This is a genomic window from Pseudomonas sp. MYb13, from assembly GCF_002980075.1.
Lineage (GTDB): Bacteria > Pseudomonadota > Gammaproteobacteria > Pseudomonadales > Pseudomonadaceae > Aquipseudomonas > Aquipseudomonas lurida.
Map to the genome: position 1 here is coordinate 225,991 of NZ_PCQI01000002.1, position 230,686 is coordinate 456,676.

General features: G+C 61.7%; 197 protein-coding genes, 1 other RNA gene and 2 pseudogenes (1 of these 200 cut by a window edge). 96 read left to right on the forward strand and 104 right to left on the reverse strand.

All coding sequences use genetic code 11. The features are described from left to right. Positions 1-129: 129 nt before the first annotated feature. Together argF and CQ002_RS04580 are read left to right on the forward strand one after the other, a co-directional pair. Positions 130-1,050 carry an ornithine carbamoyltransferase gene (gene argF / locus CQ002_RS04575; RefSeq protein WP_105161720.1) on the forward strand — a complete coding sequence of 307 codons (921 nt, stop codon included), beginning with the start codon at positions 130-132 and terminating at the stop codon, positions 1,048-1,050. Further along, positions 1,047-2,156, forward strand: coding sequence for an ABC transporter ATP-binding protein (locus tag CQ002_RS04580; protein WP_105161719.1), 1,110 nt, complete (start codon positions 1,047-1,049; stop codon positions 2,154-2,156). Before argF ends, CQ002_RS04580 begins: the two co-directional genes overlap by 4 nt. Before the next feature lie 133 nt (positions 2,157-2,289). Here the strand turns inward: CQ002_RS04580 and ybaK are convergent, their stop codons facing one another. Next, positions 2,290-2,760 carry a Cys-tRNA(Pro) deacylase gene (gene ybaK, locus CQ002_RS04585; protein WP_105161718.1) on the reverse strand — a complete coding sequence of 157 codons (471 nt, stop codon included), beginning with the start codon at positions 2,758-2,760 and terminating at the stop codon, positions 2,290-2,292. 328 nt (positions 2,761-3,088) lie between these two features. On the opposite strand from ybaK, the gene CQ002_RS04590 reads away from it, so the two are divergent. The 11 genes from CQ002_RS04590 (at position 3,089) to CQ002_RS04640 (ending at position 15,569) form a co-directional block, all read left to right on the forward strand. Further along, a complete protein-coding gene (locus CQ002_RS04590; protein ID WP_028619056.1) occupies positions 3,089-3,946 on the forward strand; it encodes an MIP/aquaporin family protein in 858 nt (285 codons plus the stop codon). A 79-nt stretch (positions 3,947-4,025) separates the two neighbouring features. Next, positions 4,026-5,531 carry a glycerol kinase GlpK gene (glpK, locus tag CQ002_RS04595; RefSeq protein ID WP_034102403.1) on the forward strand — a complete coding sequence of 502 codons (1,506 nt, stop codon included), beginning with the start codon at positions 4,026-4,028 and terminating at the stop codon, positions 5,529-5,531. A gap of 95 nt (positions 5,532-5,626) precedes the next feature. Further along, positions 5,627-6,382: a DeoR/GlpR family transcriptional regulator gene (locus tag CQ002_RS04600; RefSeq protein ID WP_034102402.1), complete on the forward strand. Its 756-nt coding sequence runs from the start codon at positions 5,627-5,629 to the stop codon at positions 6,380-6,382. 301 nt (positions 6,383-6,683) lie between these two features. After that, complete coding sequence (gene glpD, locus CQ002_RS04605) at positions 6,684-8,222, forward strand: glycerol-3-phosphate dehydrogenase (RefSeq protein ID WP_034102401.1); 1,539 nt, start codon at positions 6,684-6,686, stop codon at positions 8,220-8,222. A gap of 304 nt (positions 8,223-8,526) precedes the next feature. Next, entirely contained in the window at positions 8,527-9,453 is a 927-nt protein-coding gene (locus tag CQ002_RS04610; protein ID WP_034102400.1) for a glutamate/aspartate ABC transporter substrate-binding protein, read from the forward strand. A 194-nt stretch (positions 9,454-9,647) separates the two neighbouring features. Next, complete coding sequence (locus tag CQ002_RS04615; RefSeq protein ID WP_098465863.1) at positions 9,648-10,394, forward strand: amino acid ABC transporter permease; 747 nt, start codon at positions 9,648-9,650, stop codon at positions 10,392-10,394. After that, positions 10,394-11,065, forward strand: a complete 672-nt coding sequence (locus CQ002_RS04620) for an amino acid ABC transporter permease (protein ID WP_034102399.1) — start codon at positions 10,394-10,396, stop codon at positions 11,063-11,065. Before CQ002_RS04615 ends, CQ002_RS04620 begins: the two co-directional genes overlap by 1 nt. Then, positions 11,062-11,796, forward strand: coding sequence for an amino acid ABC transporter ATP-binding protein (locus tag CQ002_RS04625; RefSeq protein WP_105161717.1), 735 nt, complete (start codon positions 11,062-11,064; stop codon positions 11,794-11,796). Before CQ002_RS04620 ends, CQ002_RS04625 begins: the two co-directional genes overlap by 4 nt. A gap of 187 nt (positions 11,797-11,983) precedes the next feature. Next, the gene (locus tag CQ002_RS04630) at positions 11,984-13,885 is read left to right on the forward strand and encodes a sensor histidine kinase (protein ID WP_034102397.1); all 1,902 of its coding nucleotides are present in this window, start codon (positions 11,984-11,986) and stop codon (positions 13,883-13,885) included. Beyond that, a complete protein-coding gene (locus tag CQ002_RS04635) occupies positions 13,882-15,231 on the forward strand; it encodes a sigma-54 dependent transcriptional regulator (RefSeq protein ID WP_034102396.1) in 1,350 nt (449 codons plus the stop codon). The genes CQ002_RS04630 and CQ002_RS04635 overlap by 4 nt, the downstream gene beginning before the upstream one ends. After that, positions 15,231-15,569 carry a GlpM family protein gene (locus tag CQ002_RS04640; protein ID WP_034102395.1) on the forward strand — a complete coding sequence of 113 codons (339 nt, stop codon included), beginning with the start codon at positions 15,231-15,233 and terminating at the stop codon, positions 15,567-15,569. Before CQ002_RS04635 ends, CQ002_RS04640 begins: the two co-directional genes overlap by 1 nt. An 809-nt stretch (positions 15,570-16,378) precedes the next feature. On the opposite strand, the gene CQ002_RS04645 is transcribed toward CQ002_RS04640, so the two are convergent. The 6 genes from CQ002_RS04645 to CQ002_RS04670 are packed head-to-tail and all read right to left on the reverse strand — an operon-like array spanning position 16,379 to position 23,729. Next, the gene (locus CQ002_RS04645) at positions 16,379-17,776 is read right to left on the reverse strand and encodes a sigma-54 dependent transcriptional regulator (RefSeq protein WP_034102394.1); all 1,398 of its coding nucleotides are present in this window, start codon (positions 17,774-17,776) and stop codon (positions 16,379-16,381) included. Beyond that, positions 17,766-19,535: a HAMP domain-containing sensor histidine kinase gene (locus CQ002_RS04650; RefSeq protein WP_069021991.1), complete on the reverse strand. Its 1,770-nt coding sequence runs from the start codon at positions 19,533-19,535 to the stop codon at positions 17,766-17,768. The genes CQ002_RS04645 and CQ002_RS04650 overlap by 11 nt, the downstream gene beginning before the upstream one ends. Beyond that, positions 19,535-20,659: a GNAT family N-acetyltransferase gene (locus CQ002_RS04655; protein WP_105161716.1), complete on the reverse strand. Its 1,125-nt coding sequence runs from the start codon at positions 20,657-20,659 to the stop codon at positions 19,535-19,537. The genes CQ002_RS04650 and CQ002_RS04655 overlap by 1 nt, the downstream gene beginning before the upstream one ends. A gap of 31 nt (positions 20,660-20,690) precedes the next feature. Beyond that, positions 20,691-21,644, reverse strand: coding sequence for a carboxylesterase (locus CQ002_RS04660; RefSeq protein WP_034102391.1), 954 nt, complete (start codon positions 21,642-21,644; stop codon positions 20,691-20,693). After that, entirely contained in the window at positions 21,641-23,035 is a 1,395-nt protein-coding gene (locus tag CQ002_RS04665) for an aspartate aminotransferase family protein (protein WP_034102390.1), read from the reverse strand. The genes CQ002_RS04660 and CQ002_RS04665 overlap by 4 nt, the downstream gene beginning before the upstream one ends. Next, a complete protein-coding gene (locus CQ002_RS04670; RefSeq protein ID WP_034102389.1) occupies positions 23,028-23,729 on the reverse strand; it encodes an HAD-IB family phosphatase in 702 nt (233 codons plus the stop codon). Before CQ002_RS04670 ends, CQ002_RS04665 begins: the two co-directional genes overlap by 8 nt. 227 nt (positions 23,730-23,956) lie before the next feature. Between CQ002_RS04670 and CQ002_RS04675 the strand changes: the two genes are divergently transcribed. Together CQ002_RS04675 and CQ002_RS04680 are read left to right on the forward strand one after the other, a co-directional pair. Further along, positions 23,957-24,727: a MipA/OmpV family protein gene (locus CQ002_RS04675; RefSeq protein ID WP_034102388.1), complete on the forward strand. Its 771-nt coding sequence runs from the start codon at positions 23,957-23,959 to the stop codon at positions 24,725-24,727. A gap of 56 nt (positions 24,728-24,783) precedes the next feature. Further along, positions 24,784-25,650: a fatty acid desaturase gene (locus tag CQ002_RS04680; protein WP_105161715.1), complete on the forward strand. Its 867-nt coding sequence runs from the start codon at positions 24,784-24,786 to the stop codon at positions 25,648-25,650. 38 nt (positions 25,651-25,688) lie between these two features. On the opposite strand, the gene CQ002_RS04685 is transcribed toward CQ002_RS04680, so the two are convergent. The 5 genes from CQ002_RS04685 to CQ002_RS04705 all read right to left on the reverse strand — a co-directional run bounded on the left by CQ002_RS04685 (position 25,689) and on the right by CQ002_RS04705 (position 29,304). Beyond that, complete coding sequence (locus CQ002_RS04685; RefSeq protein WP_069021980.1) at positions 25,689-26,093, reverse strand: EamA family transporter; 405 nt, start codon at positions 26,091-26,093, stop codon at positions 25,689-25,691. Continuing rightward, positions 26,090-26,470 carry a transporter gene (locus CQ002_RS04690; RefSeq protein ID WP_034102385.1) on the reverse strand — a complete coding sequence of 127 codons (381 nt, stop codon included), beginning with the start codon at positions 26,468-26,470 and terminating at the stop codon, positions 26,090-26,092. Before CQ002_RS04690 ends, CQ002_RS04685 begins: the two co-directional genes overlap by 4 nt. After that, on the reverse strand, positions 26,467-27,387 hold the full coding sequence (locus CQ002_RS04695) for an arginase (protein WP_069021977.1): 921 nt from the start codon (positions 27,385-27,387) through the stop codon (positions 26,467-26,469). The genes CQ002_RS04690 and CQ002_RS04695 overlap by 4 nt, the downstream gene beginning before the upstream one ends. 188 nt (positions 27,388-27,575) lie before the next feature. Next, the gene (locus CQ002_RS04700) at positions 27,576-28,229 is read right to left on the reverse strand and encodes a DsbA family oxidoreductase (protein WP_034102383.1); all 654 of its coding nucleotides are present in this window, start codon (positions 28,227-28,229) and stop codon (positions 27,576-27,578) included. A 55-nt stretch (positions 28,230-28,284) separates the two neighbouring features. Beyond that, a complete protein-coding gene (locus CQ002_RS04705; RefSeq protein WP_034102382.1) occupies positions 28,285-29,304 on the reverse strand; it encodes an alpha/beta fold hydrolase in 1,020 nt (339 codons plus the stop codon). Positions 29,305-29,498: 194 nt separating this feature from the next. Between CQ002_RS04705 and metR the strand changes: the two genes are divergently transcribed. Beyond that, entirely contained in the window at positions 29,499-30,416 is a 918-nt protein-coding gene (gene metR / locus CQ002_RS04710) for a transcriptional regulator MetR (RefSeq protein WP_034102381.1), read from the forward strand. Positions 30,417-30,448: 32 nt separating this feature from the next. On the opposite strand, the gene CQ002_RS04715 is transcribed toward metR, so the two are convergent. The 6 genes and pseudogenes from CQ002_RS04715 to CQ002_RS04740 form a co-directional block, all read right to left on the reverse strand. Continuing rightward, a complete protein-coding gene (locus tag CQ002_RS04715; RefSeq protein WP_034102380.1) occupies positions 30,449-30,955 on the reverse strand; it encodes a GNAT family N-acetyltransferase in 507 nt (168 codons plus the stop codon). Then, on the reverse strand, positions 30,952-31,359 hold the full coding sequence (locus tag CQ002_RS04720) for an NUDIX domain-containing protein (protein WP_069021972.1): 408 nt from the start codon (positions 31,357-31,359) through the stop codon (positions 30,952-30,954). Before CQ002_RS04720 ends, CQ002_RS04715 begins: the two co-directional genes overlap by 4 nt. Before the next feature lie 166 nt (positions 31,360-31,525). Then, positions 31,526-32,865: pseudogene (locus CQ002_RS04725) on the reverse strand (HD domain-containing phosphohydrolase). A gap of 166 nt (positions 32,866-33,031) precedes the next feature. Beyond that, positions 33,032-33,304 (reverse strand): type B 50S ribosomal protein L31, encoded by a 273-nt coding sequence (locus tag CQ002_RS04730; RefSeq protein WP_034102377.1) that lies wholly within the window; start codon positions 33,302-33,304, stop codon positions 33,032-33,034. Between the two features lie 100 nt (positions 33,305-33,404). After that, entirely contained in the window at positions 33,405-34,730 is a 1,326-nt protein-coding gene (locus CQ002_RS04735; protein WP_034102376.1) for an APC family permease, read from the reverse strand. A gap of 135 nt (positions 34,731-34,865) precedes the next feature. Continuing rightward, positions 34,866-35,687 (reverse strand): carbon-nitrogen hydrolase family protein, encoded by an 822-nt coding sequence (locus tag CQ002_RS04740; protein WP_105161714.1) that lies wholly within the window; start codon positions 35,685-35,687, stop codon positions 34,866-34,868. A gap of 94 nt (positions 35,688-35,781) precedes the next feature. On the opposite strand from CQ002_RS04740, the gene CQ002_RS04745 reads away from it, so the two are divergent. From CQ002_RS04745 to CQ002_RS04765, 5 genes and pseudogenes are all read left to right on the forward strand, one after another. Next, entirely contained in the window at positions 35,782-36,546 is a 765-nt protein-coding gene (locus CQ002_RS04745; RefSeq protein ID WP_034102374.1) for a LuxR C-terminal-related transcriptional regulator, read from the forward strand. Positions 36,547-36,574: 28 nt separating this feature from the next. Beyond that, the gene (locus tag CQ002_RS04750; RefSeq protein WP_034102373.1) at positions 36,575-38,194 is read left to right on the forward strand and encodes an FMN-binding glutamate synthase family protein; all 1,620 of its coding nucleotides are present in this window, start codon (positions 36,575-36,577) and stop codon (positions 38,192-38,194) included. A 65-nt stretch (positions 38,195-38,259) separates the two neighbouring features. Further along, positions 38,260-38,373 (forward strand): annotated as a pseudogene (locus CQ002_RS04755) (cupin); the annotation flags it as partial. A 149-nt stretch (positions 38,374-38,522) separates the two neighbouring features. Then, positions 38,523-39,656, forward strand: a complete 1,134-nt coding sequence (locus tag CQ002_RS04760; protein ID WP_034102372.1) for an OpgC family protein — start codon at positions 38,523-38,525, stop codon at positions 39,654-39,656. A gap of 63 nt (positions 39,657-39,719) precedes the next feature. After that, entirely contained in the window at positions 39,720-46,196 is a 6,477-nt protein-coding gene (locus CQ002_RS04765) for an NEL-type E3 ubiquitin ligase domain-containing protein (protein ID WP_105163104.1), read from the forward strand. Positions 46,197-46,245: 49 nt separating this feature from the next. Here CQ002_RS04765 and CQ002_RS04770 read toward each other — a convergent pair whose 3' ends face one another. Then, complete coding sequence (locus CQ002_RS04770) at positions 46,246-47,664, reverse strand: amino acid permease (RefSeq protein WP_098465858.1); 1,419 nt, start codon at positions 47,662-47,664, stop codon at positions 46,246-46,248. A 642-nt stretch (positions 47,665-48,306) separates the two neighbouring features. Between CQ002_RS04770 and CQ002_RS04775 the strand changes: the two genes are divergently transcribed. Together CQ002_RS04775 and CQ002_RS04780 are read left to right on the forward strand one after the other, a co-directional pair. Next, the gene (locus CQ002_RS04775; RefSeq protein ID WP_105161713.1) at positions 48,307-51,396 is read left to right on the forward strand and encodes a transglycosylase domain-containing protein; all 3,090 of its coding nucleotides are present in this window, start codon (positions 48,307-48,309) and stop codon (positions 51,394-51,396) included. A gap of 151 nt (positions 51,397-51,547) precedes the next feature. Further along, positions 51,548-56,536 carry a dermonecrotic toxin domain-containing protein gene (locus CQ002_RS04780; protein WP_105161712.1) on the forward strand — a complete coding sequence of 1,663 codons (4,989 nt, stop codon included), beginning with the start codon at positions 51,548-51,550 and terminating at the stop codon, positions 56,534-56,536. Between the two features lie 100 nt (positions 56,537-56,636). Here the strand turns inward: CQ002_RS04780 and CQ002_RS04785 are convergent, their stop codons facing one another. From CQ002_RS04785 to CQ002_RS04805, 5 genes are all read right to left on the reverse strand, one after another. Continuing rightward, the gene (locus tag CQ002_RS04785; protein WP_105163103.1) at positions 56,637-57,119 is read right to left on the reverse strand and encodes a CS1 type fimbrial major subunit; all 483 of its coding nucleotides are present in this window, start codon (positions 57,117-57,119) and stop codon (positions 56,637-56,639) included. A gap of 5 nt (positions 57,120-57,124) precedes the next feature. After that, the gene (locus CQ002_RS04790; protein WP_105161711.1) at positions 57,125-57,883 is read right to left on the reverse strand and encodes a pilus assembly protein; all 759 of its coding nucleotides are present in this window, start codon (positions 57,881-57,883) and stop codon (positions 57,125-57,127) included. 68 nt (positions 57,884-57,951) lie between these two features. After that, positions 57,952-59,139 carry a hypothetical protein gene (locus CQ002_RS04795; protein WP_234010395.1) on the reverse strand — a complete coding sequence of 396 codons (1,188 nt, stop codon included), beginning with the start codon at positions 59,137-59,139 and terminating at the stop codon, positions 57,952-57,954. A gap of 91 nt (positions 59,140-59,230) precedes the next feature. After that, positions 59,231-61,750 (reverse strand): TcfC E-set like domain-containing protein, encoded by a 2,520-nt coding sequence (locus CQ002_RS04800; protein WP_105161709.1) that lies wholly within the window; start codon positions 61,748-61,750, stop codon positions 59,231-59,233. Between the two features lie 119 nt (positions 61,751-61,869). Then, complete coding sequence (locus CQ002_RS04805) at positions 61,870-62,361, reverse strand: CS1 type fimbrial major subunit (RefSeq protein ID WP_034102365.1); 492 nt, start codon at positions 62,359-62,361, stop codon at positions 61,870-61,872. Positions 62,362-62,822: 461 nt separating this feature from the next. Here CQ002_RS04805 and CQ002_RS04810 point away from each other — a divergent pair, with 461 nt between their 5' ends. Both CQ002_RS04810 and CQ002_RS04815 read left to right on the forward strand, forming a co-directional pair. Beyond that, on the forward strand, positions 62,823-63,398 hold the full coding sequence (locus CQ002_RS04810) for a PadR family transcriptional regulator (RefSeq protein ID WP_034102364.1): 576 nt from the start codon (positions 62,823-62,825) through the stop codon (positions 63,396-63,398). Continuing rightward, the gene (locus CQ002_RS04815; protein ID WP_105161708.1) at positions 63,395-64,162 is read left to right on the forward strand and encodes a siderophore-interacting protein; all 768 of its coding nucleotides are present in this window, start codon (positions 63,395-63,397) and stop codon (positions 64,160-64,162) included. Before CQ002_RS04810 ends, CQ002_RS04815 begins: the two co-directional genes overlap by 4 nt. A gap of 30 nt (positions 64,163-64,192) precedes the next feature. Here the strand turns inward: CQ002_RS04815 and CQ002_RS04820 are convergent, their stop codons facing one another. Both CQ002_RS04820 and CQ002_RS04825 read right to left on the reverse strand, forming a co-directional pair. Then, entirely contained in the window at positions 64,193-64,834 is a 642-nt protein-coding gene (locus CQ002_RS04820) for a Pr6Pr family membrane protein (RefSeq protein ID WP_105161707.1), read from the reverse strand. 4 nt (positions 64,835-64,838) lie between these two features. Then, complete coding sequence (locus CQ002_RS04825; RefSeq protein WP_016977534.1) at positions 64,839-65,072, reverse strand: VF530 family DNA-binding protein; 234 nt, start codon at positions 65,070-65,072, stop codon at positions 64,839-64,841. Between the two features lie 143 nt (positions 65,073-65,215). On the opposite strand from CQ002_RS04825, the gene CQ002_RS04830 reads away from it, so the two are divergent. Together CQ002_RS04830 and CQ002_RS04835 are read left to right on the forward strand one after the other, a co-directional pair. Next, the gene (locus CQ002_RS04830) at positions 65,216-67,234 is read left to right on the forward strand and encodes a TonB-dependent receptor (RefSeq protein WP_105161706.1); all 2,019 of its coding nucleotides are present in this window, start codon (positions 65,216-65,218) and stop codon (positions 67,232-67,234) included. A gap of 414 nt (positions 67,235-67,648) precedes the next feature. After that, positions 67,649-70,060, forward strand: coding sequence for a glucose/quinate/shikimate family membrane-bound PQQ-dependent dehydrogenase (locus CQ002_RS04835; RefSeq protein WP_034102359.1), 2,412 nt, complete (start codon positions 67,649-67,651; stop codon positions 70,058-70,060). Positions 70,061-70,157: 97 nt separating this feature from the next. Here the strand turns inward: CQ002_RS04835 and CQ002_RS04840 are convergent, their stop codons facing one another. The 9 genes from CQ002_RS04840 to CQ002_RS04880 form a co-directional block, all read right to left on the reverse strand. Beyond that, complete coding sequence (locus CQ002_RS04840) at positions 70,158-72,494, reverse strand: bifunctional diguanylate cyclase/phosphodiesterase (RefSeq protein ID WP_105161705.1); 2,337 nt, start codon at positions 72,492-72,494, stop codon at positions 70,158-70,160. Between the two features lie 734 nt (positions 72,495-73,228). Beyond that, a complete protein-coding gene (locus CQ002_RS04845) occupies positions 73,229-74,404 on the reverse strand; it encodes a PotD/PotF family extracellular solute-binding protein (protein ID WP_034102357.1) in 1,176 nt (391 codons plus the stop codon). Further along, the gene (locus CQ002_RS04850) at positions 74,401-75,375 is read right to left on the reverse strand and encodes a GTP-binding protein (protein ID WP_034102356.1); all 975 of its coding nucleotides are present in this window, start codon (positions 75,373-75,375) and stop codon (positions 74,401-74,403) included. The genes CQ002_RS04845 and CQ002_RS04850 overlap by 4 nt, the downstream gene beginning before the upstream one ends. Further along, positions 75,372-75,671: a hypothetical protein gene (locus CQ002_RS04855; protein ID WP_034102355.1), complete on the reverse strand. Its 300-nt coding sequence runs from the start codon at positions 75,669-75,671 to the stop codon at positions 75,372-75,374. Before CQ002_RS04855 ends, CQ002_RS04850 begins: the two co-directional genes overlap by 4 nt. A gap of 13 nt (positions 75,672-75,684) precedes the next feature. After that, on the reverse strand, positions 75,685-76,434 hold the full coding sequence (locus CQ002_RS04860; protein WP_034102354.1) for an SDR family NAD(P)-dependent oxidoreductase: 750 nt from the start codon (positions 76,432-76,434) through the stop codon (positions 75,685-75,687). A 52-nt stretch (positions 76,435-76,486) separates the two neighbouring features. Then, entirely contained in the window at positions 76,487-77,248 is a 762-nt protein-coding gene (locus tag CQ002_RS04865; RefSeq protein ID WP_105161704.1) for an SDR family NAD(P)-dependent oxidoreductase, read from the reverse strand. Between the two features lie 10 nt (positions 77,249-77,258). After that, positions 77,259-78,599: an MFS transporter gene (locus CQ002_RS04870; protein WP_034102352.1), complete on the reverse strand. Its 1,341-nt coding sequence runs from the start codon at positions 78,597-78,599 to the stop codon at positions 77,259-77,261. Between the two features lie 54 nt (positions 78,600-78,653). Then, a complete protein-coding gene (locus tag CQ002_RS04875) occupies positions 78,654-79,532 on the reverse strand; it encodes a polysaccharide deacetylase (RefSeq protein WP_034096065.1) in 879 nt (292 codons plus the stop codon). A gap of 11 nt (positions 79,533-79,543) precedes the next feature. Then, entirely contained in the window at positions 79,544-80,866 is a 1,323-nt protein-coding gene (locus tag CQ002_RS04880) for an amidase (protein ID WP_105161703.1), read from the reverse strand. Positions 80,867-81,203: 337 nt separating this feature from the next. On the opposite strand from CQ002_RS04880, the gene CQ002_RS04885 reads away from it, so the two are divergent. From CQ002_RS04885 to cmoB, 6 genes are all read left to right on the forward strand, one after another. Continuing rightward, complete coding sequence (locus tag CQ002_RS04885) at positions 81,204-82,193, forward strand: GntR family transcriptional regulator (RefSeq protein WP_105161702.1); 990 nt, start codon at positions 81,204-81,206, stop codon at positions 82,191-82,193. A gap of 160 nt (positions 82,194-82,353) precedes the next feature. Beyond that, complete coding sequence (gene lon / locus CQ002_RS04890; RefSeq protein WP_069021932.1) at positions 82,354-84,774, forward strand: endopeptidase La; 2,421 nt, start codon at positions 82,354-82,356, stop codon at positions 84,772-84,774. A 123-nt stretch (positions 84,775-84,897) separates the two neighbouring features. Next, the gene (locus CQ002_RS04895; protein ID WP_034102348.1) at positions 84,898-85,287 is read left to right on the forward strand and encodes a protease inhibitor I42 family protein; all 390 of its coding nucleotides are present in this window, start codon (positions 84,898-84,900) and stop codon (positions 85,285-85,287) included. Between the two features lies 1 nt (position 85,288). Next, complete coding sequence (locus CQ002_RS04900; protein WP_105161701.1) at positions 85,289-85,945, forward strand: lysoplasmalogenase; 657 nt, start codon at positions 85,289-85,291, stop codon at positions 85,943-85,945. A gap of 36 nt (positions 85,946-85,981) precedes the next feature. Next, positions 85,982-86,725, forward strand: coding sequence for a carboxy-S-adenosyl-L-methionine synthase CmoA (gene cmoA, locus CQ002_RS04905; protein WP_034102346.1), 744 nt, complete (start codon positions 85,982-85,984; stop codon positions 86,723-86,725). Further along, positions 86,722-87,678: a tRNA 5-methoxyuridine(34)/uridine 5-oxyacetic acid(34) synthase CmoB gene (gene cmoB / locus CQ002_RS04910; RefSeq protein WP_034102345.1), complete on the forward strand. Its 957-nt coding sequence runs from the start codon at positions 86,722-86,724 to the stop codon at positions 87,676-87,678. Before cmoA ends, cmoB begins: the two co-directional genes overlap by 4 nt. A gap of 79 nt (positions 87,679-87,757) precedes the next feature. Here the strand turns inward: cmoB and tadA are convergent, their stop codons facing one another. The 10 genes from tadA to lptF form a co-directional block, all read right to left on the reverse strand. Continuing rightward, positions 87,758-88,255, reverse strand: coding sequence for a tRNA adenosine(34) deaminase TadA (gene tadA, locus CQ002_RS04915; protein ID WP_034102344.1), 498 nt, complete (start codon positions 88,253-88,255; stop codon positions 87,758-87,760). After that, on the reverse strand, positions 88,255-89,637 hold the full coding sequence (locus CQ002_RS04920; RefSeq protein WP_105163102.1) for a multicopper oxidase family protein: 1,383 nt from the start codon (positions 89,635-89,637) through the stop codon (positions 88,255-88,257). Before CQ002_RS04920 ends, tadA begins: the two co-directional genes overlap by 1 nt. A 270-nt stretch (positions 89,638-89,907) precedes the next feature. Then, positions 89,908-90,651 carry a pyridoxine 5'-phosphate synthase gene (gene pdxJ, locus CQ002_RS04925; protein ID WP_034102342.1) on the reverse strand — a complete coding sequence of 248 codons (744 nt, stop codon included), beginning with the start codon at positions 90,649-90,651 and terminating at the stop codon, positions 89,908-89,910. A gap of 51 nt (positions 90,652-90,702) precedes the next feature. Beyond that, a complete protein-coding gene (gene recO / locus CQ002_RS04930; RefSeq protein WP_034102341.1) occupies positions 90,703-91,392 on the reverse strand; it encodes a DNA repair protein RecO in 690 nt (229 codons plus the stop codon). Positions 91,393-91,549: 157 nt separating this feature from the next. Next, the gene (gene era, locus CQ002_RS04940) at positions 91,550-92,452 is read right to left on the reverse strand and encodes a GTPase Era (protein WP_034102340.1); all 903 of its coding nucleotides are present in this window, start codon (positions 92,450-92,452) and stop codon (positions 91,550-91,552) included. After that, on the reverse strand, positions 92,445-93,134 hold the full coding sequence (gene rnc, locus CQ002_RS04945) for a ribonuclease III (protein WP_016978270.1): 690 nt from the start codon (positions 93,132-93,134) through the stop codon (positions 92,445-92,447). Before rnc ends, era begins: the two co-directional genes overlap by 8 nt. A 150-nt stretch (positions 93,135-93,284) precedes the next feature. Continuing rightward, entirely contained in the window at positions 93,285-94,139 is an 855-nt protein-coding gene (gene lepB, locus CQ002_RS04950; RefSeq protein WP_025858998.1) for a signal peptidase I, read from the reverse strand. A 5-nt stretch (positions 94,140-94,144) separates the two neighbouring features. After that, entirely contained in the window at positions 94,145-95,944 is a 1,800-nt protein-coding gene (gene lepA / locus CQ002_RS04955; RefSeq protein ID WP_003188853.1) for a translation elongation factor 4, read from the reverse strand. Between the two features lie 151 nt (positions 95,945-96,095). Next, positions 96,096-97,175, reverse strand: coding sequence for an LPS export ABC transporter permease LptG (lptG, locus tag CQ002_RS04960; protein ID WP_034102339.1), 1,080 nt, complete (start codon positions 97,173-97,175; stop codon positions 96,096-96,098). Continuing rightward, on the reverse strand, positions 97,168-98,286 hold the full coding sequence (gene lptF / locus CQ002_RS04965) for an LPS export ABC transporter permease LptF (protein WP_016978267.1): 1,119 nt from the start codon (positions 98,284-98,286) through the stop codon (positions 97,168-97,170). Before lptF ends, lptG begins: the two co-directional genes overlap by 8 nt. Positions 98,287-98,569: 283 nt before the next feature. On the opposite strand from lptF, the gene CQ002_RS04970 reads away from it, so the two are divergent. The 5 genes from CQ002_RS04970 to rlmF all read left to right on the forward strand — a co-directional run bounded on the left by CQ002_RS04970 (position 98,570) and on the right by rlmF (position 105,158). After that, the gene (locus CQ002_RS04970; protein WP_069021924.1) at positions 98,570-100,060 is read left to right on the forward strand and encodes a leucyl aminopeptidase; all 1,491 of its coding nucleotides are present in this window, start codon (positions 98,570-98,572) and stop codon (positions 100,058-100,060) included. Between the two features lie 69 nt (positions 100,061-100,129). Then, positions 100,130-100,558: a DNA polymerase III subunit chi gene (locus tag CQ002_RS04975; RefSeq protein WP_034102337.1), complete on the forward strand. Its 429-nt coding sequence runs from the start codon at positions 100,130-100,132 to the stop codon at positions 100,556-100,558. A gap of 7 nt (positions 100,559-100,565) precedes the next feature. Beyond that, the gene (locus CQ002_RS04980; RefSeq protein WP_034102336.1) at positions 100,566-100,946 is read left to right on the forward strand and encodes a hypothetical protein; all 381 of its coding nucleotides are present in this window, start codon (positions 100,566-100,568) and stop codon (positions 100,944-100,946) included. A 121-nt stretch (positions 100,947-101,067) separates the two neighbouring features. Next, complete coding sequence (locus CQ002_RS04985) at positions 101,068-103,914, forward strand: valine--tRNA ligase (protein WP_098465845.1); 2,847 nt, start codon at positions 101,068-101,070, stop codon at positions 103,912-103,914. Between the two features lie 227 nt (positions 103,915-104,141). Next, on the forward strand, positions 104,142-105,158 hold the full coding sequence (gene rlmF / locus CQ002_RS04990) for a 23S rRNA (adenine(1618)-N(6))-methyltransferase RlmF (RefSeq protein ID WP_034102334.1): 1,017 nt from the start codon (positions 104,142-104,144) through the stop codon (positions 105,156-105,158). 67 nt (positions 105,159-105,225) lie between these two features. Here rlmF and CQ002_RS04995 read toward each other — a convergent pair whose 3' ends face one another. After that, a complete protein-coding gene (locus tag CQ002_RS04995) occupies positions 105,226-105,507 on the reverse strand; it encodes an HU family DNA-binding protein (RefSeq protein ID WP_003188840.1) in 282 nt (93 codons plus the stop codon). Between the two features lie 396 nt (positions 105,508-105,903). On the opposite strand from CQ002_RS04995, the gene yejK reads away from it, so the two are divergent. Beyond that, positions 105,904-106,908, forward strand: coding sequence for a nucleoid-associated protein YejK (gene yejK / locus CQ002_RS05000; RefSeq protein ID WP_010212893.1), 1,005 nt, complete (start codon positions 105,904-105,906; stop codon positions 106,906-106,908). Then, positions 106,908-107,258 (forward strand): glutaredoxin family protein, encoded by a 351-nt coding sequence (locus CQ002_RS05005; protein WP_034102333.1) that lies wholly within the window; start codon positions 106,908-106,910, stop codon positions 107,256-107,258. The genes yejK and CQ002_RS05005 overlap by 1 nt, the downstream gene beginning before the upstream one ends. Here the strand turns inward: CQ002_RS05005 and CQ002_RS05010 are convergent, their stop codons facing one another. The 5 genes from CQ002_RS05010 to CQ002_RS05030 are packed head-to-tail and all read right to left on the reverse strand — an operon-like array spanning position 107,259 to position 111,019. Then, entirely contained in the window at positions 107,259-108,236 is a 978-nt protein-coding gene (locus CQ002_RS05010; RefSeq protein WP_105161700.1) for a FecR family protein, read from the reverse strand. Then, a complete protein-coding gene (locus CQ002_RS05015) occupies positions 108,233-108,811 on the reverse strand; it encodes an RNA polymerase sigma factor (RefSeq protein ID WP_034102331.1) in 579 nt (192 codons plus the stop codon). The genes CQ002_RS05010 and CQ002_RS05015 overlap by 4 nt, the downstream gene beginning before the upstream one ends. 7 nt (positions 108,812-108,818) lie before the next feature. Further along, positions 108,819-109,145 carry a DUF3325 domain-containing protein gene (locus CQ002_RS05020; protein ID WP_034102330.1) on the reverse strand — a complete coding sequence of 109 codons (327 nt, stop codon included), beginning with the start codon at positions 109,143-109,145 and terminating at the stop codon, positions 108,819-108,821. Continuing rightward, positions 109,146-110,720, reverse strand: a complete 1,575-nt coding sequence (locus CQ002_RS05025; protein ID WP_105161699.1) for a PepSY domain-containing protein — start codon at positions 110,718-110,720, stop codon at positions 109,146-109,148. Then, the gene (locus tag CQ002_RS05030) at positions 110,717-111,019 is read right to left on the reverse strand and encodes a DUF3649 domain-containing protein (protein WP_069021912.1); all 303 of its coding nucleotides are present in this window, start codon (positions 111,017-111,019) and stop codon (positions 110,717-110,719) included. The genes CQ002_RS05025 and CQ002_RS05030 overlap by 4 nt, the downstream gene beginning before the upstream one ends. A 170-nt stretch (positions 111,020-111,189) precedes the next feature. Between CQ002_RS05030 and CQ002_RS05035 the strand changes: the two genes are divergently transcribed. The 3 genes from CQ002_RS05035 (at position 111,190) to fecA (ending at position 115,044) form a co-directional block, all read left to right on the forward strand. Further along, complete coding sequence (locus tag CQ002_RS05035) at positions 111,190-111,678, forward strand: sigma-70 family RNA polymerase sigma factor (RefSeq protein ID WP_025858984.1); 489 nt, start codon at positions 111,190-111,192, stop codon at positions 111,676-111,678. Next, positions 111,675-112,616: a FecR domain-containing protein gene (locus CQ002_RS05040; protein WP_105161698.1), complete on the forward strand. Its 942-nt coding sequence runs from the start codon at positions 111,675-111,677 to the stop codon at positions 112,614-112,616. Before CQ002_RS05035 ends, CQ002_RS05040 begins: the two co-directional genes overlap by 4 nt. 91 nt (positions 112,617-112,707) lie before the next feature. Next, positions 112,708-115,044, forward strand: a complete 2,337-nt coding sequence (gene fecA / locus CQ002_RS05045) for a TonB-dependent Fe(3+) dicitrate receptor FecA (protein WP_034102326.1) — start codon at positions 112,708-112,710, stop codon at positions 115,042-115,044. Here fecA and CQ002_RS05050 read toward each other — a convergent pair. Then, positions 115,041-115,913: a LysR family transcriptional regulator gene (locus CQ002_RS05050; protein WP_034102325.1), complete on the reverse strand. Its 873-nt coding sequence runs from the start codon at positions 115,911-115,913 to the stop codon at positions 115,041-115,043. The genes fecA and CQ002_RS05050 overlap by 4 nt on opposite strands. A gap of 105 nt (positions 115,914-116,018) precedes the next feature. Here CQ002_RS05050 and CQ002_RS05055 point away from each other — a divergent pair, with 105 nt between their 5' ends. Continuing rightward, positions 116,019-117,530 (forward strand): MFS transporter, encoded by a 1,512-nt coding sequence (locus CQ002_RS05055; RefSeq protein ID WP_105161697.1) that lies wholly within the window; start codon positions 116,019-116,021, stop codon positions 117,528-117,530. Between the two features lie 53 nt (positions 117,531-117,583). Here CQ002_RS05055 and CQ002_RS05060 read toward each other — a convergent pair whose 3' ends face one another. Together CQ002_RS05060 and CQ002_RS05065 are read right to left on the reverse strand one after the other, a co-directional pair. Further along, positions 117,584-117,994: an HPF/RaiA family ribosome-associated protein gene (locus CQ002_RS05060; protein WP_016978251.1), complete on the reverse strand. Its 411-nt coding sequence runs from the start codon at positions 117,992-117,994 to the stop codon at positions 117,584-117,586. Between the two features lie 212 nt (positions 117,995-118,206). After that, on the reverse strand, positions 118,207-119,154 hold the full coding sequence (locus tag CQ002_RS05065) for a LysR substrate-binding domain-containing protein (RefSeq protein WP_017135169.1): 948 nt from the start codon (positions 119,152-119,154) through the stop codon (positions 118,207-118,209). 137 nt (positions 119,155-119,291) lie between these two features. On the opposite strand from CQ002_RS05065, the gene CQ002_RS05070 reads away from it, so the two are divergent. The 3 genes from CQ002_RS05070 (at position 119,292) to CQ002_RS05080 (ending at position 122,646) form a co-directional block, all read left to right on the forward strand. Beyond that, entirely contained in the window at positions 119,292-120,668 is a 1,377-nt protein-coding gene (locus tag CQ002_RS05070; RefSeq protein ID WP_098465837.1) for an L-serine ammonia-lyase, read from the forward strand. A gap of 61 nt (positions 120,669-120,729) precedes the next feature. Beyond that, positions 120,730-122,031, forward strand: a complete 1,302-nt coding sequence (locus tag CQ002_RS05075; RefSeq protein WP_069021900.1) for a serine/threonine transporter — start codon at positions 120,730-120,732, stop codon at positions 122,029-122,031. Positions 122,032-122,331: 300 nt separating this feature from the next. Next, positions 122,332-122,646, forward strand: a complete 315-nt coding sequence (locus tag CQ002_RS05080; protein ID WP_034102321.1) for a DUF3509 domain-containing protein — start codon at positions 122,332-122,334, stop codon at positions 122,644-122,646. On the opposite strand, the gene CQ002_RS05085 is transcribed toward CQ002_RS05080, so the two are convergent. Then, positions 122,643-123,131 carry a phosphate-starvation-inducible protein PsiE gene (locus tag CQ002_RS05085; protein WP_034102320.1) on the reverse strand — a complete coding sequence of 163 codons (489 nt, stop codon included), beginning with the start codon at positions 123,129-123,131 and terminating at the stop codon, positions 122,643-122,645. The genes CQ002_RS05080 and CQ002_RS05085 overlap by 4 nt on opposite strands. A gap of 248 nt (positions 123,132-123,379) precedes the next feature. Here CQ002_RS05085 and CQ002_RS05090 point away from each other — a divergent pair, with 248 nt between their 5' ends. Next, complete coding sequence (locus CQ002_RS05090; protein WP_012722374.1) at positions 123,380-123,640, forward strand: YebG family protein; 261 nt, start codon at positions 123,380-123,382, stop codon at positions 123,638-123,640. A 54-nt stretch (positions 123,641-123,694) separates the two neighbouring features. On the opposite strand, the gene CQ002_RS05095 is transcribed toward CQ002_RS05090, so the two are convergent. After that, on the reverse strand, positions 123,695-124,714 hold the full coding sequence (locus CQ002_RS05095) for a Glu/Leu/Phe/Val dehydrogenase dimerization domain-containing protein (RefSeq protein WP_034102319.1): 1,020 nt from the start codon (positions 124,712-124,714) through the stop codon (positions 123,695-123,697). Between the two features lie 187 nt (positions 124,715-124,901). On the opposite strand from CQ002_RS05095, the gene CQ002_RS05100 reads away from it, so the two are divergent. Then, a complete protein-coding gene (locus tag CQ002_RS05100; protein ID WP_034102318.1) occupies positions 124,902-125,705 on the forward strand; it encodes a SirB1 family protein in 804 nt (267 codons plus the stop codon). A 17-nt stretch (positions 125,706-125,722) separates the two neighbouring features. Here the strand turns inward: CQ002_RS05100 and CQ002_RS05105 are convergent, their stop codons facing one another. The 4 genes from CQ002_RS05105 to hmgA all read right to left on the reverse strand — a co-directional run bounded on the left by CQ002_RS05105 (position 125,723) and on the right by hmgA (position 130,417). Next, entirely contained in the window at positions 125,723-127,060 is a 1,338-nt protein-coding gene (locus CQ002_RS05105; protein WP_034102317.1) for an aromatic acid/H+ symport family MFS transporter, read from the reverse strand. A 135-nt stretch (positions 127,061-127,195) separates the two neighbouring features. Further along, positions 127,196-127,831, reverse strand: a complete 636-nt coding sequence (gene maiA, locus CQ002_RS05110; RefSeq protein ID WP_105161696.1) for a maleylacetoacetate isomerase — start codon at positions 127,829-127,831, stop codon at positions 127,196-127,198. Positions 127,832-127,843: 12 nt separating this feature from the next. Beyond that, positions 127,844-129,130 carry a fumarylacetoacetase gene (gene fahA, locus CQ002_RS05115; RefSeq protein WP_105161695.1) on the reverse strand — a complete coding sequence of 429 codons (1,287 nt, stop codon included), beginning with the start codon at positions 129,128-129,130 and terminating at the stop codon, positions 127,844-127,846. Positions 129,131-129,133: 3 nt separating this feature from the next. Then, positions 129,134-130,417 carry a homogentisate 1,2-dioxygenase gene (gene hmgA, locus CQ002_RS05120; RefSeq protein WP_105161694.1) on the reverse strand — a complete coding sequence of 428 codons (1,284 nt, stop codon included), beginning with the start codon at positions 130,415-130,417 and terminating at the stop codon, positions 129,134-129,136. Positions 130,418-130,537: 120 nt separating this feature from the next. On the opposite strand from hmgA, the gene CQ002_RS05125 reads away from it, so the two are divergent. Next, complete coding sequence (locus tag CQ002_RS05125; RefSeq protein WP_034102313.1) at positions 130,538-131,317, forward strand: IclR family transcriptional regulator; 780 nt, start codon at positions 130,538-130,540, stop codon at positions 131,315-131,317. Between the two features lies 1 nt (position 131,318). On the opposite strand, the gene dacB is transcribed toward CQ002_RS05125, so the two are convergent. The 7 genes from dacB to CQ002_RS05160 form a co-directional block, all read right to left on the reverse strand. Continuing rightward, positions 131,319-132,776 (reverse strand): D-alanyl-D-alanine carboxypeptidase/D-alanyl-D-alanine-endopeptidase, encoded by a 1,458-nt coding sequence (dacB, locus tag CQ002_RS05130; protein WP_105161693.1) that lies wholly within the window; start codon positions 132,774-132,776, stop codon positions 131,319-131,321. Positions 132,777-132,871: 95 nt separating this feature from the next. After that, the gene (locus tag CQ002_RS05135; protein WP_105161692.1) at positions 132,872-135,295 is read right to left on the reverse strand and encodes a TonB-dependent receptor; all 2,424 of its coding nucleotides are present in this window, start codon (positions 135,293-135,295) and stop codon (positions 132,872-132,874) included. 109 nt (positions 135,296-135,404) lie between these two features. Next, positions 135,405-136,340 (reverse strand): glutathione S-transferase family protein, encoded by a 936-nt coding sequence (locus tag CQ002_RS05140; protein WP_034102310.1) that lies wholly within the window; start codon positions 136,338-136,340, stop codon positions 135,405-135,407. A gap of 76 nt (positions 136,341-136,416) precedes the next feature. After that, positions 136,417-136,692: a GIY-YIG nuclease family protein gene (locus CQ002_RS05145; RefSeq protein WP_016978233.1), complete on the reverse strand. Its 276-nt coding sequence runs from the start codon at positions 136,690-136,692 to the stop codon at positions 136,417-136,419. Positions 136,693-136,729: 37 nt separating this feature from the next. Continuing rightward, on the reverse strand, positions 136,730-137,200 hold the full coding sequence (locus tag CQ002_RS05150; protein WP_034102309.1) for a nuclear transport factor 2 family protein: 471 nt from the start codon (positions 137,198-137,200) through the stop codon (positions 136,730-136,732). 91 nt (positions 137,201-137,291) lie between these two features. Continuing rightward, on the reverse strand, positions 137,292-137,927 hold the full coding sequence (locus tag CQ002_RS05155; protein WP_025855642.1) for a response regulator transcription factor: 636 nt from the start codon (positions 137,925-137,927) through the stop codon (positions 137,292-137,294). Between the two features lie 207 nt (positions 137,928-138,134). Next, positions 138,135-138,965: a response regulator gene (locus CQ002_RS05160; RefSeq protein ID WP_069021880.1), complete on the reverse strand. Its 831-nt coding sequence runs from the start codon at positions 138,963-138,965 to the stop codon at positions 138,135-138,137. Positions 138,966-139,365: 400 nt separating this feature from the next. On the opposite strand from CQ002_RS05160, the gene CQ002_RS05165 reads away from it, so the two are divergent. The 9 genes from CQ002_RS05165 to CQ002_RS05205 all read left to right on the forward strand — a co-directional run bounded on the left by CQ002_RS05165 (position 139,366) and on the right by CQ002_RS05205 (position 147,794). Next, on the forward strand, positions 139,366-139,995 hold the full coding sequence (locus CQ002_RS05165) for a DUF1120 domain-containing protein (RefSeq protein ID WP_105161691.1): 630 nt from the start codon (positions 139,366-139,368) through the stop codon (positions 139,993-139,995). A 51-nt stretch (positions 139,996-140,046) separates the two neighbouring features. Further along, positions 140,047-140,673 (forward strand): DUF1120 domain-containing protein, encoded by a 627-nt coding sequence (locus tag CQ002_RS05170; RefSeq protein ID WP_105161690.1) that lies wholly within the window; start codon positions 140,047-140,049, stop codon positions 140,671-140,673. Positions 140,674-140,702: 29 nt separating this feature from the next. Continuing rightward, positions 140,703-141,326, forward strand: coding sequence for a DUF1120 domain-containing protein (locus CQ002_RS05175; protein ID WP_034102305.1), 624 nt, complete (start codon positions 140,703-140,705; stop codon positions 141,324-141,326). Positions 141,327-141,373: 47 nt separating this feature from the next. Next, positions 141,374-141,994 (forward strand): DUF1120 domain-containing protein, encoded by a 621-nt coding sequence (locus tag CQ002_RS05180; protein ID WP_105161689.1) that lies wholly within the window; start codon positions 141,374-141,376, stop codon positions 141,992-141,994. Positions 141,995-142,055: 61 nt separating this feature from the next. Continuing rightward, complete coding sequence (locus CQ002_RS05185; protein WP_105161688.1) at positions 142,056-142,682, forward strand: DUF1120 domain-containing protein; 627 nt, start codon at positions 142,056-142,058, stop codon at positions 142,680-142,682. Between the two features lie 25 nt (positions 142,683-142,707). Next, positions 142,708-143,409, forward strand: a complete 702-nt coding sequence (locus tag CQ002_RS05190) for a fimbria/pilus chaperone family protein (protein ID WP_234010467.1) — start codon at positions 142,708-142,710, stop codon at positions 143,407-143,409. 141 nt (positions 143,410-143,550) lie between these two features. Beyond that, entirely contained in the window at positions 143,551-145,983 is a 2,433-nt protein-coding gene (locus tag CQ002_RS05195) for a fimbria/pilus outer membrane usher protein (protein ID WP_105161686.1), read from the forward strand. An 11-nt stretch (positions 145,984-145,994) separates the two neighbouring features. Then, positions 145,995-147,134 carry a DUF1120 domain-containing protein gene (locus CQ002_RS05200; RefSeq protein WP_105161685.1) on the forward strand — a complete coding sequence of 380 codons (1,140 nt, stop codon included), beginning with the start codon at positions 145,995-145,997 and terminating at the stop codon, positions 147,132-147,134. 21 nt (positions 147,135-147,155) lie between these two features. Beyond that, positions 147,156-147,794: a DUF1120 domain-containing protein gene (locus CQ002_RS05205; protein WP_105161684.1), complete on the forward strand. Its 639-nt coding sequence runs from the start codon at positions 147,156-147,158 to the stop codon at positions 147,792-147,794. Here CQ002_RS05205 and CQ002_RS05210 read toward each other — a convergent pair. After that, positions 147,791-149,056, reverse strand: coding sequence for a CynX/NimT family MFS transporter (locus CQ002_RS05210; RefSeq protein WP_105161683.1), 1,266 nt, complete (start codon positions 149,054-149,056; stop codon positions 147,791-147,793). The two genes, CQ002_RS05205 and CQ002_RS05210, sit on opposite strands and share 4 nt — an antisense overlap. Further along, complete coding sequence (locus CQ002_RS05215) at positions 149,046-149,705, reverse strand: FadR/GntR family transcriptional regulator (protein ID WP_025855630.1); 660 nt, start codon at positions 149,703-149,705, stop codon at positions 149,046-149,048. The genes CQ002_RS05210 and CQ002_RS05215 overlap by 11 nt, the downstream gene beginning before the upstream one ends. Before the next feature lie 158 nt (positions 149,706-149,863). Between CQ002_RS05215 and CQ002_RS05220 the strand changes: the two genes are divergently transcribed. Both CQ002_RS05220 and CQ002_RS05225 read left to right on the forward strand, forming a co-directional pair. After that, positions 149,864-150,175, forward strand: coding sequence for a type II toxin-antitoxin system MqsR family toxin (locus tag CQ002_RS05220; protein ID WP_105161682.1), 312 nt, complete (start codon positions 149,864-149,866; stop codon positions 150,173-150,175). Beyond that, the gene (locus CQ002_RS05225) at positions 150,172-150,663 is read left to right on the forward strand and encodes a type II toxin-antitoxin system MqsA family antitoxin (RefSeq protein ID WP_105161681.1); all 492 of its coding nucleotides are present in this window, start codon (positions 150,172-150,174) and stop codon (positions 150,661-150,663) included. Before CQ002_RS05220 ends, CQ002_RS05225 begins: the two co-directional genes overlap by 4 nt. Before the next feature lie 53 nt (positions 150,664-150,716). On the opposite strand, the gene CQ002_RS05230 is transcribed toward CQ002_RS05225, so the two are convergent. From CQ002_RS05230 to CQ002_RS05245, 4 genes are all read right to left on the reverse strand, one after another. Next, positions 150,717-151,481 carry an amino acid ABC transporter ATP-binding protein gene (locus tag CQ002_RS05230; protein ID WP_003171943.1) on the reverse strand — a complete coding sequence of 255 codons (765 nt, stop codon included), beginning with the start codon at positions 151,479-151,481 and terminating at the stop codon, positions 150,717-150,719. An 11-nt stretch (positions 151,482-151,492) separates the two neighbouring features. Further along, positions 151,493-152,590: an amino acid ABC transporter permease gene (locus tag CQ002_RS05235; RefSeq protein ID WP_034102298.1), complete on the reverse strand. Its 1,098-nt coding sequence runs from the start codon at positions 152,588-152,590 to the stop codon at positions 151,493-151,495. Positions 152,591-152,600: 10 nt separating this feature from the next. Continuing rightward, complete coding sequence (locus tag CQ002_RS05240; protein ID WP_034102297.1) at positions 152,601-153,782, reverse strand: amino acid ABC transporter permease; 1,182 nt, start codon at positions 153,780-153,782, stop codon at positions 152,601-152,603. A 72-nt stretch (positions 153,783-153,854) separates the two neighbouring features. Then, the gene (locus tag CQ002_RS05245; protein WP_025855626.1) at positions 153,855-154,886 is read right to left on the reverse strand and encodes an amino acid ABC transporter substrate-binding protein; all 1,032 of its coding nucleotides are present in this window, start codon (positions 154,884-154,886) and stop codon (positions 153,855-153,857) included. A 346-nt stretch (positions 154,887-155,232) separates the two neighbouring features. On the opposite strand from CQ002_RS05245, the gene CQ002_RS05250 reads away from it, so the two are divergent. Continuing rightward, complete coding sequence (locus tag CQ002_RS05250) at positions 155,233-155,889, forward strand: alpha/beta hydrolase (protein ID WP_034102296.1); 657 nt, start codon at positions 155,233-155,235, stop codon at positions 155,887-155,889. Positions 155,890-155,985: 96 nt separating this feature from the next. Then, complete coding sequence (rhlB, locus tag CQ002_RS05255) at positions 155,986-157,455, forward strand: ATP-dependent RNA helicase RhlB (protein ID WP_034102295.1); 1,470 nt, start codon at positions 155,986-155,988, stop codon at positions 157,453-157,455. Between the two features lie 128 nt (positions 157,456-157,583). Here rhlB and moaE read toward each other — a convergent pair whose 3' ends face one another. From moaE to CQ002_RS05280, 5 genes are all read right to left on the reverse strand, one after another. Further along, positions 157,584-158,033 carry a molybdopterin synthase catalytic subunit MoaE gene (moaE, locus tag CQ002_RS05260; RefSeq protein WP_034102294.1) on the reverse strand — a complete coding sequence of 150 codons (450 nt, stop codon included), beginning with the start codon at positions 158,031-158,033 and terminating at the stop codon, positions 157,584-157,586. Positions 158,034-158,035: 2 nt separating this feature from the next. Beyond that, positions 158,036-158,278 carry a MoaD/ThiS family protein gene (locus CQ002_RS05265; protein WP_098465816.1) on the reverse strand — a complete coding sequence of 81 codons (243 nt, stop codon included), beginning with the start codon at positions 158,276-158,278 and terminating at the stop codon, positions 158,036-158,038. Next, positions 158,275-158,748, reverse strand: coding sequence for a cyclic pyranopterin monophosphate synthase MoaC (gene moaC / locus CQ002_RS05270; protein WP_069021851.1), 474 nt, complete (start codon positions 158,746-158,748; stop codon positions 158,275-158,277). Before moaC ends, CQ002_RS05265 begins: the two co-directional genes overlap by 4 nt. 179 nt (positions 158,749-158,927) lie before the next feature. Then, on the reverse strand, positions 158,928-160,322 hold the full coding sequence (locus CQ002_RS05275; RefSeq protein ID WP_012722339.1) for a PhoH family protein: 1,395 nt from the start codon (positions 160,320-160,322) through the stop codon (positions 158,928-158,930). A gap of 339 nt (positions 160,323-160,661) precedes the next feature. Beyond that, positions 160,662-161,786: a polysaccharide deacetylase family protein gene (locus CQ002_RS05280; protein WP_098465815.1), complete on the reverse strand. Its 1,125-nt coding sequence runs from the start codon at positions 161,784-161,786 to the stop codon at positions 160,662-160,664. A gap of 120 nt (positions 161,787-161,906) precedes the next feature. Here CQ002_RS05280 and yaaA point away from each other — a divergent pair, with 120 nt between their 5' ends. From yaaA to CQ002_RS05350, 13 genes are all read left to right on the forward strand, one after another. After that, positions 161,907-162,686 (forward strand): peroxide stress protein YaaA, encoded by a 780-nt coding sequence (gene yaaA / locus CQ002_RS05285; protein ID WP_034102289.1) that lies wholly within the window; start codon positions 161,907-161,909, stop codon positions 162,684-162,686. An 896-nt stretch (positions 162,687-163,582) separates the two neighbouring features. Then, positions 163,583-164,899, forward strand: coding sequence for a nucleotide sugar dehydrogenase (locus CQ002_RS05290; RefSeq protein ID WP_034102491.1), 1,317 nt, complete (start codon positions 163,583-163,585; stop codon positions 164,897-164,899). A gap of 83 nt (positions 164,900-164,982) precedes the next feature. Beyond that, positions 164,983-166,464 carry a mannuronan synthase gene (gene alg8 / locus CQ002_RS05295; RefSeq protein WP_034102288.1) on the forward strand — a complete coding sequence of 494 codons (1,482 nt, stop codon included), beginning with the start codon at positions 164,983-164,985 and terminating at the stop codon, positions 166,462-166,464. A gap of 36 nt (positions 166,465-166,500) precedes the next feature. Continuing rightward, positions 166,501-167,667, forward strand: a complete 1,167-nt coding sequence (locus tag CQ002_RS05305) for an alginate biosynthesis protein Alg44 (RefSeq protein WP_034102287.1) — start codon at positions 166,501-166,503, stop codon at positions 167,665-167,667. A 2-nt stretch (positions 167,668-167,669) separates the two neighbouring features. Beyond that, positions 167,670-169,061, forward strand: a complete 1,392-nt coding sequence (gene algK, locus CQ002_RS05310) for an alginate biosynthesis TPR repeat lipoprotein AlgK (protein ID WP_105161680.1) — start codon at positions 167,670-167,672, stop codon at positions 169,059-169,061. Next, positions 169,058-170,545 (forward strand): alginate export family protein, encoded by a 1,488-nt coding sequence (locus CQ002_RS05315; RefSeq protein ID WP_034102285.1) that lies wholly within the window; start codon positions 169,058-169,060, stop codon positions 170,543-170,545. The genes algK and CQ002_RS05315 overlap by 4 nt, the downstream gene beginning before the upstream one ends. Then, on the forward strand, positions 170,545-172,134 hold the full coding sequence (gene algG / locus CQ002_RS05320; RefSeq protein ID WP_034102284.1) for a mannuronan 5-epimerase AlgG: 1,590 nt from the start codon (positions 170,545-170,547) through the stop codon (positions 172,132-172,134). Before CQ002_RS05315 ends, algG begins: the two co-directional genes overlap by 1 nt. Before the next feature lie 11 nt (positions 172,135-172,145). Further along, positions 172,146-173,594 (forward strand): alginate O-acetyltransferase, encoded by a 1,449-nt coding sequence (locus tag CQ002_RS05325; protein WP_105163101.1) that lies wholly within the window; start codon positions 172,146-172,148, stop codon positions 173,592-173,594. 8 nt (positions 173,595-173,602) lie between these two features. Then, on the forward strand, positions 173,603-174,712 hold the full coding sequence (locus CQ002_RS05330; protein WP_105161679.1) for a mannuronate-specific alginate lyase: 1,110 nt from the start codon (positions 173,603-173,605) through the stop codon (positions 174,710-174,712). Between the two features lie 154 nt (positions 174,713-174,866). Next, positions 174,867-176,399, forward strand: coding sequence for an MBOAT family protein (locus CQ002_RS05335; RefSeq protein ID WP_034102282.1), 1,533 nt, complete (start codon positions 174,867-174,869; stop codon positions 176,397-176,399). Between the two features lie 11 nt (positions 176,400-176,410). After that, positions 176,411-177,595, forward strand: coding sequence for an alginate O-acetyltransferase (locus tag CQ002_RS05340; protein ID WP_034102281.1), 1,185 nt, complete (start codon positions 176,411-176,413; stop codon positions 177,593-177,595). A 16-nt stretch (positions 177,596-177,611) separates the two neighbouring features. Further along, positions 177,612-178,268 carry an alginate O-acetyltransferase AlgF gene (locus CQ002_RS05345; protein ID WP_033899560.1) on the forward strand — a complete coding sequence of 219 codons (657 nt, stop codon included), beginning with the start codon at positions 177,612-177,614 and terminating at the stop codon, positions 178,266-178,268. A gap of 210 nt (positions 178,269-178,478) precedes the next feature. Continuing rightward, positions 178,479-179,930: a mannose-1-phosphate guanylyltransferase/mannose-6-phosphate isomerase gene (locus tag CQ002_RS05350; RefSeq protein ID WP_034102280.1), complete on the forward strand. Its 1,452-nt coding sequence runs from the start codon at positions 178,479-178,481 to the stop codon at positions 179,928-179,930. Positions 179,931-180,023: 93 nt separating this feature from the next. Here the strand turns inward: CQ002_RS05350 and CQ002_RS05355 are convergent, their stop codons facing one another. Further along, the gene (locus tag CQ002_RS05355) at positions 180,024-180,500 is read right to left on the reverse strand and encodes a hypothetical protein (RefSeq protein WP_146117452.1); all 477 of its coding nucleotides are present in this window, start codon (positions 180,498-180,500) and stop codon (positions 180,024-180,026) included. 180 nt (positions 180,501-180,680) lie between these two features. Between CQ002_RS05355 and CQ002_RS05360 the strand changes: the two genes are divergently transcribed. Both CQ002_RS05360 and CQ002_RS05365 read left to right on the forward strand, forming a co-directional pair. Continuing rightward, entirely contained in the window at positions 180,681-181,145 is a 465-nt protein-coding gene (locus tag CQ002_RS05360; RefSeq protein ID WP_034102278.1) for a hypothetical protein, read from the forward strand. Positions 181,146-181,159: 14 nt separating this feature from the next. Continuing rightward, positions 181,160-181,972: an SDR family oxidoreductase gene (locus CQ002_RS05365; RefSeq protein ID WP_105161678.1), complete on the forward strand. Its 813-nt coding sequence runs from the start codon at positions 181,160-181,162 to the stop codon at positions 181,970-181,972. On the opposite strand, the gene CQ002_RS05370 is transcribed toward CQ002_RS05365, so the two are convergent. Further along, positions 181,969-182,826, reverse strand: a complete 858-nt coding sequence (locus CQ002_RS05370; RefSeq protein WP_105161677.1) for a LysR family transcriptional regulator — start codon at positions 182,824-182,826, stop codon at positions 181,969-181,971. The genes CQ002_RS05365 and CQ002_RS05370 overlap by 4 nt on opposite strands. A 111-nt stretch (positions 182,827-182,937) precedes the next feature. On the opposite strand from CQ002_RS05370, the gene CQ002_RS05375 reads away from it, so the two are divergent. Both CQ002_RS05375 and CQ002_RS05380 read left to right on the forward strand, forming a co-directional pair. Beyond that, a complete protein-coding gene (locus CQ002_RS05375; protein ID WP_105161676.1) occupies positions 182,938-184,122 on the forward strand; it encodes an MFS transporter in 1,185 nt (394 codons plus the stop codon). Next, positions 184,119-184,520, forward strand: a complete 402-nt coding sequence (locus tag CQ002_RS05380) for a DUF4440 domain-containing protein (protein ID WP_105161675.1) — start codon at positions 184,119-184,121, stop codon at positions 184,518-184,520. The genes CQ002_RS05375 and CQ002_RS05380 overlap by 4 nt, the downstream gene beginning before the upstream one ends. A gap of 13 nt (positions 184,521-184,533) precedes the next feature. On the opposite strand, the gene CQ002_RS05385 is transcribed toward CQ002_RS05380, so the two are convergent. Genes CQ002_RS05385 through CQ002_RS05400 form a run of 4 tightly spaced genes read right to left on the reverse strand, consistent with a single transcriptional unit; the run spans position 184,534 to position 189,306 of the window. Then, entirely contained in the window at positions 184,534-185,394 is an 861-nt protein-coding gene (locus CQ002_RS05385) for an HlyD family secretion protein (protein WP_034102273.1), read from the reverse strand. A gap of 10 nt (positions 185,395-185,404) precedes the next feature. Further along, a complete protein-coding gene (locus tag CQ002_RS05390; RefSeq protein WP_034102272.1) occupies positions 185,405-185,605 on the reverse strand; it encodes a DUF1656 domain-containing protein in 201 nt (66 codons plus the stop codon). Further along, entirely contained in the window at positions 185,595-187,784 is a 2,190-nt protein-coding gene (locus CQ002_RS05395; protein WP_105161674.1) for an FUSC family protein, read from the reverse strand. The genes CQ002_RS05390 and CQ002_RS05395 overlap by 11 nt, the downstream gene beginning before the upstream one ends. A gap of 10 nt (positions 187,785-187,794) precedes the next feature. Beyond that, complete coding sequence (locus CQ002_RS05400) at positions 187,795-189,306, reverse strand: efflux transporter outer membrane subunit (protein WP_105161673.1); 1,512 nt, start codon at positions 189,304-189,306, stop codon at positions 187,795-187,797. A gap of 230 nt (positions 189,307-189,536) precedes the next feature. Between CQ002_RS05400 and CQ002_RS05405 the strand changes: the two genes are divergently transcribed. From CQ002_RS05405 to CQ002_RS05430, 6 genes are all read left to right on the forward strand, one after another. Then, a complete protein-coding gene (locus CQ002_RS05405; protein ID WP_146117453.1) occupies positions 189,537-191,738 on the forward strand; it encodes a hypothetical protein in 2,202 nt (733 codons plus the stop codon). Positions 191,739-191,835: 97 nt separating this feature from the next. After that, complete coding sequence (locus tag CQ002_RS05410) at positions 191,836-192,804, forward strand: LysR family transcriptional regulator (protein WP_034102268.1); 969 nt, start codon at positions 191,836-191,838, stop codon at positions 192,802-192,804. A gap of 123 nt (positions 192,805-192,927) precedes the next feature. Beyond that, positions 192,928-193,902, forward strand: a complete 975-nt coding sequence (locus CQ002_RS05415) for a D-glycerate dehydrogenase (RefSeq protein ID WP_034102267.1) — start codon at positions 192,928-192,930, stop codon at positions 193,900-193,902. A gap of 186 nt (positions 193,903-194,088) precedes the next feature. After that, a complete protein-coding gene (locus CQ002_RS05420; RefSeq protein ID WP_069021831.1) occupies positions 194,089-194,991 on the forward strand; it encodes a chemotaxis protein CheV in 903 nt (300 codons plus the stop codon). A 3-nt stretch (positions 194,992-194,994) separates the two neighbouring features. After that, positions 194,995-195,477, forward strand: a complete 483-nt coding sequence (locus tag CQ002_RS05425; protein WP_069021829.1) for an N-acetyltransferase — start codon at positions 194,995-194,997, stop codon at positions 195,475-195,477. A gap of 108 nt (positions 195,478-195,585) precedes the next feature. Further along, positions 195,586-196,329 carry a YkgJ family cysteine cluster protein gene (locus tag CQ002_RS05430; protein ID WP_105161671.1) on the forward strand — a complete coding sequence of 248 codons (744 nt, stop codon included), beginning with the start codon at positions 195,586-195,588 and terminating at the stop codon, positions 196,327-196,329. 299 nt (positions 196,330-196,628) lie between these two features. Here the strand turns inward: CQ002_RS05430 and CQ002_RS05435 are convergent, their stop codons facing one another. Then, the gene (locus CQ002_RS05435; RefSeq protein WP_034102263.1) at positions 196,629-197,399 is read right to left on the reverse strand and encodes a transporter substrate-binding domain-containing protein; all 771 of its coding nucleotides are present in this window, start codon (positions 197,397-197,399) and stop codon (positions 196,629-196,631) included. Between the two features lie 163 nt (positions 197,400-197,562). Then, positions 197,563-197,796 carry a hypothetical protein gene (locus tag CQ002_RS05440; protein WP_034102262.1) on the reverse strand — a complete coding sequence of 78 codons (234 nt, stop codon included), beginning with the start codon at positions 197,794-197,796 and terminating at the stop codon, positions 197,563-197,565. Between the two features lie 213 nt (positions 197,797-198,009). Here CQ002_RS05440 and CQ002_RS05445 point away from each other — a divergent pair, with 213 nt between their 5' ends. The 6 genes from CQ002_RS05445 to CQ002_RS05470 all read left to right on the forward strand — a co-directional run bounded on the left by CQ002_RS05445 (position 198,010) and on the right by CQ002_RS05470 (position 207,539). Then, entirely contained in the window at positions 198,010-199,176 is a 1,167-nt protein-coding gene (locus CQ002_RS05445) for an efflux RND transporter periplasmic adaptor subunit (RefSeq protein WP_105161670.1), read from the forward strand. Then, on the forward strand, positions 199,173-202,268 hold the full coding sequence (locus CQ002_RS05450) for a multidrug efflux RND transporter permease subunit (protein WP_105161669.1): 3,096 nt from the start codon (positions 199,173-199,175) through the stop codon (positions 202,266-202,268). Before CQ002_RS05445 ends, CQ002_RS05450 begins: the two co-directional genes overlap by 4 nt. Positions 202,269-202,299: 31 nt before the next feature. After that, a complete protein-coding gene (locus tag CQ002_RS05455; RefSeq protein WP_034102259.1) occupies positions 202,300-202,977 on the forward strand; it encodes a heavy metal response regulator transcription factor in 678 nt (225 codons plus the stop codon). Continuing rightward, entirely contained in the window at positions 202,967-204,331 is a 1,365-nt protein-coding gene (locus CQ002_RS05460; protein ID WP_069021821.1) for a heavy metal sensor histidine kinase, read from the forward strand. Before CQ002_RS05455 ends, CQ002_RS05460 begins: the two co-directional genes overlap by 11 nt. A gap of 304 nt (positions 204,332-204,635) precedes the next feature. Continuing rightward, the gene (locus tag CQ002_RS05465; RefSeq protein WP_105161668.1) at positions 204,636-205,958 is read left to right on the forward strand and encodes an OprD family porin; all 1,323 of its coding nucleotides are present in this window, start codon (positions 204,636-204,638) and stop codon (positions 205,956-205,958) included. Positions 205,959-206,045: 87 nt separating this feature from the next. Beyond that, positions 206,046-207,539 (forward strand): sensor domain-containing diguanylate cyclase, encoded by a 1,494-nt coding sequence (locus tag CQ002_RS05470; RefSeq protein WP_098465801.1) that lies wholly within the window; start codon positions 206,046-206,048, stop codon positions 207,537-207,539. Between the two features lie 138 nt (positions 207,540-207,677). Here the strand turns inward: CQ002_RS05470 and lpxC are convergent, their stop codons facing one another. From lpxC to rsmI, 18 genes are all read right to left on the reverse strand, one after another. Next, complete coding sequence (gene lpxC / locus CQ002_RS05475; RefSeq protein ID WP_003171886.1) at positions 207,678-208,589, reverse strand: UDP-3-O-acyl-N-acetylglucosamine deacetylase; 912 nt, start codon at positions 208,587-208,589, stop codon at positions 207,678-207,680. Positions 208,590-208,701: 112 nt separating this feature from the next. Beyond that, complete coding sequence (ftsZ, locus tag CQ002_RS05480; protein ID WP_010170471.1) at positions 208,702-209,898, reverse strand: cell division protein FtsZ; 1,197 nt, start codon at positions 209,896-209,898, stop codon at positions 208,702-208,704. 66 nt (positions 209,899-209,964) lie between these two features. After that, the gene (gene ftsA, locus CQ002_RS05485) at positions 209,965-211,227 is read right to left on the reverse strand and encodes a cell division protein FtsA (RefSeq protein WP_025855584.1); all 1,263 of its coding nucleotides are present in this window, start codon (positions 211,225-211,227) and stop codon (positions 209,965-209,967) included. Positions 211,228-211,242: 15 nt separating this feature from the next. Then, on the reverse strand, positions 211,243-212,112 hold the full coding sequence (locus CQ002_RS05490; protein ID WP_034102255.1) for a cell division protein FtsQ/DivIB: 870 nt from the start codon (positions 212,110-212,112) through the stop codon (positions 211,243-211,245). A gap of 4 nt (positions 212,113-212,116) precedes the next feature. Continuing rightward, positions 212,117-213,073 (reverse strand): D-alanine--D-alanine ligase, encoded by a 957-nt coding sequence (locus CQ002_RS05495; protein WP_034102254.1) that lies wholly within the window; start codon positions 213,071-213,073, stop codon positions 212,117-212,119. Then, the gene (murC, locus tag CQ002_RS05500; protein ID WP_034102253.1) at positions 213,070-214,515 is read right to left on the reverse strand and encodes a UDP-N-acetylmuramate--L-alanine ligase; all 1,446 of its coding nucleotides are present in this window, start codon (positions 214,513-214,515) and stop codon (positions 213,070-213,072) included. Before murC ends, CQ002_RS05495 begins: the two co-directional genes overlap by 4 nt. Further along, entirely contained in the window at positions 214,508-215,578 is a 1,071-nt protein-coding gene (gene murG, locus CQ002_RS05505) for an undecaprenyldiphospho-muramoylpentapeptide beta-N-acetylglucosaminyltransferase (protein ID WP_034102252.1), read from the reverse strand. The genes murC and murG overlap by 8 nt, the downstream gene beginning before the upstream one ends. Beyond that, on the reverse strand, positions 215,568-216,791 hold the full coding sequence (gene ftsW / locus CQ002_RS05510; protein WP_016974959.1) for a putative lipid II flippase FtsW: 1,224 nt from the start codon (positions 216,789-216,791) through the stop codon (positions 215,568-215,570). The genes murG and ftsW overlap by 11 nt, the downstream gene beginning before the upstream one ends. After that, positions 216,788-218,134, reverse strand: a complete 1,347-nt coding sequence (gene murD / locus CQ002_RS05515; RefSeq protein WP_105161667.1) for a UDP-N-acetylmuramoyl-L-alanine--D-glutamate ligase — start codon at positions 218,132-218,134, stop codon at positions 216,788-216,790. Before murD ends, ftsW begins: the two co-directional genes overlap by 4 nt. Positions 218,135-218,140: 6 nt before the next feature. Continuing rightward, positions 218,141-219,223 carry a phospho-N-acetylmuramoyl-pentapeptide-transferase gene (gene mraY / locus CQ002_RS05520; protein WP_034102250.1) on the reverse strand — a complete coding sequence of 361 codons (1,083 nt, stop codon included), beginning with the start codon at positions 219,221-219,223 and terminating at the stop codon, positions 218,141-218,143. Next, the gene (gene murF / locus CQ002_RS05525; RefSeq protein WP_105161666.1) at positions 219,223-220,593 is read right to left on the reverse strand and encodes a UDP-N-acetylmuramoyl-tripeptide--D-alanyl-D-alanine ligase; all 1,371 of its coding nucleotides are present in this window, start codon (positions 220,591-220,593) and stop codon (positions 219,223-219,225) included. Before murF ends, mraY begins: the two co-directional genes overlap by 1 nt. Beyond that, positions 220,586-222,049, reverse strand: a complete 1,464-nt coding sequence (locus tag CQ002_RS05530; RefSeq protein WP_034102248.1) for a UDP-N-acetylmuramoyl-L-alanyl-D-glutamate--2,6-diaminopimelate ligase — start codon at positions 222,047-222,049, stop codon at positions 220,586-220,588. The genes murF and CQ002_RS05530 overlap by 8 nt, the downstream gene beginning before the upstream one ends. Further along, positions 222,049-223,791: a penicillin-binding protein 2 gene (locus CQ002_RS05535; RefSeq protein WP_177431154.1), complete on the reverse strand. Its 1,743-nt coding sequence runs from the start codon at positions 223,789-223,791 to the stop codon at positions 222,049-222,051. Before CQ002_RS05535 ends, CQ002_RS05530 begins: the two co-directional genes overlap by 1 nt. Further along, positions 223,791-224,084, reverse strand: a complete 294-nt coding sequence (ftsL, locus tag CQ002_RS05540; RefSeq protein ID WP_010213047.1) for a cell division protein FtsL — start codon at positions 224,082-224,084, stop codon at positions 223,791-223,793. The genes CQ002_RS05535 and ftsL overlap by 1 nt, the downstream gene beginning before the upstream one ends. Further along, a complete protein-coding gene (rsmH, locus tag CQ002_RS05545; protein WP_034102246.1) occupies positions 224,081-225,028 on the reverse strand; it encodes a 16S rRNA (cytosine(1402)-N(4))-methyltransferase RsmH in 948 nt (315 codons plus the stop codon). The genes ftsL and rsmH overlap by 4 nt, the downstream gene beginning before the upstream one ends. Continuing rightward, positions 225,025-225,480: a division/cell wall cluster transcriptional repressor MraZ gene (gene mraZ / locus CQ002_RS05550; RefSeq protein WP_003171868.1), complete on the reverse strand. Its 456-nt coding sequence runs from the start codon at positions 225,478-225,480 to the stop codon at positions 225,025-225,027. The genes rsmH and mraZ overlap by 4 nt, the downstream gene beginning before the upstream one ends. Positions 225,481-225,834: 354 nt before the next feature. Next, an RNA gene (rnpB, locus tag CQ002_RS05555) (RNase P RNA component class A) lies at positions 225,835-226,188 on the reverse strand. Positions 226,189-226,284: 96 nt separating this feature from the next. Further along, positions 226,285-227,190 (reverse strand): 16S rRNA (cytidine(1402)-2'-O)-methyltransferase, encoded by a 906-nt coding sequence (rsmI, locus tag CQ002_RS05560; RefSeq protein ID WP_177431149.1) that lies wholly within the window; start codon positions 227,188-227,190, stop codon positions 226,285-226,287. A 176-nt stretch (positions 227,191-227,366) separates the two neighbouring features. Here rsmI and CQ002_RS05565 point away from each other — a divergent pair, with 176 nt between their 5' ends. From CQ002_RS05565 to CQ002_RS05580, 4 genes are all read left to right on the forward strand, one after another. After that, positions 227,367-229,178 carry a penicillin-binding protein activator gene (locus CQ002_RS05565; RefSeq protein ID WP_034102245.1) on the forward strand — a complete coding sequence of 604 codons (1,812 nt, stop codon included), beginning with the start codon at positions 227,367-227,369 and terminating at the stop codon, positions 229,176-229,178. After that, positions 229,178-229,549 carry a YraN family protein gene (locus CQ002_RS05570; protein WP_080758217.1) on the forward strand — a complete coding sequence of 124 codons (372 nt, stop codon included), beginning with the start codon at positions 229,178-229,180 and terminating at the stop codon, positions 229,547-229,549. Before CQ002_RS05565 ends, CQ002_RS05570 begins: the two co-directional genes overlap by 1 nt. A 92-nt stretch (positions 229,550-229,641) precedes the next feature. After that, the gene (locus tag CQ002_RS05575; RefSeq protein ID WP_007904374.1) at positions 229,642-230,235 is read left to right on the forward strand and encodes a phosphoheptose isomerase; all 594 of its coding nucleotides are present in this window, start codon (positions 229,642-229,644) and stop codon (positions 230,233-230,235) included. After that, positions 230,232-230,686: the 5' portion of a BON domain-containing protein gene (locus CQ002_RS05580; RefSeq protein ID WP_012722284.1), read on the forward strand. 127 nt of this gene lie beyond the right edge of the window; the window shows 455 of its 582 coding nt (coding positions 1-455); it begins with the start codon at positions 230,232-230,234; the stop codon falls past the right edge of the window. The genes CQ002_RS05575 and CQ002_RS05580 overlap by 4 nt, the downstream gene beginning before the upstream one ends.

A 230,686-nucleotide genomic window follows, 5' to 3' on the forward strand; every position in this document is an offset into this window, starting at 1 on the left:
ACATTTAATTATAAGATCGCGCCTTCCCCTATTTCGTCGCCCCGTGCGGCTTTCGCCGCAGGTCTCGCCCGTTGTCACAATAAACAAGGCTTTGAGTATCTGCGGTCTGTTGCAAAAAGGTAGTTAATGATGAGCGCAAGGCACTTTCTCTCCCTGATGGATTGCACGCCCGAAGAGCTGGTCAGCGTGATCCGTCGAGGCATTGAGCTCAAAGACCTGCGTAACCGCGGCGTACTGTTCGAGCCTTTGAAAAACCGTGTGCTTGGGATGATTTTCGAGAAGTCGTCGACCCGCACTCGCGTGTCTTTCGAAGCCGGCATGATCCAACTGGGTGGCCAAGCCATCTTTTTGTCCTCGCGCGACACCCAACTGGGCCGTGGCGAGCCTATCGCCGACAGCGCCATTGTCCTGTCGAGCATGCTCGATGCGGTGATGATCCGTACCTTTGCCCACAGCACGGTGACCGAATTTTCCGCCAACTCCCGCGTACCGGTGATCAACGGCCTGTCCGATGACCTGCACCCGTGCCAGCTGCTGGCCGACATGCAAACCTTCCTCGAACACCGTGGCTCGATCCAGGGCAAGACCGTGGCCTGGATCGGCGACGGCAACAACATGTGCAACAGCTATATAGAAGCTGCTATCCAATTCGACTTCCACCTGCGCGTTGCCTGCCCTGAAGGCTACGAGCCGGACGCACGCTTCCTGGCACAAGCCGGTGACCGCGTGACCCTCGTACGCGACCCACGCGACGCCGTGGTCGGCGCGCACCTGGTGAGTACCGACGTCTGGACCTCCATGGGCCAGGAAGACGAAACCACCCAGCGCCTTGCCTTGTTCGCCCCGTACCAGGTAAACCGTGCCCTGCTCGACCTGGCTGCGCCGGATGTACTGTTCATGCACTGCCTGCCAGCCCACCGTGGCGAAGAAATCAGCCTCGACCTGCTCGACGACCCACGCTCGGTCGCCTGGGACCAGGCAGAAAACCGCCTGCACGCGCAAAAAGCGCTGCTCGAGTTCCTCGTTCCGCCGTCGTACCACCACGCATGAGCCATCCATTACTGCTGAACCTGCGCAATCTGGCATGCGGCTACCAAGATCAACGGGTGGTGCAGAACCTCAACCTGCACCTCAATGCTGGCGACATCGGTTGCCTGCTGGGCTCATCGGGTTGCGGCAAGACCACTACGCTGCGGGCGATCGCAGGGTTTGAGCCGGTGCACGAAGGTGAAATCAGCCTGGCCGGCGAAGTGATCTCCAGTGCCGGGTTCACCCTGGCACCGGAGAAACGTCGCATCGGCATGGTGTTCCAGGACTACGCGCTGTTTCCCCACCTGAGCGTGGCCGACAACATCGCCTTCGGCATTCGCAAGCACCCGCAAAAAGACCGCGTGGTGGCTGAACTGCTGGAACTGGTGAACCTGAAGAACCTGGGCAAGCGCTTCCCCCACGAGCTCTCGGGCGGCCAGCAACAACGCATCGCCCTGGCCCGCGCCTTGGCGCCAGAACCGGCGCTGTTGCTGCTGGATGAGCCGTTCTCCAACCTCGATGGCGAGTTGCGACGCAAACTGAGCCACGAGGTGCGCGACATCCTCAAGGCACGCGGCACCAGTGCGATCCTGGTCACCCACGATCAGGAGGAAGCCTTCGCTGTCAGCGATCAGGTCGGCGTATTCAAAGAGGGCCGGCTTGAGCAGTGGGACACGCCGTACAACCTTTATCACGAACCGCAGACGCCTTACGTCGCCAGTTTTATCGGCCAGGGTTACTTCATTCGTGGCCAATTGAGCTCGCCGGAATCGGTCAGCACCGAACTGGGTGAGTTGCGCGGCAACCGCGCCTACACATGGCCTACCGGCGGTGCGGTGGACGTGCTACTGCGCCCGGATGACATCGTCTACGCACCGGACAGCGCATTGAATGCGCGGATCGTCGGCAAGACCTTCCTCGGCGCGTCGACCTTGTACCGCCTGCAACTGCCGACCGGCGCGCAGCTGGAGTCGATTTTCCCCAGCCATGCAGACCATCAGGTGGGTGCGGATGTCGGGATTCGGGTCGCCGCTGAACACTTGGTGTTGTTCCAGGCGTCCGGCAGCACTGCCGCCCAAATCCCCCAAGGCGAATCAGGCGTGCGCCGCCACAGCCCCGCTAACTGAAGAAACCGGGGCAACCTGTGAGAGCGGGCTTGCTCGCGAAGGCGGAGTGTCAGTCGACCTGTTATTGGCTGATACACCGCCTTCGCGGGCAAGCCCGCTCCCACATTTGGTCGCATGCACGTTGAGATCAATGTCAGGCGCGACCAATCGGCGCGAACGTGGCCTGGGTGTGCTCAGCCAGTACCGCCGCTGGCAATTCGACCTCCAACCCCCTCCTCCCCGCACTCACAAAAATCGTCGTAAAAGGCTGCGCCGTTACATCGATAAACGTGCGCAATCGCTTCTTCTGCCCCAACGGGCTGATGCCACCCAACAGGTAACCGGTGGAACGCTGAGCCGCTGCCGGTTCGGCCATTTCGACTTTCTTGACGCCTGCTGCGTGTGCCAGCGCCTTCAAATCCAGACTTCCGACGACCGGCACCACTGCCACCAGTAATTCGCCTTTTTCACTGCTCGCCAGCAGGGTCTTGAATACCTGCGCGGGGTCGAGGCCCAATTTTTCCGCGGCCTCCAGCCCATAGGAAGCAGCCTTGGGGTCATGTTCGTAACTGTGGATTCGATGTTCGGCGCGAACTTTTTTCAACAGATCCAATGCGGGGGTCATGGAGTCTCCGGAGCGTGGCAAGCAGATGGCCAATTCTAGGCCAACCCCACACAAAACGCTCTAGTGCGCCCTCTGTTGCGGTACGTGCTCAATGTGACAAGCGTGATCATTCACCAGACCAATAGTTGGAAAGTGACCGACAGTTCACTTTCGACCTTTGACAGCAGTCATTCTTGTCTATATTTTTTCGTTTCCGAATACTGTAGGAATAGTGCCGCAGCATTCGAGCAGTAAGCCGTGACCGGGATGGGGATCCTTGTCACGGTGAAAATCGCGCAACAACCCGTTGAGGTCGTGCGCCAGACAAGAACAACAACTGAGGTTTTCCATGACAACTGCTCTTCAACAGCCTTCACTTTCGAGCCAATGCATGGCCGAATTCCTGGGGACTGCGCTTCTGATCTTCTTCGGTACAGGATGTGTCGCTGCGCTTAAGGTCGCGGGTGCAAGCTTTGGCTTGTGGGAGATCAGTATCATCTGGGGGGTCGGCGTCAGCATGGCGATCTACCTGAGCGCCGGCATTTCCGGAGCCCACCTCAACCCGGCCGTCAGCATCGCGCTGTGTATTTTCGCCGACTTCGACAAGCGCAAACTGCCCTTCTATATCCTCGCCCAGATCGCAGGCGCCTTCTGCTCGGCGGCCTTGGTGTACACGCTGTACAGCAATCTTTTTTTCGATTACGAACAAACCCATCACATGGTGCGCGGCTCACAGGCCAGCCTGGAACTGGCGTCGGTGTTCTCCACCTACCCCCATGCGCTGCTGAGCACTGCCCAGGCGTTCCTGGTGGAGATGGTTATCACCGCCATCCTGATGGGCGTGATCATGGCCCTGACCGATGACAACAACGGCCTGCCTCGCGGCCCCCTGGCCCCGCTGCTGATCGGCCTGCTGATCGCCGTGATCGGCAGCGCCATGGGCCCATTGACCGGCTTTGCGATGAACCCGGCGCGGGATTTCGGGCCCAAGCTGATGACCTTTTTCGCCGGCTGGGGTGAAATGGCCTTCACCGGCGGTCGTGATATTCCTTACTTCCTGGTACCGATTTTCGCGCCGATTGTCGGCGCATGCCTCGGCGCTGCGGCCTATCGCGGGCTGATTGCCCGCCATCTGCCGAGCGCCGCACCTGCTATAGCTGAAGAAACACCTGACACGGCTGTCAACGGCAAGACGCGTATTTCCTGAAAACACCAGCCTGGTCCCCACTGCCCTTCTGCGGTCCAGGCTGATTTCTGACTTCCTTATTTCGTCCAAGGCAATCGACATGACCGACATTCAGAATAAGAACTACATCATTGCCCTTGATCAGGGCACCACCAGTTCCCGCGCGATCATCTTTGATCGTGACGCCAACGTGGTCTGCACCGCCCAGCGTGAATTCACTCAGCATTACCCGCAAGCGGGCTGGGTCGAGCATGACCCGATGGAAATCTTCGCGACCCAGAGCGCGGTGATGGTCGAAGCGCTGGCACAGGCCGGGCTGCACCACGACCAGGTCGCCGCCATCGGCATCACCAACCAGCGTGAAACCACCGTGGTCTGGGACAAAGTCACCGGCCGCCCGATCTACAACGCGATCGTCTGGCAGTGCCGCCGCAGCACCGAGATCTGCCAGCAGCTCAAGCGCGACGGCCACGAGCAGTACATCAATGACACCACCGGCCTGGTCACCGACCCGTACTTCTCCGGCACCAAGCTCAAGTGGATCCTCGACAACGTCGAGGGCAGCCGCGAGCGTGCGCGCAACGGCGAGTTGCTGTTCGGCACCATCGACAGCTGGCTGATCTGGAAATTTACCGGCGGCAAGACCCACGTCACCGACTACACCAACGCCTCGCGCACCATGCTCTTCAACATCCACACCCTGGAATGGGATGCGAAGATGCTGGAGATCCTCGACGTACCGCGCGAAATGCTGCCGGAAGTGAAGTCCTCCTCGGAAATCTACGGCCGCACCAAAAGCGGTATTGCCATCGGCGGCATTGCGGGCGACCAACAGGCGGCACTGTTCGGCCAAATGTGCGTCGAAGCCGGCCAGGCCAAGAACACCTACGGCACCGGCTGCTTCCTGCTGATGAACACCGGCGACAAGGCGGTGAAATCCAAGCACGGCATGCTCACCACCATCGCATGCGGCCCGCGTGGCGAAGTGGCGTATGCGTTGGAAGGTGCGGTATTCAACGGCGGCTCCACTGTGCAGTGGTTGCGCGACGAGTTGAAGATCATCGCGGATGCCACCGACACCGAGTACTTCGCCGGCAAGGTCAAGGACAGCAACGGCGTGTACCTGGTCCCCGCCTTCACCGGCCTGGGCGCTCCGTACTGGGACCCGTATGCCCGTGGCGCACTGTTCGGCCTGACCCGTGGCGTGCGCGTGGATCACATCATTCGTGCCGCCCTGGAGTCGATCGCCTACCAGACCCGCGACGTACTCGACGCCATGCAACAGGATTCGGGCGAACGCCTGAAAGCCCTGCGCGTGGACGGCGGTGCGGTGGCCAACAACTTCCTGATGCAATTCCAGGCCGATATCCTCGGCACCCAGGTCGAGCGCCCGCAAATGCGCGAGACCACCGCACTCGGCGCCGCCTACCTGGCCGGCCTGGCGTGTGGCTTCTGGGGCAGCCTGGACGAGTTGCGCGGCAAGGCGGTGATCGAGCGTGAATTCGAGCCGCAGTTGGACGAAGCGGCCAAAGAGAAACTCTACGCCGGCTGGCAAAAAGCTGTGAGCCGCACCCGCGACTGGGAACCTCACGAAGGCGCTGAATAAGCCAAGCGCCGGACCCATATAGGGTTGTAACTGGCAGGGAGCAGATTCCTGCGTCATCATGGGCCACTTTTGTATGGCAGCCCAAAGGACGCCCCATGAATCTGCCTCCCCGCCAGCAACACATTCTCGAACTGGTCCGCGAACGCGGCTACGTCAGTATCGAGGAAATGGCGCAGCTGTTCGTTGTCACCCCGCAAACCATCCGCCGCGATATCAACCAGTTGGCGGACGCCAATCTGCTGCGCCGCTACCACGGCGGCGCGGCCTATGACTCCAGTGTCGAGAACACGGCGTACGCCATGCGTGCCGACCAGATGCGTGACGAGAAACAGCGCATCGGCGAAGCCATCGCCGCGCAGATCCCCGATCACGCCTCGCTGTTCATCAATATCGGCACCACCACCGAATCCATCGCCCGTGCGTTGCTCAACCACAACCACCTGAAGATCATCACCAACAACCTCAACGTCGCCACCATGCTCAGCGCCAAGGACGACTTCGATGTGCTGTTGACCGGCGGTAACGTGCGCCGTGATGGCGGCGTGGTGGGCCAGGCGAGTGTCGACTTCATCAACCAGTTCAAGGTCGACTTTGCGCTGGTGGGCATCAGCGGCATCGATGAAGACGGCAGCCTGCTGGACTTTGACTACCAGGAAGTACGGGTGTCGCAAGCGATCATTGCCAATGCTCGCCAGGTGATCCTGGCAGCGGACTCGAGCAAGTTTGGCCGCAACGCCATGATTCGCCTGGGGCCGATCAGCCTGGTGGATTGCCTGGTGACTGACCAGCAACCGGTGCCGGCATTGGTGCAGTTGCTGAACCAGCATAAGGTTCGGTTGGAAGTCGTGTAACTCCCCCTATCCCTGGCAACTGTGCCACCGCCCTCGCGGGCAAGCCCGCTCCCACACTTGACCGCATGGCCCTGGCGGAACGCGGTCCCTTATGGGAGCGGGGGTGCCCGCGAAGCTATTCAACACTCCTCTTACGCTCGAGCCTTCCCCAGGCTTATGTTCACAAATTTTCCTTTTCCCGCCCTTCGATGAGTTTTTTCAATCGAAGTTGGCTGGCTGCGCGCGCGTTTATCAGCTACCATTTTCGCAAATGAACATTAATGTTCGAATTCCAATACGAAAAAGATCGCGAGGCCAGCCGATGAACCCTTCTACCTTGCCTGCTCCACCGCTTGCCGAAGTGTATGACGTTGCCGTTATCGGTGGCGGGATCAACGGCGTCGGCATCGCAGCAGACGCAGCCGGGCGCGGTTTGTCGGTATTCCTTTGCGAAAAGGACGACCTGGCCAGCCACACGTCTTCTGCCAGCAGCAAATTGATCCACGGCGGCCTGCGCTACCTCGAACATTACGAATTCCGCTTGGTGCGCGAAGCATTGGCCGAGCGTGAAGTATTGCTGGCGAAGGCCCCGCACATCGTCAAGCAGATGCGCTTCGTATTGCCGCACCGCCCTCACCTGCGTCCCGCATGGATGATCCGCGCCGGCCTGTTCCTGTACGACCACCTGGGCAAGCGCGAAACACTGGCCGGCTCGAAAAGCTTGAAGTTCGGCCCCGACAGCCCGCTCAAAAGCGAAATCACCAAAGGCTTCGAATACTCCGACTGCTGGGTCGATGACGCTCGCCTGGTGGTGTTGAACGCCATGGCCGCCCGCGAAAAAGGCGCGCACATCCACACCCAGACCCGCTGCGTCAGTGCTCATCGCAGCAAAGGCCTGTGGGAAATGAACATGGAGCGCGCCGATGGCAGCCTGTTCTCGATCCGTGCCCGAGCGCTGGTGAACGCCGCCGGCCCGTGGGTGGCCAAGTTCATCAAGGACGACCTGAAGCTGGACTCGCCTTACGGCATCCGCCTGATCCAGGGCAGCCACTTGATCGTGCCGAAACTGTACGAAGGCGCCCACGCGCATATCCTGCAGAACGAAGACCAGCGGATCGTCTTCACTATTCCGTACCTGAATCACCTGACCATCATCGGCACCACAGACCGCGAATACACCGGCGACCCGGCGAAAGTCGCGATTACCGAAGGCGAAACCGACTACATGCTCAAGGTGGTCAACGCTCACTTCAAGAAACAGCTGAGCCGCGATGACATCGTCCACACATATTCCGGTGTGCGCCCGCTGTGCAACGACGAGTCGGACAACCCATCGGCCATTACCCGCGACTACACCCTGTCGCTGTCCGGCGGCACGGGCGAGGCGCCAATCCTGTCGGTATTCGGCGGCAAGTTGACCACCTATCGCAAGCTCGCAGAGTCGGCGATGGCGCAACTGGCCCCCTACTTTACCCAGATGCGCCCAAGCTGGACGGCCACGGCAAGTTTGCCCGGTGGCGAAGACATGACCACGCCAGAAGCCCTGGCCGAAGCCATTCGCAACAAGTTCGACTGGGTACCGAGTGAAATCGCACGTCGTTGGTCCACCACCTACGGCAGCCGTACCTGGCGCCTGCTGGAAGGCGTGCAGTCCCAGGCCGACCTGGGTGAGCATCTGGGTGGCGGCTTGTACACCCGCGAAGTCGATTACCTGTGCGCCGAAGAATGGGCGACCCAACCCCAGGACGTCCTGTGGCGCCGTACCAAGCTTGGCCTGTTCACTACCCCCGAAGAGCAGGATAACGTGCAGCGTTACTTGTCCAAGGTCGAGCAGCATCGCAGCAAGATTGAAGCGGCCTGACAGCCCGATACGACAAAAGCCCCTGCGCCGAAAGGCCCAGGGGCTTTTTTTGGCGTTCGGTTTTCCGAACGAGGCGCCTCGACGTATTCGGTTTGCCGGACCCAAAGGCTAGCCATTATTCGTCACACAAAGTTAATCACCCTATAAATCATAGAGTTGGCCTTTTACTGCTGGCCTGGCACGACTCATGCTCTACACTCTTGGACGATTGCCTGGGACGCCTCAAGAGCCGTCACGGGCATTCGCTGTACAAGAGAGCCGTTTAGCCGGCTTCATAAAAAAAACAAATGTCGAGGAAGTATTGATGCGCATCGTTCCCCATATTCTGGGCGCAGCTATCGCTGCTGCTCTGATCAGCACTCCAGTGTTCGCCGCTGAACTCACCGGCACGCTGAAGAAGATCAACGACTCCGGCACCATCACTCTCGCTCACCGCGACAGCTCCATTCCGTTCTCCTACATCGCGGATGGTTCGGGCAAGCCAGTGGGCTACTCCCACGACATTCAGTTGGCCGTTGTCGAGCAATTGAAAAAAGACCTGAACAAACCCGACCTGAAGGCCAAGTACAACCTGGTCACTTCGCAAACCCGTATTCCGCTGATCCAGAACGGCACCGCGGACCTCGAGTGCGGCTCCACCACCAACAACGCCGAACGCGCCCAGCAAGTTGATTTCACCGTCAACATCTTCGAAATCGGTACCCGCCTGCTCGTCAAGAAAGACAAGGATGGCAAGCCGAGCTACGCCGACTTCGCCGACCTGAAAGGCAAGAACGTCGTGACCACCGCCGGCACCACGTCCGAGCGCATCATCAAAGCGATGAACGCCGACAAGCAGATGAGCATGAACGTGATCTCCGCCAAAGACCACGGCGAATCCTTCCAGATGCTGGAAAGCGGCCGCGCCGTTGCCTTCATGATGGACGACGCCTTGTTGGCCGGCGAAGAAGCCAAGGCCAAGAAGCCGGACGACTGGGTCATCACCGGTACCCCGCAGTCCTTCGAAGCCTACGCTTGCATGGTTCGTAAAGACGATCCAGCCTTCAAGAAAGCGGTCGATGACGCCATTGTTGCCCTGTACAAATCCGGCGAAATCAACAAGATCTACAGCAAGTGGTTCGAGAGCCCGATCCCACCAAAAGGCCTGAACCTGAACTTCCCGATGAGCGACAAGGTTAAGGAGCTGATCGCTAACCCAAGCGACAAACCAGCACCTGACGTAAAAATCTGATACCTGACTAAGCTTATCTCCTGAGGGAGCCAACCCTCCCTCAGGCGTCTGTTACTACCTGCTGGCTTTACTTTGGAACACTCGACCGGGCGGTTTTCGAGCCGATCGCGTGTGCCTGGCGTTCATCGCCAGGCGGGAATGGATTTTCCCCAAGCGGGTGCTTGTACATCGATCGATCTCGAGGGGAGACCCTAATGAATTACAACTGGGACTGGAGCGTGTTCTTCAAGTCCACTGGCGTGGGCAGCGAGACTTATCTCGACTGGTACATCGCTGGCTTGGGCTGGACCATCGCCATCGCTGTCGTGGCATGGATTATCGCCTTGCTGCTGGGGTCCATTCTGGGCGTCATGCGCACCGTGCCAAACCGCATCGTATCGGGCATCGCGACCTGCTACGTGGAACTGTTTCGTAACGTGCCGCTGCTGGTTCAGCTGTTTATCTGGTACTTCCTGGTACCCGACATGCTGCCGCAGAACCTGCAGGACTGGTACAAACAAGACCTCAACCCGACCACCTCGGCCTACCTGAGCGTTGTGGTGTGCCTCGGCCTGTTCACCGCCGCCCGTGTCTGTGAGCAAGTGCGTACCGGCATCCAGGCGCTGCCACGTGGCCAGGAATCCGCCGCGCGCGCCATGGGCTTCAAGCTGCCGCAGATCTACTGGAACGTGCTGCTGCCCCAGGCCTACCGGATCATCATTCCGCCGCTCACCTCGGAATTCCTCAACGTCTTCAAGAACTCCTCCGTGGCGTCCTTGATCGGCCTGATGGAACTGCTGGCGCAAACCAAACAGACCGCCGAGTTCTCGGCCAACCTGTTTGAAGCCTTCACCCTGGCCACGCTGATCTACTTCACCCTGAACATGAGCCTGATGCTGCTGATGCGCGTGGTCGAGAAGAAAGTCGCGGTGCCCGGCCTGATCTCCGTGGGGGGTAAATAATGGAATTCGATTTCAGCGGCATCATCCCCGCCATCCCGGGCCTGTGGAACGGCATGGTCATGACCCTGCAGTTGATGGTCATGGGCGTGGTCGGCGGTATCGTGCTGGGTACGATCCTGGCGCTGATGCGCCTGTCCTCCAGCAAACTGCTGTCACGTGTGGCTGGCGCCTATGTGAACTACTTCCGCTCGATCCCGCTGCTGCTGGTGATCACCTGGTTCTACCTGGCGGTGCCGTTCGTATTGCGCTGGATCACCGGCGAAGACACCCCGATCGGCGCGTTCACTTCCTGCGTCGTGGCCTTCATGATGTTCGAAGCCGCGTACTTCTGTGAAATCGTGCGGGCCGGCGTGCAGTCGATCCCCAAGGGCCAGATGGCGGCGGCACAGGCAATGGGCATGACCTACAGCCAGACCATGCGCCTGATCATCCTGCCCCAGGCGTTCCGCAAGATGACCCCGTTGCTGCTGCAACAGTCGATCATCCTGTTCCAGGACACCTCGCTGGTCTACACCGTGGGCCTGGTGGACTTCCTCAACTCCGCCCGCTCGAACGGCGACATCATCGGCCGCTCCAATGAGTTCCTGATCTTTGCCGGTGTCGTCTACTTCATCATCAGCTTTTCCGCCTCGCTGCTGGTCAAGCGTCTGCAAAAAAGGTTTGCCGTATGATCTCTATCAAGAACATCAACAAGTGGTATGGCGACTTCCAGGTGCTGACCGATTGCAGCACCGAGGTTAAGAAAGGCGAAGTGATCGTGGTGTGCGGGCCGTCTGGCTCGGGTAAGTCCACCCTGATCAAGTGCGTCAACGCGCTGGAACCGTTCCAGAAAGGCGACGTTGTCGTGGACGGCACCTCGATTGCCGACCCGAAGACAGACCTGCCGAAATTGCGTTCACGCGTGGGCATGGTGTTCCAGCACTTCGAGCTGTTCCCGCACCTGACCATCACCGAAAACCTGACCATCGCGCAGATCAAGGTACTTGGCCGCAGCAAGGAAGAAGCCACCAAGAAGGGCCTGCAACTGCTGGAGCGCGTGGGCCTGTCGGCGCACGCCCACAAGCACCCGGGCCAACTCTCCGGTGGCCAGCAGCAACGTGTGGCCATTGCCCGCGCCCTCGCCATGGACCCGATCGTCATGCTGTTCGACGAACCGACGTCGGCGCTGGACCCGGAAATGGTCAACGAAGTACTCGACGTGATGGTGCAACTGGCCCACGAAGGGATGACCATGATGTGCGTGACCCACGAAATGGGCTTCGCTCGTAAAGTGGCCGACCGCGTGATCTTCATGGACGCCGGCAAGATCATCGAAGACTGCGCGAAAGAAGAATTCTTCGGCGACATCAACGCCCGCTCCGAGCGCGCGCAGCACTTCCTTGAGAAAATCCTGCAGCACTAAGCCCCACAGAGCTTCCACTGCAGAAACCGGGCCCATGTAACAGTGGGCTTGTGTGGGAGCGGGCTTGCTCGCGAAGGCGTAGTGTCAGTCGGTACATTTTTCATTGACCCACCGCCTTCGCGAGCAAGCCCGCTCCCACATTGGACTGCGCAGGCCGGCAAGCTCTGGTTGACCCAAGGCATCTGTGATGAAATGCGACCCCAACCAATTTCGCGCCGCACCGCCATCACTTGCCGTGAAACCACGCCTGATCCGCCAACTGTTCCTGCCACCGTTGATCATCGCCCTGATGATCGGCCTGGGTTATATCGGCTTCTGGATCAGCGAGTACTATGGCATCCGCACCCTCAGCGACACCGGCGAACGCCAACTGGAACTGCACGCCCGCACCGTCGAAAGCGAACTGAGCAAATACACCTACCTGCCCAGCCTGCTGGAACTGGAGTCCAGCGTCTCCACGCTGCTGGCCGACCCGAACCAGGAAACCCGCAAGACCGTCAACGACTACCTCGAAGGCCTGAACCGACGCAGTCGCAGTCGGGCCATCTACGTGATGGACACCACCGGCCGCGTGCTGGCCACCAGCAACTGGCGCGATGCCGACAGCTACCAGGGTGAAGACCTGTCGTTCCGCGCGTATTTCCAGAACGCCGTGCGTGGCCAGCCTGGGCGTTTCTATGGCATCGGCAGCACCAACGGCGAACCCGGCTACTACCTGGCCCACGGCCTGGAAGAGCACGGCAAGATCATCGGCGTCGCCGTGGTCAAGGTACGCCTCGAAGCGTTGGAAGAACGCTGGCAACGCGCACGTCTCGAAGCCTTCGTGAGTGATGAGAACGGCATCATTATTCTCTCCAGCGACCCGGCCCGCCGCCTCAAGGCCGTGCGCCCGCTGAGCGATGACACCAAGGACCGCCTGGCCCACAGCCTCCAATATTACTGGGCGACGCTCAACGAGCTCGAACCCCTGGCCCGCGAACGCCTGAACGAAGGCACCGAGAAGCTGACCTTTCCGGCCAACAGCGAAGTGGTCAACGACGAGCATGAGGTCAGTTACCTGGCCCAAACCCGCCCGCTCAACGACACACCGTGGAATTTCACCCTGCTCACCCCGCTCAACGACCTGCGCCGCGCAGCGATCAACCAGGGCATCCTGGTGGCGGTCGCGTTTGGCCTGGTGGCGTTTTTGCTGATTGCCTGGAACGAGCGTCGCAAAGTTATCGCCACCCGCCTCGCCGCGCGTGAAGCCCTGCAGGAAGCCAACAGCCAACTGGAGAGGCGGATTGCCGAACGCACCGCCGACCTGCGCGCCAGCAACGAACGGCTCAAGGGCCAGATCCGTGAACGGCGCCAGGCCGAGGAAACCCTGCGCCGCGCCCAGGATGAGCTGGTGCAGGCCGGCAAGCTGGCAGCCATCGGCCAGATGTCGACCAGCATTGCCCACGAATTGAACCAGCCGCTGGCAGCGCTGCGTACCCTGTCCGGCAACACCGTGCGCTTCCTTGAGCGCGGCGCCTTGGACACGGCCAGCGCCAACCTCAAGACCATCAACGAACTGATCGACCGCATGGGCCGCATCACCGCCAGCCTGCGCTCCTTCGCCCGGCGTGGTGACGACCAGGGCGAAGCCAGCCTCGCCAAGGCGGTGGACGCCACGTTCCAAGTACTCGGCGCACGCCTGGACAGCCAGCCACTGACCCTGCACCGTGACTTTTCCAACGCCCAACTGCAAATCGACCAGACGCGCCTGGAACAGATCCTGGTCAACCTGATTGGCAATGCCCTCGACGCCATGCAAGCGCAACCGGCCCCCGAACTCTGGCTGGAAGGCAGCAGCAGCGAGGGCAAATACCGCCTGCAAGTGCGCGACAATGGCCACGGTATCGACCCCGAGGCACGCAAGCATTTGTTCGAACCGTTCTTCACCACCAAACCCGGGGAGCAAGGCCTGGGCCTGGGCCTGACGCTGTCCGCCAGCCTGGCGGCGGCCACCGGCGGCACCCTCGCCGTGGAACACCCGGCCAGTGGTGGAACGGCCTTTGTCTTGTGCCTGCCTCTGGCGGGCGCTCAAAAAGCTGAGTCGACATGAATACAGACGCTACAGCCCTTAAAGACGACCTCACCGTACTGATCGTCGAAGACGACCCCCATGTGCTGCTGGGTTGCCAGCAAGCGTTGGCCCTGGAAGACATTCCCAGCGTCGGCGTGGGCAGTGCCGAAGAAGCGTTGAAGCGCATCGGCGAGAACTTCGCGGGCATTGTCATCAGTGATATCCGCTTGCCGGGGATCGACGGCCTGGAACTGCTCACGCGCCTCAAGGCTTTGGACAAGAGCCTGCCAGTGGTGCTGATCACCGGGCACGGCGATATTTCCATGGCCGTCGGCGCCATGCGCAACGGCGCCTACGACTTCATGGAAAAACCCTTCTCCCCCGAACGCCTGGTGGACGTGGCCCGCCGCGCCTTGGAGCAACGCGGGCTAGCGCGCGAAGTCTGGTCGCTGCGCCGCCAACTGGCCGAGCGCGACTCGCTGGAAGGCCGCATCATTGGCCGCTCGCCGGCCATGCAAAACCTGCGTGAGCTGATCGCCAACGTTGCCGACACGTCGGCCAACGTGCTGATCGAGGGCGAGACCGGCACCGGCAAGGAACTGGTCGCGCGCTGCCTGCATGATTTCAGCCGGCGCCACGACCATCAGTTCGTCGCGCTGAACTGCGGAGGCCTGCCGGAGAACCTGTTCGAAAGCGAGATCTTCGGCCACGAAGCCAATGCGTTTACCGGTGCCGGCAAGCGTCGCATCGGCAAGATCGAACACGCCCACGAAGGCACGTTGTTCCTCGACGAAGTGGAAAGCATGCCGATCAACCTGCAGATCAAGTTGCTGCGGGTGCTGCAGGAACGCACCCTGGAACGCCTGGGTTCGAACCAGAGCGTGTCGGTGGATTGCCGGGTGATCGCCGCCACCAAGTCTGACCTCGATGAACTGAGCCGCGCCAACCAGTTCCGCAGCGACCTGTATTACCGCCTCAACGTGGTGACCCTGGAACTGCCGCCGCTGCGTGAGCGCCGCGAAGACATCCTGCAACTGTTCGAACATTTCCTGCAGCAGTCGTCCCTACGTTTTGACCGCAGTGTGCCGGAGCTGGACAACCAGACCCTGTCCAGCCTGATGAGCCACGACTGGCCCGGCAACGTGCGCGAACTGCGCAATGTCGCCGAACGCTTCGCCCTCGGCCTGCCCGCCTTCAAGAAAAGCGGCGCCAGCAGCGGCAGCCATGGCCTGGCCTTCACCGAGGCGGTGGAAGCCTTCGAACGCAACCTGCTCAACGATGCGCTGCAACGCAGCGGCGGCAACCTGACCCAGGCCAGCCAGGAACTGGGAATGGCCAAGACCACGCTGTTCGACAAAGTCAAAAAATACGGGTTGAGCCACTGATGGATCTGGTATTGAAGGCCGCCCTCGGCGCGGCAGTGGTGTTGATTCTGGCCGCGCTGGCCAAGACCAAAAACTATTACATCGCCGGTTTGGTGCCACTGTTTCCGACCTTTGCGCTGATTGCCCACTACATCGTCGGCAAGGGCCGTTCGGTGGACGATTTGAAGACCACGATCCTGTTCGGGATGTGGTCGATCATTCCGTACTTTGTGTACCTGGCCACGTTGTATGTGATGGTGGACCGGATGCGCTTGGAGGCGTCACTCGCGGTAGCGGCGGTCGCCTGGTTGATGGCCGCGACGATATTGGTCAGCGTCTGGGTCCGCATCCATTCCTGACCCCGCTCGGTCAAACAATATGGGCGCTGGTTTGCCGGCGATGGCACCGCCTGGGTGTGCCTCATATACCGAGTCGCCTGCATCGCCGGCAAGCCAGCTCGTACACCTACCTGCTTTTGATCCACCCACTCAGGCCGGCTGCCAGGCCGCCTTGCTGTTGATCTTGATCTTAGGCGCCCCGTCAAACACGCTGGCCGGAATTCGACAGGGATTTGGGGGGTAAACCGGCAGGGATGCCGGTTTAGCCGCCCCGCGCCATGGAGGGCGCGTGGCGGCGGCCCCCCAAATCCCTGTCGAATTACGGGCACACCGAGCCTAGGCGAGGTGCCGAGTGTTGGGGCAAGAGCCTTTTGGTTACTTTGGGGCTTTTCCAAAGTGACCCGCTGTAAGAGCGGAACCCATAGCAGCCGTAACCTCAATAACGGCTATGTACCCGGTCTGATCCAACATCCAGGTCGACTGTCAGGCCGCCTTCGCGGGCAAGCCCGCTCCCACATTTGGATCGTGGCCTTACCGGTAGATTGCGGTCGGCTGTCAGGCCGCTTTCGCGGGCGAGCCAGCTCCCACAGTTGGATCGTGGCCTTACCGGTAGATTGCGGTCGGCTGTCAGGCCGCTTTCGCGGGCAAGCCCGCTCCCACATTTGGATCGTGGCCTTACCGGTAGATTGCGGTCGGCTGTCAGGCCGCCTTCGCAGGCAAGCCAGCTCCCACAGTTGGATCGTGGCCTTACCGGTAGATTGCGGTCGGCTGTCAGGCCGCCTTCGCGGGCGAGCCAGATCCCACAGTTGCATCGGTGGCTGACCCAGTGATCAGCGCACGATTTTGTCGACCTGGATGCCCAGCTTCTTCAGGCGATACCAGAAGCTGCGCTCGGAAATCCCGATCTTCGCCGCCGCAGCAGCCTGCACCCCATTGCTCTCCTGCAACGCCGCCAGAATATAGGCCTTCTCCACCTCCGCCAGCGCTGCGTCCAAATCCTGGGGAATGCCCGGCCCGTCGCTGAGGATGGCCGTTACGCCGCCCTCGCTCGGCTTCGACGCAAACAGGTAACCCGGCAGGTCGATGTCTTCGATCACTGGCGACGCCGCAACGATGGTCGCGCGCTCCACGCAGTTCTGCAGCTCGCGGATATTGCCCGGCCAGTGATACGCCGCCATGGCCTGCAACGCTTCGGCACTGAAACCGGTAATGCGTTTGCCGGCGGTGGCGCTCAGGGTCTGGGCGAAGTGACGGGCCAGTGGCGCAATGTCTTCCACCCGCTCGCGCAGCGCGGGCAACGGGATCGGGAACACGTTGAGGCGGTAATACAGGTCTTCGCGAAACTCCTTGTTGGCCACCGCGTCCAGCAGGTTCTTGTTGGTGGCGGCGATCACCCGCACATCCACCTTGCGCTCGCGGGGATCGCCTACCGGTTCGATCACGCGCTCCTGCAATGCACGCAAAATCTTGGCTTGCAACGCCAGGGGCATATCGCCCACTTCGTCGAGAAACAGCGTGCCCTTGTCGGCTTGCTGGAAGCGCCCTACCCGGTCAGCCACGGCACCGGTGAACGCGCCTTTGCGGTGACCGAACATCTCGCTTTCCAGCAGGCCCTCCGGGATGGCCGCGCAGTTGACCGCCACGAACGGTTTGTCAGCACGGCTGCCGTGCTTGTGGATGGCGCGGGCGACCATTTCCTTGCCAGTACCGCTTTCGCCGGTCAGCAGGATGGTAGCGCTGCTGTCGCGCACCGAGTCCACTGCTTGCAGCACTTTGCGAAATGCCGGGCTGTCGCCCACCAGGCTGTCGAACTGCGCATGCTCGTCCAACTCGGCACGCAAGCGCGCATTGTCGCGCATGATGTCGCGAAACTGCAGGGCCTTGGCCACGGTGATGTCCAGCTCGTCGATGTCAAACGGCTTGGCGATGTAGTCGTAGGCGCCGTTGCGCATCGACTGCACGGCGTTTTTCACGGTGCTGTAGGCGGTCATCACGATCACGGGTACGTGGGGGTAGCGCACCTTGATCTCGGCCAGCAGCGCCGGCCCGTCCATGCCCGGCATGCGCCAGTCGCTGATCACCAGGTCGATGTCTTCCTGCTCCAGCACCTTGAGCGCGTGCAGGCCGTTGCCGGCGATAAACACCTGCACGTTGTTCTGGCCCAGGGCCGACGCCAGCAGGTCGCAGAGCTTGGGTTCGTCGTCGACTACCAGAATGTTATGCGTCATGACTGTCCTCGTCGTCTTCGCCAATCGCCGGAATGTACAGGCTGAAGGTGGCGCCGGCATCTTTCTCGCTGGCACATTCGATGCTGCCGTCGTGACTTTCCATGATCGAATAGACTTTGGCCAGGCCCAGCCCGGTCCCTGACGCCTTGGTGGTGACGAATGGCGTGAAGATACGCTCGATCATGTCCGCCGGAATGCCCTGGCCGGTGTCGGCGATGCTGATCACGGTGTTGTCGTCGTGCGTGCGAATGCCCAGGGTCAGGCGCCCGCCTTCGGGCATTGCATCGATGGCGTTGATAATCAGGTTGAGGCATGCCTGCTTGAGCTGCTTGGCGTCCGCGTAGATCGTCGCCCCCGGTGCCTGGTCATCGATGTGCGCGTCGATGTTGTGGGTGGCCAGTTCCGGGGCACAGAAGCCGAGGATTTCCTCCACCAGCGGGCGCACGGGCTGCAACACGCGCAACGGCGGGTTGGGCTTGGCGAAGTCGAGGAACTCGGTGATCAGGTCGTTGATGCGGCTGACTTCACTGATCACGTATTCCAGATGGCGCTTGTCGGTGTCCGGCAGGTCAGCGCGGCGGTGCAGCAGTTGCGTGGCCGTCTTGATGATGCCCAGCGGGTTACGGATCTCGTGGGCCAGGCCCATGGCGACTTCACCCAGGGCGTGCAGGCGATCACGCCGGCGCAACTGGGCTTCGAGGTGATGCAACTCTCCCAGGCGCTCGGTCATATGGTTGAAGGTGCTGCTCAACTGCGCCAGTTCGTCACCGCCGCTGACCACCACACGGTGCGCGTAATTGCCGGAGATCACCGCGCTCACGCCTTGGGACAGGTCGCGCAACGGCTTGGTCAGGCGCCGTGACACCAACACCCCCGCCGCCAACGACAATGCCGAGCTGAGCAGGAAGATCAGCACGAACAGATTGCTCTGGTTCACCAGCCCCACCAGGCTGGTGTGGCGCAGCAGGCCACTGAAGATAACGCCCTGCAAGTCGCCGGCGTCGTTGAAGATTGGCCAGTAGAGACCGCTGTAGTTATTGGTGAACTGTTCGCTGGGCTGCTTGGTGCTGCGCATCGCGGTTTCGACATTCTTGGGAATGCGCGAGGGGTGATCCTCGAAGCGCTGGGTCGAAAAGATTTCGGAGAAACCCTCGGGGTTCGCCAGGTACAGGCGCAGGTCGAGGGAATGCACATCGGCCACGCTGGTGAGGAAACTGCTGTCCAGGTACGTAGCCACCAGCAGCAGGTAATCGACGCCGTCCTGCGTGGTCTCGAAGGTGGACACCACGATGCCGGTGCTCACCCCGGCCACCTGCACCGTCTGCAACACCGCATTGCTGGTCAGGCTGATCTGCTTGACGATGTCGTCGGAGGCGGTGCTGAACACCAGTTTGTGGTCACTGACGCGGATCAGTGCGACCACGTCGATATCCGTCGCATCGGCAATGTCGGCGGTCAGCCGGTCATGCTTGGCCGCCTGCCGGTTGGAGGGCGGGCTGGTATAGCGCAGGAACAGCTTGGCCATGCGTGCGTTGTCATGAAGGATGTCGCCGATCTCGTCCTTGACGATCTTGGTCGACTCCTGCAGCCAGATGCGCACGTTGCTGTCGAAGATCTGCGACAACGTGGTAGCGGCCAACTCGGCCGCGATCATGGTGGGAATCACGCTGACCAACCAGAACGCCAGCACCAGCTTGCGCTGGACGCTCCAACGCGAAATGGCAAAGGGGCGGGCTTTCTGGCGGGTCTTGGTGATCATCAGGTTTCGCTTATCGCAGCAGCCATGGCAGGGTCGGAACGATCCGGTCGAATAAACAGTTTTACAAACATGAGCAGGCCGTTGACCAGCCGGTTGCGGTGGCGGAAAAACACACTGTTGCCCTGGAACTCGCAGCCCAGGCGCAGCTTACTGGCATACCCGGCCTGCCCGCACTCGTACAACGCAATATTGTGCTCAATACAGTAGTCGACATTGGTCAACCAACTGCGAAAGTACAGGTTGTAGTCGCGGGTGAATTCGACGTCATGCCCAAAGAATTTATCCACCAAACGGTGTTCATCCACCAGGACCAGGTTGAACGCCACCAGGTGCTCGTCCACCCAGTAAAGAACACAGACCGCGCGTTCATCAAGCCGTTCGAGCACGCCAGTGAAGTAGCCGGCGGGCAGCCGCTCGAATTGCAATTCGGCGCGCGCGAGCGTGGCCTCGTACAGGCGCATGACCTCGGGAAGCACGTCGTCGATGTTGCGCCGCCACTCCACCCGTGGCCCCGGCGCGCGCAGTTTGCGGCGCAGGTCCTTGCGGGTGGATTTACCCAGCGAGCCCAGGTAGGCGTCCACCGAACCGTACGGCAGCGGCAATACGCCCGAGGGCAAGCTCGGCATGCTTTGGAAGCCTGCCGCCCGGCAACTCTCGAGCCAATGCGGGTCTTTGCTCGGCGCGTCCTTGACCGCCACCAGGCCGACGCCAAACTCATCGGCATCCCGGCGCGCAGCCTGCAGCAGGTGCTTGAGCAACAGCGGACGACTCGCATGCGGCACGCCGCTGGCGAAACCGGCGTCGCAACGTTCGGCCACCGGCGAACCAAGGGCGTATAGCCCCAGTTGCAAAAGCCCCGGCCACAGGCGCTCCACACGCTCGGCCAAGCGCTTGCCGGCACCCGACACCGTGGTGTCGAGGCGATAATGAGTGATGAACGCGGCAGCCACCGCCACCAGCGTTCCATCCTGGTAAACCGCCAGGTACCGCCACTGGAAATCAGCAATGGCGGCGTTTTCCACGGCGACGTAATAGTCCCAGTCCTCCAAGGCACCCGGAAAACAGTCGTTCCAGGCGCTGCGCTGGAGGGCCCGGATGGTCGGGAACGCTTGGGTGGTAATCACAGGTTTCCCTTATTTCTTGGGCCAGCACCGATCAGATGTGCACGTGCGTGTGTGGCAGCTGGCTTGCCTGCGATGGCATCGCCTCGGTTTCATTGATAGACCGAGGTGTCCGCATCGCGGGCAAACCAGCTCCCACATCGACCCGCGTTGGTTTTAAGCCCGCGTGCTGCTCGACGAAGTCGGCACTCAACTCGATCACCCGCCGGTATTGCAGGTCGACCGTGATCATGTGGTAACAGTTGTCCAACAGGATCTTGGTCACCGGCCCGCCGAGATGGCGCTCCACGTAGTCCGCGTTCCAGCGGCTGGTGATGTCATCCTCGATGGAGTGCAGCACCAGTGCCGGCACCTTGATCTGCGGCATGCGTTTCTTGACCACGGCGTTCATCCAGTGCAATTCCCGGACAGTCACCCCCTCCATCGTCAACAAGCCCGCTTCGCTGCTTTCGCCTTCTTTCATCTGCCGTTCAACGATGGCACGCAAACGTTCGTTCTTGATGCCGTAGGGTGGCTTTTCGGTAAAGCGGAACAGACGCACGCCAAACGGGATACGGATCAACAACGGCGTGATGAATGCCATTTTGTTGATGCTCCAGCCGTCGTACTTGAGCGTTGTGGAGTACATCAGCAACCCGGCCACTTCGCCCGGATGCTCCGACGCCAGGTACATCGACATGACCGCGCCCATGGACAAGCCACCGACAAACACCTGCGGGTGTCGCTGTTTGACACCCACGAAGGTCTTGCGCACGCCTTCGTACCAGTCGCGCCAGCCGGTGGCTTGCAGGTCGCTGTTGTCGCCGCAATGCCCGGCCAGGGTGGGCACGTACACCGTGCAGTTACCCGCCTTGGCCAGGCCCTTGGCGACCTGGCGCAATTCCGTCGGGGTGCCGGTCAGGCCGTGGATCAACAGGATCCCGACCGGACCTTCACCAAGAACGAAGCCGGCATCACCTTCACCGAGGTCGATCTCTGCCTGGCTCACCGGCGAGTCGCCCGCACCAGCAGTTGTTCGAGCAGCTTCAGGCCCAGCTCGATTTCCGGATAGCTGATTTCCAGGGACGGTGCCAGGGTGATCACGTTTTTGTAGTAACCGCCCACATCGAGGATCAGGCCGAGTTTCTGGCCGTCTACCACCATGTCGCCCTTCATGCCTTCTTCGACCATGTAGTCCAGGGTCGCCTTGTCCGGCGTGAAACCATCCGGGCCGCAGATTTCGCAGCGCAGCGCCAGGCCCAGGCCATCGACATCGCCGATGATCGGGAATCGTTTCTGCAGGTCTTGCAGGCCTTCGAGGAAGAACTTGCCCTTGGCCATGACCATCGCGCCGTAGTCGACTTCGTTGGTCATCTTGAACATTTCCAGGCCTACCGCCGTGCCCAACGGGTTGGAGGCAAAGGTGGAGTGAGTCGAACCTGGCGGGAAGACTTTCGGGTTGATCAACTCTTCACGGGCCCAGATGCCACCCAGTGGGTTGAGGCCGTTGGTCAGTGCCTTGCCGAACACGATCACGTCCGGCTGCACGTCGAAGTGCTCGATCGACCACAACTTACCGGTGCGGTAGAAGCCCATCTGAATTTCGTCGGACACCATCAGGATGCCGTGCTGGTCCAGTACGTGCTTGAGTTCGCGGTAGAAGTTCATCGGCGGGATCACGTAGCCGCCGGTGCCCTGGATCGGTTCGACGTAAAACGCGGCGTATTCGCTCTGGCCGACTTTCGGGTCCCATACACCGTTGTATTCGGTCTCGAACAGGCGCGCAAATTGCTGCACGCAGTGGCTGCCGTATTCTTCCTTGGTCATGCCTTTCGGGCCACGGAAGTGATACGGAAACGGGATGAACTGCGCGCGCTCGCCGAAGTGGCCGTAGCGGCGACGGTAGCGGTAGCTGGAGGTGATCGACGACGCGCCGAGGGTACGTCCGTGGTAGCCGCCCTCGAAGGCAAACATCAGGCTCTTGCCGTTCGTGGCGTTACGCACCACTTTCAGGGAGTCTTCGATGGACTGCGAACCGCCAACGTTGAAGTGCACGCGACCGTCGAGGCCAAACTTCTTCTTGGCGTCGACCGCGATCATTTCCGACAGCTCGATCTTGCCCTTGTGCAGGTACTGGCTGGCGATTTGCGGCAGGGTGTCGATCTGCTGTTTCAGCGCGTTGTTCAGGCGCGGGTTGGCGTAGCCGAAGTTGACCGCCGAGTACCACATTTGCAGGTCAAGGTAGGCCTGGTCTTCGGTGTCCCACACGTAGGAGCCTTCGCAGCGGCTGAAAATACGTGGCGGCTCGATGTAGTGGACGGTGTCGCCGTAGGAGCAGTACTTGGCTTCTTTATCCAGAAGCACCTGGTCTTCGGCGGTAGCGATACGGATATCAGACATGATGGAAGAGTTCCTGATTGTCAGCAGCAGTAAAGGAGGTGGCGTTGGCGGCAATGCCTTGTGGCAGCAGCGCCAGCAATGCGGGCACTTCGGCAAACGTGTCGAAGCGCGCGTGAGGGATGTTGTTGGCCACGCAGTAGTCGGCGAGGCTGCCCTTGGCAAACACGAAGTCGGCGGTGGAGGCCACGCACATGTCGGACTTGCCATCGCCGATCACCAGCACGCGCTTGTTGCGCGGGGTGGACTTGCACTTGCAGTTGCCGGAGGCGGCGCGGCAGGCATCGCTGGCATACGGGAAGTCGATGCGCCAGCTGTTCTGGTCGACCTGGCGCAGGCGGTTGGCGAGGATCGGCAGCAAGGTCACGTAGTTGCGTGACAGGATCCGCGCGATGCCCTGCTCGATGCCGTCGCTGACCACCTCGATGGACGCGCCCAGGCCGATCACGTGATCGACGAAGTCCGGGAAGTCCGGATCGATCTCGACACTGTCGAAATACGCCAGCAGCTGCGAAGGCGTGGCCTTGATCAGTGCCAGTTGGCGGCTCAGGCATTCGCGTGAACCGATATGCCCATCCAGCCATTCCTGTTCGATGGTTTCCCACTCGGGGCCGGCGAAGCGTTGGAGGACGTTGTCGATGACATCGGTGGGGGTAATGGTCCCGTCGAAGTCACACACGATATGCCAGTGGATCATTGCGTTTACCTTAGGAGGAGCGCGCTCTGTGCGCTTGCAACAGGGGTAGAGCAGGGACTGTGCCAACTGGCGCAAGCCCAGCGGTGCTGGGGCTTTGCTCGGCATGAAGGGTGATTTGTGTCGTGGGAGCTACAATTTTTGTAGCTTGCTACAAACAAGATGAGTGCTTGCGCGAGGGCGGCCGTTCGCGCGTTCATGCGCACGTAATCAATCAAGGAACAGTGACCATGTTGAGGATCACTTGCGCTGCACTGGCCGGTTTACTGGGCCTCTGGAGCGTTTCAAACGCGGCTCAGGCCGACGGTATCACCGGCGAAGTCGGCGCAGGCGTCAGCTACCAACCCCACGACCCTACCGGCAGCCGCTACGAAACGCGGCCCGTTCCCTATTTCGATCTGGACTGGGGCACTCTCAGCCTGAGTACCGATGACGGCTTGACCTGGAGCGCCCTGGACAGCAACGGCTTTACCGCCGGCCCGTACATCAACTACCTGCAGGGACGCACCTCGAACGGCGCGCTGCAGGGGCTGCGCAATGTGTCGGACATGGCCGAGGTAGGGGGTTTCATCCAATACGCGCCGGCTGATTTCTGGCGGGTGTATGCACAGCTGGGCCAAGCCGTCGGCGGTGGCCACTCGCAGAGCGGCGCACTGGGCAAGGTCGGTGGCGAGCTTGGCTATCCGCTGGGCAACGGGATTATCGGTAGCAGTGGCTTGGTGGCGCACTTCGCCGATGCACGCCAGACCCAGACGTTTTTCGGCGTGGATGACAACGAGGCGGCCGCGTCGGGTATTCGCCCGTACAACGCCAGCGGTGGCTTCCAGAACGTGACGCTGACCCAGAGTTTCGAGTTTCCCCTGGCGGCCAAATGGTCGTTGCTGACCAGCGCCAGCTGGGTACACCTGGTGGGCTCGGCGGCGGACAGCAGCATCGTCCGGCAGACCGGCGACGTGAACCAGGGCCAAGTGCAGACGGCCATCAGCTATACGTTCGATTGAGGTTGGTCTGGGGTTTGCAATGAGGTCCTGGAATCCATTTTTCCAGGACATTCCTCATGGCTCGCCCCGCTTACCGCCTGCTGCATCACTCACTCTGGGACCTGGTGCCCATCGCCCTGGGCCTGGCACATTTCGCCTTTGTCATCTGGCTGGTTACCGCGTTCCACAGCCTGAGCTGGTGGGCCCTGGTGCCTCTGGCGCTGGTCTACGCGGTGAGCCTGTCGTGGAGCATCAACAGCATCTCCCACAACCAGATCCACAACGCCTACTTCACCCACCGTGCGATGAACCGGGCCTTCGACCTGCTGCTGTCGGTGACCATCGGGTTTTCCCAGACGCTCTACCGCGATATCCACAACCGCCATCACCGTGGCAACGCCGACCTGCCGGGCCCGGATGGCAAAACCATCGACCCGCTGTCGATCTACCAGCGCGGCCACAACGGCGAGCCGGAGAACCCCTGGGCCTATACCTTCCTGAGTTTTTTCCGCGACGATCCCAAGCCGTTCTATGACGAAATGAAGCGCAAGCGCCCGGCCGATGCGCGCTGGGTCAAGGTCGAGATCGGCGTGACCGTGGCGTTCTATATCGCCCTGGCGTTCTACAACTGGCAGGCGGTGCTGTGGCTATTGCCGTTCTGGTACCTGGGCCAGTGCCTGTCATCGCTCAATGGATACTACGAACACTTCGGTGGCAACCCTGACCTGCCGATTGCCTGGGGCGTGAGTTCCTACAGCGTGCTGTACAACCTGATCTGGATGAACAACGGCTACCACGCCGAACACCACTACCGGCCGAAGATGCACTGGACCAAAGTGAAGGCGTTTCATCGGGAGATTGCCCAACAGCAGCGTGAGGCGGGGGTCAAGCCGATTTCGGTGTCACACGGGTTGGGCTTCCTGGTGGCGCACCGCAAACCCTGACCTGCAGGAGCCGGCAAGCCGACTCCTGCAGGGGACTGTCAGTTTTCTTCGCCTTCGGCCAGGAGGGCGATGCCGGCGATAATCACCGCCACCCCCACCCAGTGCAGCGGGCTGATATGTTCTCCCAGCCCCAGCCACGACCCCAGCAGCACCACCACAAACACCAGTGAGCTCAGCGGAAACGCCAAGGACAGGCTGCTGCGCCGCAGGATCAGCATCCACACGAAAAACGCACCGATGTAACTGGCAATCGCCGCCAGGATCCCAGGGTTGCGGGCCACCTCACCCAGCCACTGCCAGTTGAAATCCATCTGGCCCAATTGGTCCCCAGCCACTTTGGTAAACAGCTGGCCGGCGCTTTCGGTGCCGATCAACAAGGCCCACAGCACCACCGTGCCGAAACGCCCGTGCAGCCATCCCGTATTCATCGTCTGCGTACTCATGCCTGACTCCCCGCAATCGCGACCAACATCACACCCAAGGTAATCACCAGCGTACCCAACCAACGGCGGCGGCTGACGGTCTCGCCCAGCACCACCTTGCCTGCCAGCACCACGCCGCAATACGCCAGCGCGGCGGCTGGAAACAGCAGGCTCAACGGTGCACGGGACAAGGCCTCGAGCCACACGAAGAATTCGATCGCATAGGCGCCGATCCCGGCCCACAGCAGTGGCGCATTGAACACCTGGCCCCAGAACGCGTTCAGGCGAAAACCGCCCTCCAGCTCGGGCAACCGGTCCAGGCCGATCTTGAAACACAGCTGGCCGATCACATCGAGCACGATGGAAAACGCCACCAGCAACACGACGGTCAGGGTCACGGGAACAGCTCCTCAAACAGGTCGATCAGGGCTTCATTGGTGGCGGCGTTGCGCTGCAGGTCCGCCGCGCTCCAGCGCTCCGGCGGCGGCTGGTCGGACTTGGCCTCCCAGCGCTTGAACGCATTGCTGAAGGCAGGCTGGGCAAACTCGCCGCACACGTCGATGCCGATGATGCGCTTGCGCGCGGCCAAGGCCCGCAGGGCTTGCAGCAGGTGAGTCAGGCGCATGCCGCCCTGGTCCCAGTTGGTCGCCGCGTCTTCACTGGCGAGCACGTCTTTGTCGACGGTGATCCAGATCGCCTCGGTGGGCAGGCTGCTGATCATCTGCTCCAGGAAAGCCGTCCACTCCAGCTCGGCCAGGTTGCGCCAGTGCAGGTGGTCTTCCTGCTGCCGATGGCCGGCGCCGTCCCCTACCCGCCCCCAGACCTTGGAAGGCGCATGCTGCCAGGGAAACAGCTGCAAATGCCCGCGCTTGAGGGCGCCAAGGTTGCCACCCCGCAGTTGCGGGTTATGCAGGTCATCGCTGCACGGGCCGAGGGTGACGATGCGTTTGATCGCCGGCATTTTCAGCGCGCGGTTGACCCATGAACCACAGTGGCGCTTGGGTGCAAAGCGTACCCAGTCGGGGTGGTTGTCGAAATGGATCAGGCTGATGGGTTCTTTGAGATCGGCGAGAAACGCCGGCGTAAGGTGGTGATAATCACCGGAACCGACAAACAGGATTTCCGGCCGCGCATCCGTGGGCCGGGGCCGTTGGGCCAGGCGTTCGGTGAAACGCTTCCAGGTTTTTTCGGTGGACCACAGGCGCAGCTTGGGGCCCAGGTCCAGCAGGTCGATACGGGTGGCGCGCCCACTGGCCAGGCGCCGGGCAATCGGGGCCTGGCCCGTGAGGCTGTGGTCGAGGTCAAGAATGTTCAAGGCAATGTGCCCCCTAATGGCTTTAGGGGGTCAATGCAAGGGACGGGCCAGCACAACTCTTGAAGACGGTGACTGACCAATGTGGGAGCGGGCTTGCTCGCGAATGCGGTAAATCAGTCACTGAAGTGTTGACTGCCCCACCGCATTCGCGAGCAAGCCCGCTCCCACATTTTGAACCGTGATCGGCTTTAGTTTTTCGCGTCGTTGATGATCTGGCGAATCGCACCGACAAAGGCTTCTGCCGGCTGGCCACCGCTCACGGCGTACTGGTCGTTGAACACGATGGTCGGCACCGAGCTCACGCCACGGGAGATCCACAGCTGCTCTTGCTCACGCACGTCGGCGGCGTATTCATCGGAGGCGAGAATCTCGGCCGCCCGCTTGATATCCAGGCCGACGCTTTCGGCGATGATCGCCAGGGTGGCGTGGTCGGATGGGTCCTGCCCATCGGTGAAGTAGGCCTTGAACAGCGCTTCCTTGAGGTTGTATTGCAAGCCTTCGAGCCCGGCCCAGTGCAGCAGGCGGTGTGCGTCGAAGGTGTTGTAGATACGGCTCTGGCCGTCGGTACGAAAGGCAAAGCCCAACTCGGCGCCCATGTCGCGGATACGCGCACGGTTGGCCTGGGATTCTTCGGCGGTGGAGCCGTATTTCTCGGTGATGTGCTCGACGATGTTCTGACCGATGGCAGGCATGTTCGGGTTCAGTTCGAACGGTTGGAAATGGATCTCGGCCTGCACTTCGGCGCCAAGCTGGTCGAGGGCTTCGGTCAGGCCGCGCAGGCCGATGATGCACCAGGGGCAGGACACGTCGCTGACGAAATCGATTTTCAGGGGAGTACTCATGGCAGGCAACCTCGCTGGCTTGAATGGGCCGCAAAGGTTGCACGATACACCAATGTCACAGCAGCTTCGAAGGGGCGACCGGATCGACCTGCGCCCAGTGCGCGGCGTCCTCGCGATGCGCTTGCAGGTACGGCAGCACCGCCGCCAGCAACGGCGCCTTGAAGGCTTCCTGGAAACGATGGGCCAGGCCGGGGATCAGCTTCAATTGGCTGCCCTGGATATGCGCCGCCAGGTGCACGCCATGCATCACCGGCAGCAACGGGTCGGCGGTACCGTGCACCACCAGGGTCGGCACGCGCAATTGGTTGAGCAACGGCACACGGCTCGGCTCGGCGAGGATCGCCATGATCTGGCGCTTCACGCCGTCCGGGTTGAAGGCCCGGTCATAGGACAGCGCCGCCTGGTGCAACAAGGCCTGGCGATCATCCTTTACGTTCGGGCTGCCCAGCGCGGCGAGCAGATCGGCTTGTTGCTCCAAGGCCACTTCACGGTTCGGCGCGCTGCGCCGCGACAGCAATTGCACCAGCGCCGCATTCGGTGCCGGCAGGCCTTCGGCGCCGGAACTGGTCATGATCAGTGTGAGGCTCTCGACCCGCTGCGGCGCCATGGCGGCCAGGTGCTGGGCGATCATCCCGCCCATGCTCGCCCCCAGCACGTGGAATTGCTCGATCTGCAAGGCGTCCATCAGGCCGATGGCGTCATCGGCCATGTCGGTCAAGGTGTACGGCGCCGCCACCGGCAGGCCGAGCTTGTAGCGCAACACCTCGAAGGTCAGGTTGGCATTCGCGGGCGCCTGGCGCCAGGTGGACAAGCCGACGTCACGGTTGTCATAACGGATCACCCGAAACCCTTGCTGGCACAGGGCAACGACGACTTCGTCGGGCCAATGAATCAACTGCCCACCCAGCCCCATCACCAGCAGCAAGGCCGGGTCGGACGCACGGCCGATGCTCTGGTAGGCGATGCTCACCTGAGCCAGGTCGACCGTTTGGGTCGGGACATTGACGTCACATCGAGAAGCCGCAAAAGACGGCAGGCCGAACAATAGAGCGGCCAGTAAAAGCAACACGCGCATGAAAAACACCGAAACGCAGAACCCCAGTAGAACGCGAGTCTGATGAAGTTTGTTCAAGCGCGCTGCCACAGTTACGTGACAGTTTGATGAAGAGTGCTCAACGGTCCTGGTAGACCTGCTTATCGACAGGCCTGCCAACATGAGACAAACTCACGGCCTTTCGATTCATCACAAATTGTACTCATGGAGAGCCCGTGCTCGAAATCCGTCATCTCAAGACCCTGCACGCCCTGCGCGAAGCCGACAGCCTGGTGGAAGCCGCCGAGCGCCTGCACCTGACGCAGTCGGCGCTGTCCCACCAGTTCAAGGAGCTGGAGGAGCGCCTGGGCATGCCCTTGTTCGTGCGCAAGACCAAGCCCCTGCGCTTCACCAGCGCCGGCCTGCGCCTGCTGCAACTGGCCGATGCCACCCTGCCGTTGCTGCGCGGTGCCGAACGCGATATCGCGCGGTTGGCCGGCGGCACTGCCGGACGTTTGCACATGGCCATCGAGTGCCACAGTTGCTTCCAGTGGCTGATGCCAACCATCGACCAGTTCCGCGACGCATGGCCGGAAGTCGAGCTGGACCTGGCCTCAGGCTTCGCCTTTGCGCCCTTGCCTGCTTTGGCCCGGGGCGATCTGGACCTGGTGGTGACATCTGACCCACTTGAGTTGCCAGGCATCACCTACGTGCCGTTGTTCACTTACGAAGCCATGCTCGCGGTCGCCAACCAGCACCCGCTGGCGCACAAGGCGTACATCGTGCCGGAGGACCTGCTGACCGAAACCCTGATCACTTACCCGGTGGAGCGCGACCGCCTGGACATATTCACCCGCTTCCTGGAACCGGCCGACGTCGAACCGGCCCAGGTGCGCACCTCGGAACTGACGGTGATGATGATGCAGCTGGTAGCCAGCGGCCGCGGCGTATGCGGCATGCCCCATTGGGCGCTGCATGAATACAGCTCGCGCGGCTACGTGAAGGCCAAGCGCCTGGGCGAGAAAGGCTTGTTTGCGACGCTGTATGCAGGGATCCGTGCGGACATGCTGGACGCGCCGTATATGCGCGACTTCTTGCTGACTGCCAAGGACACCTCGTTTTCCACCCTGGATGGGGTCAGTGCGGTGCGCTAGCGCACAGCCGATGAGATCAATTGTGGTCGCTATCACCGGTCATGCAATTCGCGCCACATGTGGATCTTGTCGAAATAATCAACGCCCACCCGCACCGCCAGCGGCTCCAGGCCGTACTGGATGAAGCCGCAGCGCTGGTACAAGGCAAAGGCGGCGTCATTGCCGGCGGTGACGGTCAGTTGGATCACTTTCAGGCGCGGGTGCTGGCGGGCTTCATCGAGCGCCGCCTCGACCAGTCGACGGCCCAGGCCTTTGAGTTGGCAAGCCTTCGTCACGTACATACCGAACAAGGTCACCTTGTGCCGCGCCTTCTCCCGTGGCTCGAACGCCAGGCCGACAATGCCCGCCAGTTCATCCCCATGGAACCCGCCCAGCAACCGATCAAGCGGGTTGTCGAGGCGCTTCTGCCACCAGCTCAATGGCATCGCGGCGCGCTCGGCCACGCTGGAGGTGAACGCCTGGGGATACGCCTCATAGGCCTCCAGCATCAACGCCCGGTAGGCCTCGGCGTCGTCGGCCCCCAGCGTGCGGATGATCATGCCGTCAACGATGCGCGATAGAACGGCAGGATCAGATCCCGCGTCAACGGTGCCAGGACCAGGCCACCATCACCGGCCGGATCGATCCAGCGCACCTCTTCGATCTCGGCGGCCGGGTTGACCGCGACGTCGATCTGGACCTGGAACAGCTCGGCTTCCACCGTGAAACCTGGCTCGTTGACCGCCGGCGCGGAAAACGTGCCAAGGTAGACCGCGGCGCCGGGGTCGATACGCAGGTTCAGTTCTTCGTGCAGCTCACGGGCCAGGGCCTCGGCGGGCTGCTCGCCCGCATCGATCTTGCCGCCTGGTTGCATAAAGGCTTGGGTGCCGCGCTTGCGCACCAGCAGGGTCTGGCCGTCGCTGCCGATCAGGAGTGCGGCGGCGATGCGGATGGTGGAGGGCATGAACGGTCTTCCTTGGTTGCAAAGAGCGTAAGGATCACATGCCCAAAGCCCCCCCGCAATCCAATGTGGGGGCGGGCTTGCTCGCGAAAGCGCAGTGTCAGGCAACGCTGTGGTGATTGCCCCACCGCCTTCGCGAGCAAGCCCGCTCCCACACGGTTGACGGTGTTCAGCCCGGGATCACCGTGTGGTCCTTGATGAACACGCTGTACCGCGCGCCTTCCATGGTCTCAAAGGCAATCAATTTGTCCACCAACGGCAGGTTCAACACCTTGCCCGCATGAGCAGCAGCATGCCGTTGTCGGCATTGAGATTGCGCGCCAGCACCATGCCTTCCGCAAGCTCGCGGGTGCCAAGCACTTTGACGTTGGGGTCGCCCAGGGTTACGTCGTTGAGGTAAGTGGCGCAGACCAGCACAAAGTCTTCGACCATCACCGGGTCATACAGCCGGCCAGCGTATTTGCGGATGTAGAGCAGCGCTTCGTCGCTGTTCATCTGCCGTTCCAGGATCAGGCCTTTTTGCAGTTCGATAAAGTCCACCGCCAGTTTAAGCAGGCGCGACCCGACGGGAATCGCTTCGCCCTTGAGGTGGTCCGGGAAACCGCTGCCATCCCAGCGTTCCTGGTGATGGCGGATCAACCGCGCGGCGTCTTTCATCGGCTCCAGGGTCATCAGCAATGACTCGCTCTGGGTCGCATAGGCGCGATAACGTTCGCGGTCGCTGCTGTGCAGCAGGTCCGAGGGCGAGGCCATCATGCTGTCGCTCCAGCTCAGCTTGCCGATGTTGTAGAGCGCGGCAGCCATGGTCAGGTCGCGGTTGCTGGCTTCGTCCACACCATGGGCCACGCACCAGGTGCGCACCAGTTCGATGATCTGCCGGTTGGTCTGCTTGGCGCGCGGCAGGCGCAGGTTGGCCAGCAGCGAGAACACTTCAGTGCCAGTGGCGTAGCTGTGCTTGAGCTCTTCGTAGGCCAGGTCGAGCATGTCGGCGGTCTGCTGCAGTTCGCTGGTACGCGAGGCCACGCGTTTTTCCAGGGTGGCATTGAGCTGCTTGAGCTCATCGTTATGCTGCTGGATCAGCTGTTCGAGGCGCAGGCGTTCCAGCTCGGAATGCTGATGGGCCAGGGATTGGCGCAGGGCCAGCAGCAACTCTTCATCGTTCCAGGGTTTGCTCAGGTAGCGATAGATCTCACCTTCGTTGATCGCTTTGATGATCAGGGTCAGGTCGGTCTCGCTGGTCAGCAGGATCCGCACAGTGTGGGGATAGTGCTGGTGGACATGCGCCAGCAGCGAGGCGCCATCCATGTCCGGCAGGCGTGCGGCGCTCATCACCAGGTCGACGGGTTGGCTGGCAAGAATGGCGAGGGCATCGGCAGCGCACGTGGCGCTGTGCACGTCGAAGGGCTCCAGCCGTAGCAAGTGCGTCAGGCTGTGGAGTACGTCCGGGTGGGCATCGATCAACAGCACCACGGCACGGTCGGCATCGGTGAACGTCGTTGACTCTCCCATGGGACACCTCGGATCGTCGGTGTGCGTTCCTTATTGTCTGGGCCTGCCCTCCTGGCGGTTACAGAGTAGTCTAGTCGGTTTTGCGCAGCGTGATGGCCTTACGATATCAACGCAAAAAAAAGCCGCTCCGGCATCGGAGCGGCTTTCGAGGTGAAGCATGCAAGCCTCACGCCTCGGCTTTTTTCGGGCTTGAGCCGAACGAAGCGAAGCGCTTGTTGAACCCGGCGATCCGGCCTTCGGCCTGGGTCTTGCGCTGTTGGCCGGTGTAGATCGGGTGCGAGGCGCTGGACACGTCCAGAGGAATGTACGGGTAAGTGTTGCCGTCGCTGTGTGTGTGGATGCGGTCGCTGTCGGCAGTGGAGCCGATCAGGAAGAACACGTCGGCGGCGGTGTCGTGGAACAGCACGGTGCGGTACTCGGGATGGATACCAGCTTTCATAAGGCCTCCGGGGCGTCTGGGTGCATTCGATGTGTTATACAGTAACACAAAGCATGCATCCAAACGAGAACCGATTGCAATAAGAATAGACCGGGACGGTCTATGCCGCTTCCTGGAAATCCATTTCCGGTGGCTGTTGCGAGAAACCGCGGGTGAGTACGCCCAGGTAAACCAAGCCAATCGCCAACCACACCAGGCCCAGGTAGATCGCCAAGTGATCGAGGCTGACCATCAACCACAGGTCCGCCAGCAGGCCGATGGCCGGGAACACCAGGAACAGGATCAGCTCACGCACACCCCGCTGCCTGGCACCGATCCAGTAGTGGAAGATCACCGACAGGTTCACCAGGCTGAATGCCAGGAACGCACCGAAGTTGATGAACGAGGTGGAGGTGGTCACGTCCAGCTTCAACGCCAGCAGTGCCACCACTGCACACAGCAAGATGCTGTTGACCGGCGTGCCGAAGCGCGCATGCAGGGTGCCGAAGAACGATTTGGGCAACACACCATCGCGGCCCATCGCGAACAGCAAGCGCGACCCACTGGCCTGGGCCGACAGCCCCGAGGCGAACTGACCCACGATCAGGCCGATGAGGAAGATCGACACAAACAGGTCACCACCGATGTTGCGCGCGATTTCATACGCCGCAGAGTCCACATTGGTGAATTCGAACGATGGATGAGCGATCTGCACAAAGTAGGACACCGCTACGAAGATCAGCCCACCGATCAGGGTGATCAACATGATCGCCCGTGGAATGGTGCGGCGTGGGTCGCGGGTTTCTTCGGTGAGGGTGCTGACCGCGTCAAAGCCCAGGAACGAATAGCAGGCGATGGCCGCGCCACTCATGATCAACGGCATTTGCATCTGGCCATTGAAGAATGGCGTGATGGTCCACAGCGGCTTGCTCGCATCGCCCCCGATGTAGTGGATGCACAACGCGACAAACGCGATCAGCACCAGAAACTGCACCAGCATCAGCAAGGCATTGATGCCGTTGGCCAACTTGAGGCCGACGATGTTGATGGCGCTGGTGATGCCGATGAATGCCAGCACCCAGACCCACTGGGGCACCGCCGGAAACGCCGAATTCAGGTACGCCGCGCCGATCAGCCAGATGGCCATGGGCAGGAACAGGTAGTCGAGCAACACCGCCCAACCGGCGATGAATCCCAGCTTGGGGCTGATGGCCTTGCGCACATAGCTGTAGGCGGAACCGGCTACCGGGAAGGCCGAGGCCATGCGCCCATAGCTCATGGCGGTGAAGAACATCGCCACCAGGGCGGCGAGGTAAGCGGCGGGGACCATGCCGGCGGTGGATTGCGCCAGGATGCCGAAGGTGCCGAGCACAATGATCGGCGTCATATAGGCGATGCCAAACAGCACCACCGACCCTAACGACAGGGTGCGTTGCAAACGAGCCATGAGCGATTCTCCGCTGATTTATTAGATTTATGGCAGAACTGAAGTCGGTGAAGCCGGTGTCATTTTTCTTATGGTCAAGCACGTTTTCTGTGGCGAGTGGGCTTGCCCCACTCGACACGAGGATCGATTCACAGATCAGGGGCGTGGGATCAACAACTCGCGTGTCCCATCGCTGCGCTCGATCACCTCACCGGGCAATTTCAAACGCTGGTCATCCAGGTAGCGGTAGTCCTTGCGCGCCGCTGCCAGTTGGTCGAGATCCAGTTCGACGGTGAACTGCCCTTCCTCACGCCCGGCCTCGAACAGCAACGTGCCAAAGGGGTCGACCAAGGCGCTGCCGCCCGCAAACAACAACCCGCCATCGCCCTCCTCCACACGGTTGACCATCAGCGCAAACGCCTGGTTTTCCTGGGCGCGCGCCATGATCGCGGTGCGGTGCGTGGGGCCATACGGGTCCATGTTGCCGTTAGTGACGATCAACAACTCGGCACCCAGTTGCGCGTTGGCACGCGCGGTTTCCGGGAACTCGATGTCGTAGCAGATCAACAGCCCGACGCGCACGCCGTTCCACAGGCAGGTGGCGTAGCGATCACCCGGGGTGAACACGCCACGGTCCGAGGCCCATAGGTGGGTCTTGCGATAGCGCAGGGCGATGCCGTCAGGGGTGATCAACACGGTGGTGTTATAGAATTGGCCTGCTTCGCTTTCAGCCATCCCGATCACCACCGCAATACCGCGCACGCGGCAGGCGTCGATAATGGCCTGCACGGTGGGGCCATCCAGGGGTTCCGCGATGTCGGCGACGGTCTCGGCCGAAGGGAAGCCCATCAGGTGGGTTTCCGGGAACACGATCAGTTGCGTGTCGACTGCACTTGCAGCAATCGCCGCCAAAGCGCGCTCAAGGTTGTAAGCTGTGCCGTTATCGCGGCCTGCCAACTGGGCAAATTCGACCTTCATTGGGACGTCCTGTTGTTTTATCTGTGGCGCAGTATGCGCAGCCGCACCCGTCGCGCAAATCACGCCGCCGGGGTAACCCTATGGGGGTAGACGAATGACAGTCTCGCTGCACGACATCGCCTGGCACCGTTCGGTCGGGCAAATGATAGACGCCCTTGACCAGGCCAATTTCTGGACCCAACTGGTGCGTTTGCTCGACCAGTACGTGCCGTTCGACAGTTGGGTGGTGGTGCTGTTCAGCAGCGAGCACCGCCCGCTGGTGTTCGCCGAATGCCCCGGTGCCGACGGCACGCCAGACCATCTGTTCCAGGACTACCTCAACGGCCTGTACCTGCTCGACCCGTTCTACATCGCCAGCCGTGAACATTCGCGCACCGGCTTGTTCCGCCTGGCGGAAGTCGCGCCGGAGCACTTTGAACTCACCGAGTACTACCAGCGCTACTTCCGCCTGAACGTGGTTGCCGATGAAATCCAATTTAATTGCCAACTGCCGGATGGGCGTACGCTATGCCTGTCCCTGGGCTCGAAACAGCGTTTTGACCCGCAGCAGATTGCGCTGCTGTCGCTGATACAACCCTGGGTGCTGAGCCTGTTGCGCCAGCGCCTGCCCTATGAACTCAACCAGGTCAGCGCGCCGCAGCCGCCGATCCAGAATGATGACTGGGGCGCGCAACTCACCGCCCGCGAGCTGGATGTAGGCCGCTTGATGCTCAGCGGTTGCTCCAGCAAGGAAATCGCTCGTAAGCTGGAAATCTCTGTTGAAACCGTGAAAGTCCATAAGAAACACATGTACAGCAAGCTAGGGATCAAATCCCAGTCTGAGCTGTTCTCGATCTTTCTACAGGCGCAAAACGCCTAGCCGATGAGTCCGAACCAAGGAAAACCGTATGAGCCTGTCGTTACTAAGCCGTTACGCCTTCTTTGCCGTGTGCGTCATTTTCACCCTCGCCAGCCTCCCCTTTATCGAACATGAATGGCTATGGCCGATCACCCTGGTCACCGGCGTGTTGAGCCTGATCGGCCTGTTCGACCTGCTGCAAAGCCCCCATGCGGTACGCCGCAACTACCCGATCCTGGGCAATATCCGTTACCTGGTGGAGGCCATCCGCCCGGAAATCCGCCAGTACCTGCTCGAATCCGACAGCGATGCCCTGCCCTTTTCCCGCGCCCAGCGTTCGCTGGTGTATTCGCGCGCCAAGAACGAAACCGCCGACAAACCCTTCGGCACCCTGATCGATGTGTACCAGTCGGGCTTCGAATTCATCGGCCACTCCATGCGCCCCGCGCCGCTGAGCGACCCCAGCGCGTTTCGCGTGATGGTCGGCGGCCCGCAGTGCAAGCAGCCGTACTCGGCGTCGGTGTTCAACATCTCGGCGATGAGCTTTGGCTCGTTGAGCGCCAACGCCATTCGCGCGTTGAACCAGGGCGCCAAACTCGGCAACTTCGCCCATGACACCGGCGAAGGCAGCATCAGCCCCTACCACCGCGAAAACGGCGGCGACCTGACCTGGGAACTGGGCAGCGGCTACTTCGGCTGCCGCACCAGCGATGGCCGCTTCGACCCGGAACGCTTCGCCGTGCAGGCGCAAGACCCGCAAGTGCGGATGATTGAAATCAAGATGAGCCAGGGCGCAAAGCCCGGCCATGGCGGGATCCTGCCCAAGCACAAGGTGACCCAGGAAATCGCAGATACGCGCGGGATCATGATGGGCGAAGACTGCATCTCGCCGTCACGCCACAGTGCCTTTTCCACGCCTATCGAACTGATGCAGTTCATCGCCCAACTGCGCGAACTGTCCGGCGGCAAACCGGTGGGTTTCAAGTTCTGCCTGGGTCACCCGTGGGAGTTCATGGGCATCGCCAAGGCCATGCTCGAAACCGGCATCCTTCCGGACTTTATCGTCGTCGATGGCAAGGAAGGCGGCACCGGCGCCGCACCGGTGGAGTTCACCGACCATATCGGCGTGCCGCTGCGTGAAGGCCTGCTGTTCGTGCACAACACCCTGGTGGGCCTGAACCTGCGCGACAAGATCAAGCTTGGCGCCAGCGGCAAGATCGTCAGTGCCTTCGATATCGCCAGCGTCCTGGCCATCGGCGCAGACTGGGCCAACGCCGCACGCGGCTTCATGTTCGCCATCGGCTGCATTCAGTCGCAAAGCTGCCACACCAACAAGTGCCCGACCGGTGTCGCCACCCAGGACCCCTTGCGCCAACGTGCGCTGGTGGTACCCGACAAGGCCCAGCGCGTGTTCAACTTCCATCGCAACACCCTCAAGGCCCTGGCGGAAATGCTCGCGGCAGCGGGCCTGGATCACCCGTCGCAGCTATCGGCCAAGCACTTGGTACGGCGCATGTCGGCGACCGAGATCAAGTTGTTCTCGCAGTTGCATGTGTTCCTCAAGCCAGGCGAACTGCTCACCGGCGAAGTGAACGGCGAGTTCTATTCGCGCATGTGGCAGATGGCACGGGCGGACAGTTTTGAACCCCATGAAGCCAGCGCTGCGTAACATCAATACCCCCTTTCTGCGCTGAACCGGACCACCGACGGCATCGTTGAGACAAGGCGCCTCACATGCCGTTAGTGGACTTCGCCGCCATCGCCGGGCAACTGCCCGACAGTTGGAAATCAACGCGCCTGGACCAGGTCGGCCCGGCGCTGATCAAGGTGTTGCGCATGGCACGCCAGTGATCATTGATATCTAGAGACATTCAGTAATACCCAACCTTTGCAATTGCTTACAAATACCGCCAACCTGCGCCCGCCCGACGTGCGGCGTACGATAACAACCGCGCTCGCTTGTCATTACTAAACACCTTGCTCAAGAGCCCGTAGCCATGCTGAACGGACGCGACCCGCGCATCGATTTTTTTCGGGGCCTGGCGTTGATCTTCATTTTCTGGGATCACGTCCCCCACAATCCCCTGGGCCAGATCACCCTGCGCAATATCGGTTTCAGCGATGCCGCCGAGGTGTTCGTGTTCCTCGCCGGTTTTGCCGCCGTGTTGGCGTACGGCAAGATCATGCAGCGCGACGGCTACTGGATGGCCTGCCTGAAAATCCTGCGGCGCACCTGGGTGTTGTACGTGGTGCATATCTTTCTTTTAGCCATGCTGATGGGCATCGTCTTCTACGCCAACAGCCACGTGGAAACCCGTGACCTGGTCGAAGAGATGGGCCTGACGCACTTCGTCACCCACCCACAGCAGGCACTTACCGATGAGCTGCTGCTGCGCTTCAAGCCCAACCTGATGGACCCGTTGCCGCTGTACATCGTGCTGCTGGCCGGCCTGTCGGTGGTGTTGCCGCTGATGATCCGCAAGACCTGGACGGTGGTGGCGGTGTCCGCCACGGTGTACCTGCTGGCCCCCTGGATGGGGTGGAACCTGCGCGCGATTGCCGATGGCGTGTGGTACTTCAACCCGGTGACCTGGCAATTTCTGTTTGTGCTGGGCGGAGCCGCGGCGATTCGCGCACAACAGCCGCGCCAACCCGAGACCCGGCCGTTACTGCGCCAGCCTTTGTTCGTCGCCGCTGCGCTGTATGTGCTGGTGGCCGGCGTGATCACCCTCGGCTGGCGCTGGCCCGAGGTCCACGATGCACTGATGCCGTCAGCCTTGAGCGACCTGCTGTACCCGATCAGCAAGACCGACTTGTCGCCAGTGCGCCTGGTGCACTTCCTCGCACTGGCGTATGTCACCGCCAAGCTGCTGCCGGGTGCCGGGTGGACACGAAACCGACTGGCCGCCGAGGTCTGCCGCATGGGCCGTTTTTCCCTCGAGGTGTTCTGCCTGGGCGTGCTGTTGGCGCCACTGGCAGACATGGTCAACGCCCTGGCTGGCGATACCTTCGCCGTACAGGTGTTTACCGCGCTGGTGGGTGCCGGGCTGATGGCCGCGCTGGCCGCCTGGCTGGAATTCAATAAACGCCTGAGCCAACCGGTGCCGGCCCGACAACAGCTACATAGTTAGCCCCGCAGCGAAAAAACGGCATGCTCCCATTGGCCTTCCACTCTTCGTGAAAGGCCAATGCACATGCCGACCCATCAACTCCTCAACGGTCTGTCCGGCAACCTCCAATCGAGTACCACCTGGGCACAGCAGCAGGCGCTGGACCTGATCCAGCGCAATGTTGTGCAAGCCATGAGCAGCCTGACCGCGCAAGAACAAGCGCTTTACCTGAAATTGCAACGAGAGGCCCAGCAGGCGCTCACCGCGCTCGACCGTGCAAAAAATGCGCTGGTCCAGGCCTTCAAGACCCAGGGGCTTGCGCAATTGCGCGACAAGCTGGAGGGCCGGGACCCAGAGCAGTACCGGATCTACACCACCTACCTGGAGAAACGCGAGCAACCGTTTCCCTGGGACCCGCCGCCTCGCCAGCGTGACGATCGACCGCGCCGCGCCTATGACGAATGGCAGTTCACCCTGCACACCAAGGACATGACGCTCTGGGAGGCAGCCTGCCTGAATTTCGGGTTTACCCATTCGATCATCCAGGACTCCGGCTTCAGCCAGGTCGAGGCCAGTGAAATTGTCGGCCCTGGCCCGCCTCTCGACACCTTGAGGTTTATCAACACGGCCCGAGCGTTGAACCTCGGTGGTCAACTGCGGGTGCGCACCGATGCGGCACTTGGGGAAAACGGCCGATTGCGCAACCTGTTCGCCACCGCCGCAAAAGCCACGTTGCAGTTTGACCTGCTGGAGTCCTGGCGCCTGCGTGCCACCACCGGGCTCACCCAGCCAGTGTATGACGCCTTGCGCGCCAGCCTCACCGAGAGGGGGCCGTCACTGGCATTCGACACCCTGGGCCTGACCTCGGGCCTGACGCTTATCGTGTCCGTCCCGTTCGTGCCCTGGGAAAACGTGATCCCGCTACCACTGCTGCTGATTCGCGTCGCCAGCCTCGGGGTAGTGACGTATTTCCCCCAGCGCCCCGGCGGTGCCTTCCGTTATCACATCGACGCCCAGGCTGGCGAAGCCGACCTGCGCCAGCAACTCAAGGACAGCCAGCAACAACAGGACCTCGGTTGGTTTTCCCGGCAGTTGCCCTTGATCGGCCTGTCGGTCTTCACCTCGCTCCTGAACCAGGAGCCACGCCCGGAAGGCCTGAACTGGCTGGCAGGACCGTTGTACGACGGGTTTCACACAGCTTTTGCACCACGGACCCTGGACACTGTGCGCTTCGCCGCCGACGCCAAGACCGGCCGCCCGTTATCACTGGTCGACGCATTCACCCGTCGCCTGATCCAGCGTTACCAGTCGGACCTCACCACCCTCGCCACCGAGCGCTCCGAAGCTGACTGGCGGGCGCTCAAGGACGCCGTGGCGGCCGTCGCCGGGGAAGTCCTGCACCTGCTGCTGACCCCCATGCCCGGCGGTGTCAGCGGCATGAATCGGATCATGCAACTGACCGTACTGGGCAGCATGACTTACAGCCTGGCCCAGGGCCTGGACGATGCGTCCAAAGGCCAGGCCAACAGCTTCGCCTCCGCCCTGGCGGACTTGGCCGACCTCGCCATCAGCGGCCGCTTGATGAGTGTCGCCGGCCGCGCTCATCGCCTGCGCATGCTCAATTACCTGGAGACACTCGGTAACCCGCGCAAGGTGATCCGTCCCGACGGCACCGAGGAGCTATGGAAACCCGACGCTTCGCCCTATGCCTACTCACGGCAGAACCTGCTCGATGGGCGGACCGCTGACGCGCTGGGCATCTACACCCTGGACGGCAAGACCTACGCCAAACTGCGCGAGGGCGCCCAGACCCTGGTGGTAGAAGTCCGTCGCGACCCGCACAGCATGCGCTACACCCTCAAGCACGGGACCGGTGCCAGTTACACGCCGCCCATCCTCTTCGAGCCGGCCTTGCAGGCCTGGGTGTTCGACCTGAAAAACGCCCACACCTTATCCGACGTACAACTGCTGCAACGCATGCTGCCCAATGGTTCCTCCATCACCCCGGATGTCGACCTGGAATTGATGCTGCGCAGCACCTCGACCACCCGCACCGCCCTGGACGCGGTCTGGAGCGAGCAGGCGGCCCCGCTGAACCTGATCGAAGGCGTGCGGCGCCTGCAGGCCGACCAGGTCATTCAACAGATCATCGAGCGCTTCGACGAGCCGGGCTACCTGCCGCCCCATGGCGACAGCCTGGTGTTTTGCCTGTTGACGCAACTGCCCGGCTGGCCGGCCGACACGCTGCTGAGCGTGCGGGATGAGCACGGCGTATTGATCGAGACCTACAGCCCGTCCGTCCTGCCCTCGCCCACCTCGCCTACGGTGTACCTCACCCGCCAGGAGGATGGCCGCTACGGTGACGCGGACAACCAGCGCCTGCCGCCCGGCACGGTAGACCCGCTGCTGCGCTTGATCATGCGGCAACAGCCGGGCGCGTCGAGCCTGGGCAAGGACGGCGGGGTCACGCATAGCGAAGAGCAGCGCCTCAGTCACTTGCGTCGCCAGGTCGCGCAACTGGCCGCCCGCGAGCGCATTACGCTGTTCAACGCCGTGGTCAACTACGCCGGTTACGAAAAAACCGAGCTCATCCCTCCCCTCGGCGCTCGCCGTTTTTTGCCGCTCAAGGCTGCGCCACCACTGGTGACAGTCACCCCGTTGTTGAAAAAACTACGCGACCTGAACCAACCATTGTCCACCGCCAACCTCAAGCGCCTGCTGGAGCAAGAACCCCTGACGCCGCGCCAGCAACAGGACTACCTGCAACACGGCACCCTGCCGCTGACGTTTCGCGACCTGCTGGATCACCAACGCACCGCGCTGCGCATCGACGCGGTGATCGACGGCCTGTACCACCCCCGTGAGTTCACTGAAGACATCGATCAATGGGCACGGGAATTCGCCTCGGCGCTGGTGCGCCACACGCTCAAGCGCCCCTTTGTCGTCAATGATGTGGCGAGCGGCGAACTCTACGCATCTACCGGCCCCGACGATCCCACCGTCGCGCTGCGTCACTACGGCGGTGGCGACTACAGGGCCTACGATATGCGCAACGGCGGCGAAATCCCGGTGTCGCCCCCGGTCGACAGTTTTTACCTGGCGATCGGTTCGGTGCTGCAGCCCCACGAACATCGATTGCTGGGCATGAGCAGCGCTGACGACGCCAAGGGTTTGCGCAAGACACTGGGCGACTACATGAGTACCCAGCGCAGCCCCGAGGGGTTCGTCAGCCTGGTCAACGGCTCCCTGGTGCAGTACGAACAACAACTGGTGCTACCGCTCGGCCTGACGCCCAAGGCCGACGGCCCCTTCGAGTTCAACGCCCGGCATTACTTGCCACTGCAGGGCTCCTTGTATCGGATCGCCTTCGATAAAGACCTGCTCAAGTGGCGCCTGGTCCACCCGCAAAAAATCGGAGTCAACACCCCCACCCTTGAGCACAACGGTGACGGGGCCTGGCGCTTATCCAGCGAAAACCCGATGACCTGGGACAACCACCGCCTGCTTTACCGTCTGGGCAATCACCGTTATGCCTTCACCAAGGACATGGCCGGCAAGATCATGGCCTTGACCGATACCTCGCCAGAAGTGCTGCGCCAGGTCCACCGTTCGGGGCGGGCCGCGCCACCGTTGCTGGCCGACACCTGCAAACGCTTCAAGATCGATGAGGAGATCCAGCTGTTTCTCAAGGCGATACGCATCGACCCCGCCGCAAAGACAGCACGCCCGGAAATCCAATTGCTGGCACTGATCGGGTTACGTGGCTGGCCCTCCGACCATGTGCTGCAAATTGTCGACGAGCAGCAACGCGTGCTGAAGCAATACCCCGACACTGCACCGGCCACGGCGCGCAGGATCACGGTGACGGAACAGGACTACCTCGACGGAAAATTGCTTGGCGCCGTGATCAAGAACGATCACGTTTGCCAGGGATTGCTGGCCGAAACGCCCGCCACCGACGACGAACGCTTGTTCAAACTGGTGACCAAAATCGTTGCGTACACTGAGCAAGAACGCATGGGCTTTTTAGATTCAATCTACGCAAGCAGCGAACGCAATGGCTCCGCGCAAGAAAAACGCTTCAAGGCCAAACACCCGAACCTGCCCACCAGTACCGTCAAGGCGATCCTCAGCCACGCGTCGCCACGGGAACTCAAGCAGCTGAATGAAAACAACCAGGTGGGCCTGCGTCTCACGGAGCAGGCACGCCTGTCCAGTCACGACCTGCGGTTGAACCGCGCGTACGAGGGGTTGTACCTGCCGTCCTGCGCCAACCCGGACAGCGACAAGATCGCCCTGTACCTGCTCAAGTTCCTGCCCGACTGGCCACGGGCAATGCGCGTCGATATCCATCAAGGCGACCCTCACGGGAGGTTGCTGGAAAGCGCGGGGCACCTGGACGGCGCGGTGCGTCGTCTGCTGGCCAGGACCGACCGTGGATATCAGGCCTACGATGCCGCAGGCAGGCCGATGGGCAGCGCCTCGAACAGGCTGTTGCCCGCGCTGGTGACATTGCTGTCTGCCAGCGAACAGGCAAGCCTGGGCATCACCGACACTGAAGACTTGTCCACCTTGCGCGAACAGCTGGTAGCCCTGGCCCTCGGACGCCGGATGGACATCAAAGGCGTGCTGGGCCTGCCCCACCTGCAACCCTGGATGCAGCCCCCCCTGCGGGTCGACCGATCATTCCTGGCCTACCCGATCTGGCAATGGCACTGGCCGTTCGGTGCCAATCGTCCACTCGACCTGGTGTCCAAGGTGCAAGAGCTGTACCCCAGCTTCAGCAGCAGCGATGCCCAGCGGTTTATCGGCTCACTGAATACGAGCGAGCCCCTCGCGATGATCGAACTGGACCGGCGCCAGGCCGAATACAGCGCCATGGACACAGAACTGACACGCTGGTCCGACACCTACCAGGCGATGGACGACCCCGACAACGACCCCCTCGGTCAGCACCTGGGCCGCCGCCGCTTCGTGGCCAACCAATTGCGCCGCGCCTGGCGACGGGAAGAGCCACGGCGCTATATCACCGGCTTGTTCCATGTGCATTCACTGGCGCTGCAGCTGGACGACATCAACCTGCCCCCGGCCTCGTTCATCGCCAGCCTCACAGGGTTCGAACACATCGAACACCTGAAGATTTCGGGCAACGCCTTCCCGGACAGCGGCGACGCCTTCCTGGGCAAGTTCTCCGGGCTCAATTCCCTGGAGATCGACTGCAGCCTGAACGTTTTACCCCAAGCCATCACCGTCATGACACAGCTGACCCACCTGAACCTGTCCCGCAACGGCTTGGTCCTGACCGACGAAGCGTCGGCACGCTTGGCCAACATGGTCGGTTTGACGCATCTCGACCTGAGCAATAACGCACTGGGCAACACGCCGGACGTAAGCCGGCTCAACCAACTGACCTACCTGAACCTGCGCAATACCCAGATCAGCCAGTGGCCCACGGGTACCTGGGAATTACCCGGCCTGCTGACCCTGCACCTGGAGGACAACTTGATCAGCAGCATTCCCGAACAGGTGTTGACCGACACGCGACTGGCAACGACCAACCGCAACACCTTCTTGCACAGCAACCCCTTATCAGGCACGGCGCGTCAGCAGATTGCCGACTACCGACGTCGCAACGGCATTGACCTGGGCGGCGCCCTCGGTGGCCTGCGCCATATTCCAGGGGTCGATGACGAACTCAACCAGTGGCTGGACGGGGTGCCCGGCAGCGAGTACCCCGAGCGCAAGTTGCTGTGGGAGAGTTTGCTGCTCAGTGAGGAGACGCGCCCGGATGACGCATTCCAGGTCCTTCGAGACCTGACCCAAACCTACGCCTACGTCGGGTCGAGGGTATCCAGGGAAGCGCTGACCACCCGCGTATGGACGTTGCTGTTGGCGATGGGGGAATCGACAGAGTTACGTAACAACGTATTCCTCAATACCTATGGTTCGGGGGATTGCGGCGACAGTGCCCTGCTGGCCTTCACCAAAATGGAGCTGGAACACCGGATTCACCAGGCCAAGAACAAGCCTCGCACCTACGAAAGCGACCGGGAGCTGATTGCCTTGTCCACCGGGCGTTTTTATCTGAACCAACTGGACCATATTTCCGACAACTTCATCCGGCAACGGGAACTGGCCAACCTGGAGGTCGATCCGGCCGAGGTCTGCATTTACTTTCGCGCCCAAATGGCCGCGGAGTTCGATCTGCCGTTCTACCCGCTGGAGTTGCTGTATACCGTCGAGCGCTACGTGACCGACGCGGTACTCGATGATGCCCGCGTCCAACTGCGTCGGCTGGGTCAAAGCCCGGCCTTGCAAGAGTGGCTGTTGACGGAAGGGTTCTGGATCGAGTACCTGGCAAGGAGTCACCCGGAGCCCTTTTCCACCATCAAGGACCGTACTCAATACAAAGTGAGGTTGCTGGAACGAGAGCTGCCCAACAAAACCTCCGACGAATATCTGGAGCGGCGCCAGTCATTGGTCGATTGGGAGAAGGATGAACATGACCTTCTGGTGCGACAGCTGACCGTCGCCACACAGGCCGCCTTGCAACACGCCTGAGTCGGCACCCTGGAGCCTGCTGAAACCGCAAGCTCCAGGGTGTTGGCCATCAAACCGAGTGGGGGGCCCGTTGCCCGACGTCAGTCGGCTGCAACTTGAACACGTAGAACAGTACCGTCAGCAGCACCAGGAATACCGGGCCTACGTACAGCGCGATACGGGTATCCGGGAAGTACGCCATCAGGCCCACCACCAGCACCAGGAACGCCAAGGCCAGGTACGAACTGACCGGGTACAGCCACATGCGGTACTTGAGGCCGGCACGTTCGGCCGGGCTCAGGCCCTGGCGAAACTTGAGCTGCGCCAGCAAGATCATCACCCAGGTCCAGATTGCGCCGAAGGTGGCAATCGAGGTCACCCAGACAAAGACTTTTTCCGGCACCAGGTAGTTGAGCAACACGCCCAGCAGCAACGCAAAAATCGACAACAGCAGCGCCTTGCGCGGCACGCCGTTACGCGAGGTGGTGCCGAAGGCTGCCGGCGCCTGGCCGTTTTGCGCCAGGCTGTAGAGCATGCGCCCGGTGCTGAAGATGCCACCGTTGCACGACGACAGCGCGGCAGTGATCACCACGAAGTTGATGATGCCTGCGGCAGTCTTGATGCCCAGGCGCTCGAAGGTCATCACGAACGGGCTGCCTTGGGTGCCGATTTCGTTCCACGGGTAGATCGACAGAATGACGAACAACGCACCGACGTAGAACAGCAGGATGCGCCAGAACACCGAGCCAATGGCATTCGGAATGGTCTTCTGCGGGTTCTTCGCTTCACCGGCGGTGAGGCCGATCATTTCCACGCCCAGGTAGGCGAACATCACCATCTGCAGGGACATCAGCACGCCCTGCACGCCGTTGGGCAGGAAGCCGCCGTGCGCCCACAGGTTGGAAATACCCAGCGCGACGCCGTCATTGCCAAAGCCGAACGCGATGATGCCGACACCGCCGATCACCATGGCGATGATGGTGACGATCTTGATCAGCGCGAACCAGAATTCGAACTCACCGAAGGCCTTGACCGCGATCAGGTTGATCGTGCCCATGCTGACCAGGGCCGCCAGGGCCCAGATCCAGCGCGGCACATCGGGGAACCAGACGCCCATGTACACCGCGACGGCGGTGATTTCCGCGACGCAGGTCACCAGCCACAGGAACCAGTAGTTCCAGCCGGTGAGGAAGCCCGCCAACGGGCCAAGGTAGTCCTGCGCGTAACGGCTGAACGAGCCGGCGACAGGGTTGTGCACGGCCATTTCACCCAGCGCGCGCATGATCACCAGGATCGCCAGGCCGCCAATGATGTAGGAAAGCATAATCGCCGGGCCGGCCATTTCAATGGCCTTGGCCGAGCCAAGGAACAGGCCGACGCCGATACAGGCGCCAAGGGCCATCAGGCGAATATGCCGTTCGCCCAGTTCACGTTTCAGCGGGCCGCCCTGAGCGGTCTCGCCATGGGGCAGGTGATTGCCAACTGGCATAGGGGTACAACCTCGTCTTGTTATTGGATATGAGCCACCGAGCGTTCCGCGCGCCTGGCGGGTAAGCCGGGGGCGAACTTCAACCGGGCCTGTTTCGTGGACAGGTACGTCCGACAGGGCACAGCCTGCGGGATCGGCGGGGGTGCAGTATAAAAAGCTGGCACTAGGGTCTTTCACTCTAAAACAGACTAAATTCAGCGATAAATCGGGGTAAATACGCCTTTTACAAGGAAGCATTGCCTGCCTTGACGCATTTAGCAGGGCAGCGAGTATTGCACAGCGAGGGTGTAGCGTCATGTCCCCGCCAACGCCGCAATGACCGCACCGAAGGTTCTGGCGCAACACATTGAGCCCGGCCACCCATGCCTTTTTGGTCGTCAGTAAAAACTCGTCGCCCTTGATCCCAACCCTGGACTTCCAGGAGGACGGCTGGCAGAACCTGTGGATCTGCGCCCCCTGGGCGAGGATTGCCTGCTCGGCGGATGCATACCCGGGGGCATTCGATGCACGGATTCGGGCGTGGACCCGCGGGGTCGAATCCAGGTGGCGCTCGGCGCTCGCCGCACAAATTCTTCACAGCGCATCGCCAGCGACTAAGCTTCACCCAAGTCCGATCAATCTGCGTGAATGGATCAATCGACTATGGGCGCTTTATGGCAAACCGATTCGAAACCCGCTGTGGCTTCCACCGACAGCGCGGATCCACCGCCATTGCCACAAAGCCCCCACTCGCGACGGTTGTGGTGGCGGCTGATGTGGCTGGTGCTGTTGCTCGCGTTGGTGGCCCTGGGGTGGGTCGCCAGCAAGGAAATGCGCACCTCGCGCCTGCAGGCCGAGCACCTGAGCCCGTTCGCCGCACAGCTCAGCTACCGTGTGGAACCTGGCGCCAGCGACGCCATGGTGTACCCGGGCGATGGTCCGTTTGACCAGCGCCTGGGCTATAGCGCCCTCGATGAATTCCTGCCACGCCTGCTCAAGCGCAATTACCTGATCCAGGCGCAGGCGCGTTTTTCCCCGGCACTGATGAACTACACCGAACACGGTTTGTTCGTGCCCTACGCGGAAAAAGTCCAGGCCGGCCTGACCATCACCGATTGCCGTGCCGCACCGCTGTACAGCTTTACCTACCCGCAACAACTGTATGCCAACTTTGCCGCGATCCCGCCGCTGGTGGTGCAGAGCCTGCTGTTTATCGAAGACCGCGACTTGCTGGACACCAGGCAACCCTTCGCCAACCCGGCGGTGGACTGGCCGCGCTTCGCCAAGGCCGCCTGGTCGCAGGTGGCCAAACTCCTGCACTTGCCGGGGCAAACGGCCGGTGGCAGCACCCTGGCCACGCAGTTGGAAAAATACCGCCACTCGCCCGACGGCCTGACCCTGTCCGGTGGCGAGAAAATCCGCCAGATGATTTCCGCCAGCGTCCGCGCCTATCAACCGGGGCCGAACACCCTGGGTAGCCGGCAGAATATCGTGCGCGATTACCTCAACAGCGTGCCGCTGTCGGCGGTGCCAGGCCACGGTGAGGTGCATGGCCTGGCCGAGGGGTTACGCGTGTGGTACGGCGCCGATTTCAACCAGGTCAATGCCCTGCTGGCCGGCAACGCGCCCAAAGACCTGGGCGCAAAGGGCCTGGCACTGCGCGAAGTGCTGTCATTGATGATTGCCCAACGCCGGCCTTCGCACTATTTGACCAAAGGCCGGGAGGAGCTGGCGCAACTGACCGATAGCCATATCCGCCTGCTGGCGCAGAACAACGTGATCGACCCGGCGCTGGCCAAGGCGGCCCTCACCAGCCATGTCACCTACCGCGACTGGCAGCTGCAACCGACGGTGCAGCCGGTGGAAACCAACAAGGCGATCAACGTCGCCCGCAGCCGATTGGCCAATCTGCTCAACCGTCCGTTGTACGATCTTGACCGCCTCGATCTGTCGGCCACCAGCACCCTCAACTACGACTTGCAAACCCAGGCCACCGACTATCTCAAGCACCTGGCAGACCCGACGTTCGCCGCGCAAATGGGCCTGCTCGGCCCGCGCCTGCTCACCCCGCAAAGCACGCCCCAGGTGCGCTACAGCTTCACCCTGTTCGAACTGACGCCCAATGGCGCGCGGGTTCGGGTCCAAACCGACAACACCGACCAGCCCTTCGATATCAACGAAGGCAGCAAACTCGAACTGGGCTCCACCGCCAAGTTGCGGGTGCTCACCACCTACCTGCAAATCATCACCGAGCTGCACGATCGCTATGGCGCACAACCCGCTGCCGATTTGAAGAAAATCGAAGTGCCCGACCAGGATCCGTTGTCGCGCTGGGCGTTGGACTACCTGATCCAGAGCCCCGACCGAGACCTGTCCCGGATGCTCGACGCAGCGCTCGATCGCACCTATTCAGCCAGCCCCGGCGAAGCCTTCTTCACCGGTGGCGGCCTGCACCGCTTCCACAACTTTCGCAATGAAGACAACGGTCGCAGCCCGACCCTGCGCGATGCCCTGCGCGAGTCGATCAACCTGCCGTTCATTCGCCTGATGCGGGACCTGGTGCGCTACACCACCTATTCCGGTGAAGACAACAGCGCGCGGTTGCTCAAGGACGACAGCGACCCGCGTCGCCAGGAATACCTGGCCAAATTCGCCGACCATGAAGGCACCGCGTTCCTGCTCAAGTTCTGGAAAAAGTACCGCAACAAAGACACCCAGGCGCGCCTCGACACGTTCATGGACAGCCTGCACCCCACCGCGATTCGCCTGGCCGCCGTGCACCGTTACCTGCTGCCCCAGGCCAGCCAGGAGAGCTTCAACAGCTTCGTGCGTTCGCACCTCAAGACGCTGAAAACCACCGACAAGCTCACCGATGAACGCCTGGACACGCTGTATAAAAGCTATGGCCCCGGCGCCTACGACCTACCAGACCAGGGCTACATCGCCAAGGTGCACCCGCTGGACCTGTGGCTGCTGGGCTACCTGATCAACCACCCCGACGCGACGTTCACCGAGATGGTCAAAGCCAGTGAATTCGAGCGCCAGGAAGTCTATAGCTGGTTGTTCAAGAGCCGGCACCAGAGCGCACGGGACAGTCGCATCCGCACCATGCTGGAGATCGAAGCCTTCCTCGGTATCCACGAGCGCTGGAAAGCGGTTGGCTACCCCTTCGATCACCTGGTGCCCTCCCTGGCCACCGCCATCGGCAGCTCTGGCGACCGCCCCGCCGCCCTCGCCGAACTCATGGGTATTATCCTCAACGATGGTGTGCGTGTGCCGGCGTTGCGCATCGATAGCCTGCAATTTGCCAGCGGTACGCCTTATGAAACCCGGGTGATCAACGACCCGAACCGTGCCAAGCGCGTGCTGCGCAGCGAAATCGCCACGGCGTTGCGCGGCGCCCTCTCCCAGGTGGTGGACGCCGGCACCGCCAAACGCGTGGCGGGCAGTTTCAAACTGGCCGACGGCACACCCCTGGGCATGGGTGGCAAGACCGGCACGGGCGACAACCGTATCGAAGCCATGGGCGCTGGCGGACGCATCCTCAGTTCCAAATCCATCAACCGCACCGCCACCTTCGTGTTCTACATCGGCGAGCATCATTTCGGCACGCTGACAGCCTTCGTCCCCGGCGCGTCGGCGGAGCATTTCACGTTCACCTCGGCCCTGCCGGTGCAAGTGCTCAAGGGCATGGCGCCGATCCTGACGCCCTATCTGCAACCGGGCACACAGACGCTGTGTGTGGCGCGCTGAAACCGGGGTGGTATTCCTGCACTTTCGACTTTCGAATTGTGGGTTGTCAGGCACGCCAGCAGGCGTGCAACCCGCTATTTTTCAAACTTATTTTCGCCCCCTCGGCTGAATAGACTCAAGGAGTCCCCACTCCCCTATTCAGGTTAGAACCATGCCTACCGAGTCATCCGCCCTGGCGTTCCAGGGCCGTCATTTCGAACTGATCCAGAACGCACTACCCGCCTGGGTCAAGGGCACCACGCTGGCACGCATTCGCGCCCTCAAGCTCAACGGCCTGCAAGCTCCGGCACCGCCCGCCAACGCCTCGCCCGAACTCAAGCGCGCCGTCGCCGACCACTGGCAAGCCCAGGGGCCGCTTGACCGCCGCCTCGGCCCCCTCAACGATTTACGCGCCTTTGCCGAGCCGCTGCTCAAGCGTGCGCTGTTCACGCACTACGGCGAGGTCGATGTGCGCAACACCTGGCTGCGGATCTATGTGAACGCGTCCGGGGCCTGGTGGATGATGAACGTCAAGCGCGGCGTGCACAGCAAGACCCTGTCGCTGCTGGACTTGGCCCTGCACAACTTCGCCGCTGGCGACAGCTTCGTCGACCATGCCTTCATGGGCCCGGAGGACGCCCGCGGCCAGCGCGACATCCTGTCGATCCGTCATCGCTTCAATGGGCAAAAACTGACCGCCGAAGGTTTCAAGACCTTGTGTCGGTCGTTGGACATCGGCCGCCTCTACCAGGCGCGACTAAGAAGCGCCCTGGGCTTCGACCAGCCTGCGTTGGCCGGCACTGTGCGCCACGAAGTGGTCAGCCAGCTCAAGGCGGACTTGCGCAGCAGCGCCCACCTTGGCCTGCACCACGGGCACCTGCCAAGTGACGCCTGTCAGGCGGTGCTCGATTTTATCAACGGTCCGCTGGGCCTCACATTGGATGGCCGCACACTGCGCTGCTACACCCTGAGCCTTGCAGGCTGCCAACTGGCCGAGATCCTGCTGTTCGCCACACCGCCGGAGCAACGTGCCGCCAGTGGCCGTCTTATTGCCTGGGTGCCCCAAGACCCCGAGCACCCCCTCAAGCAATACCCCTCGCCGTTGGCGTTTGTCGCGCAACTGACGCGCCAGTTGCACAGCGGCACCGACTATCAGGCGTTCTTCAGCCAGTTCGTGGCACACGCTCAACGCGGCAGCTTTTTCGCCCAGGTAAGGTCCCGTGCCCAACTCCCGATCAGCCTGCTGGACATTACCCAGGATCACCCCAACCGCGCCGCCGAACCGGCGCAGGACAATGCCTGGCACTACCTGTACAGGACCAAGCTGAACAAACTGGTGAATGACGCCCGCGAGCTGGCGGTGTCCACGGCCTATGTCGACCAACTGGCCCGTTGGGCCTGGTGGGACAACCTGGAGCAGATGCTCTCGGATGTGCTGAATGCGGCCTTGCTGGTGGTCACGCCCTTTGTGCCCGTGGTGGGGCAACTGATGCTGGCCTACAGCGTTTATCAACTGTGCGACGACGTCTTCGAAGGCATCGTCGACTGGGCCCAGGGGCACGCCGAAGAAGCCGGCGAGCACGTGCTGGGGGTCGCGGAAAACCTGATCCAGGTCGCCCTGTTCGCCGGCGCCGTGAAAATCGGCGAAGTGGCGCGTCTCAAACTGTCGTCGTTTGTCGAAGGCTTGCACCCGGTACAACGGGGCGACGGCCCGCTCAAGCTGTGGAACCCGGACCTCGCCCCTTACGCTCAGGAACGCGTCGACCAGGGCAAGCCCCTGGTACCGCTGGACGACCGGTATTTCGAAGTACGCCACGAGCCCGATTTGGACCAACACCGCATCGTGCATCCGTCCCGCGCCGACGCTTATCACCCCCAGGTCTTTTTCAATGGCGACGGTGCATTCGTTCACGAGGGCGAAGTACCGCAAAGCTGGGACAGCCAGACCCTGATGCGCCGTCTTGGTCCTCGCGTGCAGGGCTTCACCGACCAGCAATTGGAGCACGTGCGGATCGCCAGCGGCACCGATGAAGGTGTGCTACGCAACATGTATCGCTACAACGAACCCATGCCGCCACTGTTGGCCACCAGCCTCAGACGCCTGGAAGCCCAAACCTACCCCGAAGCGGCAAGCCGCAAGATTCGCGCGGGTCAGGCGCTGGCCCTGGAGCCACCCTCCGACTGGTTCCCGCAAACCGTCACGGAACTGCCCGGCTGGCCCGAGGACAAGGCACTTGAAGTGTTCCTCCAGACGGATATGTCAGGGTCGTCCCATCGGTTCGGCAACCCCGAGGCCGCACCCGCCGACACGTTGAGCCTGAGCCTGGCTCAAGCGCTGTCGGGAACATTTCCAGATCACGTGCTGGGGTTTCTCGACGAAGCAGCGATACGCAGCTTGCTCGGCGGCGATGTCCCCGCCAACCAACGTGTACAAGCCCTGCGTAACCAACTGGCCGACCGTGTGCTCTTGGGGGCACCCGACATCGCCAGCAAGGTGTACCAGACCTGGGAACAGCATGACGCCCCCGGCCTGTCGACCCTGCGCCAACCCTTTGCGCACCTGGATACCCGCACCGCGAGTACCTTGCTCGACAGCGCCACGGAACAGGAGCGCCAGGCGCTCAATCAACACCGACTGCCCCTGCGCCTGCGCAACCAGGCCCGCGAACTGGACTTCGCCGCTCGTTCGGTGCAGGCCTTCGAAGGCTTCGACCAACCCTCACCGCTGCCGTTGGACACGGAAAGGCTGGCGCTCAATACCTTGAAACTCCACAGCGACACCTTTGCCCACGTGCGGATCGAAATCCGCGAACAGTCCGCCACCGGCAACGTGCTGTGCGAAGCTGGACCAGCGAACGCCAGTACCACACGCGTACTGGTGCGCAACACTCAGGGTTATCAAGTGCACGGCCCGGCAACCACACCGCCGTCGCCGCCCACCGACCTGTACCGGGCGATTGTGCAGGCCCTGCCTGCCGACCGGCGTGACGCCCTGGGTGTTCAGGCGGGCGAAGGCGCCGCGCTCCGGCAGTGGCTCAAGCAGCGCGTGGCGTCCCTGGCCGAGCGGCGCAAAGTCCTTGCCGAACCGCCGGTACCGGTCATCCAGAGCCGCGAAACCAGCCGCCTGCTGGGTGGCCCTGTGCTCAGCCGCAGCGCCACCTCACCCTCCCGAACCCAGGCCGAGCACGCACGGCAAACCTTGCAACTGTTGTTTCCGCGCTTGAGCGAAGCGCGCTTGAACCGCTTCCTAGAGGAAATCCCCGACACCCAATTGCGTAAAACGCTGAACGTTCTGGTACTGGAAAAACAGCAACTGCATACCGACCTGCTGGAATGGCAGAACGCGGTCATCCTCAGCCTCCGGGACGCGGCCCATGAACAGCAAGTGCGTGCCTCCAGAAGGCAAGTGGCGCGGATGCTCGAACGCTGCTGGAGTGACCGCTTCGCCGAGCACACCGACGGCTGGGGACACATCCAGCAAGGTGCTTCCCTAAACCTGCGGAGCATCCCCATGCCGCCCAGGCTGCCCACCTTGAGCGCCAGTTTCGAACACGTGACCTCCCTGGATGCCAGCGTGTGCAACTTCGGCGACGCCCACAGTGATTTCCTCAAACACTTCCCCTCGTTGCGCGCGCTCAACCTGGCCGACAACCGCCTCACGCAGGTTCCCAAAGGGCTGGAACAAATGCGTTTTCTCAGAATGCTGAAACTGGCCGGCAACCGCCTGGAGCTGGCGGCCGACGAGGTGGCACGGCTGAAAAAACTGCGCGCACTCAACAGCCTCGACCTGAGCAACAACCCGCTGACGCGGGCGCCGGACATCACCTGGATGCCGGGCCTGCGCTTGCTGTCCCTCAGCGGCACACCGCTCGAGACCTGGCCCGAAGGACTGTTCGCGCACCCACGCGACGACGCGTTTGTACTCGACCTGCGCGGTACCCGGATCAGCCGTATTCCCAATGTTGAGACGGGCTCCACGCGGGCCAGGGTTGTGGCCCGCACACGCCTGGACCGGCGCACCCTGATCGACGAGCAACGCGCACGTTATGAAGATTTGCGCGTGGCTGCGGGCCTCGATCCCAACCGCACGTACGAGCCCGTTGGCCACAACGATTTCTGGATGCAAGGACTTGAAGGCGAAGACCGCCAGAGCGCCGAATATTTATGGCAAGCGGTGGAGCAGGAGCAGGGTTCCCAGGGCTTCTTCGAAGTCATCGACGCTTTGGTGATCGAGAATGTTTTTGAAACCGATGCCGACCGCCAACGCTTCAGCGTCAACCGCCCGCTGTTGACGCAGCAGGTCTGGCGCCTGCTGTGGGCAGCGCACGAGGATACCGAGTTGCGTGAGCGCCTGTTCAAGATGGCCAGCTTTCCCGGCCTGTGCCCGGATGCCGGCGCACAGATTTTCAATGAGATGGGGGTTGAGGTCATGGTCAGCGAGATCCAGCATAACGCCACCAACCCTGCCGAACACGAAGGCCACCTGGTCACCCTGGCCAAAGGCAGCGCGCGCCTCAAGCAACTGGCCAAGGTCGTCGGCCAGGAAGTCGCCCGGCGTCTGCGACCGGTGCAGGACGGCGGCGAGGGGTTGCGGCTGCGCTCGGATGTGCGCGATGGCGAGCCCGGCGAGGTCGATGAAGTTGATATTCACCTGGCCTATCAAACCGCCCTCGCCACCCGACTGGACCTGCCCTGGCTGAGTGATCACATGCTTTATCGGATCAACGCGGATGTGGGCCCCACACAGATTGAGCAAGCCCATGCCACGGTGCTGGAGTTGGGCATGGGAGACGGGTTGGTCAACCAGATGCTGCTCGAACCCTGGTGGGAGCAGCACCTGCGCGACGCTTATGACAGTGAATATCGCGACAACGAGCGTGCCTATGGCGAACGCTTCCTGGCCCTGGACGATCTGCACGCACTACAGGTGCAATGGGCGCGGGCCGATGCGCCGGCACGCGAACGCTTGAGGGCACCACTCATGGCCCTGGCCGACGCGGTGCAGGTGCCCGAAAGCGTGGTGTTCTCCGACGAGCCCATGAGCGACGAGCTGTACAATCGCTTGCTCAACGACTTGGGCTACAGCCAACAGGAATGGATGCGCCGCCTGACACGCAGGGCGCTTGATAAGGCAACCGGGCGCAGCAATCGGGCGCAATAAATACGGTTGCCAGTGGCGAGAGAACGCCCCCCTCGCCACTGCCTGGTTTATTGCCCGGCCAACCTATGGTCACGTTCAACGGGATGACCTCGGCCCCGACTCAAGGCGCGAGGAAGTCAAACACGATATGGACCGTGCCGTAATATTCCCCAGGCTTGTAGCCTTCATCGGGCTCGATGGCCGCGATTTCCAGTTCCGCGCGCCGGCCAATTTGGGCCTCGGCAGCGTTGACCACCTCGGTGCTGTCCAGTGTCAGGGGCACCTGATTGAACAACACCCGCAAGTCGATCCGGTATCGTCCATTGAACAGGTAGGGCTCGGCGCCCAAGCGTGCTGCGACCCCGCCAGAGAGGTTTTTCACATCAAAATTCTTGCGCAGGCGACTCAACTGGGAGGTCACCAGGTTCCACGCAAGCTCTTGCTCCTGCCCCATCCAATCGGGCTCCGAAGGCAGCACATAGGCCTCGTGAACCGGAATCGTCACCGAAACATCGAACGCATGACGCTCCTCGATCGCCCTGGCATAACCGGCCGTGAACACCAGCGCCGTCAACACCAGCAGCCTTGTCAGTAGCTTGAACATGCTCATCACCCGTTGCTGTCGACTGTGATCGGCTTTTTCGTCTGCCCTTCAATCATTTGAAAGCCATAGCTGCGCCCGGCCTTTTTCTCGAGCACCAACAGGCGCCCCGGCAGGATGTGGTGCTTGGTGGTCGGCAAGCAGTCGTTTTTTACCGCCGTCGAGCAGTCGCGAAACTCATCCAGCACCACCACGCTGTTGCCGTTGTTACGCAGTTGGTACTGGTTGGCCGTCTCCTTGATTTGCGTGTCGAAACGTGTGTTCTTCGGCCGCACGAAAAACACCGTGCCGTAGCCCGCCATGACGTTGACCCCCGCCGCCAGGTTGTCGGTGTATTCGGCGCGCTCTTCGTCGGTGACGGCAAAGTTGTCGTCCTTTCCCGGCACCACGGGGATGAAGCGCACCCGGAAATAGCGCTCCCTGTCTCGCGCCCCCATGTACAACAGCCGTGTGCCCTGTCGCCCGTTGGCCGGCACGATCAACCGTGCCGGGCTGGCCATCAGGCCATCGCGGTGGGTGGTCTTGCCCTCGTTGTCGGCCATCGATGGTACCGGCACCTCGCGGTGCGTGCCGTCGGCGTCGTAGACGATCTCCAGCACATCGACCCGGATAAAAGCCGTGCTTGTGCCGGTGTTGGACACGCGCTTGAGAAAGGAACTGCGGTCGTGCTCCAGGTAGTCATACACCACCCCGACGTTGATCGCCGGCGCCGCCTGGGCCCCCAGCGCATAAAGGAACATCCCGATCGATAACACTGCATATTTCATGTTTGACTACGCCTCAATGATTGAACACGGCCCGCGCAATGCCGCAGGCCGATACTGCGGATGGCCGTCTAGACCTGCGAATCCCAGACCACGGTCACCACGCCCGAATAGGTGCTTCCCGGTCGCTTGAGCATTTCGCCCATGTCGCCTCGCTGCACCTCGAAGTGCAGGCTGCCCGGCCGGTCGTTCACGTAACGCGACGGTTGGAACAACTCGCTGCCGACGCCATCCAGGCGCAGCGGCAATGTGTTCACCGCTTGCCCGTACTGGTCGACCAGACCGTTGGGCAAGGTCACGGCGACCTGCAGCGGCACTTCATCACCCTCGGCATTGCGCAGGCCGCAGGTGTTGCCCATGACGATCGAGCATTCGAGTTGCATCTTGAAACGCGAGCTGGCGGCGATGCGGAAGGTCTGGTCACGGTACAAGCGTGCCGGTGCGCGCCCGTGGTTGAGCCAGGCCTGCCAGCCACCCTGGGGGATCAACTCGACGCGGTTGCCGCCGGGCGGGATGTCGATTTTGAGGGCGTGTTCCACCGACAGCTGGAAATTGAAGGTGGCGACAGGATCGCTAGGTTGCATCACGTCGCCGAAATCGAAATCACCACCGGGCGCCATGGTGTAGGTAAGGCTGCCGGTGTATTCACCGGCAGACATGGTGAGTGGGTTCGGAGTCCTGAGCTCATAGGCATACTCAAACGTGCTGTAAGTCATCCAGGGAATGTCGTCCCCGGCGATTACACTGCAGGCCCCGGCATTTTCGGGAACTATCCAGAAGAACAGCGCAAAACTCGCCCCAGCCGCCAAGTAATTCACCCCTTGGCAAGGTGCCGGGCCATTGCGCCAGGGCGTCGACCAGGCCGTACTTGGCGTTTTCCATGCGCTGACACCCGGTGGGTAAGCGACGTTCCAACGGGCTCCCACGCCGGCAATGCGCATTTGAACCGTCTCGGTTTCTCCAGTCGAACGATGGGTGACTTGAAAATCGCGCCATGTCGAAGGCACCTTGAAATAGGCACCTTTACGAGGGTCATCGGCGTTGGCTGCAATCGGCTGGTTGGACGACGCCAACGGAAAGCTCCTGCGAATAGTGAAAATATTCATCGCCTTGCATCTCGCGGGAATATGCCCGGGGCAAATCCCGCTTTGCGGCGTGGTGTTCTCGAACTTGTTGACCATCGGGTTGCCCGGATCGGGGCGGAACACGGCGGTAATATCCTCGACAAATGCCTGCGCCGGCGTACTGAACAGGCCCATGAGCAGGACCCAGGCGCGACACGATCCCAAGGCAATTCTGGTTACGGCAACTGACTTCATACATTCTCCGGTTCAAAGGTGCGGGCAGCCGTCAGCCAGCAGTTCCTGCGTTGAAGTGGGTGTCGGCGAGCGAGTCGGGCGTGCAGCGCAGGTCGCCGATCATCAGCACATCGCTCTCCTTCGGCGCGCTGGCCGGGTCGAGGCGGAACTGGCAGAGCAACTGGTTCTGGTAGCGCACTTCCAGGGTCGGTGAACTGGCGCTCATTTCCATCGAGAAGAACCCGTCTACCTCGCTGACCCCACGGCTGGCGTGGTTGATCACGTGATGGCCCTTGAGCGGCCGACCCTGGGCGTCGAGCAGGCGCCCCAGCACCGACACGGTTTTCATCACCGTGACCTTGCGGTAGTCCACCCCACCCTTGTTCAGGTGATAGCGGGTACGCGTCGGCTGGATGTTGGCCGCGGGCGGATGGTTACCCTCGAAGTCGAAGTTGACGGTGCTGCTCTTGTAGGCCGTCAGTGGCACAAAGTTGCGACCGGGGCGCAGCACTGCGCCACCACCACTGAAGTCGTCGGCACGCAGGGTAATGGCGTCGAGATCGGTCTCGACATCGATGATCATTCCCGCGCCCGTGCCGTGGTACTGGCTGGTCAGCAACGCCTTGTCGGCGCCCGCCACAAACGTGCTGTTGAGGTTCAAGCCGCCAGTGAATTGGTTGTTGAACGAGCTGCGCTGCAGGAAGCCGTCACCGCTGACCTTATCCGTCGTGAAGCTGGCCGTGCCCGACAAGCCAACACCGTAGGTATCGGTGAGGGCGGTGGCCGAGACGCTTTGCAGCACGTGGTCAGTGAGGTCCTGCCGATAGGTGACCGAAGCATTGTTGTCGCGGCCGCCATCACGGGCGGTGCGGGTGCCGACACTGCCGGACACTTGGCGGCCGTCGATGCCCAGGGCCAGGCTCAAGGTGATATCGATGCCGCGGTTGCGTTCATCGTCGGTGCCGTTGGTACCCGGCCGATCGAACACCGAGAAGCGCCAATTGGCGTCGTTGCCCAGCAAGGTGCCGCGACGGTTCCAACCCAGGTCCAGGCCGGCGCCCTCGACATTGCCTTCGCTGTGGGACAGGCGCACGTTCCAGGAGTTGAGGGCGTCGAAGCGGTGGTTGACCGACAACGCCGAATTGCTGGTTTCGCCAACAAAGGTATTGCGCCGCAACCGTGTGCCGTCAGGCAGCGTTTCATAGGTATCGCGGGTGTCCAGCCAACTGCGGTTGTGACTGAACACCAGGTTGGTGGCGCCCAACGTGTAGAGCGCCTGCAGGTCCATCCCGGTCCCGTGCTCCTGGGTTTCGTAGAGGTTGGCGTAGAGGCTGGTGTTGTTGGCGACGGTCCAGTCCACCGAACCGCCGTATTGCAGTTGCTCACGTACTTCGCGCACGGACAGGCCGAGAATCACCCGCGGGTGCAGCAGGTAATTGACGGATGCGCCGGCGGTTACCGTCCCGGAGGCCTGCTCGTCCCAGTTACTGAATAATTTGGTCTCCCGACCGGCAAACACGTTGTAGCGCCAACGGTCCTCGGCGTTGCGCCAGTTGCTCGGCTTGTACACCAGTTCCTGGGTGGTGCTGACGGTCATACCGTCTTCCACCAGGCGCACCTCCACTTCATAGATACCGCCAGGCAGCGGGCGCGTGTCCAGCGTTTGCAAGCCGGCCGCCACCGACTGGGTGTTGATCAGCAGGCCGTTGCGGTAAATCTCCACGGCAGCCTGGCGGTTGGCCGTGACGTAGATCGGATAGACACTGGGCTTGGCGTTGTTGATCGCCAGGGTGTCGGAGCTGCCGTACATCACGCCCAGCGCGGTGTCGGGGCTGGCGCCAAAACTGCGCAACTGCCGGGTCAGGCCATCGGAGTTGGGTGTGAAATGACCCAGGCGCAGAAAACGCCCTTCCAGTTCACGCTGGGTGTACAACTCGTGGATCGCATGGCGCAGTTGCTCCTCGTCGCCACTCTGGCGGGCCAGTTGCAGGTTGAACACCTGGCTCCAGTTGCCCAGGCTGGCACTGGCCTGCAAGCCGAAACGCCCGCCCAGGTCTTCGTCCTGGCCGCCATTGAGGTTCAATTGATTGTTGATGATCAAGCCACGGCTGCCGCCCACAGGCTGCGCGTAATAACGCGGGGCGTCGTCGGCGCGCTCGACGTTTTGCGTGATGATCGAAAGCTGCGAGCTCTCGAGGCTGTAATGGGTAGACACCATTTGCTCGGGGCACGCCTGGCTGCAGGCGCCCAGGGCCACGCCCTGTTCAAGGATGGCCTGCCAGGTGTCGCGGGTGGCCATGGGTATCTTGCTGTCACCCACGTCGGTAAATTCAAGCAGGGTTACCCGGTCATCCCGGGACAATACGATCAGCGCCTCGCCGAGCAATTGCTGGTCAAGATCGACCCGCACCGCCAGCGGGACATCGAAGAAGTGATCACTGAACCCGCGGGGCAAGTCTTGGGCCTGGGATATCAGACTGCCAGGGTTCTCGGCACCGGCACTCGGCGCCGCCAGGACGCCTGTACAAACCAGCAGCGCGAGCGCCGCCGCGATGTGAGTCATCGGGAACATGAACTAATACTCTGAATGCCAAATCACAGAATGAAAATTAGGCCGTCGGCGCGCGTTAACGCCGGCCGTCCTGCTGATGCGCTGCCCTCCAGCGCGACGCTGGAGGGCAAGGGGGAACATCAGAGGCTTGGCAGCACCGCGTCGAATATCAACGGAATGACGGTGGTGTAGTGACCGCGCTGAGTTGCCGACGGCTTGGCAGCGACAATACGCAGTTCGGCCCCCAGCCCAGGGGTTGAGTCAGCCTCGTTGACAACTTCCTGGGGCGTACCCGTCAGCACCACGCCGTTCAACGTGGCGGTCAGCGGAATGTTTTGAGCTGCGTCGCCGTTGAACAGTACGGCCGGGCCACCGTCGATGTGGGCGTGAATCGAACCGTTGGTGTTGAGCATGTCGTAAATAGCGGTCAATGGAATCAACTCACCATTGGCCAAGTTGTAAGCCATGACCTCATCCCGGCCCCAGTTCGGGTCACGCGGTTGTACGTGAAACGCTTTGGTAGAGATGAACGTCCTGATATTGACGGTATGGTTGGCTTCACCGGCTGCAAACACCGTAGAGGACAGCGCCAAGGCCGCCAGGGGGGCGGCAATTGCAAATTTCTTGAACATTAGTCGACACCTGTTTTGGCATGGATTTGAATCGCTTTAGCGTTGGGCCAGGGTGCAATCCACGGCACAACTGCGATGGGCATTACATGCTCTTCAATGAATGAAAAGCGCAGCAATGATCAAGCAAATCAACCCACAGGTATGCCCGCCATTTCGCACAGTAGCGTGGCTTAAGTGCATAAGTCCCGAGCGAAAAAGATGGCATTTTGCCAAAACTTTTAAATCAACTGTAAGAATCAACCTACATTCATAAAATCAAAACGAACTCCCGAAAAAATTAGTGTAAGAGTTGTACGACAGAAACAACTAACGTCCATTAAAACGCTTACCGGAAGTTGAGCGTTAACTCTAAATATATGCCTTAGACCCGCTCATACGATACCTGCCGTTGGTCGCCTGGACCTTTCGCCGCCTCAAGATATATCTTAAGTTCTATCTTATCCAAAACGGAGAGCGCGAAAATGAGAGAGCATCACCCCCACCCCCGCGAGCACGGCGACGGCCGTGACGGGTTTGAAAAACGCCCTGGGCGTGAACGCGGTGGCCGTGGCCCGCGCGTGTTTGCCCCCGGTGACCTGAAGTTGCTGCTGTTGGCGTTGATCGGCGAACAGCCGTGCCATGGCTACGACCTGATCCGGCAGATCGAAGGCATGTTCGACGGCGCCTACAGCCCCAGCCCCGGCGTGATCTACCCGACCCTGACCTTCCTGGAAGAAACCGAGCTGGTCACGGGCGACGCCGAGGGCGGAAAAAAACGCTACACAATCACCGACGCCGGTCGTCTTTCTTTAAGTGAGCAGGCGATTGCACTGGAAGGCGTGCGCATGCGCATCGACGTCAGCAAACGCTCGTTGCGCGGCCATGATCGCCCGCCCGAAATCCACGAGGCGGTGCATAACCTGCGCCACGCCTTGCAATTGCACCATGGGCGCTGGAGCCCGGAAGAAATCATTCGCGTCGCGGCGCTGCTCAACAGCACCGCCCAAGCCATTGTCGACGGCCCGGCCGTCCCACCTGTGCAGGGGAAAGCTCAATGAATCCGCAAGTCATCCATCGCGTCACCCACGAGATCAAACGCCGTCGCCTTGAGGTGCTACGAGTCGTCGACCTCACTCCACGCATGCGCCGCATCACGTTGGGCGGGCCGGAACTGGCGGGTTTTATCAGCTTGGGCAGCGACGACCATATCAAGCTGCTGTTCCCGCAGAACGCCGCCGAACAAGCCGCGCTGGAAAGCCCGACCTTCAGTCTCAAGGGCGACGGTCCGCAACCGGCCATGCGTGACTACACACCACGGCGCTTCGACCTGAGTATCGGTGAGTTGGACATCGACTTCGTGCTGCACGGCGATGGCCCCGCGTCCACCTGGGCCGAGCAAGTGCAGGTCGGCCAGCACCTGCACATCGGCGGGCCACGGGGCTCGATGATCGTGCCGGATATCTTCGACAGCTACTTGTTGATTGGTGATGAAACGGCGATCCCGGCCATTGCGCGCCGCCTGGAAGAATTGCCCGCAGGGCGTACGGTGCTGGCGGTGATTGAAATCGCCGACGAAGCAGAGCAGCAAGCCCTGAAAAGTGCCGCCGATGTCCAGGTGAAATGGGTCGTGCGCGGCAAGGACAACTTGCTCGACACCGTGCACAACCTGACGCTGCCGAGCGGCTCGCTCTACAGCTTCGTCGCGACGGAAAGCAAGCTGTCGCGCCAGCTGCGGCGTGTGCTGCTGGATACGCACAAGGTCAATGAGGACTACCTCAAGGCCGCCGGTTACTGGCGGGCCGAGGGCAGCCAGGAAGAGTAAGCCTGGCGCGATCCAACAGGGGAAGCGGAATTACCCGCTGCCCCATTGGTTCGACGGTGATTTCAAGCCTTTATCCAGCCCCACCACCACCAGCGCGATGACGACAAACCCCACCAGAATACCCCCGGCATTCACAAATACTTGGGGATAACCCAGGGTGCTCACATCAATGAACGGGTACTGATATTGCCCGAGCAAATCCCCGCGCAGCAGTGCATAGGCGAAGTACACCAGTGGGTAAATCATCCACGCGCCAATGTGCTTGAGCCGCACACTGCCCTTGGGCACACACCGCCACCAGTAGATCAGAAACAGCACTGGCATCACGTCGTGCAGCAACTCATCCGCAATGAACTGAAAGCCTGTGGGGCTCCACAAGTGCCGTAGCAACAGGTTATAGGCCAGGCTCACCACGACGATGCTCGCGGCGATCCCACTGCTGACCGGGGGCGACAGGAAAAACCGCTTCGCCGCTGATTCCCGACGGACCAGCGCATAACTCAACACCACCACCGCCAGGGTGTTGGTGAGCACAGTGAAGAAACTGAAAAAGTTGATCAGCCCTCCGAGCAGGCTGGCGCCGGTCGACCAGCGCGAATAGAAAATCAGGTATTGCTGGATCGCCAACCCCACCCAACCGGCCAGCGCCGCCACTGCGACAAACCGCTTCATGGGATCAATCCAACGGGCGTTTGGTGCGCATCAGCTTCACATACAAACCTTCGACTTTCTCCCGCGCCCAAGGTGTCTTGCGCAAGAAGGTCAGGCTGGACTTGATGCTCGGATCGCTCTTGAAACAGCGGACATCGATGCGCTCGGCCAGGCCCTCCCATTCGTAATGTTCCACGAGCGTAGTGAGGACGTGTTGCAGGGTCACACCGTGGAGCGGGTCGTTGCTTGTCGCGGTCATGCCGGGCCTATGAAAAAAAGGGTCACGAAGGTGCATACCTTATCACCCTGCCCTGCCAGGTAAAAAAGTTCCCGTGCGCGGCAAAAAAGAGATGTTATATTGTAACGATAAATCTCTATGCCCGTTCTGCCAAGGAATGTCCTATGTCCCTCTCTTCTCTGTGGCGCTTGTCACCGCTCGCCGCCGCCCTGCTGATCGGCTCTGAAGCTCAGGCCCTTGAACTGCAACCCCAAGTCATCACCGGCAACCCACTGGGCAGCGAGCAACTCGCCTCGCCGACCACGGTGCTTGAAGGTGACGATCTGACCCTGCAACAAAAGGGCAGCCTCGGCGAGACCCTGAACAAGCAGCCCGGAGTGTCGTCATCGTACTTTGGCCCTGGTGCCAGCCGGCCGATCATTCGTGGCCAGGATGGCGACCGTATTCGCCTGCTGCGTAATGGCGTAGGCGCACTGGATGCCTCGTCACTGTCCTACGACCACGCGGTGCCGCTGGACCCGGTCAACGTCGACCGTATTGAAATCGTGCGCGGCCCCGCCGCCCTGCTGTACGGCGGCAGCGCGATCGGCGGCGTGGTCAACACCTTCGACAACCGCATCCCCACCGAAGCCATCGAGGGCATTCACGGTGCCGGTGAACTGCGTTACGGCGGCGCCGACACCACGCGCAGCAGCGCGGGCAAACTGGAAGCCGGTAACGGCACCTTCGCCTTGCACCTGGACGCCAACGCCCGGGAATTCAACGACCTGAGAATCCCCGGCGCTGCCCGCAGCCGCCACGCCCCGGAGAGCGAAGACGGCCCCGGCAAAAACGGTCGCCTGGGCAACAGCGACGGGCGCCAGGACGGCGGCGCTGTGGGCGGCGCCTACACGTGGGATGACGGTTATGCCGGGCTGTCCTACAGCAACTACGACGCTAATTACGGCTCGCCCGCCGAGCAGGACGTGCGCATCCGCATGAAGCAGGATCACTACGCGTTTGCCTCGCAGATCCGCAACCTGCAAGGCCCGTTCACCTCGGTAAAACTCGACGCCGGCTACACCGACTACGAGCACCGCGAGATCGAAGGTGGCGAGACCGGCACGATCTTCAAGAACAAGGGCTACGAAGCTCGCGTTGAGGCTCGCCACCAGCCCATCGGGCCGTTCGACGGCGTGGTCGGTGCCCAGGTGACGCGCAACGAGTTCTCGGCCCTCGGCGAAGAAGCCTTCGTACCGCAGACCGACACCAACGCCGGCGCGCTGTTTATCCTTGAGGAAATGCAGGCCACCGAGCGCCTGAAACTCAGCCTTGGCGGGCGCGTGGAACACACCAACGTCGACCCCGACGGCAAAGGCAATGCGCGCTTCGCCAGTGCCGACAAATCCAACGATTTCACCGCCGGCAGCCTGTCCTCGGGTGCGGTCTACACGCTCACGCCCATCTGGTCCCTGGCCGCGACCCTGGGCTACACCGAGCGCGCGCCGACGTTTTATGAGCTGTATGCCAACGGAGCCCACGTGGCCACCGGCACTTATGAACGGGGCAACGCCAACCTGAAAAAAGAAAAAGCCGTGTCCAGCGACCTGGCCCTGCGCTTCGACAATGGCACCCACAAGGGCAGCTTCGGCGTGTTCTACAGCCGCTTCTCCAATTACATCGGCTTGCTGGGCACCGGTCGTACCTTGAACGACGAAGGTGAAGAAGACGCAGCCGGCATCCCCGAGTACGAATACTCCGGCGTGCGTGCCCGTTTCGCCGGCTTTGAAGCCCAGGATCATTGGAAGCTGGGTGAAGGCGCCTACGGCAAGTTCGCCCTCGAACTGTCGGGCGACTACACCCGGGCCACCAACCTCGACACCGGCGAAGCCCTGCCGCGCATTGCGCCGTTGCGCGTGAACAGCGGTTTGCTGTGGGAGCTCGACCGCTGGCAGGCGCGCATCGATGTGGAGCATGCCGCAGGCCAGGGACGTGTGCCGGATAACGAGAGCGGCACCGATGGCTACACCACGTTGGGGGCGAGCGCGGGGTATCACTTCACTGTCGGTGGCAGCCAGTGGCTGGCATTTGTGAACGGGGAAAACCTGACCAACCAGACCGTGCGGTATGCCAGCTCGATCCTGCGCGACATTGCACCGGCACCGGGGCGCAGTGTGCAGTTCGGCGTGCGTACCACGTTCTAAACCTACCTTCAGGAGCCGGCTTGCTGGCGATGGCGTCCTCATGGGCCCTGTCGCTGGCAAGCCGGCTCCCACAGGGTTTGCCGGGCCTCTAGCAGCGACGTTCTGTCACTGTTACCAAATCGGAAATGATGCATCTTGCGATTTGCGCTTTCTCTTGGCGCGTCAGCACTTTATCCTTGCCGCAACAAACTGAAACGTTTCACTTCCGCGGTCGACCCCATCTTGCCGAATTCTCCTCTCCTCGAAGACAGCGCTGTCTTTCACCGACCTGCGCCTGGGGATAAATCGCCCGCCTGTGGATAACACTGCGATCCCTAGAAAAACCGAATTAACGCTGAACCAAGCCCGCGCCGAATCGTCATCTACAGTGAAGCACGGGGTTACATAATTCCAACGTAACGGAGAAACACAACTATGAGCACTGACGGTGCCTCAACGCCAAGCCGCCTGCTGCCCAGGCTGCTTGGAGTCTTGCTGCTGATCATGGGCCTGGCCTTGCTGGCCGGGGGTATCAAGCTGACGATGCTCGGCGGGTCGCTGTACTACCTGCTGGCCGGTATCGGCATCACCTTGACCGGCGTCCTGCTGCTGGCCACCCGCCGCGCTGCGCTGGGCCTGTACGCACTGGTGTTGTTCGCCAGCACTGTGTGGGCCTTGTGGGAAGTCGGCCTGGACTGGTGGCAGCTGGTGCCGCGCCTGGCACTGCTGTTCGCCCTGGGCATCGTCATGCTGCTCCCGTGGTTTCGCCGTCCGCTACTGCGCGGCCAGCCTGCCCCACTGGGCACTGGCGCGCTGAGCGTGGCCGTGGTGCTCGCTGGCGCTGCTGCCGTTGCCAGCCAATTCACCAACCCGGGTGAGATCAAAGGCCAACTGGACCGCGACGCGGTACCGGGCATGGCCAGCGCTGCACCGACCCAGGCCGATGGCGACTGGAACTCCTATGGCCGTTCGGCCTTTGGCGACCGCTACTCGCCACTGGCACAGATCACCCCGGAAAACGCGCACAAGCTGGTCCCCGCGTGGACGTTCCGCACCGGTGACATCCCAGGTCCGAACGATCCAGGTGAAACCACCGCAGAAAACACCCCGCTGAAAGTCAACGGCATGCTCTACGTGTGCACGCCGCACAGCCAGGTGATTGCACTGGACCCCGACACCGGCAAGGAAATCTGGCGCTTCGATCCGAAGATCAGCAGCCAGGGTGCCGAGAACTTCAAGGGTTGGGCACACATGACCTGCCGTGGCGTGTCGTATCACGATGACGCTGCCTACGCTTCCGAGCAGAGCCCGACTGGCAGCGCCAGCCCCGCCGCTGCACCGAATGCCTGCCCGAAACGCATCTTCGTACCGACTGCCGACACCCGCCTGATAGCCCTCAACGCCGACACCGGCAAGATGTGCGAAGACTTCGGCGACAAAGGCCAGGTCGACCTGCGTGCCAACATCGGCAGCTTCGCCCCAGGCGGTTACTACTCCACGTCGCCACCCGCTGTGACCAAGAACCTGGTGGTGATCGGCGGCCACGTGACCGACAACGTTTCCACCGATGAGCCAAGCGGCGTGATCCGCGCGTTCGACGTGCACACCGGCAAGCTGGTGTGGAACTGGGACAGCGGCAACCCGGACGACACCACGCCGTTGGCCGAGGGCAAGACCTACACCCGCAACTCGCCGAACATGTGGTCCATGTTCGCCGTGGATGAAAAACTCGGCATGCTGTACCTGCCGATGGGCAACCAGATGCCCGACCAATACGGCGGCGACCGTACCGAAGACTCGGAAAAATACAGCGCCGGCCTGACCGCCCTGGACATCGACAGTGGCCACGTGAAGTGGACCTTCCAATTCACTCACCATGACTTGTGGGACATGGACGTGGGCGGCCAGCCTTCGCTGATCGACATCAAGACCGAAGCCGGCGTGAAGCAGGCAGTGATGGCGTCGACCAAGCAAGGCAGCATCTACGTGCTGGACCGTGCCACCGGCCAACCAGTGGTGCCGATCCACGAAGTCGCGGTACCGCAAGGTGCAGTCGCTGGCGACCACACGTCGCCGACCCAACCCAAGTCCGACCTGAACTTCATGCCGCCGCCGCTCAAAGAGCGCGACATGTGGGGCGTGACGCCGTTCGACCAGATGCTGTGCCGGATTGATTTCAAATCCATGCGCTACGACGGTGCTTTCACCCCGCCATCGCTGCAGGGCTCGATCGTTTACCCAGGTAACTTCGGCGTGTTCGACTGGGGTGGCATTTCCGTCGACCCGGTTCGCCAGATTGCCTTCGTGAACCCGAGCTACATGGCGTTCAAATCGAAACTGATCCCGGCCGCCGACATCGCCAAGCAAGGTCCACGCGTCAGCGAAACCGAAGGCGTGCAGCCGAACAAAGGCGCGCCCTACGGCGTGATCCTCGAAGCCATGCTGTCGCCAATGGGCCTGCCGTGCCAGGCACCGGCATGGGGTTACGTGGCGGCGGTCGACCTGACCACCCACAAAACCATCTGGATGCACAAGAACGGCACCGTGCGTGACAGCTCGCCGGTTCCGATCCCACTGACCATGGGCGTGCCTAGCCTGGGCGGCACCTTCACCACCGCCGGTGGCGTGTCGTTCCTCAGCGGTACGCTCGACCAGTACCTGCGTGCCTACGACGTGAAGAACGGCAAGCAACTGTGGGAAGGCCGCCTGCCTGCAGGCGCGCAGACCACCCCGATGACCTACACCGGCAAGGACGGCAAGCAGTACGTGCTGGTCATGGCCGGCGGTCACGGTTCCCTGGGTACCAAACAGGGTGACTACGTGATGGCGTTCAAACTGCCGGATTAAGCGACACCGGCGGTAAAAAAAGGCGGCTACCCTCAACAGGTAGCCGCCTTTTTCATAACCCGCAGGAACAGGCTGCCGGCGCGTGCAGGGGCCGATATCAGACGGGTGAGCGCTCGCGGCGCATCCACATCTCGAACGCCATCGCGTTCAACGGCCGACTGATCAGGTAGCCCTGGGCGGTGTCGCAATTCCACTGTTTGAGCAGCTTGAGGCTGGGGGCAAACTCGACGCCTTCGGCTACCACCTTGAGGCCCAGGTTGTGGCTCATCTCGATGGTGGAACGCACGATCACCCCGTCGCTGCTGGTGCTGTTGAGGTTGCGCACGAAAGACTGGTCAATCTTCAATTCCTGCACCGGCAAACGCTGCAATTGGGCCAGCGAGGAATAACCGGTGCCGAAGTCATCCACCGACAGGCTGATGCCACAGTTGCGCAGTTGCTCCAGCACGCTGAGCGCTTGTTGCGGGTTGTGCATGATCGCGCTTTCGGTGATTTCGAAAATCAGTTGCTCGGCCTCCACCTGATACTGCATCAACAATGTGGTGACGCGAATCGCCAAGTCATTGTCGGCCAGGTCGTCCACCGAAATATTCACCGACAGCTGGATCAGCATGCCACGCTGCGCCCACTCGGCGATCTGGCGGATAGCTTCTTCGATCACCCACAGGGTCAGGCTGCCCATACTGCCGGTGCGTTCGGCCAGCGGGATGAATTCGGCTGGAGACACCTGCCCCAGCGTGGGGTGCTGCCAGCGCAACAACGCTTCGGCCTGGCGGACATAGCCGTGCTTGAGGTCGAGCTTGGGCTGGTAGCACAGGAATAACTCACCCTCGATGGCCGCACGTCGCAAGTCTCGGATAAGGGTGATCTGGCGCTGATGCACCAGGTCGCGGTCCTGCTGGTAGATCTGCAAATGCCCCGGCAGGCTAGCGGCGTCATGCCGGGCGATGGCGGCGCGGCTGATCAACTCTTCTACCTGCTGGCCATCGGCGGGGTACGCGGCGATACCGATGCTCACTTCGTGGCGCAGTTCGTCATTGCCGATGCGCTGGGGCTCGGTGAGCAGTGCGTAGAGGCGGTCGGCACGGGCCACGGCGCGGTCGATCTCGGTATTCTCGAGCAATAGCAGGAACTCGCTGCCGGTAATGCGCGCCGCCGTGTCGCTGGCCAACAGGCTCATGGACAGGCAGCGGCTGGCTTCGCGCAGCATTTCTTCTACACCTTGTGGCCCGAAACCTTCGTTGATCACCCGGTAGTTCTCGATCCCCAGGTACAGCAATACCACCGGCCGCCGCGCACTGATCGCACTGCCCAGGCGTTCCATGGCCAGCGCACGGTTGGGCAGGCCGGTGAGCGGATCGTGCAGCGCGTTGTGCGCCAGTTGTCGCTCGCGCACGGCAATCCCGCTTTGCATGGCGTTGAAAGCACGGGCCAGCAGCCCGAATTCATCGTGGCTGCGCACCCGCACTGGCGTGCGGTAGTCACCGGCACCGATGCGCTCAGCCGCCTGCACCAGGGCATTGAGCGGGCGCGACACCCGTCGCGCCAGAAACAGCGCACCGGCCAGGGACACCAGCAGCACCGCCAGGGCAATCCCGAGGAACTGCCGGTCCAGCGGTGCAAAGGATTCCAGGGCGTGGTCGAGCGGGCTTTGCAGCAACACCCGCACGTCGTCGCCATCGTCGGTGTTGGCCAGCGGCAGTACCTGGCTGAGCACCCGCTGGCCATGGAACAGATGGAACTTCGGTTCGGGGTCGACGTGGCCGTCGCGCAACAGACTCAGGGCACCGGCCTGGTAGGCATCCGGCTGGGTACTGAACAACGGCCCGGGGTTGCCGTTTTGCACACTGAGGAACGACACCTCCAGGTTGCTCATGGAGCGCAGCTCATGGGCGAACAGTGTGTCCATGGCGAAGCCCATGACAATGCGGGCGATGGGCAGAGGGTCGAGCACCTCATCCTGCACCAGCAAATAGGGGCGTCCATCCATCGCCACGATCAGCATCTGCAGCCCTGTACGCCGCGCGTTGCGCAAGGCATGGTCGTAGGGGAACACCTGGCCACGTGCAAGGATAGACAAGGTGCTGACCATGACCTTGCCATCCTGGCCCAGCACAAACACTTCACTGGCGCGGATACCGGTCCCGTGGCGACGCAGCGCGGCAAGAACCGCCGCCGCCTTGCCTTCGGCCACGGCCCGTTTGAACGGGAGATCGGCAGTCAGCCAGTCCAGGCCGTACTGCAGGCGACGCCCGCGCAAGTCAAGCAGGCGTTCGAAGACTTGGCTGCCGGTCTGCAGTTGGACTTGCGCCTGGTTTTCCACGGCGCGGGAAGTAGCGGCCTTGACGGCGAAGTAAGTGGCGGCGACGACGACCAGCAGCAACAGCGCCAGCACCCCGGCGATGCGGGTTTGGAACGTGTGGCGCCACCTCATTGCAGTGCCCTCTGGCAGCGTTCGCCTCTCTCTGCCATTACGTCCTTTTGTCATGTGCATTCCTTGCGACAGCTGACCTGGCGTCAAAAAAACATCTATTTTAGTAGGATATTTGGTTTTAGCAGATTAGCTGGGAGTGGGCTTGAGTGCACCCAATAAAAACGGGGGATTTGGTGGCGGTTTTTTGGCGACAGAGGGTTGGCTGTGTTGGGAAGCTGAATCCATCTCCGTTATTTGGGTAACGGCCGCTATGGGTTCCGCCCTCACGGCGGTTCACTGTTGGAAAAGAGCCTGGAATGCGGGCGATGCAGGCAACTCGGTACAGCAGGCAGACCGGGTTGATGCCATCGCAGGCAAGCCAGCTCCCACCTTTGACAGAGGTCGGCAGAAAGAAACCGGTCGGCTTTGAGGCCGCCGTGCTTGGCTGAGAGATCGCTCACCTATCTGCTTTTCTGTGGGAGCTGGCTTGCCTGCGAAGCTGACACCTCGGTACAGCAGGCAGACCGGGTTGATGCCATCGCAGGCAAGCCAGTTCCCACCTTTGAACGAGGTCGGCTCTAAGGTCGCCGCACTTTTGTTTTTGATCGGAGCCTGGTCGAGGTGCCGAGTGTTGGGGCGAGGACTTTTTGGTGGCTTTTGGCTGGGCCGGCATCCCGGTCCCTCCAAAAGTGAACCGCTGCAGGAGCGGGACCCTAAGCAGCCGTTACCGCAGCAACGGATATGGACTCAATCAATCAAAGACAACGCGCCCGCATAAAATCCCCCCACCGCCGCACCAGATAATTATGCTCATCCATCACCGAATTCCACACAGCAATATGCCCCATACGCTGCTCATAAGACCCCCCATCCCGCACTTCCCCCACATCAATCAACGGCAACCCATCACTGCCCGACAACTCCTCCCGCGCGGGTTTGCCGGCATACCAGTAATCCCACTCCGCGCTGCTCAAGTGATCACGACTACGCGCCGGGTTACCGATGTAATACCCCTGCCGTGCCATCACCGCCCCAGGCCAGCCGGACAGCCACCAGTTTAAATAGGCATAGGCCGCATCCAGCACGGGCCCCTTGGCATGCCGGGAAAGGGACAAGCCACCAAACCACGCCCGGTACCCTTCACGCGGCACCGCCAAGCGGTATTTCACCCCGGCGCGATGCAAACGCATCAAGGTCGGCGACCACAGGCTCTGGATATCGATGCTCGGGCTCAGCATCAACTGCGCGGCCTCTTCATCATCGGACCAGAACGCCGCGAAGTGCCCTTCCTTACGTTTACGCACGAGGATGTCGGCGAGCACGTCGATCTCTTCGATGCTCATATTGCCGATGTCCCTGAAACTCGCCAGCCCCGCGCCCTGCACCGCCAATGCGGCGTCCAGGGCGCCAATGGCGGCGTCGCTTTGCAAGGCGGTACGCGCACGCCACGCGGGATCGAGCAGCCAGCCCCAGCTTTCGTTGCCGTGGCAAAAACCTTCGGGCAGGCGCTCGGGTCGGTAGGCGAAGCTGTCGGCGTTGTGAGTCAGGGGCAGCATGCTGATGCGCTCGGTGACCGTGCTGCCCAAGCTGCCATCGTGTTGCACGAATAGGCGCTCGCTGGGCACGCTACCACTGCCCAGGCGATCGTTGGCCGACAGGCGCCCGCGCTTGGGCAGGTCATTGATCTCGTGCCACAGCGCAATGCGCCGGGTGTCGATGGGCTGGATCGCACGGGCTGGCCACACGAAGTCGACATTGTGAAACCACTGGTCGTACAGGTCGTAGCTCTCGGGCTGCATCACTGCGATACGCTGGGCCTGTTCGACGTCATGCACCTGGTACACCAAGCGAATGCCCAACTCCTGTTCGGCGCGTACACGCAAGCATTCGAGCAGGGTGACCGAGGTGCCGAGGACGCGAAGTGTGATCATGCCGCGAACCGCCGCGAGAACACGTCGAAGGAGCGCCGCAGCAGCGCCGGGTCGAGTCCGCGCAGGATAAACACCAGGCGCGATCGGCGATCACTGCCCGGCCACGCAGGCAAATGCACCGGCGCATGCAGGCAATGCTGCACTCCATGAATGACGATGGGAGCGTTACTGGCGTTCACGTTGAGCAGCCCTTTGACACGAAGGATTCGTTCGCCATGGCATCTTAACAGCATCGACAACCACACCCCGAACCCCACCCAATCCAGTGGCTGGTCAAAGGTCAGGCTGCACACTTGCGCATCACCGTGGGTGGCCGTGGTGGTGCGATGCAGCTGCCAGCGATTGACCTCCACCGCGGGTTCGGGACTGCGCAGGCCTTCACCGAGCAGCAGTTGATCACCGCTGTGGATATCGTGGGTATCCAGCATCGGCGTACCGGCATTGAGCGCCTGCAAATGCGCGCGCAGTGCCGCGCAGTCGCCGGCCAGATCGGTCTTGCTCAGCAGCAGGCGATCCGCCGCCGCCACCTGCGCCAACCACTCCGGGTGCAAGCGTTCTTGCAGCGCGGCGTGGCTGGCGTCGACCAAGGTGATCACCAGGCCGATATGGAAACGCCCGCGCAGTTGCACATCGTTGTTCAACGTGGCGAGGATCGGCGCCGGGTCGGCCAGGCCGGTGGTCTCCAGGATCACCCGCTTGAAGGCCGGGATTTCACCGCGCTCGCGGCGTTGCAACAGGCCGAGCAGCGCGTCTTTCAACTCACCACGGATCGAACAGCACACGCAGCCGCTGGGCAGCAACACCGTATCCGGCGCGACCTCCTCCACCAGCAGGTGGTCGATGCCGACATCGCCGAATTCGTTGATCAGCAACGCGGTGTCGCCCAGGCTTTCGCCTTGCAGCAGGCGCTTGAGCAAGGTGGTCTTGCCGCTGCCGAGGAAGCCGGTAATGACGTTGAGGGCGATGCTCATGCGGGTGACTCCAGATGATCCAGCAAGCGCGGATCGAGGGGATCCAGCGGACGGCCAAGCAGGGTCTCGGCGGCCTGCCAGAGCTGATCCAGGCCACTGGCGAGTGCCTGTTTACCGGTGGCGCCCAACAACAGGTAGGACGCGCCCTGGAAGTCTTCAACCTTGAGCCGGAACACCGCCAGCACCTGGTTGATCGCCGCGATCCTGCGCAGGCGTTCGCGACGCCGGGGCAGTTCGTCGCCCAGGGGGTCGCTCCAGTGCAGGTCTTCGCCAAGCAATCCGCAGAGTCCGCACATGACTACACCCCGCTCATGGCATGACGTCGCCGGAGTTCGGGCCCAGGGTCTGGCCGACGAACAAATTGCCCCCCGGCTCGCTGGCCAGCAGCACCGCAACCGGTGCCACTTCGTCCGCCAGGCCGAAGCGGCCCAGGGGCAGCTCCTTGGCCTTGGCGCGTTTCCAGTCTTCGCTGATACCGCCCACCAACGGCGTCTCGATGGGGCCGGGGGCGATGGCGTTGACCAGCACATTGTCCTTGGCCACCTCCAGCGCCAGGGACTTGGTAAAGCCGATCACCCCGGCCTTGGCCGCGGCGTAATGGGTGAGTTCAGCACCGCCCTTGATACCCAACTGTGAAGCGACGTTGATGATCCGACCCCAACGCTGCGCGAGCATGTGCGGCAAGGCGCGCTGGCTGGCGACGAATACACTGGTGAGGTCGACACGCAACATGTCGTTCCACATCTCGATGCTCAGGTCGACGCAGCGCGCCTGGGTGAGCATGCCGGCATTGTTGACCAGGATATCGATACCGCCGAACTGTTCGACGCAACGGTCGACACTGGCCTGGGCGCCCTCGACGGTACCCACGTCGGCCAGGCATTCGAACACCTCGGCGCCCAGGTTGCGGCAGGTGATCGCGGTTTCGGCGAGGCTGGCCGCGTTGCGGTCGGCCAGCACCAGGCGCGCGCCTTCGGCGGCGTAGGCGCGGGCGATAGCAGCACCGATGCCGCTGCCGGCGCCGGTGATCACGGCGCGGCGATTAGGAAGTTGAGGCATGTAAATTCTCCTGAATCAAACACAGGTCCACATTTGGATTGATGTACACCCGTCAGTCCGGCCAGCGTACGGTCAGGCCACCGTCGATGACGATGCTTTGCCCGGTCAAATAGCTCGACGCCTCACTGGTCAAAAACTGCACCAACGACGCCACTTCATCCGCCCGCCCTACCCGGCCCAGCGGGATGGCCCGCGCCGCTTTCGCCAAGCCTTCCGGCCCCAGCGAGTTCTTTGCATCCAGGGACTGCGGCGTCTCGATCAACCCCGGGATCACCGCGTTGCAACGGATACCCATCGGCGCCAACTCCACCGCCAGCGACCGGCACAACCCTGGCACACCGGCCTTGGCCGCCGCGTAATGGCTGTGTTCCTGCCAGCCATACACGCCACCGGCAATGGATGAAATTGCCACCAGCGCACCGCCCTCGCTCATGTGCCGAGTCGCCGCGCGGAAGGTGCGCATCACCCCCGTCAGATCAATATTCAGCATCTCTTCCCACAGCGCGTCAGTCATCTCCAGCAGCGGTGCGCGGCGCAGCAAGCCCGCATTCGCCACGGCATAATCAAGTCGACCAAAATGCTGTACCGCCTGCGCGGCCAGGGCGTCCACCGAGGCGGTATTGCCCACGTCCAGCGGCAGCATCAGGCACTCGCCACCCGCCTCTTCCACCCGGCGGACAGTGGCATGCGGGTCATGAGGATCGGCCGGGTAATACCCGCCCACCACGGCCACGCCAACGCGGGCATAAGCCACGGCAAGGGCTTGGCCGATGCCGCTGGCGGCTCCGGTAATCAACGCAACTTTACGGCTCATCGAAAACTCCTTACTGAACGGTTTCCGGGCGCACATGGCGCGCGGCAAACATCAGGGCGCCAGACAGGAAGCACGGCAGTGCACCGAACCACAGCGCGGCGGTCTGCCAGTCGCTGCCGGCGGACAACACCTGGGTCGCACCAAAACCTGCGACCACCGCACCGATCGGGCCCATGGCATGGATGATCGCGCCGCCGGTGGCGCGGATGCTGGTCGGGAAACTTTCACTGATAAAGAACAGCGCCGCCGAGTACGGCCCGATCAGGAAGAACAGGCCCAGGCTGTACAGCCCGACCACCATCGGCATATTGCTCGGGCCAAACAGCATGCCGGCAAACGCCAGGCCGCCGAGCATCCAACCCAGGCCGATCACGTTGCGGCGGCCGATCTTGTCGCCCATCCAGCCGTGGCTGAGGTAGCCGCAGTAACCCACCAGGTTCGACAGTACGAGGATGATCAACGAGTTCTCGAACGAGATGTGGTGCACGCTGACGATCACCGAAGTGCCGAGCACGCTGAACACCTGGATCGCGGCCCAGTTGAGCAACAGTGCAGCGCCGATCACCAGGGTGGCGCGGCGGGCCGGGCCACGGAAGGCGGCCTTGAGACCGGCCTTGCTGTGTTCGTCGTAGTCCACGCCGTAGGTCACGGCGACGTTCTGCGCTTCTTTCACCGCGCCGCTTTTACGCAGCTCGCTGATGCGCTGGTGAATCTGGAACTGCGGGCTCTCCTTGAGCTTGCGCGCCATGATCGCGATCACCACCGCCGGAATCGCGGCGAAGATAAAGCAACCCTGCCAGCCGATGATCGGCAGCAATAACGCGGTCAACCCGGCGGCGATCAATGCACCGACCGGCCAGCCGCCCTGCACCAGGCTGTAGATAAAGCCACGACGCTTGGTCAGGCGCGGGTCTTCCGAGGCGCCGTACAGCTCGCTCAGGTAGGTGGCATTGACGGTTTCCTCGGCATAGCCCAGGCCGCCCAACGAACGGATCAGAATCAGCGGCGACTTGCCCCACGCGCCGCCGATCGCAGTCAACGCCGAGCAAAGCGCAGAGCCGGCCACGGTGAAGATAATGCCTTTGCGCCGCCCCAGCTTATCGACGACGGGGCCAATGGCGAAGGCGACCACGGCCGTGCCCACCGCCACCCAGGTCGCGATTTCAGCTTGCTCCACTTCACCCCAGCCAAAGTGCCGGCCGATCTCGGGCAACAACGTGCCGAACAGAATGAAGTCATACACCGCAAACACCCAGGCGAAAAACGCGATCCAGGTGGCGAAGCGCACCTCCTTGGATGTCAGTTGCCGGGGTTTCCAGCCAGTCAGGTCAAGCTTGTTGTAGATGGACATGGGTCGCGCCTCTGGGGGTTGACCTGTAGGAGCCGGCCCCTACAGGGATGGGGTTCAGCTACGGGGTTGGCGGCGGATAAAGTCGTCGGCGATTTCGTCGAAGGTGACAAAGCGCACGCCGGCATGGCTCTGGATATGTTCGATCAGGCGCTCAAGCATCAGCAGCACTTGCGGGCGGCCGGAGACATCGGGGTGGATGGTCATGGTGAACACCGCGTGCTCGTGTTCGCGGTAGACCCAGTCGAACTGGTCGCGCCACATTTCTTCCAGGTGACGCGGGTTGACGAAGCCATGGCTGTTGGGGGCTTTCTTGATGAACATCATCGGCGGCAGGTCGTCGAGGTACCAGTTGGCCGGGATCTCCACCAGGTCAGTCTCTTCGCCACGCACCAGGGGTTTCATCCAGGTGTCGGGGTGCTGGCTGTAGTCGATCTTGGTCCAGCTGTCGCCCTTGCGCACGTAATAGGGGTGGAAGTCGTTGTGCATCAGGCTGTGGTCGTACTTGATGCCTTTTTTCAACAGCAGCTCGTTGGTGACCTTGCTGAATTCCCACCACGGTGCGACATAACCGGTGGGGCGCTTGCCGGTGACCTGGGTGATCAGCTCGATGGACTTATCCAGGACGATTTCTTCCTGCTCGGCGGTCATGGCGATGGGGTTTTCGTGGCTGTAGCCATGCACGCCGATTTCGTGACCGGCGTCGGCCACGGCCTTCATCTGCTCGGGGAAGGTTTCCATCGAATGGCCAGGGATAAACCAGGTGGTGCGCAGGCCGTAGCGTTCGAACAGTTTGAGCAGGCGCGGCGCGCCGACTTCACCGGCGAACAGGCCCCGGGAGATATCGTCCGGCGAGTCTTCGCCGCCGTAGGAACCGAGCCAGCCGGCGACGGCATCGACGTCGACGCCAAATGCACAGAGGATGTCTTTAGCCATGGTGTGTCTCCTTAAACGTTAAGTACGGTTTCGACGGACAGCGCCGCGCGCAGCAGGCGTGCGTCTTCTCCCACCGGGGCGCTGAGCAGCAACCCGGTGGGCAGGCCCTGGGCATCGCGGCCGCTGGGCAGGGTGACGCCGGGCATGTCGAGCAAACTGCCGGGCATCGTCAGGCGCAGGGTGGCGAGGTTGGTGCTGACGAACAGGTCGTCGTCGGCTTCCAGCGGCGCCAACGCCGGTGCGACGTGGGCGACGGTGGGGGTGATAAGGACGGCACCGTCGAGGTCTTGGATCAGTTGTTGTTGCAGGTGGCGGCGGGCGTCGGCCAGGTGGATGAGCTGGCTGGCCGGCAGTGAGCGCGCGGCTTCAAGGCGGCGGCGTACGCGGGGGTCGAGTTGTTCGGCGTCGGGGCTGTCGAGCAGCGCTTCATGCAGGGCGAAGGCTTCAAAAGCGCCGAGCCAGCCGTGCTGTTTGATCAGATCCAGCGTCGCCTGGAAGGTCGGGCAGTCGCGCTCTTCGATCAGTGCGCCCTGGGCTTTGAGTTGCTCCACGGTGCGCAACAGATTGTTGCGCACAGCGGGTTCGGCGTCCTGTTGTGCCAACACAAAGCGCTGGCCCTTGAGGCTGCGGGCGCGGTGGGTTTGGGTACGGCCGTGCAACAGATCGTCGATGGCCAGCGCATCCCGCACGCTGCGGGTCAGCGGGCCGAGGCTGTCGAGGGTATGGGCCAGCGGGAACACCCCGTCGCGGCTGTAGCGTCGGCTGCTGCTGCGGTAACCCACCAGGCCATTGAGGGCCGCCGGAATGCGGATCGAACCCGCCGTGTCAGTGCCAATGGCGATCGGCACGACAGCGGCGGCAACGGCCACCGCCGAGCCCGACGACGAGCCACCCGGGATGCGCGGTTCGTCTGCGCCATGGGGATTGTGCGGCGTGCCGAAATGCGGGTTCAGGCCCAGGCCGGAATACGCCAGTTCGCTGAGGTTGGTCTTGCCGACACTGACCATCCCGGCACGGCACAACAGGCCGACAGTGGGCGCATCAAGCAATGCAGCGGGAGCGTTGCGGCGATAGGCGGCGCCCGCCGTGGTGATGCTGCCGGCTACATCGAACAGGTCCTTCCAGGCCAGCGGCACGCCATCGAACACGCTCAATGGCTGGCCAGCACGCCAGCGCGCAGCGGCGGCTTCAGCTTCGCGGCGCGCGCGTCCAGCGGTCAGGCTGATAAAGACTGCCGGGGTCTGGCTGGCTTTTTCGAGTGCCTGTTCGAGTGCTTGCACGGGGTCGCTGCGACCGCTGGCGAAATCCTCGGCCATTGATGTGGCGTCTGACATCAGGATGCCCCTCATAAAACGTACATATTAATAAAATGTACATTTTACAAAGGCAGAATTCGTGCCAGTCTCTGGTGACGTGTGTGTGCGCTTTACAGCAATAGCGACCAGAGCTACGGGATAGATGGTTTTAATCGGTAGAAAAAATTCTTGCGCGGCGGTGGGAAAGCGCTCTCAATGAAATAATGTATCTTTTATTAATAAATACATTTTGGTGCAGAAAAGTAACATTCCTACAGCCAAGGCCCCAAAAAAGTGCCACTGACGTGGCGCAGAGTGACAGGCGCAAGTTATGAGAGAATCCCCGGCCACCGTCCTACGCCCTTCAGAGAAAGCGATGAAAGCAGTGTCCGCCTCGGCCTCCCGTTACGCGATGATTCACCAAGTGATGCGCGACGCGATCGTCAACGGTACGGCGCGCCACGGCCTGGTCTTATTGGAAGCACCGCTGGCCGAACTGTTCGGCACCAGCCGCGTGCCGGTGCGCAAGGCCCTGGACCTGCTGCACGAAGAGGGGCTGATCTGTCGCTTCAACGGCCGGGGTTACCTGATCAACCCCGAAGGCCTGGCGATGGAGCCACTGCGCCTGCCCTTGAGCCATGCGCACCTGGGGCTCAACGGTGAAGATGAACTGGTGGACACGCGGCCACTGGGCGAGCGCATCGTCGAAGAGATCGGCGCGGCGCTGTCTACCTGCATTGCCTTCGGCCATTACCGCCTGGACGAGCAAGCCGCGGCCGACCACTACGGCGTCAGCCGCGCGGTAGTGCGCGAAGCGTTGATGCGCCTGCGCGACCGTGGCCTGGTGGAAAAGGAACCCTACTCCCAATGGCTGGCGGGCCCCCTGACCGCACGGGAAGTCACCGAAGACTACGAGCTGCGCGCATGCCTGGAGCCCGAAGCCCTGCGCCAGAGCGCGCCCAACCTCGACCGCGAGCTGCTTGAAGCCATGTTGCAGCGCGTACTGGATGCCCAGCAAAGCCCCCACTTCAGCCTGGAGGCCATCGAACAGATCGAAGAGGACTTGCACCAACGCTGCCTGGCCGGTTTGCAGAATCGCAAGATCGCCGCGCTGATTCGCCAGGGACAGAGCCCGATGATCATCAGTCGGATTTTCTACCGTTTACTGGGGATTGGCGCTGATCCAGCGATGTTGGCCGAACATCGGTTGATTCTGGAGCTGTTGCTGCACGGCGCGGTGGACGCGGCAGCGTTGAACCTGCGCGAGCATTTGCAGCGTGCACGCCAGCGCATGTTGCAGCGTTTGAAGGTGCTTTCTGTACTGCCCGAACAGCCACTTCCCGCCTATTTGCACAAAATCAGCTGATCGTGGGCAACACAAACCGTGGGAGCTGGCTTGCCTGCTCCCCACAGGTACTGCGGCGCTTTCGTTAATATCATGCAATTTGTTGCTATCTACCCCCCACCATTGAAACCACCGCTGCCCCGCCCCATCTAAGCACCATACTTCCTTATGCAGGTGCCCCATGAGCGACCAGCAAGATTTCCCCGATTACGACTTGAACGACTACGCAGACCCCGAAAACGCTGAATCCCCATCGTCCAATACCGGCCTGGCCCTGCCTGGGCAAAACCTGCCGGACAAGGTCTATATCATCCCGATCCACAACCGGCCCTTCTTCCCGGCGCAAGTGCTGCCGGTGATCGTCAATGAAGAGCCGTGGGCCGAAACCCTGGAGCTGGTGAGCAAATCCGACCACCACTCCCTGGCCCTGTTCTTCATGGACACACCGCCAGAAGACCCGCGCCACTTCGACACCTCCAGCCTGCCGCTGTACGGCACCCTGGTGAAGGTGCACCACGCGAGCCGCGAGAACGGCAAGCTGCAGTTCGTGGCCCAGGGCCTGACCCGCGTGCGCATCAAGACCTGGCTCAAGCACCACCGCCCACCGTACCTGGTGGAAGTCGAATACCCGCACCAGCCGAGCGAGCCGACCGACGAGGTCAAGGCCTATGGCATGGCGCTGATCAATGCGATCAAGGAACTGCTGCCGCTCAACCCGCTGTACAGCGAAGAGCTGAAGAACTACCTCAACCGCTTCAGCCCCAACGATCCGTCGCCACTCACCGACTTCGCCGCCGCGTTGACCTCGGCCACCGGTAACGAGTTGCAGGAAGTGCTGGACTGCGTGCCCATGCTCAAGCGCATGGAAAAAGTGCTGCCGATGCTGCGCAAGGAAGTCGAAGTCGCACGCCTGCAAAAAGAACTCTCCGCCGAGGTGAACCGCAAGATCGGCGAACACCAGCGCGAGTTCTTCCTCAAGGAACAACTCAAGGTCATCCAGCAGGAGCTGGGCTTGACCAAGGACGACCGCAGTGCGGATGTCGAACAGTTCGAACAACGCCTGGAAGGCAAGGTGCTGCCGGCGCAGGCGAAGAAACGCATTGATGAAGAGCTGAACAAACTGTCGATCCTCGAAACCGGCTCGCCGGAATACGCGGTGACACGCAACTACCTCGACTGGGCCACCTCAGTGCCGTGGGGCGTGTACGGCGAGGACAAACTCGACCTCAAGCACGCGCGCAAGGTACTGGATAAACACCACGCAGGCCTGGATGACATCAAGAGTCGCATCCTCGAGTTCCTCGCGGTGGGCGCCTATAAAGGCGAGGTCGCCGGTTCCATCGTACTGCTGGTCGGCCCGCCAGGCGTGGGCAAGACCAGCGTCGGTAAATCCATCGCCGAGTCCCTGGGGCGGCCGTTCTATCGCTTCAGCGTGGGCGGCATGCGCGACGAGGCCGAGATCAAGGGCCATCGCCGCACCTACATCGGCGCGATGCCGGGCAAGTTGGTGCAGGCGCTCAAGGATGTCGAGGTGATGAACCCGGTGATCATGCTCGACGAGATCGACAAGATGGGCCAGAGCTACCAGGGCGACCCAGCGTCGGCGCTGCTGGAAACCCTCGACCCGGAGCAGAACGTCGAATTCCTCGATCACTACCTGGACCTGCGGCTGGACCTCTCCAAGGTGCTGTTTGTGTGCACGGCCAACACCCTGGACTCCATCCCGGGCCCGCTGCTGGACCGCATGGAAGTGATTCGCCTGTCGGGCTATATCACCGAAGAGAAAGTCGCCATCGCCAAGCGCCACCTGTGGCCTAAACAGCTGGAAAAAGCCGGTGTGTCGAAAAACACCCTGACCATCAGCGATGGCGCCCTGCGTGCATTGATCGACGGCTACGCCCGCGAAGCCGGGGTGCGCCAGCTGGAGAAGCAGTTGGGCAAACTGGTGCGCAAAGCGGTGGTCAAGCTGCTGGATGAGCCGAACTCGGTGATCAAGATCGGCAACAAGGACCTGGAAAGCTCCCTGGGCATGCCCGTGTTCCGCAATGAACAAGTGCTGTCCGGCACCGGTGTGATCACCGGCCTGGCCTGGACCAGCATGGGCGGCGCGACCTTGCCGATCGAAGCAACGCGCATCCACACGCTCAATCGCGGCTTCAAGCTGACCGGGCAGTTGGGTGAGGTGATGAAAGAATCCGCCGAAATCGCCTACAGCTACATCAGTTCGAATCTGAAGTCGTTTGGCGGTGATCCGAAGTTCTTCGATGAAGCCTTCGTGCACTTGCACGTGCCGGAAGGTGCCACGCCGAAAGACGGCCCGAGCGCAGGTGTGACCATGGCCAGTGCGCTACTGTCCCTGGCACGTAACCAGCCGCCGAAGAAAGGTGTGGCCATGACTGGCGAGCTGACACTGACCGGGCATGTGCTGCCCATTGGCGGCGTGCGCGAGAAGGTGATCGCGGCGCGACGCCAGAAGATTCATGAGCTGATTTTGCCGGAGCCGAATCGCGGCAGCTTTGAAGAGTTGCCGGAGTACCTGAAGGAAGGCATGACCGTGCACTTTGCCAAGCGCTTTGCGGACGTGGCGAAGGTGTTGTTCTGATAGATAGGTAGTGCCTGGCCTGGCCTGCGATGGGGCCAGGCCCTGCGCACAAAAGCCCCTCTTGTCACACCTTGTCTCATCTTCGGTTATGCTCGGTCTTCGTCGCCACACAACGGAGCCCCCATGACCGCTGCCCGCCTGCTTCTCCCCTTGAGCCTTGCCCTGCTGGCTGCGTGCGCCAGCGCACCGAAGCAAAACATCAGCGTGGAAAACCAGAGCACCTGCCCGCTCCAGCTTAAGACCGGGCAGAACCTGACCCTCACCCTGCCAAGCAACCCCACTACGGGTTACCGCTGGGCCATCCAGGACTCCGCTGGCGGCGTGCTGCGTGCGTTGAGCCCCGAGGTCTACAGCAGCGCGGAATCCGGTGTGATCGGTGGTGGCGGCCAGTCGACCTGGCGTTTCCAGGCCTTCGCGGCCGGCCAGGGGCGTTTACGCCTGACCTCCCAGCAACCCTGGGAACCGGAAGCCGAACCCGTCGAAACCTTTGACTGCGCCATTACGGTGAACTGATATGCCATGGCTGATTCTTGCGTTGATGGGCGCTGGCACTTTCATCTATGGCCTGACCACCCATGCCACCTTGCTGTGCCTGCTGGTCAAGCCGCTGCCGGTCCTGGCGTTGCTGGGCTGGCTGCATGATGCACCGCCCACCGACTATCAGCGCTGGATCAGCCTGGGGCTGATTTTTTCCCTGGTGGGCGATGTGTTGCTCGCCTGGCCGGGCGACTTGTTTATCTTTGGCCTGGGCGCGTTTTTGTTTGCGCACCTGGCGTATCTCAAGGCCTATTTCAGTGACTGCCGTCGCCTGGCCTTGTTGCCGTTGGTACTGGCGCTAGGCGTGGGTGCAGTGCTGCTTAGCATTCTGATTTCCCACGGTCTCGGCGAGTTGCTGATACCGGTGGTGGTTTATGCACTGGTCATCAGCGCCATGCTCTGGCGTGCACTGGCACGCTTGGGCAGTGACGTGCCGAAACGCTCGGCACTGCTGGCGGCGGCGGGTGCGGGCTCGTTTGTGTTTTCCGACACGTTGATCGGCATCAACCGCTTTGTCGTGGCGTTCGAGGCAGCGCCGTATTTGCTGATCACGACGTATTGGCTCGGCCAGTGGGGCATCACCGCTTCGGCTTTCCATCAGACAACCCGCGCATCCGAGGGCCAACTTGGCTAAAATGCCGGCCTTTCCTTCCTCGTCACCGGAACAGCCGTGAGCAAAGAACCCGATCGCCTATTCGCCCAGCCCCTGCCCCAGGTGCCGGACTTCGCCTTCAACGAAGACGTGGTGCGGGTGTTCCCGGACATGATCAAGCGCTCGGTACCGGGTTACCCCACCATCGTCGAGAACCTCGGCGTCCTCGCGGCGCAATTTGCCCAGCCCAATAGCGTGCTCTACGACCTGGGCTCATCCCTCGGCGCCGTTACCCAGGCCCTGCGCCGCCATGTGCGCACCGACGGTTGCCGCGTGATCGCGGTGGATAACTCGGCGGCGATGGTCGAGCGCTGCCGCGAGTACCTCAATGGCCAGGACTCGATGTTCCAGGAGTTGCTGCCGGTTGAAGTGATCGAGGGCGACATCCTCGCGCTGCAGTTCCAGCCAGCCTCGGTGGTCGCGCTGAATTTCACCCTGCAATTCATTGCCCCCGATGAACGCCTGGCCCTGCTCGGTCGCATCCGCCAGTCGCTGTTGCCGGGCGGTGCGTTGATTCTCTCGGAGAAGCTGCGGTTCAACGATGCGCAAGAACACGCGCTGCTCACCGACCTGCACATCGCGTTCAAACGCGCCAACGGCTACAGCGAACTGGAAATCGCCCAGAAGCGCAGCGCCATCGAAAACGTCATGAAGCCCGACAGCCTCGAAGAACACCGTGAACGCCTGCTGGCGGCGGGGTTCTCGAAAGTCGTGCCGTGGTTCCAGTGTCTTAACTTTGCCTCGTTGATTGCCTTGCCATGATTGATCTGTCCCCCCTCGCCCGCCATTTGGTCGGCACTCCCCTGGCCGTGTGGGCCCAGGGCCTGCAAGCGCAACTCGATAGCAAGATGGAAAAAGGTCATGGCGACCTGGAGCGCTGGCAAAGTGCGTTGGATGCATTGCCTGCCATCCAGCCCAGCACAGTGGATTTGCTCAATGGCCTGACACTCGACACCGACTGCGACGACGATACCCGCGCACAAATGCGCACGGCATTGATGGGCTTGAGCCCTTGGCGTAAAGGGCCGTTCCACCTGTTCGGCGTGCATGTGGACACCGAATGGCGTTCGGACTGGAAGTGGTCGCGCGTGGCACCGCACCTGGACCTGAAAGGCAAGCGCATCCTCGATGTCGGCTGCGGCAACGGCTACTACATGTGGCGCATGCTCGGCGCCGGCGCCGACAGCGTGATTGGCGTGGACCCCAACTGGCTGTTCTTCTGCCAGTTCCAGGCGGTGCAGCGCTACTTGTCCGAGCCCAGGGCCTGGCACCTGCCGTTCCCGTTCGAAGACCTGCCGGCGAACCTGGAAGGCTTCGACACTGTGTTTTCGATGGGCGTGTTCTACCACCGCCGCTCGCCGATCGAGCATTTGCTGGCGTTGAAGGACACCCTGGTAAAAGGCGGCGAACTGGTGTTGGAAACCCTGGTTGTCGAAGGCGATCAGCAGCAAGTGCTGGTGCCGGAAGATCGCTACGCGCAGATGCGTAACGTGTGGTTCCTGCCGTCAGTGCCGGCCCTGATGCTGTGGCTGCGCCGCGCAGGCTTCAGCGACGTGCGCTGCGTGGACGTGAGCGTGACCACGGTCGAGGAACAGCGTGGGACGGAGTGGATGAAGTACCAGTCGCTGAGTGACTTCCTGGATCCGGAGGATCACAGCAAGACCATCGAAGGGCTGCCGGCGCCGATGCGGGCGGTGATCATCGCCAGGAAATAACCTGCGGTTTCCTTGAATAGATGGAGATCAACCGGTGGGAGTTGGTTTGCCTGCTCCCACGTTGATCTCTCCGTGATGCTCAGGTTGCGGGCTTGGCTCGCCTGGCCTTGAAGAACTCGCTCAACACCGTCCCGCACTCCTCGGCCAACACCCCACCTTCAAACAGCACCTTGTGATTGAGAAAGCCCTGGGTAAAAAACTGCCCCTGGCTTTGCACAATCCCGGCCTTGGGCTCCAGCGCGCCATACACCACCCGCGCAATCCGTGAGTGCACGATCAGCCCGGCGCACATGCTGCAGGGTTCCAGGGTGACATACAGCGTGCTGCCCACCAGGCGATAGTTGCTGATGGCGTGTGCAGCCGCGCGGATGGCGACCATTTCGGCGTGGGCACTGGGGTCGTTGCCGCTGATCGGGCAATTGAAGCCACGGCCGATGATCTCACCGTCTTGAACCAGCACCGCGCCGACGGGCACTTCACCGAGCGCCGCACCTTGGGCGGCAAGGGCCAGGGCTTCGCGCATGAAGTCCTGGTCGCGGCTGCGGTCGATGATCGCGGTGGGGCGAAATTGTCGCATCACGCCACCTCGATGGCGGCCATCAGGCCGGTTTCCATGTGGTCGATCACATGGCAATGGAACATCCATACGCCTGGGTTATCGGCTACCAACGCCACGCGCGCGCGTTCGTTCTTGCCCAACAGGTAAGTGTCGGTGAAATACGGGATCACCTTGTGGCGGTTCGAGGCAATCACCTTGAAACTCATGCCATGCAAGTGGATCGGGTGCTGGTACTGGGTCATGTTCTTCAATTCGAAAATGTAGCTCTTGCCCTTCTCCAGCTTGGCAATCGGGCGGTCGGCGCAGGTCTTGTCGGTGATGTCCCACGCCTTGCCGTTGATCTGCCACAGGCTCGGCGGCCTGCCGTTGTCGACATCGACCGAAACGGAACCCACCCATTCGAAATTGAAGTTGAGCTTCTCGGCATTCGCCAGGTCCGGCTCGCTGATCGGGTTGGCGGGCAACGCCGGCGGCCACTCGGTCGGCGCATCGGTATTGGCCACCGAGCGGAAGGTGCCGAGGCGCACGGGGCCATTGCGGATCGACAGCTCTTCGCCGGCCGGCGGAGCCTTGATCGCCAGGCAGATGCGCATGCCCGGCCCCAGCCAGTATTCCTTGCCCAGTGGGCGCGGCTCGATGGGGTTGCCGTCCAGCGCGTAGATCTGCGCTTCGACGTCGGGAATATTGATGCGATAGGTCAAGGTGTTGTCGAGGTTGAGCAAACGCACGCGGGTGATCTGCCCAGCCGGCAGATCGATCACCGCCTGGGACACGCCATTGATCGTCGACAGGCGGCCGGCCGTGCCGCCACGCGCGGCTTCACGGGGAATGCTGAAGGCCACGAAAGCCCCTTCTTCGTCCACGTGCCAGCTTTTCAGGCTGAGGGTGCGCTCGTATTTGAAACCGGTGGGCTCGCGCTCTTCAATGATCAGCGGGCCGACCAGGCCACGGCCAAGTTCTTCGCTGCTGTTCACATGGGGGTGATACCAGTAGCTGCCGGCGTCGGGCACGCGGAATTTGTAATCGAAGTATTCGCCGGGCAGCACCGGCAATTGCGAGACGTAAGGCACGCCGTCCATTTCCAGCGGCAGGCGGATGCCATGCCAGTGGATAGTGGTAGCGACCGGCAGGTGGTTGATAAAACGCACCCGCAACCACTCGCCCTGACGCACCCGCAACTCCGTGCCGGGCGCCGAAGGGCCGAACGCCCAGGCTTGGGTCTTGTGTCCCGGCACCAGCTCCACGTCCAACGGCGCGGCGATCAGCTCGTAGTCGTGCCCCGCTTCGGCCTCGGCGACTTTTCCCAGCCAGTAGCGGTAGGCGCCACCGGCACCCACACCCACTACGGCCAGGCCTGCCAGACCACCCAGGATTTGTCGACGGGAAAAGGATCGGGACACAACAACCTCACGTATCTGCCGCAGGCCCAGGGCCTGCAAAGGGCAGATACGATACACCTGCACCGGCTAAACAGTAAGGCTTCGCATTGCCGCATGGCTGAAACACGGGAGATCACACCGCAGATCAAGAGATGGAAAGAGCCCCGTGTGGCAGCGGGCGTGTGCGCGAATGCAGTAGGTCGACCCTACAGGAGTCGACTGGCACAGCGAATTCGCGCACTAGCCCGCTCCCACACAAGCCTGCTCCCACAAGGGTTCTGCAGGGGGACTTCAGGCCCTGGCAGCGGCCAGGATCAGGGCTTTCATCTCGGCCACGGCGCCTTTGAAACCGACGAACAGCGCGTGGGCCACCAGCGCATGGCCGATGTTCAGCTCGTTGATGCCCTTGATCGCCGCTACAGCCTCGACGTTGTGGTAATGCAGGCCATGGCCGGCATTGACGATCAGGCCTTCCTTGAGGCCGCAGCTCACACCGTCAATGATGCGCTGCAGCTCGTCGGCCACTTCGGTGGGCGTGGTTGCGTCGGCGTAACGGCCGGTGTGCAGTTCGATGGCCGGTGCGCCGACACGGCGCGAGGCTTCGATCTGGCGCTCGTCGGCGTCGATGAACAGCGAGACTTCACTGCCGATCTGCGACAGGCGCTCCACGGCAGCCTTGATCCGCGCTTCCTGGCCGGCCACATCGAGGCCGCCTTCGGTGGTCAGCTCCTGACGGGTTTCCGGGACCAGGCAGATATGCGCCGGGCGGATGCGCTCGGCGAAGGCCATCATTTCTTCGGTGACGCCCATCTCGAAGTTCATGCGGGTTTGCAGCACGTCCTTGAGCAGCAGCACGTCGCGCTCCTGGATGTGACGACGGTCTTCGCGCAGGTGCACGGTGATGCCGTCGGCGCCCGCTTCTTCGGCGTCCAGCGCGGCCTTGACCGGGTCAGGGTAACGGGTGCCCCGGGCCTGGCGCAGGGTAGCGACGTGGTCGATGTTGACGCCAAGAAGAATGCGATTGCTGGTGGTCACGGAAGCGCTCCTGAAAAGGGAAAGAATCGGTGCACAGCATACACGGGGACGTCAGGGCTTTCGAAACAACTCGCGACTGACCAGCGGCCGTCCGCCCAAGTGCACGGCCAGCGCCTGGCGCATCAGGCGCTTGGCGGCGGACAAGGCACCCGGCGCCGTCCAGTCCGCTTCGCTCATGGCCAACAGCTCGGTGCCTTGGAACAGGCCGGGTTGCAGCAGGTACACGCGTTCAAGGCCGGCGTCGACCTGCAGGCGGTACATGCCGTCGGCGGCGATGGGGTCGCCACGCAGGTCGTTGGCAAGTTCGAAGCCGTAACCCAGGTCGTCGAGCAGGCGCCATTCAAAGGCACGCAGCAGCGGTTCCAGGGGACGGCCTTCAGCCAGGGCCAACAGGGTAGCGGCGTAATGGTCGAAGACCGCTGGGTGCGGGTCTTCGGCGGGCAACAGGCGGATCAGCAGCTCATTGAGGTAGAGACCGCTGAACAGGGCCTCGCCATTGAGCCAGGCGCAAGTGCCGACGCTCTCCATGCGGCCGACATTCTTGAGCTCACCCTTGCCGCGAAACTCTACGTCCAGGGCCACGAACGGCCGCGCCAGTGTGCCCGCCTTGCCTCGCGCACTGCGCAAGACTGCGCGTAGGCGACCTTGGGGCGTGAGGAAGTCCACCAAGGCGCTGGTCTCGCGGTAGGCGCGGCTGTGCAGGACGTAGGCGAGTTGGCTGGGTGGCGGGGATTGGGACATGGACGTCTCTTCGCGGAACTCAAGAACAGCGATAAACCACTGTGGCAGCGGGCTTGCCCGCGATGCAGGCAACCCGGTTCTTCAACTGCACCGAGGTGACGCCATCGCAGGCAAGCCAGCTCCCACAGCCGCCGGCTCCTGCAGGGGGAGCGGTGTCTTACAGGTCGCCGTAGCCCAGGGAGCGCAATGCACGCTCGTCGTCAGACCAACCACCCTTCACCTTCACCCACAGGTTGAGCATGATCTTGGAATCGAACAGCAATTCCATGTCCTTGCGCGCCTCGGTGCCGATGCGCTTGATGCGCTCGCCCTTGTCGCCAATGATGATTTTCTTCTGGCCGTCACGTTCGACGAGGATCAGCGCATGGATGTGCAAGGTCTTGCCCTGCTGCTTGAACTCTTCGATCTCGACGGTGATCTGGTACGGCAGCTCGGCGCCCATCTGGCGCATGATTTTCTCGCGTACCAGTTCGGCGGCCAGGAAGCGGCTGCTGCGGTCGGTGATCTGGTCTTCCGGGAAGAAGTGCTCGTTCTCCGGCAGGTGCTCGGCGATCACACGCTCCAGGGCATCGAGGTTGTGGCCGTGCTGGGCCGAGATCGGCATGATCTGCGCGTTCGGCAGTTGTTCCTGCAGCCAGCTCAGGTGCGGCATCAGCTCGGCTTTATCTTCGATACGGTCGGTCTTGTTCAGCGCGACGATCAACGGGCCGGTGACGTACTGCACACGCTCCAGGACCATCTGGTCTTCATCGGTCCACTTGGTGCGGTCGACGACGAAGATCACCACGTCGACGTCTTTCAACGCCGCCGAAGCGGTCTTGTTCATGTAGCGGTTGAGGGCTTTCTCGCCGCCTTTGTGCATGCCTGGGGTGTCGACGTAGACCGCTTGCACGGTGCCTTCAGTCTTGATGCCCAGCATGTTGTGGCGAGTGGTCTGCGGCTTGCGCGAGGTGATCGCGAGCTTCTGGCCAAGGATATGGTTGAGCAGCGTGGACTTGCCCACGTTCGGGCGGCCGACGATGGCAACATAGCCACAGCGTGTTGCGGTTGAATCAGTCATGGCCATTCTCCACGCCCAGGGCAATCAGTGCTGCAGCGGCCGCTACCTGTTCGGCAATACGACGGCTCACACCCTGACCTCGGCTTTTTTCATTCAGTAAGGTGATTTCACATTCCACGAAGAACACGCGGCAATGGGGCTCACCCTGGATATCCACCACTTCGTAGCGTGGCAGTTCGCAACCGCGGGACTGCAGGAATTCCTGCAGGCGGGTCTTGGGATCTTTGTTGGTGTCGACCAGCGTGAGGCTTTCAATCTCGGAGGTCAGCCACGCGGTGACGCGTTCCTTGGCCGCTTCCATGCCTGCATCGAGGTAGATCGCACCGATCAGCGCCTCGAGCGCATCGGCCAGGATCGATTCACGCCGGAAACCGCCGCTCTTCAACTCACCGGAGCCCAGGCGCAGGTACTCGCCCAGGCCGAAGCCACGGGCCAGCACGGCCAGGGTCTCGCCTTTCACCAGGCGTGCACGCAAGCGTGACAGCTGGCCTTCACGGGCTTGAGGGAAGCGCTCGAACAGGGCTTCACCGGCGACAAAGTTGAGGATGGCATCACCGAGGAATTCCAGGCGCTCGTTGTTGCGCCCTGCAAAGCTGCGGTGTGTGAGGGCAAGGACCATCAATTCCTGGTCCTTGAAGGTGTAGCCGAGCTGGCGCTCGAGACGGCTTAAAGAAACGCTCACGGTTTACCCATATCTGTTTGGTGGCACCGGCGGCCATCGACGATTGACGCAGTGTTCAAATTCAAATCCTGGTTGGTGCTGCATGAGGCAGGACCGATTTGTCCCAACCCCAGAAAAGCATTCGGCGCTGTGTTCACAGCGCCGCCTGTATTACTTGATCAGCCCGACCCGCGAGAAGTTCGGCAGGTGGCTGAGTTTGGGTTCCGGCCAGCTCATCCAGACCGCAAAGGCCTTGCCGACGATATTCTGGTCGGGAACCATGCCCAGCAGGTCCTTGGGAATGTTGGGGTCATCCCAGTACCGGCTGTCATTGGAGTTGTCGCGGTTGTCGCCCATCATGAAGTAGTGCCCGGCCGGCACTTTCCATTCGCCATCAGGCTGGGCACGGTAGCGGCTCATTTCCTTGCGGATTTCGTGCTCCACTGCACCGAGTTTCTCCTGGTACAACTCGGCGCTGCCCAGCGTGTTCGGCTCGGAACCCAGCAGCTTCTCGGCCACCGACTCACCGTTGATGAACAGGCGCTTGTCGCTGGTGTAGCGAATCACGTCGCCCGGCAAGCCGACTACACGCTTGATGTAGTTGACGTTCGGGTCGCTCGGGTAGCGAAACACCATCACGTCGCCGCGCTGCGGATCACCGATTTCGATGACCTTCTTGTCGATCACCGGCAGGCGGATCCCGTAGGAAAACTTGTTCACCAGGATGAAGTCACCCACGTCCAGGGTAGGTTTCATCGACCCCGAAGGGATCTGAAACGGCTCCACCAGGAACGAACGCAGCACCAGCACGATGAACAACACCGGGAAGAACGACTTGCCGTATTCAACCAGCAAAGGCTCTTTGTTCAGCTTCTCGATCACCACGCCATCGGGCTGGCTGACGCTGCCCTGATAGGACGCGATAGCCGCCCGACGACGCGGGGCGAAGAACACTAGATCGAGCAACGCCAAGAGACCGCAAACGGCAACGGCGATGACCAGCAACAGCGGGAAATTTAGCGACATAGGACCTAACTATCCAACCTGAGCACCGCAAGGAAGGCTTCTTGTGGAACTTCCACGTTACCTACTTGCTTCATGCGTTTTTTACCGGCCTTTTGCTTCTCAAGCAGCTTGCGCTTACGGCTTACGTCACCGCCGTAGCATTTGGCCAGTACGTTCTTTCTGAGAGCCTTGACGGAAGTCCGCGCAATGATCTGCCCGCCAATGGCGGCCTGGATCGCGACGTCGAACATCTGGCGCGGAATCAGTTCTTTCATCTTCTCGGTCAACTGGCGACCTTTGTAGTGCGCGTTGTCCTTGTGCACGATCAGTGCCAGGGCATCGACCTTGTCGCCGTTGATCAACACATCCAGTTTCACCAGATTAGCCGATTGGTAACGATCGAAATGGTAATCCAGCGAAGCATAGCCGCGGCTGGTGGATTTGAGGCGGTCGAAGAAGTCCAGCACCACTTCGTTCATCGGCATGTCGTAGGTCACTTGGACCTGGGTGCCGAGGAACAGCATGTCGCGCTGTACGCCACGCTTTTCGATACACAGGGTAATGACGTTGCCCAGGTGCTCCTGCGGTACCAGGATATTGGCCCGCACGATAGGCTCGCGCATGTCTTCGATGGCCGACAGATCCGGGAGCTTGGACGGGTTGTCGACGTAAATCGTTTCACCGGTTTTCAGCAACAACTCGAAAATAACCGTCGGCGCGGTGGTGATCAGGTCCAGGTCGTACTCGCGCTCCAGGCGCTCCTGGATGATTTCCATGTGCAGCATGCCCAGGAACCCGCAACGGAAGCCGAAGCCAAGGGCGTCGGAGCTTTCCGGGGTGTACTGCAACGACGAGTCGTTGAGGGTGAGCTTTTGCAGGGCTTCGCGGAAGTCTTCGAAGTCATCGGAACTGACCGGGAACAGGCCGGCGTAGACCTGCGGCTGGATACGCTTGAAGCCTGGCAGCACGTCGACATCCGGCGTGGAACTCAAGGTCAGGGTGTCACCCACAGGGGCACCATGGATGTCCTTGATACCCGCGATGATGAAGCCTACTTCACCGGCTTTCAGATCAACGGTCGCGGTGTGCTTGGGGTTGAATACACCAACGCTGTCCACGAGGTGGATCTTGCCGGTGGACTTGACCAGGATCTTGTCACCCTTCTTCACGCGGCCATGGCGCACGCGTACCAGGGAGACAACGCCCAGGTAGTTGTCGAACCAGGAATCGATGATCAACGCTTGCAGCGGATCCTCGTAGTTGCCGGTCGGGGCGGGAATGGTGTGCACCAGGCGCTCGAGCACTTCGTCGACACCCAGGCCCGTCTTGGCGCTGCAGGTGACGGCGTCGGTGGCGTCGATGCCGATGATCTTCTCGATCTCTTCCTTGACGCGCTCGGGCTCGGCCTGGGGCAGGTCGATCTTGTTGAGCACGGGCATGACTTCCAGGCCCTGCTCGATCGCGGTGTAGCAGTTGGCTACCGACTGCGCTTCCACGCCCTGGCCGGCGTCCACCACCAGCAAGGCACCTTCACAGGCCGCCAGCGAACGGCTGACTTCGTACGTGAAGTCGACGTGGCCCGGGGTGTCAATGAAGTTCAGCTGGTAGGTGATACCGTCTTTGGCCTTGTAATACAGAGTAACGCTGTGGGCCTTGATGGTGATCCCGCGCTCGCGTTCGAGGTCCATGGAGTCCAGTACCTGGGCTTCCATTTCACGCTCGGCAAGGCCGCCGCACATCTGGATAAATCGATCGGCCAGCGTCGACTTGCCATGGTCAATGTGGGCGATGATGGAGAAATTGCGGATATGACTCAAATCACTCACGGATCAACACTCAAAAAGGCTGCAGGCAGATTGCCCGCTGAAAAATAGCCGGGAATTGTACCTGATGCTCAGGCCAGACGTCATCTTTGCTGACCAGAACAAAAATGCCCCGATCTCTCGACCGGGGCATTTTTTGATCATAAGCGCGGTATCAACCGGCCCGGCGCAGTAACCAGAAGCCGGCCAGGGCACAAATGGCCGTGGGCACCAGCACCGCAAACAGCGGCGAGAAGCCGAATACCAGGCTAGAGGGGCCAAGCAGATCCTGGGCAATACGGAAGGTGAAGCCCACCAGTACCCCGGTAAATACCCGCTGGCCGAGGGTTACCGAGCGCAACGGACCGAAGATGAACGAAATGGCCATCAACACCAGCGCGGCAGTCACCACCGGTTGCAACACCTTGACCCAGAATGCCAGCCAGTAACGGCCATTATTCAGGCCCTGGTCCTTGAGGTAGTGGATATACCCCCAAAGGCCGGAGATCGGCAGGCTTTCCGGGATCATCACTACGGTATTGAGCAATTGTGGCTTGAGGGCGATATCCCACTCTTCGCTCGGCGTATTGATCACTTCGGTGCTGGCCTTGGTGCCTTGGCCGATATTGCGGAAGTGGGTGGTGGTGACGTCGCTCAGTTGCCATTTTTCGTCACTGTACTGCGCACGTTTGGCGAAGCTCGACGCCAGCAAGTGCCGTTCTTTGTCGAAGGTGTAGCGGGTCACGCCAATCAACAGGCCGCCTGGCTGCACGGCGTTGATGTGGATGAATTCATCGCCCTGGCGGTGCCACAGGCCGTGCTTGGAACTCTGCGCATCACCGGAACCCTGCGCCAGGGCCCGATTGGCCTGGGCGGTGGTTTCGGCGGGCGGTGCCACGTATTCGCCGATCAGCACGCTGCACGCCATCAGCAGCAACATAGGCTTCATGACCGCCCAGACGATACGGCCAATCGACACGCCTGCGGCGCGCATGATGGTCAGTTCGCTGTTGCTGGCCAGGCTGCCCAGGCCGATCAGGCAGCCGATCAGCGCAGCCATCGGCATCATGTCGTAGAGGCGGCGCGGCGCGGTGAGGGCCACGTAGCTGAGCACGTCCCACACGGTGTAGGTGTCGCTGACGTTGCCCACTTCGTCGATGAAGGCGAACAACGACGCCAAGCCCAGGATGATGCCCAGTACCGCCAGGATGGCGATCAGTACGCTGCTACCAATGTAGCGATCGAGCTTAGCCACGAGCCAACTCCTTCTGGCCACGACGGCTCATCATTTTCAAACGTATCGGTTCCCAGTAGAGCAGCCCCAGGCCGATCACCAGGAAGATTCCGTGCACCCACCACAGGCCCAGGGTCGGCGACAGCTTGCCTTTCTCCAGGGAGCCACGGGCGGAAATCAGGATGGTGAGGTAAGCCATGTACAGCAGGATCGCCGGCAACAGCTTGAGGAAACGGCCTTGGCGCGGGTTGACGCGCGACAGCGGCACCGCCATCAGGGTGACGATAAACACCAGCAGCGGCAGGGAAATCCGCCATTGCAGCTCGGCGATGGAGCGCAATTCCTTGCTGCCGAACAGATCGGTGGTCGGGATGGCGTCGCGGTCGGTGACTTCGTCGCTGATATCCGGGCGGGCCAGCATCACGCCATAGGTGTCGTACTTGATCGCGCGATAGTCGGCCATGCCAGGGCTGCCGTCATACCGATAGCCATTTTCCAGGATCAGGTAGCGGCTGCCGTCAGGACGGACTTCCTGGCGACCGGAATCAGCCACCAATACGGAAATACCGCGGTCTTTCTTGTCCTGGCCCAGACGCTTCTCGGAGATGAACACACCGCCCAGGTTGGCGCGATCGTCGGTCAGGGTTTCGGTGTAGGTCACCCGCGAACCGTCATTGAGCGCCTGAAAGCGGCCCGGCTCGAGGGTGTCGAACTCGGTCATCGCGTCCTGCTTGTTCAGCACCAGTTGGAATTGCATGGCGCCCTGGGGCGCCAGGCTCAGGCTCAGCCAGGCAACGATCAGCGCAACACCGGCGGCCGGGATCATGGTCATGCCCAGCAGGCGCTGCTGGCTCATGCCGGTGGCCGAGAGCACAGTCATTTCGCTTTCCAGGTACAGCCGGCCATACGCCAGCAGGATCCCGAGGAACAGGCCAAGCGGCAGGATCAGCTGCAGGAAGCCCGGCAGGCGAAAGCCCATGATCAGGAACAACGAGCCCGGATCAAGGGCGCCGGAAGCAGCCTGAGCCAGGTATTTGACGAAACGACCACTCATGATGATGACCAGCAATACCGCACTCACGGCACTCAGGGTCAACAGGACTTCGCGGGACAGATAACGGAAGACAATCAAACCAGACACTCCAGGGTTGTCAGGCTAAGGCGGCCAAACAAGCAAGCATACCGAGTCAGCCCTTTACACAGGGCCGGCTAAAAAGATGGCGCATTATCCTGTGATTGGCCGCGCCTGTCACTGCGCAACCTCATGCACATGCACAAAGCAGGTGGCAAGGGTTGTCAGGCTCCGCCGACGAGGTTCAAACTGCGGCCTTTGTCACCGGCGGTTTACACAGCTGCCTGGTATTAAAGCCGGAGTACAGACTCCTGGCTAACAGACCTTTATAAGGGACCCGAAAATGGAATTGGTTGTAAAAAGCGTTAGCCCCGAAACGTTGAAAACCGCCACCCTCGTGGTCGCCATCGGCGAAGGCCGCAAGCTCGGCGTTGCTGCCAAGCAACTCGACGAACTCAGCGGCGGCGCTATCAGCGCAGTGCTCAAGCGCGGCGACCTGGCCGGCAAAGTCGGCCAGAGCCTGCTGCTGCAAAGCCTGCCCAACCTCAAGGCCGACCGCGTATTGCTGGTAGGCGTGGGCAAGGATGCCGAGCTGGGCGACCGTCCGTTCCGCAAAATCATCAGCGGCATCCTCAACACGCTCAAGGGCCTGGGCGGCAGCGATGCAGCATTGGCACTCGATGAAATCGTTGTAAAAGGCCGCGACAGCTACGGCAAGACCCGCCTGCTGGCCGAAACCCTGGTAGACGGTGGTTACAGCTTCGACCAGTTCAAGAGCCAGAAAGCCGAACCGCGCGCACTGAAGAAAATCACCCTGCTGACCATCAAGGCTGCCCAAGCTGAAGTCGAGCGCGCCGTGACCCACGCGCAGGCCATTGCCAACGGCATGTCCTTCACCCGCGACCTGGGCAACCTGCCACCGAACATCTGCCACCCGACTTTCCTGGGCGAACAAGCCAAGGCACTGGGCAAAGAGTTCAAGGGCCTGAAAGTCGAAGTGCTGGACGAGAAGAAGATCAAGGAACTGGGCATGGGCTCGTTCTATGCCGTGGGCCAGGGCAGCGACCAGCCACCACGCTTGATCGTGATGCAATACAACGGCGGCAAGAAGTCCGAGAAGCCTTACGCCCTCGTCGGCAAAGGCATCACCTTCGACACCGGCGGCATCAGCCTCAAGCCGGGCCTGGGCATGGACGAGATGAAGTACGACATGGGTGGCGCCGCCAGCGTGTTCGGTACCCTGCGCGCCGTGCTGGAACTCAAGCTGCCGATCAACCTGGTGTGCATCCTGGCCTGCGCCGAGAACATGCCGAGCGGCGGTGCAACCCGTCCGGGCGACATCGTCACCACCCTGAGCGGCCAGACCGTCGAGATCCTCAACACCGACGCCGAAGGCCGCCTGGTGCTGTGCGATGCCCTGACCTACGCCGAGCGCTTCAAGCCGCAAGCCGTGATCGACATCGCCACCCTGACCGGTGCCTGCATTGTCGCCCTGGGTTCCCACACCTCGGGCCTGCTGGGCAACAGCGATGAACTGATCGAGCAACTGCTCAGCGCCGGCAAGGCGGCTGACGACCGCGCCTGGCAACTGCCGCTGTTCGACGAGTATCAGGAACAGCTGGACAGCCCGTTCGCCGACATCGCCAACATCGGCGGGCCGAAAGCCGGCACCATCACCGCTGCCTGCTTCCTGTCGCGCTTTGCCAAGAACTTCAACTGGGCCCACCTGGACATCGCCGGCACGGCCTGGACCAGCGGCGGCAAGGACAAAGGCGCCACTGGCCGTCCGGTGCCACTGCTGACCCAATACCTGCTGGATCGCGCCAAGGCTTAAATGCAATCCCCCCTGCAGGAGCCGGTTTGCTGGCGCCTGCAGGGGGAAATGGCACGCCCAGGAACTGCAATGACCCAAGTCGACTTCTATATATTGCCCAGCGCCGACCCACTCGCGCGCCTGGACTTTGCCTGCAAACTCACCGAAAAAGCCTGGCGCATGGGCCACCGCATCTACCTGCATTGCAGCGATGCCGCCCAGCGTGAAGAGCTAGACGCCCGCCTGTGGCGCTTCAAGGGTGAAAGCTTCGTGCCCCACGGACCCGCCGAGTCTGAACCTGAAGGCCTGGTGGTGCTGGGCCTGGGCGACACTTGCGGCGATCACCATGACCTGCTGGTCAACCTGGACCTGAAAGTACCGCCGTTTGCCAAGGCATTCGCCCGTGTGGCGGAAGTCGTGGTGGAGGATCCGGCTATTCGTCAGGCCGCGCGGGAGAGTTTCCGTTTCTACCGCGAACAGGGCTATCCTCTGCAAGATCACCGGCTACAACGACTTTGAGCACACGATGGACACTCCAAACCCGCTAAAAAAAGATGACCACCTGCTGGACGACCTCGAGTCGATCCGTCAGTTGCTGGGTGATGATGACTTGCAACCGCCGCTATTGACCGAGCCGGTCGATGGCGAGGTACAGATTCCGCTGTTATTCGATATGGTCGGTGGCAAGCCGGTCGAGCCGGAGCCGGCGGTCAAGGCTGGCGCCCCTGCCACTGTCGAAAAAGGCCCCGACGCCCTGCTGCTGCACCTGGACAACGAACTGCGCGCAGCCGCGCAACTGATCATGCAAGACGTGATCGACGACTTTGCCCCGCATATCGAAACCGAGATCAAGCGCCGGCTGGATGCGCGGATGGAGCGGTTGATCGCTGCAGCTACAAACAATTAGCTACACGCTGCCAGAGCAGTTGCCCCCAAGCTTGTAGCTCATAGCTTGTAGCTTGCAACTGCTCCCCCCCGCTATACTTGCCGGCTTTCCTGAATAAATGCCAACTAGGGTCCCGCCGCGCATGGATAAGACCTACCAGCCGCACGCTATTGAAACTTCCTGGTACGAGACCTGGGAGTCCGAGAATTATTTCGCCCCGCAAGGCGCGGGCGATTCCTACACCATCATGATTCCGCCCCCGAACGTCACTGGCAGCCTGCACATGGGCCATGGCTTCAACAATGCGATCATGGATGCGTTGATCCGTTTCCGCCGCATGCAGGGCCGCAACACCCTGTGGCAGCCGGGCACCGACCACGCCGGTATCGCCACCCAAATGCTGGTGGAACGCCAACTCGAAGCCACCGGCCAGAGCCGTCACGACCTCGGCCGCGAGAAATTCCTGGAAAAGATCTGGGAATGGAAAGACCAGTCCGGCGGCAATATCAGCCGTCAGATCCGTCGCCTGGGTTCGTCCGTGGACTGGAGCCGCGAGCGCTTCACCATGGACGACGGCCTGTCGGAAGCCGTGAAAGAGGCCTTCGTGCGCCTGCATGAAGACGGCCTGATCTACCGCGGCAAGCGCCTGGTCAACTGGGACACCAAGTTGCACACGGCCATTTCCGACCTCGAAGTGGAAAACCACGACGAGAAAGGCTTCCTGTGGAACCTCAAGTACCCGTTGGCCGACGGCGCCAAGACCGCAGAAGGCAACGACTACCTGATCGTCGCCACCACGCGCCCGGAAACCATGCTCGGCGACGCCGCCGTCGCGGTTAACCCGAACGACGAACGCTACCAGGCGCTGATCGGCAAGTTTGTCGAGCTGCCGCTGGTGGGCCGTCGCATCCCGATTATCGCGGACGAGTACTGCGACCCTGAATTCGGCACCGGCTGCGTGAAAATCACCCCAGCCCACGATTTCAACGACTATGAAGTGGGCAAGCGCCATAACCTGCCGCTGCTGAACATCTTCGACAAGAATGCCGCCGTTCTGCCGGCCTGCCAGGTATTCAACCTGGACGGCACGCTGAACGACAGCATCGACGGCAAGATCCCGGCTGAATACGCAGGCCTCGACCGCTTTGAAGCGCGCAAGCAGATCGTCGCCGCCTTCGACGCCGCCGGCCTGTTGGTCAGCGTTGACGACCACGGCCTGAAAGTGCCGAAGGGCGACCGCTCCGGCACCGTGATCGAGCCGTGGCTGACCGACCAGTGGTACGTGTCCACCAAGCCGCTGGCAGAACCTGCCATTGCCGCAGTGGAAGACGGCCGTATCCAGTTCGTGCCCAAGCAGTACGAAAACATGTACTTCTCGTGGATGCGTGACATCCAGGATTGGTGCATCAGCCGCCAGCTGTGGTGGGGCCATCGCATTCCGGCCTGGTACGACGAGTCGGGCAAGGTCTATGTCGGCCGCGATGAAGCCGAAGTGCGCGCCAAGCACAACCTGGGTGCGGACGTCGTGCTGCAACAGGACAACGACGTTCTGGACACCTGGTTCAGTTCGGGCCTGTGGACCTTCTCTACCCTGGGCTGGCCGCAGCAGACCGAATTCCTGAAGAAATTCCATTCCACCGACGTGCTGGTCACCGGTTTCGATATCATTTTCTTCTGGGTTGCCCGGATGATCATGCTGACCATGCACTTGGTGAAGAACGAGGACGGCACTCCGCAGGTACCGTTCAAGACCGTGTATGTGCACGGCCTGGTGCGTGATGGCCAGGGCCAGAAGATGTCCAAGTCCAAGGGCAACGTCCTGGACCCGCTGGACATCATCGACGGCATCGACCTGGAAACCCTGGTGCAGAAGCGCACCTCGGGCCTGATGCAGCCGAAACTGGCGAAGAAGATCGAGAAGCAGACACGCGACGAATTCGCCGACGGTATCGCCAGCTATGGCACCGATGCCCTGCGTTTCACCTTCTGCTCGCTGGCGTCCACTGGTCGCGACATCAAGTTCGACATGGGCCGCGTCGAAGGCTATCGCAACTTCTGCAACAAGATCTGGAACGCTGCGCGCTACGTGCTGGATAAAGGCGAAGACTGCGGCCAGAACGGCGAAGCCGTCGAACTGAGCCTGGCCGACCGCTGGATCATCTCGCAGCTGCAGCGCACTGAAGCCGAGGTGACCCGCCAACTCGACCAGTTCCGTTTTGACCTGGCCGCACAGGCCTTGTACGAGTTCATCTGGAACCAGTATTGCGACTGGTACCTGGAACTGTCCAAGCCCGTGCTGTGGGACGAAAACGCGCCAATCGAACGCCAGCGCGGCACTCGCCGTACCCTGGTGCGCGTATTGGAAGTGGCGCTGCGCCTGGCGCACCCGTTCATGCCGTTCATCACCGAAGAAATCTGGCAGCGCCTGGCGCCGCTGGCCGGCATCGAAGGCAAGACCATCATGCTGCAACCTTGGCCGGTGGCCAACGAAGCACGCATCGATGAGGCCGCCGAAAGTGATATCGAATGGCTCAAGACGCTGATGCTTGGCACGCGCAACATCCGCGCCGAGATGAACATCGGCCCGGGCAAGCCACTGGCAGTGTTCGTGAAGAACGCCAGCACCGAAGACCAGCGTCGCCTCACTGAGAACGATGCGCTGCTCAAGAAACTGGCCAAGCTGGAGTCGATCACCGTATTGGCGGCCGATGCAGAAGCGCCTCTGTCCGCCACCGCACTGGTCGGCGACATGGAAGTGCTGGTGCCGATGGCCGGCCTGATCGACAAGGGCGCTGAACTGGCCCGTCTCGACAAGGAAATCGCGCGCCTGCAAGGCGAAGTGCAGCGGGTAGGCGGCAAGCTGTCCAACGCGGCCTTCGTCGACAAGGCACCGCCGCAAGTGATCGAGAAAGAACGCGCCAAGCTGGCCGAGGCGGAACAGGCCTTGGGCAAGCTGGCGGAGCAACATGCGCGGATTTCCAGCCTGTAAGGTGGACCGCGTGTAAGAAAGAGGCCTTCGGGCCTCTTTTTTTTGGGTTTGAAAACCCGGTCAATGTGGAAGGGGGCTTGCTCGCGAATGCGGTCTATCAGACACACACCCAATGACGGACCCGCCGTATTTGTGAGCAAGCCCGTTCCCACATTTAACCGAGGTCAACTTCGGAATGTGTGACAATACCCACCACTTTTGAAGCAACCCCAGAATCGACGTAGCCCATGACCGCCCCCAGCACGCCAAAACCTCCGCGCAAGAAGCCTAAAACCGCAGCCACGGCCAAACCCGTCACGCCGCGCAAAGAGGCCACTCTGCACCCGCGCAACCGCCACACAGGCCGTTACGACTTCCCGGCGCTGATCAAGACCACGCCGGAACTGGCGCAGTTCGTGATCATGAACCCGTACGGCAAGGAAAGCATCGACTTCGCCAGCCCCGATGCGGTGCGCGTGTTCAACCGCGCGTTGCTGAAAGCCTTCTATGGCATCCAGCACTGGGACATCCCGGCGGATTACCTGTGCCCACCGGTGCCGGGGCGTGCCGACTACGTGCACTTTCTCGCCGACCTGCTGGCCAGCGGCAATGACGGCAAGATCCCGCGCGGTTCGATCGTCAAGGTGCTGGACATCGGCATGGGCGCCAACTGCGTCTACCCGCTGATTGGCTACATGGAGTACCGCTGGAATTTCCTCGGCTCCGAGGTCGACCCTACCGCCGTGGCTGCCGCCAAAGCCATCGTGCAGTCCAACGACCTGAGCAAGGTCATCCAGTTGCGCCAGCAAACCAACCCCAAGCAGATCCTGCTGGGCCTGCTGGAACCGGGTGAGCGCTTTGACCTGACCATGTGCAACCCACCGTTCCACGCGTCCATGGAAGAAGCCACCAAGGGCAGCGAGCGCAAGTGGCGCGCCCTGGGCAAGGCGGACCCCAAGCGCAAGCTGCCAGTATTGAACTTTGGCGGCCAATCGGCCGAACTGTGGTGTGAAGGCGGTGAAGCGCGCTTTGTGACGCAGCTGATTGCCGAGAGCGCGCACTTTGCCCACAAGGTGTTGTGGTTCAGCACCCTGGTGTCAAAAGCGTCGAACTTGCCCGCGATCGAGACAGCCCTGAAAAAAGCCGGCGTGCTGGAAAGCCACGTGGTGGAAATGTCCCAGGGACAGAAACAAAGCCGCTTCGTGGCCTGGACCTTCCAGACCAAGAACGAGCAACAGATCTGGCGCCAGCGCTGGGTGCGCTAAGCACAAATCGCAGGCAACAAAAAACCGTGCCCGGATCGCTCCGGTGCACGGTTTTTTTTGCTGCGTCTTACTTGTTAACAGCGTCGGTCAGGCCTTTGGCCACAACCAGCTTGATAACTTTCTTGGCAGCGATTTCGATGGCAGCGCCAGTCGAAGGGTTACGGCCAGTACGGGCAGGACGCTCGGTCACTTTCAGTTTGCCAACGCCTGGCAGAGTGATTTCGCCGCCGTTTTCCAGCTGATCAGCAACAACTTGGCTCAGTTGGTCCAGCAGAGCGCGCACGGTAGTTTTCGGTGCGTCTACTGCTTCAGCCAGGTCAGCGATCAGTTGGTCTTTAGTAATAGCCATTGTGGTGTTCCTTCCCTATCAAATTCATATGGATTGCAGAGTGCAGTGTCAGCCATCGAGCCCGACCGTCAAGGCCTGGCACCCCCGGCTATAACCACGGAGATCGGGGTTATAGATGCTTGAAACGGGGATTGGTTCGACCTGACAGATGCTGAATGCACGCTTATCGCCGAGACTTGGCGTAAGACGGGGCAAAACTAGCACAGAGACGGGGAAATATCCGCCTCTACCTACCCATTTGGTCAGCTTTATCGCTCTAAACCGTGAAAAAAAGGTATATAGCCCGTCGGACGGTGCCCAAAACACCCTTCGAAGCACGCCCCGGCCAATGGTGCGGTACACTTGGCGACTTTTCGGGGAGGCCAACCGCTCCCCTATCAACCAGCCGAGAAGCCTATGCCGATCCGTCACTGCATCGTCCACCTGATCGACAAAAAACCCGACGGCACACCTGCAGTTCTTCACGCCCGCGACTCCGAGCTTGCCGAGTCGGCCGCCATCGAGAACATGCTTGCCGACCTCAACGAGAGCTACAACGCCAAACAAGGCAAGGCCTGGGGTTTCTTCCATGCCGAGTCCGGCGCGCACCCGTTCAGCGGCTGGTTGAAGGAGTATTTCGACGGTGGGCAGGATTTCACCACCTTCAGCCGCACCGCTGTCGAGCACCTGCAGAAGCTGATGGAAGAGTCCAACCTCTCCACCGGCGGTCATGTGCTGTTTGCCCACTACCAACAAGGCATGACCGACTACCTGGCCATCGCCCTGCTGCACCACAGCGAAGGCGTGGCGGTGACCGACGAGCTGGACGTGACCCCCTCGCGTCACCTGGACCTCGGTCAACTGCACCTTGCGGCACGGATCAACGTCTCCGAGTGGCAGAACAACAAGCAATCCAAGCAATACATCTCCTTTATCAAGGGCAAGAACGGCAAGAAGGTCTCGGAGTACTTCCGCGACTTCATCGGCTGCCAGGAAGGCGTCGACGGCCCGGGTGAAACCCGTACCCTGCTCAAGGCCTTCAGCGATTTCGTCGAAAGCGAAGACCTGCCGGACGAGTCCGCCCGCGAAAAAACCAAGACCCTGGTGGACTACGCCAGCAGCCAGGCCAAGCTGGGTGAACCGATGGGCCTGGAAGAACTCTCCGGGTTGATCGATGAAGATCGGCCAAAAGCGTTCTACGATCACATCCGCAACAAGGACTACGGCCTGTCGCCAGAAATCCCGGCCGACAAACGCACCCTCAACCAGTTCCGCCGCTTCACCGGCCGTGCCGAAGGCCTGTCCATCAGCTTTGAGGCCCATTTGCTGGGCGACAAGATCGAATACGACGAAGCCGCCGGTACCTTGATCATCAAGGGCCTGCCCACCCAACTGACCGATCAGCTCAAGCGCCGTAACTGATGCTCGGCGGGGTTTTCAAGAAAGTCCTGCTGGTATTGCTGGTCGTGGTAGTGATCCAGAACTGGGGCAAGATCGAGCGGGTGTTCAACCCCTCGCAGGTGGCCCCTGAGCACGTGCGCGCCTCGGCGCACGTGGTGCTTTATGCCACCGAGTGGTGTGGGTACTGCAAGCAGATCCGCCGGTTCCTGGACCAGAAAGGCATTCCCTACCAGGCGTTCGATATCGAGAAAGACGCCCAGGCACGCAAGGCGTATGAGGCGTTGGGGGGTGGTGGGATTCCGTTTGTGGACGTAAATGGCACGCTGATTCGCGACTACAACCCGGAGAAGATCATGGCTGCGCTGAAGTAATCAGCGCACCACGATCATCCGCCCCAGTACGGTGTGCTGTTCAAAGCCGAGCACGGCCTGCAACGCATTCAACACGGCCTGCGGGTCCTTGCTCGGGAAGCTGCCGCTGACACGCTTGGCGCCCATCTCATCGTTGAGCAACAGGATGCGACCGGGGTAGTAACGCTCCAGGTCCTTGACCACGTCGGCCAGCGGCGCCTTGTAGTAGTTGAGCCAACCGTCGCGCCAGGCCAGGCGTGATTCGCTGTCGACCCCGTGCAGTGGGTCGGCAATACCATCGGCGTAGGCCACTTGCTGGCCGGCCGCAAGAATTTGCTGCTGGCCGTGCTTTGACGGTGTCACGCCAACCCGCCCGGACAACACCGTAACCTGGGCCCCTGCCGGTTGCAGGCGCACTTCGAACTGTGTGCCCAGGACCCGCGCCTCGCCACTGCCCGCCTCCACGACGAAGGACTCACCGGTATGGGTCACGCTGAAAAAGCCCGCGCCGCGACGCAGTTGGATATGCCGCTCGCCATGGTTGAAATCCACGGCAATGGCGCTGTCGGCATCGAGGGTGACTTGGGATTTGTCGGCCAGGGTGACGGTTTTGACTTCGCCGGGCGCGGTCACGTAGTCGGCGCCCAAGTCATCGACCCAGCGCGATGGCTGCCAACCCGCCCCCATGGACACCATCACCACCAGGCAGGCCGCCATGGCCAGCGCCCCGGACCAGCGCACCACCCGCGAGCGCTTCGAGGTGTTCATCGCATTGAGGTAGCCTTGCAGTGCGAACGCCTCTTCGTCCGCCAGCTTGCGCGCCGGTACTTCGCTCAACTCCCATAGCACCTGGGCCTGGGAGTAGGCCTCGATGTGCGCAGGGTCGGCCCGCAGCCACTGGCTGAACGTGGCCTGGTCGCCACTGCTGGGCTGGTCATGCAGCAGGCTTAACCAGGCCAGGGCCGCTTGTTCCTGGTCGGGCGTGGGGGTGACGTTCACGGTGCTTTCCCTGGCGTGCGTGGGGATGAGGGGTCGCGAAGGCTGGCTTTGCAGGCTTCGAGGGCACGCATCATATGTTTTTCCACGGCACTTTGGGACAAGCCCATGGCCTTGGCGATTTCCGCATATTTGCGGCCGTGGATGCGGTTGAGCAGGAAAATCTGCCGCGTGCGCTCAGGCAAGCTGCGCAGGGCGGCTTCGACGTGGCGCAGGTCATTGCCGGCTTCAAGCGCCGCCTGGGGTTCGCAGCCCTGGTTGTCTTGCTGCTCGGGCAGCCAACCTTCGCTGCTGCGTACCCGTGCGCCTTCGCTGCGCAGGTGGTCGATGGCGATGTTGCCGGCGCAGCGCAACAAGTAGGTGCTGAGCTCTTCGACCTGCACCAGCGGCCGACGCCAGAAGCGCAGGAACAGGTCCTGCACCAGGTCGGCCGCCGTGGCGCGGCACCCTACGCGGCGGCTCACCAAGGCCTCCATCTGCGAGCGCTGGGACAAGAAGACCTGCAGGAAATGCGCACGCCCACCGGCCGCGTCAGCGTGCTGGCTGTCTTGGGGTTCGGGTGGGGTGCTGATCATCAAGGTGAGCTCAAAGGGTGGCGAAGGCCGCAACGGGGCTGGCCAGCAGGCCGACGCCCGCCAGGATCAAGGCCAACCTTGGCCGATACGGCAACAACAGCACCAGCAGCAACGCGCTGAGCATCAACACGGCGCACCATTGCACCAGGCCCTGTCCCCACCCCGCGACACTCACCGCTGGCCAGATCGACAGCGTCAGCAGCAACCAGCCGGCCACACGCAAGCCCAGGCGCCGGCGTGGTGACAGTTTGCGGTGCAACAGTTCGCCGTGATGACGGTCGGTGGACAAGCACAGCGCCGTGAACCCGGCGTAGCACATCAGCAGTGCGAGCAGCATTCAGTTGGCCTCCTGCTTGAGGGTCAACGTGCGAGCGCGTTCAGCCTTGGGCGCTGGCGCGGTGCGATGCTGCATCTTCCAGGCAGCCCAAGCGAGAAACACACCGCTGGCCAGGCAGGTCAGGTCGAAGCCGGCCATCGCCCAATCGCCGGTCGCCAGTGACACCCCCAGGTGGCTGGACGTGGTCAGTGCGTTGAGCAATGGAATCGTGACGAACAGCAGCGCACCGACACTCAGTTGCTCGACCCAACCCTGGCGACCGCGCCGCAGGATGGCGTGCAACAGGCTCAGGCCCCAGGCAATAAAGAAGGTTTGAACTTCCCCGTCGGAACGCTCGGCGAAGCTCACCGGCAACACACGGTTGGCCCAGAAGAACGCGGCGATGGCGATCATCAGCCCGGCCATGCTGGCGATGTTGAGCACTTCTACCAGGCGCAACTCAAACGGCATGACCGAGGCTTTAGCGTGTTTGAGCTGGCGCTTGCCGAGCCAGATCACCAGCCCGGTGCCGATCATCGCCGTGCCGGCCAGGCCACAGATGAAGTACAACCAGCGCAGTACCGGCCCGGCGAAATGGCCCATGTGCAGGCCGTAGAAACTGCCGCCGATGACGGCCGGCAACGACTGTTCGCCGCTCACTCGCAGCAATTCACCTGTGCTGCCGTTGAAGGACACAGTGCTGCCGAAATCGTGCACCACGCGATCGGACCCGGCGCGGAATACATTCACTGACGCGTTCACGTCACTGGGGTTATTCACCGCCAGCCGGCCGACATGCCCGCCCGCCCACTGCCGCTGGGCCTCTTCGTACATCGGTACCAACGATTTCAAGGGTGCGGGCTCGCCCAGTGCCGGCGCATTGTCGGTCGCCGGGAACACCTCGCTGAAAAACGCCCGGGTGTCGTTGCCGTAGGAGGCCAGGATCGGCGCGGGCATCACCAGGCTCATGAAGATCACCAGGCTGCTGTAGGTGATCATCAAGTGGAACGGCAGCACCAGCACCCCCACCGCGTTATGCCCGTCGAGCCAGGAGCGCTGGCCTTTGCGGGGGCGAAAGGTGAAGAAGTCCTTGAAAATTTTCTTGTGGGTGATGATGCCGGTGACCAGCGCGACAAACATCACCATCGCGGCAATGGTCGACAGCCAGCGGCCCCACGGGTGAGGCATTTGCAGTTGGAAGTGGAAACGATAGAAGAACTCGCCGCCCATGCTTTCACGGGCTTGCACCGGTTGGCCGCTGACCGGGTCGAGGGTTTTCTGGATGAAATTGCCGCGCTTGCCGGGGTCGACCTTGTCTTGCCACATCACCGACAGGCCGGGGTCGCGGCTGTCCGGCAGGGTGATGAACCAGCGCGCGGCCTTCGGTGCCTGCTGCTGCAGATACGTTTGCGCCACCATGAGGCTGCGCGCGTCGTCGAGCGGATGGGCCTGTACTTCGGGCTGCATCCAATGGCTGATCTCGTCCTTGAAGTAGGACAAGGTGCCGGTCAGGAAAATCGCGAACAGCAGCCAGCCGAAGATCAACCCGGCCCAGGTGTGCAGCCAGGCCATGGCTTGGCGAAAGCCCTCCTTCATGTGCGTGCCATCCAGAAGCCCACCCCCGCCAGCGTGGCAAATGCCGCGCTGGGCAGCATCACGCCGAACCAGGCACGCGCGGCACTGCGGCAGGCGAAACACCAGAGCACGGCCAGCAGATAGAACACAAACGAGCTCATCATGCCGGTGATCACCGCGTCAGCACGTGACGTGGGCAACCACAGCGCCAGGCAGATACTGGCCAGGGAAGCCATCAGGTAACCCCCCACCACGGCAGCCAGTACCCGCGAGGTCACGGCAAGACGATAGGAGACGGGCAGCGAGGTTTTGCTTTTCATGCGGGAGGCGCCAGGTTCATCAGCGCGCAATATTAATGATAAATATTCTCATAAGCAAAACAGAACGGATGAATCACCTGCGCAGATGGATTGCCGAAGCCTCCCACGCGCCCTACAATGCGAACAATTCTTGTTCTCTAAAGCATGGCGATGCTTGTGGAGTGTCCCCGTTGAGCCCGTCCAACACTGTCGAAGTTTTGTACAACGACCATCACCACTGGCTCACCGGCTGGTTGCGGCGCAAGCTCGGCTGCCCCGAAAGTGCCGCCGACCTGGCGCAGGACACCTTCATTCGCGTGCTTACCGCGCGGGAAACGCCCACGCTGATCGAGCCCCGTGCGTTCCTCACCACTGTCGCCAAGCGCGTGCTGTTCAACTTCTACCGCCGCCAGGACCTGGAGCGCGCCTACCTCGACGCCTTGGCGCAGATGCCCGAACACGTGGCACCGTCGGAAGAGGAACGCGCCATCATCCTGCAGACCCTGGTGGAGCTGGATCAGCTGCTCGATGGCCTGCCCGTCCAGGTCAAACGCGCGTTCCTGCTGGCCCAACTGGATGGCCTGACCTACGCACAAATCGGCGCTGAACTGGGCATCTCCATCGCCACCGTCAAACGTCACCTGAACAAAGCAGCCATGCGCTGTTACTTCGCCCTATGAGTTTTTCCACTCAAGTCGCCGAACAGGCCGTGCATTGGCTGATGGAAATGCAGCAAGGCGCGCTCAATCCTCGTCAGCAAGCGGCCTGGCAACAATGGCTGAACGCCCACAGCGAACACCAGCGAGCCTGGGACCATATGCAACGCGTCAACCAGCGCCTGCGGGGCATGCCCTCGCCACTGGCCCATGCGGCATTGAACGCGCCAACCTCCACCAGCCGCCGCCAGGCCCTCAAGTTGCTGCTGATCCTCGGTGCCGGGTCGGCCGCTGCCTGGAGCCTGCGCCAGCAACACATTCTGCCGCCGCTGACCGCCGACTACCGCAGCCCCGTCGGCCAACGCCGCCAGGTGCAACTGGCGGACGGCAGCCAGTTGCAACTCAATACCGGCAGTGCCGTGGATGTGCATTTCGATGGCCGGCAACGACTGATCCGCTTGCTCGAAGGCGAGATCCTGCTGACCGGCATCGCGGGCAACACACCGCTGAACATCCTGACCGGCCAGGGCCTGCTCACCAGCCAGGCGGCACGTTTGAACGTGCGCCAGTTCAATGATCACACCCAAGTGGCGGTCTTCGACGGGCGCGTCGAGGTCATGCCCAAGACCTACAGCGGCCTGCCCCTCACTGTGGAGGCCGCGCGCCAGGTCAACTTCACGCGCAAAGGCTGGGACACCCCGCGCCCCACCGACGCCAACAGCGGCGCCTGGGCCGATGGCATGCTGGTGGCTGCGCATATGCGTCTGGAAGATTTCCTCGGCGAACTGGGTCGCTACCGCCGTGGCCAGGTCAATTGCGATCCGCAAGTGGCCAACCTGCTGATCTCTGGCAGCTACCCGGTGGATGACAGCGAACGCATTCTCGACCTGCTGGAGGTGAGCCTGCCGGTCAAGGTGCGGCGCTTTACCCGGTATTGGGTGACCGTCCAGGCGCGTGCCTGAAATTAAATTCAAAGACTGTGAGCCGTTTTCCACACCTCGCGTGACAGAGAAGGAAAGCCACCTTGATCCTTCCTTCTCAGGACCGCTCTTCATGCCCCAGCCACCGACGCCTCTTGCCCGCACCCTCCGCCAACTCCTACTCGGCGCCAGCCTGAGCCTTACCGCATTGCCCCCTGCGGTGGCGGCGGAGGCCAAGCCTTATCACATTGCCCCGACTTCGCTGGAAGCTGCGTTGAATCAGTTTGGTCGCGAGGCGGGCGTGCTGATCTCCTTCGGTTCCGAAGTCACGGCGGGTAGGCAGAGCCCGGGCCTGTCCGGCAACTACAGCGCCGCAGAAGGCCTGCACAAACTGCTCGAAGGCACTGGCCTTCAAGCCCGCCCGGAAGGGGATAACGCTTTTAGCCTGCAACCGGCCGACGCGCCGGCCAGCGTGGAACTGGCCACCTCCAGCGTCGTGGGCGACTGGCTGGGCGACGCGGCGCAAACCAACGTGTTCGAACATCCAGGCGCCCGTGACGTGATCCGCCGTGAAGAATTCGAACGCCAGGGCGCGACCCAGGCCAAGGACGTGCTCAACCGCATTCCCGGTGTCAACGCCCCGGATAACAACGGCACCGGCAGCCACGACATGGCGCTGAACTTCGGCATTCGCGGCCTCAACCCGCGCCTGGCGTCACGCTCTACCGTATTGATGGACGGCATCCCCGTGCCCTTTGCACCCTATGGTCAGCCGCAGCTTTCATTCGCGCCCATCAGCATGGGCAACATGGACGCCGTCGACGTCGTGCGTGGCGGCGGCGCTGTGCGCTACGGCCCGCAGAACGTCGGGGGCGTGGTCAACTTCGTGACCCGCGCGATCCCGGATGCGCCCACGGTCAAAGGTGGCCTGCAGACCGAGACCAGTCCTTCCTCCAGCCATGACGGCTTCAAGACCACCGGCAACCTGCTGGCCGGCGGCACCGCCGACAATGGCTTGGGTGGCGCGCTGCTGTACTCCGGTACCCGTGGCGGCGACTGGCGTGAGAACAGCAACACGCGCATCGACGACTTGATCCTCAAGGGCAAATACCAGCTCGACGACGCCAACAGCTTCAACGCCATGGCGCAGTACTACGAGGGCCAGGCCGATATGCCCGGCGGCCTGAACGTCGCGGACTACAAGGCCGATCCTTACCAGTCCACCCGCCCCTACGACAAATTCTGGGGTCGCCGTACGATGTTCAACGTCGGCTATCGCTATGAGCAGGACCGTCGCGAATTCACCGTGAACAGCTTCTTCACCAAGACCCTGCGCAGCGGTTACCTGGACCAGGGCACGTTCCTGTCGCTGTCGCCACGCGAATACTGGGTGCGCGGCCTGGAGACCCGCTTCGCCCAGGGCTTTGATCTGGGCCCGACCAGCCACGAAGTCGGCGTCGGCTACCGCTATATCAACGAGGCCGGCCACGAGCTGCGTTATCGCACGCCGATTGCTGCCAACCAGCAGATCCCCACCACCAACAGCCGCAACGACCGCGACACGCGCGGCGGCACCGAAGCCAATGCCTTCTTCATCGATGACCGGATCGATATCGGCAAGTGGACCATCACCCCGGGCATCCGCTACGAGATGATCGAGTCCCAGCAAACCAACAACCTGAGCAACGTCAAATACAAGGGTGACTACAACACTGCCCTGCCGGCCTTGAACGTGCTCTATCACCTCACCGATGACTGGAACCTCTACGCCAACACCGAAGGATCGTTCGGCAGCGTGCAGTACAGCCAGATGCCCAACCGGGTGACCAGCGGCGAAGTGAAGCCGGAAAAAGCGCGCACCTGGGAACTCGGCACGCGCTATGACAACGGCAGCCTGCGCGCGGAGATCGGCGCGTTCCTGATCAACTTCGACAACCAATATGAAAGCAACCAGACCAACGACTCGGTGATTGCCCGAGGTGAGACCCGTCACCAGGGCATCGAGTCGAGCGTCAACTACGCCCTCGACGGTTTGAGCCCGGCGCTGGCGGGGTTCGATGTGTATGCCAGCTACGCTTACGTCGATGCGACCATTCGCGAGGATGGCCCGAACAAAGGCAACCGCGTGCCCTTCTCGTCCAAACACAAGGGCACCCTCGGCGTGGGCTACACGGAAGGTCGCTGGAAACTCAATGTGGACAGCAGCTACCAGAGCAGCCAGTTCGCCGACAACGCCAACACCCAGGCCGAAAGTGCCGACGGTGCGAATGGGCGCATTCCCGGCTACATGCTGTTCAGCAGCCGTGCGGCTTACGACTTCGGCCCGCAACTGTCGGACCTGAACGTGGCAGTGGGGGTGAAAAACATCTTCAACAAGCAGTACTACACGCGCTCGTTCGACGATAACAACAAAGGCAAATACGTCGGTGAGCCGCGCACGGTGTATGTGCAGACCTCTATAGCGTTCTAGCTGCCTGCCAGGCAACTGGGGGTGCCGGCCACCAACGCGTCGATGGCGCAGCGCGTCTTGGCCGGCATATGCGCCGCCGTGGGCCAGATCACATGGATAGGTGCGGGTTGCTCACGGTACTCGGGCAGCACTGCCTGCAATTGCCCACGCAGCACATAGTGGGCAATCAACCAACTCGGCAACCAGGCCAGGCCCACGCCCGCGATGGCGGCATCGGCCACGGCCTGGAGGTCGTCCATCATCAGCGGCGAGGCCACTCGATTGCGGTGCGGGGTATTGCTGCGGTAGGCGATACCACGGTGACCGGCCAGATCCTCGATGCATGAAATCGGCCCGACCCGCTGCAAATACGCCGGTGAAGCCGCCAGCCCCACCGACTGCTCGCCCAGGCGTCGCGCGCTGAGGCGGTCGGTATCGGGCAGTGGACCGATCCGCACAGCAATGTCGAAGCCGTCCTGTGCCAAGTCTACCAACCGGTCGGCGAAGCTGATCTCGATCTCCAGTTCCGGATAACGCGCCATCAAGCCCCACAATGCGGGCGCCGCATAGTGGTGACCGAAAGCCAGCGGCAGGCTTGCCCGCAACCGTCCGCGTGGCTGTTGCCGGCCGCTTTCGAGTACCGATTCAGCCGCCTCAAGCTCGGCCAGTGCACGCAGGCAATGTTCGTAGTAGGCCTGGCCGTCTTCGGTCAGACGCTGGCGCCGCGTGGAGCGCTGCAACAGGCAGGTGCCAAGGCGCGCCTCCAATCGCGCCAGCCCCTTGCCGACAGCGGAGCGCGTGAGGTTCAGGCGCTCGGCGGCCTCGGTCAGATTGCCGCTTTCGACAATTTGCAGAAAGAGCTCAACACCATCAAAACGCGGAGTGGCCATGCTCGATTGTCGCCCTGAAGTCCCTGATAAGTGGAAAACTTATCACGAATAAAGAGCCAGATTCCTCTGAAAATACCCCGACACCCCATCGACAGGAGAGTCCCCATGCCACCCGCTGCCACGTTATCGATCGCCAGCCCAGCGCGCACCGCCAGAAACGGTCTCGCCCTCACCGCCGTGTGCCTGGTCGCGCTGATGTTCGGCCTGGAAATTTCCAGCGTACCGGTGATCCTGCCCACCCTTGAACACCAACTGGGCACCGGCTTCCAGGACGCCCAATGGATCATGAACGCCTACACCCTGGCCTGCACCAGCGTGCTGATGGCCGCCGGCACCCTGGCCGATCGCTTCGGCCGCCGCCGCATGCTGGTGCTGTGCCTGTGGGCATTCGGGCTGGCATCCTTGGCCTGCGGGCTGGCCGAGAATGCGTCCACGCTGGTAACGGCGCGCTTTGTCCAGGGCATCGGCGCCGGGGCGATGATGATCTGCCAGTTCGCAATTCTGTCGCACCTGTTTCGAGAACCTGCGGCGCGGGCGCGAGCGTTCGCAATATGGGGCGTGATTGCCGGCGTGGGCCTGGGCTTCGGGCCGATGGTGGGCGCGCTGATCCTGGCGGTCGCGGATTGGCGCTGGGTGTTTCTCGTGCATGTGCCGCTCACCTTGTTCACCCTGGTGGTGCTGCACGTCAGTGTGCAGGAGTCTCGCGACCCGGCCGCCCATCGTCTCGACATCGCCGGCATGCTCACCTTGACGTTGTCTGTGTTCGCCCTGGTTTACTTCATCACCCAGGGCACTGAAAACGGCTTTGGCACACCGGCAATGCTCGGCTGGGCAGCCTTGGCCGTGGCGGGGCTGCTGCTGTTCGGCGTCGTTGAACGGCGCAGCGCCCACCCGATGTTCGATTTCTCGGTGTTCCGTATCCAGCGCTTCAACGGCGCATTGATGGGCTCGATCGGCATGAACTTCAGCTTCTGGCCGTTCATGATCTACCTGCCGCTGTATTTCCAGGCTGGCCTGGGCTACGACACCCTGACCACCGGCGGCGCCCTGCTCGCCTATACCCTGCCCACCTTGCTCGTACCGCCGCTGGCTGAACGCCTGGCCCTGCGCTACGGCGCCGAGCGCATCATCCCCACCGGCCTCGGCCTGATGGGCGCGGGTTTCCTGGCCATGGCCGCCATCAATGGCACCGCGCATCCCAGCATCCTGCCGATCCTCGGCAGTTGCGCCCTCGCCGGCGTCGGACTGGCGCTGACCAACTCGCCCACTACCAACACCACAACGGGGTCGGTATCGGCAGACCGCGCCGGCATGGCTTCAGGCATTGACCTCAGCGCACGGCTGATCACCCTGGCGGTCAATATCGCGCTGATGGGGCTGGTGCTGTTGCTGGGGATCGGTCATGCGTTGGCCAGCCTGCTGCCCGACAGCACTGCACTGGATTGGCCGGCACTCAGCCAGCAGATTGCAGCGGGGAAGCTGGACGTACCCGGGCTGGACGTCACGAATGCCCGGGCCGCACTGCGTGACGGTGCAGGCTGGGCCATGGTGTTTGCAGGGCTGGGAGCCTGTGGGCTGGCATTATTGAGCCGGCATTTCTTCCGGCGCGGGCCGTAAACGAAAACGGGCCTGCGTATGCAGGCCCGTTTTTTAGAGGGACTTAAACACTATCAGCCATTAAATACGGCACGTTCTTTTTCAAGGAACTCCTGCTCAAGTTCATCTTCGTTGACTTTGGTGGTCGGCTGGTTTTTCCCGGCAGCGCGTGGCTTGCCTTGCAGTTTGCCAAACAGATGTTCCAACGCATGGTCCAGCTTGGTCGCCGCACCGTCGATCGCCTGTTCCAGGGTATCGGCTTTGTGCAGCACCGACAGCGGTTGATGGCCTTTTGGACGCGCTTCCAGGCGGCAACTCAAATCATGGGGACCGGGCTTGTCGCCGTTCTCATCCCGCAGGTAGACCTCCACTCGGGTCAGGTCTTCTTCGTAACGTTCGAGCGTGCTCTCAATGGTGGTACGTACCCACTCCTCCAGTCGGATGCTGCTTTCAATATGGTTATCGCTATTGACTTGGATTTGCATAGTTCTTCCCTTATTTCAGCTAGCTCGCTAGAGGTCACAACTGCAACACCGGTGTGGTGAAACCATGACCTCCTGATTACACAATTGAGCAGCCAGAAGAACATTTCAACCCCTTTGCAAAGATAAATCCCACATTACAAATTAACCCTGACGACAAGCAAAAACGCTGTTAGGGTGGGGAGTTAGCCGCGTCTTCTTACGCCCTGCGAATCCTACAATTGCCCCTCTCCCAACGGGTGCAATCCGCGAAAAATCCCGGCCTCTTCCACCAGCCAGTCATGCACGGCACGCACGCCTGGATGGCTCAATGCACCCGGCGCATACAGCAGCACGTAGCGTTTGTGGTTGGGCACAGCCAGGCCGAACGGCACGATCAAGGTGCCGCGTTCCAATTCATCGTTGAGCAAGGTGCGACGGGCGATGGCCACGCCCATGCCGGCAATGGCCGCTTCGATAGTCAGGTGGTTGCGGTTGAAGGTGTGCCCGCGGCGCACATCGGCGTCGTGATAGCCGATGGCATTCAGGTAGAACTCCCACTCCGCGTACTCATAGCTCCCACGCCAGGCAGTAATATCGTGCAGCAGCGGGAAGTGCACCAGGTCCGCCGGACCATGCAGGGGCGGGCGGCCGCGCAACAGGCTGGGGGCACACACCGGGAAGATCTGTTCGTCCAACAGGGCTGTGGATAACAGACCAGGGTAGCTGCCGTCGTTCAAATCGATGGCCAGGTCGAAATCGCCCTCATGCAGCGCAATGCTGCTGTCCTCGGCGACCATGCGCAGTTGGATATCCGGAAAGCGTTGCTGCAGGCGCGGCAAGCGTGGGGTCAGCCATTTACCCAGAAACGACGGGATCGAGCGCAGGCGCAGGGTGCCGCTGATCATTCCGGCGTCCAGCCGCTGCAATTCGGCATCGATGCTGCCATAGGCCTCTCCCACGGTTGCCGCCAGGCGCTGGCCTTCGGCACTCAACTCCACGCCGCGTGCGCGTCGGTGAAACAGCCGAAAGCCCAAACGTTCCTCCAGTTGGCGAATCTGCTGGCTCACCGCCCCAGGCGTGATGTGCAGTTCTTCTGCGCAGCGGGTGAACGACAAATGCCGCGCAGCGCAGGAAAAAACGTGCAGCCAGACATACGTCTGGCCATGGAGAGGCCGGGTCATAGCGTTTAGTCCTGCTAAAGGGTGTCTTAGGATAATTCGTTGGTCAGTGCCGTTCCAGAGGCTCAGTATCGCGCCAATTGCGCTCGTCCTACAAAACATGGCAGCGATTCCTACTCCATTGCTTGTAAGGCTTTAGCATGGCTATCAGTGTTTTCGATCTATTCAAGGTGGGCATTGGCCCTTCCAGCTCCCACACCGTCGGCCCAATGCGAGCGGCGGCGACCTTCGCCCAGGCCCTCACCGACCAACAATTGCTGGGTAAAACACAGCGCGTCGAGGTACGGCTATACGGCTCGCTGTCCGCCACCGGCGTCGGCCACGCCACCGACCGCGCCTGTGTAATGGGCCTGATGGGCGAATGGCCAGACAAGGTCGACCCCACTTCGATCAATGCCCGCATCCAGCAACTGCGCGAGTCGGGGCGACTGTTGCTCGCCGGCACTCACGAAATCGGCTTCAACTGGCACACAGATCTCCTGCTGCTGGACGAGAGCCTGCCCTACCACCCCAATGCGATGTCCTTACATGCCTATGGTGAAAACGGCCTGCTGAGCGAGCAAACGTATTACTCGGTGGGCGGCGGTTTCATCATCGAAGCGGCGGAAGCAGCCTCCGGCATTGCACCGACCAGCGATGTGCAATTGCCATACGACTTCTCCAGCGCCGTGGAACTGCTGGCCTTGTGCAATAAGCACGGCCTGAGGGTTTCCGAACTGATGATGGCCAACGAACGCGCGTGGCGCAGCGACGAAGAGATCCGTAGCGGGCTGCTGCATATCTGGTCCGTGATGCGCGAATGCGTAGAGCAAGGCCTGCGCGATGAAGGCATTCTGCCAGGTGGCCTGGACGTGCCGCGCCGGGCGGCGAAACTGCACCGTAGCCTGTTGGAAATCGGCAAGCCGAATGTGATCACTTCAACCTTGTCGGCCATGGAATGGGTCAACCTGTTTGCCCTCGCCGTCAACGAAGAAAATGCCGCCGGCGGGCGCATGGTGACCGCGCCGACCAATGGCGCGGCGGGGATTATCCCGGCCGTGCTGCATTACTACATGAAATTCAACACCGACGCGTCTGACGACGACGTGGTCAATTTCTTCCTGGCCGCTGCTGCCGTCGGCATTCTCTGCAAGAAAAACGCCTCGATCTCCGGCGCCGAAGTCGGCTGCCAGGGTGAAGTCGGTTCGGCCTGCGCCATGGCCGCTGCCGGCTTGGCCGATGTACTGGGTGCAACCCCCGAGCAACTTGAAAACGCCGCCGAGATCGGCCTGGAACACAACCTCGGTCTCACCTGCGACCCGGTAGGTGGCCTGGTGCAAGTGCCGTGCATCGAGCGCAATGCCATCGCCGCCGTGAAGGCGATCAACGCCACGCAAATGGCCCTGCGCGGAGACGGCAAGCACTTCATTTCCCTCGACCGGGTGATCCGCACCATGCGCGATACCGGCGCCGACATGCATGACAAATACAAAGAAACTTCACGGGGCGGCCTGGCCGTGAGCTGGGTGGAGTGCTGAGGAGCATTCCCCGACCGCCCCCTACGTGAGCCCGCGCAAAAATAATAACGAGGCAATAACGATGACCGATGTACGTACACCTGACGTTGCGACACCTTCAAAAGCAGGTCCTGCTGTAGAGAACACCGTTACAACTGGCTGGAGCAAACACGACACCACCTGGATGCTGGGCCTCTACGGCACCGCCATCGGTGCCGGCACGCTGTTCTTGCCAATCAATGCCGGCGTCGGCGGCTTCTGGCCGCTGATCGTGCTGGCACTGCTGGCCTTCCCCATGACCTTCTTCGCCCACCGTGGGCTGACGCGCTTTGTGCTGTCGGGCAAATCCGGCGACATTACCGAGGTGGTCGAAGAACACTTCGGCGTCGGCGCGGGCAAGCTGATTACCCTGCTGTATTTCTTCGCAATCTTCCCGATCCTGCTGGTGTACAGCGTGGCGCTGACCAACACCCTCGGGAGCTTCATGGAACACCAACTGCACACGGTCCCGCCGCCCAGGGCGATCCTGTCGCTGGTACTGATCCTCGGCCTGATGGCCATTGTGCGCTGCGGCCAGGGCGTAATCGTCAAAGCCATGAGCGTGCTGGTGTACCCGTTCGTTGCCGCCCTGCTGTTGCTGGCCGTCAGCCTGATCCCCAATTGGAACGGCGCATTCTTCGCCTCCGCTGGCGAGGGCATGCCGCTGCCGACCTTCTTCAAGACCCTGTGGCTGGCAATCCCGGTGATGGTGTTTTCCTTCAACCATTCGCCCATCATCTCCGCGTTTGCCGTCGACCAGAAACGCGTGTACGGGCCGCAGGCCGAGCGCAAAAGCAGCGGTATCCTCGCCACCGCCCACGGCATGATGGTGCTGACCGTGATGTTCTTCTGCTTCAGCTGTGTACTGGCGTTGTCGCCGGCAGACCTGGCAGCGGCCAAGGCCCAGAACATCTCGATCCTGTCGTACCTGGCCAACCACTTCCAGACCCCGGTGATCGCCTACGCCGCGCCATTGATCGCGCTGGTAGCGATCACCAAATCCTTCCTCGGCCACTACATCGGCGCCAGCGAAGGTTTCCAGGGCCTGATCGTCAAATCCCTGCGCGGGCGTAACCGCTCGATGTCGGCCATATGGCTGGAGCGCTGCACCGCACTGTTCATGGTGCTGACCTGCTGGGCCGTGGCCACCTTCAACCCGAGCATCCTGGGCATGATCGAGACACTGGGCGGGCCGATCATCGCTTGCCTGCTGTTCCTGATGCCGATGTACGCGATCCGCCGCGTACCCTCCCTGCGCCAGTATTCGGGCCAGCTGTCGAACGTGTTTGTGGTGGTGATCGGCTTGATTGCGCTGTCTGCGATCGTTTTCTCGGTACTGCCCTGAAACAGGTCACCGATTTCAACAGCAATCCAAAGCAACGGTGGGAGGGGGCTTGCCCCCCAATAGCGGAGCGTCAGCCAATGAATGCTCGGCGGAAAGACTGCTATCGGGGGCAAGCCCCCTCCCACATTGGGATTTGGCTGCTTAGCGGAGTCGCGCACGGCACGCCCTTTGCTGTACAGCTCATGAGGCAAACGGAATTTGTGAAACCTCAGCGACGGAGTGGCCGGTGGTCAGGCAACGCGAACTAATCCCGACACCGGTCGTCAATGACTGCATGTTCTTATCAGGCGGTAACGCACCATGGACAATCCTTTTCAGATCATCACCGACACGTTTACGCCCCAATACCGTGTCAACCTGAGCATCCAACGGCTGGACGGCAGCATCATGCTGACCCTTTCCAACGATCAAGGCGTGGTGGCCAAACGCATGATCAGCGCCGAACAACGCAATGACCCCAAGCGCCTGAAGCGACTGGTGCAGAGCATCCAATTCGGCATTGCCATCGAGCAGGGCCACAGCGCCATGGAAATCCTGGCGGTGATGACTGATGGCGACCACAAAGTGCTGCAGCGGCCGCCGGCCCGTCCCCTGCCCTTCAGCGTCGGGCTTTAAAGCTCGCCTTTCTCGGTTTCCAGGCTCGCCTCGCCCTTGCGACGCGGGCCTTCGACCTTCACTGACGGAAACGCCGACGACGCGTAGCGCACCACCAGGATCGCAAACGCCAACAGCAGAATCCCGCCACACAGGTAGATGATGCCAACGTCGGGTGGGTTGTGGTGGGACACGTTGGAGATCAGCAAGCGCGTCAGCGCGGTGATCGCCACGTAGATCAGGAAGCGCACAGGCATGTGGTTGGTCTTGAAATAAATCCCGACCATCGCACCCAATTCCAGGTAGATGAACAGCAGCAAGATGTCATCGATCTTGATATGCCCGTTCTCGAGCATCCCCAGAAACTCCATCACCGCTGCCCACGCGGTCACCGCACCAATGGCGAACAGCGCCAGGTAGTGGAACGACTCGACAAACAGATTGCCCAGGGACTCGGCCAGCCCGTGTACGTTCTGGCGCAGCCTTTCGGCCCAATTGATCTTCACGATGATGCTTCCTTAGGTCGACTCGACCGGATAATGCGGGTTGGACGTGACGGTTGTTCTGCATGCAGAAAAAAGGCCAGGGGCAGGTATGAGATGATGGCGGCGTGACATGAGACACGCCAAACCTGTATTTACGGGCTACATTAAAAAACTGCTACCCAAAGCCCGCTGTTTGGCTTACCCTTTTAGCTGTATATAAATACAGTAGTCGCAAAAGACAACTATCGTGAAGGCATGTGAGGTGGTGAATGGCCGTCGAAGTGGTATACCGCAGCAGCCGAGATCTGGAGCGTTTGTTCATGGATAAAGCCGAAGCTGACCGTCATGACAAGATGCTTGAACTCGCTGAGTTGCTGGCAGAAGTGTTGCAAAAAGCCGTGCCGTCACTGAGCGAGCAGCAGGTGGAAGAAGCCGGGATCTACATGGCGAAGAACCGCGATGTATTTGCCAAGGCGTTCAAGAGCCAGCCGGACGCGTTGTCCGAGTTGCTGAACGCACCGGCGGAATAAAGCCCGAATTGAACAGGCCCTGAATCATGGATTCAGGGCCTTTTTAATAACTGGCTATTGGTAAAGCAGGCGCTCGGCCAATTCATCCGCCACCCGTGCGGGCGAGCGTTTTTCGGCCTGGGCGTGGGCGAAGATTTCCGTGAGGCGTTTGCCGATGTTCGACAGGTGCGCGGTGATGGTCGGCAGTTCCGCCCCGCTGTGTTTGAGCGCGACGTAAATCAGGCCACCGGAGTTGATCACGTAATCGGGGGCATAGAGGATGCCGCGGCCTTCCAGTTGGTCGGCCACTTGCAGGTTGGTCAATTGCGCACTGGCGGAACCGGCAACGGCGGCGCAGCGCAGTTGGCCGACGCTCTGGCGATTGAATACGGCGCCCAGGCCGCAGGGTGCGAGGATGTCGCAGGGGGTGCTGAGCAAGGCATCGTTTGCGATGGGGTGCGCGCCCAGTTGCTCCATGGCCAATTGCACCTTGCCGTGGTCGATGTCGCTGACCAGCAGTTCGGCCCCGGCGGCGTGCAGTTGTTCGGCCAGGGCATAACCGACGTTGCCCAAGCCCTGGATCGCCACGCGCAAGCCCTCGAGGTTATCACTGCCCAGCCGTGCCATCGCGGTGGTACGGATACCGGCGAATACGCCCATGGCGGCATGCGGCGAAGGGTCGCCAGCGGCGCTGGTGCTGGTGACATAGCGGGTGTGTTGGGCGATGCAGTCCATGTCGGCCACTGAGGTGCCGCTGTCGGTGGCGGTGATGTAGCGACCGTCGAGTTGCTCGATACAGCGGCCGAAGGCTTCAAACAGCGCCGCGCGGTTTTCCACGTGGGCCGGGCGCAGGATCACCGCGGTGCCGCCGCCTACCGGCAAGCCCGCCAATGCGGCCTTGTAGCTCATGCCCTGGGCCAGGCGCGCGGCATCGGCCACGGCGCTTTCATCGTCGGGGTAGGACAGATAGCGACAGCCGCCGAGAGCAGGCCCCAGGCGGCTGTTATGGATGGCGATGACCGCCTTCAGCCCGGTGACCGGGTCGACGCTCAGGTGCAGCGATTCAAGGCGGGTGCTATGCATGAGAGCAAACATCGTCAAGCTCCCGAATCACTTTTGGTAGTGGGCCAAGTATAGGCTTGCGGCAGAAAACTGCCGGACCACACTGGAATAAGACGCCCGTTTTCGAAACGCTTGTGACATAAGCGAGCAGGATATTTCCTAAGGCACTGGACGAACATTCCCAGCAAGGCTAAAACGGGAGCATCCGCCGGAGAATGCAATGAATCCCCGCAAAGCCTTTTTCGCCTGCCTGGAACGCTCCCCCCCCGCGCTGTTTGAAGCGGCGCTGTGGATAGCCGCCGAGCATGACCCGGCAGTGCAGCCGGTGCAGATCCTGCAGGCGTTGACGTTACTGCAACAACAGGTGCACCAGGGCATGCCCCTGCTGCCGGCGGACGAACTGGGGCAGCCGCTGTTGCGGCGCATGAATGACCTGGGGTTCGCCCAGGATGAATTCACCCCGCTGCGCCCCGCCGCCGCGCTGCTGGACAAGGTGCTGCAGCGCAAACGCGGGCAGCCCTTGGCCATGGGGTTGATCGCCCTTGAGCTGGCGCGACGCCTGGACATCCCCCTGGTCGGCGTGAACTTCCCCGGCCACTTCCTACTGCGGGTGCCCGGCGCCGATCATCTGCTGGACCCGTGCGGCGGCCGGCGCCTGTACCCCAATGATTGCCGTGACCTGCTGCAACGCCAGTATGGGCCCAACCTCACATTGCAGGCCGACCACCTGCACACCGCCGATCCGCGTTCGATCCTGCAGCGGCTGTCACGCAACCTGCGGCAATTGCACCTTTCCAACGATGCCCCGCTCGCGGCACTGGTCGACGCCGAGCGTGTGCTGGAACTGGGCAATGCCAGCGCCGCCGACTACCTGGCACGGGCCAGCCTCTACCAGCGACTTGACTGCCCGAATGCCGAGCGTTTTGACCTGGAACATGCGTTGATGCTCAGCGAAGACCCCATCCAACGCCTGCGCTTGACCGAGCGCCTCGGGCACCTGCCGCCCAATTCAGTCGTGCATTGAACCCCTGCTTTGCGGGGTCATTTCTCCTGCGGTGAACGCGGTTGTTGCGGCGAGCGCACTTGGATGATCAACAACGCTGCAATCACTGCCGGGATCGCACAGAAGAAGAAAATCTGCTCCACCGGGATATGCATCGCCAGCAGCATGCTGCCAAACAGCGGCCCGAGGATCGAGCCAAACCGCCCCACACCGAGCGCCCAGCCCGTACCGGTGGCGCGTACGTGTGCCGGGTAGAAGTTGCTGGCGAAGGCATTGAGGGTCAGTTGGCCCCCAATGATGCAAAACCCGGCCGCAAACACACAGGCCACCAGATAGCGCGGGTTGTCATGGTTGAGGCCGAGCAGGAGGGTGCACACCGCTGCGGCCGCAAGCACGCCGGCCAGCAGTCGCACTTTGTTTTTCAAGCGGTCGGCGAACCAGGCCATGCCGATGGCGCCCAAGGTGCCGGCAAACAGGAACATCGAGGTCACGAGATTGGCTTCTTTTAACGTCAGCCCACTCTCCAGCAGCAGCGAAGGCAACCAACTGATCATGAAGTACAGCAGGATCAGGCTGACAAAAAAGGTCGCCCAGATCAGCACGGTCGGCCGCGCGTAACCGTTGCGAAACAGCTCCACGACGGTCAGTTTACTGCCTTGCTCCTGCTGGTTTTCGGCCTGGGTCGCAGGCGGCGGTTGCCAGCCCGGCAGCATGCGTGATGTGACCTTCTGCAGCCGCGTATAAGGTGGCGCGTCACGCAGCAAGCGCGGCAGGGACTCCGGCAGCAACCACACCAGAAAAGGAAACAACAGCAGCGGCGTCACGCCCCCGGCCAGGAACACCGCCTGCCACCCGAAGCCTTCGATAAACCCCGCCGCCACAAACCCACCCGCCGCCCCACCGAACGAGAAGCCACAGGCCGCCAACGTCACCATCAACGTGCGCAGTCGCGGTGGGGAATAATCCGACATCAACGCCATGGCACTGGGCATGGCGCCGCCCATGCCGATGCCGCAGATAAACCTTGCGGCCATCAGGGTGGTCAGTGAGTTGGCGAACACCATCAGCACGGTGAGGCTGGCGTAGACCAGCACGCAGCCGAGCAGGATGCGTCGCACGCCAAAGCGATCGGCCAATGGCGTGACCAGCAGTGAACCCAACGTCAGCCCGAGCAGGTTGGCACTGAACACCGGACCAAACGCGGCTTTCTCCAGGCCCCAGTCCTTGGCCAGCGCCGGTACCACATAGCCCAGCACCTGGGCGTCGTAGCCATCGGTCACCAGCAGCAGCGCCAGCAACAGGAGGATCAACCACTGATAGCGCGACACCGGACGGGCGTCGAGTGCCGCGCGCAAGCTGGCAATCTGATTGTGCATCGCAAGGTACCTTTGTTTTTATTTTTAGGGTCAAGCACAGCCCGAAGGCACTGGCTTGCCAGCGATGGCGGGGGGTCAGACCATGATCGATCGACTCAACTACCGCCGTCGCCAGCAAGCCGGCGCCTACAGGGATCAAGGGGTGTCAGGTTGGTTGGCAGGGTGCGCCTGGATAAATGCCGGATGCTGCGCCGCCAACGCCGCCACCCGCCCAATACGCGCATACGCCGCCAACGGCACCTTGAAGCGCTCCGCGGCATACAGCTGCGGAATCAGGAATGCATCCGCCATCCCCGGTTGCTCACCAAAGCAAAAGCCCCGATCGCCTATCAGTTGCTCCACCGCGCCCAACCCCTGGCTGATCCAATGGCCGATCCACTCCAGCAGTTGCGCCTCGTCATGCCCCCATTGGCGCAACAGGTTCTGGGTGCTGGAGTTGTGCAGCGGATGAATATCGCAGCAGACAATCGACGCCACCGCACGCTCATGGGCCCGGGCCACCAAGTCGGTGGAAAGCAACGGCACCTGTGGATAACGTTCCTCCAGGTACTCGATGATTGCCAGCGACTGCATCAACACCTCACCTTCATCGGTGCGCAAGGCCGGCACACGGCCTTGCGGGTTGATCGCCAGGTACGCCGGCTGGCGATTCGCACCGCCCGCCGGCACCAGCAGGTTGACCGGCACGGCGGTGAAATCCAGGCCCTTGAGTGCCAAGGCAATGCGTACCCGGTAAGACGCGGTGGAACGGTAGTAGGTGTAGAGTTCCATCACCCTGCCCTCCTAGCGCGCCGCGACCACGGTGCCACGGCATTCGCCAAAGCCGATGGAGGCAAATCCCTCGCGGCTGCAGCGGGCACGCAGGATGATTTCGTCGCCGTCTTCGAGGAACTTGCGCACTTCGCCAGACGGTAGCTCGACAGGCTTTTTACCGCCCTCGGTCATTTCCAACAGGCTGCCGAACTGACCGGCGTGCGGCCCCGACAGGGTCCCTGTACCGAACAGGTCACCCGCCTGCAGTTGGCAGCCGTTGACGCTGTGGTGCGCCACCAATTGCGCGGCCGTCCAGTACATATGCAGGCTATTGCTCAGGGCCAGGCGAAAAGCCGGTAGGTTCTGTTCGCGCATGGCCGCCGTGGTGAGCAGTACTTCCAGCTCGATATCCAGGGCGCCAGCAGCCTGGTCGCGTGGGTCCAGCAGGTACGGCAGCGGTTGCGGGTCACCTGCCGGTCGCGCCGGTTGCGCCTTGCGGAACGGTTCAAGCGCCTCGGCCGTCACTACCCACGGCGAAATGGTGGTAATGAAACTCTTCGACAGGAACGGCCCCAATGGCTGGTATTCCCAGGCCTGGATATCCCGCGCCGACCAGTCATTGAGCAGGCAGAAACCGGCGATATGCTCAGCCGCATCACCAATGGCAATCGAATCCCCCATCTCATTGCCCTGGCCGATCCACACGCCCAGTTCCAATTCGTAGTCCAGGCGCGCGCACGGACCGAAGGTCGGCTCGGCCTGGCCGGCTGGCAAGGTCTGGCCTTTGGGGCGGCGCACGTCCGTGCCCGAGGTGCGGATGGTCGACGCACGGCCGTGGTAACCAATCGGCACGTACTTGTAGTTCGGCAGCAAGGGGTTATCAGGACGGAACAGTTTGCCGACGTTTTGCGCGTGTTCGATGCCGACATAGAAGTCGGTGTAGTCATTGATTCGCGCCGGTACATGCATCTGGCAATCGGCAGCACGATGCAGCACTTGCGCTTCACGCACCTGCAGTTTGCTGCCTTCGGCCAACAACGCCAGCAGACGCTCGCGCAAGGCCACGCGCGGGCCGCGGCCCAGTTCAAAAAAAGCGTTCAGTTGGCCACCGGCGGTCGCTTCGACGGCGCGACGGGCATCACCGTCAAACTCATCGATCGCGGCGTGCAGGTCCAGGATCGAGTCGCCAATCGCGACGCCAGCGCGCGGTGCGCAGCCATTGACGCTGAACACCCCCAGCGGCAGGTTTTGCAGGGGAAAATCGGTGTGACCATTCGCGGAGGCCACCCAGCTGCGGGTAAGTGTGGGCTGAGTCATGGGTTATCTCCGGTTCGGGTTGAAGGTGGCGGGCAACGAGGCCCAGCACGCGTCATAGGAAGGTTGCAGTTGTGGGCAGTCCAAGGCGAACTGGGTCGGGCGCAGCACTTGGCTGGTCTCGAACATGAAGGCCATGGTGTTATCGATCTTGTGCGGCGCCAGGTCCGCATTGATGGCCTTGGTGCAAGTCTCGCCGTCCGGGCCATGGGCACTCATGCAGCTGTGCAGCGACGCGCCACCGGGCAGGAAGCCTTCGGCCTTGGCGTCGTAGGCACCCTGGATCAGGCCCATGTATTCGTTCATCAGATTGCGGTGGAACCATGGCGGACGGAAGGTGTTCTCGGCCACCATCCAGCGCGGTGGGAAGATCACGAAGTCGAGATTGGCCAGGCCATGAGTGCTGGTGGGCGAGGTCAACACGGTGAAGATCGACGGGTCCGGGTGGTCGAAGCTTACGGTGCCAATGGTATTGAAGCGGCGCAGATCGTATTTGTACGGCACGTTGTTGCCGTGCCAGGCGACCACGTTGAGCGGGGAATGATCCAGCTCACAGGCCCAGAGCTCGCCAAGGAATTTCTGTACCAGCGTTGTCGATTGTTTCAAGTCTTCGTAGTGGGCAACCGGCGTAAGGAAATCGCGCGGGTTGGCCAGGCCATTGCTGCCGATCGGGCCCAGGTCCGGCAGCCGCAACGGCGCGCCGTGGTTTTCGGCAACATAACCGCGAGCTTGCGCATCCAGCAATTGGACACGGAATTTGAGCCCGCGTGGCAGCACGACGATTTCCAGCGGCTCGACTTCCAGCACCCCCAGTTCAGTCACGATACGCAGGCGACCCTGCTCGGGGACGATCAACAGTTCGCCATCGGCGTTGAAGAACACAAGCTCCATCGAGCGATTGGCGCGGTAGGTGTAGATGCTGATACCCGAGGGTTTATCGGACCCGGAATTAGCGACCATTCCTACCAGCCCATCGATAAAGTCCGTCGGCTCGCTCGGAATATCCATCGGATTCCAGCGCAAGCGATTGGGCGTCACGCCCCCCAACGGCCCCCCGGCCAACTGCCGCTCAAGCTTGCTGAACGCAGGGTGATTGGCCGACGGCTGGATGCGGTACAGCCAGGTACGCCGGGCTTCACTGCGCGCCATGGTGAACGCCGTGCCGGAGAACAGTTCGGTGTACAGGCCGTAGGGGGCTTTTTGCGGAGCGTTCTGGCCCACGGGCAATGCCCCGGGCAGGGCTTCGCTGGCGAATTCATTGCCGAAGCCCGACAGGTATTCGAGGTTCATGGATCGTCCTCTGAGCGGAAGTTGTTTTTATCGTAATCCAGTTACGCATAACGTAATTTGATCACTATCGACCGTCAAGCTATAAAGACGCCCATTCATCTCTCGGATTCTCGCCCCTCCATGGAAAAGCCCCGCGACACCGGTAAACAGAAAGTCCGCTCGGCCGAAGTGGGCACCGATATCCTCAAGGCCCTGGCCGAGCTGTCTCCGGCGACCTCGTTGTCGCGCCTGGCCGAGCACGTGCAGATGCCGGCCAGCAAGGTGCACCGCTACCTGCAAGCACTGATCGCCTCCGGGTTTGCCGAACAGAACACCGCCACCAACCACTATGGCCTGGGTCGCGAAGCGCTGCGCGTGGGCCTGGCGGCACTGGGCAGCATGGACGTGTTGAAAGTCGGCGCGATGCCCCTGGCGGAGCTGCGCGATGAATTGAATGAAACCTGCTTCCTGGCGGTGTGGGGCAACCAGGGCGCGACCGTGGTGCAAATCGAACCGGCGGTGCGTGCGGTGACCGTGGTGACGCAATTGGGCTCGGTGCTACCACTGCTCGGTTCGTCCACCGGACTGGTCTTCAGCGCCTTCCTGCCCTCGCGGGAAACCGTGGAGTTGCGCGAGCGCGAGATCCAGGCCGGCATCGCCCATGCCCTGGCGGACGATCAGGCCTACGCCACCGTCTGCGAACAGATCCGCAGCCGTGGCCTGCACTTTGTGCATGGTTTGCTGATGCCCGGCGTCGATGCGTTGTCGGCGCCGGTGTTCAACGCCATCGGCCACGTGGCGGCGGTGATGACCGTGGTCGGCCCTACCTCGCTGTTCCACGCCGACGAGGACGGCCCGGCGGCGCAACGCTTACTGGCAGCGACCCGCGCAGTCAGTTGGCGCATGGGCTATCAGCCCTGAGCTAGTCGTGCCATTGGGTCAGCGCCAGCGCCACCCGGTTCTCCAGCGTCCGGATCGGCGCCGCGTTGCTCAGGTAATTGTTGCTGATCATTGAAAACACCAGGCGCCGGCCATCGGCGTCGGTGATGTAGCCGCTCAAGGAGGAAACGCCGGCCATGGAGCCGGTCTTGGCGTGCAGATTGTCTTGCGCTGCCGTGGCACGCAGGCGGTAGCGCAGGCTGCCGCCGCTCATGCGATCCGGGTTGCCGGCAATCGGCAAGGCGTTGTACCAAGCCTCGAACCAAGGCTGTTTGGCCGTCACCAGCAGCAGATCGGTAAGGCCCTGCGAAGACACCAGATTGCGCCGTGACAGGCCCGAGCCATCCACCTGGCTAAGCGTCATCGGGTCCAACCCCTGGCGCCGCATGAAGTCCGCCACTGCTGCCACGCCAGCCTGCGCCGTGCCCGCATTAGACGCTTTGCGCCCCATGGCCTTGAGCAAGGCTTCGGACATGTTGTTGTTCGAGAGTTTGAGCAGCGGCGTGATCAGCTCTTGCAGCGGCGCTGACTGATGTTCGGCCACCACGTTGGCTGTCGCAGGGCTTGCACCGCCAATCACCCGCCGGCCTAGCACCTGGATGCCCTGCTGCGCCAACGCCTGCTCAAACAGGTTGGCGACCAGTTGCGTCGGCTCCCACACACTCACCCATTGCCGGCTTTGTTTGCCCGGCGCCAGTGCGCCCGTCAGTTGCAGCAGGTTGGTGCCATGCTGGCGGGTGATGCCGTAGCTGTTGCCGGGGCCGCTGACAGCGCGGTTGTTCAGTTGCACGTAATCGGTGGAGGGGCTGACGACCACGCTCACCGGCTGGCCAGCCGTCACGGGCGCCTTCGCCGTGACCAGCAACGTACCTGCATCGAAATCCGTATCGGGTGACACGGTCAGCGCCGAAACCTGCGCGCCGTAGTAGGTGCTTTCATCGTCATGTGCCCAGTCCACGCCCAGCCGTTCGGCGTCGAACCACGTGTCGTCGAAGACAAGATCGCCCTGGACCTGACGCACGCCCTGCGCTGCCAGTTGTGCCGCCAATGCCTGATAGTCGGCCAATTGCGTGGTCGGATCGCCCAGGCCGCGCAGGTACAGGTTGCCGCTGAGGCGCCCGCCTTGCTGCGAACCGTTACTCAGCAGTTGGGTGGAGAAGCGGTAGTTCGGCCCCAACACGTCCATTGCCGCTGCGGTGGTCAGCAATTTGAGGTTGGATGCCGGGATTAGACGAGCCCGGGGGTTGTGTTGGTAGAGCGTGCTGCCGCTGCGGGCGTCACGCACCGTCAGGGAGACGGTGGCACCGTTGAGGGCCGGGTCAGCCATCAAGTGTTCGATGATGGCTGGGGAGGAATTCTGAGAAACACTCGCGCAACCTCCCAGCAAAAGGCTCAGGCCAACCAGCATGCCGCTGGTGTGTGTCCATTTTCCAAAATACATCAGTCGCGTTGTCCGCAAAGCTATCAGTGGCGGCAACGCTAACAGCTCCGTTCCCTTGTGGCGAGCAGGCTTGCCACAAGGGTGATGCCCCCCTTTTAGAATTCCAGGGTGCTCGATACCGACACCTGCCGCGCATCGCCCATGGACACGAACAACCGGCTGGCCGCCGAGGTGTAGTAGACGCGGTCGAACATGTTCTTCACGTTGAGCTGGAACTTGACCTTCTGCCCATCGATTTTGGTGTCGTAAGTGGCAAACGCATCCGCCACGGTATAACCCGGCAAGGTGAAATCATTGGCGGCGTCGCCCGCACGCTCGCCGACGTAACGCGCACCGGTCCCCACCCGCAACTGATCGCCACCGAAGATATTGCCAAAGTCATAGGCCACCGACAGCGAGCCGGTGTGCTTGGCGACGTTCTGCAATCGGTTGCCTTCCAGGGTCGGATCCTTGTCCTTGATGTCTTCGGCATCGGTGTAGGCATAGCTGCCGATCAGGCTCCACTTGTCGGTCAGTTGGCCGGTGGCGTCCAGTTCCAGGCCACGGGAGCGCACCTGGCCGGCGATGCTGTAAATGGTGTTCGCGCCGGAGCCGACCGACACCAGCACATTGCGCTTGTCGATGGTGAACAACGCCGCGCTGGCGGTGATGCGCCCTGGGATGTCGAGCTTGGCCCCCAGCTCCCAGGACTTGGACTCCTCGGGGGTGAGGTCGCCGGTCAAGGTGCTGCCGTCGGCCAGCGCGGCGATGGTGGAGTTGGGCTTGAACGACTCGGTGTAGCTGCCGTAGAACGACAGTTCATCGGTGTAGCGATACACCAGCCCGGCACGCGGCACCCAGGCCTGGCCGTTGCCGTTGGTGTTGGCCTTGAACGGTACGCCTTTGCCTGCGTACTGGTCATACATCTGGTAGCGCGCGCCGGCGACAAAGATCCACTGGTCATTCAGGTGGATTGCATCCTGGAAGAACAGCGAATCGCTGCGCAGCAGGTCGGTCTGGGCGCTGTCGGCAGCACTGACTTTGGTGCCTGCGACTTCATTGCCATACACCGGGTTCTGGTAGCTGAACGTGCCCCGTGAATCCTGGCGAATCAGGTCGGCACGGTAGATCTTGCGGTACTCGTCATCCAGCCCGAACACCAGGTCGTTCTGCAGGCCGAACACATTGACCTTGCCTTCCAGGCTCGCGGTGGCGAAGCGGTCCGTGGTGATCGCCCCCTTCGTACCGTCCATCTTGCGGGTCAGGGTGCCGTTGGTATTCACCGCACTGACACGCACTTGGCTGGCATCGTAGGTTTCGCGGTTCCAGCTGTAGCCGAAGTGGGCTTTCCAGTTGTCGTTCAGGTCATGATCGGCTTCGAAACGGTACAGGTCGGAACGGCCTTCCATGTTGTTGAACGGTTCATCCAGCCGACGGGTGGACGGGATATCCAGCGGGTGGTTGGTCTTGGGATCAATGGCGGTACCACGGTCGAACGGCGTGAGAAACTCGCGATGCTCGTAGGCGAACGACACCTGGGTGGTGTCGCCATACCAGGCCAGCGACGGTGCGATCAGGCTTTCGCGGTGGGTGCCGAAGTTGCGCCAGTAGTCTTCGTCTTCATGGTCGACGATCAGCCGATAGGCCAGGCCGCTGTCACCAATCGGGCCGGTGGTGTCGAGGCTGCCGCCGCTGCCATTCTTGCCGTCACCGAAGGTGGAGCCGCGCACGGTCAGCGCGGTGGATTGAACCAGCTCAGGCTTTTTGCTGACGATGTTCACCACGCCGCCCGGGTCCTGGATGCCATACAGCAAGGAGGCGGGGCCCTTGAGGACTTCGACCCGCTCCGCCGTAGCGTTCAGCGCACGCCCCTGCACGATAGGCATGCCATCGCGCATGATCGAGCCGTTACGGTTGTCGCCAAAACCGCGCAACATCACCGCGTCCTGGGTGCTGGCCAGCGTATTGGCCTGGGTGATGCCACTGATATTGCCCAGGGCATCGTCCAGGTTGCGCGGGGTCTGGTCGCGCAGTACTTGGGCGGGCACGACGTTAACGGTTTGCGGGGTCTCCAGCAGCAGGCCATGGGAGCGCATCACCGAGCTGGTGGGCGGTGGCTGGTAGCTGGTGCTGTCCTGGGTTTGCTGGCCGACACCACTGATGGTGGTCGCGCCGAGATTGACCGCGCCTTCGGTGGGTACCGGCTCCAGGGCCAGGGTGCGGGCGTCGATCTGGCGGAAGGTAAAGCCGGTGCTGCCGAGCAACCGTTGCAGGGCCTGGGTCGCGCTCATCTGCCCGCTGACCGCCGGGGCGTTCAAGCCGTACGGCGCTTCATCGGTGTAGATCACGCTGATCCCGGTGACCCGGCTGAAATCGCTCAGTGCCTGGGGCAGCGGCTTGGCTGCCAGGGCAAAGTTGAACTGCGTGCTTTGCTGCTCCTGCGCCTGCGCCACGCCCAGAGGCAGCAACGCCAGCCCCGACACTGCCAATGCCGAGGCTCCCAGCCACTGTTTTACCCAACCGCCCGCCGTCGACTTCATGCTGTGAGAACCCGTGTAGAAAACGCTGTTAATGCGAATAGATCGCAGTTTCAAGCACTACACGGTTGGGCGGTGGATTTACCTCACCTTTATTTGCAAATATTTTTCTTTATTGCGCCTGAATGCGAAACCCCATGCGTGGGAAATGCACATGCACGGTGCCAGCGCGTTCGTCGCTACGGCGCAGGATCAGCTCTTCACGCCCGACAAACAGCAGTTCACCGGCCACCGGGTCAGTGCCGTAGTCGGTCGCCGAAACAGTCACCGGCTGGCCAGCCTTGAAGCCGTTCAAGTCTTCGAACACTTCATCGGGCAAGGCGGCCGGTGTGGCGTTGCGGGCGACGTCCAAGGCTTGCTCGGCACTCATCTCACTGGCGGTGCCATGGCCAAAGCCCAGCACCCGGTCCAGCCACGCGGCGACAGCGGGATACGCATCAACCAGTGGCGCGGTCACCGACGAGCCTTTGAGGAACCACAGCGGATGGGCCAGGGCAAAGTCGGCAATCGACGGCTCGCCGAACAGGAAATCCCCGGCCTGGTGCTGCAGCTGCTGTTCAATACGGCTGGCAATGGCCGGCCACTGATGCTTGGCCACCTCCAGTTGTACCCGGGTCGCGGTGCCGCCGCTGAACAATTGGGTACGGTCGGCCACCAGCACCTGGAGCATGTGCGGCGGCACCTTGGCGAACTTGACCGCCAGGGATTCCGGCTGGAACACCAGCGCCACCGCATGGGAAAACACCAGCGAATCGGCCCAGGCGGCGAAGCCTTGAGTAACCAGTTCCAGGCCCTGTGGATACAGCGCCGGCGACGACTTCTCCTGCTCCAGGCGGCGGGCGATCAACGCGGTATCGCAATAGATATCGGCGCCGACCTGCAGTACGGGTGTCTTGCGATAGCCACCGGTCAGGGCGGTCAGGTCGGGCTTGGGCATCACCGGTGAAATAAGCACCGAGCGCCAGGACAAGCCCTTGAAGCCCAACAACAGACGAGCTTTTTCAGCGAAGGGGGACTGCGGGTAATGGTGGAGGATCAACTCAGACATGCCAGGCTCCGCTCAATGGAATGAGCCGCTAGCTTAGCCTGCAAAATCACGCGTGGGGGCGATGGGAACCCATCAGTCAGATCAATGAGCCGCTTGCCGCCAGGCACTCCTTGGCGCTCTTCTTCAACTTCTTGATCAGGCGTTCCTGGCGCAGCGCCTCGCCCTTGCTCGCACATTGCTCGGTGTACACCAGCGCCACGGCCGGGCTGGAGAGAAAGAACCGTGCGCCCTTGCCGCTCTGGTGGGAGGCAAAGCGGCGCACCGGGTCATTACTGATGCCGCAATAGAGCGAACCATTGGCGGCACGCACCAGGTAGACAAACCAGGGCTTGGGTTCGGAAGGATCAGTCACGGGTCAATGTCGGCAAACCAGAAGAGCGCCAATCTTATCAACGACTGGCCTGGAATGCCTTCAGCCCTTTGAGCGCCTGGGCGCGCACGGCGTTTTTCAGCGCCGGCGACCAGCCCAGCAGCAGGCCCTTGAGACCCAACGCCTGGCGCGACCAACGCCACAGGTCGAAGTGGTCGTGATGCTCGCAGATCTTGCCGTCGCGAAACACGAACCGCGCACCGATATCATTGACCACCGTATTGCCGGTGGCGCTGAACAGGTACGTCGCCACCCAATGCGCGCTGCCCGTGGTTTCGTCGCTGCGCACATGGTCGAACGTCAGGGAGAAGTCTTTGGCCCGCGTGGTCAACATGCGCCACATATCCCCGGCATCGCGCCCGCGCAGTTCGCCAAACGCCGGGTCGCTGAACAGCACGTCGTCCGTATAGCAGGCAGCCATGGCTTCGGCGTCCAGGCGCTGGAACGCGCTGTAGAACTCGGTGATCAGGGCGTTATGGGCATCACTCATGGGCAGGCTCCGCTGGCGTCGAAAAGATAGCCGCACGATAAGCCGCCCACGTCGCCAATGCTACTGACATTCGCCGCGCAAATGACCGGTATCACGGCACCATGCCGCTGCTGCGGGCATAGGCGAACAAATCCACGTCGGTGGAAATGCACAGCCGGCTCATCGCTGTGCTTTTCTGCTTGCTGATGGTCGAGATACTGCGATTGACCCGCGCGGCAATCTGGCTGACGGTCAGGCCACTGGCGAGCATGCGCACCACCTCACGCTCCTTGCCGGACAACTGCGGCACCGCCTGTTGATCACCGGTGCCGGCTTCCACCAGTTGCACCCGCAGGCATTCACTGACAAAGGTCTGGCCCTCGCTGACCGCCTTGATGGCCTGGGGCAACTCCCTGGCCGAGGCACTCTTGGCCACGATCGCCCGGGCGCCGTGGGTGAAGGAGGCACGCAGGGTGGCGACGTTGGCAAACATGGTCACCAGGATCACCGGCATCGCTGGGTACTTGCGGTGCATCAGGCTCAACAGGCCGTAACCGTCCGCCTGTTGGTTGCCCGGCATGGCAAAGTCGGTCACCAGCAGGTCGCAGGGCGTGCGGTCGAGCAAGGCGAGCAACTGATCGGGGCCATCGGCCTCGCCGACCACCTTGCACTTTCCATTCGCTTCGATCACTACTTTTTGGCCGATACGCACAATTGGATGATCGTCAGCAATTATTACGCGAAGCATGAGGGACACCATGATGGCAAATTGACCTGCGCAAAAATAGCGCTGGTTCTGGATCGCAACAACCGTCAACAAAACCCGCTAATGGCGAATAGCCCCGCAATCGCTGCCGACGAGATTAAGGCCTACAAAACAAACAGAATGTACCGCCAGAAACGCCCTACATTACAGGTCGTAAAATTCCTGCAAATCGGACCATGACGGTGAACTTCAGAGCGTCGACAGGTAGGCCAGGTAACGCACCAGATCCTGTCGCAGTCGCACCAAGGTACGGGCATGCATGGCTACGCCATCGCGGGTGACCGCCGAGATCAGCCGGATGCCACGTTTTTCCAGCGAGGTAACGCCCAGGAATGCAACGCTGCCGATCAGCCGGTGCAAGTGCTGGACGGTGGCCCCCTCATCGAGGCGGATCACTGCACTCGACAGCGCTCGCAAGTCTTGCCGTGCCTCATGCGTCAGGCTGCCCAGCATGCTTTCCAAGACCTCGCCACCTCCAAACATCTGCACCAGCACGGCACGCGTTGGCCAGCCTTCGCGCGTGAACTGGGCATGAACCTCACCCTCAGGCCTCGGCACGCACATGTCGGCCTGCGCCAGCCAGTACACCAGGACGTTGCGCAGTTGTATGAAGGTGAGGGGCTTGACCAGCCAGGCGTCCATGCCGGCTTCCAGGCACAGGCGGACCTCTTCCGGGCCCAGGTTGGAGGTCAAGCCGATGATGGGGACTCGCGTCGTCATGGCCTCACGTTCCTGCGCACGAACCCTGCGGGTCATGGCGTAGCCATCCATGCCAGGCATCTGGCAGTCGGTCAGGATCAGGTCGAAGTGGTGCTCGTCCATGGCGGCGAGCGCGGCGCGACCGTCCCGACAGGCCTCATAGTCCAGGCCCAGCCGTTCCAGTATCCCGCCCATCAGCAGGCAATACGCCGGGTGGTCGTCGATCACCAACACCTTGAGCCGGCGCCAATAGGCGGGCGAGGTGGCCGGCGGCAGGGGTTCATGCCCACTGCCGTTGCCTGGGGGAATGCCCGATGACATGACGACCTCGACTTACCGTAATGAACGGGCGTGGATGGCACGCAAGGCGTGCAGGAAACAGCCCCGACCTGATCAACAGGACGCGGCATTCTGGATGATCTTTTTGAGTTTTTCATGACCGCGAAAGCGGACCGGAAAATAGTCGAATGGAGGGCTTCGGACCATACAACAACTACGAAAACTGCATAAATCCTACGTAATCAAAAGCCGGTTCCGACATCGCCGATCAACGACGTACGACTTCCGCTCACTGTCGTAATTGTTGTATTCCCCCGGCCCTTCACGCTGGATAAATTCGCCGCTGCCCAAAAAGGGCGCGGCCAGCCATTCCCGGTGGTCGCAAACACATGACGGTTACACACGACCCACAGTCAGCAATCCTTGCACCGGAACCCACGACATGAATAAGCCTCTCGCTGCACTCGCCCTCTTTCTCACGATCGCCCACCAGGGCTCGGCCGTTGCCGCAAGCTCAGTGGAGCTGATCGTCAAAGGCCTGATCACGCCGAGTGCCTGCACGCCGACCTTATCCGCCAACGGCATTGTCGATCACGGCAAGATCTCCGCCAAGGACCTGAACCAAAACACTTCGACGCATTTGCCCAAAGTCATCTTGCAGATGAGCGTGAACTGCGACGCGCAAACCTTGTTCGCGCTGAACGGCATAGACAATCGTGCCTCTTCGACCACGGCGTCGTACGGCTACGGCCTGGGCCTGATTAATAACACGCAGAAAATCGGTCACTACGCACTTGAATTCAGCAATGTGGTGGCAGATACCCAGACCATCTATCCGGTTGAGTCCCTTGACGGCGGGCTGACCTGGAACAGCATGGATGGGGCAGTGTGGCAAGCCGGGACCTTGGCGGGCTTCGGTGCCGATTCAGGCATCAACAGGGGACCGATTCCTATCCAGGACATGACGACCGACATGACAGTGCGCACTGAGATTGCCGCGGCAAGAGGCTTGGACCTGGCCAATGAAGTGCTGCTCGACGGCTCTGCCACGATCGAAGTGAAGTACCTGTAAATCACCCTTTTTTGACCCGGCGCACCGCGCGCCCTCTCGGATTCTTTTGCCATGCCCCCCTGCTCCCGACTCTTTGCCCTCTCATTGCTGCTGACCGCCGGCTCACAGGTGTATGCCGCCAGCAGCGTCGACTTGACCGTCAAGGGAATAATCACGCCGACGGCCTGCACACCCAACTTGTCTGGCATGGGTGTTGTCGACTACGGAAAAATCTCCGTGTCGGATCTCCATCCCGACCTTATAACCGAGTTACCGGCGACCAGCCTTCAAATGACCGTCACCTGCGAGGGCCCCACACTGTTCGCCCTCAAAGGCATCGACAACAGTACCGGCTCGATTGACCCTTACAACTACTACGGCCTGGGCATGATTGGCGACAAAAACATCGGTAGCTATCACCTCATGCTCACCAACCCGATTGCCGACGGGTCCCCGGCTACCCACATCGCCTCAGCCGACGGCGACAGTTGGAAAAACAATGAAGACAACGTGTGGCCTGTGGTTTTCCTCGCAGCATTCAGTGATCAACCCGGTGGTCCATTGTGGGCGCCAAGCCCCATCCAGGCGCTGAGCACGGATCTCGTCATCAGCCCCCTTATCTCTCCGACCCGTAGACTGAATGTGCTCGATGAACTGCCATTCAACGGCTCTGCCACCCTCGAAGTGAAGTACCTGTAAGCCACCTTACCCCACAGGATGTGTCAACCATGATTCGTGCCCTGACCTGCTTTACCGCAACTGTGCTGATGGCTGGCACTCCTGGTGCTTTTGCCGCGAGCGCCACCGACTTGAGCGTCACCGGCGTGATTACACCCAGTTCCTGCGTTCCCAGCCTGTCCAGCGGCGGCATCGTCGACCACGGCAAACTGACCGTGAAGGACCTGGCCCCCGACCAGCCGACTCGCCTGGAGACCGCCAACCTGCAACTGGAGGTGACTTGCGAGGCAGAAACGCTGTTCACGCTGACTGCCATCGACAACCGCGCCGGCACCTCGGCCATCCACCCTGCCAGCCAGGGCCTGGGCAGGGTCAATGACGACCAGATGTTGGGCAGCGTCGCGTTCAGCGTCCTGGACGCAGTGGCCGACACGGTGCCGGTGCGCACCATCATGTCCAGCAACGGCGGGACCTCCTGGCGCCCTTCCACTTACCTGGGGCACGCAGGCCTGACTGCCTTTGCCAGCGCTGACGACCTCAACGCCCCGATCGCCCTGAAGGTGTTGACCGCCCGCTTGAGCGCGTTTACCACCCTGGTCAAGGCCACCGACCTGACCCTGGTGGATGAGGTGCCCATCGACGGTCATGCCACCCTGCAATTGAAGTACTGGTAAGCCCGACCGTGCGCTTTACCCCCGACAACCCAGGATTGATCCGAGCCATGAACACCCTGCACCGCACCCTTAGTTGCGCCCTGCTGTTGGGCGCGAGTACCAGCGCCATTGCGGCCTCGACTACCGACCTGACCGTACGGGGGTTGATCACGCCGAGTGCTTGTGCTCCCACACTGTCCGATGGAGGGGTTATCGATTACGGAAAGATAGCGGCAAAAGACTTGAAACAGACCGATATCACGTTTCTCGAACACATGGACTTGTCACTCGACATCCATTGCGAGGCGCCCACCGCGATGGCCTTGCAGTTCGTTGATAACCGATCGGGGACCAGCTCCAACCCGAGTTACCCAGGGTTGGGGTTGACCCCCGCCGGGGAGAAAATCGGCTTTCTTACCCCGTACCTGCAAGATCCGAGGGTGGATAACACCGCCGTCCAAATGAGTGAGTCGCAAGACCATGGAGCGACCTGGAAAAAAGCCTACACCTATACTCTACCGGGGCTATACGCGCCCAGCGCCCTGGCGGATGCCAGCCAGCCGATTCCCAGCACTCGATTCTCGGCAAGGTTAGGCGTCATCGCCGCCATCGAGGCTACCGACAGCCTGACGCTGACGAGCGAAGTCCCCTTCGACGGCAACGTAACCCTTGAAGCCCGCTACCTGTAACACCCTGGCGCTGCTTGGCGCACGTCTTTGATACCGAACTCTTCCACAGTGATCCTACGTGATGAACACAACGATCCTCTCCTGCGCGCTCATGCTGCTCGCCGTGAACCTGACGCCCGCCCTCGCAGGGTCCACCGTGGACTTGAGCGTGACCGGCCGAATCACGCCCCAGGCCTGCAGCGTATCGCTGTCCGACAGCGGCCTGGTCGATTTCGGCAAGATCCCGGCACGGACCTTGAAGCCAAGTGAATACACCCAACTGCCCAGCCAGCAACTGGGCCTGAGTATCAGCTGCGAAGGCCCGACCCTGTTTGCCCTGGTGGGTATCGATAATCACCCGGGCTCATCGCCGGCACCGCTGGTGTTCTACGGGTTGGGCATGAACATTCACGCGCCGTCGGAACGCCTGGGGTCAGTGGGCTTGGCGTTGCGTGGGCCGGTAGGCGACGGCGCGGCGCTGCGTGTCCTGACGTCGCCCGACAACGGCGGCACCTGGCACCCCGAGGCCAACGCCTACCCGGCGCAATACATTGGGTTCGCGCGCTCGGACGCCCTCCAGCCCGAGCCCATCAGGCAGTTGGTAGCCAGCCTGCGAGTGGAAACCGCCATCAGCCCGGCCAGTGGCCTGACGCTGAAGGAAGAAGTGCCTTTGCAAGGTTCGATCACCCTGGACCTCAAGTACCTGTAACCCTTATTGAATGAGTGCTCAGATGATGCAAGTTTCCTGGATACGCGCCGGTTGTGCCGGCTTCGCCCTGTGGTGCTGCGCCACCAGCGCGCTGGCCGACGGTATGGTGCCCGACACCTCGGTAGTCATCGTCCACGAAGCGGAGGGCGAAGCTGCCGTGTCGGTGACCAACACCGACAGCAAGCTGGCCCTGCTGCATGTGACCCTTGAAGACATCCCCGAAGACCAGGACACGCTGCTGTTCGTCACGCCCCCTCTCGCACGGGTGGAGCCCGGCAAGAGTCAGTTGGTGCGGTTCATCCTGCAATCGAAGGAGCCGCTGAAGACCCAACGCCTCAAGCGGGTGATTTTCGAGGGCATGCCCCAGAAACGATCCGGCGCCGAGGCCGGGCGCGCCCAAGTGGGCGTCACGGTGCGGCAGAACCTGCCGGTGATCCTGAATCCCAAGGGCCTGCCGCCCAACCGCACGCCGTGGCTGGGGTTGAGCTGGAAGCTGAAAAACGGCCGGCTCAGCGTGCACAACCCCACGCCTTACGTGGTACGCCTGGCCCAGGAACTGCGACTGCTACCCGGCAAAGGCGCGGCCATGCTGCCACGCACCTATGTGCTGCCGGGAGAGACCTTGACGGTCCCGGCGAAAGGGCCTGCCGCAACCGCGGTACGCCTGCAGCCGGCCACGGTGTATGGCTTTGCCGTCGCGCCTCATGATGCGCCGATCACACGTTGATCCAACGGCGTCCATGGACACTGCGACGCCTCTATAAAACGAAGTGGCCACTCCCTGAAGGCCACCGGGAAGACAGCCTGGCGCCAACGAAAGTCTAGCCACGGGCCTCCATCACAAGAGTGCATTTGTGTGAACACAGTCATGAATTACCGTGACGGCAACGCCGTGCCCGGCGCTTTACCACGCCTGTCACGCGCTCAGCTGCACATCATTGCCTGGGCCGCCCTTGGCCCTGCCCTATTGGCTGGCCCCGCCTGGGCCGATCCGGCAACGGGCACCTTCGACAACCAGACCCTGCACCAACGCGGCATCGACCCGGAGCTGGCCAGTTTGCTGCTGCAAGCACCGCGCTTTGCCAGCGGTCGCCACGCCGTCAACCTGTCGGTCAACGGCCTGCGCAGAGGGCGTGTCGACGCCACCTTCGACGACCACGGCACGCTGTGCTTCGACACTGCATTGCTGGACGCGGCGCAATTGGAAACACCGCCTCGCAGCACGGGCGCCTGTCACGGGTTTATCGAGCAGTACCCGCAAACCATGATTGAGCCAGACCCGGCCAGCCTGAGCCTGTCCCTCGTGGTGCCCACCCAGGCGCTGCGTCCGGCGACTCGGGATTTTTCCGGCTACAGCACCGGCGGGTTTGCCGGCCTGCTCAACTACGACGTGACGGGGCTGCATAACCAGTACGGCGATGACACCAGCCGATTCGGCTCGGCCAATACCGAAGTCGGCTTCAATGCCGGCGACTGGATCGTGCGCAGTCGCCAAGTCCAGACCTGGCAAGACGGCGTCTCGCGCAGCACTCACCTGGACGCCTACGCCCAACGCACCTTCGCCCGCCAACAAGCGGTGTTGCAGGCGGGGCAGATCAATCTCTATAACCCAGTGCTGGCCGGGGCCCAGATCACCGGCGTACAAGTGCTGACCGAGCAGGGCCTGCAAGACCAGAATCAAGGTGCGACCATCGATGGCATCGCCAATGGGCCGGCCCAGGTGGAAGTACGCCAGAACGGTGCGCTGATCCACTCCACCGTGGTGCCGGCCGGCCCCTTTTCCCTGAGCAATGTGCCGCGCTTGAGCGGGCGCTCCGATGTTGAGGTGACCGTCAAGGAAACCTCCGGCGAAGAACGGCGCTTCACCGTCCCGGCTGCGATGCTCGGGTTGGGCTTGCCGGCGCCGGGCTATTCGGTGGCCGCCGGCCGGGTGCGCGATGCAGACGGAGGCGACGGCGCGCAACCCTGGGTAGTCAGCGCGGGGTGGACCAGTGCACCTCACCCTCTGGTGTCACTGGGCAGCGGCGTACTGGCGGCGATGGATTACCGGTCGGTTGGCCTGAACCTGGGCTTCTTGCCCGCGCAGGACAGCCAATGGCAACTGGCAGTCATCGCCGCCGAGTCAACGCGCCGTGATCAGCAACGCGGCCTGCAGACCGACCTCTCATGGAGCCAACGACTGGGTGACCGCTGGGCCATCAGCGCCGCCAACTCCTGGCGAACCGAGGACTACCGCGACCTCAGCGAATCAACCTACCTCACGGACACGCGTGAACAACAGCGCTCTCGCTACCGCGACCAGCAGAGTGCCACGGCCTCATGGTCCCATCCCCGGCTGGGCGCGTTCAGCGCCGGGGTTTCCCGCACCTCCTCGTTTGCCGGCGACAGCAGCAGCCGCGCGCTGGCCTCGTGGGGAACACAGGTGGGTGGCGTGTCCCTGTCGGCCACCGCCGAATGGCACATGGGCGGCCGCCGATACAACGATGACGCCGTTTACCTGAATATCAGCGTGCCCCTTGGCGAGCGCCGCCGTGGCCGGGCCTGGGTGCGTAATTCCGGCGGCGAGCACCGTATCGGGACGGGCGTCAACGAACAGATTAACGATCAACTGGCCTATCGGGTCGGGGTTGAACATGACAGCCGTGACCGCCAGGTGGAATCGTCGCTGGGGCTCTCGGCGCTGCCGTTCTACACCCAGCTGGACGTCAACTACACGCGCTCGGACGACGAGCGTTCCAGCTATCAGGGGGGCGCGCGTGGCGCGGTGGTATTGCACGGCGACGGCGTGACCTTCTCGCCGTACCCGGTGCGCGACACCTTCGCGTTGCTGTCGGTGGGGGACATGGCCGGCGTCAAGGTCAGCACGCCGAGCGGCCCTGTGTGGACCGACTGGCAAGGCCAGGCGGTGGTGCCGCAGGTCAGCGCCTATGGCCGAAGCCCGGTGGAAGTGCAAACCGGCTCGTTGCCGCGCAATGCCGACATCAGCAATGGCCTGGCCGTGGTCTCGGCGGGCCGTGGGGCGGTAGACCGGCTTGAGTTTGGCGTGGCGCTGACGCGTCGGGCCTTGCTGACCCTGGACAGGCCCGTTCCGCGTGGGGCCACGGTGACCACCGCCGACGGCGAGTTCGTCACGCTGGTGCAAGAAAGCAACCACGTGTTCCTGCCCACGGTGCTTGACCTGCCCCCCTTGTGGATCAAGGCCCCAGGGCAGCCACGATGCCGCTTGCACTTTGAATTGCCAAAGAAGGCCGACCCGCAGGTGTATTTCGAAACCGCCCCGGCCCGATGCCCACTGCCTTGAGGAAACCTGCCATGAACCTTGATTACCTGCTGCCCGCGATAGCGCTCGTGCTGTTCGGCATCGGCATCGGCCCTGCGCAGGCGCAGGAAGAATGCCGCCTGGACCTCAGCGAGCCACGCCTGGATTTCGGCCTGATGAACCGCGCCGTACTGGTGACGCCTGCGCCCGAGCGTTTACTCGGCGAGCGACGTGTCGGCGTGACCCTCACCTGCTTGCAACCTGTGGCGATGAGCCTGTTTTACCGAGGCCTGGCCGCCGGTGCCGAACGGTTTCGTTTCACCGACCAGGGCAGCTACCAGTTACAGGTCCAGGACGCGGTGCTGGATGGCCATGCCGTGAACCTGGGCTTGATTGCCGGTCACGGGCTAGCACCGAGTACCCACGGTTCAAGCCTGACCTGGCGAGCCGACCATGGCATCGTGCCGTTGCACAACGGCCAGCCCGCGCTCGGTCGCCGCTTTTCCGTACAGATGGTGGCCAATGCCTGGGCCGAGGACGGCGCCGCCCGCGTTCGCGATGCCGTGACCTGGCAGGCCTCTGGGTGGGTCGATGCGCCCGCCTCCGGTCGCTCCCGGGAGCTGCAATTGCTCGCGCGTTTCGCTCCAGCGGCGTGCACGCCCAGCCTGTCCAATGGCGGCACGGTGGACTTTGGCAAGGTGTCGGCCAAGGCACTGAACCCCGACAAGGAGACGCACCTGCCGGACAAGCAATTGGCCCTGACAGTGAACTGCGACGGACCGACTCATTTTGCCTTGCTCATGCAAGACAATCGCCTGGGCTCGGCAACCGGCGGCACCGATGAGACAGCCTACGGGCTGGGCCTGGACGCACGCGCGCAAAAGATCGGCCGCTACTCGGTAAACGTCGACCCGGCGCAGGCCAGCGCCGATAACCTGCAACAGCTGTATCGCACCGAGTCCACCACGGCGGGCGCTGCCTGGAGCAGCGCCAATGCCAACCCACTGCCCCTGGCTGGCCGCAGCTACCTGGGCTTTACCGACAGTGCCGGCAGCATCCTTGGCCCCACAGCGTTGCAGAAGGTATCCGCGCTGCTGACGCTGAAGACAGTCATCGCCCCGCTCCAGCAGTTGGACCTGAGCAGCGAGATCAGACTCGACGGCTCGGCCACCCTGGAAATCATCTACCTCTAACCCGCGTACCGGAGCCCCACAATGAAACCGTTACTGATGTTCCTGACCCTTGCCCTAAGCCCGCTGGCGATGGCCGACTCCACGGTCGAGCTGAACGTCAAAGGCCTGATCACCCCGGAGGCCTGCACCCCAACCTTGTCCGCCGGGGGCTTGGTCGACTTCGGCAAGATTTCCCAACAAGACCTCAACCTCACGACAGGTACGCGGCTGCCGGCCAAATCCCTGAACCTGAGCATCGATTGCAATGGCCCGGTGCGCTACGCCCTGCGCATGCGCGATAACCGTGACGGCACCGCCCACGTCAACAGCGAGATCTATTACGGGATGGGCCTGGACAACAGCGGCAACAAGATCGGTGTGTATTCGGTCAGTTTCGATCCGAAGCAAACCGTGGCAGACACGCTGCCAGGCCTTTATGGCACCGAGTCCACCACCGGCGGCGTAGCGTGGCGCACGTCCAACCGCAACCCGATCGACATCGACGCCAGAAGCCTGCTGGGGTTTACCGACCTTGAAGGCAGCACGGCCGGCCCCTCTGCGATCCAGACACTGACCAGCACGCTGACCCTCGAAGCGGTGATCAATGCCAAGCAGAACCTGGACCTGAGCACCGATATCCCCTTGGACGGCTCGGGCACTCTGGAGGTGGTCTACCTCTAGACCTTCTCGCTGCACACCCCGACGTACAACGCACGGCCTGCGCCCAGCCCGGCGACGATCGCGCCCAGGCCAATCACCGCGAAGACCCAGCCCACAGCCGACCAACTGCCGGTCCAGTCGTGAATCAGGCCGACCGCAAACGGGCCAAGGGAAGCCAGCGTATAGCCAAACCCCTGGGCCATGCTCGACAGGTTGGCGGCGACGTGGGCGTCACGCGAACGCAACACGATCAAGGTCAGCGCCAGGCTGAACGTACCGCCCTGGCCCAGGCCCAGCAGGATTGCCCACCCCCACAGCCCATCGAGCGGTGCGTACAGGCAACCGAACAACCCCCCCAGGGTCAGCAGCATCACCACGACGATGGCCAGGCGCTGGTCCTTTCCTCGGGTGGCCAGCCACGGTGCCGCAAGCGAACTGGCCAATTGCACGATGATCGAGCCGGACAGTGCCAGCCCGGCTTCAGTGGCACTCAAGCCACGACCGATGAGGATCGACGGCAGCCAGCCAAAGACGATGTAGGCCAGGGACGATTGCAGGCCCATGTACACCGTGACCTGCCACGCCAAGGGGTCACGCAGCAAACCCTTCACCCGATAGGCGACTTGATGCGCGCCGTGTTTGTGCCCCACTTGCGGCAACCAGAACAACGCCGCCACCAACGCCGGCACCAGCCAGAACCCCAGGCCGATGTTCCAGCTGTCGCCAAAGTAATCACTCAACGGCACCGTGGAGCCCGCCGCCAGCGCTGCCCCCAGGCACAACGCCATGGTGTAGACGCCGGTCATGGCGCCGGCCTGCCTGGCGAAATCACGCTTGACGATACCCGGCAGCAGCACGCCGATGATGCCAATGCTCGCACCCGCGATCAGGCTGCCGGCAAACAAACCAACCTCACCGAACGAGCTGCGCAGGATGATCCCGGCAGCCAGCGTCAGCAAAATCCCCAACACCACGCGCTCGGCGCCGAAGCGCCGGGCCAGGATCGGTGCCATCGGCGCGAACAGGCCCAGGCACAGCACCGGCAAGGTGGTCAGCAAGCCGGCTTTGGCCGCTGACAACCCAAGGCTGTGTGAAACCTCAGCCAGCAGCGGCGACATGCTCGACAGTGCCGGGCGCAAGTTCAACGCCACCAGGATCAGGCCCAGCAACAACAGCCAGGGGCGGCTGACCACCGGGTGACTGTGCTGCACCACCTCGTCGTCGGCTTCGGCGTCGATCAAGAGTTCTTCGAGTTCGGTCGTGCGTTTGGCTTCAAGGTTCATTGATCAACTGCCGGCAGACGGATTTGGCGCGCTCGGGGTCTTGGTGTTCCACCGCGTCGAGCAGGGCGACGTGCAAGTCAAACACGGCCTGGCGGCGCGGTGAGATATTCAGGGTCTGGCGCAACTGTGCGCCAACGATGGCGGAGAAATACTGGTACAGCTCGCTCAAGGCAGGGTTGTGCGCGGCGTCGACCAAGTGTTTGTGAAACACCAGGTCAGCGCTGATATAGGCCTCCAGGTCACCGTGATACAGCTCGGCGCTGGCGTCCAGTGCGCTGCGCAACGCTTTGAGGTCTTGCTGGGTGCGGCGCACTGCAGCCAGCCCGATGGCCTCCACCTCCAGTATCTGCCGCGTCTCCTGCGCCTGCTCCAGGGTGCAATGGGACAGCGCCCGCATCGCTCCAAGCGGATCGGTCATCGAGCGCAGGTAACTGCCATCGCCCTGACGGATCTCGATCAACCCGGAAAACGCCAATACGCGCATGGCCTCGCGCACGGTATTGCGGCTGATACCCAGCTCGGCGGACAGCTCAGGCTCGGTGGGCAGGCGCTCACCGATGGCCCATCGGCCTTCGGTGATGCGTAGCCGTAACTGCTCCAAGGCTTGGTCGACCAGGGAGCGTTTGATCAAGGGGGCGATGTCTGTCATGGGCTCAGCGCTTTCGTCCAATCATAGGATGAATTTTCCTACAGCCTATTCGGACTTGACTACAAAGGCAACGCACTAGGGTTCTTAGGCAGGCAAAGGAGCAGTATTTTCGATTGGTAAAATTACCCTCTGAGGGTAATTATGGATTCAAGTGTCTTATGGAAAAGTACACACCTCATTACGATTTGGCGGTGATAAAGCTGGATGTGAGGCGGCTTGGAAGAAGAGCGTTTACACATACAGCACAAAGGTGCGGCAGGGAACTTCACTTCAGCGTCGGTGAGATGCAGGAGGCCATCTATGGGTTACAACACTGGATGTTGTACAAATCGATGACCACCTATAGCGATCATCGGGTCTGGCAGGACGTTTACTGCACTCATTCAAAAGAAAGGGATATCTACATAAAGGTCACTTACTCCCCGGACAGTGCCCCGCCGGTGATCTCTTTCAAGGAGAAAAACCCATGAAGGTAAAAAATTGCTACATCTGTGGCGCCCCCGACGCGTTGCATTATTTTGAGGGGCGCAGCGAAACCATCAAAGTCAAAGGCATGGAGCGCCGGGTGGACAACCTTTCAGGTTGGGAATGTCACGTATGCGCAGACGGCTTTTGGGATCCTGATACCGACAGTGCTGATCGTTATGGAGAGGCAGGTGATGAGCTTGTCCTCGCAGCCAGAAAGATGATCGGCGCCGAGATCAAACGCACCCGTCGCAAACTCCATCTTACGCAAAAAGAAGCGGTGGAATTGCTGTCCGGTGGCGGCCACAACGCATTCTCCCGCTACGAACGTGGCGAGTTGCTTGCTCCCAAACCATTGGTGGTGCTGATGCGGCTACTGGATCGTCACCCGCACCTGCTTGCTGACGCAAAAGTCCTGGCAGAAGGCGCGGATATGCGCGGCGCCTTTACCTACACCGTGCACAGCGACACTGAAACACTCAAGGCCTCCTAGCCCCCCAAAAAATAAACCCGGCACCAGGCCGGGTTTATCGTTTCAAGCATCGATCAGTGCAAGATCTGGCTCAGGAACAATTTGGTCCGATCATTCTGCGGGTTGTCGAAGAAGTCATTCGGCGCCGCCTGTTCCACGATCTCGCCCTTGTCCATGAAGATCACGCGGTTGGCCACGGTACGGGCGAAGCCCATCTCGTGGGTTACACACAACATGGTCATGCCGTCTTCGGCCAGGCCGATCATGGTGTCCAATACCTCTTTCACCATTTCCGGATCGAGTGCCGAGGTCGGCTCATCGAACAGCATGATTTTCGGCTTCATGCACAAGGCACGGGCGATCGCCACGCGCTGTTGCTGGCCGCCAGACAATTGCCCCGGAAACTTGTGGGCCTGCTCCGGGATGCGCACACGCTCCAGGTAGTGCATGGCGATTTCCTCGGCCTTGCGCTTGGGCATCTTGCGCACCCACATCGGTGCCAACGTGCAGTTCTGCAGGATGGTCAGGTGCGGGAACAGGTTGAAGTGCTGGAACACCATGCCGACTTCACGGCGGATCGCTTCGATCTGCTTGAGGTCGTTGGTCAGCTCCACGCCGTCGACCACGATGCGGCCCTGCTGGTGTTCTTCCAGGCGGTTGAGGCAACGGATGGTGGTGGACTTGCCCGAACCGGACGGGCCGCACAACACGATACGCTCGCCCTGCTTGACGTTGAGGTTGATGTCTTTCAACACGTGGAACTGGCCGTACCACTTGTTGACGCCCTGCATCTGGATAATGCCTTCAGGGCTCACAGGCTGTTTGATCGCTTCGCTCATAACAACAACTCCTAACGCTTGTGGCCTGTGTCGAGCTTGTGTTCCAAATGAATGGAATAGCGCGACATACCAAAACAGAAAATCCAGAACACCAGGGCCGCAAACACGTAGCCTTCGGTGGCCATGCCCAACCATTTAGGGTCGGCAGCGGCTTGCTTGACGCTGTTGAGCAGGTCAAACAGGCCGATGATGATCACCAGGCTCGTGTCCTTGAACAGCGCGATAAAGGTGTTGACGATGCCAGGGATTACCAGCTTCAGGGCTTGCGGGAGAATCACCAGGCCCATGCTGCGCCAGTAGCCCAGGCCCATCGCGGCGGCGGCTTCGTACTGCCCTTTGGGAATTGCCTGCAGGCCTCCGCGCACCACTTCGGCCACGTAGGCCGACTGGAAAAGGATCACGCCGATCAGCGCGCGCAGCAATTTGTCGATGCCCATGCCTTCAGGCAGGAACAACGGCAGCATCACCGACGACATGAACAGCACGGTGATCAACGGCACGCCTCGCCAGAATTCGATGAAGGTCACGCAGACCACTCGAATCGCCGGCATGTTCGAACGGCGCCCCAACGCCAGCATGATGCCCAGCGGCAAGGCGCCGGCAATGCCGACGGTGGCGATCACCAGGGTCAGCATCAGCCCGCCCCATTGGCTGGTCGCCACGTTGGCCAGGCCAAAGATCCCGCCGTGCAGCAGGAAGTAGGCGATGATCGGGTACAACACCAGGAAGCTCAGGCCGTAGATCGCCTTGCGTTGGAAACGCGAGATGAACAACGGCGCGACGCCGACGATGGCCAGCCACACGGTCAGGTCTACGCGCCAGCGCAAGTCGCCAGGGTAGTAGCCGTACATGAACTGCCCGAAACGCTGTTGGATAAACACCCAGCAAGCGCCTTCCTTGGTGCAATCGGCACGCGTGGTGCCGACCCAGTTGGCGTCCAGGATTGCCCAATGCAGGATCGGCGGCACCACCAGGTAGATCAGGTAAAACGCCAACAGGGTCAGCAGGGTGTTGAGCCAGCTGGAAAACAGGTTGGCGCGCATCCATGCCATCGGCCCGAACACCTTGTTCGGCGGCGGCATATCAGGTTTGAAAGTATGCGTACTCATGCGTGTTTCCTCACCGCTCGATCAGCGCAATGCGCTTGTTGTACCAGTTCATCAGCAGGGAAATGCTGATGCTGATCGCCAGGTACACGCTCATGGTGATGGCAATGACTTCGATCGCCTGCCCGGTCTGGTTGAGCACCGTGCCGGCAAACAGCGAAACCATTTCCGGGTAACCGATACCGGCGGCCAGCGACGAGTTTTTCGCCAGGTTCAGGTACTGGCTGGTCAGCGGCGGGATAATCACTCGCAGTGCCTGCGGGATGATCACCTTGCGCAGCGTCGGACCAGGGCGCAGGCCCAGGGAGCGCGCAGCTTCGGTCTGGCCGTGGCTGACGGACTTGATGCCCGAACGTACGATCTCGGCAATAAACGCCGCCGTGTACACCGTAAGTGCCAGGGTCAGTGCCAACAGTTCAGGGATGAGTACCCAGCCGCCGACAAAGTTGAAGCCTTGCAGCTTGGGCATCTCCCAGTGCAGCGGTGCACCGAAGATCAAGGCGCACAACGCCGGGATCACGATGAACAGCGCCAGGCCCGCCCAGAACTTGTGGAACGGTACGCCGGTGGCTTCGAAACGCTTGTTGGCCCAACGCGCCATCAGCACGATTGCCACGATGGCGACGACGATGCTGACCACAAACGGCCAGAAGCCGTCAGCGGCAATCGCTGCCGGCATGTTCAGGCCACGGCTGCTGACAAAGAAGGTATCGCCGAAGTTGTGGCTGTTACGCGGCCCCGGCATGGTCAGGAACACCGCGAAGTACCAGAACAGGATTTGCAGCAGCGGCGGAATGTTTCGGAAGACTTCTACATACACGGTCGCCAGCTTGTTGATCATCCAGTTCGGCGACAGTCGAGCCACGCCGATGACGAACCCGAGCAGCGTCGCCAGGATCACGCCGATGAAGGTCACCAGCAAGGTGTTGAGCAAACCGATCACAAACACACGGGCATAACTGTCCGATTCGGTGTAGTCGATCAGGTGCTGCGCGATGCCGAAGCCGGCACTGCGTTCAAGAAAGTCGAAACCCGAGGTAATGCCCCGGTGCTGAAGGTTGGTCTGGGTATTGTTGAAGAGGTACCAGCCCAGCGAGACCACCGCCACAATCGTGATGATCTGGAAGAGCCACGCACGCACTTTGGGATCGCTGAAGCTGAGCTTCTGCTTTGGTGCGCCGATTTGATTTTGCATGAAGTGCCCCGGAAATAATGGAACAGAACATCACCCGGCGGTTGGCCCACCGGGTGACAGAACCATCAGCGATCAGCGCACAGGTGGTGCGTATTGAATGCCGCCGGCGTTCCACAGTGCGTTCAGGCCACGGTCGATTTCCAGCGGGGTGCTCTTGCCCAGGTTGCGCTCGAACACTTCACCGTAGTTACCCACTTGCTTGACGATCTGTACGACCCAGTCTTTCTTCACTTTCAGGTCTTTGCCGTATTCACCGTCAGCACCGAGCAGACGTGCAACGTCCGGGTTCTTGGTGGACTTGGCTTCAGCTTCAACGTTTTTGGAAGTGATACCGGCTTCTTCAGCGTTGAGCATGGCGTAGCCAACCCAGCGCACGATGGCCAGCCACTCGTCGTCGCCGTTACGCACGACTGGACCCAGGGGTTCCTTGGAAATGGTTTCCGGCAGGACCACATAGTCTTTCGGCGCGGCCAGCTTGCTGCGCTGGGCGAACAGTTGGGACTTGTCGGACGTCAGTACGTCGCAGCGACCGGATTCCAGCGACTTGGCGCTTTCGTCGGAGGTGTCGAAGGTGATCGGGGTGTATTTCAGGCCGTTGCCACGGAAGTAGTCGGAAACGTTCAGCTCAGTGGTGGTACCGGCCTGGATGCAGATGGTTGCACCGTCCAGTTCCTTGGCACTTTTAACGCCCAGCTTATTGTTTACCAGGAAGCCGATGCCGTCGTAGTAAGTGATGAAGCCTGGGAATTTCAGGCCCATGCCGGCGTCGCGGGAGCTGGTCATGGTGGTGTTACGGGACAGAATGTCGACTTCGCCGGATTGAAGCGCGGTGAAACGCTCCTTGGCATTCAACTGGCTGAATTTGACCTTGGTAGCGTCGCCGAAAACGGCAGCGGCCACAGCGCGGCAAACGTCAGCGTCGATCCCCAGGATCTTGCCGCTGGCATCCGGTACCGAGAAACCCGGCAGACCGTCACTCACGCCACATTGCACAAAGCCTTTCTTCTGCACGGCGTCCAGCGTGGCGCCAGCTTGGGCGAAACCACTGACACCCAGTACAGCCGCCGCGGAAACGATGGCCAGGGTGGATTTCAATACCTTCATTCAAACCTCCAGTTTGCTCTTGTTGTGTCGGAGCTAGAACCTCAGCGCACCCTTATGAGGCGATATCGACCCGTGTTGGCTTTTTTTAGGGTCAAGCGGCATGAAGTTGTCGCGGTAATTCCAGTTGCTATCCCATGAGCGGCAGTCACTGATAGTGTTACCGTCCTGAGATAGCGCTGACATCGTTCAACACATAGCAAGGCCCGTACCAGAGTGCCGGCTGAGTCGATTCAGCCCACGGTCAATAGAAAAACATTCAACCGTGCGACATCTTATTAACAGATCAACCCGTCGCGCACCGTTCCGACGCACCCAATCGGAGCGCACGCACATTAATGGAGCAGACATGACCGAACCCTTGATTCTTCAGCCCGCCAAGCCCGCAGACGCCTGCGTAATCTGGTTGCATGGCCTGGGTGCCGATCGCTACGACTTTCTGCCGGTGGCCGAAGCGCTGCAGGAAAGCTTGCTGAGCACTCGCTTCGTTTTGCCCCAGGCGCCTACCCGTCCGGTGACGATCAATGGCGGCTACGAGATGCCCAGCTGGTACGACATCAAGGCCATGAGCCCGGCCCGGTCTATCAGCCTGGAAGAGTTGGAGGTATCGGCCAAAATGGTCGTGGATCTGATCGAGACGCAGAAGAGAACCGGAATAGACGCCTCGCGGATTTTCCTCGCCGGGTTTTCCCAGGGCGGCGCCGTCGTTTTCCACACGGCGTTTCTGAACTGGGAAGGCCCATTGGGTGGCGTGATCGCTCTCTCCACCTATGCGCCGACATTCGGGGACGAGCTGGAGTTGTCCGCCAGCCAGCAGCGCATTCCCGCCCTGTGCCTGCATGGCCAATACGATGACGTGGTGCAGAACGCCATGGGCCGCAGTGCCTACGAGCATTTGAAAAGCCGTGGTGTCACCGTTGCATGGCAGGAATACCCAATGGGCCACGAAGTGTTACCCGAGGAGATACGCGACATCGGCGCCTGGTTGACCGCTCGCCTGGGCTGAAAACCAGCGTTTATGTAGCCGTATGACAGACGCACTACGCCGCGCCCGATTCTTGCATTACACTGGCCGGCGTACATTCCTTAACCAATTAATGAGATCACCGTGCTCAAAGCACTTAAGAAGATGTTCGGCAAAAGCGAGGCTGAGCCGCTCGCGCCTGTTCCCAGTGCTCCTGTCCCGACACCCGGCAGCCGCAATGACGGTAAACAGCCCGGCCGGACCGCACCTGTCGCGCAGCCGAAGAAACCAACCGTGACGCCACCTGAACAGGCAACGCCGGTTGAAGCCGCTCCCGCGCCAGTCGCACCCAAGCCGCGGCGCGAACGTGCTCCCAAACCGCCCGTGACCCCATGGAAGCTCGAAGACTTCGTCGTCGAGCCCCAGGAAGGCAAGACCCGCTTCCACGATTTCAAGCTAGCTCCGGAACTGATGCACGCCATCCAGGACCTGGGGTTCCCGTACTGCACGCCGATCCAGGCGCAAGTGCTGGGCTTTACCCTCGCGGGCAAAGACGCCATCGGCCGTGCCCAGACCGGTACCGGCAAGACCGCCGCGTTCCTGATCTCGATCATCACCCAACTGCTGCAAACGCCGCCGCCGAAAGAACGCTACATGGGTGAGCCGCGCGCACTGATCATCGCCCCTACCCGGGAACTGGTGGTTCAGATCGCCAAGGACGCCGCGGACCTGACCAAGTACACCGGCCTCAACGTCATGACGTTTGTGGGCGGCATGGACTTCGACAAGCAGCTCAAGCACCTTGAAGCCCGTCACTGCGACATCCTGGTGGCCACCCCTGGCCGTTTGCTCGACTTCAACCAGCGCGGCGACGTGCACCTGGACATGGTCGAAGTGATGGTCCTGGACGAAGCCGATCGCATGCTCGACATGGGTTTTATCCCGCAAGTGCGTCAGATCATTCGCCAGACTCCGCCGAAATCCGAACGCCAGACCCTGCTGTTCTCCGCGACTTTCACCGAAGACGTGATGAACCTTGCCAAGCAATGGACCACTGAGCCGTCCATCGTCGAGATCGAAGCGGAAAACGTCGCCAGCGAAAACGTCGAGCAACACATCTACGCCGTGGCCGGTGCGGACAAGTACAAGCTGCTCTACAACCTGGTCAACGACAATGGTTGGGAGCGCGTGATGGTGTTTGCCAACCGCAAGGACGAAGTGCGCCGCATCGAAGAACGCCTGGTGCGTGACGGTGTGAACGCCGCGCAACTGTCCGGCGATGTGCCGCAACACAAGCGCATCAAGACGCTGGAAGGTTTCCGCGAAGGCAAGATTCGTGTGCTGGTGGCCACCGACGTCGCCGGTCGCGGGATTCACATCGACGGCATCAGCCACGTGATCAACTTCACCTTGCCGGAAGTACCCGACGACTACGTGCACCGCATCGGCCGTACCGGTCGTGCCGGGGCTGCGGGTGTGTCGATCAGTTTTGCCGGGGAGGATGACTCGTACCAACTGCCGTCGATCGAGACGCTGCTGGGGCGCAAGATAAGCTGTGAAACGCCGCCAACGCATCTGTTGCGCGCCGTCGAGCGCAAACGTCCTTAAGCTTCAAACGCAGTCACAAACGTGGGAGGTGGCTTGCCTGCGATAGCATCACCTGGTGTCACTAAAAACACCGAGGTGTCAGCATCGCAGGCAAGCCAGCTCCCACAGTGGGTTCTGGGTTCGGCTGGCTACTTCCAGCGATCCGCTGCGGCGTTATCACTGCTGCGCCCTTCCACCCAACGCGCGCCCTCAGGGGTATTTTCTTTTTTCCAGAACGGCGCCCGGGTCTTCAGGTAGTCCATCACAAACGCGCAGGCATCAAACGCAGCCTGGCGATGGGCACTGGCAGCGGCCACGAACACAATCGGCTCACCGGGTTCCAGCGCGCCAACACGGTGCAGCACTTCCAGCTTGAGCAACGGCCAGCGCTGCTCCGCTTCCACGGCGATCTTGGCCAGGGCTTTCTCGGTCATGCCCGGGTAGTGCTCCAGGAACATCCCCGACACGTCGCGGCCGTCATTGAAGTCGCGCACATAGCCGACAAAACTCACCACCGCGCCCACACCGACATTGGCCGCATGCATGGCATTCACCTCTGCCCCTGGATCGAACGCCTGGGCCTGCACACGAATGGCCATGTTCAGCCTCCGGTCACGGGGGGGAAGAAGGCGACTTCGTCACCCGGTTGCAGCGGCTCGTCGAGTCCGCAGAGTTCTTCGTTACGGGCGCACATCAAACGGGTTTCGTTGAGCACATCAAAATCCGGGTCACCGGCCAACGCCAGGCGCACAGCTTCGACAGTGGCAAAATCGCCTTCCATTTCCAGCGAGTCAAAGCCCACCGCCTCGGCGTAACGCGCAAAAAACAATACCGTGATGCTCATGCCTGGTCCGCCTTGAAGTGCCCGCTTTTACCGCCGAGCTTTTCCAGCAGGCGGATGCTTTCGATGGTCATGCCACGGTCCACGGCTTTACACATGTCGTAGATCGTCAATGCCGCGACGCTCGCAGCGGTGAGGGCTTCCATCTCCACGCCGGTCTGGCCGGAGAGTTTGCAGCGCGCCAGGATATGCACCGCGTCCACGCCATCGGCGCGCAGCTCGACCTTGACGCCCGTGAGCATCAGCGGGTGGCACAGGGGGATCAGGTCGCTGGTTTTTTTTGCCGCCTGGATCCCCGCAATGCGGGCCACGGCAAACACGTCGCCCTTGGGATGGGCGCCGTCGACAATCATTTTCAGGGTCTCGGGCAGCATGCGCACGCGCGCTTCGGCCACCGCCTCACGGAACGTCACGGACTTGTCGGTGACGTCGACCATATGGGCGCGACCTTGGGAATCGAGATGAGTCAGCACAGGGATACTCCTGATCAGGAGCATCGATTGTAAACCCAACACTGACTAAAAGTGGAAGCCGGCTTGTGTGGGAGCCGGGCTTGCCCGTGATGCAGGCACCGCGGTGTATCTGTTACACCGCGGTGAGGCTATCGCAGGCAAGCCAGCTTCCACACAAACCGGCTCCTACCGTTCAGTGGTTACAGGTGAGACTCGGCGTATTCAGCCAGGATCGAACGAGGCACCCCTTGCAGCGCAATATGCACGCCGTTCGGGAAATCCTTGAAGCGTTCCGTCAGGTACGTCAGCCCGGAGCTGGTCGCGGACAGGTAAGGGGTGTCGATCTGTGCCAGGTTGCCCAGGCACACCACTTTGGAACCGGCACCGGCACGGGTGATGATGGTTTTCATCTGGTGCGGGGTCAGGTTCTGGCATTCATCGATCAGGATCAGGCTTTGCTGGAAGCTGCGACCTCGGATGTAGTTGAGGGATTTGAACTGCAACGGCACTTTGCTGAGGATGTAGTCGACGCTGCCATGGGTGTTTTCGTCATCCATGTGCAAGGCTTCGAGGTTGTCGGTGATCGCCCCCAGCCACGGCTCCATTTTTTCCGCTTCGGTGCCGGGCAGGAAGCCGATCTCCTGGTCCAGGCCCTGCACGCTGCGGGTGGCAATGATACGGCGATAGCGCTTGGTCACCATGGTCTGTTCGATGGCGGCAGCCAGGGCGAGGATGGTTTTACCCGAGCCTGCGGCGCCTGTCAGGTTGACCAGGTGGATGTCCGGGTCGAGCAGCGCGTACAGCGCCAGGCTCTGGTAGATGTCACGCGGTTTCAGGCCCCAGGCTTCCTGGTGCAACAGGGGCTCCTGATGCAGGTCGAGGATCAGCAGCTTGTCGACCTGGATCTCTTTGATCCAGCCTACGAAGCCTTGTTCGTCGATGATGAATTCGTTGATGTGCACGGCCGGCAGGTTGTCGATCAGTTGCACCTGGTGCCAGGTGCGGCCATGGTCCTGACGGGTTTCGACCTTGCTGACCAGGTCCCAGAACGAGCCGGTCACCGTGTGATAACCACGGGAGAGCATCGACACGTCGTCGACCAGTTGGTCGGTACTGTAGTCCTCGGCAGCGATCCCACACGCTCGTGCCTTGAGGCGCATATTGATGTCTTTGGTCACCAGCACCAGGCGCAGGTCCTTGTCGCGCGCGTGCAGGTCGATCAACTGGTTGATGATTTTGTTGTCGTTCAGGTTTTCCGGCAGCAGGCTGTTGGGCTCGCTGCGCTTGCTCATCAGAATCGACAGCAAACCCTTGGGCCCGCTTTTGCCGCGCTGGATCGGCACACCGACCTCTACGTCCTCCGGCGATGCTTCGCCCAAGGTCTTGTCGATCAGGCGGATGGCCTGGCGGCATTCGGCAGCCACGCTGTGGTGCCCGCTTTTGAGTTTGTCGAGCTCCTCAAGCACGATCATCGGAATGGCGACGTGGTGTTCTTCGAAGTTAAGCAGTGCGTTTGGATCGTGGATCAATACGTTGGTATCAAGCACGTAAAGGATTGGCTGGTCGGAAGAAGGGTTACGTCCATGATCATCCATACTCGGTCACCTTTGTGGGAGCCAGTCGACGCAATACCTGGGCGGTGCTGCGCCTCGATTCGACCACCGACTGCACCTGAGTGACGTCAAGCGCAGTGCCCACATGAGGAGTCTTGGAAGACGCCACCTGTGCTGCAGGTTTCGGCGATCTGACTTCGTAATACCGCAAAACCCATGACAGGAAAAAGCACTTTGACGCTTTTTTGAAGTTTATTTTTCAGGATGACGAATAGCACTAGCCGAGTGCCAGGTACCCCGTTAAAGTCGGAAGTCCGCCTGCATCGAAATGTCGCGAAAAATCACCCCGAAAAAGCCTCATGTCCAACAGGGCCGGGCACTTCAGCGAAAAGCCTCTCGGCAGTCCTGCCAACCCAGACCACTCTGTGCCGTTGCCTGCAACAACATCGGCAAAGCGACCCGCGCCTTGTCCTGGGTGTCGTGAAACACGATCACGCCTTTGCGCCACAGCAGCATCAACGTCAGCACCCGTTGCGCCGACTCATCGGCCTTGAGTTTGCCGGGCTCGTCCTGGGAATCGATATCCCACAACGCCACCTGCAGGCCCTGGGCCTGGAAAAAGCCCTGGCTGTCCGCTCGGCGCTGGCCATAGGGCGGACGGAACAGCGGCACATAGTTTTCCGGCATCAGGTTCTGCACCAGCGAGGCACTGCGGGTGATTGAGCTCTGCCAATCCACCCAATGGCTGTGGGAGCGATACTGCCAGCCCTGGGTGCCCACGCACTGGTCCTGGTACAGCGCCTGCACATCGGCGACAGCGCTGCGTTCAACGCGGGTTTGCAGGCTGCTGCCGAGAGCGAAGAAGGTCGCGTTCATCTTCTGCTTGCGCAGGTAGTCGGTGAGCCAGTCGGTGTTGCCACTGACCGGGGCGGGGCCGCCGTCGAACGTCAGCAGGAACAGGCGATCGTTGAATTCGTCTCCGTTTCGCTCATGGTCGCCGAAACGCGCGATTTCGCTGCTGATCTGCGGGAACAGCGCGGCCTTGCGCAGCAGCTCGTCCAGGTAGCGCTCATGGAAGATATGGCTAGGGTTCGCCCAGCCTATATAGAAGGAATCTTCGCTGACTTCGAACTTGCCGGCCTGTTCGCGCAGGTCGTCCATGCTCTCCACCAGGTAGCAGAACGAGGCATCGACCTCGCAACTCTGCTGGGCAAAGGTGTAGTTCTCCAGCAGGCGTTGCCAGAGCTGGCGACGCAGGTCGTCAATGGCCGCCAGGTTGATGATCTTCAGGCCCAGGCGCTGCTTGAGCGCAGCTTCATCCTGATTTTCACTGGCCAGCAGGCTGTGGGCGAACATGAGAATTTCCGCGCGCGAGGCCACATCGAACAGCGCCGGGCTGCCGAGTTTTTCCGGCCAGGTGCCACGGTCCAGGCTGGCCACATCCACGGGCGCCGCCTGTGCATTCAGGCAAAACAAGCAAGCCGACAACAAAAGTGCTATTCGCACACGGGGTCTCCCTCTCCAGAGTCACCGGCCATCATAGCGGATCGCGCCTATCGCCATCATAGGTGGAGTCAAACCGCCCAACCCCCTAGAATCCCCTCCACGTTTACAGGAGACGACTTCATGCTGATGGTGATTTCCCCCGCCAAGACCCTCGACTTCGAGGCCCCGCCGGTAACCCAGCGCTTTACCCAGCCGCAGTACCTGGACCATTCCCAGGCGCTGATCGAGCAACTGCGCACCCTCAGCCCGGCGCAAATCAGCGAATTGATGCACGTATCCGACAAGATCGGCGGCCTCAACGCCGCCCGTTTCGGCAGCTGGACCCCAGCATTCAACCAAACCAATGCCAAGCAGGCGCTGCTGGCGTTCAAAGGTGACGTCTACACTGGCCTGAATGCCGAAACCTTCAGCGACGCCGACTTCTCCTACGCCCAGGACCACTTGCGCATGCTATCGGGCTTGTACGGCCTGCTGCGCCCCCTGGACTTGATGATGCCGTACCGCCTGGAAATGGGCACCAAGCTGCCCAACGCCCGTGGCAAGGACCTGTACGCCTTCTGGGGTACGCGAATCAGTGAGTGGCTCAACGAAGCGCTGGCTGAGCAAGGCGACGACGTGCTGCTCAACCTGGCCTCCAACGAGTACTTCTCTGCGGTCAAGCGCACCGCCCTGAACGCGCGGATCATCAACACCGAGTTCAAGGACCTGAAGAACGGCCAGTACAAGATCATCAGTTTCTACGCCAAGAAGGCGCGGGGCATGATGAGCCGCTTTGTGATCCAAGAGCGGATCAATGACCCGGCCAAACTCAAAACGTTTGATGTGCAGGGCTATCGCTTCAATGCCGAGCAGTCGAAGCCGGACAACCTGGTGTTTCTGCGCGATCACGCACCGGAATAAAGCGGCCCGCCGGTCGCCGCGCTGAATATCAATCGTGGGCGCTGGCTTGCCTGCGATGCCGGTGCATCAGTCGACTCCATCCTGACTGAAACACTGCCCTCGCAGGCAAGCCAGCGCCCACGTTTTCATCGCCCGGCTAACAGATATACGTCATTATTTTGGCGTCAAAAAATATCATGTCACCTCTCTAACAATTCTTTCACTCGACATTCGTCGATTTTTTTCGTAGTGGCACCACTTTTTTAAAACACTAGTGGCAAAAAACTATCCCAGCGTGCCAACTCCCCATAACTACTGGCCCAAATAGCAAGTGCTATCAATATAGTACTAGTGCCATCTTGGCTAATATTTCAAAAAATTTCAGTAAACAGGATGAGCGGGCTGGAACTTCGTCCTAAAGCACCGCTCATACCACCGGTAACGAAATTCTCTGATTCTGTAGGAGATGACTTACAACGCGGACCCAGGGAAGTAGCAAAGTTGTCACATTAACTTTGACTCAGTGGTCACATTACCAACCAACTAGTTGAGAGCGGCGATAAGGAACAATTGCCACGAACTATAAGGCCAAGGCTGTGCTTACCCTAATGGGTCAGTGAGAAAACCCAAGGCATTGATATTTAAGGGCTTGCAGCCTCTATCAAAGCCATGCGGCACTGGCGCCGAGCCCTTCTCCCAGGAAGGCTGGCTGCATTTCAGGGCAAGCCCCAATAACAAGGCCAAGTTGCGCACAACTTGAGTGCAATAGTTAGTCACTCACTATTTAACATGCCAGTACGCGGTAAGTCGGCGTCTATTCGCTCAACTTCCGTGGCATCAGTGACGCTTGCAAACATGAACTCCGGCCAATTATTGGCATGATTATGAACGTCTTCAATGACAAAGAGGTAAATGCGATGCGCATCAGCATATTTGGTCTCGGTTACGTTGGCGCGGTATGTGCCGGTTGCCTGTCTGCCCGTGGCCACGACGTGGTCGGCGTAGACATCTCCAAGGACAAGATTGACCTGATCAATGCGGGCAAATCGCCAATCGTTGAACCAGGTCTGGGCGAGCTGTTGAGCCAGGGTATCGAAACCGGCCGACTGCGCGGCACGACCAACTTCGCCGAAGCCATCCGAGATACCGACCTGTCGATGATTTGCGTCGGTACGCCGAGCAAGAAAAACGGCGATCTGGAACTGGACTACATCGAAGCGGTATGCCGCGAAATCGGTCTGGTCCTGCGTGACAAAGCTACCCGCCACACCGTGGTCGTGCGCAGCACCGTCCTGCCAGGCACCGTCGCTAACGTGGTGATCCCGATTCTGGAAGACTGCTCGGGCAAAAAAGCCGGTGTCGACTTCGGCGTTGCGGTCAACCCTGAATTCCTGCGTGAATCCACCGCCATTGCCGACTACGACCTGCCACCGATGACCGTCATCGGCGAATTCGACAAAGCCTCCGGCGATGTCCTGCAATCCCTGTACGAAGAACTCGACGCGCCGATCATCCGCAAGGACATCGCCGTTGCCGAGATGATCAAGTACACCTGCAACGTATGGCACGCCACCAAAGTCACCTTCGCCAACGAGATCGGCAACATCGCCAAGGCTGTCGGCGTCGACGGTCGCGAAGTGATGGAAGTGGTCTGCCAGGACAAGACCCTCAACCTGTCCCAGTACTACATGCGCCCAGGCTTCGCCTTCGGTGGTTCTTGCCTGCCCAAGGACGTGCGCGCCCTCACCTACCGCGCCAGCTCCCTGGACGTGGAAGCGCCGCTGCTCAACTCGCTGATGCGCAGCAACGAATCCCAGGTACAGAACGCCTTCGACATCGTTTCCAGCCACGACAAACGCAAAGTCGCGCTGCTGGGCCTGAGCTTCAAGGCCGGCACCGATGACCTGCGTGAAAGCCCGCTGGTAGAGCTGGCCGAAATGCTGATCGGCAAGGGCTACGACCTGAGCATCTACGACAGCAACGTCGAGTACGCCCGTGTCCACGGCGCGAACAAAGACTACATCGAAGGCAAGATCCCGCACGTGTCGTCCCTGCTCAACTCGAACTTCGACGATGTGATCAACAACTCCGACGTGATCATCCTGGGCAACCGCGATGAGAAGTTCCGTGCCCTGGCGCATAACGCACCGCACGGCAAGCAAGTGGTCGACCTGGTGGGCTTCATGTCCAAGGCCACCAGCGTCAGCGGCCGCACCGAAGGCATTTGCTGGTAACAGCAACGGCAAGTTCCGGGCTGCAAGCGTACCAATCCCCAGCGCTTGCAGCCTGGAGCCTTCTTCACCTTCGGATGACGCTTATGTCCAAGTTAAAACACGTACTGCTCCAATCCGCCGGCTGGCTGTTCTTTCTGAGCCTGCTGATGGGACTCGCCCTGCTCTTGCCGGCGAGTACGTTCGACTCCGAGTCGAAGAATTTTATTTTCCTGATTGGCGCCGTCGGCATCTGGCGCTACTCGATGGGTGCTACGCATTTCTTTCGCGGCATGCTGTTCCTGTATGTGGTCTACCCGCACCTGCGCCGCAAAGTACGCAAGCTGGGCAAGGCTGCCGACCCATCCCATGTGTTCCTGATGGTCACCAGCTTCCGTATCGACGCGCTGACCACCGCGCAGGTCTACAGCTCAGTCATCCGTGAAGCCATCGAATGCGGCTTCCCCACCACCGTAGTCTGCTCGCTGGTGGAAATGTCCGATGAACTGCTGGTGAAAAGCCTGTGGGAACGCATGAACCCACCGGAACACGTGAAACTCGACTTCGTGCGCATCGCCGGTACCGGCAAGCGCGACGGCCTGGCCTTCGGGTTCCGCGCCATCTCCCGCCACCTGCCGGATGAACGTGCGGTAGTTGCGGTGATCGATGGCGACACCGTGCTGGCCGAAGGCGTGGTACGCAAGACCGTGCCGTGGTTCCAGTTGTTCGGCAACGTCGGTGGCCTGACCACCAACGAGTTCTGCGAAGTGCGCGGCGGCTACATCATGAGCGAGTGGCACAAGCTGCGCTTCGCCCAGCGCCACATCAACATGTGCTCCATGGCCCTGTCCAAGCGCGTACTGACCATGACCGGTCGTATGTCGGTGTTCCGCGCCAATGTCGTGACCGACCCGGGCTTTATCGCCGACGTGGAAAGCGACTCGCTGCAACACTGGCGCCTGGGCCGCTTCAAGTTTTTGACCGGCGATGACAAGTCCAGCTGGTTCAGCCTGATGCGTCTGGGCTACGACACCTTCTACGTGCCGGACGCCGCGATCCACACCGTGGAACACCCGCCGGAAAAGAGCTTCATCAAGGCCAGCCGCAAGCTGATGTTCCGCTGGTACGGCAACAACCTGCGCCAGAACTCCCGCGCCCTGGGCCTGGGTATGCGTCGGTTGGGCCTGTTCACCAGCATCGTGTTGTTCGACCAGCGTGTGTCGATGTGGACCTCCCTGCTCGGCCTGACCGTGGCGATCATCGCCACCTTCAAGTACGGCGGCGCGTTCATCCTCGCGTACCTGCTGTGGATCGGCATCACCCGCCTGATTCTGACCCTGCTGCTGTCGTGCTCGGGCCACAAGATCGGCCCGGCGTACCCGGTGATTCTCTATTACAACCAGATCATGGGCGCGCTGGTGAAGATCTACGTGTTCTTCCGCCTTGATCAACAGTCCTGGACCCGCCAGGACACCAAACTGACCCGCGATTTGGCCAGCTTTCAACGTTGGTTCAACACCTGGTCGTCTCGGACCATGACCTTCTCCGCCGGCAGCATTTTCGTCGCCGTGTTGCTGATGATGGTCTGACCCTGCCAAGCCTGAATTAACTAGGAACTACACACCATGAATAGCCAAGTAAACGCCAACGTTGTCCACGAGTCCGAAGCCCAGCGCCAACATGCCCGGGTCAAGATCCCGGCCAAGCTGCGCTTCTTCAACACCGACCGCACCCAGACCGAAGCGCGGGTGATCGACCTGTCCGCTGGCGGCCTGGCGTTCACCGCCACCCAGCCGTTGACCGTGGGTGAAGTGCACAAGGGTCGCCTGCAATTCGTCATCGACAACCTCGGCCTGGCCATGGACGTGGAACTGCAGATCCGCTCCTACGACCGCCAGAGCGGCCGCACCGGTTGCCAGTTCCAGAACCTGGAACAGCAGGACATTTCCACCCTGCGCCACCTGATCACTTCGCACCTGTCGGGTGACATCGTGACCATGGGCGACGTGCTGGCGACGCTGCAACGTGACAACTTCACCAAAGCGCGCAAGGTCAAGGACAGCGGCAGCAACATGAGCGCCTTCGGTCGCTTGCGCGCCGTGACGTTCAGCCTGGCAATCTTCCTGGTCGGCCTCGCCGCGTTCGGTTTTGTCTTCAAGTCGATCTACGGCATGTACTTCGTCAGCCACGCCCAGGCGGGCATCGTCAGCGTACCGGGCATGAACGTGACGATGCCACGCGACGGCACCGTGCAAAGCCTGCTCAAAGGCGACGCAATTGCCGCCAAGGGCGCACCACTGGCGACCTTCAGCACCAGCATGCTCGATGTGCTCAAGGGCCACTTGGACGAAGACCAACTGCAACCGGCCAAGGTCGAGGAGCTGTTCGGCAAGCAAATGACCGGTACGCTGACGTCGCCATGCGATTGCGTGGTTACCCAGCAAATGGTCGCTGACGGCCAGTACGCCAACAAAGGCGATGTGATCTTCCAACTGGTACCCCGTGGCAGCCTGGCCAATGTTGAAGCGCGCTTCACCTATCGCCAGTTCGGTGACGTCCGCCCAGGTACACCGGTGAGCTTCCAGGTGGCCGACGAAGAACAGGTTCGCACCGGCACGATCGTCAGCAGCACCAGCCTGAACAGCGCCGACCTGTCTTCCGACATCCGCGTACAGATCAAGCCTGATGCGCCGCTGGATACCACCTACGCCGGCCGCCCGGTGGAAGTGACCAGCGACCGTGGCCCGTCCCTGAACTGGCTGATCGATAAAGCCATGGCTTCGGGTCTTTAATCATGAGCGCCCTTCGAAACCTGCCGGTGCCCCTGGCGCTGGCCATCGCCCTCGCCGGTTGCGCCGGCCTGCCCGACCAACGCCTGGCCAATGAAGCGCTCAAGCGTGGCGATACCGTCACCGCCCAGCAGAATTACCAGCAGCTGGCAGACCTGGGTTACAGCGAGGCCCAGGTGGGCCTGGCCGACATCCAGGTAGGCACCCGCGATCCGGCGCAAATCAAACAGGCTGAAGCCACCTACCGTGCGGCGGCGGACACCTCGCCGCGCGCCCAGGCCCGCCTGGGTCGCCTGCTGGTGGCCAAGCCTGGCAGCACCGAAGCCGAACACCATGAGGCCGAAGGCCTGCTGAAAAAAGCCTTTGCCAATGGCGAAGGCAACACCCTGATCCCACTGGCGATGCTGTACCTGCAGTACCCGCACAGCTTCCCGGACGTGAATGCCCAGCAGCAGATCAGCCAATGGCAGGCCTCCGGTTACCCGGAGGCGGGCCTGGCCCAAGTGCTGCTGTATCGCACCCAGGACACCTACGACCAGCACCTGGATGACGTGGAGCGCATCTGCAAGGCCGCGCTGAACACCACCGATATCTGCTATGTCGAGCTGGCCACGGTCTACCAGAAAAAAGCCGAGCCGGAAAAACAGGCCGAGTTGCTCAAGCAGATGGAAGCCGGCTACAGCCGTGGCACCGTCACTGCACAGCGCGTCGACAGCGTAGCTCGCGTATTGGGTGATGCCTCGCTGGGCAAGACCGACGAAAAAACCGCCCAGGCGCTGCTGGAAAAGATCGCCCCCGGCTACCCGGCGTCGTGGGTCAGCCTGGCACAACTGCTCTACGACTTCCCTGAACTGGGCGACGTCGACCAGATGATGAAGTACCTGGACAACGGCCGCGCCGCCGATCAGCCGCGCGCCGAGCTGTTGCTGGGCAAGCTCTACTACGAAGGCAAGTGGGTGCCTGCCGATGCCAAGGCCGCCGAAGCACACTTCGAAAAAGCCGTGGGCAAGGAAGTCGCCGCCGATTACTACCTCGGCCAGATCTACCGCCGCGGCTATCTGGGCAAGGTCTACCCGCAAAAAGCCCTGGACCATTTGCTGACCGCTGCGCGCAACGGCCAGAACAGCGCCGACTTCGCCATCGCCCAGTTGTTTTCCCAAGGCAAGGGCACCAAGCCCGACCCGTTGAATGCCTATGTCTTCAGCCAATTGGCTAAAGCCCAGGACACGCCAGAGGCCAATGACTTGGCCACGCAGCTCGAAACCCCGCTCACTCCGGAGCAACGCGCCCAAGGCCAACGCCTGGTGCAACAGGAACTGGCCGCACGCGGCACCCTGGCCCAGAGCACGCTGCAACTGCACGCCCTGGAAGAAGAAGACGGCGAGGAATCCCTATGAAGCTCAACCCATTCGTCAAGGCCGGCATCGGCCTGACCTTTGCCCTGCTGTGGTCGTGCCCGACCCTGGCCGCGCTGACCGAAGCCAAGAACTTCGGCCTGGAAGTGAAAGCCACCGCGCAGTCCGAAGATGACCGCGACCTCGGCACGCAAAAAGGCGGTGACGTCAACGGTATCGGCCTCGACCTGCGCCCGTGGATCTACGGTGAAAGCGGCAACTGGAGCGCCTACGCCATGGGCCAGGCGGTGGTGTCGAGCGACATCATCGAGACCGACACCCTGCAACAGTCGGCGGATGACGAAAACCAGCAGACCACCAACGACGATCGCAAGACCAAGAAAAATTACCTGGCCATGCGCGAGTTCTGGGTCGGCTACAGCGGCTTCACGCCTTACCCAGGCGAGATCCTCAAGCTGGGTCGCCAGCGCCTGCGCAATGACGACGGCCAATGGCGCGACACCAACATCGAAGCACTCAACTGGACCTTCGACACCACCCTGCTCAAGGCCAACGTCGGTGTCGCTGAACGCTTCAGCGAATACCGCACCGACCTCAAGGAACTGTCGCCCAAGGACAAGGACCGTCAGCACCTCTATGCCGACGCCGCCTACCAGTGGACCCCAGGCCAGTGGATCGGCCTGCGCGCACACCACACCCATGACGACGGCAAGCTCGACTACCCGGAACCAGGCGTGGCCACTGACTCGCTGGACAAGCGCGAGAACGGCGACCTGACCTGGCTCGGTATCGAAGCCAACAGCGATGCCTACAACTGGCGCAACACCAACACCGTCAACTACTGGGCGAGCATTACCGGCGTGCAGGGCGACCGCGACACGGTCAACGCCTTGAACGCCGACGGCACCCGCCCGACCACGGCCAAGCGCAGCGACGACGTGAATGGCTGGGCCACCGACCTGGGCATCCGCCTGCGCCTGGACCCGCAATGGCAAGTCGGTGCGGCCTACTCCCGCGCCAGCGCCGAGTACGAGCAGAACGGCCTGCAAAGCAACCGTTCGAACTGGACCGGCACCCAGTCCCGCGTGCACCGTTTCGGCGAAGCGTTCCGCGGCGAGATGAACAACATGCAGTCGATGAGCCTGTTCGGTTCCTGGCAGCTGCGCGAGGACTACGACGCCAGCCTGGTGTACCACAAGTTCTGGCGCGTCGACGGCAACAAGCCGGTGGGCAGCAACGGCATCGATGCCGTGCAGAACAACACCGATGACGTGACCGGCGCGATCCTGTCCAGCACTTCCCTGCCGCTTGAAGACGGCAAGAAAGACCTGGGCCAGGAGATGGACCTGGTGGTCACCAAGTACTTCAAGACCGGCCTGTTGCCGGCTGCGCTCAGCCAGTCGATCGACGAGCCATCGGCCCTGGTGCGTTTCCGTGCAGGTGTGTTCAAGCCGGGCGACGCCTATGGCAGCCAGGTTGACTCGTACATGCATCGCGCGTTTGTCGACGTGATTTGGAAGTTCTGATGGGAGCCTGCGCAATGAACCCTCAAGCCCTCAAAGGCTCGGCCATGCTGGCGGCAGCGATGCTGCTGGCCAGCGCTGCTGCCATGGCCGATGTCGCGCCGCAGGCTAAAGCGCCGACCATCGCCAAGGAGCTGCAACAGGCCAAGACCTACACCATCTCCAGCCCGCCGACCGCGCCGCTGGAAATGGCCAAGCCGACCCTGCCGGACCTGTCCGGCTACACCGACGCGGCGATGGAAAAGAAGATCGTGCGCACCAAGCCGGGCAAGATCAGCATCCGTCGCATGATGCAGGAAGACGCCCTCAAGGACTTCATCGGCGGTGACAACAAGATGGCCGAATGGGTGGTGCGCCAGCACGGCATTCCCCAGGCGATCTTTGTCGACGACGGCTACATGAACCTCAAGGACTTGCTGGGCAAGGTGCCCAAGCAGTACCTGAGCGAAACCTCGCCGGGTGTGTTCCTGGCGAAGTTGCCGATCGTGGTTGGGCGTAAGGGCATCCTGGAAATCGACAAGAAAACCCAGGAGCTGCGCTTGTCCCAGGAAGCCGGTTCGTTCCTGATCAACGACGGCCAACTGTTCGTGCGTGACACCAAAGTCACCGGCTGGAACGAAAAGGCCAAGGGCCCTGCGCTGTTCAAGTCGCCCAAGGAGTTCCGCCCGTTCCTGCTGGCCTGGGGCGGTACGCAGACCTACATCTCCAACACCAAGATGGCCAGTTTCGGCTACGCCAACAGTAAGTCGTACGGGGTGAGTATTTCCCAGTACACGCCAAACATGGCCAAGGTCCTCAAGCGTCCCGAGCCGACCGGCTGGATCATCGACTCCGAGTTCTCGGACATGTGGTACGGCTTCTACTGCTACGAGACCACGGGCTTTGTGATCAAGGGTAATACCTACAAGGACAACATCGTCTACGGCATTGACCCCCACGACCGTTCCCACGGCCTGATCATCGCGGACAACACCGTCTACGGCACCAAGAAGAAGCACGGCATCATCATCTCCCGGGAAGTGAACGACAGCTTCATCTTCAACAACCGCAGCTTCGACAACAAGCTCTCGGGCCTGGTGCTCGACCGTAACAGCGTCAACAACATCGTGGCCGACAACGAGTTTTATCGTAACCACACCGACGGCATCACGCTCTATGAGAGCGGTGACAACCTGCTGTGGGGCAACAAGGTGATTGCCAACCGTCGCCACGGTATCCGCGTGCGTAACAGCGTGAACATCAAGCTGTACGAAAACACCTCCATGGCCAACGGCCTCACCGGTCTCTACGGCCACATCAAGGACCTGACCGACACCGACCGCGACATCGCCCTCGACCCGTTCGACGCCAAGGTCTCGCTGATCGTGGTCGGCGGTGAACTGGCGGGTAACGGCAGTGGCCCGCTGTCCATCGACTCGCCGTTGAGTGTCGAGTTGTACCGCGTGTCGATGCTGGCGCCGACCAAATCCAGCGGCATCAGCTTCAACGGCGTGCTGGGCGATCGCCAGGAAGAGATTCTCGACCTGCTGGTGCGCCAGCAGAAAGCCGTGCTGATCGACCCTGTCGAACGCCAGACCGAATTGCAGGACTGAGGATGACCCTTATGCACCCACACATGATCAAACTGCTGAGCCTCTCGGGTCTGACCCTCGGCCTGCTCGCGGCCAGCCAGGGCGTACGCGCCGACGATGTGAAGGCACCGACCTTCACCGCCGAGCCATGCTGCAGCCTGTGCCCGGCCGCCCACGATGCGAAGAACTACACCACGCGCTACCAGCAGAACTTCACCACCCTGGTGCAAGCCCAGGGCGACTGGCTGTTCCGTACCCAGGAAGACCTGCGTACCGAATTCGATACCACGCCGGCCGGCTACAAGCGCATGCAACAACTGCACGATGCGTTCAAGGCCAAGGGTGTGGAACTGGTGGTGGTCTACCAGCCGACCCGTGGCCTGGTGAACCGCAACAAGCTCAACCCGGAAGAGAAAGCCAAGTTCGATTTCGACAAGGCGCTGGGCAACTACAAGACCATGCTCGGCCGTTTCGCCAAGATGGGCTACGTGGTGCCGGACCTGTCACCGTTGACCAACGAGCAACTGCCGGATGAACTGCCGGCCCACGATTTCTACTTCCGTGGCGACCAGCACTGGACCCCATATGGTGCCCAGCGCACGGCGAAAATCGTCGGTGCCAAAGTGCGTGCAATGCCTGAGTTTGCGGGCATCCCGCAGCGTGAATTCGAAACCAAGCGCTCCGGGCGCATGGGCAAGACCGGCACCCTGCACAACATGGCCGGGCAACTGTGCGGCACCAGCTACGCGATCCAGTACATGGACCAGTTCACCACCGAGCCCAAGGGCGAAGCGGGCGACGGCGACCTGTTCGGCGATTCGGGCAACCCGCAGATCACCCTGGTGGGCACCAGCCACAGCGGCAAGAACTACAACTTCGCCGGCTTCCTCGAACAGGAAATCGGTGCCGACATCCTCAACGTCGCCTTCCCCGGCGGTGGCCTGGAAGGCTCGATGATCCAGTACCTGGGCAGCGATGAGTTCCAGAAGACCCCACCGAAGATCCTGATCTGGGAATTCTCGCCGCTGTATCGCCTCGACCAGGAGACCATCTACCGCCAGATGATGGCCCTGCTCGACAACGGCTGCGAAGGCAAGACCGCGCAGATGACGGCCAGCACGACGTTGAAACCCGGCAAGAACGAATTGCTGGTTAACAGTTCGAACAAAGACCTGCGCAACGCCAACCATCAGGTTGATATCCGCTTCGCCGACCCGTCGGTGAAAACCCTGCAAGCCACCCTCTGGTACATGAACGGTCGCCACGAGGACATCAAGATCGAGAAACCCGAAACATCCGATACAGACGGGCGTTTCGCCTTTGAACTGCGCACCGATGAAGACTGGGCCTCGCAGAACTTGCTGGCCGTGGAAGTGCAGGGTCCCGAAGCGGGCGCTGCCGCGCAGAAAGTCGAAGCGAAAATTTGCACACGCAACGTGTTCCCTAGCGGCGGTCAGAAGACTGCGTCACTCGGGCAATGAGGTTACCTATGCAGAAGTTATTGATTCCAACGCTGCTGGGCCTGGCGATGTTCGCCGGTTCAGTCAACGCCGCCGCGCCACTGCGTCCACCCCAGGGCTATTTCGCCCCGGTGGAAGCGTTCAAGACCGGCGACTTCAAGAATGACTGCGACGCCATGCCGGCGCCGTACACCGGCTCGCTGCAATTTCGCAGCAAGTACGAAGGTTCGGACAAGGCCCGTTCCACGCTGAATGTGCAATCGGAAAAAGCCTTTCGCGATAGCACCGCCGACATCACCAAGCTGGAAAAAGACACCAGCAAGCGCGTGATGCAGTTCATGCGCGACGGGCGTGCGGAGCAACTGGAATGCACGCTCAACTGGCTGACCAGCTGGGCCAAGGCGGATGCGTTGATGTCCAAGGACTTCAACCACACCGGCAAGTCCATGCGCAAATGGGCGCTGGGCAGCATGGCGTCGGCCTATGTACGCCTGAAGTTCTCCGAGTCGCACCCGCTGGCGAACCACCAGCAGGAATCGCAACTGATCGAAGCCTGGTTCAACAAACTGGCCGATCAAGTGGTGAGCGACTGGGACAACCTGCCGCTGGAAAAAACCAACAACCACTCCTACTGGGCCGCCTGGTCGGTGATGGCAACGTCCGTCGCCACCAACCGTCGCGACCTGTTTGATTGGGCCGTGAAGGAATACAAGGTCGGCGCGAACCAGGTCGATGACCAAGGCTTCTTGCCGAACGAATTGAAGCGTCAGCAACGCGCCTTGTCGTACCACAACTACGCCCTGCCGCCGCTGTCGATGATCGCCAGTTTTGCCCTGGTCAACGGTGTGGACCTGCGCCAGGAAAACAACAGCGCGCTCAAGCGCCTGGGCGACAAAGTGCTCGCTGGGGTCAAGGACCCGGAGATCTTCGAGCAGAAGAACGGCAAAGAGCAGGACATGAAGGACTTGAAGCAGGACATGAAATTCGCCTGGCTGGAACCCTTCTGCACCCTCTACACCTGCGCCCCGGATGTCATCGAGCGCAAGCACGGGATGCAGCCGTTCAAGACCTTCCGTCTCGGGGGCGACCTGACCAAGGTCTACGACCCGACGCATGAAAAGGGCAACAAAGGCAGTTGACGAAACGCACTTCAAATGCGGGAGCGAGCACGCCAGCTCCCACAGTTTGAGCCGGTTTCGTCAGTAGGAATGTAATACCGCCCCCTCGCGAAATCGTGGGGGGGTTTGGGGGGGCTCTGGCCCTTGACTGTTGGTTAAACATGGAGAGATCGGGATGGTTTTCTCGTCCAATGTGTTCCTGTTTCTGTTCTTGCCGATCTTTCTCGGCTTGTACTACTTGAGCGGGCAACGCTATCGCAATCTGCTGCTGCTGATTGCCAGTTACGTGTTCTACGCCTGGTGGCGAGTGGACTTCCTGGCGCTGTTCGCCGCTGTGACGCTGTGGAACTACTGGATCGGCCTCAAGGTCGGTGCAGCCGGCGTGCGCACCAAGCCGGCTCAACGCTGGCTGCTGTTGGGCGTGGCGGTCGACCTGTGCATCCTGGGCTACTTCAAGTACGCCAACTTCGGCGTCGACAGCATCAACCTGATGATGAAGTCGGCCGGCCTGGAGCCATTCATCCTGACTCACGTGCTGTTGCCGATCGGGATCTCGTTCTACATCTTCGAGTCCATCAGCTACATCATCGACGTGTACCGGGGCGATACCCCAGCGACTCGCAACCTCATCGACTTTGCAGCGTTCGTGGCGATCTTCCCGCACCTGATTGCCGGCCCGGTGCTGCGTTTCCGCGACCTGGCCGACCAGTTCAACAACCGTACGCACACCCTCGACAAATTCTCCGAGGGCTGCACGCGGTTCATGCAGGGCTTCATCAAGAAGGTCTTCATTGCCGATACGCTGGCGGTGGTGGCCGACCATTGCTTCGCCCTGCAAAACCCCACCACCGGCGATGCCTGGCTCGGGGCGCTGGCCTACACCGCGCAGTTGTACTTCGACTTCTCCGGCTACAGCGACATGGCGATCGGCTTGGGCTTGATGATGGGTTTCCGCTTCATGGAAAACTTCAAGCAGCCGTACATCAGCCAGTCGATCACCGAGTTCTGGCGTCGCTGGCACATCAGCCTGTCCACCTGGCTGCGTGACTACCTGTACATCACCCTGGGCGGCAACCGCAAAGGCACGCTGACCACTTACCGCAACTTGTTCCTGACCATGCTGCTCGGTGGCCTGTGGCACGGGGCGAACATCACCTACATCGTGTGGGGTGCCTGGCACGGCATGTGGCTGGCGATTGAAAAAGCCATCGGCCTCAACACCGCGCCGCGCAGCTTCAACGTCTTGCGCTGGGCCTTCACCTTCCTGCTGGTGGTGATGGGCTGGGTCATCTTCCGCGCCGAAAACCTGCATGTCGCCGGCCGGATGTACGGCGCGATGTTCAGCTTTGGCGAGTGGTCGCTGTCGGAACTCAACCGCGCCAACCTCACTGGCCTGCAAGTGGCGACCCTGGTGGTGGCCTACGCAACGCTGGCGTTCTTCGGCCTGCGCGATTTCTACACCAATCGCCCTGCGGAAAAAACCAAGCCGGCCGACCCGAGCCTGATCAAGGCCGTGCCGGGCGACAACCCAGGCAGCATCCACGAGCCAGGCTTCACCGTTGGCCAGGATGCCGCCGTGCAACCGGCCTACTGGACCGCTGACTGGCCACGCTACGCCATGCGCGCTGCGGTGCTGCTGCTGTTCGTGGCGTCGATTCTCAAACTGTCGGCGCAGAGTTTCTCGCCGTTCCTTTACTTCCAATTCTGAGGGAGCCGACCATGACCCGTTCATTCCGCGTCCTCTATATCGGCCTGTTCCTGGTGGTGCTGCTGGCCCTGGGCGCCTGGTCGCTGCGCAGTTTCTTCGGCTTCAGCACCAATGCCGACGCGACGGTGCTCAACGGTCGCTGGACCAAGGCCGTCGAGACGCACTACGACGACCAGTTCCCGATCAAGCGTATCGGCACCAACCTGTGGGCAGCGCTGGACTACAAGCTGTTCAATGAGGGCCGTCCCGGCGTGGTGCTGGGCCGCGATCACTGGCTGTACAGCGACGAGGAGTTCAACCCCGCCGTCAACGAAGACCAGAACCTTGAAGGTAACTACGCGCTGGTCGAAGGCGTGCGCCAGAAACTCAAGGCCCAGGGTATTCAACTGGTGATGGCGATCGTGCCGGCCAAGGTGCGCCTGTACCCGGAGCACCTGGGTGAGGTGAAACCCGCCAGCATTCACGCCAACCTGTACCAGGACTTCCATGCCCGCGTGGCGGCCGACAAGATCATCGCCCCGGACCTGCTCGGCCCGTTGCAACAGGCCAAGCTCGGCGGCAAGCAAGTGTTCCTGCGCACCGACACCCACTGGACGCCGGACGGCGCTGAAATCGCCGCCAAGCAGTTGGCCAAGGCCATTGCCGACAAGACCCCGCTGAGCGGCGAGCCGCAGCGCTTTGTCACCGAAGCCGAGAAGACCGAGCCGCACAAAGGCGACTTGCGTCTGTTCCTGCCGCTGGACCCACTGTTCGAAAACCTGATGCCGCCGAAAGAGCCGCTGGAAAAACGCGTGACGCACTTGGCCGAAACCAAAGGCGACGACGCGCTGTTCAGCGACAGCGAAACCCCGGTAGCACTGGTAGGCACTAGCTATAGCGCCAACCCCAACTGGAACTTCGTCGGCGCCCTCAAGCAAGCCCTGGGCAGCGACGTGGTCAGCTACGCCGAAGACGGCCACGGCCCGATCCTGCCGATGCTCAGCTACCTGAAAAGCGATGACTTCAAGAACAGCCCGCCGCAGGTGCTGATCTGGGAGTTTCCTGAACGTTATCTGCCCGTGAACAACGAAATCGGTGATGCCGACCCCGCGTGGGTTGCGCAGCTTAAACAAGCCGGTTCGCGCCAACAGAACATGGCAATCAACACCCCAGTTAAACACCAAAAATCCGAGACGCCCGACCGGGCGCAAAACTGAAAGAGAGGTAACTCACATGACTTTCACCACAACTCCTCGTCGTCTCGCTAAAACCCTGGCTATCGCGGCCGGCCTGAGCTTCGTCTCGATGTCCGCCTTCGCCGGTGGCGACGCCGCCCTCTACGGCCCTACCGCGCCAAAAGGCTCGAGCTTCGTGCGCATCTACAACGCCAGCAACCAGGAAGTCAGCGCCACCGTCGGTGCCACCAACCTGAGCGACGTTGCCCCCCTGGCCAGCAGCGATTTCAGCTTCATGCCCGGCGGTGACTACAGCGCCAAGGTCGGCAGCCAGACCGTACCGGTCAAACTGGCACCGGACCACTACTACACCCTGGTCAACAGCGGCAGCGGCCAGCCACAGCTGATCGAAGAACCACCGTTCAAGAACAAGCAGAAATCCCTGGTACGCGTGCAGAACCTCAGCGACAAGGCCCTGACCCTGAAAACCGCTGACGGCAAGACCGACGTGGTCAAGGCAGTCGCTGCCAAAGGCCGTGGCGAGCGCGAAATCAACCCGGTGAAAGTCAGCCTGGCGCTGTATGACGGCGACAAGAAAGTCGGCGACGTGAAACCGGTTGCACTGGAGCGTGGTGAGGCAGCGGTGCTGTACGTCACCGGTTCCGGCTCGAGCCTGTCGCCAGTGTGGGTGAAACGCCCTGTGTCGACCCGCTGATTACATTTTCGACCTGGCTCCGTTCCCCCATGGGAGCTGGCTTGCCTGCGATGGCATCACCTCGGTGTAACTGACAAACCGAGTCGTCTGCATCGCGGGCAAGCCCGGCGCCCACAGGGACCGAGGAGCCTGGTCGGACCGAGACAAAAACAAGAGTGAAACGACAAACCTTCGTAGCTCTGACCCAAATCGATTCAAGGAGAAACACCCATGATTCCAGTAATCCTTTCCGGTGGTAGCGGCTCACGTCTTTGGCCGCTTTCCCGTAAACAGTTCCCTAAACAATTCCTGGCCCTGACCGGTGAACACACACTGTTCCAGCAAACCCTGGAGCGCCTGGTGTTCGAAGGCATGGACACCCCGATCGTGGTCTGCAACAAGGACCACCGTTTCATCGTCAACGAGCAACTGGCCGCCCGTAAGCTGGAAAGCCAACGCATCCTGATGGAACCATTCGGCCGCAACACCGCGCCGGCCGTGGCCCTCACGGCGATGATGCTGGTCAATGAAGGCCGTGATGAGCTGATGCTGGTGCTCCCGGCCGACCACGTGATCGACGACCAGAAAGCCCTGCAACGCGCCCTGGCCCTGGCCACTGTGGCCGCTGAACGTGGCGAGATGGTGCTGTTCGGCGTACCGGCTACTCGTCCGGAAACCGGTTACGGCTACATCAAGTCCACCAATGATTCGCTGCTGCCCGAAGGCGTGAGCCGCGTCGAGCAGTTCGTGGAAAAACCCAATGAAAAACGCGCCGTCGAGTTCGTCAAGAGCGGCGGTTATTTCTGGAACAGCGGCATGTTCCTGTTCCGCGCCAGCCGCTTCCTCGAAGAGCTGAAAAAGCACGACCCGGACATCTACGACACCTGCCTGCTGACCCTGGAGCGCAGCGAGCAGACCGCTGACACCGTGACCTTCGACGAAGCCACTTTCGCCTGCTGCCCGGACAACTCCATCGACTACGCCGTGATGGAAAAAACCCAGCGTGCCTGCGTGGTGCCACTGAGTGCCGGTTGGAGCGACGTGGGTTGCTGGGCGTCGCTGTGGGCCGTCAACGACAAAGACGTCAACGGCAACGTCAGCAAGGGCGACGTGGTGATCCAGGACAGCCGCAACTGCATGATCCACGGTAACGGCAAGCTGGTATCGGTGATCGGCCTGGACAACATCGTAGTGGTGGAAACCAAGGACGCGATGATGATTGCCCACAAGGACAAGGTCCAGGGCGTCAAGCAGATGGTCTCGACCCTCAACGACCAAGGCCGCAGCGAAACCCAGAACCACTGCGAAGTCTACCGTCCGTGGGGCTCCTACGACTCGGTGGACATGGGCGGGCGTTTCCAGGTCAAGCACATCTCGGTCAAGCCGGGCGCATGCCTGTCGCTGCAGATGCACCACCACCGTGCCGAACACTGGATCGTGGTCAGCGGCACGGCCGAAGTCACCTGTGACGAGAATGTGTTCCTGCTCACCGAGAACCAGTCCACCTACATCCCGATCGCCTCCGTACACCGCCTGCGCAACCCGGGCAAGATCCCGTTGGAAATCATCGAAGTGCAATCGGGTAGCTACTTGGGCGAAGACGATATCGAGCGGTTCGAAGATATCTACGGTCGCTCGACCCCGGTTGAACGTGGCGTGTCGGTGAAAACTATCGCGCAGTAAAACAGTCGTACAAGAAGCCCTCGCCCAGCCCATTGCGTCCCCTATCCGCAGTGGGTTGGGTGGGGGCTTTTTCAATTCGACGGCAATCAGCTGTCAAGCCGACTTGTTCCCCCAGGCCGACGGGGAATAGGCGTTGTAACTGCCGGTATTTTGGGTGGTACTGCGAGCGCCGTCATATTTGTTCTGGCCATATTCCTGGGCAACCCTGCCCCCCATGACCATTGCGGCGCCAAACGCCTTGGTGAGCATGCCGCCACTGCTGCCAAGCCTTTTCCCAATCCCTTCTGCCGCTGCGCCACCCGCCATATAACCCGCGCCTTTGGCTTGCTCGCTGTGGTTGTACCGGGCAGTAGGGAAAAGCGTCCCGGCCCCTTGCAGCAGCGTTTGCCCCAGGCTGGTCAGCCTTTGATTCTGCATGCGCGGCTGCACAGGCGTGTGGCGCCCTGCATTCGCCTGGCTGGAGGTTCGAGGGTTGGTTGGCGTCGACGCTGGCGCAGGCGTGACGAGAGAGGTCACCACTGACGCAATCAGGGAAGTGGCAGCCGGCGCAAGAAGGGCTGAAGCAATCATAGTTCGTCTCACATAATCAGAACGCGGTTGATACCCTCCTGGATGATCTGCATGTCCCTATGCTGGCTCTGTGGGAAAAATGAGTTATCCGGTTCCCCCGCAGACGAAAACTCATGCCCGCGATAGGCATCAAGGCCATGCCGCGAGTAGGATGTTTTACCCGCACACGAGACTGTCATCATGTTCTTCGGCGTCCTACTGATCATCACCTGGTTGATCCTGCTGCTGCGCTACCCGGCCAAGGCGCTGCCGGTCTCGCTGGCGGCTGCCGTCGGCCTGGGTTGCGTCGCCGCCTGGGTGGTATGGCTGGACAACCGCGAAGCCGCGCAATTGGCCCGCCTCGAGCTGCGCATCACCTACGCCCCACAGGAATGCCCTGCGGACCGCCCACTGAAGTTGACCCTGAACAACGGCAACGACGTACCGTTGACCGAACTGCGCTGGCGCGTCGCCGCCTATGCACCGGGCGACTCGGTCAACCTGGCCGACAACGTCTACGCCGCCCCACGCTATCGCGGCCCCGGCGAGCTGCAGGCCGCCGCCACCTGGGAAGACTGCCTGCCCACACCCCCCTTGCGCCCCGGCTACCGCCCGCAAACCCTGGAATTTCGTGCCGAGCACCTGCAAGGCAGTTTCTCGGACTGACAAAGGATTGATCCATGCCCAACGTACTCATCACCGGTTGTTCCAGTGGCATCGGCCGCGCCCTGGCCGACGCATTCAAGGCGGCAGGCTATGACGTGTGGGCCAGCGCCCGTCGCGAAGAAGACGTCACCACCCTCAGCGCCGCCGGCTTCAACGCCGTGAAACTGGACGTCAACGACAGCGCCGCCCTGCAGCACCTGGCCGAGCAATGGGGCGAACTGGATGTACTGATCAATAACGCTGGCTACGGTGCCATGGGCCCGCTGCTCGACGGCGGCACCGAGGCGATGCAGCGCCAATTCGAAACCAACGTGTTCTCGATCGTCGGCGTGACCCAGGCGTTGTTCCCGGCCCTGCGGCGCGGCAAAGGCCTGGTGGTGAATATCGGCAGCGTTTCCGGTGTATTGGTGACCCCTTTCGCTGGTGCCTACTGCGCATCGAAAGCGGCTGTGCACGCCCTGAGCGATGCGTTGCGCATGGAACTGGCACCGTTTGGCGTGCGGGTCATGGAAGTGCAACCGGGCGCCATCAACACCCACTTCGCAAAAAACGCCGGCGCCCAGGCAGAGCTGTTGATCAATGAACAGTCGCCGTGGTGGCCGTTGCGCGAGGGCATACGTGCACGCAGCCAGGCCTCGCAGGACAAGCCGACCCCGGCCAGCGTCTTTGCGGCGCAGGTGCTGAAAGCCGTGCAACAGGCGCAACCACCTCGGCTGTTGCGTTCGGGCAATGGCAGCCGAGCGTTGCCGTTAATGGCAGCGTTGCTGCCCAAAGCGCTGTTGGAAAAAGTGCTGAAGAAACGCTTCGGGCTGGCCGGTTCGCTCTAGCCCTTCATGAAATCAATGAACGCCCGCACTTTCAGGGGCAAATGCCGGGTGTCCGGATACATCGCATAGATCCCTTGCGGGGCGAAGCGATGGTCCGGCAACAGGCGCACTAGCCTCCCGGCCTCCAGCTCGTCTTTCACCAACCATTGCGGCAACACTGCCACGCCATGCCCGCGCACGGCAAAGGCCTGGAGAACCGCCGCGCTGTCGGCCACCAGCGAAGCATTGCCAGGGCGGTATTGATGCTGGCCACCTGCGGGGTCGGTCACACTCAGCTCCGCCAAGCGACCGTGCCCCAGCTTGGGCAATCGCTCCACTGCATCCAGGGTGTCAGCCCCGACAAACGCGGGCGCCGCCACGGCGAATACCTCGAACGTGGACAGTTGCACCGCGCGATGATTGGAATCCAGCAGGCTGCCCAACCGAATCGCCACGTCAAAACGCTCGGAGATCAGGTCCGCATGGGTCGAGGAGGTGGATAAGTGAATGTTCAGGTCGGGATGCAAGCGGCGGAAGGCCTCGACCGCCGGCGCTACCACAGCCAACGCGTATTCCACGGTCGTGGTGATGCGCAATGTCCCTTTGAGCTGGGCATGCTCCGAACGCGCTTCTTCCACCGCCAACCGCGCCTCTTCGAGCACGCGCGTGCAACGCCGGTAGAAGCGCTCACCCGCATCGGTCAGTGCCAGTTGGCGGGTGTTACGGGTCAACAAGGTGACGCCGAGTTCGGCCTCCAGCCGCTTGAGGTTGAAGCTGACCACGGCACGGGTCTGCCCCAGCAGGTCGGCCGCTGCGGTCAGCGAGCCGGCCTCGACCACGGCCTTGAAGGTATCGAATCGGTCCAGGCTGACCATCGGTTGCGTGCCTCTTTGTCAAAATATTTTTGACAAACTAGCAGGCAAACCGAGGTATCCCAAACGTTGCGTGCCAACTACCCTGCCCGCCTCACTCGCAGGATCGCGCCCATGACCTACCGCTCGAAAGTCGCCTGGATCTTTTTGCTGGGCTTTGCCCTGGACCTGGTGAACATGTTTGTCGCCACGATCGCCTACCCGGATATCGCCCGCGAGCTGCACGCCTCGGTCACGCAGCTGGCGTGGGTCAGCAACGCCTACATGCTCGGGTTGACCCTGATTATTCCCTTCAGCGTGTGGTTGGCAGCGATGATGGGTGAACGCGGCTTGATTGCCGCCAGCTTGCTGCTGTTCGCCGGCGCCTCGTTATGGGTAGGCCAGGCGAGTTCGATTGAGGCGCTGATCGGTTGGCGCCTTCTGCAAGGGTTGGGCGGTGGGTTGTTGATCCCAGTGGGCCAGGCGATGGCCTACCGGTATTTTCCGCCCGCCGAGCGCAGCCAGCTGACGGCGCGGGTGATGTCGGTGGCCTTGCTGGTGCCGGCGTTGTCCCCGGCGCTGGGCGGCTTGATTGTCGACAGCATGTCTTGGCGCTGGATTTTCTATGCCAACTTGCCCTTGGCATTGATCACGTTGCTACTGGCCCTGTTGTGGATAAAACCCGAAGCACCCACCAATGCCCGACCGGCCTTGGATGTGGGCAGTATTTTCAAACAGGCCCGCAGCCCGATGTTGCGCACCGCCATGCTGATCTACCTGTGCATCCCAGGCGTATTCATCGGCACCAGCCTCATCGCCATCCTCTACCTGCGCGGCCTCGGCTATGACGCAACACAGACCGGCGTGCTGATGCTGCCCTGGGCGCTGGCCTCGGCACTGGCTATTTACCTCAGTAAGAAGCTGTTCAACCGTTACGGGCCAACGCCGCTGCTGCTGGCCGGCATGGCTTTGCAATGCGTCGGCATCCTGTTGCTCAACGCGCCCTCCCTGATCGTGCCGGCCTATCTCTTGATGGGCCTGGGCGGCAGCCTGTGCAGCAGCACCGCGCAGACATTGGCGTTTCTCGATATCCCCGGCGAGCGCATGGGCCACGCCAGCGCCTTGTGGAACATCAACCGCCAAGTGAGTTTCTGCGTGGGCGCCGCCGTGCTCAGTGCAGTGCTGTCAGCCTTGGATTCCTTCGCCATAACCTTCACGATGGCGGCAGCCCTGACCCTGCTGCCTTTTCTTGCGGTGCTGCGCCTGGACGCTTCCAGAGTCCGCACACTGCTTCACCCTGCCAGCGAGCCCCAGCGATGATTGACTACAGTGATTTTTTTGAAGAAGTGATCCAGACCCACGTCGAGATCGAGCAATGGTTTGCCGGCGTTGCGCCTGAGGGCACGCTGCAAAATCTGCTGGCGCGCTTCTCACCCGAGTTCAGCATGATTGCGCCCGCCACGGGTACACGGGTCAACTCGGCCGGGGTCAATGCGTTGTTCACGCGCCTGGGCGGCATGCGCCCGGGGTTGAAGATCACCCTGAGCGAGATGGCCGGGATTGACCGGCATGCGCGGGGTGCGACGGTGACCTACCGTGAGCATCAGGTCGATGACAGCGGCACCCAGACCGATCGCCGCGCCACGGTGGTGTTCGAGAAACAGGCCAGTGGCGCGCTGTTGTGGCGCCACCTGCATGAGACCTTTATCAAGGCCTGACGCTCCCACGGTGTTAATGTTGCGTTGGGTTGACGATGACGGTGCAGGTAATACCCGCCGCCAACAACACGCCTTCCGGCACCTCATCGATGTGAATGCGCACCGGCACGCGCTGAGCCAGGCGCACCCAGTTGAAGGTCGGGTTCACGTCGGCGATCAACTCGCGGCTCTCGGGGTTGTCGCGGTCGTAGATGCCGCGCGAGATACTGTCGACGTGGCCCTTCAACGTCTCGCCGCTCATCAACTGCATATCGGCTTTATCACCGACTTTTACATGGGGCAGTTTGGTTTCTTCGAAGAAGCCGTAAACCCAGAACGAGTTCATATCCACCACGGCCATCTTGGCTTCACCGATCCGTGCGTAGTCGCCACGGTGCACGTTGAGGTTGGTGACGTAGCCGTCCACCGCCGCCACCACTTGGGTGCGTTTCAGGTTGAGTTCGGCCGCTTCCAGTTGCGCCAGCGCATGTTGGTAATCCGCCAGCGCGGCGTCGGCAATATTGCTGGCGTCGTCGCGGTTTTCCTTGGAGATCACCAGCGCATCCAGGTCAGCCCGGCGATGGGCGTTGACCTTGCGCATTTCCCAGGTCGCTTTGCGGGAGGCGACGAGCGATTGCGCCTGCTTGACCGCGATGCGGTAGTGCTCGGGGTCGATCTGCATGAGCAGGTCGCCCTTTTTCACCCGCTGGTTATCACGTACCGGGACGTCGACCACCTCACCGGTCACATCGGCCGCCACGTTGATGATGTCGGCGCGCACACGGCCGTCACGGGTCCAGGGCGTCTCCATGTAATGCACCCACAGCGTGCGGCCAATCCAGATCGCCAGGGCCAGTACCAGCAAGGTCGCGAGCAGGCTGAAAAACTTTTTCATCGGGGCATTCTCAACGGTAGACGGTCAGCGCCAAGGCGCCGAACAGGCAAACGAACAGGCTCAGGCGCAACAACGCCGGGTGCCAGAAAAAACGGTACAGGTCGAACCCGGCCAGGAAGCGATCCAACGCCCAGGCGAGCGCGGCTGCGATCAAGAACATCAGGGTCATGGTCGGCATGTAGACGCCGTGGAACGCGATTTCACGAGGCATGCAGGGCTCCTTGCGTGGCGCCTTTGAGGGCCGCCAAGGGGGATTGCGGGTCCAAAAGCGAGGTGCGGATAAAGTGCAGGTAACTCTTCACCCGGCGCAGCGCCGAGGTGTCGAAGTGCGGGGCGAAGGGCTCGTCGGTGGCCTGCACACGGCTGATCGCATGGTCGACGGCAATCAGGCCACGCTCCAGGTTGCTCGCGCTGGGTTGCAGGAACAGCCGCACCAGCGAGCGGCCCATCACCCGGATCGCCTGGCGCCAGGGCTGGGATTCGGCGTACGCCGGGTGCACCGGCAAAATCGCCTGCTCCTTGCGCAGCTCGATGATCGCGTGGCCGACTTCCAGCACCACGAACATCCAGCGCAGCAAATCGCGTTGCACCTGCGGCTGGCCGACCGCAAGGCCGTAGGCCTGGTGCAACAGGTCGCGGGTACGGCTTTCGAAACTCGAAGCCAGGCCCTTGAGCTTGCCGCTGATCGCATACACCACTTGCTCACGCAGGTCCTGCTCCAGCCGGCGCCATAGCCAGCGGCTGTTGGGCGGCAGGATGATCGCCCCCGCCGCGGCGCACACCAGCATGCCGATGACCATGGCGATGTAGTCGTTGATAAAGGTATAGGGGTTGTAGACCGTGAGGTTATCCGGCACCGAGCCGGTGCTGAAAAAGATCAGCAGGCCGACCCCGATACCCGCGTATTGCGGGCGCGAGGCGAGAAACGCGCCGAAGATGATCACCGGGGCGAGCATCACGCACAGCAGCGGGAAGCCGTCGATCCAGGGAAACACGAAGAACATTTCGACGAAGCCCACCAGCGCGCCGATCAACGTGCCGCAAGCCATCTGGAAGGCCATGCGCTTGGGGTTGGGTGTGGCGGCCGACAGGCCCACGGTGGCGGCGGCGATCAGGGTCATGGTGGCGCCGCTGGGCCAGGCGGTCGCCACCCAATAGCTGCCGAGCACGATCAGGATGAACGACGCGCGAATCCCCGAGGCGGCGCAGGCCAGCCAGTTGGTTTTCGGGATAAAGGTTTCGTCCCATTGCTCGCGGGCATGGCTGTGGTCTGCCAGGGAAGCGTGGGTTTGCGCGTAGTTGTGCAGGTCATCGACGAAGCGGTAAAGCAGTTCGTAAGCGGTGTGGAAATCCAGCTGTTCGGCTTCGCTGGGGTTTTGCTCCTGGAAGCTCGCACGCAGGCTACGAACCTTGGCGGGCAGGCCGTCCTTGTAGGCGCTCAGCTGATTGACCAGGCGCGCCGCATCTGGGCTGGTGAGCGCACGACCGGAAAAGCCATCAAGCACTTCGGCAAGGTCTTGCAGGCCGGGTTTGATTGCCGCGACCACATGGTCCGCGTCATCCGTGCGCAACCGCTCCAGCAATTGGTGCAAGGCGTTGAAGCGCGTGGTGATGCTCATGAACTCGCTGTTGAGGCGACTGAGCCGGCCATTGCGTCGACGCATGTGCGGGTCTTCAAACACGGTGACACTGCGCAACCCTTCCAGGCCCACCGCTTCGGCGATAAAGCGCACGTTGCTGGCCTCGAACCCCTCACGCTGGCTGCGCCCGCGCAGGCCATCGGTGACGAACAGCGCGAACACGCCAAAGCGCTGGTACAAGGCGTTGCGCATCGCGGCGCTGCTGGTCTGCGGCAGGATCGCAGCACTGACCAACGTGGAACACAGGATCCCCAGGGAAATCTCCAGTACCCGCCACACCGCCGCCATAAAGGCACCGTCGGGATGGGCCAGGGCCGGCAGGCCGACCATCGCCGCGGTGTAGCCGGCCAGTACAAAGCCATAGGCACGGAAGTTACGGTTGCGCGTCGCGCCAGCGGTGCAAATGCCCACCCAGATCGCCAAAGCCCCCAGGAACAGCTCGGTGTTCTGCGCGAACAAGGCGATCAACAGCACCATCACCGCCGACCCCGCCAGGGTGCCGAGGAAACGATAGAAGCTCTTGGCAAACACTTGGCCACTCTGTGGCTGCATCACGATAAAGACGGTGATCATCGCGGTGCGCGGTTGCGGCAGCTCCAGGCGCATGGCTAACCACAATGTCAGGAACGCGGCGACCAGGACCTTGAAGATGTACACCCAGGTCACGCCATCGCTGCGTGCCCAGTCGAAAAAACCACGGCGCCACTCAAGGGAATGCAGCCAGCGCAGCGGTACAGGCAAGGGAGTCATCAAAGTCTACTCAGTGATCGAACACGGCCAGCGCCGCCGGGGTCTTGCGCGGGAGGGTCTTGGCGTCTTGCGGCACATCGTCGCCGGCGCCGAGGCCGCCGCCCAGGGCCGTCACCAATTCAGCATGGGCACTCAGGCGCGCGGCCTGGACCTGTTGCTCGATCTGCTGCTGATGGAACAGCAACGTCTGCGCATTCAGCACATTGAGGTAGTCGGTGAGGCCACGCTGGTAGGCGATCATCGCGATATCGTAGGTTTTCTGCGCCGACGCCACCGATTGCGCGGCAAAGGCGGATTGCTTAGCCATGGATTCGCGACGGATCAATTGGTCGCTGATGCCCTTGAGGGCATTGACCAGGGTCTGGTTGTACTTGGCGACAGCGATGTCATAACCGGCGCTGGCTTCGCCCAGTTCTGCACGCAAGCGACCGCCGTCGAAGATCGGCAAGGTGATCGCAGGCCCCACGGTGTAGTTGAGTTTCTTGCCCGCCAGGAACTCCAGCACGCCGCCACCGGTGGCCATGTAGCCGAGGCTGCCGACCAAATCGACATTGGGATAGAACCCGGCGTGGGCCACATCGATGCCCCGGGCCTGGGCCGCGACTTGCCAGCGACTGGCGACCACGTCAGGGCGTTGCCCGAGCAATTGCGCCGGCAGCCTCGACGGCAGTTTCAAGGGTGCGGCGAGGGATAACGTCGGACGCTGCAATGTCGCCCCCTCCCCCGGCCCTTTGCCCGCCAATGCCGCCAACTGGTTACGGGTCAGGGCGATTTCTTCATCCAGGGCGTCCAGTTGGCGATGGGTTTCGGGCAAGGGGGTTTCGGCCTGGCTGACATCGAAGTGGGTGCCGATCCCGGCGTCCAGGCGCTTATTGGCCAGGTCGAGAATCTGCTGTTGCTGGGCCAATGTGGCCGCGACGATGTCGCGGTTGGCGTAATGCAACGACAGCTGGATATAGGCGCGTACCACGTTGTTCTGCAATTCGAGCTGGGCCTGGCGCCCTTCGGCGGCGCTCATGTGGGCAAGGTCTACGGCACGCTCGGTGGCGTTGCTGTCGCGGCCCCACAGGTCGAGGGCATAGCTCAGGCCCAGGGACGCAGCGTTGTCCCAGGTGTTGGCGCCGCTCAGCTCGCCGGGGCCATAAAACTGATCCTTGGGCCAATTGTGGCGCTTGAGGGTGGTGTCGCTATTGATCTGCAACGCCTCCGCCGACTCGGCGATCCCGGCCATGGCCCGTGCTTCACGCACCCGCGCGGCGGCCATGGACATGCTCGGGCTGTGTTGGGTGGCGAGGTCGACCCAACGGTTGAGTTGGGGATCGCCGTAGGCCTGCCACCATTGCGCGGTGGGCCAGTGAGCATCCTGGGCGGCGCTCTGGATCGCTTCGTCGGTGGCCAGGTTACTGGCGTTGAGGGACTGGCCTTGGGGGGCGATTCCTCCGGTTCCGATGCAGCCGCTGATTGCTAACGATAAGGCCCAAACACTGAGAGTCTTCAGCTCTCTGCTGATGCGACGCGGCACTGCTGCGAATTCCTGAGGTGGTATAGCGGGGAGAGGTGGCGCAATTCTAGGGGGCGGCATGGGGAACGATAAGCGGGCATTCCTGTGAATCTTTGTTACCGTTCAGGCGATAATCCGGGTCGGCGCCAAGGATGTTGGGCTATTTATACCGGCGCAGGGGTATTCCCCCTACAGCCCGGTGCGATGCCGGCGAGCAGAATAACGAGCATTCCACCCTCTGGAGTGCCCGAATGTTTTCAGTCCTCAACGCACGCCCTTTCGAGGCGTCCATACCCGCGCCTGCACAAGAGACCGCTGACGTTCTGCGCAGGCAGCTACACCTCTCGCCAGCCCCCCTGCAACCCGGCATGCGCCCCCTGGAACGTGATGTGTGCTGGATCGCAGACCGAGTCCTGGAAAAGCTGATCCCGCTTGCGGGCTATCATCGCGATCAAGCGTCGATAGAGGCGCTTCACCACAAGCTGTCCAGCCCAGAGCCGAGCCTTGAGGTGTCGGTAGAGGCGCTACCGGATTTTTACGCGTTTTTCAAAAAGGCCGAACACCTGCTTCGCCGGCACCGCACCTCCCGGGACCCGGGCATCGAAGCCGACTATGTACTGTGTCGCGCCCTCAAATGGCAGTTTCGGGCAGCCGTCAGCGCTGGCAAACATCTGCGCCTGACGCAAAAGCTATTGCCGGCACTCGCCTATGTCCGCAACGGCGGCGAACGCAGCAACCACCGTCATATCGGCTACAGCTTTGCATTGGAGCCAACGCTGCAGACGCGTGCCGGGCCGCAGCTGGCAGCCGACTCGCGCCTGGAGGTCGGCGCCGACCAGCGCATCAGAAGCACGCGCGCCATCAGCCTGCAGGCCCAGTTGAAGTCATCGATCGAAGCGCAGTTCCAGACCCGCAGCCAACTCGGTATCGGCTATGTTTCGTCTTGCGAATACACCAACCTGGAGCAGTACGCCGATGCCCGCAGCCATTCCGTTCGCACCTCTCTCAGCGAGAGCATCCGTCGCACGGTGAAGAACCTGCCCAGTTTGTTGCGTGATAGCCATCACCTGCAGAAACACCTGGCTTACTCAGCGCTGAGCCAACCCTATGTCAGGGCTGCGCTGGCCGGCGCGGGCCTGACCGATGTCGAGCTGCCCAGCGTAAGAAACACTTCCCAACCGGTGATCACCGAACGCGGTTTCACGTTGACGGCCCATAACAAGGCGACGGTGAATGTCTTCAGTGCCCTGCAGGTCAACACCACGATAAAGCCAACCCTGCAACGCACTCACCGCCACATCACCCTGGACATCCTGGGCCTGTATGAAACAGCGCCTGAGTTGGCACTCCGCCGCCTGGCCTCGCACACGCACTACAACGACAACCCTTTGGCGCTGTTGGCCGACATGAAAAACCACATAGGCGCCACCAGCACACAATTCACCCAGCAGGTCTGCACACCGGTGCCCGCCTCCGAGCTGAACGCCACCCGCCGCGCCAGCAACAAACAGGCCCAGTCATTGCTGGAGCGCTATGTGCTGCTCAAGGCACAATCGCGCATCGACAGGCCGCTGGATACTGAACTGCACACGCTGATCCAGCGCAACCGTGCACAGCTGCGCCCCGATGCGCTGAAAGTCTACAAGTTGACCGCCACGGCCCAGGTGCAGAGTTTCTCTGCCGGGGTAACGGCCTCGTCGCAGGCCGGGGCAGGCAAAGGGGTGGCGATTGAAGTCAGCCACCGCAAGCTCGATGACCCGCACCTGAGCGGTGATTACCTGACAATCGATATTGCCCCTTTAAAATCCCGGCAAGTCGTCAAGAAAATGCTGCACCAAGCACTTCGCGCCATTGGCGAGCAGGCATTCGACTGGGAACACCTGGTCCGCTCGATCAGCGAATCGCTGCTTGATCCCGCCAGACCCTCGTCCACCCAAGTGCTGGTGAAGATCAAGCACGGCCAACCGGTGGTGCTCTATACCCGTCATACGGTGGACAAAAACCGCGACCTGGTGCTGCCGGAACAGGTCGAGCAGTTCAGCGGCATCGAGGCGCAGTCGTTGCGCACCCGGCAAACCTTGCGCAAGGAACGCCTAGGCAGCGACTCGCTGGATCATCTGTTGCCAATCGCCCGCCGCTACCTGGAAAACCCCGATGAGCAGCCGGGCTGGGACGATTACGTAGACCGGCACGCCGATGACGTTCATGCATTGCTCGACACCCTGGGCCGGCAGGCCCACGGTACGTCGCTGACCGCCGAGATTGACGCGCTCAAACGCATCAGCCCGGTACTCACCCGGGCCGCCGAAGCGCTGATACAGCACGCCCACGCCGCCCTCGACGCGCCTACCGGTGAAAACCGCGCCCTCGCACGGGCGGCTTTGCATCACTTGCTCCGGGAATATATGCCGCACTATAGGGCGAACGTCAGTGCGGCTTGGACCTTGTCCTGACCTTTCGCCACTTATGTCGGGGGGGTACAGCGCCCAGCGGATACACACCTGCGCGCAACTTCATGTCACAATTTGGCATCTCCCTTGAGAACACTCCATGGACACTTTGCAAAACATGCGCGCCTTCAGTTGCGTGGCCGAAGCCGGCAGCTTCACCGCCGCCGCCGTGCAACTGGATACCACCACAGCCAATGTGTCGCGCGCGGTCTCCAACCTTGAGGCCCATCTGCAAACCCGCTTGCTCAACCGCACTACCCGGCGCATTGCCCTGACCGAGGCCGGTAAACGCTACCTACTGCGCTGCGAACAGATCCTGGCCTACGTCGAGGAAGCCGAGGCCGAAGCCAGCGACGCCCATGCACGCCCTGCCGGGCAGTTGAAAGTGCACACCATGACCGGCATCGGCCAGCACTTCGTCATCGACGCCATTGCGCGCTATCGCCGTACCCACCCGGACGTCACCTTCGACCTGACCCTGGCCAACCGCGTGCCAGACCTGCTCGACGAAGGCTATGACGTGTCCATCGTGCTGGCCAGCGAGCTGCCTGACTCCGGCTTCGTGTCCCAGCGCCTGGGCATCACCTACAGCATCGCCTGTGCCTCACCGGAGTACGTCAAGGCCAAGGGCTGCGCCCATCGCCCCGATGACCTGCTCAACCACGCCTGCCTGCGCCTGGTCAGCCCGGTGATCCAGCTCGACAAGTGGACCTTCAACGGCCCCGAAGGCCAGGAAAGCGTGGCAATCAACACCTCGCCCTTTCTGGTGAACTCGGCCGATGCGATGAAAACCGCGATCACCAGCGGCATGGGCATCGGCCTGCTGCCGGTGTACGCGGCGATCGAGGGCCTGCGCAACGGCACCCTGGTGAGGGTGATGCCCAACTACCGCTCCCAGGAATTGAACCTGTACGCCATCTACCCGTCGCGCCAATACCTGGATGCGAAGATCAAGACCTGGGTGGAATACCTGCGCGGCTCGCTGCCAGAGATTCTGGCGGCACACCAGGCGGAACTGGTGGCGTATGAATTGAGTGGCAGCCTCAGCGGTGCGCGACTGGCGAACTGATTCAATCTGGCAACACCGGCCCAATGGGGACGCTGCCCAGTTTAGGTATGCCGTCTCCTGACAACCGGGGCCAGGAATGTTAGCGTGCTTGGCATTCTTCCGTAGTCGATGAGCCCGCCTGCAATGAAAAAGACTGTCCTCGCTTTCAGCCGTGTCACCCCGGAAATGATCGAACGCCTGCAGCAGGACTTCGAGGTGATCGCGCCCAACCCCAAGCTGGGGGATATCAACGCTCAATTCAATGAAGCCCTGCCCCACGCCCATGGTCTGATCGGCGTGGGTCGCAAGCTGGGCCGCGAGCAGTTGCAAGGGGCGAACCAGCTGGAAGTGGTGTCCAGCGTCTCGGTGGGCTACGACAACTATGACGTACCGTACTTCAACGAGCGCGGGATCATGCTCACCAACACCCCCGACGTGCTCACCGAAAGCACTGCCGACCTGGCCTTCGCCCTGCTGATGAGCAGTGCCCGCCGCGTGGCCGAATTGGACGCCTGGACCAAGGCCGGCCAGTGGAAAGCCAGCGTCGGCGCGTCGTTGTTTGGCTGCGATGTGCATGGCAAGACGCTGGGTATCGTCGGCATGGGCAATATCGGCGCGGCCGTGGCCCGGCGTGGGCGGCTGGGTTTCAACATGCCGATCCTGTACAGCGGCAACAGCCGCAAGCCGGCGCTGGAACAGGAACTGGGTGCGCAGTTTCGCAGCCTGGACGAGCTGCTCGCCGAGGCGGATTTCGTCTGCCTGGTGGTGCCGTTGAGCGACAAGACCCGTCACTTGATCAGCACCCGCGAGCTGGGGCTGATGAAGCCCAGCGCGATCCTGATCAACATTTCACGCGGCCCGGTGGTGGACGAGCCGGCGCTGATCGAAGCCCTGCAAAGCCAGCGTATCCGCGGTGCCGGGCTGGATGTGTATGAGCGCGAGCCCCTGGCCGAGTCGCCGCTGTTCCAACTGAGCAATGCCGTGACGCTGCCGCATATCGGCTCGGCCACCCATGAAACCCGCGAAGCCATGGCCAACCGTGCCCTCGACAACCTGCGCAGCGCCCTGCTGGGCCAGCGCCCGCAGGACCTGGTGAACCCGCAGGTGTGGAAGGGCTGACCCCTAGCGCATTTAAGCTGGATGGCCTGCTATCGCATCACCCCGGTGCAAATCAGTGACCGAGGTGCGCGCATCGCAGGCAAGCCAGCGCCCCCCCCCATCCCGACACAAAATCCGGTTAAAGCCTGGCTCCCCCAAGTCGATAACTCTCTATAGATCATCATTCCTGATCCACAGAAGGTTTTTATGTCCACCACCAAAGCCCGCGCAGACTCCCTCTCGCTTCTGCTCTTTACCTTGCGCAGCGGCAAGCTGATGGCGATCAACCTGCTGAAAGTCAGCGAAATCATCCCTTGCCCGCCGTTGACCAAGCTGCCGGAGTCCCACCCGCACGTCAAAGGCATCGCCACCCTGCGCGGTAACTCGCTGGCCGTGATCGACCTGAGCCGCGCACTCGGCGAAATGCCCCTGCAGGATCCGGACGGAGGCTGCCTGATCGTCACCGACGTAAGCCGTTCCAAGCAGGGGTTGCATGTGCAGGCGGTGAGCAAGATTGTGCATTGCCTGACCACCGACATCCGCCCGCCGCCCTATGGCTCCGGGGGGAACCGCGCGTTCATCACCGGGGTTACCCAGGTGGAAGGCGGCCTGGTGCAAGTGCTGGATATCGAAAAAGTCATCCATGGCATCGCGCCGGCACCGATCGAAGTGGCACCGACTGACCTGACCATGGAAGAGGCCGAGGTGCTCGGCCACGCACGTATCCTGGTAGTGGACGACAGCCAGGTGGCGCTCCAGCAATCCGTGCACACCCTGCGCAACCTCGGCCTCACCTGCCACACCGCCCGCAGCGCCAAGGAGGCCATCGACGTGCTGCTGGAGCTGCAAGGCACCGCCGAGCAGATCAACGTGGTGGTGTCGGACATCGAGATGTCGGAAATGGACGGCTACGCCCTCACCCGCACCTTGCGCGAAACCCCGGACTTCCAGCACCTCTACGTGTTGCTGCACACCTCCCTGGACAGCGCGATGAACAGCGAGAAAGCCCGCCTGGCCGGCGCCAACGCGGTGTTGACCAAGTTTTCCTCGCCCGAGTTGACCAAGTGCCTGGTCGTGGCAGCGCAGACCGTGGCACAACAGGGGCAGTAACGGGTGGCAGAGTATTTCCAACTGTTGCGCCGTGACCTCACCACCGCCCTACCGGCGCCGCAGTGGCCGGCGGGCACGCAGTTGGATCATTACCGCGCCGACCTCGCCCCGGCGATTCATGCGGTGTTGCGCCTGACCCAGGACCAGGGCGGCGGCCGCGTTCCCAACCTGGAAACCTGGCAGCACCAGTTCACCACCGATGCCGAGTTCGACCCCACGCTCTGCCTGGTGGCGAGCAACGACGAAGGCATCCTCGCCGTGGCGCAGTGCTGGACCAGCGCGTTTATCAAGAACCTCTCGGTTCACCCATGTGCCCAGGGCCAAGGCTTGGGCCGCGCGTTGTTGCTGCACAGCTTCCAGACGTTCAAGCAGCGCGGAGAACCCTATGTGGACCTCAAGGTGCGCGAGAGCAACCTGCGTGCCCGCCAGCTGTATGAAAGCGCGGGAATGAGATTTGTCCTGCGCGATGCAGTGCCTGAGGACTGACAGGCACTGGCGTATAACTTGCTTCCAGAGATCCAAAACGGTGAACAGAGGTAAAAACCCGTCACTGTTCCTGCGTGCCCTCTGACCTAGCCTGGTGACAGATCCGCCATGAATACTCAGTTTTCCTGCGTTGGTTGCGGCAAATGCTGCACGGACCACCACGTGCCCCTGACCCTCGACGAGGCCCGCATGTGGGCGGCCGATGGCGGCCATGTCATCGTTCTGGTGGAGGGCTTCCTGGGCAATGGCCTGGGCCTGCCCCAGCAGCAACGCGAACATGCCGAGCGCCGTTCGGTGATCGTGCCCAGCGGCACCACCGAGGCGTTTGTGGCAATCACCTTTGCCGCCTATAACGCCGGGCGCTGCCGGAATCTTGACGAAGACAACCTGTGTCGCATCTATGAGCGTCGCCCGCTGGTGTGTCGCATCTACCCGATGGAGATCAACCCGCATATCCCACTGAACCCAGCCGCCAAGGATTGCCCACCGGAATCCTGGCAACAGGGGCCGGCGCTGATCGTGGGTGGCGAGTTGATGGACCTGGAACTGGCCGAGTTGATCCGCCGCTCGCGCCAGGCAGACCGCGACGATGTGCAGACCAAGGAGGCGGTATGCGCCCTGCTGGGTATTCGCACCACGGCGCTCAAGGGCGATGGGTTTACCGCCTACCTGCCGGACATGGGCGCGTTTGCCACCGCAATTGAATTGGCCGTGGATCGGCCGCCCGTGGCCAATGAGTGGGTGTTCCATGTCTCCGGCATGGACATCGCCGAGCAAGTGCTGGATGCCGGGGCGCAGATTGCAACTGAGGTGCCGGCCAACTACGCATTTATTTCGTTGCGCGCTGCTTGATCTGCGTCGCCCCTGGCGCCTCGCTCACCTGTCTGTAGCGGGTCAATAGCTGGCCAGGCACTCGGTTTCAATCCGCGCGTTCGCGAACTGTGTGCTCGCTGCAAAGGTAGTGCGGGCAGGGAAACGACGCCAAGAACGCGCCACACGGTTTAACAAGTACACGTGGGCCCTCACGACTGGGCTTTTGACTTCGTAGGCAATACCTCAACGCCCTCAGTCGAACGGTTGCTGGCGTCGACGCCAAGCCCACCGGTGAGGCGAACACGGGTCCAGCGCCTGTTTTGCGCAATAACCGGCCTTCAAGGGACATCCAGGCGATAGGGCGCCAGGATCCGCTGGTATTCACCGTTGTGCACCAGTTCTTCGCGGGCACGGTTAAGCTCCGCACGCAGTGTTGTGTCGGTGTTGCGCAGCGCGATCGCCACACCGTCGCCCAGCAATTCGGCGGAGACGGCGGGGCCCAGGAAGTCGAAATCCTGGCCAGCAGCGGTGTCGAGCAGGGCGTCGCGGATTTCCACCGTGCCCTGCAGCGTCGCATCGATATCGCCTGCCACCAGGCTACGAACCAGTTCGTCGTTGAGCCAGAAGCTCTTGATGATCACGCCTTTGCGCGCCCATTGCGACCGCGCGAAGGCCTCGCGATTACTGCCGAGCAATACACCGACTCGCTTGCCCTTGAGCAACCTTGGCGTCGGTAACAGACCAGAAGTTCGCCGCGCGACGAGGCGCGTGGTGAAGGGGTAGAGGTTATCGGTGAAGCTCACCCAACGCCGCCGTAGGGGCGTGGGGGCAATGCCCATGATTGCATCGAATCGCCGGGACTCAAGGCCTTCGAAGCTTTCGACCAGCACCTGATCCACCCAGGTGCAGCGCGCATTCAATTGCTGGCAGAGCGCGTTGCCCAGCTCGATGTTCAGGCCGACCAACTGCCCTTGCGGGTTGCGGCTCTGAAAGGGAGGGAATTGAGCGGCAACAGCGAAGCGGATTTCGCGTCGCGGTTGATCAGTGCCGGCTACGGCATCCACCGCGAATAACAGGGCAAGCGCTACACAGAGGTGTATCAGGGGCACAGGAAACGTCCTTTTCCGGAAAGAGCGCCCTCCGCTGCACCCCGGTAAAAAATCGGGGCAGAGCGGAAGCTGTGCAAGCTTTCAAGAAACGGTCGCGGGCCTACAAGCAGAAAGATCAACGGAGGCTGTAGGCAACATCCGCAAATATTACAGCGGATTAATCCTAACGTTTACCCATGGAACGGCGAGTGCCCGGCGGCGCCATGCCTGGGCTCTTGGTGTGGCCATTCTTGGCGCCGTTCTTGTACCAGGGCTGGGCGGTATTCTTGGCCCCCGCCAGTTCACCCGGCTTGAAGGGAAACTTGAACGCCGGGATCTCGGCTTTTTCAACGCCTTCGGCGCTGGCCGGATCGACGAGGTCGGCCGCGTCAACAGGGGGTTGTGTCGGGGAAGTCATGGAAGCTCCGGAGCGTGCAAAGAATGACGCGGGGCCGGCTTGCGGGCCACGCTGGGGCGCAGTATACCTGCCCGCCTCGGATCTTTAACCACCACCTGTACGAATGGTCGGCCTTTACTGACAGCGCTGTCAGTTAGCAGTCACCGTGCTGACCGGGTTGGCAGGCTATAAAGGCCTCACACACTTCCAATTCTTTGCCCTGGCGCCTCACCCATGCAAATTCAACGAAAAACCGCCCTGATCGTGGGTGTCCTCGTGGTGTTGGCTGTTGCAGCCTGGGCACTGACCCGCCCAGCCAAGACCAAGCTGGCGGCGCCCACGGCGATACCGGTGCGGGTGGTCAGCGTGGTACAGCAGGATATTCCGCGCTTTGTCAGCGGGATTGGCTCGGTACTGTCGCTGCACAGTGTGGTGATTCGCCCTCAAGTGGACGGCATCCTGACCAAATTGCTGGTCAAGGAAGGCCAATTGGTCAAGGTCGGCGACCTGCTGGCCACCATCGATGACCGCTCGATCCGCGCCAGCCTTGACCAGGCCAAGGCCCAGCTCGGCGAAAGCCAGGCGCAGTTGCAGGTGGCGCTGGTCAACCTCAAGCGCTACAAGGAATTGAGCGTCGACGACGGCGTGTCCAAACAGACCTATGACCAGCAACAAGCCCTGGTCAACCAGCTCAAGGCCACGGCCCAAGGCAACCAGGCGGCGATCGACTCGGCTCAGGTACAACTTTCCTACACCCAAATACGTTCACCGGTCAGCGGCCGCGTGGGTATTCGCACCGTGGACGAAGGCAACTTCCTGCGCACCAGCGACACCCAGGGCCTGTTCTCCGTGACACAGATCGACCCGATTGCCGTCGAGTTCTCCCTGCCGCAGCAGATGCTGCCGACCCTGCAAGGCCTGATCGCGGCGCCCACCAAGGCCAGCGTCGATGCCTACATGGGTGCCGACACTGACGGCCAGACCGGTGATTTGCTGGGCGAAGGCCACCTGAGCCTCATCGACAACCAGATCAGTTCCACCACCGGCACCCTGCGTGCCAAGGCCGAATTCAACAACGCCTCGCAGCGCCTGTGGCCAGGGCAACTGGTGACCATCAAGATCCAGACCGCCCTCGACACAAATGCCCTGGTGGTACCGCCGACAGTGGTGCAACGCGGCCTGGATTCGCACTTTGTGTATCGGGTCAAGGGTGACAAGGTCGATGTGGTACCGGTGCAGGTCACGTACCAGGACAGCGACGTGAACATCATCAAGGGCGTGCAGGCCGGGGATGTGCTGGTCAGTGATGGCCAGTCTCGGCTCAAGGCCGGTGCCCAGGTGGAGGTGCTCAAGGAGCCGCCGCAGGTGATCCAGACCGTCGATGCCAAGGTGCAGCCATGAGTGGCATTCGTTCGCCGTCGGCCTGGTGCGTCGACCACCCCGTCGCCACGCTGCTACTGACCTTCGCACTGGTGCTGCTCGGGCTCATCGCATTCCCACGCCTGGCCATCGCCCCACTGCCAGAAGCGGAATTCCCGACGATCCAGGTCACTGCCACCCTGCCCGGGGCCAGCCCGGACACCATGGCTTCATCCGTGGCCACGCCGTTGGAAGTGCAATTCAGCGCCATCCCCGGCATGACCCAGATGACCTCCAGCAGCGCCCTCGGCTCCAGCCTGCTGACCCTGCAATTCACCCTGACCAAGAGCATCGACACGGCCGCGCAAGAAGTGCAGGCGGCGATCAACACCGCGTCCGGCAAACTGCCCAGTGACATGCCCAGCCTGCCGACCTGGAAGAAGGTCAACCCGGCGGACAGCCCGGTGCTGATCCTCAGCGTCAGTTCCAACAGCATGCCCAGCACTGAGCTGAGCGACTACGTGGAAACCCTGCTGGCGCGGCAGATCAGCCAGATCGACGGCGTGGGCCAGATCAATATCACCGGCCAGCAGCGCCCGGCGATTCGGGTACAAGCCTCCCCGGACAAACTCGCCGCCATCGGCCTGACCCTGGCCGATATCCGCCTGGCCATCCAGCAATCGAGCCTCAACCTGGCCAAGGGCGCGATCTACGGCGAGAACAGCGTGTCGACCCTGTCGACCAACGACCAGTTGTTCCACCCGGATGAGTACGCCCAGTTGATCGTGTCCTACAAGGACGGTGCACCGGTTCAACTGCGTGATATTGCCAAAGTCATCAACGGGTCGGAAAACGCCTACGTACAGGCCTGGTCCGGCGACACGCCAGGGGTCAACCTGGTGATCTCGCGCCAGCCCGGCGCGAATATCGTCGAGACCGTGGACCGCATCCAATCCGAGCTGCCGCGCCTGCAAGCCATGCTGCCGGCGTCAGTGCAGGTCAGCGTGTTGACTGACCGTACCAAGACCATCCGTGCGTCGCTGCATGAAGTCGAGGTGACGCTGCTGATCGCCATCCTGCTGGTGGTGGCGGTGATGGCGCTGTTCCTGCGGCAGTTGTCGGCCACGATGATTGTGTCCAGCGTGCTGGGGGTGTCGCTGGTCGCCAGCTTTGCGTTGATGTACCTGATGGGCTTCAGCTTGAACAACCTCACACTGGTGGCGATCGTGATCGCCGTGGGGTTTGTGGTGGACGATGCCATCGTGGTGGTGGAGAACATTCACCGCCACCTGGAGGCAGGCCTCGACAAGCGCGAAGCAGCAATCAAGGGGGCCAGCGAGATCGGCTTTACCGTGGTGTCCATCAGCTTCTCGCTGGTGGCGGCCTTTATTCCGCTGCTGTTCATGGGCGGCGTGGTCGGGCGGCTGTTCAAGGAGTTTGCGCTGACGGCGACCTCGACCATCCTGATCTCGGTGGTGGTCTCGCTGACATTGGCGCCTACCCTGGCCGCGCTGTTCATGCGCGCACCCACCCATCACGCCCACGACAAACCGGGCTTCAGCGAGCGACTGCTGGCCGGCTATGCGCGCAACTTGCGCCGCGCCCTGGCGCATCAACGCACGATGGCGGCGATCTTCGTGGTAACCCTCGCCCTGGCCGTGGTCGGCTATGTGTTTATCCCCAAGGGCTTCTTCCCGGTACAGGACACCGGCTTCGTGCTCGGCACCAGTGAAGCGGCGGCTGATGTGTCGTACCCGGACATGGTCGCCAAGCACAAGGCACTGGCCGAGATCGTCAAGGCCGACCCGGCGGTGCAGGCGTTTTCGCACTCGGTAGGCGTGACGGGCAGCAACCAGACCATCGCCAACGGCCGTTTCTGGATCGCCTTGAAAGACCGCGGCGACCGCGATGTGTCCGCCAGCCAGTTCATCGACCGCATCCGCCCTAAGCTGGCCAAGGTGCCGGGCATCGTGTTGTACCTGCGCGCAGGGCAAGACATCAACTTGAGCTCCGGCCCCAGCCGCGCACAATACCAGTACGTGCTCAAGAGCAATGACGGCCCGACGCTCAATACCTGGACCCAACGCCTGACCGAAAAACTGCGCGCCAACCCGGCATTCCGCGACCTGTCCAACGACCTGCAACTGGGCGGCAGCATCACCCATATCAGCATCGACCGCCAGGCCGCCGCGCGCTTTGGCCTGACCGCCACCGATGTCGACCAGGCGCTGTACGACGCCTTCGGCCAGCGCCAGATCAACGAGTTCCAGACTGAGATCAACCAGTACCAGGTGGTGCTGGAACTGGACACTCAGCAACGCGGCAAGGCCGAAAGCCTCAACTATTTCTACCTGCGCTCGCCGCTGACCAACGAGATGGTGCCACTGTCAGCGCTGGCCAAGGTTGACCCACCTAGCGTGGGGCCGCTTTCGATCAGCCATGACGGCATGTTCCCGGCCGCCAACCTGTCGTTCAACCTGGCGCCGGGCGTGGCCTTGGGCGATGCGGTGATCATGCTCAACCAGGCCAAGAATGAAATCGGCATGCCAACCACCATCATCGGCAATTTCCAGGGCGCAGCCCAAGCCTTCCAGAGCTCGCTCGCCAGTCAACCATGGCTGATCCTGGCGGCGCTGGTGGCGGTGTACATCATCCTCGGTGTGCTGTACGAGAGCTTCGTGCACCCGTTGACGATCATCTCCACCTTGCCCTCGGCGGGGTTGGGTGCACTGATCATGCTGTCGCTGATGGGCCAGGACTTTTCGATCATGGCGCTGATCGGCCTGGTGCTGCTGATCGGTATCGTGAAGAAAAACGGCATCCTGATGATCGACTTTGCCCTGGAGGCCCAGCGCGTCAGGGGCCTGTCGCCGGAGGACGCGATCTATGAAGCCTGTGTCACGCGGTTCCGGCCAATCATCATGACCACCCTCGCGGCCCTGCTCGGCGCGGTGCCGCTGATGCTCGGTGCCGGCCCCGGTGCGGAGATGCGCCAACCGCTGGGTATCGCGGTGGTCGGCGGCTTGCTGGTGAGCCAGGCGCTGACGCTGTTCACCACCCCCGTCATATACTTGTACCTTGAAAAGTTTTTCCACAAGCCCAAACCAACGCCTGCGTTGGCGACCACACATTGAGGCTGAGGCCCCGCCCTGGAGCAAAAGGCTGATGCGCGTCCTGATTATTGAAGACGAAGAAAAAACCGCGGATTACCTGCACCGCGGCCTGACGGAACAGGGCTACACCGTCGACGTCGCCCGCGAAGGCGTCGAGGGCTTGCACCTGGCGCTGGAAAACGACTACGCCGTGATCGTGCTCGACGTGATGCTGCCCGGCCTCGATGGCTTTGGTGTGTTGCGTGCATTGCGCGCACGCAAGCAGACGCCAGTGATCATGCTCACCGCCCGCGAGCGTGTGGAAGACCGCATTCGCGGCCTGCGCGAGGGCGCCGACGATTACCTGGGCAAACCGTTTTCCTTCCTGGAACTGGTGGCGCGCCTGCAAGCCCTGACACGGCGCAGCGGCGGCCACGAACCGGTGCAGGTGACGGTTGCCGACCTGTGGATCGACCTGATCAGCCGCAAGGCCAGCCGCAACGGCCTGCGCCTGGACCTGACCGCCAAGGAATTCTCGCTGCTCAGCGTATTGGCGCGGCGCCAGGGCGAGATCCTGTCCAAGACCGCGATTGCGGAAATGGTCTGGGACATCAATTTCGACAGCGACGCCAACGTGGTGGAAGTCGCGATCAAGCGCCTGCGTGCCAAACTCGACGGGCCGTTCGACACCAAGCTGCTGCACACCATCCGTGGCATGGGCTATGTGCTGGAGAGCCGAAGTGTCAGCTAACTCCATTGCCCTGCGCCTGAGCAGCCTGTTCACGCTGGTGGCGCTGCTGATCTTCCTGTTGATCGGCGGCGCGCTGTATCAGCAGGTGGACCGCAGCCTCGGCTTGTTGCCAGGCGCCGAGCTGGATGCGCGCTACAGCGTGCTGGAGTCGTCGGTGAACCGCTTCGGCACACCGGACCATTGGGTGAAGATTCAGGCCAAGCTCAAGTTGTTGGGCGAGGAAGACAAGCGCATCCGGTTCTGGGTCGTGAGCAGCGATCCCAACTACGAGTACGGCAACCCCGATGCGCAGATCCGTGCCTTCGCCGAAGGCCCGACGGGTAAGCGCGACCTGCGCCTGCCGGGGCGCGAATACCCGCTCAAGGTCCTGGTGAGCCAGTTCCCGGCCAAGGATCAACGCCCGCCCTTGCGTTTCATGATCGCCATCGACACCGAGAATTTCCGTGCCACCCAGCACCACCTGCTGGTAGCGCTGGTCGCCCTCTCGCTGGTGGGCGTGGTGCTGGCGTCGTTGCTGGGCTTCTGGGTCGCGCGCATCGGCCTCAAACCCCTGGGCAAACTCTCGGATGAGGCACAGAAACTCGCCCCACCCAAGCTCTCCGGGCGCCTGCAACTGTCACCGTTGCCGCCGGAGTTGAGCCAGTTCGTCAACTCATTCAATTCCACCCTCGACCGCGTGGAACAGGCTTACTCACGCCTTGAGTCGTTCAATGCCGACGTGGCCCACGAACTGCGCTCGCCACTGACCAACCTGATCGGCCAGACCCAGGTCGCGCTGACTCGCGGGCGCTCTGCCGAGCATTACTTCGAGGTGCTGCAATCCAACCTCGAGGAGCTGGAGCGCCTGCGCTCGATCATCAACGACATGCTGTTCCTGGCCAGCGCCGACCAGGGCAGCAAGGCCACCAAGCTGATCGAAAGCTCCCTGGCCGATGAAGTGGCGACCACCCTCGACTACCTGGACTTCATCCTCGAAGACGCCCAGGTCCAGGTGCAGGTCCGAGGCGATGCCCTGGTGCAGATCGAAAAGGCGCACCTGCGCCGAGCCCTGATTAACCTGCTGAGCAACGCGGTACAGCACACCGCGCCCGGGCAGGTGATCACCGTGAACATAGAGGTGCAGGAGCATCAGGTGGCGATCGGTGTGACCAATCCCGGCGACGCGATCGCCAGCGAACACCTGCCACGCTTGTTCGAGCGTTTTTACCGGGTAGATGCGTCGCGCAGCAACAGCGGCGCCAATCACGGCCTGGGCCTTGCCATCGTCAAGGCGATTGCGTTGATGCACGGCGGCGATGTGTTCGTGCGCAGCGAACAAGGCGGCAATACCTTCGGCATTACTCTGCCGGCCTGAACACCTCGGTCAACAGGTGGCCAAAGAAGCCCCCCGTCGCCCTGACTGTTGCGATTTGGGCAACAGTCATTATCTTGTTACACTCTGTATCGCACCGCTCGCCTGCGTTAATTTGACGCATCGATGAGCGCGACGGCAAAGGCAGCCTCCCGCTTACCCGAATTTCCCTCGACTTATTTCCAGGGCTCTACACTGGGAATCTGTCTTAAAGCCGCTGACTTCAGCGGCTTTTTTTTGCCGTAAAAAAGGCCAGGCACACACCCACGACATTGGCCGTTTCCGATTGACCAAAGGAGCTACACCGGTGAAGAACTCGCTGACGTTCACCCCGTTATTTCTCGCAATCGCAGCAACGATCACGCCCATTGCCCACGCGGCAGACACCCTACCTGCAGACGGTTTCGTCGAAGGCTCGCACCTCAACATCAACACCCGCAACTACTACATGAACCGCGACCGTCGTGACATCCACACCGATGACAGCAAGGAGTGGGGCCAGGGTTTCATCGGCACCTTCGAATCCGGCTATACCCAGGGCACCGTCGGCTTCGGCCTGGACGCTCACGCCATGCTCGGCCTTAAACTTGACGGCGGTGGCGGCACGGATGGTTCCAGCATCCTTCCGTACGGCAGCGGCAACGGCAAGGCCCCCGGTTCGTTCTCGACCGCAGGCGGCACCTTGAAAATGCGCGCATTCGACACCGAACTGAAAGCCGGCGACCTGTTCCTCAATAACCCGGTGATCGCCGGCGGCGCGACCCGCATGTTGCCGCAGACCTTCCGCGGCGTGAGCCTGACCAACCACAGCCTCGATGGCTGGATGTTCGAAGGTGGCCAGGCCAGTTTTACCAAGCTCTACAACCAGAGCGGCCACCGCCGCATCGGCACCAGCTATGGCGCCCTGCCCGCCAACGCAGACAGCCAGCACATGAACTGGGCAGGCGTGTCGTTCAGCGGTATCGACGGGCTGACCAGCAACCTCTACGCCTCCGAGCTCAAGGACGTGTGGCACCAGTACTACTACGACCTGGACTACACCTACGTGGTGAACGAGATGATCAGTCTCAACCCCGGCCTGCATTACTACCATACCCAGGACACCGGGCAGTCGCTGCTGGGGGATATCGACAACAACACCTACAGCCTGCACTTCACCGTGGACGTCGGCCATCACAGCGTGACCGCCGCGTACCAGCGGGTCAACGGCAACACGCCGTTCGACTACATCGCCCAGGGCGACAGCGTGTACCTGGACAACTCCCAGCAATACTCCGACTTCAACGGCCCCAATGAGCGTTCGTGGAAACTCAAGTACGCCTATAACTTCGGCGGCCTGGGCCTGCCCGGGCTGACCTCGGCCGTTTCGTACATCAGCGGCAAGACCGACCTGACCAAGGTCGACCCGCAAAGCCGTGGCTACAGTGCCTGGTACAGCGCCGATGGCAAGGACGCCAAGCATTGGGAACGGGACATCGACGTGAAATACGTGGTGCAGGGCGGCAAGGCCAAGGACCTGGCGGTGCGCCTGCAATGGGCGGTCAACCGCGGGAGCAACGGTTATGCCGCGGTAGACCGGGACGTGGATGAGTACCGGGTGATCGTCGACTATCCGATCAACGTGTTCTGACCCCACGCATCTTTCTTTTTAACCAGTGATTTAATTTTCATCGCGTAGAACTAAACTGCCAGCATCTTCCCTGCTGAAGTCTGCGCGATGAGTCGACCCCGCATTCGTACCCTGCCAGCACGCCCGGAACTTCTACTGATTCTGGGCAGTGGCCTCACCGTCGCCTTGATCGTTGTGATCGTCGCTGTATTGCTGATCCGTGAACACGCCAGCACCCTGCGGGCAGCCACGCGCTCAACCACCAATATTGCGCAATTGATCAACGCCGACGTGCTGCGTAACGTCGAGCTCTACGACCTGGCCCTCAAGGGGTTGATCGCAGCCAAGCAGCGCAATGACCTGTCGCAGGTTGCGGCGAATATCCAGCACCTGGTGCAGTTCGACTTATCCACGGCGGCGCCTTTCAAGGGCGAAGTGCTCTTGCTGGACGCCAATGGCGCGGTGATCGCTGACTCTTCCACCCTGCAACCCACCCCGCGCAACTTTGCCAGCCGCGATTATTTCCAGGTGCATGCCAAGGACGCCCAGGCCGGCCTGTTTATCAGTCGGCCGTTCAAGATCCATTGCAACTGCGACCAGGTCTGGCGCATGGCATTCAGTCGGCGCGTTTCGGGACCCAATGGCGAGTTCGCGGGCGTCGCGGTCGCGACCATGCGCCTGGCGTATTTCGATCAGCTATTCAGCACCCTGACGATCGGCAATGGCAGCAGCATCAACCTGCTGAACAACCAAGGCATCTTGCTGGCGCAGCAGCCACTGCTGGAAAGCGACATGATTGACAAGGACCTGAGCGAACGACCGAACTTCAAAAGAATACTGCGTGAAGGCAATGGCAGCTTCCAGGCCATCTCGGCCATTAGCGGCAAGGAGCGCCTGTACACCTTCACCAATGTCGGAGAACTGCCGCTGATTGTGGTGGTAGCACTGTCCAGTGAAGATGTATTCGCCCCTTGGATACGCGCCGCACTGCTGACCAGTGGTGCCACTGGCATCCTCTGTATTGGCTTGTTATGGCTGACCTGGATGCTGCGCCGGGAACTGCGACGCCGCTATCGCGCTGAGCGCGTCCTGTCAGAACTGGCAGCCACCGACGCCCTGACCGGCCTGGCCAACCGCCGCATCCTGGACGAGCGCCTGCGCCTGGAGTGGGATCGCGCGCAACGCTCGACGGAGCCGCTGACGGTGCTGATGATCGACGTGGATCACTTCAAGGCCTTCAACGACCGCCACGGCCATCATGGTGGTGATGCGGCGCTGCGTACGGTGGCGCAAGTGATCGGCGCCAATATCCGCCGTCCGGCCGACCTGGCGGCGCGTTATGGCGGTGAAGAGTTTGCTGTGGTGCTGCCGATGACCGATGCCAAGGGCGCCAGGGTGATCGCCGAGCATATCCGCAGCAGTATCGAACACTTGCCGAGGGTGGCGGGGGATAAACAGCCGATTACGGTGAGCATTGGCATGAGTACCTGGGAAAAGCGCAGCCGCCTGTCGCTGGAGACGTTGTTGCTGAGTGCGGATCGGGCGCTGTACGAAGCCAAGCATACGGGGCGTAATCGGATTGTGGATGCGGCGACCCTGTGATGAGCGCGGCCCCTTCCTGGGGTGCGCAGGTTTACTGCGGTGAGCGGGGCTTGCCGCGCGTTATCGCTGGCGGATCACCAGGCATAAAAAAAGGCCACCCGAAGGCAGCCTTTCAAAACTAAAGAAGAGAGTTGTGACTTACACCGCCGCAACGGGACGCATGTAAGAGATCGGTGCGGTGCTGGCATCTTCGAAGGTCACGACTTCCCAAGCATCTGTCTGCTCAATCAACTTGCGCAGCAGCTGGTTGTTAAGGGCATGGCCCGACTTGAAGCCTTTGAACTCGCCTATCAGGCTATTGCCCAGCAGGTAGAGGTCACCGATTGCATCGAGGATCTTGTGCTTCACGAACTCGTCTTCGTAGCGAAGGCCGTCTTCGTTCAGTACACCATCCGCGTCGACCACAATGGCGTTTTCAACGCTGCCGCCGAGTGCGAGGTTGTGCTTGCGCAGGTACTCGATGTCACTCATGAAACCAAAGGTACGGGCGCGGCTGACTTCTTTTACAAACGAAGTGCTGGAAAAATCCACGCTTGCACTTTGGGTGCGGTCACGGAATACCGGGTGATCGAAATCGATCTCAAAGCTCACTTTAAAGCCTTCGAACGGGACGAAGGTGGCGCGCTTGTCGCCGTCTTCTACTGTCACTTCCCGCAGAATGCGAATGAACTTCTTGGCTGCGTCCTGTTCTTCCAGGCCGGCAGATTGAATCAAGAATACGAAGGGTCCAGCGCTGCCATCCATGATCGGGACTTCGGACGCGGAGAGCTCGACGTAGGCGTTATCGATGCCCAGGCCAGCCATGGCCGAGAGCAAGTGCTCCACCGTATCCACTTTGACGTCACCGTTGACCAATGTGGTCGACATGGTGGTTTCGCCAACGTTTTCCGCGCGAGCAGGAATCTGCACCACAGGGTCCAGGTCGGCACGCACAAACACGATGCCGGTGTCGACAGGTGCAGGCTTGAGGGTCAGGTATACCTTCTCCCCGGAGTGCAGACCTACACCTGTGGCACGAATAATATTCTTCAGAGTGCGTTGTTTAATCATGGCTTGGACCGCTTCAGCGCAAATTGCGAACTGGTATCAACAAAGGCTGGCGATAATAGCAGACCAGACCTTTGCTGAACACCAATCACCTTCATAGCCCTGATACATTCCATTAATCGGCCTGACGACGCAGGAATGCCGGGATGTCCAGGTAGTCCAGATCATCTTGCGGATTCGGGCTACGGGACGCCGCAGCACCGGCCTGAGCCTGGTTGCGCATCACGGTCGGACGGTCCAGGTCACGGTAGTTCACAGACGGCAGTTCCTGGCGCGCAGGCGCTGGAGCGGCAGCTTGCTGGCTGGCGTGGCTGGTATGAACGGTATTGTCGATGACCTTCACAGGCTTCTCGATTTTTGCGCCCAGGCCGGTAGCCACGACCGTCACGTGCAGTTCGTCACGCATGTCCGGGTCGATAACGGTACCGACTTTGACCATGGCGTGCTCGGAAGCGAAGGCTTCGATGATGCTACCCACGTCGGAGTACTCACCCAGGGACAGGTCAGGACCGGCGGTGATGTTCACCAGGATGCCACGTGCGCCTTGCAGGTTCACGTCTTCCAGCAACGGGTTGCGGATAGCCGCTTCAGTGGCCTCGCGTGCACGGTTCGGACCGCTGGCGCAGCCAGTGCCCATCATTGCCATGCCCATTTCGCTCATGACGGTACGTACGTCGGCAAAGTCGACGTTGATCATGCCTGGGCGCTTGATGATGTCGGAGATACCGCGAACGGCACCGGCCAGTACATCGTCGGCCTTGGCGAACGCGGACAGCAGGCTTGCGTCCTTGCCCAGGATGGTCAGCAGCTTCTCGTTAGGGATGGTGATCAACGAGTCGACGCTTTCAGACAGCAGACGGATGCCTTCGTCGGCGATCTGCATGCGCTTGCGACCTTCGAACGGGAACGGACGGGTCACGACAGCAACCGTCAGAATGCCCATTTCCTTGGCCACTTCGGCAATGATCGGCGCAGCACCGGTACCGGTACCACCGCCCATGCCAGTGGTGATGAACACCATGTTGGTGCCTTGCAGCACTTCGGCAATACGCTCGCGGTCTTCCAGCGCGGCTTGACGGCCGACTTCCGGGTTGGCGCCAGCGCCGAGGCCCTTGGTCACGGCAGTGCCCAATTGCAGGATGGTCCGCGCGCCGATGCTTTTCAGCGCCTGGGCATCAGTGTTGGCGCAGATGAATTCAACGCCTTCAATGTTGCTCTTGACCATGTGGTTGACAGCGTTGCCGCCGCCACCGCCGACACCGATCACTTTGATGACCGGGCTTGCGGGGATGTTGTCTACGAGTTCGAACATGTTCCCTCTCCTTTCGTTTTCTCTAGTTTTTTCGCCTACTGCTTGAAACGGTGTTGCGGTAAATCTTTAGAAATTGCCTTTAACCCAAGCCTGCAAGCGCTCGAACAACGGCGCTTTGGCCTCGTCGTCGCTGCGGTAGCTGTCACGGTTGCTCGGGCCCGACAGGGAAATGCCGTCGGTCTGCTTTTGCAGCCCGTACAACAGCAAGCCCACACCGGTGGAATAAATCGGGTTGCGCACCACGTCGCCCAGGCCTTTGACGCCATGGGGAACACCCAGGCGTACCGGCATGTGGAAGATTTCCTCGGCCAGTTCGACCGCGCCTTCCATCTTCGAGGTGCCACCGGTCAGCACGATGCCGGCCGGGATCAAATCTTCGTAGCCGCTGCGACGCAGTTCAGCCTGGATCAGGGTGAACAGTTCGTCGTAGCGCGGCTCGACCACTTCGGCCAGGGCCTGGCGCGACAGTTCGCGCGGTGGACGGTCGCCCACGCTTGGCACCTTGATGGTCTCGCCGGCGCCGGCCAGCTTGGCCAGGGCGCAGGCGTAGCGGATCTTGATTTCTTCGGCGTACTGGGTCGGTGTGCGCAGCGCCATCGCGATGTCGTTGGTCACCTGGTCACCGGCAATCGGGATCACAGCGGTGTGACGGATCGCACCCTCGGTGAAGATCGCGATGTCCGTGGTGCCGCCGCCGATGTCGACCAGGCACACGCCCAGTTCTTTTTCGTCGTCGGTCAGTACCGAGTAGGCCGAAGCCAGTTGCTCAAGAATGATGTCGTCGATTTCCAGGCCGCAGCGGCGCACGCATTTTTCAATGTTTTGTGCGGCATTGACGGCGCAGGTCACCACGTGGACCTTGGCTTCCAGGCGCACGCCCGACATGCCCAGGGGCTCGCGGACGCCTTCCTGATTATCGATCACGTAGTCCTGCGGCAGGGTGTGCAGCACGCGCTGGTCAGCCGGGATCGCCACGGCCTGGGCTGCGTCGAGGACGCGCTCAAGGTCGGCCGAGCTGACTTCGCGGTCGCGGATCGCCACGATGCCGTGGGAGTTCAGGCTACGGATATGGTTGCCGGCCACGCCGACGAACGCCGAGTGGATCCGGCAACCGGCCATCAGCTGCGCCTCTTCAATGGCGCGCTGGATCGATTGCACGGTGGACTCGATGTTCACCACCACGCCCTTCTTCAGGCCCCGGGACGGATGCGTGCCAATACCGACGATTTCGATCGTGCCGTCTTCCCCGACCTCGCCCACCAGCGCCACCACCTTGGAGGTGCCGATATCGAGACCGACGATCATTTTGCCGCTTTGCACGTTTGCCATGGGTCCTGCCTCTTCTTAATTCTTCGCGACAGCGGGTTGCGCTGCCGTGGGCGCAGCCGGTTCACGCCAGCCGACGGCAAGGCCGTTGGCGTAACGCAGGTCGACGCTCGCAATGTTCGTAATCTGTTCTTTCAAGGTCTTGTCATAGATGGCAATGAAACGGCGCATCTTTTCCACCAAGCGGTCGCGTCCCAGCAACAACTGGATGCCCGGGCCGGAACTGCCTGCCCCGGTCGTCAAAAACCAGCTGCCCCGTTCACGCAGTTCCAGGCGTGCAATGGAGAAGCCCAGTGGCCGCAGCATCTGGCTCAAGGCCTGGTACTGCTGCATCACTTGCTGCTGCGCCCGCTGCGGCCCGAACAGCTGCGGCAGGTGCTCGTAGTTGGCCAGCTCACGCGGGGTGAATGCCTGGCCCTGGTTGTTCAGCAATGCTTCGTCACCCCAACGGGCCACGGGCAGTTGCTCTTCCAGGCGGATCGTCACCTGGTCCGGCCATACGCGGCGGACTTCGGCGTGGGCGATCCACGGCATCTGCTCCAGCTCCGCGCGCATACCGGCCAGGTCGATGGTGAAGAAGCTCGCCGCCAGGTATGGGCCAATGCGCTGCTGTACCGCTTGCTGGCTGATGTAGCTCAAGTCGCCCTGCACGCTGATCTTGGTGATCGGCCGGTCGGCATACGGCAACAGACGCTGGGCGCCCTCGTAGGTTCCGAAGCCCAACACCACCAGCAGCACAGGCCAGAACAACGCCTTGAGGAAACCAAAATTGGCTTTCGGCAGGCGCGCCGACATCGGCTCTTTAGCCACCATTCGGCTGGCACCCCGTGGCACCGGCTTGCGGCCGGGTGCTTGTGGGGGCTGATGACGAAGCGATGCGCCGTTCATGTGCTTAGCCTCGAGGCTCGATGCTTGCGGCCAGGATCGCCAGCACCAACTGCTGGAAATCCAGGCCGGCGGCACGGGCGGCCATAGGTACCAGGCTGTGGTCGGTCATGCCGGGAGCGGTGTTGACTTCCAGGAACCAGAAATTCCCTTGGTCATCCTGCATCACGTCTGCCCGCGCCCAACCGGCGATACCCAGCGCCTCACAGGCTTTCGCCGTGAGGTCCATCAATTCTTTTTCCTTGGTTGCGTCCAGGCCACATGGGATCCGGTACTGGGTATCGGAAGCCAGGTATTTAGCGTCGTAGTCGTAGAAGGTGTGGGGCGTGCCCAATGCGATAGGCGGTAAAACCTGGCCACGCAGGGTGGCGATGGTGTACTCGGGACCCTGGATCCACTGTTCCACCAACACTTGCGAATCGTAGGTACTTGCCGCTTTCCATGCGTCGATCAATTCGGCGGCCGAGTTCACTTTGGCCATGCCGATACTGGAGCCTTCATGGGCTGGTTTGACGATCAAAGGCAGGCCCAGTTCCTTGGCTGCAGAAATACAATCGTCTTCGCTGCACAGCACACTGTGACGCGGGGTTGGAATACCCAGGCTGTGCCATACCTGCTTGGTGCGCAACTTGTCCATCGCCAGTGCCGAGGCGAGAATGCCGCTGCCGGTGTAAGGGATGCCAGCGCACTCCAACAGGCCTTGCATGCTGCCGTCTTCACCGCCACGGCCATGCAGGATGATGAAAGCGCGGTCGATCTTCTCAGCCTGCAGGCGGGCGAGGAAATCATCACCGACGTCGATGCCGAACGCGTTCACACCGGCGCTTTGCAGGGCGTGGAGCACGGCATTGCCGGACTTGAGCGACACTTCACGCTCGGCGCTCTTGCCGCCGAACAGTACCGCCACACGGCCGAAGTCGGCAGGCGTGAGGGTGGAGAACAGGGCGTCGTAATTCGTGGTCATTTCGACTTCCCCTGCACGGCAGCGAACAGCGGGCTCGCGAGCAATTTCGGCGCAAGGCCGCCGATATCACCGGCGCCCTGGCACAGCAGGATGTCGCCGGCACGCAGCAGTGGCTTGACGATCGGCGCCAGGTCCACACCACGCTCGATGTAGATCGGGTCCAACTGCCCACGCTGACGGATGCTGTTGCACAGCTTGCGGCTGTCGGCGCCCGGGATCGGTTCTTCACCGGCCGGGTAGACTTCCATCAGCAGCAGCACGTTGGCATCGGCGAGTACATTGACGAAGTCGTCGTACAGGTCGCGGGTACGGCTGTAGCGGTGCGGCTGGTAGACCATCACCAGGCGGCGCTCCGGCCAGCCACCGCGCACGGCCTTGATCACGGCGGCGACTTCGGTCGGGTGGTGACCGTAGTCGTCCACCAGCATTACGTCACCGCCTTCTACCGGCAACTGGCCGTAGACCTGGAAGCGACGGCCCACGCCGGCAAAGCGCGACAGGCCTTCGACGATGGCTTCGTCGCTGACGCCCTCATCGGTGGCAATGCAGATGGTCGCGAGGGAATTGAGTACGTTGTGGTTGCCCGGCATGTTCACCGACACATCCAGTGGCTCGCGATCCGGGCGCAGTACCGTGAAGAAGGTCTGCATGCCTTCCTGGCGCACATTGATCGCACGCACATCGGCGTCTTCGCTGAAGCCGTAGGTCACGGTAGGACGCTTGACCAGCGGCAGGATTTCACGCACCACCGGATCGTCCAGGCACACCACGGCCAGACCGTAGAACGGCAGGTTGTGCAGGAACTCGACGAAGGTTTTCTTCAACTTGTTGAAGTCACCGTCGTAGGTCGCCATGTGGTCGGCGTCGATGTTGGTGACCACGGCCACCAGTGGCTGCAGGTGCAGGAAGCTGGCATCGCTTTCATCGGCTTCGGCGATCAGGTAGCGGCTGGTGCCGAGCTGGGCATTGGTGCCGGCTGCATTCAGGCGGCCACCGATGACGAACGTCGGGTCCAGGCCACCGGCGGCGAACACCGAGGCGATCAGGCTGGTGGTGGTGGTTTTGCCATGGGTACCGGCGACGGCGATGCCGTGGCGGTAACGCATCAGCTCAGCCAGCATCTCGGCGCGTGGCACCACGGGAATGCGGCGCTCGAGGGCGGTGGCCACTTCAGGGTTGGAGGTGTTCACGGCACTGGAGACGACCAGCACGTCAGCCTCGGCGGCGTTCTCGGCGCGGTGGCCGATAAAGATCTGTGCGCCAAAGGACTTCAGGCGATCAGTGACCGGCGACTCTTTCAAGTCGGAGCCGGACACCTGGTAGCCCAGGTTCAGCAACACTTCGGCGATGCCGCACATGCCCACGCCGCCGATACCGACGAAGTGGATGCGACGGATACGGCGCATTTCCGGTTGCGGCATGGCTTTCTGATTCTCAACCATGGGCCACCTCCAGGCAGATATCGACCACGGTGCGGGTTGCGTCAGGTTTGGCCAGGCGGCTTGCGGTGCTCGCCATGCTGTTGAGTCGTTCCGGTTGCATCAAAACCTCGGTCAGGCGTGCGGCCAAATCGGCGGCGCCAGTCGTTCTTTGCGGCAGCAGGAAGGCAGCGCCCTCCCCGGCCAAATATTCGGCGTTGCGGGTCTGGTGATCGTCGATCGCATGGGGCAAGGGCACCAGCAAGGACGGCAGACCGGCGGCAGCCAGTTCACTGACGGTCAACGCACCAGCGCGACAGACCACCAGGTCGGCCCAGCCATAGGCGTGGGCCATGTCTTTGATGAAGGGCTGTACGTTTGCCTCTACACCGGCTTCGCGATAGCGAGTGGCGGTGACTTCATCGTGATTCTTGCCAGCCTGGTGGAAGATCTCCGGACGCAATTCCACAGGAAGTTGCGCCAGCGCTTGCGGCAGCAATTTATTCAGCGGCTCGGCGCCCAGGCTTCCGCCCAGGATCAGCAGGTGTGCCTTACGCCCGACCAGCGCCTGGCGGGCGATGTCCATGAACAGTTCGGTGCGCACCGGGTTGCCGGTGGTACGGCGCTTGTGCGACGCACTGAAGGTATTCGGGAACGCTTCACACACCCGCGCCGCCAAGGGCACCAGCAGGCGGTTGGCGGTACCGGCAACGGCGTTCTGCTCGTGCACGATCACCGGCACGCCGGCAAGCCTGGCGGCGACACCACCCGGGCCGGTCACGTAACCGCCAAAGCCGAGCACGCACACCGGTTTCAATTCACGCATGAGCTTGCGCGCTTGCCACACCGCCTTGAGCAACACGAACGGTGCCTTGAGCAGGGACAACTTGCCCTTGCCACGCAGGCCGGTGACGTTGATCAAATGCAGCGACAAGCCGGCGTTCGGCACCAATTCGTTTTCGATGCCACGCGGTGTGCCCAGCCAGTGCACGGTGTAGCCACGGTTCTGGAATTCCCGCGCACACGCCAGGGCCGGGAACACATGGCCCCCGGTGCCGCCCGCCATGATCAGCACATTAGCGCCCATGGGTCGGCTCCTCGGCAAAGTCGCTTTCGCTGAACTCCATCTCTTCGCTGCCCAGGTGGGTTCGACTCTCCCACTCGATGCGCAGCAACAAGCCCAGGCACGCGCAGCAGATCACCAACGAACTGCCGCCGTAACTGAGGAACGGCAAGGTCAGGCCCTTGGTCGGCAGCAGGCCGACGTTCACACCAATGTTGATCAGGAACTGGCCGATCCACAGGAACGACAAGCCATACGCCACATAGGCGGCGAAATACTGTTTGGCCTTCTCGGCCCACAAGCCGATGTACATGCCGCGTACACACACGAACACGAACAGCGCGACGGTGCACAGCGAACCGACCACGCCAAGCTCTTCGGCGAGTACCGAGAACACGAAGTCGGTGTGGGCTTCCGGCAGGTAGAATTGCTTCTGCACACTGTTGCCCAGGCCCACGCCCAGCCATTCACCACGACCGAAGGCGATCAGGGCCTGGGTCAACTGGTAGCCGGAACCGAACTGATCGGACCATGGGTCGGTAAAGGTGATCAGACGCGCCATCCGGTAGGGCTGTGCCTGCACCAGGATGGTCACGGCGGCCACGGCCAGCACCACCATCAAGGTGAAACGGAACAGGCCCACACCGCCGAGGAACAGCATCGCCGCCGCCGCTCCCATCATCACGACGGTGGCACCGAAGTCAGGCTCCATCAGCAACAGGCCGGCCATCGGCAGCAGCACGATGAACGGCTTGAAGAAGCCCATCCAGCTTTCGCGCACTTCTTTCTGGCGACGCACGAGGTAGCCCGCAAGGTAGATCACCACGAACACCTTGGCGATTTCCGACGGCTGCACGTTGAAGGCGCCGAAGCCGATCCAGCGCATCGAACCGTTCACCTCCCGGCCAATGCCGGGCAGGATCACCATGATCAGCAAGCCGAACGCGCCGATCAGCATCAACCAACCCAGGCGTTGCCAGGTGGCGATAGGAATCATCATGGTGACGATGCACGCGCCCAGGCCGATCACCAGGTACACCAGGTGACGGATCATCATGTACAGGGTGTTGCCCGACTGCACGGCGGCCACTTCGGAAGACGCCGACGTGATCATCACCAGGCCCAGGCCGAGCAATGCCAGGCAACCGGCAAGCATCGGAAAATCAAGGTCGATACCGCGCCCGGTAATGATCGGCGACGGGTACGGCTTGATGATGTTTCTGAAATTGATACTCATGCCAAGGCCTCCACGGCGCGGGCGAACAGCTGGCCGCGCTCTTCGTAGTTCTTGAACATGTCGAAACTGGCGCACGCCGGCGACAGCAGCACCGCATCGCCCGGCTGCGCCAGGGCTTTGCATTGGGCAATGGCATCGTCCAGCGAGGTGGCGCGAACTTGCGGCACGGCATCACCCAAGGCAGCGGCGATCAGGCCAGCGTCGCGCCCCATCAGCACCACGGCGCGGCAGTGTTCAGCCACCGGGCCTTTGAGGTCCTTGAAGTCGGCACCCTTGCCGTCGCCGCCGGCGATCAGCACCAGCTTGCCGTCGATATCGGCGCCGAGGCCTTCGATCGCCGCCAGGGCGGCACCGACGTTGGTAGCCTTGGAGTCGTTGTAATAGCTCACGCCATTCAGATCGCGCACCCACTGGCAGCGATGCTCGAGGCCGCCAAAGGTACGCAGCGCCGACAGCATGGCATCAAATGGCAGGCCAACGGCATGCCCCAATGCCAGCGCGGCCAGGGCGTTGGACTGGTTGTGCGCGCCCCGGATTTTCAGTTCGCGGACTGGCATCAGGTTCTGGAATTCGAAGGCCAGGTATTTCTCGCCGTTCTCTTCGCGAATACCGAAGGCCTTGAAGTCGGGTTTGCCCAGGCCGAAGGTCCAGCACGGCAGGCCCTCGCCCATCAACGGACGGCTCAGGGCGTCCTGGCGATTGACCACCACTTGCCTGGCGCCACGGAAGATCCGGTGCTTGGCCAGGTGGTACGCCGGCAGGCCGCTGTAGCGGTCCATGTGGTCTTCACTCACGTTCAACACGGTGGCCACTTCGGCACCGAGGTCGTGGGTGGTTTCCAGCTGGAAGCTCGACAGCTCCATCACGTACAGCTCGACGTCGTCGCTGAGCAGGTCCAGCGCCGGTGTACCGAGGTTGCCGCCCACGGCCACGCGCTTGCCGGCCGCAGCCGCCATCTCGCCGACCAGGGTGGTCACGGTGCTTTTCGCATTGGAACCGCTGATGGCCACGATCGGTGCCTTCGCGTTACGCGCGAACAGGTCGATATCGCCGGACAGCTTCACGCCACGGGCCGCAGCGGCTTGCAGGGCCGGTGTCGCCAGGGCCAGGCCGGGGCTCACGTAGAGCTCATCGGCGCGGCACAGAAACTCGACATCCAGCTCGCCACAACGCACTTCCACGTGCGGGTAGTCACGGCGCAGCGTGACCAGCTCCGGTGGATTTTCCCGCGTATCGGCCACGGCAAACGGCTTGCCCCGGTTCGCCAGGAAGCGAACCAGGGACATGCCGCTCTTGCCGAGGCCGACAACGATGCGGAAGTGGTCTGAAGCGATCAGGGACACTCGTTTCTACCTCAGTTTCAGGGTGGCAAGGCCGATCAGCACCAAAATCACGGTGATGATCCAGAAGCGGACGATCACACGTGGCTCAGGCCAGCCCTTGAGTTCAAAGTGGTGGTGAATTGGCGCCATGCGAAACACACGGCGCCCGGTCAATTTGAAGGAAGCCACCTGGATGACCACCGACAGGGTTTCCATCACGAACACACCGCCCATGATGAACAACACGATTTCCTGGCGAACGATCACCGCGATGGTGCCCAAGGCAGCGCCCAGCGCCAACGCGCCAACGTCGCCCATGAAGACTTGTGCGGGATAGGTGTTGAACCACAGGAAGCCCAGGCCTGCACCAATCAGCGCGCCGCAGAACACAATCAATTCACCTGCACCCGGTACATACGGGATCAGCAGGTATTCAGCGAATTTCACGTTACCCGACAGGTAGCAGAAGATGCCGAGCGCGCCGCCCACCATCACCGTCGGCATGATCGCCAGGCCGTCGAGGCCGTCGGTGAGGTTGACCGCGTTGCTGGAGCCGACGATCACGAAGTAGGTCAGCACCACGAAGCCGATGCCCAGTGGAATGCTGGCGTCCTTGAGCATCGGAATGATCAAGGTCGTTTCCACTGCGCTTGGCGCTGTCATGTAAAGGAAGATCGCGGCAGCGAGACCGAACACCGACTGCCAGAAATACTTCCAGCGACTGGGCAGGCCCTTGGAGTTCTTCTCGATCACCTTGCGGTAGTCATCCACCCAACCGATGGCGCCAAACAGCAGGGTCACCAACAGCACCACCCACACGTAGCGGTTGTGCAGGTCAGCCCACAGCAAGGTGCTGACGCCGATGGACGACAGGATCAGCGCGCCGCCCATGGTCGGGGTGCCGGATTTGGACAGGTGCGACTGCGGGCCGTCATTACGAACCGATTGACCAATTTGCAGGTTCTGCAGGGTGCGGATCATCCACGGCCCCAGGAACAGCGACAAACACAACGCGGTCAGCACACCCAGGATCCCGCGCAGGGTCAGGTACTGAAAGACCGCGAAGCCTTTGTGGAACTGTTGCAGATACTCAGCCAGCAGCAGCAGCATTAATGTTTCTCCGTACTTGAGCCACACAAGGCCGCGACGACGTTTTCCATCACCGCGCTGCGCGATCCCTTGATCAAAATGGTTGTGTGTGTGTCGTGTTCAGCCGCCGTCAGCGCCTGGATCAGCTCGGCCTGTGTCGCAAAATGCACCGCGCCGGGGCCAAAGGCGTCGACGGCGTGGGCCATGTTCTTGCCAACGGCATAGAGAGCGTCGACTTTGCCCGCCGCGTAGGCGCCGACTTCGCGGTGGGACTGTTCGGCCCAGTCGCCCAGTTCGGCGATATCGCCCAGCACCAGCACCTTGCGACCGGCAAAGCCCTTGAGCAGGTCGATGGCAGCACAGACCGAGGACTGGTTAGCGTTGTAGGTGTCATCGATCACCCGCATGCCATTGGTCGCAAGCTGAGCAACAGTGCGGCCCTTGACCGGCTGCACCGCACCCAGGCCTGTGGCGATACCGAACAGCGAAACGCCCAGGGCGTATGCGGCGGCAGCGGCGGCCAAGGCATTGGCGACGTTATGGTTGCCCAGCAGATTCAGCTGGACGTGCTCGCTGCCTTGCGGGGTATGCAAGGTGAAGGACGGGCAACCACGGGCATCGACCGTGATGTTGGATGCATGGAAATCAGCCGCAGCGTTGAGCACGGCAAACGTCAGGACCTTGCGCCCGGCGGCGCGTACACGCCAGGTTTCGAAGGCCTTATCGTCGAGATTCAACACAGCAGTGCCCGACGCATCGAGGCCTTCAAGGATTTCACCCTTGGCTTCGACGATTTTTTCCGGGCCGCCGAACTCGCCGACGTGGGCAGTACCCGCGTTGTTGATGATCGCAACGTGGGGCTTGGTCAGCGCCACGGTGTAGGCGATTTCGCCGACGCGCGAGGCGCCCAGTTCGATCACCGCCGCGGTGTGTTCCGGCGCCAGTTCAAGCAGGGTCAGCGGTGCGCCGAAATCATTGTTCAGGTTGCCACGGGTGGCGTGCACCGGGCCGCGCGTACGCAGCACGCCGGCGAGCAGCTCCTTGACCGTGGTCTTGCCGCTGGAGCCGGTGATGGCGGCAACGGGATTGGTGAATGCGGTGCGGTTCAACGCGCCGAGCTGGCCGAGGGCCAGGCGGGTGTCGGCGACCAACAGCTGCGGCAGCCTGGAGTCCGCTACTTCGCGTTGCACCAAAGCGCCGACGGCGCCTTTGGCGGCGACTTCATTCAGGTAGTCGTGACCATCGAAGCGCGGGCCAGCCAGCGCGACAAACAACTGCCCCGGCTTGATGTTGCGACTGTCGATACTGACGCCGTCGAAGCTGCAATCGCTCGACAGGACACGGGCCGACAGGGCCTGGGTCAGTTCGCTGAATGTCATTGCTTTAAGCATGGGCGACCTCCCAGGCGGTCAAGGCGTGATCGGCCTCGACCAGATCGGAGAAGGCATGGCGTTCGCCATTGATTTCCTGATAGTCCTCGTGGCCTTTACCGGCCAGCACTACCACGTCGTCAGCGCTGGCGCTGGCGATCAATTGGGCAATGGCCGCACCGCGACCGGCGACGAACGTGGCCTTGGACCCGTCTTTGAAGCCAACACGGATATCGTCGAAAATCTGGCTCGGGTCTTCGCTGCGCGGGTTGTCGTCGGTCACGAGTACGCCATCGGCCAGGCGCTCGACGATCTCGGCCATCAATGGACGCTTGCCGCGATCACGATCACCGCCACAACCAAACAGGCACAGCAATTTGCCCTTGGCGTGGGGGCGCAGGGCCACCAGGACTTTTTCCAGGGCGTCGGGCGTGTGGGCATAATCGACCACCACCAGCGGCTGGGTGCCGCCACCCAGGCGCTGCATGCGACCGGCCGGGCCTTCCAGCTTCGGCAGCACACGCAGGATTTCATCCAGGGCGTAATCCAGGCCGAGCAACGCGCCAACGGCGGCAAGGACGTTGCTCAGGTTGAAGCGCCCCAGCAGGCTGCTGCGCAAATGGTGCTCGCCCTGCGGCGTCACCAGCGTGGCGCGCACGCCTTCGTCATTGAATTGGGCTTCACGGCAATACAGGTAAGCGCTCGCGTCCTCCAGGCTGTAGCTGATCAGGCGCGACTCACGGTCTTCGGCGGCCAGCTGGCGACCGAATTCGTCGTCCAGGTTCACCACGCGGCACTTGAGGTCATTCCAGGCAAACAGCTTGGCCTTCTCGGCAGCGTAGGCCTGCATGGTGCCGTGGTAGTCCAGGTGATCGCGGGACAGGTTGGTCATCACCGCCACATCGAAAGCCAGCGCGGCCACGCGCCCCTGGTGCAAGCCGTGGGACGACACTTCCATGGCAACTGCCTTGGCGCCAGCTTTTTTCAGGTCGGCCAGGGTCGCTTGCACGGCGATCGGGTTCGGCGTGGTGTGCAGGCCGCTTTGCAGCGCGCCGTAGAAACCGGTGCCGAGGGTGCCGACGATGCCGCAGTGCTGGCCCAGCAGGTCAAGGGCCTGCGCAACCAGTTGGGTCACGCTGGTCTTGCCGTTGGTGCCCGTGACGCCGACCAGGTTGAGTTGGCGGCTCGGGTCGCCATAAAAGCGCCCAGCAATGTCCGACAGCTGTGCGGCGAGCCCCTTGACCGGAATCAATGGCACGTCGGTGATCGGCAGCACAGTCGCGCCTTCCACTTCATAAGCCACGGCAGCAGCGCCGCGTTGCAACGCATCGGCGATGTGCGCACGGCCATCGAGCTTGCCACCCGGCACGGCCAGGAACAGGTCACCGGCGCGCACATTACGACTGTCCAGGCTCAGCTCGCGGATCAACAGATCGCGACCGGCATGGGCAAAAATCTTGTTCAGGCTAAGAGACATCAGCCGCGCCCTCCATTGGCTTTTACGGCAGCGGCCGGTGGACCGGCGTTCGCTTGTTGGGTCGACGGCAAGTTGTCCGGCGTGATGTTCATCAGGCGCAGGGTGCCGGACATCACTTTGCTGAACACTGGCGCCGATACCAGGCCACCGAAGTAACCGGCCTTGCTCGGCTCATCGATGACCACGACGATGGCGTAGCGTGGGTCGCTCATCGGGCCGAAGCCGGCGAACAGCGAACGGTAGGAGTTTTCCGCGTAGCCCTTGGTGCCCACCGACGTTTTACGCGCAGTACCCGACTTGCCGGCCACGTGATACGCAGGCACCTGGGCACGGAACACACCGCGCGGCGCTTCGATCACTTGTTGCAGCATGCCTTGCATGGTCTTGGCGACGTTTTCCGGGATCACCTGGGTGGCTTTCGGTGCTTCGTCGACGTGGATCAGGCTCAACGGCACCATGCGGCCATTATTGGCCAGCACCGAGAACGCGTGAGCCAATTGGATCGCGGTCACCGACAGGCCGTAGCCATAGGAAAGCGTGGCGGTCTCGGCTTTTTTCCAGTCGCGGTAGTTGGGCAGGTTGCCCACGCGCTCGCCGGGGAAGTCGAGGCCGGTAGGCTGGCCCAAACCGATTTTCTGCGCCAGGTGGTAGATGGTTTCGCCGCCGATATCGAAGGCAACCTTACTCATGCCTACGTTACTGGAGTTGATCAGGATACCTGTCAGATCCAACACCGGACCTTCGGTACGCGATACGTCACGAATGGTGTATTTGCCCAACTGCAGGGTGCCTGGATACACCTCGACCTTGTCGCTGGGCTTCCAGCGTCCGGTCTCCAGTGCGGCACTCATGGAGATGGCTTTCATGGTCGAACCCGGTTCGAACACGTCGATCATCGCGCGGTTGCGCATCATCGCCGGCTGCAGGTTGCGACGGTTGTTGGGGTTGTAGGTTGGCTGGTTGACCATCGCGAGGATCTCGCCGGTCTTCACGTCCATGATCACCAGGCTGCCGGCCTTGGCGCCGTTCTCGATGATCGCATTCCGCAGCTCGCGGTTGGCCAGGTATTGCAGGCGCAGGTCAATCGACAACGCCAAGGGCTTACCGGCCTTGGCGTTTTTGGTGACCTGGACATCCTTGATCAGTCTGCCGCGCCGATCCTTGATGACTTGTCGTTTGCCGGGAACTCCGGCGAGCCATTCATCGTAGGCGAGTTCCACCCCTTCACGGCCGTGATCATCGATGTCGGTAAAGCCAACCATATGCGCGGTGGTTTCACCGGCCGGGTAGAAACGACGGAATTCCTCGATGCCGTAGACACCAGGGACTTTAAGGTCGAGCACCTGCTGGCCCTGTTCAGGCGTCAAGCCACGAACGAGGTAGATGAATTCTTTATTGGCCTGGGCTTCAAGGCGCTCGGCCAAGGCTTTCGGGTCCTGGCCCAGGGCGGCAGCGAGCGCCGGCCAACGGTCCTTGGCCACCTGCAATTCCTTGGCGTTGGCCCACAAGGTGGTCACCGGTGTACTGACAGCCAGAGGCTCGCCATTACGGTCGGTGATCAGGCCGCGGTGCGCAGGAATAGGGATATGACGCAGGCTGCGAGCATCACCCTGACCAATAAGGAAGTCACGGTCGACCACTTGCAGGTCGATGATCCGCCAGGTGATCGCACCGACCATCAATGCCAGCAAGCCAAGCATCAGGCGGAAGCGCCATGGGTAGAGTGCGCCCTCAAGTTTCATCATGGCGCCACCATGCGGACTTCGGCCGCGCCCGGGATGTGCATTTTCAGCTGTTCGGTGGCCAGCACTTCGATACGGCTATGGGCCGTCCAGGTGCTTTGCTCCAGGATCAGCCGCCCCCACTCCGCTTGCGCCTTGTCGCGCACACTCAACTCCCCGTACAGGGTGTTGAGCAGTTGACGGTTGTAGTGGGCGCTGTACGACACCGCGATTGCGGAAATCAGCACGCCCACAAACAACAGCAACATAAAGAAGCTGCCGCCCGGGAGGGGCTTGGCGAAAAGCTTGCTCACCGCAACTTCTCCGCGACGCGCATGACGGCGCTACGGGAACGTGGGTTGGCCTTGAGTTCGGCTTCGGAAGCGAACTGCGCTTTGCCATGGATTTTGATTTTCGGCACAAAGGCTTCGAAACGTACCGGCAGGTTGCGCGGCAGGTTGTCGGATTCACCCTTGACCAGGCGACGCATGAACAGTTTGACGATACGGTCTTCCAGGGAGTGGAAGCTGATCACCACCAGGCGACCGCCCACTTCCAGCGCCTCGAGGGCAGCCTCGAGGCCAGCCTCCAGGTCGCCCAATTCGTTGTTGACGTGAATGCGCAGGCCCTGGAATGCACGGGTGGCCGGGTTCTTGCCCTTTTCCCACGCAGGGTTGGCGACTTTCAGCACTTCGGCCAGGTCGGCAGTGCGCTCGAACGGCTGGATTTCGCGGCGCTCGACCACGGCGCGGGCCATGCGACCGGCGAAGCGTTCTTCACCGTATTCCTTGAATACGCGGGCGATCTCTTCCACCGGCGCGGTGGCGATGAACTGCGCGGCACTGATGCCACGGGTCGGGTCCATGCGCATGTCGAGTGGGCCGTCGTTCATGAAACTGAAGCCACGCTCCGGGTCGTCGAGCTGTGGCGAAGACACGCCCAAGTCGAGCAAAACCCCGGCCACCTTGCCCGCCATGCCACGCTCGGCAACTTCGGCACCCAGCTCGGCAAAGCTACGCTGTACAACGACAAAGCGGCCGTCTTCGGCCGCTAGCGCTTGCCCGGTGGCAATCGCTTGAGGGTCTTTGTCGAACCCGAGGAGCTTACCGTCAGGCCCGAGCTGGCTGAGTATCAACCGGCTATGCCCGCCCCTGCCAAAAGTGCCATCCAAATAGCAGCCATCCGCGCGTACGGCGAGAGCCTCAACGGCTTCGTCAAGCAGTACGGTGATGTGGTTAAAGCCGCTATCAATAGTCACAGGATCAAATCACGCAGTTCATCAGGCATGGCGCCCGGTTGTTGAATAGCAGCCAGGTCAGCTGCAGAAACAGCATCCCAGGCATCTTCGTCCCACAATTGGAACTTGTTCAGTTGGCCGACCAGCATTGCGCGCTTGTCCAGCTTGGCGTACTCGCGTAACCGCGGTGGCACCAGGAAACGACCGCTGCCATCGAGCTCGAGGTCGACGGCATTACCAATCAGCAAACGCTGCAGGCGGCGGTTTTCTTCACGCAATGAAGGCAGGGCGCGCAATTTGGTTTCGATCAACTCCCACTCATCGAGCGGGTAAACACATAAACAAGGGTCAACGGCATCAATGGTGATGATCAACTGCCCGGAACTTCGCGAAATGAGCTCGTCACGATACCGGCTCGGCATGGCGAGACGGCCTTTTGCATCGAGACTGATAGCGTTAGCTCCGCGAAACACAGATGCGTTTCTCCAAATTTTAGCGTTTTACGTTCAAAAAACCCACTTTGTGCCACTTTCCGCCACTTGCGCACACTATAGGAATGCGCCCACCACACCGTCAAGGCGCGGATTCAAGGAAAAGCCTTACAGAACGGAGATTTAGGAGCGTAAAAGGAGGAGAAACCAGAGTTCGGCGATGTTTTGGGCCCAACAAGCACAAATAGCTCAAAGAGCTATGGCCTAAAGTTAAAGTAATTTATTAAGAGTAAGATTTTTTTGGTATTACGAAGATGCATCTGCCAATGATTTGGCAGGGAGGGATTCTTGCGTTACTACCGGGTTTCTGCTCGAGATTCGGACAGAAGGAAAAAGGTGGAGAGTCGATCTATAAGCCGGGTTCTGTCTTGAACAGTCATTCGTCTACGATGGCCATCACTGGACATCTTTAGCAACCTACCCGGTCCCAGCGCGGGCCACGCCTTGGGACCCTATTTGGTCTTGCTCCAAGTGGGGTTTACCTAGCCACGAACTGTTGCCAGTCGTGCGGTGCGCTCTTACCGCACCTTTTCACCCTTACCGGCACCGAAGTGCTTAGGCGGTTATTTTCTGTGGCACTTTCCGTAGGCTCACGCCTCCCAGGCATTACCTGGCACTTCGCCCTATGGAGCCCGGACTTTCCTCCCCCCCCTAATTTTCATAGAGGGCAGCGACTGTCCAATCGACTCTCCGCCGCGCAGGTTAACGGCACGGCGGACTTAGGACAAGTAATAAAAGTTCAGAATTGCCATCACGTTCAGACGGAATACAGCTTAGACCCCGGAACTATTCGCCTTTCTGTTTATCCAGCGCAGCTTGATATAAGAGGTTCTTGCGCACGCCAGTGATTTCCGCCGCCAGGGCCGACGCACGCTTGAGCGGCATCTCCTCGAGCAACAGGTCGAGGATGCGCATGGCCTCGCTGCCAACCGCATCTTCATCCTCAGGCGCCGTCCAGCCCGCCACCAGCACCACGCACTCGCCGCGCTGCTGATTGCTGTCGCCTTCGACAAATGCGCGCAGTTCCTCCAGCGGCAGGCCCTTGAGGGTTTCGAAGGTCTTGGTCAGCTCACGCGCCAGCAGTGCCAGGCGTTCGCCGCCAAATACCAGCTCCATGTCCTGCAGGCACTCAAGGATGCGATGCGGGGCTTCATAGAAGATCAAGGTGCGCGGTTCTTCCTTCAGCGCTTGCAGGCGCGCACGTCGCCCCACGGCCTTGGCCGGCAGAAAACCCTCAAAGATAAAACGGTCGGACGGCAGGCCAGCCGCCGACAATGCAGCGATCAGCGCGCACGCTCCCGGAACTGGCACTACATTGATACCAGCGGCCCGCGCCTGGCGCACCAGATGGTAGCCAGGGTCGGAGATAAGGGGCGTGCCCGCATCGGAGATCAGCGCCACATCGTCGCCAGCCTGCAGGCGCACGATAAAACGGCTGCCTTCTTCGCGCTCGTTGTGTTCATGGCAGGCCGCTAATGGCGTGCTGATACCAAAATGCTGCATCAAACGCTGGGAGTGCCGCGTGTCTTCAGCCGCGATCAATTTAACCTCGCGCAACACCTTCAATGCCCGGGCACTGATGTCGTCCAGGTTGCCAATGGGCGTCGCCACGACAAAAAGCGAGCCTGCAGTGGAATTCAAAGGACCTGGAGCAGTCAAAACGCACACCTCGATGGTTGGCAAAAGCGACATTGTAGCGCGTAGGCGCCTTGAAAATATGCCATCACGGCCGATGCCTTTCAGGCCGCTGATAGCCACCTGCAACATTTGCACGACCTAAATCGACGGTTTCACGCCAGTAACATCGCGCCTGGGCCAGTGCTTGGGTACAATTCCACGCTAATTTGATCGGTATCAGGAACACTTACATGATCGCTTGCCTGCGGCTGCTCTCCGCCCTCTGCCTCGCTGCCTTGCTGGCCGCGTGCGCCAGCTCGCCCTCGTCCAGCCTTGGCGACCTTCCACGGACCCCGGACGCCAGTATCGAGCAACTGCTCGAACAGGCGACTACCGCCAAGACGCCAGAAAAGGCCGCATTGCTGCGCCTGAGTGCGGCAGACATGGCCTACAAGCAGAACAACCCTGGTCGCTCGTCGCAGATTCTTGCGCAAGTGCCCCTGGACGTCCTCAAGCCAGCCGCGCAAGTCTTTGCCAGCACCCTGGCCGCCGAACTGGCCATGGCGCGCAACCAGCCCAAGGCGGCGCTGGCTGCCCTCAACCACCCGAGCCTGCAAAGCCTGAAGGACCTGCCGCCTGAACAGCAGCTCCGAACCGGCAGTGTGCACGCACGTGCTTATGAAGCCGATGGCCAGACCCTGGCTGCCGCGCGTGAACGCGTCGCCATGGCGCCGCTGCTCACCGGCGATGCCGCCAAAAACAACCACGAAGCCATCTGGGTACTGATTGCCGCCCTGCCGGCCGAACAGCTACAGGCCAGCGGCAACCCGGTGCTGGACGGCTGGATCACCCTGGCCCAGTCGGTCAAGGGCGCCGGCACGCTGGAGCAACAACAAGCGGCCATCGACACCTGGCGCGCGCAGAACCCGGGCCATCCGGCTGCCGTGGAACTGCCAACGCCGTTGACCAAACTCAAGGAACTGGCTAGCCAGCCCCTGAACAAGATCGCCCTGCTGCTGCCGCAGGATGGCCCTCTGGCCTCCGTCGGCAAAGCGCTGCGCGAAGGTTTCATGGCCGCGCACTACCAGGCTGAACAAGCCGGGCAGAAGCCGCCAGTGATCGAGTTCTATGACAGCTCGCGCTTGACGTCCCTCGATGATTTCTACGCCAAGGCCCAGGCCGCCGGCGTGCAACTGGTGGTCGGCCCGCTGGAAAAACCGCTGGTCAAGCAACTCAGCGCGCGCCCGCAATTGCCAATCACCACCCTCGCGCTCAACTACAGCGAGACGGATCAAGGCCCGGCGCAACTGTTCCAGTTCGGCCTGGCCGCAGAAGACGAAGCTCGCGAAGTATCGCGCCGCGCCCGTGCCGACGGCCTGCACCGCGCTGCGGCGATGGTGCCTCGTGGCGAATGGGGCGAGCGCGTCTACAAGGCGTTCCGCCAGGACTGGGAAGCCAATGGCGGTACGGTTGTGGGTGTCGAGTATGTCGACCAGCCGGTTGCCCTCGCCCAGCAGATTGCCGACCTGTTCCAACTGCGTAAAAGCGAAGGCCGCGCCAAGAGCCTGCAAAGCACCGTTGGCACCGACGTAGCCGCGCAGCCGTCGCGTCGCCAGGACATCGAGTTCATCTTCCTGGCCGTCACCCCGCAACTGGCCCAGCAGATCAAGCCGACCCTGAACTTCCAATACGCCGGCGATGTACCGGTGTACGCCACGTCCCACGTGTTCAGTGCCAGCGGCGACAAGAACCAGTACCTGGACATGACCAACGTGATGTTCTGCGAAACCCCTTGGCTGCTCAACACCACTGACCCACTGCGCAACCAGGTTGCCGCACAATGGCCGCAAGCCAATGGCAGCCTCGGCCGCCTCTACGCGATGGGCGTCGATGCCTACCGCCTGGCGCCACGCCTGGGGCAACTCAAGGCCCTGCCGGATACCCGTGTCGACGGTCTGTCGGGCAACCTGGGCATCAGCAACAACCAACGCGTAGATCGCCAGATGCCTTGGGCCAAGTTTGTCGGCGGTGAGGTCCAACGCCTGCCAGACACCCCGCGCTGATGCCCGAGCGGTCCAGCGCACAAAGCGGCAAGGACGCCGAACGACAAGCGCTCACGCACTTGCAACAACAAGGTCTGCGCCTGTTGGCGCAGAACTGGTTATGTAAACGTGGCGAGCTTGATCTGGTCATGCTTGACGGCGATACAGTAGTATTCGTCGAAGTCCGCTACAGAAAACACGCACAATGGGGTGGCGCGCTCGCCAGTATCGACGGGCGCAAGCGTCAGAAGCTGATACTCGCCGCGCAGTTCTTCCTGCAAAAAGAGCATCGCTGGGCCGACGCCCCCTGCCGTTTCGATGTGGTTGCCATAGAAAGCACACCGTCTGGTCAGGCTGATCTGAACTGGCTTAAAAATGCCTTCGACAGCTGATTCGCCGGACATCTTCACCACACACTTTTGCTCTTTGCTTTGCGGGCTGCACATTCCTGTGCCAAACAGCCGCGCTACTTAAGGTCACACAGATGGACATGCAATCCCGAATTCGCCAGCTTTTCCAGGCCAGTATCGACACCAAGCAACAGGCGATGGACGTACTTGCACCGCACATCGAGCAAGCCAGTCAGGTCATGGTCAATGCCTTGCTCAACGAGGGCAAAATGCTTTCGTGCGGCAACGGCGGTTCGGCCGGCGATGCCCAGCATTTCTCGTCCGAGCTGCTCAATCGTTTCGAGCGTGAGCGCCCGAGCCTGCCGGCCATCGCCTTGACCACCGATTCGTCGACGATCACCTCGATTGCCAACGACTACAGCTACAACGAAATCTTCTCCAAGCAGATCCGTGCCCTGGGCCAACCAGGTGACGTGCTGCTGGCGATTTCCACCAGCGGCAACTCGGCGAATATTATTCAAGCGATCCAGGCCGCACATGATCGCGAAATGATTGTCGTAGCATTGACCGGACGTGATGGCGGCGGAATGGCCTCGCTGCTGCTGCCTGAAGACGTGGAGATTCGCGTACCGGCCAATGTCACCGCACGTATCCAGGAAGTCCACCTGCTGGCGATCCACTGCCTGTGCGACCTGATCGACAGCCAACTGTTTGGGAGTGAAGAATGACCGTTAACCGCCTAAGCCTTTTGGCCATCACCCTGTGCCTCGCTATCAGCGGCTGCAGCACGGCCATCACCGCAACACGTGACACCCCTATTCAGGATGACAAGGGCACCCGCACCTTCGGCAGCAAGATCGACGACTCGCTGATCGAGACCAAGGTCGAGGTCAACGTCGCCAAGGCCGCGCCAGACCTGGGCAACGGTGCTTCGCGCATCGTGGTGACCAGCTTCAACGGCGTCGTGCTACTCGCCGGCCAGACGCCACGCGCCGACCTCAAGGCCCAGGCCGAACAAGCCGCCGCCGCGGTACAGCGGGTTAAGAAGGTGCACAACGAATTGCAGGTGATGGACCCGATCACGCTGCTGGCAATCAGCAATGACGCATTGCTGACCACCAAGATCAAGGCACAGATGCTCACCGATAACGCGATCCCCGGCTCGCGCATCAAGGTCGT

Excerpts from the sequence above, each read along its gene's own strand:
- argF (WP_105161720.1), top strand. The coding sequence starts at position 130 with ATGAGCGCAAGGCACTTTCTCTCCCTGATGGATTGCACGCCCGAAGAG.
- CQ002_RS04580 (WP_105161719.1), top strand. The coding sequence starts at position 1,047 with ATGAGCCATCCATTACTGCTGAACCTGCGCAATCTGGCATGCGGCTAC.
- ybaK (WP_105161718.1), bottom strand. The coding sequence starts at position 2,760 with ATGACCCCCGCATTGGATCTGTTGAAAAAAGTTCGCGCCGAACATCGA.
- CQ002_RS04590 (WP_028619056.1), top strand. The coding sequence starts at position 3,089 with ATGACAACTGCTCTTCAACAGCCTTCACTTTCGAGCCAATGCATGGCC.
- glpK (WP_034102403.1), top strand. The coding sequence starts at position 4,026 with ATGACCGACATTCAGAATAAGAACTACATCATTGCCCTTGATCAGGGC.
- CQ002_RS04600 (WP_034102402.1), top strand. The coding sequence starts at position 5,627 with ATGAATCTGCCTCCCCGCCAGCAACACATTCTCGAACTGGTCCGCGAA.
- glpD (WP_034102401.1), top strand. The coding sequence starts at position 6,684 with ATGAACCCTTCTACCTTGCCTGCTCCACCGCTTGCCGAAGTGTATGAC.
- CQ002_RS04610 (WP_034102400.1), top strand. The coding sequence starts at position 8,527 with ATGCGCATCGTTCCCCATATTCTGGGCGCAGCTATCGCTGCTGCTCTG.
- CQ002_RS04615 (WP_098465863.1), top strand. The coding sequence starts at position 9,648 with ATGAATTACAACTGGGACTGGAGCGTGTTCTTCAAGTCCACTGGCGTG.
- CQ002_RS04620 (WP_034102399.1), top strand. The coding sequence starts at position 10,394 with ATGGAATTCGATTTCAGCGGCATCATCCCCGCCATCCCGGGCCTGTGG.
- CQ002_RS04625 (WP_105161717.1), top strand. The coding sequence starts at position 11,062 with ATGATCTCTATCAAGAACATCAACAAGTGGTATGGCGACTTCCAGGTG.
- CQ002_RS04630 (WP_034102397.1), top strand. The coding sequence starts at position 11,984 with ATGAAATGCGACCCCAACCAATTTCGCGCCGCACCGCCATCACTTGCC.
- CQ002_RS04635 (WP_034102396.1), top strand. The coding sequence starts at position 13,882 with ATGAATACAGACGCTACAGCCCTTAAAGACGACCTCACCGTACTGATC.
- CQ002_RS04640 (WP_034102395.1), top strand. The coding sequence starts at position 15,231 with ATGGATCTGGTATTGAAGGCCGCCCTCGGCGCGGCAGTGGTGTTGATT.
- CQ002_RS04645 (WP_034102394.1), bottom strand. The coding sequence starts at position 17,776 with ATGACGCATAACATTCTGGTAGTCGACGACGAACCCAAGCTCTGCGAC.
- CQ002_RS04650 (WP_069021991.1), bottom strand. The coding sequence starts at position 19,535 with ATGATCACCAAGACCCGCCAGAAAGCCCGCCCCTTTGCCATTTCGCGT.
- CQ002_RS04665 (WP_034102390.1), bottom strand. The coding sequence starts at position 23,035 with ATGTCTGATATCCGTATCGCTACCGCCGAAGACCAGGTGCTTCTGGAT.
- CQ002_RS04670 (WP_034102389.1), bottom strand. The coding sequence starts at position 23,729 with ATGATCCACTGGCATATCGTGTGTGACTTCGACGGGACCATTACCCCC.
- CQ002_RS04675 (WP_034102388.1), top strand. The coding sequence starts at position 23,957 with ATGTTGAGGATCACTTGCGCTGCACTGGCCGGTTTACTGGGCCTCTGG.
- CQ002_RS04680 (WP_105161715.1), top strand. The coding sequence starts at position 24,784 with ATGGCTCGCCCCGCTTACCGCCTGCTGCATCACTCACTCTGGGACCTG.
- CQ002_RS04685 (WP_069021980.1), bottom strand. The coding sequence starts at position 26,093 with ATGAGTACGCAGACGATGAATACGGGATGGCTGCACGGGCGTTTCGGC.
- CQ002_RS04700 (WP_034102383.1), bottom strand. The coding sequence starts at position 28,229 with ATGAGTACTCCCCTGAAAATCGATTTCGTCAGCGACGTGTCCTGCCCC.
- CQ002_RS04705 (WP_034102382.1), bottom strand. The coding sequence starts at position 29,304 with ATGCGCGTGTTGCTTTTACTGGCCGCTCTATTGTTCGGCCTGCCGTCT.
- CQ002_RS04715 (WP_034102380.1), bottom strand. The coding sequence starts at position 30,955 with ATGATCATCCGCACGCTGGGGGCCGACGACGCCGAGGCCTACCGGGCG.
- CQ002_RS04720 (WP_069021972.1), bottom strand. The coding sequence starts at position 31,359 with ATGCCCTCCACCATCCGCATCGCCGCCGCACTCCTGATCGGCAGCGAC.
- CQ002_RS04730 (WP_034102377.1), bottom strand. The coding sequence starts at position 33,304 with ATGAAAGCTGGTATCCATCCCGAGTACCGCACCGTGCTGTTCCACGAC.
- CQ002_RS04735 (WP_034102376.1), bottom strand. The coding sequence starts at position 34,730 with ATGGCTCGTTTGCAACGCACCCTGTCGTTAGGGTCGGTGGTGCTGTTT.
- CQ002_RS04740 (WP_105161714.1), bottom strand. The coding sequence starts at position 35,687 with ATGAAGGTCGAATTTGCCCAGTTGGCAGGCCGCGATAACGGCACAGCT.
- CQ002_RS04745 (WP_034102374.1), top strand. The coding sequence starts at position 35,782 with ATGACAGTCTCGCTGCACGACATCGCCTGGCACCGTTCGGTCGGGCAA.
- CQ002_RS04750 (WP_034102373.1), top strand. The coding sequence starts at position 36,575 with ATGAGCCTGTCGTTACTAAGCCGTTACGCCTTCTTTGCCGTGTGCGTC.
- CQ002_RS04760 (WP_034102372.1), top strand. The coding sequence starts at position 38,523 with ATGCTGAACGGACGCGACCCGCGCATCGATTTTTTTCGGGGCCTGGCG.
- CQ002_RS04765 (WP_105163104.1), top strand. The coding sequence starts at position 39,720 with ATGCCGACCCATCAACTCCTCAACGGTCTGTCCGGCAACCTCCAATCG.
- CQ002_RS04770 (WP_098465858.1), bottom strand. The coding sequence starts at position 47,664 with ATGCCAGTTGGCAATCACCTGCCCCATGGCGAGACCGCTCAGGGCGGC.
- CQ002_RS04775 (WP_105161713.1), top strand. The coding sequence starts at position 48,307 with ATGGGCGCTTTATGGCAAACCGATTCGAAACCCGCTGTGGCTTCCACC.
- CQ002_RS04780 (WP_105161712.1), top strand. The coding sequence starts at position 51,548 with ATGCCTACCGAGTCATCCGCCCTGGCGTTCCAGGGCCGTCATTTCGAA.
- CQ002_RS04785 (WP_105163103.1), bottom strand. The coding sequence starts at position 57,119 with ATGTTCAAGCTACTGACAAGGCTGCTGGTGTTGACGGCGCTGGTGTTC.
- CQ002_RS04790 (WP_105161711.1), bottom strand. The coding sequence starts at position 57,883 with ATGAAATATGCAGTGTTATCGATCGGGATGTTCCTTTATGCGCTGGGG.
- CQ002_RS04795 (WP_234010395.1), bottom strand. The coding sequence starts at position 59,139 with ATGGGCCTGTTCAGTACGCCGGCGCAGGCATTTGTCGAGGATATTACC.
- CQ002_RS04800 (WP_105161709.1), bottom strand. The coding sequence starts at position 61,750 with ATGTTCCCGATGACTCACATCGCGGCGGCGCTCGCGCTGCTGGTTTGT.
- CQ002_RS04805 (WP_034102365.1), bottom strand. The coding sequence starts at position 62,361 with ATGTTCAAGAAATTTGCAATTGCCGCCCCCCTGGCGGCCTTGGCGCTG.
- CQ002_RS04810 (WP_034102364.1), top strand. The coding sequence starts at position 62,823 with ATGAGAGAGCATCACCCCCACCCCCGCGAGCACGGCGACGGCCGTGAC.
- CQ002_RS04815 (WP_105161708.1), top strand. The coding sequence starts at position 63,395 with ATGAATCCGCAAGTCATCCATCGCGTCACCCACGAGATCAAACGCCGT.
- CQ002_RS04820 (WP_105161707.1), bottom strand. The coding sequence starts at position 64,834 with ATGAAGCGGTTTGTCGCAGTGGCGGCGCTGGCCGGTTGGGTGGGGTTG.
- CQ002_RS04825 (WP_016977534.1), bottom strand. The coding sequence starts at position 65,072 with ATGACCGCGACAAGCAACGACCCGCTCCACGGTGTGACCCTGCAACAC.
- CQ002_RS04830 (WP_105161706.1), top strand. The coding sequence starts at position 65,216 with ATGTCCCTCTCTTCTCTGTGGCGCTTGTCACCGCTCGCCGCCGCCCTG.
- CQ002_RS04835 (WP_034102359.1), top strand. The coding sequence starts at position 67,649 with ATGAGCACTGACGGTGCCTCAACGCCAAGCCGCCTGCTGCCCAGGCTG.
- CQ002_RS04840 (WP_105161705.1), bottom strand. The coding sequence starts at position 72,494 with ATGAGGTGGCGCCACACGTTCCAAACCCGCATCGCCGGGGTGCTGGCG.
- CQ002_RS04845 (WP_034102357.1), bottom strand. The coding sequence starts at position 74,404 with ATGATCACACTTCGCGTCCTCGGCACCTCGGTCACCCTGCTCGAATGC.
- CQ002_RS04850 (WP_034102356.1), bottom strand. The coding sequence starts at position 75,375 with ATGAGCATCGCCCTCAACGTCATTACCGGCTTCCTCGGCAGCGGCAAG.
- CQ002_RS04855 (WP_034102355.1), bottom strand. The coding sequence starts at position 75,671 with ATGTGCGGACTCTGCGGATTGCTTGGCGAAGACCTGCACTGGAGCGAC.
- CQ002_RS04860 (WP_034102354.1), bottom strand. The coding sequence starts at position 76,434 with ATGCCTCAACTTCCTAATCGCCGCGCCGTGATCACCGGCGCCGGCAGC.
- CQ002_RS04865 (WP_105161704.1), bottom strand. The coding sequence starts at position 77,248 with ATGAGCCGTAAAGTTGCGTTGATTACCGGAGCCGCCAGCGGCATCGGC.
- CQ002_RS04870 (WP_034102352.1), bottom strand. The coding sequence starts at position 78,599 with ATGTCCATCTACAACAAGCTTGACCTGACTGGCTGGAAACCCCGGCAA.
- CQ002_RS04875 (WP_034096065.1), bottom strand. The coding sequence starts at position 79,532 with ATGGCTAAAGACATCCTCTGTGCATTTGGCGTCGACGTCGATGCCGTC.
- CQ002_RS04880 (WP_105161703.1), bottom strand. The coding sequence starts at position 80,866 with ATGTCAGACGCCACATCAATGGCCGAGGATTTCGCCAGCGGTCGCAGC.
- CQ002_RS04885 (WP_105161702.1), top strand. The coding sequence starts at position 81,204 with ATGAAAGCAGTGTCCGCCTCGGCCTCCCGTTACGCGATGATTCACCAA.
- lon (WP_069021932.1), top strand. The coding sequence starts at position 82,354 with ATGAGCGACCAGCAAGATTTCCCCGATTACGACTTGAACGACTACGCA.
- CQ002_RS04895 (WP_034102348.1), top strand. The coding sequence starts at position 84,898 with ATGACCGCTGCCCGCCTGCTTCTCCCCTTGAGCCTTGCCCTGCTGGCT.
- CQ002_RS04900 (WP_105161701.1), top strand. The coding sequence starts at position 85,289 with ATGCCATGGCTGATTCTTGCGTTGATGGGCGCTGGCACTTTCATCTAT.
- cmoB (WP_034102345.1), top strand. The coding sequence starts at position 86,722 with ATGATTGATCTGTCCCCCCTCGCCCGCCATTTGGTCGGCACTCCCCTG.
- tadA (WP_034102344.1), bottom strand. The coding sequence starts at position 88,255 with ATGCGACAATTTCGCCCCACCGCGATCATCGACCGCAGCCGCGACCAG.
- recO (WP_034102341.1), bottom strand. The coding sequence starts at position 91,392 with ATGTCCCAATCCCCGCCACCCAGCCAACTCGCCTACGTCCTGCACAGC.
- era (WP_034102340.1), bottom strand. The coding sequence starts at position 92,452 with ATGACTGATTCAACCGCAACACGCTGTGGCTATGTTGCCATCGTCGGC.
- lepB (WP_025858998.1), bottom strand. The coding sequence starts at position 94,139 with ATGTCGCTAAATTTCCCGCTGTTGCTGGTCATCGCCGTTGCCGTTTGC.
- CQ002_RS04970 (WP_069021924.1), top strand. The coding sequence starts at position 98,570 with ATGGAATTGGTTGTAAAAAGCGTTAGCCCCGAAACGTTGAAAACCGCC.
- CQ002_RS04975 (WP_034102337.1), top strand. The coding sequence starts at position 100,130 with ATGACCCAAGTCGACTTCTATATATTGCCCAGCGCCGACCCACTCGCG.
- CQ002_RS04980 (WP_034102336.1), top strand. The coding sequence starts at position 100,566 with ATGGACACTCCAAACCCGCTAAAAAAAGATGACCACCTGCTGGACGAC.
- CQ002_RS04985 (WP_098465845.1), top strand. The coding sequence starts at position 101,068 with ATGGATAAGACCTACCAGCCGCACGCTATTGAAACTTCCTGGTACGAG.
- rlmF (WP_034102334.1), top strand. The coding sequence starts at position 104,142 with ATGACCGCCCCCAGCACGCCAAAACCTCCGCGCAAGAAGCCTAAAACC.
- CQ002_RS04995 (WP_003188840.1), bottom strand. The coding sequence starts at position 105,507 with ATGGCTATTACTAAAGACCAACTGATCGCTGACCTGGCTGAAGCAGTA.
- yejK (WP_010212893.1), top strand. The coding sequence starts at position 105,904 with ATGCCGATCCGTCACTGCATCGTCCACCTGATCGACAAAAAACCCGAC.
- CQ002_RS05005 (WP_034102333.1), top strand. The coding sequence starts at position 106,908 with ATGCTCGGCGGGGTTTTCAAGAAAGTCCTGCTGGTATTGCTGGTCGTG.
- CQ002_RS05020 (WP_034102330.1), bottom strand. The coding sequence starts at position 109,145 with ATGCTGCTCGCACTGCTGATGTGCTACGCCGGGTTCACGGCGCTGTGC.
- CQ002_RS05025 (WP_105161699.1), bottom strand. The coding sequence starts at position 110,720 with ATGAAGGAGGGCTTTCGCCAAGCCATGGCCTGGCTGCACACCTGGGCC.
- CQ002_RS05030 (WP_069021912.1), bottom strand. The coding sequence starts at position 111,019 with ATGAAAAGCAAAACCTCGCTGCCCGTCTCCTATCGTCTTGCCGTGACC.
- CQ002_RS05040 (WP_105161698.1), top strand. The coding sequence starts at position 111,675 with ATGAGTTTTTCCACTCAAGTCGCCGAACAGGCCGTGCATTGGCTGATG.
- fecA (WP_034102326.1), top strand. The coding sequence starts at position 112,708 with ATGCCCCAGCCACCGACGCCTCTTGCCCGCACCCTCCGCCAACTCCTA.
- CQ002_RS05050 (WP_034102325.1), bottom strand. The coding sequence starts at position 115,913 with ATGGCCACTCCGCGTTTTGATGGTGTTGAGCTCTTTCTGCAAATTGTC.
- CQ002_RS05055 (WP_105161697.1), top strand. The coding sequence starts at position 116,019 with ATGCCACCCGCTGCCACGTTATCGATCGCCAGCCCAGCGCGCACCGCC.
- CQ002_RS05060 (WP_016978251.1), bottom strand. The coding sequence starts at position 117,994 with ATGCAAATCCAAGTCAATAGCGATAACCATATTGAAAGCAGCATCCGA.
- CQ002_RS05065 (WP_017135169.1), bottom strand. The coding sequence starts at position 119,154 with ATGACCCGGCCTCTCCATGGCCAGACGTATGTCTGGCTGCACGTTTTT.
- CQ002_RS05070 (WP_098465837.1), top strand. The coding sequence starts at position 119,292 with ATGGCTATCAGTGTTTTCGATCTATTCAAGGTGGGCATTGGCCCTTCC.
- CQ002_RS05075 (WP_069021900.1), top strand. The coding sequence starts at position 120,730 with ATGACCGATGTACGTACACCTGACGTTGCGACACCTTCAAAAGCAGGT.
- CQ002_RS05080 (WP_034102321.1), top strand. The coding sequence starts at position 122,332 with ATGGACAATCCTTTTCAGATCATCACCGACACGTTTACGCCCCAATAC.
- CQ002_RS05090 (WP_012722374.1), top strand. The coding sequence starts at position 123,380 with ATGGCCGTCGAAGTGGTATACCGCAGCAGCCGAGATCTGGAGCGTTTG.
- CQ002_RS05095 (WP_034102319.1), bottom strand. The coding sequence starts at position 124,714 with ATGTTTGCTCTCATGCATAGCACCCGCCTTGAATCGCTGCACCTGAGC.
- CQ002_RS05100 (WP_034102318.1), top strand. The coding sequence starts at position 124,902 with ATGAATCCCCGCAAAGCCTTTTTCGCCTGCCTGGAACGCTCCCCCCCC.
- CQ002_RS05105 (WP_034102317.1), bottom strand. The coding sequence starts at position 127,060 with ATGCACAATCAGATTGCCAGCTTGCGCGCGGCACTCGACGCCCGTCCG.
- maiA (WP_105161696.1), bottom strand. The coding sequence starts at position 127,831 with ATGGAACTCTACACCTACTACCGTTCCACCGCGTCTTACCGGGTACGC.
- fahA (WP_105161695.1), bottom strand. The coding sequence starts at position 129,130 with ATGACTCAGCCCACACTTACCCGCAGCTGGGTGGCCTCCGCGAATGGT.
- hmgA (WP_105161694.1), bottom strand. The coding sequence starts at position 130,417 with ATGAACCTCGAATACCTGTCGGGCTTCGGCAATGAATTCGCCAGCGAA.
- CQ002_RS05125 (WP_034102313.1), top strand. The coding sequence starts at position 130,538 with ATGGAAAAGCCCCGCGACACCGGTAAACAGAAAGTCCGCTCGGCCGAA.
- dacB (WP_105161693.1), bottom strand. The coding sequence starts at position 132,776 with ATGTATTTTGGAAAATGGACACACACCAGCGGCATGCTGGTTGGCCTG.
- CQ002_RS05135 (WP_105161692.1), bottom strand. The coding sequence starts at position 135,295 with ATGAAGTCGACGGCGGGCGGTTGGGTAAAACAGTGGCTGGGAGCCTCG.
- CQ002_RS05140 (WP_034102310.1), bottom strand. The coding sequence starts at position 136,340 with ATGTCTGAGTTGATCCTCCACCATTACCCGCAGTCCCCCTTCGCTGAA.
- CQ002_RS05150 (WP_034102309.1), bottom strand. The coding sequence starts at position 137,200 with ATGAGTGATGCCCATAACGCCCTGATCACCGAGTTCTACAGCGCGTTC.
- CQ002_RS05155 (WP_025855642.1), bottom strand. The coding sequence starts at position 137,927 with ATGCTTCGCGTAATAATTGCTGACGATCATCCAATTGTGCGTATCGGC.
- CQ002_RS05160 (WP_069021880.1), bottom strand. The coding sequence starts at position 138,965 with ATGTCATCGGGCATTCCCCCAGGCAACGGCAGTGGGCATGAACCCCTG.
- CQ002_RS05165 (WP_105161691.1), top strand. The coding sequence starts at position 139,366 with ATGAATAAGCCTCTCGCTGCACTCGCCCTCTTTCTCACGATCGCCCAC.
- CQ002_RS05170 (WP_105161690.1), top strand. The coding sequence starts at position 140,047 with ATGCCCCCCTGCTCCCGACTCTTTGCCCTCTCATTGCTGCTGACCGCC.
- CQ002_RS05175 (WP_034102305.1), top strand. The coding sequence starts at position 140,703 with ATGATTCGTGCCCTGACCTGCTTTACCGCAACTGTGCTGATGGCTGGC.
- CQ002_RS05180 (WP_105161689.1), top strand. The coding sequence starts at position 141,374 with ATGAACACCCTGCACCGCACCCTTAGTTGCGCCCTGCTGTTGGGCGCG.
- CQ002_RS05185 (WP_105161688.1), top strand. The coding sequence starts at position 142,056 with ATGAACACAACGATCCTCTCCTGCGCGCTCATGCTGCTCGCCGTGAAC.
- CQ002_RS05190 (WP_234010467.1), top strand. The coding sequence starts at position 142,708 with ATGCAAGTTTCCTGGATACGCGCCGGTTGTGCCGGCTTCGCCCTGTGG.
- CQ002_RS05195 (WP_105161686.1), top strand. The coding sequence starts at position 143,551 with ATGAATTACCGTGACGGCAACGCCGTGCCCGGCGCTTTACCACGCCTG.
- CQ002_RS05200 (WP_105161685.1), top strand. The coding sequence starts at position 145,995 with ATGAACCTTGATTACCTGCTGCCCGCGATAGCGCTCGTGCTGTTCGGC.
- CQ002_RS05205 (WP_105161684.1), top strand. The coding sequence starts at position 147,156 with ATGAAACCGTTACTGATGTTCCTGACCCTTGCCCTAAGCCCGCTGGCG.
- CQ002_RS05210 (WP_105161683.1), bottom strand. The coding sequence starts at position 149,056 with ATGAACCTTGAAGCCAAACGCACGACCGAACTCGAAGAACTCTTGATC.
- CQ002_RS05215 (WP_025855630.1), bottom strand. The coding sequence starts at position 149,705 with ATGACAGACATCGCCCCCTTGATCAAACGCTCCCTGGTCGACCAAGCC.
- CQ002_RS05220 (WP_105161682.1), top strand. The coding sequence starts at position 149,864 with ATGGAAAAGTACACACCTCATTACGATTTGGCGGTGATAAAGCTGGAT.
- CQ002_RS05225 (WP_105161681.1), top strand. The coding sequence starts at position 150,172 with ATGAAGGTAAAAAATTGCTACATCTGTGGCGCCCCCGACGCGTTGCAT.
- CQ002_RS05230 (WP_003171943.1), bottom strand. The coding sequence starts at position 151,481 with ATGAGCGAAGCGATCAAACAGCCTGTGAGCCCTGAAGGCATTATCCAG.
- CQ002_RS05235 (WP_034102298.1), bottom strand. The coding sequence starts at position 152,590 with ATGAGTACGCATACTTTCAAACCTGATATGCCGCCGCCGAACAAGGTG.
- CQ002_RS05240 (WP_034102297.1), bottom strand. The coding sequence starts at position 153,782 with ATGCAAAATCAAATCGGCGCACCAAAGCAGAAGCTCAGCTTCAGCGAT.
- CQ002_RS05245 (WP_025855626.1), bottom strand. The coding sequence starts at position 154,886 with ATGAAGGTATTGAAATCCACCCTGGCCATCGTTTCCGCGGCGGCTGTA.
- CQ002_RS05250 (WP_034102296.1), top strand. The coding sequence starts at position 155,233 with ATGACCGAACCCTTGATTCTTCAGCCCGCCAAGCCCGCAGACGCCTGC.
- moaE (WP_034102294.1), bottom strand. The coding sequence starts at position 158,033 with ATGGCCATTCGTGTGCAGGCCCAGGCGTTCGATCCAGGGGCAGAGGTG.
- CQ002_RS05265 (WP_098465816.1), bottom strand. The coding sequence starts at position 158,278 with ATGAGCATCACGGTATTGTTTTTTGCGCGTTACGCCGAGGCGGTGGGC.
- CQ002_RS05275 (WP_012722339.1), bottom strand. The coding sequence starts at position 160,322 with ATGGATGATCATGGACGTAACCCTTCTTCCGACCAGCCAATCCTTTAC.
- yaaA (WP_034102289.1), top strand. The coding sequence starts at position 161,907 with ATGCTGATGGTGATTTCCCCCGCCAAGACCCTCGACTTCGAGGCCCCG.
- CQ002_RS05290 (WP_034102491.1), top strand. The coding sequence starts at position 163,583 with ATGCGCATCAGCATATTTGGTCTCGGTTACGTTGGCGCGGTATGTGCC.
- alg8 (WP_034102288.1), top strand. The coding sequence starts at position 164,983 with ATGTCCAAGTTAAAACACGTACTGCTCCAATCCGCCGGCTGGCTGTTC.
- CQ002_RS05305 (WP_034102287.1), top strand. The coding sequence starts at position 166,501 with ATGAATAGCCAAGTAAACGCCAACGTTGTCCACGAGTCCGAAGCCCAG.
- algK (WP_105161680.1), top strand. The coding sequence starts at position 167,670 with ATGAGCGCCCTTCGAAACCTGCCGGTGCCCCTGGCGCTGGCCATCGCC.
- CQ002_RS05315 (WP_034102285.1), top strand. The coding sequence starts at position 169,058 with ATGAAGCTCAACCCATTCGTCAAGGCCGGCATCGGCCTGACCTTTGCC.
- algG (WP_034102284.1), top strand. The coding sequence starts at position 170,545 with ATGGGAGCCTGCGCAATGAACCCTCAAGCCCTCAAAGGCTCGGCCATG.
- CQ002_RS05325 (WP_105163101.1), top strand. The coding sequence starts at position 172,146 with ATGCACCCACACATGATCAAACTGCTGAGCCTCTCGGGTCTGACCCTC.
- CQ002_RS05330 (WP_105161679.1), top strand. The coding sequence starts at position 173,603 with ATGCAGAAGTTATTGATTCCAACGCTGCTGGGCCTGGCGATGTTCGCC.
- CQ002_RS05335 (WP_034102282.1), top strand. The coding sequence starts at position 174,867 with ATGGTTTTCTCGTCCAATGTGTTCCTGTTTCTGTTCTTGCCGATCTTT.
- CQ002_RS05340 (WP_034102281.1), top strand. The coding sequence starts at position 176,411 with ATGACCCGTTCATTCCGCGTCCTCTATATCGGCCTGTTCCTGGTGGTG.
- CQ002_RS05345 (WP_033899560.1), top strand. The coding sequence starts at position 177,612 with ATGACTTTCACCACAACTCCTCGTCGTCTCGCTAAAACCCTGGCTATC.
- CQ002_RS05350 (WP_034102280.1), top strand. The coding sequence starts at position 178,479 with ATGATTCCAGTAATCCTTTCCGGTGGTAGCGGCTCACGTCTTTGGCCG.
- CQ002_RS05355 (WP_146117452.1), bottom strand. The coding sequence starts at position 180,500 with ATGATTGCTTCAGCCCTTCTTGCGCCGGCTGCCACTTCCCTGATTGCG.
- CQ002_RS05360 (WP_034102278.1), top strand. The coding sequence starts at position 180,681 with ATGTTCTTCGGCGTCCTACTGATCATCACCTGGTTGATCCTGCTGCTG.
- CQ002_RS05365 (WP_105161678.1), top strand. The coding sequence starts at position 181,160 with ATGCCCAACGTACTCATCACCGGTTGTTCCAGTGGCATCGGCCGCGCC.
- CQ002_RS05370 (WP_105161677.1), bottom strand. The coding sequence starts at position 182,826 with ATGGTCAGCCTGGACCGATTCGATACCTTCAAGGCCGTGGTCGAGGCC.
- CQ002_RS05375 (WP_105161676.1), top strand. The coding sequence starts at position 182,938 with ATGACCTACCGCTCGAAAGTCGCCTGGATCTTTTTGCTGGGCTTTGCC.
- CQ002_RS05380 (WP_105161675.1), top strand. The coding sequence starts at position 184,119 with ATGATTGACTACAGTGATTTTTTTGAAGAAGTGATCCAGACCCACGTC.
- CQ002_RS05385 (WP_034102273.1), bottom strand. The coding sequence starts at position 185,394 with ATGAAAAAGTTTTTCAGCCTGCTCGCGACCTTGCTGGTACTGGCCCTG.
- CQ002_RS05390 (WP_034102272.1), bottom strand. The coding sequence starts at position 185,605 with ATGCCTCGTGAAATCGCGTTCCACGGCGTCTACATGCCGACCATGACC.
- CQ002_RS05395 (WP_105161674.1), bottom strand. The coding sequence starts at position 187,784 with ATGACTCCCTTGCCTGTACCGCTGCGCTGGCTGCATTCCCTTGAGTGG.
- CQ002_RS05405 (WP_146117453.1), top strand. The coding sequence starts at position 189,537 with ATGTTTTCAGTCCTCAACGCACGCCCTTTCGAGGCGTCCATACCCGCG.
- CQ002_RS05410 (WP_034102268.1), top strand. The coding sequence starts at position 191,836 with ATGGACACTTTGCAAAACATGCGCGCCTTCAGTTGCGTGGCCGAAGCC.
- CQ002_RS05415 (WP_034102267.1), top strand. The coding sequence starts at position 192,928 with ATGAAAAAGACTGTCCTCGCTTTCAGCCGTGTCACCCCGGAAATGATC.
- CQ002_RS05420 (WP_069021831.1), top strand. The coding sequence starts at position 194,089 with ATGTCCACCACCAAAGCCCGCGCAGACTCCCTCTCGCTTCTGCTCTTT.
- CQ002_RS05430 (WP_105161671.1), top strand. The coding sequence starts at position 195,586 with ATGAATACTCAGTTTTCCTGCGTTGGTTGCGGCAAATGCTGCACGGAC.
- CQ002_RS05440 (WP_034102262.1), bottom strand. The coding sequence starts at position 197,796 with ATGACTTCCCCGACACAACCCCCTGTTGACGCGGCCGACCTCGTCGAT.
- CQ002_RS05445 (WP_105161670.1), top strand. The coding sequence starts at position 198,010 with ATGCAAATTCAACGAAAAACCGCCCTGATCGTGGGTGTCCTCGTGGTG.
- CQ002_RS05450 (WP_105161669.1), top strand. The coding sequence starts at position 199,173 with ATGAGTGGCATTCGTTCGCCGTCGGCCTGGTGCGTCGACCACCCCGTC.
- CQ002_RS05455 (WP_034102259.1), top strand. The coding sequence starts at position 202,300 with ATGCGCGTCCTGATTATTGAAGACGAAGAAAAAACCGCGGATTACCTG.
- CQ002_RS05470 (WP_098465801.1), top strand. The coding sequence starts at position 206,046 with ATGAGTCGACCCCGCATTCGTACCCTGCCAGCACGCCCGGAACTTCTA.
- lpxC (WP_003171886.1), bottom strand. The coding sequence starts at position 208,589 with ATGATTAAACAACGCACTCTGAAGAATATTATTCGTGCCACAGGTGTA.
- ftsZ (WP_010170471.1), bottom strand. The coding sequence starts at position 209,898 with ATGTTCGAACTCGTAGACAACATCCCCGCAAGCCCGGTCATCAAAGTG.
- ftsA (WP_025855584.1), bottom strand. The coding sequence starts at position 211,227 with ATGGCAAACGTGCAAAGCGGCAAAATGATCGTCGGTCTCGATATCGGC.
- CQ002_RS05490 (WP_034102255.1), bottom strand. The coding sequence starts at position 212,112 with ATGAACGGCGCATCGCTTCGTCATCAGCCCCCACAAGCACCCGGCCGC.
- CQ002_RS05495 (WP_034102254.1), bottom strand. The coding sequence starts at position 213,073 with ATGACCACGAATTACGACGCCCTGTTCTCCACCCTCACGCCTGCCGAC.
- murC (WP_034102253.1), bottom strand. The coding sequence starts at position 214,515 with ATGGTTGAGAATCAGAAAGCCATGCCGCAACCGGAAATGCGCCGTATC.
- murG (WP_034102252.1), bottom strand. The coding sequence starts at position 215,578 with ATGGGCGCTAATGTGCTGATCATGGCGGGCGGCACCGGGGGCCATGTG.
- ftsW (WP_016974959.1), bottom strand. The coding sequence starts at position 216,791 with ATGAGTATCAATTTCAGAAACATCATCAAGCCGTACCCGTCGCCGATC.
- mraY (WP_034102250.1), bottom strand. The coding sequence starts at position 219,223 with ATGCTGCTGCTGCTGGCTGAGTATCTGCAACAGTTCCACAAAGGCTTC.
- murF (WP_105161666.1), bottom strand. The coding sequence starts at position 220,593 with ATGCTTAAAGCAATGACATTCAGCGAACTGACCCAGGCCCTGTCGGCC.
- CQ002_RS05530 (WP_034102248.1), bottom strand. The coding sequence starts at position 222,049 with ATGTCTCTTAGCCTGAACAAGATTTTTGCCCATGCCGGTCGCGATCTG.
- CQ002_RS05535 (WP_177431154.1), bottom strand. The coding sequence starts at position 223,791 with ATGAAACTTGAGGGCGCACTCTACCCATGGCGCTTCCGCCTGATGCTT.
- rsmI (WP_177431149.1), bottom strand. The coding sequence starts at position 227,190 with ATGTCGCTTTTGCCAACCATCGAGGTGTGCGTTTTGACTGCTCCAGGT.
- CQ002_RS05565 (WP_034102245.1), top strand. The coding sequence starts at position 227,367 with ATGATCGCTTGCCTGCGGCTGCTCTCCGCCCTCTGCCTCGCTGCCTTG.
- CQ002_RS05570 (WP_080758217.1), top strand. The coding sequence starts at position 229,178 with ATGCCCGAGCGGTCCAGCGCACAAAGCGGCAAGGACGCCGAACGACAA.
- CQ002_RS05575 (WP_007904374.1), top strand. The coding sequence starts at position 229,642 with ATGGACATGCAATCCCGAATTCGCCAGCTTTTCCAGGCCAGTATCGAC.